We start from the raw sequence: 222239 nt of genomic DNA, 5'->3' as shown, positions 1-222239 counted from the left end.
CGATACCGGCTTCTTCTACGTCACCAAGAAGAACCCGCGGAACATCACCGAGAAGATGACCTTCCGGAAGTATGACCCGGTGGTGCGCAAGCACGTCGACTTCAAGGAAGCCAAGATCAAGTAAGCGCGGTCCGGGCGAACGCCCGGCCTGCAGCAGATGCGGCCGCTCGAGCGGCTGGAGGGCGCTTCGGCGCCCTTCTTTGCGTTGGGATTCGGCCCGGTGAGCGTACCCCGGCCAGGCTGGCGTCACAAAAGGCTATAAGGCTGGCGTCTTGGGAAGCAGCGCGCTGACTTCCTGGACGAAGCGGGCGACCGAGATCGGCTTCGACACATAGGCCTGCGCCCCGGTGGCAAGGATCCGCTCGCCGTCACCCTGGCCCGCGTAGGCGGTGACCGCCATGATCGGCACTTCGGCGAGCACGGGTTCGCGGCGGATCGCGCGTATCAGGTCGAGCCCGCTGACATAGGGCAGCTGAATGTCCGTAATGATGAGGTCGGGCCGAAAGCTCATCGCTTCGTCCAGCGCGACGCGGCTGTCGGTGACCGGGCGCGCATCATGACCGTGCGCCGAGAGTAGGTCGCAGAACAGCTTGATGTTGAGGCTATTGTCCTCGACAACCAAGATCCTCGCCATGCGTCAGGCGCTCCTCATACAATAATCATAGGCTATGATCCGGCGAAGCCCAAACGACACTGACTCCATAACGGTTGCCTTGCAGGCGCTTGCCGTCTCACTCGGAGACGAAGTTCGAGCGACCCGGCTGCTGTCGTTGACTGGTTTGACCCCCGAGGACCTGCGCGAACGTGCCACCGATCCCGCGGTGCTGGTGGCCGTACTCCGCTTCCTCGAAGATCACGAGCCCGATCTTCTGGCGGTGGCCGATGCGCTCGGGATAAAGCCCCAGGAACTCGTCGCCGCCAGGAGCGCTCTCGAAGCATGAATTCCCGTCCCCTGCTCGTCACCGACTGTGATGAGGTCCTGCTCCACATGGTTCGTCACTTTTCCGCCTGGCTGGAGGAGGAGCATGACAAGCTGTTCCGGCCCGAGGACGGGAGCATGGCTAGCGCGCTCAAGCGAAAGGGCAGCGGCGAAGTCCTGCCGTCCGAACAGGTGTGGGAGCATCTGTGGGGCTTCTTCGCGAGCGAGATGCACCGGCAGACCATCGTCCCGGGCGCGGTCGAAGCGCTTGGGACGATCGGCGAGCGGGCCGACATCGTCATCCTCACCAACCTTGGAGAGGATTCGCGCCTTGGCCGGATCGAGCAACTGGCGCGGTTCGGCATCCATCACGAGGTGGTCTGCAACAGCGGCGGCAAGGGCGTTCCTCTCAAGGCCATCATCGAGCGCCACCACGCCGGTCGAAGCGTGTTCGTCGACGACCTTGCCGTCCACCACGCCTCGGTCGCCAAGCATTCGCCCGAGACGTACCGGCTGCATATGGTGGCGGAACCCGGACTTGCCGCGGTGACCGCCAAGGCCGAGCATGCCCATGCCCGGATCGACGACTGGGCACTTGCCACACCCTGGATTCTCGAAAGACTGGAAGGCTGACCCCCATGAAGACCTGCCTCATCACTGGTGCCACCGCCGGGATCGGCGCCGCTTCCGCCCGGGCGTTCGTCGGTGCCGGCTGGCGGGTGATCGGCACCGGCCGGCGCGAGGAACGCCTCAAGGCGATGCAGGAGGAGCTGGGAGCCTCGTTCCTGCCGCTCAGCATCGACATGCGCGACCTCGCCCAGGTCGAGACGCTGGCGCAGCTCGACGGCGAATGGGGGGCGATCGACTGCCTCCTCAACAACGCCGGGCTCGCGCCGCCGATGGCCGACCTTCAGGACAGCAAGTGGGAAGATCTGCAGACGGTGCTCGACACCAATGTCACCGGCCTCGTCGCCCTTACCCGTGCCTGCCTGCCCAAGCTGATCGAAGCGAAGGGCGTGATCGTGAACCTGTCGTCGGTCGCGGGTAACTATCCCTATCGCGGCGGCGCGGTGTACGGCGGGACCAAGGCCTTTGTGCGCCAGTTCAGCCTGGCGCTGCGCAACGACCTTGCCGGCACCGGCGTGCGGGTGACGTCGATCGAGCCCGGGATGGCCGAAACCGAATTTACGGTGGTGCGCAACGGCGGCGACCAGGCGGCGTCGGACGCGCTTTATGCGGGGGTCGAGCCGATGACCGCCGAGGACCTCGCCGAAACGATCCTGTGGGTGGCAAGCCGGCCGGCCCACCTCAATTTCAATTCGATCGAACTGATGCCTACCCGCCAGGGCTGGGCCGGCTTCGCAATGACGCGCAAATAAGCCGCCGCCGCGTTTCGCGGGCATGGCGAGGCGATTTGTGGCCACCTTAGTGGATTGCTTCGTCGCCTTGCTCCTCGCAATGACGATCCAAACAGCATAACGGGACATTCATGAGCATCGACCAGCGCCTCGCCGAACTCGGCATCACCCTTCCCGAAGCAGCCGCCCCCGTCGCGGCCTATGTGCCCGTCGTGCAGAGCGGCAATTTGCTGTTCGTGTCCGGGCAGGTGAGCTTCGCCGAGGACGGTAGCCGGATCACCGGCCGCCTGGGCGAGGACATGGACCTTGAAGCCGGCCAGGCCGCCGCTCGCCGCTGCGGGCTGATGGTACTGGCGCAGGTCAAGGCAGCGCTCGGCGGCTCGCTCGACCGGGTCAGCCGCGTCGTCAAGCTTGGCGTGTTCGTCAATTCGAGTGCCGACTTCACCGACCAGCCCAAAGTCGCCAACGGTGCGTCGGAGCTGATGCAGGACGTGTTCGGCGAGGCCGGGCGCCATTCACGCGCGGCGGTCGGCGTTCCGGCGCTCCCGCTCGGCGTCGCGGTCGAGGTGGACGCGATTGTCGAGGTCCGCGACTGAGCGGCTCTTCGCGGGGACGGCCGGCTTCGCGCATCGCGGCCGGCATGGTCCCGGCGTTCCTGAAAACAGCATGGCGGCGTTCCGCGCAGCGATCGACGCCGGCGCGGGGATCGAGTGCGACCTGCGCCTGACCCGCGACGGCTTTCCGATCATCTTCCATGATTCGAGCCTCGAGCGGATGTGCGGCGTCCAGGCCGAGACCGAGTCGGTCTCCGCCGCCGCCCTGATGGCGCTGCCAATCGCCGGAACAGGGGAGCACATTCCCTGGCTCGGGCAATTGCTCGACCTCGCGGGTGAGAAGACGCCCCTGCTGCTGGAACTGAAGGCGCAGGACGGCTGGCCGCCGCGGCCGGTGGACCTGCTCTGCCGGGCGGTGGCGCAGACGCTGGTGGGGCATAGCGGACCGGTCGGGGTGATGAGCTTCGACCCGCGCGTCCCCGCCTGGTTCGCGCGCTGCGCAACGGATATCCCGCGCGGGCTGGTGATCGGCGATGACGTGCCTCGCTGGCGCCGAACACTATCGCTGGCGATGGCCCGGCCCGACTTCGTGGCCGTAGAGACAAGTGCAGCGGTGAAGCCGTGGGTGGCCCGCGAGCGCTCGAGGCGTCCGGTCGCCAGTTGGACCGTCCGCACCTCCGATCAGCGCGCGGCCCTTTCGAATCGGGTCGATGCGCTTATCTGGGAGGGCGATGGCCGACCGTGATTCCGTCGAGGCGCGTATCGCCGATTCGTTCGAAGCGGTGGACGCGGCCACGTGGGACCGGCTCGCGGGGGCGGCCGATCCGTTTCTGAGCCACGCCTTTTTCGCCCTTCTGGAAGAAAGCGGCAGTATCGGTGGCGCAAGCGGATGGACGCCCCTGCCCCTTCTGGTGACGCAGGACGGCGAGACGGTCGGCGCCGCGCCCGCTTTCCTCAAGACCCACAGCCAGGGCGAATATGTGTTCGACCATGCCTGGGCCGACGCGTGGAGCCGGGCGGGCGGAGACTATTACCCCAAGCTTCAGATCGCGGTGCCGTTCACGCCGGTAGTCGGACAGCGGTTGCTGGGCGACGTGCCGCTTGTGCTCGCGGGCGCGGAAACGCTGGTGCGGCAAAATGGTCTGTCGTCGGCCCATGCGACCTTTCTGACGGCCGGGGAAGCGAGTCAGGCCGAGGAGCGCGGCTGGCTGGTCCGGCACGGCGTGCAATTCCATTGGCGTTCCGCGGGCGAGACGGACTTCGACGGCTTCCTTGCGCGCTGCAGCAGCCGGAAGCGCAAGGTCCTGCGCAAGGAGCGGGCAGCGGCGCGCGAGGGCCTTAGCTTTCGCGCGCTGCGCGGGGCCGAGATCGGGGCGGCCGAGATGGCTGCGATGTGGCTGTTCTATCAGGACACCGGGAGCCGCAAATGGGGCCAGCCCTATCTTTCGCACGACTTCTTCAGCGGCGCGGTCGAGCGGCTTGGCGATGATCTCCTGCTGTTCCTGGCCGAGCGGGACGGCGTGCCGATCGCCGGGGCGCTCAACTGGGTCGGCGCGGATACGCTTTACGGGCGCTACTGGGGATGCAGCGAGGACGTGCCGTTCCTCCACTTCGAGCTTTGCTATTACCAGGCGATCGAATGGGCGATCGCGCACGGGCTGACGACGGTGCAGGCGGGCGCCCAGGGCGAACACAAGCTGGCGCGCGGCTATGAGCCGGTGCTGACCTACAGCGCGCACTTCATCCCGCATGCCGGCTTTCGCGCGGCGGTTGCGGACTTCCTCGGCCGCGAGCGCGAAGCCATGGCCTTCGAGATCGAGGCGCTGCGCGCGGAGTTGCCGTTCCGGAAGGATTGACCGGACGCAAAAAAGGCCCGCCGGAGTGATCCCCGGCGAGCCCTTCTTGCCCCTCGCGACGAACGCGAGTGTGTGTTTAGGCCTGCAGCGGCGACAGGTTCACTGCCGCATGCTTGCCGCGGCGATCGACTTCGAGTTCGAACTCGAGACGGTCGCCTTCGTTGAGGCTGGTCATTCCGGCGCGTTCGACGGCCGAGATGTGGACAAACGCGTCCGGCTGTCCGTCATCGCGCTGGATGAAGCCGAAGCCCTTCATCGCGTTGAAGAACTTGACGGTGCCCGAAGCCTTTTCACCGGTCAGCTGACGCTGCGGCGCACGCTCTTCGCGTTCGACCTTGAGCGGTTCGCCATCGATGCGCAGGTTGGTTGCCGAGATCCGGCCGCCACGATCGACGAGCGTGAACTCCAGCGGCTGGCCGTCCGCAAGGTCGGTAAGACCCGCCTGCTCGACCGCCGAGATGTGCACGAACACGTCCTCGCCGCCATCGTCACGGACGACGAAGCCGAAGCCCTTCTGCGGGTTGAAGAATTTGACGACGCCCTTGCCTTCGCCAACGACCTGCGGGGGCATTCCGCCACCACCGCCGCCGCCGCCGCCACGGAAGCCGCCGCCGCCGCCGCCGCCGAAGCGGTCGCCGCCGCCACCGCCGCCGAAGCGGTCGCCGCCGCCGAAGCCGCCGCCACCACCGCCGCGATAGCCACCGCCACCGCCGCTACTTCCGCCGCCGAAGNCCGCCGCCGCCGCCGAAGCCGCCGCCGCCGCCGCCGCCGAAGCGGCCCCCGCCGCCACCGCCGCCGAAGCGATCGCCGCCGCCGAAGCCGCCGCCACCACCGCCGCGATAGCCACCGCCACCGCCGCTACTTCCGCCGCCGAAGCCGCCGCCGCCGCCGCCGCGATAACCGCCGCCGCCGCCGCCGCCGCCGAAGCGGTCGCCGCCACCGAAGCCGCCGCCACCAAAGTCGCCGCCGCCGAAGCCGCCGCCACCAAAGTCACCGCCGCCACCGCCGCCGAAATCACCCTTGCTGTCGCGTCCGCGACCGCCCCGGTCGCCCTTACGCCCTCGATCGTAACCCATGCCCGTATAAACTTCCTCGAACCCGATTCTCTTCAAACCAACGCGCTGGGCTCAACGGCGCAACCGGTCATGGCATGCCCAGTGGACATGATTCCGTGAACGAGCCTACAGGAAAAAACCGCCATGCTCTAGCCGTTTGTCTAGGCCTTCCCGTCATGAGCCGTTAAGCGGCCTTGAAGCTAGAGGGTCGACACGCGCTTATGGCCATTCATTTCCACGAAGAAGACTTGCCCGGCACTGACCTGTTCGGCCCCGGGCCGATCGCGGTCGACACCGAGGCGATGGGCCTGCATCCGGGCCGCGACCGGCTGTGCCTGGTGCAATTGTCCGATGGCAGCGGCGACGAGCATCTCGTCCGCTTCTCGCCCGGAAGCGATTATGCGGCGCCCAACCTCAAGGCGCTGCTGGGCGATTCGAATCGGCTCAAGCTGTATCATTTCGCGCGTTTCGACGTGGCCATCATGCGTCACTATCTCGGGATCATGGCGGCGCCGCTCTACTGCACCCGTACGGCGTCGCGGCTGGTCCGTACCTACACCGACCGGCATGGCCTCAAGGAACTGGTGAAGGAGCTGCTCGGCACCGACATCAACAAGCAGCAGCAGACCAGCGACTGGGGCGGGCCCGACCTCAGCGACGCGCAGCGCGATTATGCGGCAAGCGACGTGCGCTACCTTCATGCCCTGAAGGAGAAGCTGGACGTCCGCCTGCAGCGCGAGGGCCGGGCGGCACTGGCGCAGGCCTGCTTCGATTTTCTTCCCGCGCGTGCGGAGCTGGACCTTGCAGGCTGGCCCGAAGAGGACATCTTCGCACATAGCTGATGAGCGAAGCTGCCAACCTCCAGCGCGAACGGGCGCAGCATTGGGCCGAGCCGGGAAGCCGGCACGACGGCCTGGTGCGCGTCCTCAAGATCGGGCTGCCGGCGGCGGTTGGCGTGATCGGCGCCGTCTTCCTGCTGCTGCCCCTGTCCGATCGCCAGGAAGTCAGCTTCATCCTCGACAAGAAGGATGTCAGCCGCGCCGAAGAGCGGATGAAGATCGAGGCGGCGCGCTACAGCGGGACCGACAACAAGGGGCAGGCCTTTACGCTCGATGCGGATCGGGCGGTGCAGCAGACCAGCAGCGTGCCGGTGGTGGACATCGCCGGGATGCGCGCGCGGCTCGGCCTCGCTCAGGGACCGGCGACCATCCAGGCGCTGCGTGGCCGCTATGATCTCGATCGCCAGGAAGTCGCCGTCAGCGGGCCGGTGCGGGTGAGCGGACCCGAGGGCGAACAATTGTTGACGCGCGACGTTCTGATCGACCTCAAGGCCAGGCAGGTCCGCAGCACCGGGCAGATCAGCGGACGCATGCCGGTCGGCACCTTCAACGCGCAGAGCATGTCGGCCGATCTCGGCACCCGGCAGGTGGCGCTGAACGGCGGCGTGACGGGACAGGTCCGGCTCGGCACCTACAGCGCAGGCCGGATGCGGGCCGACCTCAACAGCCGCGTCGTGGTGCTTGATGGCGGCGCGCGGTTGAAAATCACGCCCGGGACGGTCAGATGAGCCGCATGGGGAAATTCCGCACCTTGAGCATTGCCGCCGCGCTGGCATCCGTTACCGCGGGCGGCGTCGCGCTCGCGCAGACCCAGGGTGGCCCGGTCTCCGCGCTCAAGGGGCATGATTCGAACGCACCGATCGACGTCGCCAGCGACCGGATCGAGGTGCAGGATCGCGCCGATCGCGCGATCTTTGCCGGCAACGTCAAGGTGAAGCAGGCCGAACTGGCGCTCGATACCGAGCGGCTGACGGTCGCCTATACCAGCGCCGGCGGCCTCCAGATCGACCGGCTGGACGCGAGCGGCGGAGTGGTGGTGCGCTCCCCCTCCGAGACCGCCCGCGGCGACTTCGGCATCTACGACCTGAACAAGCGGATCATCACCCTGATCGGTTCGGTCCGGCTCGAGCGCGGCGAATCGCGCATCGCGGGGCAGCGGCTGACGATCGACCTCGACAGCGGGCGCGCGGTGGTCGACGGCGGGCCGGCCGGTCTCGGCGAGAGCGGCGGCCGCGTCACCGGCCGCTTCACCGTTCCGCAGCGCCGCGGCGGCTGACACCCATGAACGAGGCCAGCGCCATTCCCCTTGCGGCCGATGACGCCGGCCCCGTCCCGATGCGCGGGCTTGAAGTGTGCAGCATCGCCAAGAGCTACGACAAGCGGCAGGTGCTGCGCGACGTCAGCCTTCAGGTGAACCGCGGCGAAGTGGTCGGGCTGCTCGGGCCCAACGGCGCGGGCAAGACCACCTGCTTTTATTCGGTGATGGGGCTGGTTAAGCCCGACAGCGGCCGGATCCAGATGAACGGGCGCGATATCACGCCGCTCCCGATGTACCGGCGCGCGATCCTCGGCCTTGGCTACCTGCCGCAGGAAACCAGCATTTTCCGCGGGCTCACCGTCGAACAGAACATCATGGCCGTGCTCGAGGTGGCCGAGCCGGAACGCGGTGCGCGCGAAGCCCGGCTGGAGCAATTGCTGGGCGAGTTCGGGCTGACCGGCCTACGCGCGTCGCCGGCAATGGCGCTGTCGGGCGGCGAGCGGCGGCGCTGCGAGATCGCGCGGGCGCTTGCCGCGGACCCCAAGATCATGCTGCTCGACGAGCCGTTCGCCGGCATCGACCCGATCAGCATTAGCGACATCCGCGACCTGGTGAAGGACCTGAAGCAGCGCGACATCGGGGTGCTGATCACCGACCATAATGTCCGCGAAACGCTGGACATCGTTGACCGCGCCTGCATCATCTACGACGGACAGGTGCTGTTCGCCGGGACACCGGAAGCACTGGTCGCGGACCAGGACGTACGCCGGCTGTATCTCGGCGAGAGTTTCGAACTGTAAAGGCGTAGACGGGGCAGATGGGACTGGGGCCGGGACTTCATCTGCGAGCCTCCCAGTCGCTGGTGATGAACCAGCAGCTGAGCCAGGCGATCAAGCTGCTGCAGCTGACCAACCTCGAAGTCGAAGCCGCGATCGCCGAGGAACTGGCGAAGAACCCCCTGCTGGAAATGGGCAGCGACGGCGACGTCGTGGTCCGCGAAGACGTCGAGTTCGGGGACGCGGCGGCGGACCCCAAGGGCGCGGACGAGCTGGGCGGGCGCGGTGACGAGGCGCTCGACGGCGACTGGCGCGAGGCGGCGGGGGAGACCGACGCTGCCTACGAGATCGGCGGGGCCGACGAGGACGGGTTCGACTTCGACCGGCTGGCGGCGTGCGAGACGGGGCTTTGCGAGCATCTGATGGCGCAGCTGCACGGCGCGGGCCGGGTCGCCGAGGCGATCGTCCACGAGCTGGAGGTGACCGGCTGGCTGACCACGCCGCTCAAGGACATCGCCAGCACGCTCGAGGTGCCGCTGAAAGAGGTCGAGGCGGGCTTGCGCGCCGTGCAGGCGTGCGACCCGCCGGGCGTCGGCGCGCGCAACCTGGCGGAGTGCCTGGCGCTGCAGGCCAAGGCGGCGGATCGCTACGATCCGGCGATGGCGCGGCTGATCGCCAACCTCGACCTCCTGTCGCGGGGGCAGACGGCGGCCTTGAAGCGAATCTGCGGGGTCGACGACGAGGACCTTGCCGACATGATCCGCGAGCTTCGCGCCTATGATCCCAAGCCCGGGTGCCGCTTCGCCGCCGAGCCGCAGGGGGCGGCGGAGCCCGATGTGCTGGTGCGGCGGACGGCGAGCGGCTTCGTGGTCGAACTGAACCCCGCCACCCTACCCCGCGTACTGGTCAACCGGCGCTATCACCAGGAACTGAAGAGCGCGTCGGCCGGCGACCGCAAGAGCCGGGCCTGGCTGTCAGAGCAGTATCAGAGCGCCTCCTGGCTGGTCCGCGCGCTCGACCAGCGGGCCCGCACCATCGTCAAGGTCGCGAGCGCGATCGTCAGCGCGCAGGAAGGCTTCTTCCGCGAGGGCGTGCGCGCGCTTCGGCCGCTGACCATGGGCAAGGTCGCCGAAGCGGTGGAGATGCATGAAAGCACCGTCAGCCGGGTCGCGGCGGCCAAGAGCCTGCTGTGCGATCATGGCCTGTTCGAACTGCGCAGCTTCTTTTCGAGCGGAGTCGCGGCGGACGATGGCGAAGGCGCCAGCGCGGATGCGGTCAAGGCCGCGATCCAGCGGTTGGTCGCGGCCGAGACCGAGGTGCTGAGCGACGACCAGCTGGTCGACCTGCTGAAGGAGCAGGGCATGGTCCTGGCCCGCCGCACGGTCGCCAAATATCGCGAGGCGGTGGGCATTGGGTCGAGCGTGCAGCGGCGGCGGCAACGCGCGATCCAGGGCAAGGCGGCCTGAGGCGAAGTTGTCGAAGTTGACACGGTCGGGGGTCCCGGCCGCGGCCTGCCCAGGCCCGTCGACCCTTCACCTTCGAAGAACGCAGCCGGGCCGAGACGAACCATAAGGGTTAGATAAGCGGCAATGTCCTACAAGGCAAGCGCGTGCCTACCAGCCCACCCGCGCCCATACCGGCAAATGGTCGCTGGCCACCCGGGCGAGTTCGCTTTCATGGACCCCGGCCTGCTCGACCGCGAGCGAACGGTCGACGAACAGGCGGTCGAGGACGGCCATCGGGCGGCGGGCATGGAAGCTCGGCCCGGGGGCGACGATCGTGTAATCGGGTTCGAGATCGCGCAGGCAAGCGGCGGTAGAGCGCCATTCGTTGGTATCGCCCATCATCACCGTCGGCATCGCATGCGGGCGAGCCCGGACCGCTTCGCAAATGGCCTTGAGCTGGCGCCGCCGCCACAGGCCGCTGAGATCGAGATGAAGGCCGACGATGCGAAGCGGGCGGTCGTTGACCAGCAGTTCGGCCATTACCGCCCCACGCGGTTCCAGCATCGGCAAGTCGAGCGCGGCGACATCGAGGATACCGATGTCGGGACGAACCAGAATGGCGTTGCCGTGCCAGCCGATATTGCGGGTATCGACCTTGAGCCATTCATCGACCCGGGCGCCGACCTTGGGCAGGCGATCGAGGGCGCGGCGGTTCTTGACGCCAAGGGGAACGGGGAGCCAGTTGCCGTGCCCTTCCCACAATTCGTGCGGCACCGCCGAGGCGCGTCCGCCGGTGCGGCGATCGGCTTCCTGAAGGGCGATGATGTCGGCCCCGACTTCTTCCAGCACGGCAAGGATGCGCGCAGGGTCGCGGCGGCGGTCGAGGCCGACCGCCTTGCGCATGTTGTAGGTGGCGAGGGTAAGGCCCGCCGGCATTGTCATGTCTGGAGCCGCACTTTCATCTGGCGCTGAACGCCTCCACCTGTGGCCTTGCTCCGGCCGATCCCGGCAAAGAGCGTTGAAGGGAGCCGAAACGCTGCGCAATCCATATTATGACGGGCCGCCGAGCGACCATTACGACGGGCTTCGCTTCTTCAATCCGTCGAACTCCGCGCGCGACAAGGGGTTTGGCGATATCCTGCGCTGGCAGTTGAACGGCAAGAAGGCGCGGTGGCCGACCCGCGTCGCCGTGACGCTCGCAAGGCCAGCGCCGCGGGTCGAAGCGCTGCGGGTCACGATGGTCGGCCACGCCACCCTGCTGGTGCAGATGCACGGCCTCAACATCCTGACCGATCCGGTATGGGCTAGGCGCGCCAGCCCGTTTTCCTTCGCGGGGCCGAAGCGGGTGACCGAGCCCGGAATCGGCTTCGACGACCTGCCCGCGATCGACGCGGTGCTGCTGTCGCACAATCACTACGACCATTGCGATCTTGGGACGCTGGCGAAGCTGTGCGCGAGGCATGATCCGCTGATCGTCACGCCGCTGGGCAACGACACGCTGGTGCGAAGCGCGGTGCCAAAGGCGCGGCTGCACGCCGGGGACTGGGGCGACAGCCTGCCGCTGGGCACCGGGATGCGCGTGGAGATCGTTCCCGCCAACCACTGGTCCTCACGCGGGACGCGCGACCGGCGGATGGCGCTGTGGAGCGGTTTCGTGCTGCAGGCGGGCGGCCGGACGCTGTATTTCGCCGGCGACACGGGGTTTGGCGGGGGCGCGATCTTCGCCGCGATCGCCAAGCGGTTCGGGCCAGTCGACATCGCTCTCATCCCCATCGGTGCCTATGCCCCCGAATGGTTCATGAAGGACCAGCATTGCAATCCGGAGGACGCGGTGCGGATCATGCTGGCGATCGAAGCGCGGCAAGCCATCGGCATTCACTGGGGCACCTTCCAGCTGACCGACGAAGCGCGCGAGGAGCCCGCGGAGCGGTTGCGGGCCGAGCTCAAGCGGCGCGACATCGCGGCGGAGCGCTTCGTGCCGGGGGTGCCGGGAGAGGCTTACGACGGCTGAGGACCGCCCGGACCGGTCCCCGCGCCAGTCACGAGATGATGTCGCGAACCCGATCGATCAGGGTGTTTAGGCGAGCACCGATATCGCCCGGCGCCTGTGCCTGATCGACGAGTTCGAGCGCCTCTGACAGGAGCGTCAGGGCGCGCAGCAGCAGCGCGCTATCCATTGGTCGAAGCTTTCCGAGCATCCAAATTCACCTGGGCCCTTAAGTGGCTGACCCGATTCGGAAAATGTGGCTCCTTGCGGGTGCTCCCTAATGGAACAGTCGCGATTTTTCCCGGCCTGCCGGAAGTACTCCGCGCAGGTTCAGGGATTGCAGCACTTCGGATGACTTCGCCTAGACGTCGAGGTTGGCGACGCTCAGCGCATTGTCCTGGATGAATTCGCGGCGGGGTTCGACGATTTCGCCCATCAGTCGGGAGAAGATCTCGTCAGCCACGTCGGCCTGGCCGATCTCGACCCGCAGGAGCGAGCGGTTGGCGGGGTCGAGGGTGGTCTCCCACAATTGCTCGGCGTTCATCTCGCCAAGACCCTTGTAGCGCTGGATGCTGAGGCCCTTGCGGCCAGCGGCGAGCACCGCGTTCAGCAGCTCGGACGGGCGGGTGACGTCGATCGGCTTGCCCTTGGTGTCGGCTGCGACCTGTTCGAGCGCTTCCTCGCCTTCACCGGCGCCGACCGTCGGCTCGGCCTCGGCGGCCGCAGCGCTCTTCTTGAGGGTGCGCAGGGTCGAGGGGCGGGCGTAGGTGTCGCGCTGCTCCTGGGAGAGGGTATGGAGCTTGCGGGCCTCGGCGGAGGCGATGAAGCTCGGCTCGACGATGGTGACGTCGGTCACCCCGCGCCACAGGCGGCGGAGGAGATAGCCGCCTTCGGTGGCGAGTTCGCCCGACCATTTGCCTTCGGAATCGCCCTGCTGGAGCCAGACGGCGACCTTCTCGATCGCCGCCAGGCGACCGTTCGAGTTCAGTTCGGGATCGAGCGCGCCGGCCAGCGCCAGCGCTTCGAGGAGCGCGGAATCGTACTTCTTGGGCGCGTAGCGGAGCAGGGTCCGGATGCGGCGGGCGTGGTCGACCAGGAACTTGAGGTCGGCGCCCTGGCGGACTTCGCCGTCGCTTTCGAGCTGGAGGCCTTCAAGGCCGGCGTCGACGAGATAGTCGTCGAGCTGCGCATCGTCCTTGAGATAGACCTCCGAACGGCCGCGAGCGACCTTGTAGAGCGGCGGCTGGGCGATCAGCAGGTGGCCGTTCTCGATCAGCTCGGGCATCTGGCGGTAGAAGAAGGTCAGCAACAGCGTGCGGATGTGCGCGCCGTCGACGTCGGCGTCGGTCATGATCACGATCTTGTGATAGCGCAGCTTGGAAAGGTTGAATTCCTCGCGGCCGATTCCGGTGCCGAGCGCTTGGATGATGGTCCCGATTTCGCGGCTGGAGAGCATGCGGTCGAAGCGCGCGCGTTCGACGTTGAGCAATTTACCGCGCAGGGGAAGGATCGCCTGGTTCTGGCGGTTGCGGCCCTGCTTGGCCGAGCCGCCGGCGCTGTCGCCCTCGACCAGGAACAGTTCGCTCAATGCGGGGTCACGCTCCTGGCAGTCGGCGAGCTTGCCGGGGAGCGAGGCGATATCCATCACGCCCTTGCGGCGGGTGAGTTCGCGGGCGCGCTTGGCAGCTTCGCGGGCAGCGGCGGCGTCGATGATCTTCTGGATGATGGCGCGGGCGTTGACCGGATTTTCCTCCAGCCACTCGGTCATCTTGTCGCTCATCAGTGCTTCCAGCGGCTGGCGCACTTCGGACGAGACCAGTTTGTCCTTGGTCTGCGAGCTGAACTTGGGATCGGGCAGCTTGACCGAGACGATGGCGGTCAGGCCCTCGCGCATGTCGTCGCCGGTCAGCGTGACCTTTTCCTTCTTCAGCATGCCGGACTTTTCGGCATAGCCGTTGACGGTGCGGGTCAGCGCGGCGCGGAAGGCGGCGAGGTGGGTGCCGCCGTCACGCTGCGGGATGTTGTTGGTGAACGGCAGGACGTTCTCGTAATAGCTGTCGTTCCATTCGAGCGCGACGTCGATGCCGATGCCGTCGCGCACCGCGGAAATGGCGATGGGATCGGGAAACAGCGGAGTCTTCGCGCGGTCGAGATATTTGACGAAGGCGGCGATCCCGCCCTCGTAGAACAGCTCCACTTCCTTGCGTTCCTCGTGCCGCGCGTCGGCCAGGACCAGGCGCACGCCCGAATTGAGGAAGGCGAGCTCGCGGTAGCGATGTTCGAGCTTCTCGAAGTCGAACTCGGTGATCTTGAAGGTGGCGGGCGAGGGCAGGAAGGTGACCTGCGTGCCCTTCTTGCCCTCCGGCGCAGGGCCGACGACCTTCAAGGGGGCAACGGCATCGCCGTGAGCGAAGCGCATGTAATGCTCCTCCCCGTCGCGCCAGATGGTGAGGTCGAGGAATTCGCTGAGCGCGTTCACCACCGAGACGCCGACGCCGTGAAGGCCGCCCGACACCTTGTAGGCATTGTCGTCCGATGTGTTCTCGAACTTACCGCCGGCGTGGAGCTGGGTCATGATGACCTCGGCCGCCGAGACGCCTTCCTCGGCGTGGATGCCGGTCGGGATGCCGCGGCCATTGTCCTCGACCGTGACCGAGCCGTCGGGGTTCAATTGGATCAGGATGCGGTCGCAATGGCCGGCGAGCGCCTCGTCGATGGCGTTGTCCGAGACTTCGAACACCATGTGGTGGAGGCCCGAGCCATCGTCGGTGTCGCCGATGTACATGCCCGGCCGCTTGCGCACCGCGTCGAGGCCCTTGAGGACCTTGATGCTGTCGGCGCCGTAGGAGTTCTGGTTCGCTTCTTCTGCCATGCAAAACCTATAGCGGAGTGGTCCTGGAAGTCACGTGCGCGTGCGGGTGCGCGCGAGGGGCCACAGGGTGGAAACGACAAAGGCCGGGACCCGTGGGGATCCCGGCCTTTGCGAAAGGTTGGTCGGTGGCCTAGCCGGCGCGGCGCTGACCGCCGTTGCCGGAGAAACCGCCGCCGCCGCGGCGACGCTGGCCGCCGCCGGGACGACCGCCGCCACCCTGGCCGCCGCCCTGCCCCGAGGGACGCGGGCCGCCGCCATGGCGCTGCTGCTGCGGTTGCTGCTGGCCATGGCCGCCGGCCGGAGTCGCGGCGCGGGTCGGATTGCCGACCGGGCCACGCACGGCGCCGGGAACGCCGCGCATCGAACGGCCGCCTTCACGAGGACCGTTGCGATCCTCGGGCATGTCGCGACGCGGATCCTGGCGGGGCAGGCCGTAGCGTTGCGGGTCGCGGGCGTGGCCACGCGCGCCGCTCTCATTGCGCTTGTTGCGCTGCTGCTGCTGCGGTTCGCGCTTGGGTTCGGGCTTGAGGCGTTTGAGCGCCTCGACCGCCTGGTTGAAGCCCGCCGGAAGCGCTTCCTCGGTCAGCTTCTGCCGGGTGAGCTTCTCGATGTCCTTGAGGAACGGGCGCTCCTCGCGGTCGCAATAAGCAATGGCGATACCGTCGGCGCCGGCGCGCGCGGTGCGGCCGATCCGGTGAACGTACTGTTCGGGGACGTTGGGCAGGTCGTAATTGACGACGTGGCTGACGCCCGGAATGTCGATCCCGCGCGCGGCAATGTCGGTTGCGACGAGGATCGGCACACTGCCGTCGCGGAAGGCTTCAAGCGCCTTTTCGCGCTGCGGCTGGCTCTTGTTGCCGTGGATCGCATTGGCGGGTACGCCGGCCGCGCCGAGCATCCGCACGATCTTGTCCGCGCCATGCTTGGTGCGGCTGAAGACGAGCGTGCGCTCGATGTCGGCGCCGTTCTGGAAGAACAGGGTGAGGAGCGCGGTCTTTTCCGCCTGGTTGACGAAGGTGACCCGCTGCTCGACCCGCTCGGCGGTGGTGGCGACCGGGGTCACCGCGACTTCCGCCGGGTTCTTGAGATATTCGTCGGCAAGGCCCTTGATCGCCTTCGGCATGGTGGCCGAGAAGAACAGGGTCTGGCGCTTGGCCGGGATCAGCTTCACGATCCGCTTCAGTGCGTGGATGAAGCCGAGGTCGAGCATCTGGTCGGCTTCGTCGAGCACCAGGATTTCGAGCATCGAGAGGTTGACGGCGCGCTGGTCGACGAGGTCGAGCAGGCGGCCGGGGGTAGCGACCAGCACGTCGAGACCGCGCGACACGGTGCGCAGCGACTTGGCGTTGGCGACACCGCCGAAGATCACGCCGACGGTGGTCTTGAGGCCGGTGCCATAGGCTTCGGCGCTGGCGGCGATCTGGCTGGCGAGCTCACGCGTCGGCGCGAGCACCAGCATGCGGATCTGGCCTGGCTTCAGCATCGCGGGGCGATTGGCGGCGAGGCGCTGCAGCGAGGGCGTCATGAACGCCGCGGTCTTGCCGGTGCCGGTCTGCGCGATGCCGAGAAGGTCGCGGCCTTCGAGCACGTACGGGATGGCCTGCGCCTGGATCGGCGAGGGGGTGGTGTAATTCTTGGCCGCAAGCGCGGCGAGCAGGGGCTTGGAAAGCCCGAGTTGTTCGAACGTCATTCAAATCTCTCAACATCAACACGCCGGCGAGCGCGAACCGCTGCCGGAGTGGGGTTTTTCTGAAGAACCCCGCGTGATGTGGAGAACTTGTTTGGGTGAACCGAGACGCGGGCCGGAGCCTTGAAAAGGCTGCCGATCACGCCGCTTTGTGGCGTCTCGCTGAGGGGTATGTAGGCGAGGTTGGCCGATTTGTCCAGTTTGCTAGCCGACGTGCACCATGATCGCGCCGTGGACGCCGTCGAACAGGGCGGCTTCGGTGGCGGTCATCCACACCTGGCCACGGCCCTGGAGCCGTTCGAACAAAGCGGCGCGGCGACCGGGGTCGAGGTGGGCCGCCACCTCGTCGAGGAGGAGGATGGGCGGAGCACCGCGCTGCTCGGTCACCAGGTCGGCGTGCGCCAGCATGAGGCCGATCAGCAGCGCTTTCTGTTCGCCGGTGGACGAGCGCGCGGCGGGCTGCGCCTTGGCGATGTTGGTCACCAGGAGGTCTTCGGTGTTGGGACCGTGCGTCGCACGCCGCGCCGCGGCATCGAGCGAGCGGCACGCCGCCAGCCGTGCCGCCAGCGCGGTCGGGGTCACCTTGTCGAGGGTGAGCCTGGGAAGCGGAAAATCAGTCGCGGCGGAGCCGTCGAAGCGTTCCTGCAGCCGGAGGATCGTGGCGAGGCGCGCGCGGCTGACGGCGACGCCATATTCCTCCATCTGCCGTTCGAGCGAGAGCAGCCATTCCCCGTCCCAATGATCTTCGGCCAGAAGCTTGTTGCGGGCGCGCATGGCCGCTTCGTAGCGGGCGGCGCGGACGGCGTGGGCGGGATCGAGCGCCAGCACGAGCCGGTCGAGGAAGCGGCGGCGCGACCCCGCGCTGTCGGTGAACAGCCGGTCCATCGCGGGTGTCAGCCAGGTGATCGCCAGCCATTCGCCAAGGCTGTTGGCCGATGCTGGCGCGCCATTGATGCGGACGATGCGGCGTTCGGGCACGGCGGCAAGCGTTCCGGTGCCGAGGTTGATGTCCCCGTCAAGCGAGGCGGCGACCGTCCACCCGCCCGGGCCGTCGCTCCGCGCCATTTCGCCCAGCGCACTTCCGCGCAGGCCCCGGCCGGGGGCCAGCATGGAGACGGCCTCGAGGATGTTGGTCTTGCCCGCGCCATTCTGGCCGTGAAGGCAGACGAAGCCCGGCCCCGGCTGGAGGTCGAGCGCGGCATGGTTGCGAAAATCGGTAAGGGTCAGCCGGGCGAGCATCGCGGACCGGCGTAGAACAGCCGGGCGGCGCGGCAAAGGTCGCACGTGGCCGCGCGGGTGTGCCCGGTCAATGCGTCGGCAGCGCCCGCGGCCAGGTGCGGGCGGCAGACATGGTCCGGTGCCAGACGATGATGTCGTAGCCCTTGCCGGGCGGCTGGTCGGGCGTGGTGCCGACCTGAAAGCTGGTCGGATCGAAGCGCCACCCGATCACGCCCCAATAGGTCGGCCGGGCGGCCCAGCGGTCGAGCGCCGGGCTGCGGGGGCGCGCGGCCATGTCGATCCAGTAGCCATCCCCCGGCAGGGGTGAAAAGGTCGCGCCAAGGTCGCCCGGCCGGTCGTTCCGCGCCGGACTGTCCGAAAACACCCGTTTGCCTTCGGGCGGCGAAGGAGCCTTTCGTGGCAGGGCAACGGCGCGCACGACGGCGCGCGACCAGGTGAAGCCGACGACCTGATAATCCTGCGCCAAGGTTCGGCGGAGCATCACGCCGGTGGTGACATAGCCCTTGTCTTCCCATTCGGGCACGGCCGCGACGACGTGGCCGTTCTGCGCCCAGAAGGCCGCGCGCCCGGTCCCGATGCGGTCGAGGAGGTTGCGCGCCATTTCGCGGTCGCGCCGGCCCCAATATTCCTGGGGCAGCCGGTCCTGCTTCGCGCCGGCATAGTCGTGTTCGAAGGACAACAGGCCCTGCCGCGCCGCGCGGGCGGCATAGCGGGCTTCGGCGAGGTCGCGGTCGGGGCTGCGGTCCGGCGCGGCGGCGGTGAGTGCGGCTTCGAGGTCGGTGGCGGACGCCAGCATTCGCGCCACGGTGACGGCGTCGACGTTTCGCACCCAGTCGAAGATGGAGGATGCTCGCCCGCCATGTGCCGGAAGGATCGGCGCGAGGCGCGCGCGCAGGTCCGCGGCGGCGGCCGGCGCATGATGGGCGAGGACGCTTAGCGCGAAATCGGCATCGTTGCCGCTGTCCTGGACGTCGATCCCGTAGACGTGGACCGGCGTCGCCGCTGTCTGGTTCCAGGCACGGATCCACAGCAGGAGGCCCGCGAAGTCGTCGTTGCGCCAGATGGAAAAGAAGCTGGGCGAGCGGATCAGCGCGGCGGGATCGCCCTCCCCGCTTACGACATAGCGATCGAAGGCGTAGCCGGCCGCCCGGTTGCATTCGATCGCGAGGGCATCGATCGCCCCGGCGCGGACAAGCTCCTTGATCAGTTCAGCCTTGAAGGCCTGGTCCTGGTGCGTGCCGTGGGTCGCCTCGCCGACGCCGATGACCCTGGTGCCCTTCAGCCGCGCGACCAGCGGCTGGAGGTCGGCCGAAGACAGGGTCGACGGATCGAAGCGATGCCCGCCCGACGCGATCCAGCGCCGCGCCGCCGCTTCGTCGGCAGCAATCGTGGCGGACTGCCCGGCAGGCGCCGGCGCGACGGGCGCCAGGGCGATCGCCGCAGCCAGGATGTTTGCGATCATGCGCCGGCTTCCCCCTCCCTTTCTTATGGGCCAACGATATCAGCTTCGTAACCGTTTGCACCTTAGCTTCGGACGCTTCGGCAGAGGGGTCAGGACTGTGCGGGAAGGGACAAGGGCGGGAACGAGCCGGGGCAGTGCGGCGTTGTGGCGCCGAATGAACATCCTGTTTCCGAAAGCCGCCCGCCCGCCGGCGTGGCTGTTGGCTGCTGCCTTGCTGGCGGCGGCGCCGGGCACAGGCGCAGCCGCGACCAGCGCCGCGAGCGAGCGGATGCTGGCCCCGTTGCTGGCGACCTCTCCCCATCTTGCCGGACCGCTGCGGCTGCTGGCGGCCTATGGCACCCCGACCAGCGCGTGGCGCAGCGTGGCGCACAACCGGCAGGTCGGCGGGATGCCCAACAGCTATCACCTGCAAGGCTATGCGATCGACGTGCAACGCCGCGCCGGCGTCCCGCACCTCGCGCTCGATGCCGCGCTTCGGCGGGCGGGATACGTGCTGCTGGAATCACTCGACGAGGGCGACCACAGCCATTTCGCGTTTGTCGGCGGGCGGTCGGCGCCAAGGCCGGTGATCGCGCCGAAGCCGGACGAGGTTGCGGAAGAAACGCCGCCGCCGCCGGCACCCGCGGGGCCGCGGGTCGCTGCCGACGATCACGGCACCTTGCTGATCGATGGCGAGCAGCCGGCCAAGGCGGCCGACCCGGCAGGGATTGCCCCTGCCCTCGCCTCCGCGCGCTAAGCTTCGATCAGACCCGCATCGGCATGAGCACGTAGAGCGCGCTCGACTTGTCGTTTTCGCGCAGCAGAGTCGGGGCTGCGGCGTCGGCCAGGTGCACTTCGACCGTGTCGCCGTCGATCTCGCCCAGGATGTCGAGGAGGTAGCGGGCGTTGAAGCCAATCTCCATTCCGTCAGCGCTGTAGTCAGCCGCCAGTTCCTCGGTGGCGAGGCCGTTCTCGGGGCTGGTGACCGACAGGGTCACGCGGTCGCGGTCGAGGCTGATCTTGACTGCACGGGTCTTTTCGCTGGCGATGGTGGCGACGCGGTCGACACCGGCCTTGAAGCTGGCGGGATCGAGCTTCAGCAGCTTGTCGTTGGCGGTCGGAATGACGCGATTGTAGTCGGGGAAGCTGCCGTCGATCAGCTTGCTGGTGAGGACGGCGTGGCCGAGCACGAAGCGGATCTTGGTCGGCGACAGGGTGACTTCGACCGTGCCTTCGACCTCGTCGAGCAGCTTTCGCAGTTCGAGCACGCACTTCTTGGGCACGATCACGTCGGGCATGCCGTCTGCGCCCTCGGGCTTGGCGACGGTGACACGGGCGAGGCGGTGGCCGTCGGTAGCGGCGGCCTTCAGCATGTCGTCCGCGACGTGGAGGAAGATGCCCATCAGATAATAGCGGGTTTCCTCGGACGAGATGGCGAACTTGGTCTTGTCGATGATCTGGCGAAGCGTCGCGGCGGGCAGTTCGAAGCGGGTCGGCAGCTCACCTTCGGCGATCACCGGGAAGTCGTCGCGCGGCAGGGTCGACAGATTGAAGCGGGCGCGGCCGGCGACGACCTGCATCTTGCCGTCAGCGGCGGTCAGCTCGACCTGCGAGCCCTCGGGCAGCTTGCGGACGATGTCGAAAAAGGTGTGGGCCGAGACCGTGGTCGCGCCCGACGTCGCGACATTGGCAGGGACGGTCTCGTCGACCTGGAGGTCGAGGTCGGTCGCCATCAGGCGGAGCGAACCGTCTTCGCGCGCGTCGAGCAGGACGTTCGAGAGGATCGGGATGGTGTTGCGCCGTTCGACCACCGACTGAACGTGGCTGAGGCTCTTGAGGAGGGTGGCCCGTTCGATCGTCGCCTTCATCGCAGTCTCAAGTCCTTTTGCCCCGGAGCCGGCCCGCTTGGCCTTCGTCAGAAGGCGCGAAAGCACGGGCGGCCGCTTGTCTTGGGGCTTGTTATAGCGGGCGTGCGGGACGGTGGAAGAGGGTTGGCGGGCCTTTTGCGCGCGGCCTGCGGAGGACCGTCGCGAGCGTCAGGCGGAGAGCGATGCCAGTGTCGCTTCGCGGCGCAGGAGCGTGATGGCTTCGCGGGCGTCGGCGACGCGGACGGCAAGCTGGCGAAGGGCGGGCGCGACCAGTCGCGGGTCGCCCTGCGCAGCCGCGGCGATAGAGGCCTCAAGGTCCTTTGCCGCCTTGCTGACTCCGTCCGCGCCGAGGTTGGCGGCGGCGCCCTTGAGGCTGTGAGCTTCGGCGGCGGCGGCGGCGAAATCACGGTCGGCGAGTGCCTTGCGGATCGCGCGGGGGCGGTCGTCGATCTCACTGGCGAGGAGGTCGAGCAACTGGTCGAGGCGGGCCGCGCCCAGCATCGAGCGGATTTCGTCGAGGATGTTGGTGTTTAGCGGGCTTTCGGGCGGAGCGGGCGGCGGCGAGGAGGGTGGCGAGCGGCGGGCACCGAGATCGGCCAGGGCATGGGCGAACGCACCGCTGTCGATCGGCTTGGTCAGCAGGCCGTCGAGCCCGGCATCCTCGTAGCGTTCGCGCTGGCTGGGGGAGGCATCGGCGGTGAGCGCGACGATCGGCACGGCAGCGCACGGGCCCTTGCCCGACCGGATGCGGCGGGTGGCGGAAAGGCCGTCGCAGCGCGGCATCTGCATGTCCATCAGGATGAGGTCAAAGCGCCGTGCCTCGGCCGCAGCGACCGCCTGTTCGCCGTCGGCGGCGCAGGTGATGCGGTGGCCGAGCCGCTTGCACAGGGCGGTGACAAGCATCTGGTTAACCGGATTATCCTCGGCGAGGAGGATGTCGAGCGGGGCACCGACCGTCCGGTCGGCACCGCGATCGAGGGTGGGCACGGGCGCCGCATCGTCGAGGGTCAGGCTGATCGTGAAGGTCGTCCCGTGGTTGGGGCGCGACTGGACCATGATCGAGCCGTCCATCGCCGCGACCAGGCGGCGGCTGATCGCAAGGCCGAGGCCGGTTCCGGGCATCGCACCGCGTTCCTGGCCCTGGACGAAGGGTTCGAACAATCGGGCTTTCAGCGCCGGGGTCATGCCGATGCCCTGGTCGATCACCGACAGGCGCAAGCGGCGGCGGCCGGGGGCGGCCTGCACCACGCAGCGCAGCACGACCTCGCCGCGCTCGCTGAACTTAATCGCGTTGCTGAGGAGGTTGCTGAGGACCTGGCGGAGGCGGACGGCATCGCCGCGGAGCCACATGTCGCCCGGCGCCGGGGCTTCGAGGACGAGCCCGAGGCCGCGGGCGGAAGCGGTTCGTTCGAACAGACGCAGCGTCGTCAGCAAGGTCGCGCCGAGATCGAACGGTTCGTCGGCGATAACGATGTGGCCGGCATCGACCTTGCTGAAATCGAGGATGTCGTTGAGCACCGCCATCAGGAGATCGCCCGACTGGCGCAGGGTCTGGAGGTAGAGCCTGCGCTCGGCCGCGGTGGGGTCGGCCTCGAGCAGTTCGATCATCCCGATGACGCCGGTCATCGGGGTGCGGATCTCATGGCTCATGCTGGCGAGGAACTGGCTTCGGAAGTTGGCGGCGGAACGCGCTTCCTCTACCGCGTGGACAAGCTTCTGTTCGTCCTCGAGCTTGGCGGTGATGTCGCTGATCACGCCGAACAGGCTGCTGGTCCGGCCCTGGGCGTGGATCTGCATGCGCAGCTGGAGGGTGCGATTGTCGCTGTCATCGGACAGCTGGACGACGCATTTCACCGGCGCGTGGACGCGGCGGGCGGCAGCGAGCGTCCGCAACAGGCGGAGGCGGTCGAGCGGGCGAAGCAGGGCAAGCGCTTCGTGCACCCCGATCGCGAGTTGCGACAGGCCGAGCATCGTTGCGGCTTCGGCCGACAGGATGAGTTCGTTGCGGACGGGATCGAGCACCCAGTGGCCGAGCGAGGCGAGCTCTTCCGCCATGGTCAGCAGCCGGTGACTTTCGCGCAGCCGCTCCCCGCTTTCGGCGGCGACCAGTTCGGCGTTGCGCCGTTCGTGGATGTCGCGCAGCGCCGCCACCACCGGCAGGTCCTGGGTAAATTGATCCAGCGCGTCGGGATCGCCCATCGCCGAACAGGGCGCGCAGGTGCCGGGCTGGCAGCGCCCGTCGGCGACAGCGCTGCAGGTGACAGGGCCGGCCGGGTTGAAGGCGGAAGGGACCGAGCCCGCCAGCCGCATGTGCGCTTCGATCCAGCGAAATCCGCCGCGCGCATGGCGCAGCCGGAAGCAGGTCACCGCATCGCCGCTGCGACGGGCGCGGGCGAGCGCGGCGTGGAAGCGCGCCCGGTCGTGCGCGTGGATGCGCGAGGCGAGCGCATCGCCGTGCAGCGACGTCGCCGGAAAGCCGAGCAGGCGACTGGCCGCGCTCGACACATAGTCCGCGCTTCCGTCGGCGGTGAGGCGCAGGACCAGATCGCTGCTGTTGTCGGCGAGTAGGCGGTAATGTTCCTCGCTGACGCGCAGGGCCGCTGCCGTGCGGGCACCCGCTTCGCGCAGGGCGACGATCGGCAGCGAGAGCATGACCCCCGTCGCCATGAACGCCTGGAGCAGGAGGATGCGAAGGCCGTCGCCCACGTCCGGAAGGTTGAGCGGTCCAAGGCCGATTGCCGTCAACGCAACGGCGATCGCCAGGATCACGATGACCACGGCTGCGCAGCGTTGCATGCTGAGGCGAAGACCGGCCAGCACAAGGATCGGCGACAGCAAGAAGATCGAAGAAATGGGCTCGGAGAAAACCGCCAGCGTGGCCATTGCCGCGCCGAGGAGGTGAAATCCGAATTCGACGTTACTGGCGGCGTTGTGCTTCTGATCCGGCGAAGCGAGCGTCAGCATCAGCGGCGTCAGGATGAAGATGGCGAGCGCATTGCCAAGCAGCCATTGGAGCAGGGGCTGCGGCCCGCCCGGGGGGTGAAGGAGTGACAGGGAGGCGCCGGCAAGGAGGGTCGAGCCCAGCGATCCGATCACCGCCGACAGGGCAAGAAAGCCAAGCTGTTCGATGCCATCGAGGGTCGCGGGAGAGGTGAACCGGCGCGCGAAGGGCCCGGCGACGATGGCGATTTCAATAAGGTTGCAGAGTGACAGCGCCGCCGCCAGCGCGATCCCGCCTCCCGCAAGGAGATTGGCGGCGAGGTTGCCAGCGAGCGTCCCGGCAAGCAGCGCAGGCCATTGCGGCCGCGGGCTGCGCAACAAGAGCGCAATGATCGCGGCATTGCCGAACCACAGGATCGCGGTCCGCCCGCCGTCGCGGTCGAGGGCGAAGCCGAGCAGGACCAGCCCGAACATGAGCGTGCCGGCAAGCAACGGGCGACCGATGCAAGATGCGACACGTGCAACAGCGCCCATGACGAACGGTCTCCAGCGATCCGGCCGGAGGAGGTGGTCATGAGTGGCGGAGTGGGGCCAGCAGCGACTGGTCCGGAGCGGAGCAGACGAGAGGTTCCGTGAGGCGCTGGTCCGTCCGTAACGGACCCTTCGCCGGGGAACCTCTCGCCGCTTTCCGCAGACATGCCCTTGAGAGAGGGCTGTCGGGCGGCTTCCTCAGTCTTTCACGACCGAGTCGCCGTGATCAGCCGGCCGGCGCCAGCACGGTGTCGATCGTGTGGACGACCCCGTTGCTGGCCGGTTGTTCGGTGCCGACGATGCGCGCCGACTGGCCGTTCTTGCCGGTCACCTTGAGGCCGTCTCCATCGCGGGTGATGGTCAGCGGTTCGCCGGTCATCGTCGCGATGGTGGCCTTGCCCTTGCCGCTTTCCACGGCGCGTTCGAGGTCAGCGGCGAGGATGGTGCCGGGCAGGATGTGACCGCGCAGCAGGGCGGTGACCTCCGCCTTGCGCTCGGGCTTGTCGAGCCCGTCGAAGCTTCCAGCGGGAAGCTTGTCGAGAGCGGCGTCGGTCGGGGCCAGCACCGTGTAGGGCGCTTTACCGTCGAACACCTTTTCCATGCCGGCGGCCTTCACCAGCTGGCCGAGCCGCGGCGTGGCGCCGAGCAGCGCGGACAGGTTCTGCGAGGGCGCACCCGGGGTGACGCCGGCGTTGGTTTCGCTGTCATTGCCCGCGGCAGCCTGGTTGTCGGTCGTCCCCTGCCCGCACGAGGCGAGCAGGAGGGCGGCGGCGCCGGTCAGTAGCAGCCGGCGCATCAGACCAGGGTCTCCACGATCGCCTGGACGATCCGGGTGGTCGGATCGACGTCGTAGATGTTGCCGTCATTGTACCGGTACATGTGGTCCGGGCTGTCCACGTAGCGGTCGCGATAGTCGTAGGGGACGTTGTAGACGTCATAGCCCGCAGGAAGCTGCTGGCCGATCCCGACACCGCCCGCCAGCAGCGAGACGATGGCATCGATCACCCCGCCCTGGCGGTCGACCTGGTAGATCGCCCCATCTCCGTAGCGATAGTAGTAATCGTCGTTGTCGGGATACCACGACTGATACTGCACCGGCACATTGTAATAGCCGAGGTAGTCCTGCGGATAGGCCGCGCCGACATAGTAAGCGCCGTTCCAGTCGTCCGCGAGCGGCCAATAGCCGTCAACGAGGTTCCGGTCGCGGTCGATCCGGTAAACATAGCCGTCGGTGGTCCGGTAGTAATAGTCGTTATTGTCCGGATACCAGCTGCGATAGTCGAGCGGCAGCAGGGCCGAGCCGAGCGCGACGGGGAGCGTCGCACCGACCAGCTTGCGGGCCTGCCCCGGGGGCAGACAGCCATTGCCCTTGGCCGCGAGGCCCGGGGGGCAGCCATCGATCAGGCCGGTGGTGCGGAAGTTCTGGCTTGCCAGATAGGTCGTGCGCTGCGGTGAATTGAAGATGTTGGTCTCGATCCGCTGGCGTCGTTCGGCCATCTGGCGGGCGGGACCGCGGTCCTGCGCGATGCGCATGTTGCCAGCGCCATTGCCATTGCCCTTGGGGCCACGCTCGGCGCGGGCCTCGCGGACGGGATCGCGCTGCATCTGCTGCTGCTTTTGTGGGCGCTCGACCTGGCGGGCTTCACGGCGTTCGGGACCGCGCATCTGGGGACCGCCCCCGCCGCGCATTTCCTTGGGGCCACCGCCGCCGCCGCCGCCGCGAGCCTGCCGCTGCTGCTGCTGCGGGCCACCGCCGCCGCGCATCTCCTTCGGGCCGCCGCCGTTGCCGCGCATCTGCGGGCCGCCGCCACCGCCGCCGCCCTTCTGGACCTGCGGCGGGGCACCGCCACCGCCGCCATTACCGTGGCCGCCACCGCCGCCACCGCCCTTGCCGGGCTGCGCCAGAACCGGCGCGGTCAGGGCCAGCGCCGCGGCGCCAGCCAAAATCATCCTGTTTTTCATGAGCCTGAGCTCCTTTCGGAGGCCTTCAACGGCTGATTTGGGCCAGCCGTTCCAACATCGAAAGGGTGTCAGGCACGACTCGTCGTGCAAAGCTGAACCGCAGATTTCTGCCGATCAGGCGGCGTCTTCGACCCAGTCTTCGCGGAGATAGCGGGTTGCAAGCAGCGTCAGCAGTGCCGCGACAAGGTAGAAAACGAGCACCGCCAGCGCCGCATAGCGCAGGCTGTCGGCCCCGTAGGTCGAGCGGAGCGCGTCCGAAATGTAGCCGATGAGGAAGGGCCCGACGCCAAGCCCGATGAGGTTGTTGATAACGAGGAAGGCAGCCGAGGCGGTCGCGCGCTTGGACGGTTCAACCAGGTGCTGGACTGCGGTGGTGATCGGGCCGAGCCACAGGATGTTGAGCGCGTTGGGGATGAGCAGCAAGGCCCACACCAGGGTCACATTCTCGACCAGCAGCCCGAGCGCGTAGAGCGGGGCGGTGATCAGCCAGGCGATCGCGGGCAGCCAGGCGTACCAGCGCTTGTCGCGGCCGCCGAGCTTGTCCGCCAGATAGCCGCCGAGGAACACGCCCGCGGTGCCGCCGATCAGCAGCAGCGAACCGAGGAACTGCCCGGCGCCGACGAGGGTCATGCCGAAACTGCGGATCAGGATCGAGGCGACCCAGGTCGCAAGGCCGTAGCCGCACAGCGAGCTCAGCGAGGCGCCAAACGCGAGCAGCCAGAAGCTCGGCTTGCGCGCGACCAGCGGGAAGGTGGCGAACAGCGTGCCCATGCTTGGCGGCGTGGCGCCGGGGACCCGCGGGGGATCGCGCACGACGAACTTGAAGATGGGGGCAAGGATCAGGCCCGCGACGCCCATGGCGAGGAAGGCGGTGCGCCAGTCGAAATGCTGCGCGATCCACGAGCCGATGACGGCGCCGAGCCCGAGGCCGATCGGAACGCCGAGCGAGAAGATGCCGAGCGCCTTGCCGCGCTGCGCGGCGGGGAAGCGATCGGCGATGAGCGCGTAGGAAGGCGCGACCCCGCCCGCTTCGCCAAGGCCGACCCCGAGGCGGAAGGCGAACAATTGCCAGAAGCTCGCCGCGGTGCCGCACAGGGCGGTGAACAGCGACCACAGGCCGAGCGAGGCGGTGATCACGCCCGAACGGCTGGTGCGGTCGGCAAGCAGCGCGAAGGGCACGCCGAACAGGCTGTAGACGAGGGCGAAGGCGGGGCCGGTCAGGACGCCTAGCTCGCTGTCGGTGAACTTGAGGTCGGTCTTGATCGGTTCGAGCAGGATGCCGAGGATCTGCCGGTCGAGGAAATTGAGGATGTAGGCCAGCAGCAGGAAGACGAGGACTAGCGTCGGCGAACGCGGGATCGAGCGGGCTGCGGTCATGGCCGGGGTGGTGGCACGGGACGCTGGACCTGCCAAGCGCCCCGTGCCGCCAACGACTTAGAACTTGACGTCGAGCGACAGGAACACCTGCCGCGGCGAGCCGTAGAAACCGGTGACCACGCCCTCGAGGCCGAGCGACGGGGCGATGCCCGGCTGCGCGAACACCGGGCTGGCAGGCGAAGCCGACAGGATCGGCTGCCCGGTCACCGGGTTCACCGTCAGGAACTGATAGCCCGAGGTGATGTAGCGCTTGTCGAACAGGTTCTTGCCATGGAGGCCGATCGTCACCTTGCCGATGTCGTAGACGAGGTTGGCGTCGAACAGCGAGAAGCCCTTCTGGTCGAGATAGGGGCTGGGCAGTTCGAACTGCGTGCTCTTGCTGCGGTAGGACAGGGTGGCGTTGGCCGAAACCATGCCGGGGCCGGCCGGGACCGACAGGTCGACGGTGGCCGAGTTGGTCCACTTGGGCGTGTTCTGGATTTCGCGGAAGCGCGCCACGTCGATCGGCTGGCCGGGCGAGGTCGGGGTTGCCGCGCCATTGGCGTTGAAGCCCGCGACCTGGGTCACGAAACGCTTGTACTTGGCGTCGAGGTAACCGACCGAACCGGCGAGGTTGAAGCGCGATCCGGGGCCGGCGAAGTCGCGGGCGAGCACGGCATTGCCTTCGAACTCGATACCCTTGAACTCGGCCTTGCCGGCGTTGGTGGTGATACCGACAAAGGTCGGAACGCCATTGATGATCGCACCGGCCGAACCCGGAACCTGCGCATCCTTGTAGTTGGCGATGAAGCCGGCCAGCGCGAAGCGCAGGCGGCGGTCGAACAGGCTCGCCTTGTAGCCTGCCTCGTAGGACGTGACCTTCTCCGGCTCGAACAGGAAGTAATCGAAGATCTCGTTCGTCTCGCGGACGCCGTTGCCATTGAGGTCCGGCGCCGCGGTGCTGAGGCCACGCGGGTCGAAGCCGCCGCCCTTGAAGCCCTTCGACCAGCTCAGGTAGATCGTGTTGTTGTCGTCGGGCTGGAAGCTGACCGAGGCGCGCGGGGTGAACTGCTTGAAGGTCTTCTCGCCCGCGAAGTTCGAGGTCAGCGCGCCGAACTGGCGACCGGTCGGGTTTGTCACGGCGTTGAAGATGCCGTTGACGGGGGTGCCGCCGAGCTCCGGCGAAACGCCGCCGATGAGGTTGCGCCGGATAACCTGCGCTTCACGCTTGTCGGAGGTGTAGCGGCCGCCGAGCGAGACCGAGAACTGGTCGGTGAGGTCGTAAGTGAAGTCGGCAAAGCCGGCCCAGGTCTTGGTGTCGACATTGCCGTAGGTCGAGGCGGCCAGCCCCGGCAACACCGCGCCGCCCTGGAGCGCCAGCAGCACGTCGAAGATGTTGTTGGCGTTGGCGTTCAGATAATAGCCGCCAATGAGGCCGTTGAGTCGCCCCTTCTCCACCAGCAGCTGGACTTCCTGGCTGAACTGGCGGTTCTTGTAGATGGCGGGCACGTCGACGTCGGCGGCCGGAAGCGCGTCGAAGTCGATCGGGGTGACGCTCTTGTCCTTGCGCCAGGCGGTGATGGTCTTGAGCGTCAGGCCGTCCATCAGCCCGATCTCACCCCGCAGCGAGATGCCGCCGCCGGTGACCTTCTGCCTCGGATTGATCAGCCCACCTTGCGAATCGAACACGTCGGCAAGGACCGGCGTCTTCGACACCAGCGACGGGATCAGGCGGTGGCCACCGCGGGTGTTGCTGTCGTCGGTCGTATAGTCGCCGGCGATCTTGAAGCGGATATTGTCGGCCGGGAGCAGCTCGACGGTGGCGCGGGTGGCCAGCACGTCCTTGTTGTAGTTTTCCTTGCCGGTGGTGAGGTTCTTGCCGAAGCCGTCGCGAACCAGCCGCGCGACCGCGCCGCCGATCCGCATCCAGTCCGACACCGGCGTCGAGGCGCTGACGATGACGTCACGCTGGCCGTAGCTGCCGACATTGGCCTTGAGCCGCGCTTCGGGTTCGGCGCTGAGCGAGCGGGTGACATACTTGATCGCGCCGCCGATGGTGTTGCGGCCATAGAGCGTGCCCTGCGGACCGCGCAGCACTTCGATCCGCTCCACGTCATAGACGTCGAGCAGCGCGCCCTGCGGACGGTTGAGATAGACGTCGTCGAGGTAGAGGCCGACGCCGCCTTCGAAGCCGGCGACCGGGTCCTGCTGGCCGACGCCGCGGATGAAGGCGGTCAGCGTGCTGTTGGTACCGCGCGAGGTTTCCAGCGTGACGTTCGGGGTGGTGTCGCCGATGTCGCTGATGTCGACCGCGCCCTGGCGGTCAAGCTGCTCGCCAGAATAGGCGGACACGGCGATCGGCACGTCGATCAGGCTTTCCGCGCGGCGGCGGGCGGTGACGACGATTTCGCCGTCCGAAGCGGTCGCGGGCTCGTCGGCGGTCTGGGCGTCATTGGCCTTGGCCGTTGCGGCCGGATCCTGGACCGCCGCTGCGTCCTGCGCGAAGGCCGGTGTCGCGGCCAGGAACAAGGCGGCCGAAGCGAACAGGGCCGAACGAATGGTGGTTGCGCTCATGACGTACATCTCTCCCCCGAAACTGGACACGGCCGGCGACGAATCCTGTGCGCCATCCCCCAGATTTCAACCGAAGCAGCAATACTGAAAGTTGAATCACCTTTCAAGTCTTGTCGGAAGTCGGGTGCCATGGCATTCTCCGGGTCGGCGGAAGCGCGGAAATTGGCCATTGGCTGAGCGTTTTCATGGCGCCTGCCAGCGGCTTAGGAAGGTCGGCAGTATAGCCTCCCGCCGTGTGTCCGCACTTGAAACTTGAATCAGGTTTCAACTCATGTAGGGTATGCGGACGGGGGAATGAGGATGTTGGGCGGGCCCTGTTTTGCCGGCCCCGACGCGTGCTTCCTCAGGCGCGAAGGACGAGAGCATGGGTGAGGGCGGCAAGGCGAAGGCGCCGAAAAAGCAGGCGGCGGCAGGGGGGCAGCGGCGCCTGGCGGAGCGGCCTCATGACCCGGTTCCACTGACCAGTTCGGCCAAGTCGCCCCGCACCGCGCGCGGTGAACTGACCCGGCGCAAGATCCTCGATGCCGCCCGCGCCGAATTCGGCAGCCGCGGTTTCGCCGACACCGGCATCACCGAGATCACCCGCACCGCCAAGGTCGCGCTTGGCACATTCTACACCTATTTCCACAGCAAGGAGGAAGTGTTCCGGGCCCTGGTCCAGGACATGTCCGAGCAGGTCCGCCTGGCGGTCGCGCCCGTGCTTGCCGAAGGGCGTGGCACGCTCGAGGCGGAAGAGCGGGCGCTGGCCGCTTTCTTGAGCTTCGTCGGCAAGCACCAACAGGTCTACCGGATCATCGACGAGGCGGAGTTCGTCGATCCCGCCGGTTTCAAGGCGCATTACGAAAACACCGCGACCCGCATCGCCGAGCGCTTTGCCGAAGGCGCCCGCAATGGCGTCATGCAGTCAGCCGACGACACGTTGGAAGCCGACGTCCGGGCCTGGGCGGTGATGGGGATGAATGTCTTTCTCGGCCTGCGCTTCGGGGTTTGGGGTGACGAGGACCCGGCCAAGGTCGCCGCCGCCGCCAACCGCCTGATCCGCGAGGGGCTTGGCGCGCGATAGGCTTGCGCCGCACTGACCTGGGGCCCGGGTCATCCTTCACACCAGTTATTAACACCATCGTGAGACAAGCTTCCCCAACGACGGGGGTCTGACGGATGGGTAAATGGCTGCTGGCCAGTGCGGCATCCGCGGCAGTCGTGGGACTGGTCGCCGGGGGAACGCTCGATCGCGGGCGGCTCTATCACCTGCCGATCAGCGATGTGCGCAGCCGCCTCGCCGCCCTTCCCGCCCCTGATGCGAGCATGATGGCCAGCGGCATCGGCGCCGCAGGGGTCGAACGGACGGCCCACGAGCGCGAGATCAGGTGGCGGGTGCGCGGCGGCGACGGCGCTTCGGTCCTGTACGTCGCCGAACTCGTCCCCTTCGGCGAGCGCGAGACGCGGGTGCGCCTGCGGGTCCAGCACGAAGGCGCCAACGTTTCCGAAAAGCTCACTTCCACCCGCTTCCTGCGCGGTTTCGGTACCGCAAGCTTCGCCGAAGCGATCGATGCCGCGCTCGAGGAGAATCCCAAGCGCCGGCTCGACCCGGTGCGCGATTGGGCCTTCGAGGCCTCGAACGACCCCGACCAGGTGCGCGAAGTGGGTCAGGCCATCAGCTCGATGTACGCCGAGACCGCGAAGAGCGTGCATGGACAGACCAGCGGAGCCGAGCGCTCCACCGCGGCGCGGATGGAAGCTGCCACCCGGCCGATGATCAACCCAGTGCCGATCGAACGACAACAGGAGTGGAACCGTTGAAGAAGTATCTTGGCTTGCTGATGCTGCCAATGCTCAGCGCTTGTGGCGGCGAGAAATATGAGGTGCCCGTCACCACCGCCTACCAGACCCTGACCTCGGTCGGGACGCCGACGGCGCTTGCCCCGATCACCGGGGCGATGGGCGTGGTGTCGAACTTCCAGGCGACGCCCGACGACAGCCGGGTCGAATGGAAATTCACCAAGGAGGGCAAGGACGTCGGCAGGATCATCGCCAAGGCGACGGCGAGCGGCGACGCGGCGTCGAAGATCCAGCTGTGGTACGAGGAAGGCTCGGCGGCCGACGAAGGCGCGATCTCCAAGGCCCGCCCGCTGGTCCGCGACAAGCTGAAGCGCGTGTTGTGGGAAGCGGTCGACAGCCGCATGGACAATCGCCCCGCCGACGCAGCGCTTGTCCAGCAGATCCAGATCGAGGTGACGGCGTCCTATGCCGGCGAGATGATGAAGCAGGCGAACAGCGGGTTCGACGCCGCCATCGCCGAGCATCGCAAGGATCAGATGGATACGGCCTACCGGCAGCAGTCGAGCACCGCCGCCGCAACCCAGCCGTCGATGAACCTGTCGGGCTATTGAGGAACCGGCGCCGCTCCCTGTCCGCACGGTATGGGAGTGGCGCCTGTCCTAGAGTCGGCGGGCGATTGCCGCGAAGCGATCGAGATCGTCCTCGTCGTGATAGAGGCCAAGGCCGATCCGCAGCACGTCGCCGCGGACGTCGGTGATGCAGTCGTCCGCCAGCAGCCTGCCTTGCCATTCGGCCGCCTGGGGGTGGCGGAGTGCCAGGAAGCGGGCGGGGCCCGACGGGGTGTCGAGCAGCTGGGCGGTGGCCAGCGGGGTGCCGGAAAGGCGCTCGGCAAGCTGTTCCTTCAGCGCGCCGACCCAGGCGCTGATGCGGGCGGTGGTCAGCCCCTCGCCCGCCAGCATGCGGCGGACGTGGACGAAGCGGTAGAGCGCCGACGGATCGAAGGTCGCGCCCATGAACCGCATTGCATCGGGCGCGTAGCCGACCTGGCCGGGGGGCGCAGTCAGGTCCTCGAACTCGGCATACCAGCCGGTGATCGGCGGGCGCGGCCCGAAGCCCGGCGGGCAATGCATCAGCCCGATCCCTTCGCCGGACATCGCATATTTGTAGCCGCCGGCGAGGAAGAAGCAGCGGTCCGCCATTTCGCCAAGCGGCTCGGGCGTCGCCATGAAGCTGTGATAGCCGTCGATGACCACCCACGGCCCGTCGGGCGACGCAAGAGCGGCCAGTTGCGCCAGGCCAGGGACCATCCGCCCGGTCCCGAACATGGTCTGGCTGACCATGACGAGATCGGCCGCCCCAGCCCTCTCCGCGAGGCGGTCGGCGAGCGTAGCGATGGGATCGACCGGCAGCGCTTCGAGCAGGATGTCCCCACTTTCGGCCCAGCGCGCGAACTGGCGGCGGGCGCTGTGGAACTCGCCGCTGGTGGTAAGGACGCGCAGGGGACCGCCGGCACGGCGCGGCGCGGCGGACCACAGGCGCAGGATGAAGTCGTGGGTATTGCCGGCGAAGACGATGTCGTCGGGACGACCGGTGCCAAGCTCCGCCGCGACCTCGGCCTGGGCTTCGGGCCACAGCTCGCCCATCACCCGGTCCCACTTGCGGTCCGCGAGGCGCGCGGCGTCTTCCCAGCATTCGACCTGCCCGGCGAAACTGGCGTCAGGCCACAGGTGATGGCTGTGCGCCGCCATGTGCAGGCGGCCGGGGGCAGCAGCAAGGCTGCGCGCGAACAGGGGTTTGAAGCTCATAATTCGGTCCGCAGCGCCCACAGCTCGGGAAAGGCGCGCTTTTCGAGCGTGGAAGCAAGATAGCGCGCGCCGGTTGATCCACCGGTCCCCGGCTTCATGCCGATGATCCGTTCGACCGTCAGCAGGTGCTTGTGACGCCAGCCCGACAGCGCGTCGTCGATGTCGACCATCTTTTCGGCCAATTGGTAGAGCGCGAACCACCGTTCCGAATGGCGATACACCTCGTGCCAGCTTGCGGCGCCCAAGCGGACGCGGGCGGCGTCGGCGGTTTCCCACAGTCCCGGCGCGTCGAGCGCGGCCTTGAGCCGGGCGCGCCCTTCGGTGCCGCCCTCCTGATAGTCGAGGTAGCGCGGGTCCTTGATCCCGAGCTTGTATTCGAGTTCGCGAAACTGCGCCGACTGGAAGCCCGACGAGGTGCCGAGCACATGGCGGAAGGCCGAATAATCGACCGGGGTCATGGTCGCCAGCACGTCCCACGACAGGGTCATCACCGACTGAATCCGGCTGACCCGGGCAAGCGCCTTGTAGGCCGCGGCAAAGTCGTCTGAGGCGACAAGGCGGATCGCCAGATCGACCTCGTGAAGCATCTGCTTCAGCCACAGTTCCTTGGTCTGGTGGATGACGATGAACAGCATCTCGTCGTGCAGGTCGCTGTGCGGCTGCTGCGCGGAGAGCAGGGTCGGGAGCTGGAGGTAATCGGCATAGGTCATGCCGGCCGGGTGCGCGGTCATGCGCGACCGTCTAGGCGGGTTAGCACGATTTCCCAAATCCGTTGGCCCTGAGCATGGTCGAAGGGCGCAGGCACGGGGGTGCTTCGACTTTGCTCAGCACGAACGAGGTTACGATAGCAGCGCCCTACTGGCCGGGCTGGCCGCCCGACGTCGGACCCACGCCGCCCACGGTGCCGATGTTGCCGAAGAATTCTTCGAAGAAGCTCTTCTTGCGACCAAGGGTCGGGGTGGTCTTGCCGTAAGGATCGATCGAGGCGATCTTTTCCTTGCCGGTGCGCTCGATCGCGGAAACGTTGCCGCCCTGATCGAACTTGATCCGCAGGATCTGCTGTTCGGTCACCTTCGGCGCGCGGAACGCGAAGGTCGAGGTCTGCCGGCTGACGTAATACCATTCATTGTCGCTGAACTGGCCGGTGTAGGTCGGGCGCCCGAGCGTCTTTTCGACGCTGGTCTTGTTGTCGGTGCCGACCTGCACGGCCTGGGCCAGCTGCTCGTCCATGATGAAGCCGCGGCTTTCGCGATAGCCAGCGCAGCCGCCGAGGCCGAGCGCGGCGATCGAAACGAAGAAAACGATGCGGTTCATTCAAAGCTCCGGATGCCGGGACCCTTGCGCCGGCTGTTGCGCCGCTCAATATCGACTGGGGGTCGCTCCGCCAAGTGCAGCGGCTTGCCTGAACGGAGGATGATCATGAAGTCGCTGATGCGGCTGTTCCTGAGCGAGCCGAATCTGGCCGAGCCGCTCTACCGCCAAGTCGTGGCCAAGGCGCGCAGCCCGCACTGGTATGTCGAAGGCCAGGTGCCCGACACCAAGGAAGGGCGGTTCGCGGTGCTGGCGACCTTGCTGGCGCTGACCGACCTCCGGCTGGAGCGCGGCGGAGACGAATCGCGCAAGACCAGCGTCGCGCTTGCCGAATGCTTTGTCCACGACATGGATTCGCAGCTTCGCCAGGAAGGGGTCGGAGATCCGGTCATGGGCAAGCGCGTCGGAAGCCTCGTCGGCGCGTTGGGCGGGCGCGTGGGGGCGTGGCGCCGGGCGATCGAAGGCGAGGAAAGTTGGGAAGCGGTGGCGGGCCGCTCGCTTTATCGCGAACAGGTGCCTTCGCCGGCGTCGCTGGCGCACTCCCTCGACGAGTTAAAGCATTATTGGCGCGGGCTCGAGGGCCGGGGCGATGAAGCGCTGATCGGCGGGGTGCTGCCGTGAGCGGGGCGAAGCTCAGCCTTGCCGCGATTCGCGACGGCCAGCGGATCGAGGTCCACGCCGACGAGGCGGAGCGCGCCGCGGTCGCCGAGCGGCTCGACCTGCCCGGGCTCGAGCGCCTCGAGGCGACGCTGACGCTGACGCTGAACCGCGACGGCGAGACGATCCGCGCCGAGGGGCGGCTTCGCGCCAGCGTGACGCAGGCCTGTGTCGCGACCGGCGAGCCGGTGCCGGCGATGGTCGACGAGAAGATCGCGCTACTGTTCCTGCCCGAGCCCAAGGGCACGCCCGACGAGGACGTCGAACTCAGCGCCGACGACCTTGACGTCATCTTCCACGATGGGCGGGAGATCGACCTTGCGGCGGCGATCGCGGACGAGCTCAGCCTCGCGCTCGACCCCTATCCGCGCAGCGCGGGCGCCGAGGACGCGCTGAAGGACGCCGGCGTGCTCAGCGAGGAGCAGGCCGGGCCGTTCGCCGCGCTGGCGGCGTTGAAGGGCAAGTAGCCCGCGGTTAAGTCGGTTGAGGCCCCGGCCTTCGCCGGGGGCGCGCAGCCGTCCTTAGAACGGAACGTCGTCGTCGAGGTCGTCGAAGGCCGCCGGCGCGGGGCGGTTGTTCGACGGGCTGGCGCTGCCGCCGCGTCCGCCGCCGTAGCCGCCGCCACCGCCACCAAAGCCGCCGTCGTCATAGCTCGATCCGCCGCCGCGGCTGCCGCCGAAGCCGCCGCCACCGCCACCACCGCCGCCTTCACCGCGGCCGTCGAGCAGCACCATCGAACTGCCGAAGTTGCGCAGGACGACCTCGGTCGAATAGCGGTCCTGGCCGTTCTGGTCCTGCCACTTGCGCGTTTCGAGCGCGCCTTCGATGTACACCTTGCTGCCCTTCTTGAGGTACTGCTTGGCGACCCGGGCGAGGCCTTCGGAAAAGATGGCGACGTTGTGCCACTGGGTCTTTTCCTGCCGATTGCCTTCGCGGTCCTTCCAGTTCTCGGACGTGGCGACGGTCAGGTTGACCACTTCGCCGCCGTTGGAAAAGCTCCGCGCTTCCGGGTCCTTGCCCAGGTTTCCGATGAGCATGACCTTGTTCAGGCTTCCCGCCATGTGACTTCGACTCCCTTGGATACTTGGGAGGAAGCTATAGGCCGAGCGCGACCGCCGTCCAGTAGGTGAGGCCCGCCGCGACGTAGGCAAGGGTGAACAGGTAAGCGACCATGAACAGCGGCCAGCGCCAGCTGTTCGTCTCCCGCCGCGTGACCGCAATGGTTGAAACGCATTGCGGCGCGAACACGAACCAGGCGAGGAAGGCGAGCGCGGTCGGCAGCGGCCATGCGCCCGACAGCCGCTCGGCAAGGCTCTTTTCGAGCTGCGCCTCGTCGGCTTCGTTGAGGGCGTAGACGGTGGCGATGGCCGACACCGCGACTTCGCGCGCCGCCATCGAGGGGAGCAGCGCGAGCGCGATGTCGTGATTGAAGCCGATGGGCTTCACCACGACCTCGATCCCGCTGGCGATCCGGCCGGCGATCGACACCTCGGTCTGGCTTTCGCCCGGGCCGGCCTTGGGGAAGCTGGCCAGCGCCCAGAGGAGGACGGTGGTGACGAGGATGATCCCGCCGGCGCGCTTGAGAAAGATGACCGTTCGCTGCCACAGGCCGAGCGCCACGTCCTTGAGCGCGGGCATTTGATATTTGGGCAGCTCCATCATGAAGGAGGAGGCGGCCCCGCGCGCGACGGTCTTGCGCAGCAGCAAGGCGGCGACCAGCGCGCCAACGATCCCGGCGAGGTAGAGGCCGAACATCACCAGCCCCTGCAGGTTGACGAACGGCAGGACGTCGCGGTGCGGGATGAAGGCGGCGATGATCAGGGTGTAGACCGGCAATCGCGCCGAGCAGGTCATCAGCGGCGCGACGAGGATGGTCGTCAGCCGGTCCTTTTCATTGTCGATGGTGCGGGTCGCCATGATCCCGGGGACGGCGCAGGCGAAGCTCGACAGCAAGGGGATGAAGGCCCGCCCGGACAGGCCCGCGGTGCCCATCAGCCGGTCCATCAGGAAGGCGGCGCGGACCATGTAGCCGGTGCCTTCCAGAAGCAGGATGAAGAGGAACAGGATGAGGATCTGCGGCAGGAAGACGACCACCGCGCCGACCCCGCCGATGACGCCATCGACGATCAGCGAGCGAAGCGCGCCTTCGGGAAGATTGTCGGCGACCAGCGTGCCGACGGTGCTGACGCCGCTTTCGATCCAGCCGATCGGGATCTCGGACCAGGCGAAGACGGCCTGGAACATGGCGAACATCACCAGCGCGAGGATGGCGACGCCGGCAACCGGGTGGAGCAGGACGCGGTCGAGCCGGTGGGTCCAGCGGCGTACCGGCGCTTCGCTTACTACGGCGGCGGCGGCGATCCTGCGGGCTTCGCGGGCAAGCTCGCCGGGGATGGCGATGGCGGACACGGGGCGACCGATCGCGCCTTCGAGTGCCTCGCGCACGGCCTCGAGCCCGCGGCGGCGGACCGCAACCGTTTCAACCACCGGCACGCCGAGGGCTTGCGACAGGGCGTCGGCGGAAAGCGTCAGGCCGTCGCGCGCTGCCATGTCGACCATGTTGAGCGCGACCACCATCGGCAGGCCGAGGCTGCGCAGTTCGAGCGCGAAGCGGAGGTGATTGTCGAGGTTGGACGCGTCGACCACCACCAGCAGCGCGTCGGGCTTGCGTTCACCCGACTGGCGGCCGGCGAGCACGTCACGCGTGACCGCTTCGTCGGGGCTGTTGGGATCGAGCGCGTAGGTGCCGGGAAGATCGACCAGTTCGACCGGGCGGCCGTCGGGCAGGACCGTCCGCCCGCTTTTCCGCTCAACGGTGACGCCGGGATAATTGCCGACCTTCTGCCGCGCGCCGGTCAGCGCGTTGAACAGGGCGCTCTTGCCGGCATTGGGATTGCCGACCACGGCGACCAGGGGGGCGGGCAGGGTCATTGGGGTTGGGCCAAGCCCGAATCAGTCGGCCGGGACGACCCGGATCGCGCGGGCGTGAATGCGGCGAATCGCAACGGTCATCCGCCCGACCTTCACCGCCAGCGGATCGCGTCCGAACGGTCCGGCATGAAGCGGCTCCACCATCACTTCGGGATCGAACCCGAAGTGGCGAAGCCGAGTCGCTTCCGCTTCGGGGAGCGAGCCCCAGGCAATCGCAGCGATTCGCCCACGCCGACCGAGAGCAAGCTGGTCAAGCGCGAGAGCGAAGTCGGCCGAGGAGGGCTGAACGGTCATTGCTGCAACTGATTATCAATAACAGCAGCGCTGGTCCAGTGGGCGAATTGTCCCAGTTAGCGTGGCGGGTAGCGCAGGCGCCCGAGGAAGCGGGTCAGGCTTGGGCGCTCAGACTTGCCAATGCCGGCCTTCCACTTTTCGAACCGCATGACCTCGTCGATCCGGCGGTCGAGGAAAGCGGCGGTGTCCGCGGCGCCCTCGCTGTCGTCCTGCAGCCAGAACAATAGGGTCGAACCGTAGACGGCCGAGAGGATCGCCCGCTTGGTATAGTGATTGTAATCGGTCGCGACGTCGCCCGCCATGCGCCACATGACGTCGGCGCTGCGCCACGACAGGCGGGCGCCGGCCAGCGCATTTTGCGGCATGGCGAGGATGGCGAGCGCGCGGCGGATCGCTTCCTTGGCGGGCTCCTGGATGCGGATGCGTTCCCAGACGAGGCTGCGGATGCGTTCGCGGATCTTCATCGCCGCCAGCGTTTCGGGCGGAAGCGCCTGCGCCAGCGCGCGGTCGACGCCCTGGCCGTAGAGGTCGATCAGGCCGACCGCGTCGCTTGGCACGGCCAGCGCGGCGACGGCGGGGTCGACGCCTTCACCAAGGGCAGCGGCCTCGGCCGCGGCGGCGGTCCACCCGTCGAAGGCGGCATTCTCACCAATGGCGAGCGCGAGGTCGAGGGCGATCGCCTGAACGGGGGTGGCAGTTGCAGCGGTGGCGGTGGCGGCGGTCATGTGACCACCGACTTGGGGCCGGATGAAGGCCCTTGCAAGCGCACCAGCACCAGCGCGGTGCCGATCGCCGCCGCGCCGAGGAAATCGAGTGACGTCATGGCTTCACCATAAACGATCCAGCCGATCGCTGCCGATATGGCCGGTTGGGTAAGCAGCGCGAGGCCGACCACCAGCGGCGGGACCTGCCCGAGGGCGTAGACGAGGCACCCCTGCCCCACCACCTGGCTACCGAGCGCCAGCAGAAGCAGTGCGGTCCATTGCTGGGGCCAGATCGCCTCCCCCATCGCCGCGGCGAAGGGCAGCAGCATGGCGGCGCCGAACGCGCTGGCGAGGATCAGGACCGGCAAGGGCTGCAAGGTCTCGCGCACCCGCTCCACCGCGATCAGATAGCCGGCGTAGAGCAGCCCGGCGAGAAGCGCGAGGAGATCGCCGTGAAGGTAGCGCGCGCTCAATTCCGCGCTTCCGGCCATCAGCAGCGCCGAGCCGAGGGCCGCCAGCAAGAGCGCGGCGGCCTGCAGCAGGCTCGGCAGGCGGCGGGCCAGCCACAGTCCGTAGGCGGCAAAGGCGAAGCTTGCGACATTGCCGAACAGGGTCGCGTTGCCGAGCTTGGTCAGGTGAATGCCGGCATGCCAGGCGGCAAGGTCGGCGGCGAAGAAGAAGGCGGCGACCGCGATCACCAGCGCGCCGGCCCTGCCCGGCCAGTGCGCGGGCTGGCCCATCGCCTTTGCCAGCACCAGCAGGAAGGGCAGCGCCAGCGCCAGCCGCCAGAAGCCGGCTGCGCTCGGGCCGACGTCGCTCAGCCGCACCATCCACGGCCCGAAGGCCAGCGCAACGTTGCCGAGCATCAGGGCTGCAAAGGCACGGGGAGGGACGGCGCTCACCCCCGCCGCTGTAGCCGAGACGGGGGCGCCGTCCACCCCGGCCGGACCGCGCCCGGTCCTTGGCGATGGCCGGCGCCGTTCCTATCTGCCGCCCGTGCTCGCGCAGTAACAAACAGGAACCTTCATGCCGACCTTGTTCGATCCCGTTACCTTCGGTGACGTCAGCCTTGCCAATCGCATCGTCATGGCCCCGCTGACCCGCGGCCGGTCGGGTCCGGCCGGTGTGCCGACCGAGCTTGTCGCCGATTATTACACCCAGCGTTCGGGGGCCGGCCTGATCATCTCGGAAGGCACCGGGATCAGCCGCGAAGGGCTTGGCTGGCCCAATGCGCCGGGCCTGTGGAACGACCAGCAGGTCGAGGGCTGGAAGCTGGTGACCGAATCGGTGCACCGCGCTGGCGGCAAGATCATCGCCCAGCTGTGGCACATGGGGCGACTGGTCCATTCCAGCGTCACCGGCCTGCAGCCTGTATCGGCGAGCGCCACCACCGCCCCGCACAAGGCGCACACCTACGAGGGCAAGAAGCCGTACGAGGAAGCGCGCGCGATCACGGTGGACGACATCCAGCGCATCCTCGGCGATTATGCGACGGCGACCCGCAACGCGCTTCGCGCCGGGTTTGACGGCGTCCAGCTGCACGGCGCCAACGGCTATCTGGTCGACCAATTCCTGCGCGACGGGACCAACCTTCGCGACGATGATTATGGCGGGTCGATCGACAACCGCATCCGCTTCCTGCGCGAGGCGACCGAAGCGCTAATCTCCGAAGCGGGGACCGGTCGCACCTTTGTCCGCCTGAGCCCGCTCGGCCTGGTACAGGGCTGCGACGACAGCGATCCCCACGGGCTGTTCATTGCGGCGGGCAAGGCGCTCGGCGAACTCGGCATCGCCGGGCTCGAACTGCGCGAACCCGGGCCCCAGTCGACCTTCGCCGCCAGCGACGTGCCGCCGGTGAGCCCGCAGATCCGCCCCCACTTCAAGGGAGGGATCATCCTCAACAGCGATTATGACGGCCCGTCGGCCGAGGCGCGGCTGGCCGAGGGCGTGGCCGACGCGATCAGCTTCGGGCGGCCGTTCATCGGCAATCCCGACCTCCCGCACCGGCTGCGCGGTGGCTTGGCGCTTGCCGAGCCCGATTCGAGCACCTTCTATTCGCCCGGCGCGATCGGCTACACCGATTATCCGACGGCGGAGGAACAGGTCGCGGCCTGAACCTTTGTGAGGGGATGGAGACGACCACGATGAAGGTGAACTGGAAGGCCACGGGCGGGATCGCCGCAGGCGCGCTGGTGGGATTGGGCATCGCCTATGTGCTTCGCGAAAAGGCGACGCCCAAACCCGATTATCGCGTGCTGGTGAGCGAGGGAGACCTCCAGATCCGTGCTTATCCGCCGATCAAGGTGGCCGAGACGGTGGTCAGCGGGCCGCGCAAGGAGGCTTTGAGCAACGGCTTCCAGATCCTCGCCGACTATATCTTCGCCAAATCACGCGAGGGCGAGAAGATCGCGATGACGGTGCCGGTGATGCAGGATGCGGGCAATCCGATGGCGAGCGACCCGCCGGTGTTCGACGACGAAGTCGAGGGCGCCTGGCGGGTGCGGTTCATCCTTCCCGAAGACCTCAAGAACCCGCCCGCGCCGCCGCCAGGGATCAGCATCGTCGACGTGCCTGCACGGCGGGTCGGCGCGGCGAGCTTCCACGGCACCGCGCATGACGAGCGGCTGGAAGCAGCCGAGGACCGCCTGCGCGGCTGGCTGAGCCGGCACGGCGAGGAAGCGGTCAAGGCCGACCCCGAATATGCCTTCTACAATTCGCCGATGATCCCGCCGCCGCTCAGGCGCAACGAGGTGCTGCTGCCGCTGATGTAGGGCAGGCGACGACCTTGGTTCGTGCTGGGCGAGCTCGGAGCCTGGTAGCGCCGGCGCCAGCGCCCTTCGACTTCGCTCAGGGCGAACGATGGTTCGGTTCGTGTGGAGGTCGGCTCAAGCGATTCTTCGAGTTCGCGCAGGGCGAACGAGGGCGAAAGCGACCTCAGATCGGGTGCCCGTCGGTGTCCATCAGTACTTCGCGGCGGCCGACGTGGTCGGGCTGGCCGACCTTGCCGTCCTTTTCCATCCGCTCGATCAGCCGCGCCGCGCTGTTATAGCCGATGCGTAGCTGGCGCTGGAGGTAGGAGGTCGAGGCCTTCTGGCTTTCGGCCACCACCTGGATCGGCTTGCGATAGAGCTGGCTTTCGGGATCGTCGTCGCCGTCGGGTGCGCCGTCCAATGCGAAGCCGCCGTCCTCGGGCTCTTCGGTGACCGCGCTGATATAGTCGGGCGTCCCCTGCTTGCGCCAATGATCGGCGATCAGGCGGACTTCGTCGTCGCTGACGAAGGGCCCGTGGACGCGCAGGATCTGCTTGCCGCCGGGCATGTAGAGCATATCGCCCTTGCCGAGGAGCTGTTCGGCCCCCTGCTCGCCGAGGATGGTGCGGCTGTCGATCTTGCTGGTGACCTGGAAGCTGATGCGGGTCGGAAGGTTTGCCTTGATGACGCCAGTGATAACGTCAACGCTCGGCCGCTGGGTCGCCATGATGAGGTGGATGCCGGCCGCGCGGGCCTTTTGCGCCAAGCGCTGGATCAGGAATTCCACTTCCTTACCGGCGGTCATCATCAGGTCGGCGAGCTCGTCGACCACCACCACGATCTGCGGCAGCACTTCGTAATCGAGCTCTTCGGTCTCATAAATCGGCTGGCCGCTGTCGGCGTCATAGCCGGTCTGGACCTTGCGCCCGAGCTTGGTGCCCCGGGCCTTGGCTTCCAGCACCTTGTCGTTGAAGCTCTTGAGCGCGCGGACCCCGAGGCTCGCCATCATGCGATAGCGCTCCTCCATCTGCTCGACCGCCCATTTGAGCGCGCGAATCGCCTTGGGCGGCTCGGTCACCACCGGCGCGAGGAGGTGCGGGATGCCGTCGTAGATGCTGAGTTCGAGCATCTTGGGATCGATCATGATCATCCGGCACTGGTCCGGACCCATCCGGTAGAGCAGCGACAGGATCATGCAGTTGAGCCCGACCGACTTGCCCGAGCCGGTGGTGCCGGCGACCAGCAGGTGCGGCATGGGCGCAAGGTCGGCGATCACCGGATCGCCGGCGATATTCTTGCCGAGCACGAGGGGCAGGCTCATCGCCTGGTCGGCAAAGGCCTGGCTTCCGATCAGTTCGCGCAGCGCGACGCTTTCGCGCTTGGGATTGGGCAATTCGATGCCGATCACGCTGCGGCCGGGAATGGTCGCGACGCGGGCTGAGAGCGCCGACATGTTGCGGGCGATATCGTCGGCAAGCTGGATGACGCGGCTGGCCTTGATGCCCGACGCGGGTTCGAGCTCGTACATGGTGACGACCGGACCGGGGCGCACTTCGACGATGTCGCCGCGGACGTGGAAATCCTCCAGCACGCTTTCGAGCAGCCGGGCATTGCGCTCGAGCCCCGCGCGATCGACCTGGTTGCGGCCGCTTTCGGACGGCGGGGCGAGCAGGTCGATCGGCGGCAGCGCATAACTGTCGCCGAGCGCCAGGCTTTGCTGCTGCTGCGCCAGCGACTTGCCCTTGCGGGTCTTTTCGGCGGCGGCGGCGGGAACGATGGCAGCGCTCGGTTCCTTGACGTTGACCTCGGGCCGGGAGCGCGGCGGAGCGACGGCCTTGGCCTCGTCCCGCTCGAGCACGGTGCGCCGCGGTGCCGGCGCATCCTCGCGGTTGCGGCGCAGGCGCTCGGAGACGAAGGCCTTTTCATCGTCGCGCAGGCCAAGCGCGAGGAAGGCGAGCAGCAGTCCGCCAAGGCCAAGCAACAGGATCAGCGCGATCCGGCTCGGTCCGGCGATCGCGGGTTCGGGGATCAGGCCGAGGAGGGCTTCCCACCCGCTCGCGCCCGTCAGGCCGAGGACACCGGCCCAGCCCGCCGGAAGGCCGGAGGAAGCCGACTTGGTAGTAAGACCGAGCGCCATGCCGATCAGCACCGCGCCGATCGCGGCGACGAACAGGGCGCGCCCGACCCGCCCGGCAGGACGATTGCCGAGCAAGCGAATCCCGGCCAGCGCCAGGACCGGGAGCAGCACCACGCCGCCCGGACCGAACAACAGCAGCAGGAGGTCGCTGGCATAGGCGCCGGGAAGCCCCAGCCAGTTCTGGGCCGGGCCGCCCGCGGCCGTGCTCCAGCTCGGGTCGGTGCGCTGGTGGGTCAGCAGCGCGGTGGCGAGCGCGAGGGCAGAACCGATCGCGAGCACGCCCGCCAGCTTCACCATCAGGGTGCGTACGGCATCGCCCAGGCGGTCGCGCCAGTCGGGCTCGAGCGGACGCCGGTCCGCGCGGGTGCGTGCTGCTGCCGTTGCCATCGTCTTCGCCCGTCCCGCCCGTCTCTTCGCTTGTTCTCTTATTGTGCCTGTCGCCACGGTCCATGGTCAAGGATGACGGCATGGTGCGGAGCGCCTACATGCGGCTTCCATGACACAGGAAGCAGGCGTGAACCCGGACGTGATCATCCTTGGCGGAGGGCTGGTCGGCCTTTCGCTCGCCGCGGCGCTCGACAGCGCGGGGCTGAGCTCCACCGTGATCGATCCAGCCGATCCGGCCGAGCGCAAGGACGTGGCGTTCGACGGGCGGACCACGGCGGTTTCCTCCTCCAGCATGCGGATGCTGCGGACGACCGGCGTGCTCGACCACCTCGCTGCGCCGGGCTGTCCGATCCACGCCATCCGCGTCGCCGACGGCCTTGCGCCGGGGTCGCTGACGTTCGAGCCGGGCGAGGACGGCGAGCCGCTGGGCGTGATGCACGAGAACCGCCATCTGCGCGCGGCCCTGCTGGCGCGGGCGGCGGCCGGGTCGCGGATCACGCTGCGCTGGACGTCTCCGGTCGCGAAAGTCGTGCGAGACGATTTTTCCGCCACCGTGCACCTTGCTTCCGGAGAGCAGCTCAGCGCGCCGCTGGTGATCGGTGCCGAGGGCCGCCGCTCCCCCAGCCGCGAGGCCGCCGGAATTCGCATGGCGCGCTGGCAGTATCGCCACACCGCCATCGTCTCGACCCTTGCCCACGAGCGGCCGCACGATCATATTGCCTACGAGATCTTCTATCCGGCCGGCCCCTTCGCGCTGCTGCCGATGACCGATCTGGAAGACGGCACGCACCGGTCGGCGATCGTGTGGTCGATCGAGAATGCGAAGGCCGAAGGGCTGCTGAAGCTCGACGACGCGGCGTTCGCGGCCGAGGCCCAGGCCGCGATGGGCGGATTCCTCGGGCAGATCCGGCTGCTGACGCCGCGCTCTTCCTATCCGCTCGGCTTCCATCATGCGGTGCGGATCACCGACCGGCGTCTGGCGCTCGTCGGCGACGCCGCGCATGCCGTCCACCCGATCGCCGGGCAGGGCGTGAACCTTGGTTTCCGCGATGCGGCGGCGCTGGCCGAAGTGCTGGTCGATGGTGCGCGGCTGGGGCTCGACCTTGGCGATGCGCAGGTGCTTGCCCGCTACCAGCGGTGGCGCGCGCTCGACGCGTTCAGCGTGGCGCTGGCGACCGACGGGTTGACGCGGCTCTACGGCGTGCCGGGCAAGACCGCTTCGGCGGTAAGGCGCTTCGGGATGGGGCTGGTGGACCGGCTGGGGCCGCTCAAGGCCAAGCTCAATGCCGCCGCGCGGGGCAATAGCGGCGACCTGCCGCGCCTACTCGCGGGGGACGCGCTGTAGATTTACTGAAGCCGCGGGCTGACGTCGCTGCCGCCGCCTTGGGCCATGCGCAGGAAGTGCATCAGCTGGATCAGCAGTTCGGCCCGGGTCGATAGCGCTTCTTCCTCGAGCAGCGCCTGCTTGGCACCGCTGTCGAAGGGCGCGACCTGCGCGATCGCGTTGACCAGCATCTCATCGTCGAGCCGCTCGACCGCTTCCCAGTCGACGGTCAGCCCCATGGCGTCACCCAGCAACCGGGCTTCCTGCTCGACCGCGGCGCGGAGGACCGACGGAAGCGCGTCGGGTTCGCATTCCGCATCGTCACCCGGGACCACATCGGCCTGGCGATAGGGCGTCCCGACGTCGGCTTCGGCGATCAGCCGGAAGCGGGTGGTGCCCTGGAGGACGATGTTGAACCGGCCGTCGCCCAGTTCCTCGAGGCCGACGATCTCCCCGATGCAACCGACGCGATAGAGCTCGGGATTGCCGAGCCCGTCATCGGGCGCCGCGCGGGGCTGGATCATGCCGATCAGCCCACCGCCGGCTACCGCATCCTCGACCATCTGGCGGTAGCGCGGTTCGAAGATGTGGAGCGGAAGGTGGCTGCGCGGAAACAGGATCGCGCCGCCAAGCGGAAAGAGTGGGACCCGGAGCGGCGTGTGGCTCACGTGAACAGCAGGGCCGACAGGCGGCGGCGCTGGGCACGGGCCCAAGGGTCTTCCAGACCCTGCGCTTCGAGCAATTGCAGGAACCGCGTCCGCGCCGCGCCCTCGTTCCAGTTGCGATCGCGACGGATCACTTCGAGCAGGGCATCGGCGGCTTCGTCGCGGCGCCCGCCCGACATCAGGGCATTGGCAAGTTCCAGCCGCGCCTCATGATCGTCGGGGTCGGCTGCCAGGCGCTGTTGAAAGCCGCTGGTGTCGACCGCAGGTGTCGACGCGATGTCGAGCGCGGCCCGGGCGCGGGCGACGGCCGGGTCGGCCTGCGCCGCTTCGGGCAATCCCTCCAGCACTGCCCGCGCTTCGTCGCGCCGGTCGAGCGCGATCAGCGCGCGGGCAAGGCCACTCGCCACCTCGGGATGGTCGGGCGCCATGTCGGCGATCTGCCGGAAGATATTCTCCGCCCGCTCGGGATCGCCGCCGGCCAGCACTTCCTCGCCCATCGCGATCAGCGGTTCGATCTCGGCTTCCAGGGCTTGCGCCTCGCCCTTGACCGGAAGCTGGCCGAGCAACTGGTCGATCACGCGCTTGATCTGGCCCTCGCTGCGATACTGGGTGAGGTCGGCCACGGGCTGTCCACCGAAGATCGCGTAGACGGTCGGGATCGAGCGGATCTGGAATTGCGCCGCGATCACCTTTTCCTGGTCGACATCGACCTTGACCAGCTTCACGCCCTTGTCGGCATAATCCTCGGCGACCTTTTCGAGCACGGGGCCGAGCTGTTTGCACGGCCCGCACCATTCCGCCCAGAAGTCGAGGATGACGAGATTTTCGAGCGAAGGCTCGAGAACGCGCTTCTGGAAGCTGCGAATCGCTTCCCGCTCGTCCGCGCTCATGCCGAGTGTCGCCACGTGCTCCCGCTCTCCTTCACCTGTCGTTACCGGGGGGCATATGGGCCTGTGGCCGCGCCTCGCCAAGATGTTCAACAGTAGAGCACGACAAAGGGTTGCCAGCCTGCCGACCCGTTGCTAACAGCCCGCCCACCCCGACGGCCCAGCCGCCGTCACAAGTCGCCAGAGCGGGCGTAGCTCAGGGGTAGAGCACAACCTTGCCAAGGTTGGGGTCGAGGGTTCGAATCCCTTCGCCCGCTCCAGCGGACTTCGGTCTAGCACAATCATGATCGCGAACTAGCGAGGCAATCCGCTCCGCGCAGCTGGCTCGTGCCCGTCTTCAGGAAATGGCGTCATGACGCCGATCGCTCACCGCGCGAGGAGGGCGCCGCTTTCGATGTCGTCGAGGGCGCGGTGGGCGGCGATGTAGCTGCGGGCGTCGGCCACCCACTTGGGCGCGCTGGCGATTCCCGGCAGCCGCATCGCTTCGGCGAGGGCCTGGTCGACCTGGCCCGCCATCAGCCGTGCCGACGCACGGTCATAGGTCGCGACCGGACGCTGGCTCGGTTGGTCGGCACGGCGGACCGTGACGAGGTTGCCCATTTCCCGCTGCACGGTGCGCCACAGGCTGTCGCTTTCGGGCGCGGCCTTGAGCTTGGGGGCGAGCGTCGCGAAGTCGGCGGCAAGCTGGTCGAGCCGCACCGGCCGGCGCGAGGCGGTGAGGATGGTCGCGACCGCCTGCGGGTGGGCGGCTCCGAACCGCTCGCTCAGCAGCGGCTCGAGATAACCGAGCGCAACACCGCGATCGATCGCACGGCGGGCCGCGAAGGCGACCAGCAGGGCATCGGCACGCCCGGCCGACCCCTCGGCCCGCGCAGTGGCGCTTTCGACCCGGGCCAGCCGCTCTTCAAGGGTCGCGACACGCGCTTCGGTTTCGGGGAGCGAAACGACGGTCGGGGTTGCCGCCACGGCCTGAACGGTCGGTGCGACCTTGGGCGCTGCTTCGGTGGGAAGGGCATCGGATGGCGGCTGCAGCCCCGCCAGCCGCGCTGCGGCGGGATAGCGGGACAGGGCCCACACCGACGCGGCGCCGCCGACCAGCAGCAGCAGAAGCGCACCCAGCAGGATGGCGCTGATGCTGGTTCGCGATCCTGCCGTGCTGCCGTTCATCGCGCCTGTTCCTCGCACAGCTTGGCGGCGAGGGAAAGCAAGGCCGGATCGTTCGGTTGGTCAGCCGCCTCGATGCGGCCCCAGCCACCTCCGCACGTTTCGGCCGCAGCCTCGCTGATGGCGGCGACCCGCACCGCGCCGCGGCGGCAGGACACTTGCGCCAGGCGGCGGCCGGCCGCGGGGGAGTGGATCATCGCGACCGACCCTTCAAGCAGGCTTGCCGGCGGCAGTGGCAATGGCGTCATGCGATAGACGGCGACCGAACTGATCTGCTGGCGGACCTGTGCAGGAAGGATGCGTTCCTCACCGGCAAGATGCAGCAGCCTGAGGTCGTCCGGCAGCGTCTCCAGCAGCGCTCCCACACCGCGATTCCCGGTGGTCACGATGGTAAGCCCCGCCTCACGCGCGGCTTCGGCGGTGGCGGCACCGACGGCGTGGACGGGAAGATGGGGCAGGGCCCCGGCCAGCCGCACCGCATTGGCGCTGGTCACCAGCAAAGCGGCATGGTCGCCGGCCGGCATCGTCCAAGGCAAGGTTTCGGCCGCGAACAAGGGATGCATGCGCACTTCCAGCCCGAGTGCCCGCGCCCTTGCCGCGGTGGCGCTTGCGCCGGGCTCGGGACGAAGGATGACGAGCGGCCTCACGCCGGGGAGAAGAGCAGCCTGACGTCATGGGGCGCGCGGTCCAGCAGGTCCGCGGCGAGCGCTCGTCCCGCCGCTTCCTCTTCGCCAGGGGCCGCGCGCACCTCGCCGGCGACATGGCTGGTGCCGTCGCTGCTGAAAAGTTCGGCGCGAAGCCACAGCGTGCCGTCACCCTCGATCAGGCCGAGCGCCGCGACTGGCGAGTGGCACGACCCTCCGACCCCGCGGCACAGCGCACGCTCGGCGGTCACCGCGCGGCGGGTGGGTTCATCGTCGATGGCGGCAAGCAGGGCGCGGGTGTCCGAATCCTCCTTGCGGCATTCGATGGCGATCGCGGCCTGGCCGGGCGCGGGCAGGAACTGGTCGATCTCGATCGCATTGCCTTCCGCGATGCCGAGCCGGTCGAGCCCGGCGGCGGCAAGGAAGGTCGCTTCGTAATTGCCGCTCGCGACATGGTTCAGCCGCGTCGCGACATTGCCGCGCATGATCGAGACCTGGAGATCGGGGCGCCGCCGCAGCAGCTGCGCGGTCCGCCGCGGCGAGGAGGTGCCGACTTTCGCCCCTTGGGTCAGCGCGTCGATCGAGGCAGCGCCGATCAGCCGGTCGCGCACGTCGGCGCGCGGCAGGAAGGCGGCGATGCACAAGGCGTCGGGCCGTTCGCTCTCGACATCCTTGCAGCTGTGCACCGACAATTGCGTGGTGCCGCCAAGCAGGAACTGGTCGAGCTCCTTGGTCCACAGCGCCTTGCCGCCGATCTCCGCCAGGGCGCGGTCCTGCACCTTGTCGCCAGTGGTCTTGACCTCGTGAAGGTGGACCGAGCCTGCCTCCCAGCCGTGCGCGGCTTCGAGTGCTGCGGCAGTGGCGCGGGCCTGGGCAAGCGCGAGCGGGGACGAGCGGGTTCCGACAAGCAGGCGCGGTGTCATGCGCACCCTCTTGCCAGACCGTCCGCGAACCGCAAAGGCCTGCCGCCAATGGCGCTCATCCTCGGCCTTGAATCCTCGTGCGACGACAGCGCGGTGGCGCTCGTCACCAGCGACCGGCAGGTGATCGCCCAGCGCGTCGTCGGCCAGAACCAGGCGCACGCCCCGTTCGGCGGGGTGGTGCCCGAAATCGCCGCCCGCGCCCATGTCGAGGTGCTTCCCGGTCTCGTCACCCAAGTCCTAGACGAGGCCGGCATTGCGCTGGCCGAGGTCGATGCCATCGCCGCCACGGCCGGGCCCGGGCTGATCGGCGGCGTGATGGTCGGACTGCTGACCGCCAAGGGCCTAGCGCTGGCGAGCGGCAAGCCGCTGGTCGCGGTCAATCACCTCGAAGGCCATGCGCTCTCGCCGCGGCTGGTCGATCCGGCGCTCGGCTTTCCCTATCTGCTGCTCCTGGCGAGCGGCGGGCATTGCCAATTGCTCGAAGTGCGCGGAGTCGGCGACTATCGCCGCCTTGCCACCACCATCGACGATGCGGCGGGCGAAGCGTTCGACAAGGCTGCCAAGCTGCTCGGCCTGCCCTACCCCGGCGGCCCGGCAATCGAGGTGCTCGCGCGCCAGGGTGATCCCACGGCCGTGCCGCTGCCGCGCCCGCTGGTCGGCAGCCCGGAGCCGCATTTCTCCTTTGCCGGCCTCAAGAGCGCGGTCCAACGCGCGGTCGCCGCCGGTTCGCACCGCCCGGCCGACATCGCGGCAAGCTTCCAGCAGGCGGTGGTCGACTGCTTCATCGACCGCACCCGCCGCGCACTTCAGGCGAGTGACGCCCCGTCGCTGGTCGTGGCGGGCGGGGTCGCGGCCAACAGCGCCGTGCGCGCCGCGCTGCAGCAGCTCGGGGCGGACGAGGGCCGGGCCTTTTCGGTGCCGCCCGGCTGGCTGTGCACCGACAATGCCGCCATGATTGCCTGGGCCGGGGCGGAGCGCTTTGCCGCCGGCCTCATCGACGGCCTCGACGCGCCCGCCCGCGCCCGCTGGCCGCTCGACGAACGGGCCGAGGCCGTGCGCGGGGCAGGAGTGAAGGCATGAGGATCGCGGTGGTCGGCGGCGGCGCGTGGGGCACGGCCCTGGCGCAAGTGGCGGCGCAAGGGGGCGAGACCCTCCTCTGGGCCCGCGAACCCGAGGTCGCCGCCAGCATCGCCGACACCCGCGAGAACAAGCTGTTCCTGCCCGGCGTCCCGCTGTCGAGCGCGATCCGGCCGACCACCGATCTTGCCGACCTTGCCGCGTGTGAGGCGTGGCTGATGGTGACGCCGGCGCAGCACATGCGCCGGGTCCTCGAGGCCGCACCGCCCTCGCCCCGCGCGCTGATCCTCTGCTCCAAGGGGATCGAGGAGAGCAGCGGCCAGCTGCTTCACCAGGTCGCCCGCGAAGCCTGCCCCGATGCTGCAGTCATGGTGCTTTCGGGTCCGACCTTCGCCCATGAAGTCGCCACTGGCCTGCCCACCGCGCTGACCCTCGCCGCCGAGATCGAGGCCGAGGCCGAAACCGTCCGCGCCCGCCTCGCCCGGCCGGCGTTCCGCATCTACCTCAGCGACGACGTTGCCGGAGCGGAGGTCGGCGGAGCGGTCAAGAACGTGCTGGCGATCGCGTGCGGCGTGGTCGAGGGCCGCGGCCTTGGCCAGAATGCCCGCGCCGCGCTGATCGCTCGCGGCTTTGCCGAGATGACCCGCTTCGGTCTTGGTCGCGGCGCCCGGGCCGAAACGCTGGCGGGCCTGTCGGGGCTTGGCGACCTCGTCCTTACCTGCTCCTCGACCAGCAGCCGCAATTTCTCGCTCGGCAAGGGACTGGGGCAAGGCCGGCCGGCGACCGAACTGATGGCCGACCGCCGAACGGTGGCCGAAGGCGCGTTTACCGCGCCGGTGCTTCGCCGTCTCGCCGAACAGGAAGGCGTCGACATGCCGATCGTAGCGGCGGTCGATGACCTGCTGGCCGGCCGCGCGAGCGTCGATGCGGTACTCGAGCGGCTGCTCAGCCGCCCGCTACGAACAGAAAGGGCCTAGAAATCCCAAGCAATCCCCTTCTTCTCCCAATCGCCATAGCGCGTGGGATCGAGCCGAGGCTTGTCGCCCGACGGCGGCGGTGCGGGCTCGACAGGCTCGGGCTCGGGCACCGGGGGCGACTTGCTGAGATAGGCGGGCGGCTGATGATCGGCTGGACGCGGCATGAGCGTGGAGATGGGCGTTGAAGCGGCCGCAGCCAAGGGGTCCCGAAGCCGGGGTCGATGCGCGCCGCGCCGCGCTGCGCATTCTCGACCGCGTGGTGCGCGGCGGGCAGACGATGGAATCGGCCGCGCAGGGCGGTCCCACCCTCGAGCCGAACGACCAGTCGCTCGCGCTTGCGATCGCGGGCGAAACCTTGCGCCGCCTGCCACTGCTCGACCGGTTGATCGACGGCGCCACCCGCCAGATCCTTCCCGATGACGCCAAGTCGCGCATGGTGCTGCGCCTGGCGCTTGCCCAGCGGATCGCGTTGTCGGTGCCGGATCACGCCCTCGTCGCCACCGCCCTTCCGCTGGTCGAGGGTGGTCCGCGGCGATTGGTCCACGGCGTGCTTGGCACCCTGCTTCGCGGGCAGTTGCCCGACGCCAGCGAAGGCGCGCTTCCGGACGCGGTGATGCAGCGCTGGACAGCCGTCTGGGGCCAGCAGGTGGCCGACGCCGCCGCTGCCGCGATCGTCCGCCGTCCGCCGCTCGACCTCAGCTTCCGCAGCCACGACGAAGCGCTCGCTTTTGCCGCAGCCGAAGGCGGCACCAGCCTTGCCGACCGCCACGTCCGTCTTGCCGATGCTCGCCCGGTCACCAGCCTGCCCGGTTTTGCCGAAGGGCGCTGGTGGATTCAGGATCTTTCCTCGACGCTTCCGGCACGGATGATCCCGGCCGACGCGGCGCGCGTGCTCGACGCCTGCGCGGCGCCTGGCGGGAAGACCCTGCAGATCTCCGCGGCAGGCCATGATACGGCCGCGCTCGATCGATCGGAAAGTCGTCTGGCGCGACTTCGGGCCAACCTCGCCCGCACCGGGCTGAAGGCACACATCGTAACCGCCGACGTGCTCGGCTACATGCCCGACGAGCCGTACGACGCGGTCCTGCTCGACGCGCCCTGTTCCGCCACCGGCACCTTCCGCCGCCATCCCGAAGTGCTCCTGCGCGCCTCGCCCCGGATCATCGCCGAAAGCGCCGAACTGCAGGGCCGCCTGCTGCTCGCCGCAGCGCAATGGGTGCGCCCGGGCGGTACGCTGGTCTACGCCGTGTGCAGCCTTGAACCGTCCGAAGGCGAAGAGCGGATCACCGCGTTTCTTGCCGAGCAGTCCGACTACAGCCTCGCCGAACAACGCCGGGTGCTTCCCGGCGAACTGGAAGAGCAGGGCGGAATGGACGGGTTCTTCACCGCTCGCCTTGTGCGCGGGGGCTAGTCCCGTCTAATCGGTCCCATGGCCCAGCCGATCATCGCGCCCTCGATCCTCTCCGCCGACTTCGCCCGGCTTGGCGAGGAGGTTCGCGCGATCGACGCGGCGGGGGCCGACTGGATCCATATCGACGTCATGGACGGGCATTTCGTGCCCAACCTTACCATCGGGCCGATGGTGGTGAAGGCGCTCCGCCCGCACAGCGCCAAGCCGTTCGACGTCCACCTGATGATTTCGCCGGTCGATCCGCTGCTCGATGCCTTTGCGGAGGCGGGGTCGGACATCATCACCGTCCACCCCGAGGCGGGACCCCATCTTCATCGCACCATTCAGCGCATCAAGGGCCTCGGCAAGAAGGCCGGCGTGTCGCTGAACCCCGCGACGCCCGCCAAGATGCTCGATTATGTGTTGGAGGAGCTCGACCTGGTGCTGGTCATGAGCGTCAATCCGGGCTTCGGCGGGCAGAAGTTCATTTTCTCGCAGCTCAAGAAGATCGAGGCGATCGCCAAGCGCATCACGAAGGAAGGCCTCGACTGCGTGCTGGAGGTCGACGGCGGAGTCGATCCCGACATCGCGCGGCAATGCGTCGATGCGGGCGCCACCGCGCTGGTCGCCGGCACCGCGGCCTTCCGCGGCGGACCCGACCGTTATGCCGCCAATATCCAGGCCCTGAAAGGCAGCGCATGACGAGCGGCGGGGGCGGGCTCTCCAAGCTGGCGACGCTGCCCCTGCTGCAGCGGCTGAAGGCGCGCGGCAAGCCGCCGCTCCGGCTGGTCGGGGTCGCCCGCGACCACGTCATCGGCACCAAGGCGCGCGGTGAGCAGTTGCTGGCCGGCCGCTTCCTCAGCGGCGGCGAAGCGGTGGAGCTTGCCGCGCTCGACTGGGCCTCGCTCGATCCCGCGACTCCGCTCGGGTCCGAACTGCACGGGTTCGGATGGCTGCGCGACCTTGCCGCCGCCGCGACCCGTGAACGCGGCGCGCCGCTGGCCGAAGACATGACCGGGCGCTGGCTGCTCGCGCATGGCGCCAAGGTCGATGCCGCCTGGGCACCCGCGCTATGGGGCGAGCGCCTCCTCTTCTGGCTCGCCTACGCGCCTTACCTGCTGTCCCGCCGCGATGCGGACTATCGCTCGGCCCTGCTCAACACCATGGCCCGGGCGGCGCGCCACCTTGCCGCCACCGGGGATGAAGCGGCGCCCGGGCTGCCGCGGATCACCGCCTGGGCCGGGCTTACCGCCACCTGCCTTCTGCTGTCGTCGGGTTCGGCCAAGCTGGCGCGGGCCGAAAGCGGCCTTTCGCGTGCGCTTGCCAGCGCCCAATATGACGATGGCGGCCTGATGAGCCGCTCGCCCGCCGAACAGGCCGCGCTGGTCGACCGCCTCGGCCTGCTCCGCGCCGCTTATGCCGCGGCGCGCCACGACTTTCCGCAAGGGCTTGAGGATGCCGGCGCCGCTGCGCTCGCGGCGCTTCATGGCGTCACCATGGGCGACAACACCTTGTCGGCCTGGCAGGGCGGCAACGAGGGCAGCCGCGCCGCCCTTGCCGCGCTGATCGAAGGCTGCGGTTTCCGCGCCCGCCCGCTGCGGACCCCGCGCGGCTGGGGCTATCATCGGCTGAGCGCGCTCGGCACCATCCTCGTCATCGACGCCGCGCCCCCGCCGGCGCGCAAGCTTGCCCGGATCGGTTCCGCCTCGACCCTCGCGATCGAACTGAGCGACGGGCAGCAGAAGCTTGTCGTCAATTGCGGCGGCCCCGGTCCGCATGTCGGAAGCCTTCCCGAAGGGCTCGCTCCGGCGCTGCGCACCACTGCCGCCCATTCGACCCTGACGCTGGCCGACACCAACAGCACCGCCATCCAGCCCGACGGATCGCTCGGCAAAGGGGTCGAGGAAGTCACCATCAGCCGGTCCGAGGACAATGACGCGAGCCGGATCGACTGCGCCCACGACGGTTATGTCCGCGGTTTCGGCATGCTGCATGGCCGCGCGCTCAGCCTCGGCAACGACGGCAAGGAAATCCGCGGCCTCGACCGCCTTGCGCCCAAGGGCCGCAAGAAGATCCGCGAGGACGTGCCGTTCGCCATCCGCTTCCACCTCGCCCCCGGGGTCGAAGCGGTTCCCACCGCCGATGGCCTCGGCGCGCTGATCCGTTCGCCCGGCGCCCCGCCGTGGAGTTTCCGCTGCCGCGGCGCCCAGCTCGAGCTGGAGGAAAGCGTGATGGTCGACGGATCGGGAACCCTCCGCTCCACCCTCCAGCTGGTGCTGGTCGGCGAGGTGTCGCACCTCGGCGGCGAAGTCGGCTGGCAGTTCCGCCGCTCCAGTTAGTCCCACTTCGTCATTGCGAGCGAAGGCGAAGCAATCCATGGCGCGGCCGAGTGGATTGCTTCGTCGCTAGGCTCTTCGAAATGACAGCAAGCAACTGAGGATAAGATGACCGACCTCGCCCCCGTTCGCCGCGCCTTGCTGTCCCTGTCCGACAAGGGCGGCCTCGAAGAGCTTGCGGCCGGGCTGGTCCGGCACGGCGTCGAGCTGGTGTCGACCGGCGGCACTGCCGCCAGGCTGCGCGAACTTGGCCATCCGGTCCGCGACGTCAGCGAGCTGACCGGTTTTCCCGAGATGATGGACGGCCGGGTGAAGACGCTCCACCCCAACGTCCACGGCGGCCTTCTCGCCGTCCGCGACGAGCCTGCCCATGCCGCCGCCGCATCCGACCACGGCATCGGCTACATCGATCTCGTCGTCATCAACCTCTATCCGTTCGAAAAGACCGTCGCCGCCGGCGCCGATCGCGACATGGTGATCGAGAATATCGATATCGGCGGCCCGTCGATGGTGCGCTCGGCCGCCAAGAACCACCGCTACGTCGCCTGCGTCACCGACACCGCCGACTATGCCGCGGTGCTGGACGAACTGGACGCCACTGGCGGCGCGACGTCATGGGAATTGCGCAAGCGCCTGGCCGCCGCCGCCTTTGCCCGCACCGCGGCCTATGACAGCGCGATCGCCAGCTGGTTCGCTTTTGCCGACCAGGGCGAACAGCTGCCCGCCACGCTGCCGCTGGCGATGACCCGCGCGAGCACGCTGCGCTATGGCGAGAACCCGCATCAGGCCGCCGCGCTCTATATTCCGCAGGCGCGCGGGGCCGCTGGCGTCGCCGGGGCTCAGCAGGTGCAGGGCAAGGAGCTCAGCTACAACAACCTCAACGATGCCGACGCCGCGCTCGAACTCCTGTCCGAATTTCGCGACGGCAACCCGGCCTGCGTCATCGTCAAGCACTCCAACCCGTGCGGTGTCGCCCAAGGCAGCAGCCTTGCCGACGCCTATCGCGCCGCGTTCGAATGCGACAGCGTCTCGGCGTTCGGCGGGATCGTCGCGGTCAATCGCCCGCTCGACGCCGAAACCGCGCGGGCGATCACCGACATCTTCACCGAAGTCGTGATCGCGCCCGACGCGGATGAGGAAGCGCGCGCGCTGTTTGCGGCGAAGAAGAACCTTCGACTGCTGCTGACCGGCGAGCTGCCGGATCCGCGTCGCCCGGGCCTGATGGTCAAGAGCATCACCGGCGGCCTGCTCGTCCAGACCCGCGATAATGGCGTCATCCTGCCTTCCGAGCTCCGGGTCGTGACGAAGCGCCAGCCGACGCCGCAGGAAGTCAGTGACTGCCGCTTTGCCTGGACCGTCGCCAAGCACGTCAAGTCGAACGCCATCGTCTACGCCAAGGACGGCGTGACCGCGGGCATCGGCGCGGGCCAGATGAACCGCCGCGATTCGGCGCGCATCGCCGCCGCCAAAGCGCGCGAGGCGGCCGAGACCTTTGGATGGACCGGGCCGCGCACGGTCGGATCGGCAGTGGCAAGCGACGCCTTCTTCCCCTTTGCCGACGGCCTGCTCGCAGCGATCGAGGCGGGCGCGACGGCGGTGATCCAGCCCGGCGGATCGATGCGCGACGACGAGGTCATCGCCGCGGCCGACGCGGCGGGCCTCGCCATGCTGTTCACCGGGATGCGCCACTTCCGGCATTGAGCGTCGGTCCGGCTTTCGCCGACCCCGTGCTGGCTATCGAGCAGCGTCTCCGGTCGTCCCCGGCGCCGGGAGGTCGACCGCAATGTCCTTCTTCTTCATCTTGAACAGCAGCCGGTCTTCGGGGCCGAAGCCCTTGCGCCAGATGATGAGGCCGAACGCGGCAAGGATCAGCGGGATGCCGAGCCCGAGTTCGAGCCATTCGGGGAAGAACTTAGTGACCTGGCCAACCGCAACCGCTGCCGCCGCCGCCCACACCAGGGGCCAGCGCCAGCCGCTCACCGGCGCGCCGAGCAGGCGGCTGGCAAGGCGGGACTTGGCAATCGCCGCGAACGCGAGACCGAGGCATAGCGCCACGGCCGGGGCGGTTGCCTGCCAGGCGTCGGGCCAGCCGAGGCGCCGGAACAGAAGGATCAGCGCCACCGTCAGCATCGCCTGGAGCGCGAGCATGGCGATGCTGAGCATCATGTTGCGGTGCCGCGCGATGTAGATGAGCGCGGCTTCGCTGGTGGTGGCGGTGGCGGCGATCACTTCCGCGCCGAGGAGGAAGATCAGCGCCGCGGTGCCCGCCACGAAGACCGGGCCGACCAGTCCCATCACGCCCTCGCCCGGGATACCGAGCGCAAGGGCGACCGCGGCCTGCGCCGCGATGACCCAGAAGCCGACCTGGCGGATCTGTTTGGCGACCCCGACGCGGTCGCCCTCTTCCAGGCTGCGGCTGATCACCGGCCCGAGGATCGGGTCGAAGCTGGTCTTGAGCTTGCTCGGCAGGGACGCGACATTCTGGGCGACATAATAGATGCCGACCAATGCAGGCGACGCGAACAGGCCGAGAATGGCGAGATCGATCCGGCGGCTTCCCCACTCCACCGTGTCGGCGGCCGCGATCGGCATGTAGCGCCGGGCCAGTCGCCAGCTGTCGGCGGGGTTGGGGCGCCAGCCGATGGCCCGCCCGTAAGTGCGGAAGAAGGGGATCATCGACGCGATTAGCGCGCCGATCATCGACAGCGCATAAGCGAAGATGAGCCCGTCGCGCTTGGAGAAGAAGGCGAAGGCGAAGGCGGCGATGCTTATGGTCCACGGCTCGACGATGGCCCGCGCCCGCACCGTCGCGCCGACATCGTGGCGGTAGGCGAGCGCCGCCAGCATGACGTCGCTCCACGCCAGCGCCAGGACCGCCACCGGCAGCAGCCATTCGAGCCCGTAGATTTCCGAATTGGGGAACATCAGCTTGGGAAAGCTGAACAGGATCGCCATTCCGACCACCGCCGCGGCCAATGCCACCAGCAGCGCGTCCCAGGTGATGCAGACGTGTGGTTTGTCGGTCTTGCTCAGCTGCTCGGCGAGGCCGCGCTTGAGGCCGAGGGTCGAGAGCTGGGCGACAAATTCGACCACCAGCACCGCATAGGCGAAGCGGCCGAGCGCCTCGGCACCATACATGCGGCCGGCGATGAACAGAAAGGGCAGCCGCGCGGCGAGGCGCAGGAGAAAGCCCATGAAGTTGATCCGCCCGCCACGCGCCAGCGCGGCAAGGTCGTTGTCGGGAGCAGCAGGAGCGGGAGCGGCGGCGGCTGTCTCGCTCAATGCGCGACGCCCCAGTTCGCGCCCCAACCCACTTCGACGCTCAAGGGCACCTCGAGCTTCACGACGGGCTCGGCGGCCGACGCCATGACGTCACGGATCACCTGCGCGGCGCGCTCCTCGTCGCCGTGCGGGACTTCGAACACCAGTTCGTCGTGCACCGACAGCAGCATGCGCGTTCCGCCAAGACCTTCCACCTGCAGCGCGGCGGGCATCTTCACCATCGCCCGCTTGATGATGTCGGCGCTTGTCCCCTGGATCGGCGCATTGATCGCCGCGCGCTCGGCCGCCTGCCTGAGGTTCATCACACCGGCGCGGATGTTCGGGAAATGCGTCTTGCGCCCGAACAAGGTCTCGCTGAATCCGCACTCGCGCACCTGCTGCAGCGTGGTCGAGATGTAGTTCTTGATGCCCGGGAACCGCTCGAAATAGCGGTCGATCATGTCCTTGGCCTCGTCCCGGCCGATCCCCATGCGCCCGGCAAGCCCGAACGCGGAGATGCCGTAGAGGATCGCGAAGTTGATCGTCTTGGCCTTGTTGCGATTGTCCTTCGACGCATCGCCGAACACCTGTTCGGCCGTGATCGTGTGGATGTCGTCGCCGCGAGCGAAGGCGGCCTTGAGCTGCGGCTCGTCGGCGAAGTGCGCCGCAAGGCGAAGTTCGATCTGGCCATAGTCGGCGCTGAGCAGGCTGTGGCCTTCCTCGGCGATGAAGGCGTTGCGGATGCGCGCCCCGATCTCGGTCCGGATCGGGATGTTCTGGAGATTGGGATCGTTCGACGACAGCCGGCCGGTCTGCGCCGCCGCCAGCGCATAGCGGGTGTGGACCCGCCCCGTGCGCGGGTCGATCTGCGCCTGCAGCGCGTCGGTGTAGGTCACGCGAAGCTTGGTCAGCTGGCGCCATTCGAGCACCCGGCGGGCAACTTCGACACCCTCCGCTTCCAGCCGCTCGAGCTCGCTCTGGTCGGTCGAGTAGGCGCCCGACTTGCCCTTGCGTCCGCCCTTCAGCCCAAGCCGGTCGTAGAGTACGCCGCCCAGCTGTTGCGGCGAGCCGATGGTGAAGGGCCCGCCGGCCGCCTCGTAGATGACCTGCTCCAGCCGCGCGGTCTCGGTGGCAAAGGTTTCCGACAGTTCGGCGAGATAGGCGCGGTCGACCTTGATGCCTTCGCGCTCCATCGTCCCGATCACCGGGACCAGCGGCAGATCGACGAGGCGATACACCCGGGTCGCCTTTTCCGACGCCAGACGATGTTCGATCCGGTGCCACAGCCGCCATACCATGTCGGCGTTCTCGGCCGCATATTCGGTCGCCGCGGCGATCGGCGCATTGCCGAAGCGGATGGTCTTCTGGCCCGTTCCGCACACGGCTTTCAGCGGAAGGCATTCATATTCGAAATGCCGCTTCACCAGCTCGTCGAGGCCGTGCCCGAAGCGCCCGCTGTCGAGCGCGAAGCTGGCGAGCATCACGTCCTCGCCCGCGGCAAGGCCGATCCCGTGCTCCGCCAGCAGGCGCCACTGGTCCTTGAGGTTGTGGCCGATCTTCTGGACCGAATCGTCTTCAAGCAGCGGCTTCAGCAGCGCGAGGCCGTCGGCGAGGCGAAGCTGCACCGGCCCTTCGCTCAACAGGTCGCCCCCGCCATGGCCAAGCGGCACATAGGCAGCGCGCCCCGGCGCCAGCGCAAGGCTGACCCCCGCCAGCCCCTCGGCCAGCCCGTGCCCGCCGTCGCCCTGCAGGTCGATCGCGACCCGTCCCTGCGACCGCGCCTCGGCGATCCACTGCTCCAGCGTCGCCGTATCGGCGATGGTGAGATAGGCCGAGCGATCGACGCTGATCGCCTCGGCCTCGCCCGGACCGACCGGAAGCGGCGCCGGGGTGGGACGTTCACCCTCCGAGGGCCGCGAGCCCTGCCCGACCATGCGGTTCAGCAGCGTCTTGAAGCCCTGGTCGACCAGGAATTCGCGCAGCGGCTCTTCGGGAATGTTCTTGAGTTCGAGCGCGTCGAGCGGCTCGGGCAGGTTCATCTCGCAGACGAGACGCACCAGTTCACGGCTGAGGCGGGCCGCGTCGGCATGCTCCAGCAGGTTCTGCCTGAGTTTGGGCTTCTTGATCCCGTCCGCCGCGGCGAGCACCGCTTCCAGGCTACCATGTTCCTGGATCAGCAGCGAAGCGGTCTTGGGCCCGATGCCCGGAACGCCTGGAACGTTGTCGACGCTGTCACCCATCAGCGCCAGCACGTCACCAAGCAGTTCGGGTGGAACGCCGAACTTCTCGACCACCGCGGCACGGTCGAAGCGGCGGTCGTTCATCGTGTCGAGCATATCGACCGCGCCGTCGTCGATCATCTGCATCAGGTCCTTGTCGGAGCTGACGATGGTGACCTTCCAGCCGTGCTTCTTCGCCTCGGTGACATAGCAGGCGATGATGTCGTCGGCCTCCAGCCCCGCTTCCTCGATGCAGGGAATCGAAAAAGCGCGGGTCGCGACGCGGATCAGCGGCAGCTGCGGGACGAGGTCCTCGGGCGCGGGTGGGCGGTGCGCCTTATACTGGTCGTACATCTCGTTGCGGAACGAGGACGACCCCTTGTCGAGGATAACCGCCATGTGGGTAGGGCCGTCGGCCTTGCTGAGGCTTTCGGCGAGCTTCCACAGCATCGCGGTGTAGCCGTAGACCGCACCCACGTTCATGCCGTGGCGGTTGGTCAGCGGCGGCAGCCGGTGATAGGCGCGGAAGATGTAGCTCGATCCGTCGACGAGATAGAGGTGGGGCTGGGCGTCAGGCATGAAGCGGGGGCTTTAGCAGGTTCGGGCAGGCAGGAAACGCCCACGCTTGGGCCATGCCCCGTTTGATCCTGATCAATGCGCGCCTGCCCTGGGTGCGGCAATCTCCGGTCATCAGCCAGGAGACACCCAATGACCGACCGTTTCGACCGCGAACTGCTTCTCGCCCGGGGCGAGGTCGTCGCCCCGCCGCAGCGCGATACGCGCCCTCATTGCCAGGACCGCAATTTCGGCCTTCCGCCCGCAATTCTGCTCGGCGCCTTCGGATTTTTCTTCGCTTACCTTGCCGTCATGTGGGTCGGCTTTGCGGCGGACGGGCTGATCCTGCCGATGGTGGTGAACTTCGTGTTCGTCGCGGCCTTCGCGTTCGTGCCCGCCAAGTGGGCGACGATGAAGCCCGAGCATCGCGACCGCGCGCTGGACATGGCCCACTTTCGCGCGGTCGGGATCGAGACCGCGACCGGTACCACTCCCGCGAGCGAGGCGACCACCCTCGTCCTCCTGCTCCCGGCCTGCATCCTGTTCTGGGGAATCGCCACGACCACCATTGCGGCACTGGTCTGACCTTCCTGGCGGGCGTTCGGACCGTCAGTTCCCCAGCTGCGCGGCATCGACCAGTTCGATGCCGCGCAAACCGTTGCGCCGGATCGCGCCCGACCGCTCGAGCGCGGTCAATTGCCGGCTCACCGTCTCGATCGTCAGGCCGAGGAGGCCCGCCACTTCCGATCGGCTGAGCGGAAGCTCGAAGGTTGCCGCGGGGTGGCAGGGCGAATCGCTGGCCGCCTCCCCCATCGCCAGCAGGAAGCCCGCGACCTTGTCCCGCGCCGACGTGCGCGCGACGATGCCCATCAGCGATCGAGCGCCGAGCAGATCCTCCGACGAGCGCCGCAGCAGTGCCCGGGCAAGTGCCGGATAGCGTTCCACCGCCGCTTCATATTCGCGGCGCGAAAAGACGCAGACCTCGCTTCTGGTCAGCGCCGTGACGTCGAAGTGGGCGACCGGCGCGAACAGTTCGCCGACGAATCCGGCCGGATGGATGAGGCTGAGGATGCGTTCGCTGCCATCGCTCTCGACCGTTCCGATCTTGAGCGCACCGCTGACCAGGGTCGCGCAGCGGTCGTTTGCCTCGTCGGCGGCGAACAGCACTTCGCCCGGGCTCAGCACCCGGTGCCGGCCGAGCCGCGCAAGATCGCCCCGCTCGCCCTCGTCGAGCGCCGAGCAGGCGGCGCGGTCGCGCACCGGGCAGGCGGCACAGGCAAGCGGGCTACTGGTCATCGCCGGCAATCCTAGCGCAGGCAGCCGGGCCCTTGCCAGCCGCCTCCGCGCGGCCGATGACGGCAGCATGTCCGAAAAGTTCGTTCGTCATCGGCAGCCCTGGACTCTCGACGAGAATGCCAAGCTGCACACGCTCGCCGCCAAGGGCATGGGCCTCAAGGCGATCGCGAAGGCGCTGACCCGCAGCGAGGAAAGCACGGCGGCGCAGGCCAAGGTGCTGAAGCTGAAAATCGCCAAGCTGCGCTGAGCGCCGATCGGCAGGACGTTCGGCGGTCCGTCGAACGAGCCCGCCGCCCTGCCTAATCGCAATGACGGCGCACGGATTGCCGTCCTAGCCCGCCGATGCAGGTCCGCCGGGCCTGCAAAACGGGGAAGTCCACCATGTATCGTCCGCCCGGCAGGGCCGCCGCGCGTTGCGCCAGTCTGCTGTCCTGCTGTGTTGCCGCCCTCGTCGCAGCGAGCCCTGCGGTTGCGCAAGAAACACCGACGACTGGCGATGCCCCCGCGCCGGTCGCGACGCCCACGACATCGGGCAAGAAGGTCTTCAGCCCCGCCGACTTCTCCCGCTTCGCGCCGCGCACTGCCTACGACATGCTCGCGCAGGTGCCGGGGTTCAACATCCGCGGCGAGGACGAAGCCGCGCGCGGCCTTGGCCAGGCGACGGGCAACGTCCTCCTCAACGGCAAACGGCTGTCGGGCAAATCCTCAGACCCGGTCTCCGCGCTTCGGGCGATCCCCGCCGGCAATGTCCAGCGCATCGAGATCGTCGACGCGGCCGAAGTGGACGTGTCGGGCCTGTCGGGCCAGATCGCCAACATCATCTTCGAGGCCAGCAAGAAGCTTGGCGGGCAGTGGAGCTACCGGCCCGAATTTCGCGCCCATTATGCCGACCCCATCTGGTCGCGCGGCGACGTGTCGGTCAGCGGGACCAGTGGGCCGGTCGAATATACCCTCGGCGTCCGCAATGATGCCAGCCGCGGATCGGCCGGTGGGCCGACCACCATTGTGCGCAGCGACGCGCTGTTTGAAACCCGCGACGACGTCTTCCGCAGCAGTTTCGAACAACCAAGGTTCACCGGGCAGTTCAAGATCGACGGCCCGGGCACGGGGGTCGCCAATCTCAACCTGCTCCTGCGCCACTTCGATTATCGCTTCACCGAAACCAGCCTGCGTGACCGGGTCGCCGGCCCCGACCAGACGCGCTTGACCCGCCAGACCCAGAAGGGCGAGAATTACGAGTTCGGCGGAGATGTCGACCTGGCGCTGCTCGGCGGCCGGCTGAAGCTGATCGGGCTTGCCCGCTCGTCGGATGAGCCTTTCTTCTCCCAGGTCCGGACCAGCTTCACCGATCTCAGCACCGACAGCGGCAATCGGTTCGTCCAGGACGGCTCGTCGGCCGAGAAGATCGCGCGCGGCGAATATCGCTGGAGGATCGGGCGCACCGATGTCCAGCTTTCGGGCGAAGGAGCGTTCAACAGCCTTGAGCGGGGCAGCCGTCTGTACGCGCTCAATACGGCGGGCGACTTTGTGGAGCTGCCCTTTCCGGCCGGCACCGGCAAGGTCAGCGAGGATCGCTACGAAGGCCTGCTGACGATCGGCCGGCCGCTCTCCGCCCGGCTGACCGCGCAGCTCGTGGTCGGCGCGGAGCATTCGACGCTGGTGCAGGAGGGCGCAGGCGGCAAGGAACGAAGCTTCCTGCGCCCCAAGGGGTCGCTCAACTTCGCGATGCAGTTCAGCCCGCGCTTCAATGCCAATCTGAAGTTTGTCCGCCGGGTGGAGCAGCTCAACTTCGGCGATTTCCTCGCTCGCGTCTTCCTCGACAACGACAATGCCAATGCCGGCAACCCGGATCTCGTGCCCGAGCAGCAGTGGCGCATGGAAGTGGAGCTTGCCCGCGATCTCGCCGCCTGGGGGAAGACTCGCCTCAACGTCGCCGTCGCGCTCAAGGAAGACGTGGTCGACATCGTGCCGATCGGCCTGACCGGCGAATCACCCGGCAATATCCCCCATGCGCAAGGGATGGGGATCGACTGGAACAGCACGATCCAGCTCGATCCGATCGGCTTCAAGGGCGCGCGGCTGAACACGCGCTTCTACACCTTGCTCAGCCAGATCCGCGACCCGCTGACGGGCGAGCGCCGAGACTGGTCGAGCCGCACAAGCCGCATCGTTGAATTCAAGCTTCGCCACGACATCCCGCGCACCAACTGGGCGTGGGGCGGCGAATTCAACTATTCCCACAACAACCTTTCCTACCGCCTGACCGAGGTCGGCCGGCAGTTCGAAGGGCCGGTGTGGGTCAGCGCCTTCGTCGAGAACAAGGACGTGCTGGGAATGACGGTGCGCGGCGAGGTGTCGAACCTTTCCAACACTCGAAGCAGGTGGGACCGGGTGGTCTACGCCGGCCGCCGCAACGTCGCTCCGATCGACTTCGTCGAGACACGCAACCGCCTCATCGGCCCCATCATCCGGTTCTCGGTCCAGGGCAGCATCTGACTATCCTTGCGAACGCTGCTTGACTGTGTCGCCGGTCCCGAACCACACCATCGCACTCGCTTCTGGAGTCGTCACATGTTGTTGACCTTGCTTAGCCTGACCCTCGCCGCGCAGGATGCCCCCGCGGCGGCAAAGCCGAAGATGGTGTGCCGTTCGGAGGTGGCGACCGGGACCCGGGTCAACCGCAAGAGGATCTGCGCGACCAAGGAACAGTGGGACGCACGCCGGCAGGAGCAGATCGATTCGGCGGTCATGGACCGCGCCAATGCGGAACGCTCTCGCCCCTGCACCGGCGTGCCCTGCCGCTGATCAGGGCGCCAGCACGGTGTCCCGCGCATGCGCCAGCGTGCGCTGGAAATCGCGCGTGAAGTGAAGCCCGCGGCTTTCCCGTCGCGCCAGCGCCGAGCGGATGATGAGATCGGCGACCTCGACCAGATTGCGTAGCTCGATGAGGTCGGGCGTCACGCGGAAGTGGGCGTAATAGTCGGTCACTTCCTGGCGCAGCATGTCGATCCGCCGCTTGGCCCGTTCGAGCCGCTTGGTGGTGCGGACGATCCCGACGTAATTCCACATGAAGCGCCGGATTTCGCCCCAGGTCTGGGCGATCACCACTTCTTCGTCGCTGTCGGTGACCCGGCTTTCGTCCCACTCGCGCACCTTGGCGAGCGGCGGCAGTTCGTCCCACCGCGACAGGATATCGTGCGCCGCAGCCTCGCCGAACACCAGGCATTCGAGGAGTGAATTGGACGCCAGGCGATTGGCGCCGTGCAGCCCGCTCTCGGTCACCTCGCCCGCGGCATAAAGGCCCGGTGCGTCGGTCCGGCCGGCCAGGTCCACCACCACCCCGCCACAGGTATAATGCTGCGCCGGGACGACCGGGATCGGCCCCTTGGTCATGTCGATGCCGAGGCTGATCAGCTTCTCGTAGATGTTGGGGAAATGCGCGCGCACGAATTCGGGTTCGCGGTGCGAGATGTCGAGGTGGACATAGTCGAGGCCGTCGCGCTTGATCTCATTGTCGATCGCGCGCGCCACCACGTCGCGTGGCGCCAGTTCGCCGCGCTCGTCATAGTCTGGCATGAACCGGTGGCCGGTCAGCGGATGCTTGAGGATCCCGCCCTCGCCGCGCACCGCCTCGGTGATCAGAAAGTTCTTGGTCTCCAGATGGTAGAGGCAGGTCGGGTGGAACTGCATCATCTCCATATTGGAAACGCGGCAGCCCGCGCGCCAGGCCATGGCGATCCCGTCCCCGGTCGCACCGCGCGGCGCGGTCGAATAAAGATAGACCCGGCCCGCTCCGCCGGTCGCCAGTACCGTCGCCCGCGCGGTGAGGGTCTCCACCTTCCGGCTTGAGCGGCTGTAGGCATAGAGCCCGTGCACCGTCCCATCGGTCGAGAATTTTTCCCCATGCCGTCCGGTGATGAGGTCGATCGCCACCATTTCGGGCAGCAGCACGATGTTGGGATTGGCCGCCGCCGCACGCTCCAGCGCCTGTTGCACTGCCCAGCCGGTGGCATCGGCAACATGGACGATCCGGCGGTGACTGTGTCCGCCCTCGCGCGTCAGGTGGAGCGCTCCGTCTTCCTCCGCGAAGGGTACGCCAAGCTCGATGAGACGCTGGATCGCAGCCGGCGCTGCGCCGACCACATGCTCGACCACATTGCGGTCGTTGAGGCCCGCGCCGGCGATCATCGTATCCTCGACATGCGCTTCGAAGCTGTCGCCCTCCTCCAGCACCGCGGCGATCCCGCCTTGCGCCCAGCCGGTCGCGCCGTCGCTCAAGGGTCCCTTGGCGATCACCGCCACCCTCTTGTCGGTGGCGAGGTTGAGCGCCGCGGTCAGGCCTGCCGCGCCCGACCCGATGACGAGGACATCGAAGTTCTGCGCCACTAGCGCCGCACCAGGCTGAGGAAGACGTCCTCGAGGTCGGGCTCGCGGGTCACCACGTCGACGATGCCGAGACCGTCGCGCTGCAGCGCCGCAAGCACCTCGCCCGCATTCACCTTGTCCTTCTGGTAGGTGATGGCGAGGCTGCGCTCCCCTTCCAGCACGACCTTGTCGAAGCAGATGTTGGCCGGCACCTCGGAAAGGTCACGGTCGACCGTCACCACCACGTTCTTCTCCTGCGCGCGGCTGAGGAGCTGGCGGGTCGGCTCGTTGGCGACGACCTTGCCATGGTTGATGATGGCGATCCGCTCGCACAGTTGCTCGGCTTCCTCGAGATAGTGGGTGGTCAGGATCACCGTCACGCCCGACGCGTGAAGTTCCTTCACATATTCCCACAGTTGCTGGCGCAGCTCGATGTCGACGCCCGCCGTCGGCTCGTCGAGGACGAGGATCGGCGGCGAATGGACCATGGCCTTGGCCACCAGCAGTCGCCGCTTCATCCCGCCAGACAGGGTCCGGCTGTAGGCGTGCGCCTTGTCGGTCAGCCGCATCGCCGCCAGCAGCTCGTCGGAACGCCGCTCGCCCTTCGGCACGCCGTACAGCCCGGCCTGGATCTCCAGCGCCTCGCGCGGGGTAAAAAAGGGGTCGAACAATATCTCCTGCGGCACGATGCCGATCGACAGCTTCGCGTTGCGCGGATGCTGGTCGATGTCGAAACCCCAGATGTCGACCTTGCCCTCGCTCTTGGTGACAAGGCCCGCGAGGATATTGATCAGCGTCGACTTGCCCGCCCCGTTGGGCCCGAGCAGTCCGAAGAATTCCCCCTGCTTCACTTCCAGCGACACACCGTCGAGCGCACGTTTGCCGCCCGCATAGGTCTTGCCGAGATCCTCGATTCGGATGGCGGGTGTGCTGCTGCTGGTCATGGGTGATTCGCTTAGCGACGCACCCGCCCGGGCGGAAGCGCCAGTAGTGAATCGCGAATTTACCTTACTCCGTAGGGTGGACTTGACGTTAACCAGTCTAAGCCGGCTGCCTGATGCTGGCGCCGCGTTCCTCCCTTCTGCTGTTGATTGCGCTCGCCATCCCGGCGACCTGCCACGCGCAGGTCACGACCACGCGTTCGGCCGTCCCGCGCGCCGTCGCCAGCGGCGCCTTCATCTTCCCGCTGACGCTCAACACGCGCTCCAACCTCGACTTCGGCTATCTTGCCGCGACGGGCGCCGGGACGGCGGTGATCGACCCCAACAGCAGCCGCCTGACGACCACTGGCCTCGTCACCGGAATGGGCGGAAATCCGCGCCCGGCGAGCTTCGTCGGAGCGGCCCGCAGCGCGTCGGTCGTCAACATCCGGATCCCCAAGCAGCCGATCACCATCCGGCGGATCGGGGGTACCGAGACGATGACCGTTCGCGATTTCACCCTGCAGGGCCAGGACAAGCGGACGCTGGCCCGGATGGAAGCCTTCAGCTTCAACGTGGGAGCGACCCTGGTGGTCGCCGCGGGACAGGTCGAAGGCACCTATTCGGGCGAATTCGACGTCACCGTCCAATATCCCTGAACAGCCCTAACGAACCTCAAGCAACAGCCTTAACGCGCGCTTGAGCAGGTAACTTTAAGCGCCGTTACGGCCCGTCCGCCATCATGCCCCTCGTTCAACAATGTGGGGAACCTAAGGACATGCGCAATTTTCTGACCGTCGCGGCGCTCGCCGCGTCCACCGCCCTCATCGCCGTTCCGGCTTCTGCTCAGAACGCTTCGCTGCCGTCGTCGAGCAAGGGGCAGATCGATGCCACCGCGCTGCTGATCCAGCCGGCCACTTTGCAGGGTCTCGACAATCTCGACTTCGGCACCCTGATCGCCTCGCCGTCCGCTGACGGTAGCGTTTCGATCAGCGCCAACGACATCAACAGCGCTCGCAACGTGACGGTGAACGCCGGTTCGCTGGTCGCCAGCGCGACTGCCAAGCGCGGTCGTCTGGTCGGCAACGGCCTGCCGACCCAGAAGGTGAACATCTCGAGCACCTTTCCGACGGAGCTGGTCAACCAGGATGACCCCAACGCAACCATGGCGTTCAGCGGCTCGCTCAATTCGGACGCCGCAGACGGTCAGGTGACCATCGGCGCGACTGGCGTGTTCTACATCTATGTCGGCGGCACGCTCACCGTGAAGCCCAACCAGATGCCCGGTCGCTACAGCGGCGTGGTCGAGGTCAACACCGACTTTCAATAAGCACCCCACAGCTTATTGAAGCGACGGGAGGCGGTTGCTAGGCCCTTGCGGGTCATGCAGCCGCCTCCCGAAGTCATTCTGGTCACCAGCAACGCCGTCCACTGCGACGGCAGCGGTGACATCAGCCCAGCGCTCGGCCACCCGCGCGTCTTCCTCCGCATCGACGAAAAGGGGTTCGTCGAATGCGGCTATTGCGACCGTCGCTTCGTCCTGAAGGGCGGCCCGGCGGACGACGGCACCATCGCCTGAGGCTGGTCGCCGCCGCGGCGGCACTTATATGAGGTCCCATGACCGACCTCTCCGATCCGCGCCGCTTCCTTTATTCCGCCGGCCTCGATCCCGATGAGGCCCGCCGCCTCGCCGCGCGCCACCTGTCCGCGCACGACGATGGCGAGCTCTACCTCCAGTATCGCCGAAGCGAGGCGTTCGGGTTCGACGACGGCCGGCTGAAGACCGCCGACTATCACGTCGGGCAGGGTTTCGGCCTGCGCGGGGTGAGCGGCGAAGCGACCGCCTTCGCCCATGCCAACGAGCTGTCGGCCGCCGCGATCAACCGCGCCGCCGAGACGCTTCAGCTGCTCACGCCCGGGGGCAAGTCCACTGCTGCTCCGCAACGCACCAACCAGGCGCAATATGGCGCCGAGGATCCGCTCGGCGCGCTGCCCTTCGCCGACAAGGTGAACCTCTGCCAGATCATCGACGCCGCCGCCCGCGCCCGCGATCCGCGCGTCGTGCAGGTGAGCGTCGGGCTGCAGGCGAGCTGGTCGGTGGTCGAGATCGTCCGCGCCGACGGCTTCGTCGCGACCGACATCCGCCCGCTGGTCCGACTCAACGTGTCGCTCGTGGTCGAACAGAATGGCCGGCGCGAAATGGGCTTCCACGGGCTCGGCGGGCGCTATGACATGAACCGCCTGTTCGACGAGGGCACCTGGAACCGCGCCATCGATATCGCCTTGGCACAGGCGCTGGTGAACCTCGACGCGGTCGACGCACCGGCGGGCGAAATGACCGTTGTCTGCGGCCCCGGCTGGCCCGGCGTGCTGCTCCACGAGGCGGTCGGCCACACGCTCGAAGGCGATTTCAATCGCAAGGGCCAGAGTGCCTTTTCGGGTCGCCTCGGTTCGCGCGTCGCGGCACCCGGCGTGACCGTGGTTGACGATGGCGCGATGCACGAACGGCGCGGCAGCCTCTCGATCGACGATGAAGGCACGCCGACCGGCCGCACCACGCTGATCGAGGACGGAATCCTCGTCGGCTACCTGCAGGATCGGCTGAACGCCCGGCTGATGGGCGTCGACCCGACCGGCAACGGGCGCCGCGAAAGCTTCGCCCACGCGCCGATGCCGCGGATGACCAATACCTTCATGCTGGGCGGCCAGGACGATCCCGCCGAGCTGCTCGGCCGAGTCAAGGATGGGATCTACGCAAAGAGCTTCGGCGGCGGGCAGGTCGACATCACCAGCGGCAAGTTCGTCTTTTCCTGCACCGAGGCCTATCGCATCCGCGGCGGCAAGCTGGCCGAGCCGCTCAAGGGCGCAACCCTGATCGGCGACGGTCCGACCGTGCTGACCCGGGTTAAGGGCATCGGCAACGACCTCGAGCTCGACGAAGGCGTCGGCATCTGCGGCAAGGGCGGGCAGAGCGTGCCCGCGGGCGTCGGTCAGCCGACCCTGCTGATCGAGGGCCTGACGGTCGGGGGCACCGCCTGAGCCTCATCGAGCTCGCCCGCTTCCCGACCCGGGTCGAGGCCGACCTCGCCCGCATGCTGCTGGAAAGCCATGGCATCGGCAGCATCCTGTTCGATGCCGAGATGCACAGCTACCTTGGCGTCGGCGCGATCATGCCGGTGCGGCTGATGGCGCTGGGCGAGGACCGCTTCGAAGCGCTGTCGATCCTCAGAGAAGGTGATCTACTGCCGCCAGGCTGAACCCGGCGCGGGCTGCCTTCGCCTCCACGTCCTCGCGCGGGACGCCCTGCTCGCGGCAGGCGACCGCCCATGCCAGCGTCGAGCGCATGCCCGATCGGCAATAAGCGAGCAGCTTGCCGTCACCGCGCTCGCTCAGCGCCGAGCACATTTCCTCGACTTCGGCCGGCCCCATGCCACGGGCAATGGGAATATGGCGATAGTCGATCCCCGCCGCTTCCGCCGCCGCCTCGATCTCCGCGCTGGTCGGCTGGCCGGGGTCCTCGTCGTCGGGGCGATTGTTAATGATCATGGTGACGCCATGACGGCGCGCTTCCTCGACGTCCGCGGTGCTGATCTGCCCTGAGATCAGGGTCTTGTCGTCCAGCGTCTTGAACTCGGCCATCGTCAAAGCTCCTCTTTGCCGCGCACTCTAGCCCGAGTTGCGCACCACGCCCAGCATCGCCTCGCCATAGCGTTCGAGCTTGGCCGCGCCGATGCCCTGCAGCCGGCCAAGTTCGGCCAGCGACCCCGGCCGCGCGGCCGCGATTTCCCGCAGCGTCGAATCATGGAAGATCACATAGGGCGGCACCCCGCCCTCCTTCGCCAGCCGCCGCCGCTCCTCGCGCAGCGCGTCGAACAAGGGATCGGCCGGCCCGTCCGCCACCACCCCGCGGCGCCTGCGCGCAGGCCGGGCCGGGGGAAGCGCGATCCGCACTTCCTCCCCGCCCTTGAGTATCCCGCGTGCACCCGGCCCGAAGCTCAGCCCGCCATAGGCATCGGCCCGAAGCGCATCGCGCGCGATCAGGGCACGGGCGACCGGCTGCACCAGCGGCAGTTCGCCGGCGGCGCAGATCCCGAACACGCTCAGCTGGTGATGGTTGTTCGAAAAGACCTTGTCGGTCTCCTTCCCCGCCAGCACGTCGGCGAGATGCCCGACCCCAAACCGCATCTCGGTCCGGAACGCTGCCGAGAGCAATTTTCGCGCGACCTCGGTCACGTCGATGGTGGAGGGCGGATTGAGGCAATTGTCGCAATTGCCGCAATTGGCGGGCGGATCCTCGCCGAAGTGGCCGAGCAGGATCGCGCGGCGGCATTCGGTCGATTCAACTAGCGCCGCGAGGCTCGCCAGCCGTGCCCGCTCCTCGCCATGCCGCTCGGCCGGCAACTCCTCGATCCGCTGGCGGGCGAGCGCAAAGTCCTTCGCCGCCCACAGAAGATGCGCCTCGGCCGGCTCCCCGTCGCGTCCGGCGCGCCCAGTTTCCTGATAGTAAGCCTCGATCGACTTGGGGCTTCCGGCGTGGATCACCGTCCGGACGTCGGGCTTGTCGATCCCCATGCCGAACGCGATGGTCGCCGCCATCACCATCTCTTCCGACGCCACGAAGGCAGCCTGGTTGGCAGCGCGGACCTGCGGCTCCAGCCCCGCGTGATAGGGCAACGCCGGCCGCCCGCTCGCCGCGATCTGCGCCGCCAGGCTCTCGGTTTCCTTGCGGCTGGTCGCATAGACGATTGCCGGTCCCGGCCGCTGGTCAAGGAGCGCCAAGATCTGCCGTCCGCCCGAATCGCGGTGGCCGATATGATAGCGGATGTTGGGCCGGTCGAAGCCCGAGACGATTAGCCCGTCCTCGGGAATCCCGAGCTGGACCAGGATATCGGCGCGCGTCCGCGGATCGGCGGTCGCGGTCAGCGCGAGGCGTGGAAGCTCGGCATGATCGTCGAGCAGCCCGCGCAGAAGCCGGTAGTCCGGGCGAAAATCATGCCCCCATTCGCTGACGCAATGCGCCTCGTCGATCGCGATCAGCGAGATGGGGATCCGGTCGACCAGCCGCCGGAAGCCCTCGCCCGTCGCCCGCTCGGGCGCCACGTACAGGAGGTCGAGTTCGCCTGCCTGAAGCCGCCGCACCACCGCCTCGCGGTCGTCGGCGCTGGTCATCGCCGCCGCCCTGATCCCCAGCGCCTCGGCCGAGCGGATCTGGTCGTGCATCAGCGCGATCAGCGGCGAGATGACCAGCGCAGTGCCCTCGAGCGCCAGCGCCGGCAGCTGATAGCAAAGGCTCTTCCCCGCGCCCGTCGGCATGATCGCCAAGGTGTGCCGCCCCTCGAGCACGCGGTTCACCACCTCTTCCTGCACCCCGCGGAAGTGTTCGAATCCAAAGACTTGTTTCAGAAGCTGATGCGGGTCGGTCACAGGTGAAGCCCTTGGCGGCCGCCCTGAGCGCACGCAACCTTGTATTGCCGTCTCGCCACGGTCAAACGACAGCTTACATGACCGTCGCCGTCGACATGGGCCTTTCGCCGCAAGGCCAGCCCATCACCATCGATCTGGAAGAACTGCTTGCCACCCGCCTGCTCGTGCAGGGCAATTCGGGGTCGGGAAAGTCGCACCTGCTGCGCCGCCTGCTCGAAAAGAGCGCGGGCCAGGTGCAGCAAATCGTGATCGATCCCGAAGGCGATTTCGTCACCCTCGCCGGCCCCTACGGTCACCTTGCGGTCGAAGCCGCCGAGCATGACGAAAAGGAGATCGCGCGCGCCGCCTTGCGAATCCGCGAGCATCGCGCGTCGGTCATCCTCAGCCTCGAAGGGCTCGAAGCCGAGGGCCAGATGCGCTGCGCCGCGGCCTTCCTCTCCGCGTTGTTCGAAGCGCCACGCGACCATTGGTATCCCGCGCTGGTCGTGGTCGACGAAGCGCAGCTGTTCGCTCCTGCCGGCGGCGGCGAGGTGGCGGAGGATGTTCGCCGTGCGTCGCTCAGCGCGATGACCAACCTCATGTGCCGCGGGCGCAAGCGCGGGCTCGCCGGCATCATCGCCACGCAGCGCCTTGCCAAGCTCGCCAAGAATGTCGCTGCCGAAGCCTCCAACTTCCTGATGGGCCGGACCTTCCTCGACATCGACATGGCGCGCGCCGCCGACCTGCTGGGAATGGAACGGCGGCAGGCCGAGGCCATCCGCGACCTTCCGCGCGGCACCTTCCTCGCGCTCGGCCCCGCGATCAGCCGCCGCCCGCTGTCGGTCGCGATCGGCGAGGTCGAGACCCGCGCCCGCTCGATGAGTCCCAAGCTGCTGCCGCTTCCTGTCGCCACGCCAGGCGAGAATTTGCAGCAGCTCCTGTTCCAGCCCGGTTTCGACTTCGAACCCGCCCCGGCACCTGCCCCGAAGATCGCCGCGACGCCGCCCTCCGAAGCCCTGCTCGAACAGCTCGCCGCCAGGAAGGCCGCCCCCGCCCCTTCGCTCCCCGCCAAGTCCGAGGAAGAGCAGACGCAAGCCGTCGCCACGGTCCTCGAGGCGATGGTCGCCGACAGCGACAGCAGCGGCCGCTCCGCCGCGGTGCTCTACCAGGACTTTACCGTCAGGCTGCGGATGGCCGGAGTGGCGCCAGCGCCGCTCGACCTTCAGGCCTTCGCCCGCCGCCTTGCCATGGCCCGCGCCGGCATCTTCACTGAAGACCCCGACTGGCAGCCCGCGCTCGACGCTGCGGAGGGCCTGCCCGAAGACATGCTCGGGCCGTTCCTCCTGCTCGCCCGGGCCGCTCGCGACCGCCTGCCAACCCCCTCGGACGAGGCGATCGCGCAAAGCTACGGCACCGCCAGCCTCGGCCGCGCCCGCCGCCTGCTGAGCTACATCGAAAGCCGCGACCTCATCGTCACCCGCACCGACCTCAGCGGCAAGCGCAGCATCGCCATCCCCCGCCTCGGGTGGAGCACGGCCGCGGCCTGAGCCGATGAGTTAGCCGACGCGCCTGAAGGTTGTCGTTTCCAGCCGCGGCATGTCGCTGCCGGGCCAGATGATCGTCTCGGTAAGCGTCTTCTGATCCCGGCCCACCGCATAGACCCGCGTCGACACCGGCGCGCCGGCCTTGCCCAGCGTCAGGACAAGGGTGTTGGGCCCCGACCGGCGCAGCGCCGCACTGTCGGCGGCAAGGAGATTGCCCTCGATCGGCACGGGCCTCCCGTCGGGCGCGGCGATGGAGCTGGCGCGCTGCGTAACACCGTCGACCGCGACGATCTCCACCTCCATCCGCCAGCGGCCGTCGGCCTGCGGCTGGAACGACAGGGTGACGGCACGCGGCCGCTCCCCTTCCGGAATTCCCGCTACATCGAGCGACCATCGTCCGGCGATTGCGGGCGCGGCCTGGTGCGCGGCGGCGGCAGCGTTGAGTGGCGGCATAACCGGCCCATCCGGCGCGGCGAGAAGAGCGGCTCCGGCGGCCGCCAATGGCAGTGCGAGCAACATGGCGAAAACTCCCTTGCGTGGCGCCGCCCGATTGCCGCGCCGGAGTTCGCTGTCGGCGGCCTCCTGCGCTCCGCCCAGATCGATTTTCCTGTCCCGAATTTCCTGTGCCGCGAGCAAGCGGGCAAGCTCCCGGCTGCTCCCTACCCCGGTCTTTCGCCGGGCATCGCGCAGCCGTTCATTGATCGAGGCTTCAGACCGCGCAAGCATGGCCGCGATGCTCTTGACCGTGTGCCCTGCAGCAAGCAGCCGCAGCACTTCACGCTCGCGCTCGTTAAGTTCGCCAAGAACCGCCGCGTCGATCACCCCGCCTGCTCATCACAGCCACCGGCACGCGTCCATCCCAATTAATTTGAGGGGGCGTTCGGCTCGCCCGTCCGAGTGACTTAAGCGTCAAAAATCGCGTGTCACGCCGAACTCGATGCGGCTGCGGGTGTAGTCGTAGAGCTCGATCTTGCTCTGGTTGCGCGAATGGGTGACGCGGACCACCGGGGCAAAGCCGGAGACCGCCAGCGGCCGGGCAATCACCCCGAGGCTCCCCTGCAGAAACGTATCGCGCCGGGCGCGCCCGAAAACGAAGAAAGGCTCGTCGCCGCGCAGGTGCCGGATCTCGCCACCCATGGTGGCGGTGAAGGGACCAAGCTGGCGGATAAGCGTCAGGCCGCCGCCGAGGCTCCACGAGGACAGGGGCGCGGTCACCGACGCCACCCGCGTGACGTTGGTCGTGGCCCGGGCATAAAGCCGTGGCGACAGCGCCTTTTCGACCGCCGCGCTGGCGCCATAGCTCGTGCTGTCGAGCGCCTCGTTGCGCCGGTTGCGCTCGTGGATCGCGACCGCCGCCAGCGCGACGGCGGTTGTCCGGCCCACCGGAAAGCGGGCCTTGGTGTCGATACCGTAGCTGTCGCTGGTATGTTGGCCGCCCTGCGCGCCGCGACCGGCAAGCGCGCTGGCGCTGAGCTGCATGTTTCCGAAGCGGAACTGCGGTCCGGCCGAAAGGGTGGTGTAGGTCTCGTTCGCCGCGCGATGCTTATAGACGTTGCCCTGGCTGGTGAGCGCGACCGTCAACTGATGATCGCCCACCGGCACCCGGCCGAAAAGCTGCCCAGCGAACGCCAGGCCGACGCCTGATCGCCCGCGCGAGCCTTCGTCGAGCGCGAACGGCAGGCCGAATGCGGTCACCGTATCGGACCGCGTCGAGCGGTTGATGTTGCTGTCGGGCGCGAAGGCGAATTCGAAGCTGCCACCATAGGGCGCATCGTTCCGCAGCAGGGACACGATTCGCTCGACCGTTCTGGCGACTTCGGGCGGCAGGCCCGCAGCCTGCGCGCGGCGCAGCTCACGTCCCGCGGCGATCGTCTTGCGTTGCTGGGCAAGGACCCGGCCGAGGGCGAGCCGGACGGCGGCAGCGGCGGGCTGCTCATCGAGCACCGCGCGATACCATCGCTCGGCGGCCGGAAGATCGCCTGCGCTTTCGGCCAGCCGCGCAAGTCCGAAGCGCGCTTGGGCGCGGGCGGCAGGCTCGCGATCCTGGAGGACCTTCATCAGCAGCGCCCGCGCGCTTTCCCGGTCCTGGGCCGCGGCACGCTGGTCCGCGAGGCGGATCAGGTGGGCTGCGGTCAGGCCGGTACAGCGTCCGCCTTCACAGCGCGGAGCCGGAAGAGCACCTGCCGTTGCGAACGACGCAAGCGCAAGGATGGACAGCATGGTTCGGGCTCGGCGTGAGCGGGGGCGATTACTGGCGTCGACCGGCGGCGGCGCCGGCGGCCTTGAGATCGCTGCTTGCGTTCAGGCCGAAGGCCAGACCGTATTCGGCGGCCCCCGGGCCATAGAAGCGCAGGAAGAAAGACCCCATCACCGTATCGGTCCCGTTCTTCACGACGAGACCGTCGATGTCATTCTTACCACCGACGTTGTTCTTGCCCGCGAACAGGCCGAGGCTCTGATCGGGACCACCGCCGGCCAGCGGCGTCCCGATCAAGTTCATCAGCAAGTCGAGCTTGAAGGTCGTGAAATCATATTTGAGATTGATCGTCGAATTCTTGAGATCGTACTGCGCCTCGGCCCCATTCTCGGTGCGGAACGCAGCACCCTGGAAGCCTACCTGCCGGTACGTGATGGAGCCCGAAGGTGCATCCTCACGAAGGGTCGCCACGCCGTAGGTCACAAACCCGACCCGTCCGTTTGAATCGCCATGATCCCAGCGCGACAGGCGGCTGTAGAGAAGCTCCCCATTCGCATCGCTGATCGTGATACGTCTCAGGGTAGCGGCCGGATCGGGCGTGAAGTCGGTGTATTCGACCCCGATGCCGTCCAGATTGTAGGTATTGGTTGCCGCATAATATTCGACGGTTTCCCCGAAACCGCGATAGTCGACGCGATCCCTCAGCTTGGTGTTCTTGAGCACGATTTCGCCGGTTGAGGCGCCGTAGACCCGGTCGCCCTCCAGGCTTGCAATCGTCGGGTAAGTCCCGCCACCGCCGCTGCCACTGCCCGTGCCCCCACCGGTCGAACCACCGATGCCGCCGGATCCACCGCCGCCCGCAAAGCTGCCGGTGCCGCTGGACGCGGAACCGCCACCGAGGCCGGACGCCGATGTCGGTCGATCGGTCCCTGCGCCGCCGCACGCCGCAAGTGGAGCCGCCAGAACAAGGGACAGGAAGGTCTTCGCCAGATTACGCACAATAGTCCTCCAGAGCTTGCGCAAGGACTAGGGTGGCGGGATTGAAAACTGGTTAATAGTTGATTTTCATTAGTGGCGACGCCTGATCAAATTCGCGTCCGTCATATCCCTCGGCGCTTACTCGGCTGCTTCGGCCTGTTCGCTTTCGGCCTGCTGGCGCGCCCACATGTCGGCGTAAAGGCCGTTCCTGCGCAGCAGTTCGGCATGGCTGCCTTCCTCCGCCACCCGGCCGCCGTCGAGCACCACGATCCGGTCGGCATCGACCACGGTCGACAAGCGGTGCGCGATGGTGATGGTGGTGCGCCCGTTCGACACGCCGCGCAGGGTATCGAGAATGGCTTCCTCGGTCCGGCTGTCGAGCGCGCTGGTTGCCTCGTCGAGGATCAGGATCGGTGGATTCTTGACTAGGGTGCGGGCAATGGCGACGCGCTGCTTCTCGCCGCCGGACAGCTTGAGGCCGCGCTCACCGACCCGCGCCTCGAACCCGTCGGGAAGCGCGCGCACGAACCCGTCCAGCGCCGCCCCGCTCGCCGCCGCGGCCACTTCCGCCGCGCTCGCCTCGTCCCGTCCATAGGCGATGTTGTAGCCGAGCGTGTCATTGAACAGCACGGTATCCTGCGGCACGATCCCGATCGCCGCGCGCAGGCTCGCCTGGCGCACCTGTGCGATATCCTGGCCGTCGATGGTGATCCGCCCCGCCTTCGGGTCGTAGAAGCGGAACAGCAGCCGGGCGAGCGTCGACTTGCCTGCCCCGCTCGGCCCCACCACTGCCACCGTCTGGCCAGCCGGCACGTCGAGGGTCAGGCCCTTCAATATCTCGCGTCCTTCCTCATAGCCGAAGCGGACGTTCTCGAACCGGACATGGCCAAGTTCCACGTGGAGCGGCGGCGCGTTCGGGACATCGGTCACTTCCGCCGGCGTGTCGAGCAGGCGGAACATCTCGTCCATGTCAGTGAGGCCCTGGCGGATCGTGCGGTAGACTGTTCCGAGCATGTCCAAGGGGCGGAAGAGCTGGGTCAGCAGCGCGTTCACCACCACCAGGTCGCCGGTGCTGAACTTGCCCTGGCTCCAGCCCCACACGGTATAGGCCATCGCCCCGCCCATCAGCAGGTTGGTGATCAGGCTCTGCCCGATGTTCATCGCCGCGAGGCTGGTCTCGATCTTGACGGTCGAGCGCGCGAGATTCTCGACCGCCCTGCCGTAGAGCCGCCGTTCGCGATCCTCCGCGTTGAAATATTTGACGGTCTCGAAATTGAGCAGGCTGTCGACCGCGCGCGCCGTGGTGGCGGTGTCGTGGCTGGTCCATTCCTCGCGCAGCCGCACGCGCCAGTCGGTCACCGCCTTGGTGAAGGCGATATAGGCGACCACCGCCACCGCCGTCGCCGCCACCAGCCCGGGCCCGAACTGGACCCAGAACAGCACCGCGACGATGCCGAGCTGAAGGATGGTCGGGGCGAGGTTGAAGAGCAGGAAATAGAGCATCATGTCGATGCTCTTCGATCCCCGCTCGATGATCTTGGTCACCGCGCCCGTCCGCCGCTCGAGATGGAAGCGCAGGGACAGGCCGTGAAGATGCGCAAAGGTCTGTTCGGACAATTGCCGCGTCGCTTCCTGGCCAACCGTCTCAAAGATGCCGTTGCGCAGATTGTCGAGGAGCACGCCGCCGAACCGGGCGAGGGCAAAGGCCGCGACGAGCGCGATCGCCACCGCTGCCGCGTCGGGCTGCCCGTCCGTCATTCGGTCCACCGCGCCGCCGAACGCCTTGGGCAGGACCAGCGTGGTGAGCGTGATCGAGGCCACTACCATGACGAACGACGCGACGACCCGCAGCTTTAACCCCGGTCGCCCCTCCGGCCACAGGAACGGAAGGAAGCGCAAAAGCACCTTGAATCCGCTCGGTTCGCGGGTGGTCGGGACGTGTTCCAGGGGAGGCATGTGACCCCAAAGGTAGGTGCGCTGGGCAGGCGGCGCAAACCCGGAGCCGAAACGGCTGGAACAACAGGATAATAATGCCGTTACAGCTGCAAGTCACCTTTCGGGGTTAAGCATCATGGGTCCTGTCACCTACGTTCTCGCCATCATGGGCTGCGCCGACGGCGGTGCTGCCTGCCAGCAGGTCGCGCTGGCACCCGCGCGTTACGAAAGCGTCGCGGCCTGCCAAGCCGCAAGCGGTGACGTCCTCGCGTCGAGCACCGATTTCGACTTCCCGACGCTGCTCGCGCGCTGCCGCACCGCCAAGGAGCAGGCCGCGATCGAGCGCAAGCCCGCGCCGCGCGGCCGAGCGGTGAAGCAAGGTTGATGAGCGAAGTTCTCGATCCGCCGACGCACGAAGAGCCCAAGCTTCCGGGCAGCGAGCGTGACCTCGATCCCAAGCCCGAATGGCAACCCCGCTATGCCGGGTCGGGTCGCCTCAAGGACAAGGTCGCGATCGTCACCGGCGGCGACAGCGGTATCGGCCGTGCGGTTGCGGTCCTGTTCGCCCGCGAAGGCGCGGACGTCGCGATCCTCTACCTCAACGAGCATGACGATGCGGCGGACACCCGCAAGTTCATCGAGGCCGAGGGGCGCCGCGCGCTGTGCATCCCCGGCGACCTCGGCGACCGCGACCATTGCTTCCGGGCGGTGCAGCAGGTGGTCGATGCCTTCGGAAGGCTCGACGTTCTCGTCAATAACGCGGGCGAGCAGCATCCCGACGAAAATATCGAGGACATCACGGAAGAGCAGCTCCGCCGCACGTTCCAGAGCAACATCTTCTCGATGTTCTTTATGGTCCAGGCCGCGATGCCGCATCTCAAGGAGGGCGCGGCGATCGTGAACTGCACGTCGGAGACGATGTACAAGGGCGCGCCGATCCTGCTCGACTATTCGGCGACCAAGGGTGCGATCACCGCGTTCACCCGCAGCCTTTCGCAGAACCTCGTGTATAAGGGCATCCGGGTGAACGGCGTCGCGCCGGGCCCGATCTGGACCCCGCTCAACCCGTTCGGCGGGCAGCCGCCGGAGAAGATGCCCGAGTTCGGCAAGAACACTCCAATGGGCCGGCCTGGCCAGCCGAACGAAGTCGCGCCGAGCTTCCTGTTCCTCGCCTGCCAGGACTCAAGCTACATGACCGGACAGGTGCTGCACCCTGACGGCGGGAACACGACATCGACCTGAGGCCTCACTGATAGGCGACCTGGATGTCGATGGTGCCGGTATAGACCCCGTCCGCCATGGTCGAGGTGAACGGCAAGCTGCCGCCGACTTCAAAGATACGGCCGGGATTGCCGCTGTTGTCGATGCTAAGGCTCGCCGGAAAGCTCAAGGTAAGGGCCAGCGTGGCTCCGGCACCGTTGCTGAGGGTCACCGTCGGGGTTGGCGAACTGACCAGTGCGATCTGGTTGTTGGTGCCGACCACCCGGTACTGGGCGGTGTTGAACACACCCGAACAGGTCAGTCCCGCGCCGCTTCCACAGGTCCGGCCCGAGGTCGCAATCGACACTGTCTGCGTGCCAGTGAACGAGCCGACGAGAACGGTGCCGAACTGCATGTCGCGGATGGCCGTCAGCTGAAGCGGCTTGTTGACGGTCACCGTCGCGGTCGCTTTCTGGGCCGACGCGGGCGCCGCGGCAAAGGCGATGGCGGCAAGCGCACAGGCAATCTTCAATCGGGTCATAGATAGTCCACCGTGATTGGGACGTCGCCGCGGTATTCGCCCTCGGCGTCGCCAGAGATGAAGAGTTCACCGCCGAAGCGGATTCGGAGCAGGCCCTCGCTGTCCAGCCTGGGAAGTATCGGGAGATCGCTGGTCACATGGGTGACGGCGAGCGCGCCGCCGGCATAACCGTAGAGTTCGATCCGCTGCGGCAATTCGACCCGGACCTGGCGGCCAGGCTCTCCCCGGATCACCACTTCACCGGTCATTGCCCGCCCGGTCAGCGAGGTGATCGCGCCCTCGGTCTGGCGGCTGCCATCGGGTTGGAGCCGCGCCTTGCCGCCGGCCGGTCCGGTCAGGACCACCCGGTCGAAGTCGAGGCTGGTGCGGACCTCGAGCGCCATCGGCCTCGCCTTGTCGGTCGTGTCCCCCGTCAGCGACCCGCTGTCAGAACACAGCCGGCAGTCACCTGGCGACGCCGAAGCGTCTGCCGGAACGAGCAGCAGACAGGTCAGGAGGGCGGCAGGCCAGCGCATTGCGCCGGGATACCTCCGAAACGGTGTAAGTTTGGTAAAGCCGGGGCTAACCATTGCTCTCCGGCGCCCGCTCCCCACATTTAACCCACTCAAGGAGCGAGACGAATGAGCGACCAGAGCACCACCAACCCTGCCATGCCTGCCAGCGATCGTGAGTGGGCCGAGAAACTTGGCCCCGAGCGCTACCGCATCCTGCGCCAGGCCGGCACCGAGGCACCGTGGAGCGGTGAGCTGCTGAACAACAAGGGCAGCGGCGACTATGTCTGCGGCGGCTGCGGCACGCCTCTGTTCGAAAGCGATGCCAAATATGACAGCGGCAGCGGCTGGCCGAGCTTCACTAACCCGGTCGACGATGGTGCCGTGTCCGAAGTGACCGATCAAAGCCACGGCATGACCCGGGTCGAGGTTCGCTGCGCAAAATGCGCGGGCCACCTTGGTCACGTCTTTCCCGACGGTCCCGGACCGCAGGGCCTGCGCTATTGCATCAACTCGGCCAGCCTCGACTTCAAGCCGGAGGAATGAGGAGCAGCCTGCTGGCGCTTGCCGACCCGACGGCTTGCCCCTAACCCTCTTGGCCAATGGCAAGGCAGCCCGTTCGTAATCGTCCCGCGCCGGCTGCTGCCGAGCCGTCGCTCGGCTTTGGCGGGTGGCTGATCCGGCTTGCCAAATGGGGCCTGGTCATCGCCTTGCTCGGGCTGGTCGCGCTCGGCGTGGCAGTGACGGTCGCCTATACCCAGCTGCCATCCTACCAGAGCCTGTCGAACAGGACCGATCTCGGCCAGAACATCCGGGTCCGTTCTGCTGACGGCAAGCTGCTGGTTCAGCTTGGTCCCAATCTTGGCCAATGGATCCCCTACGAGCAGATCCCGCCGACGATGCGCGCGGCGATGATCGCGATCGAGGATCGCCGCTTTCGCAGCCATCCGGGTGTCGATCCGATCGGCCTCGGGCGGGCGATCGCAAGCTCGGTCGCGCATGGCGGGCGGGTGCGGGCGACCTCGACCATCACCCAGCAGCTTGCCCGCAACATCTTCCTGACCAGCAGTCGCTCGTTCGGGCGCAAGGCCCGCGAAGGCGTGCTGGCCCTCGCCCTTGAGGCGAAGTTCAGCAAGGACCAGATCCTCGAGCTCTATCTCAACCGGGTCTATTTCGGCGGCGGTGCCTACGGGATCGATGCGGCCAGTCGCACCTTCTTCGGTCATTCGGCGAACCATCTCAGCCTCGGGGAGGCGACGATCATCGCCGGGCTGGTCAAGGCGCCCAGCAATTACAGCCCGACCGCCGACGTCGAGGCCGCACGCGGGCGCGCCAGCGTCGTGCTCGATTCAATGGTCCGCAACGGCTTCGTCTCGGCCGATGTGGCGGCGAGCGTCGACCCCGCCCGCATCGTCGTCCAGCCGAGCGCCAAGCAGAACAGCATTCGATATTTCACCGACTGGGCGCTTCCGCAGCTCGACACGCTGATCGACGAGACCAACCAGCCGATCGAGGTGTGGACCACGCTCGACACCAACATGCAGGCGGCGGGCGACCGCGCCATCAACGCCAACACGCCCGGCGGTGCGCAGGGTGCGCTGGTCGCGCTCGACCGCGACGGGGCAGTGCGCGCGATGATCGGCGGGCGCGATTATGTGTCGAGCATCTACAATCGCGCGACGCAGGCGCAGCGACAGCCGGGCTCGGCGTTCAAGCTGTTTGTCTATCTCTCGGCGCTCGAAAGCGGAATGAAGCCGACCACGACCCTGGTCGACGAACCAGTCGATGTTGAAGGCTGGCGACCGCGCAATTCGACGCGGTCGTATCTTGGACCGGTGACGCTGCGCGAAGCCTTTGCGCGCTCGATCAACACCATCAGCGCCAAGATCGGCGCCGAGCTCGGCTTCGGGACTATCGCCGACATGGCCCGGCGGTTCGGGATCACCTCGCCGCTGTCGACCTATCCTTCGATGGTGCTTGGCACGTCCGACGTCCGGCTGATCGACATGACGCGGGCCTATGCCTCGGTCGCGAACAAGGGTGTGTCGGTCAGCCCCTATGCGATCACCCGGGTGACCAGCGCCGACGGCCGCATGCTCTATCGTCACACCAGCGTCGAGGAACGCACCCTGGTCGCGCCGTGGGTAGCCGCGGGCATGACCGACCTGCTCCAGACCGCGGTGATGAGCGGTACCGGCCGCGCCGCGCAGATCGGCCGCCCGGTCGCCGGCAAGACCGGCACCACCCAGTCCAATCGCGACGGCTGGTTCATCGGCTTTTCGAGCGGGATCACGACCGGCGTGTGGATGGGCCGCGACGACAGCAAGGCGATCGCCGGCCTGCAGGGCGGCACCGCTCCGGCGCGCGCCTTCCGCGACTTCATGGTCCGTGCGGTGGCCAATCGCCCCGTTGAGCAGTTCCAAACCGAAGTGCCGATGCCCGACTGGCAGCTCGAACCGGGCGAGGAGAGCTATCTCGGCAACGATCCGCTCGCGATCGAGCCGCTGGTCGACGAAAATGGGAATCCGATCGGCACGGAGCCGGCCGACCCGCTCGCCCCTGCACCGGTCGAGGAGCAGCCGCAGGGCACGGCGCCCGAACCGACCGAGGTGGACCGCATTTTCGGGACCCCGCCGCCGACCCAGCGCGCTGTCACGCCGCCCCGCGCGCCGACTCCGCCGCCGGCACCGACACCCGAGCGCTTTCCCTCAGCCCCGCCCGACGGCACGTAGCGACGGACTGAGCCGACGCAATTCTGAGCGGGCGGCGGCGACCGATCCGCCGAACAGCCTTTCTTCCGCCGCCTTGAACGCCGGCGAATGATCCATGTGCAGCCGATGCGCGACTTCATGCGCAACGACGAAACGCAACACGTCTGGCGGCGCGAGGATCAAGCGCCAGCTGAAGCGTATCGCGCCCGAAGAGGAGCAGCTTCCCCACCGGCTGACCGGATCGCCGACACTGACCGATCGCACCGTGACCCCGGCGCTTGCAGCGATGACGGCGGTTTCTGCGCTCAAGCGCTCGCGAGCCCGGGTCCGAAGCCAGCGTTCGACCGCAGCGGCAAGACTTTCGGCCGGTCCACCGACGAGCAGTTCGTCGGCGGTCAGGTGCACCCCGCGGCGGGCGGCGGGGTCGTGCACGATGGTTCGCTCGACCCCTTCGACCGGGACCTTGGCGCCCGCTTGCAGGGGAAGGCCGGGCGGCGCGGCGGCCAGCTGCCGCTCGATCCACGGGCGCTGTCCCGCCACCCAGTCGATCGCCGCCCGCGCCGAGTGGCGCCACGGCATCGTCAGCTTGAGGAGGCCCGAACCATGATCCACCCGCAGCCGCAGCCGGCGCGATCGTTTCAGCCGGCTGATCCGGACCGGTAACGGAAGCCGCGGATCGTCAGAGATCACGGTCGGTCAGGTGAAACTCGAGCTCGCCTGCATCGACCTCGCTGATCGTCCAGCCGCGGGTCGACATGCCCGCTTCGTGCACGCTCTCCCGGCTGCCGCTTTCGAGGTAATGCCAATCGTACAGCGGTTCGCCGAACGCGCGCAGCTTGTAGGCGCAGGTGGTCGGCAGCCATTCGAGCTCTTCCAGCTTGTTCTTGGACAGCTGGACGCAGTCGGCGACCCACTTCTTGCGATTGGGATAGTCGGTGCAGCGGCCGTTCTTGCGGTCGAGCAGCTTGCAGGCGACGTTGGTAGCGAACAGCTCGCCCGTGTCGGCATCCTCCAGCTTGTGGAGGCAGCAACGGCCACAACCGTCGCACAGCGCTTCCCACTGCGCCGCATCTAGCTGCGCGAGCGGCTGGTCCCACCAGCGTGACGGATCGGTCTTCGGCTTGTTCATTGGCGGCCCAGACTTGGTCTGCTAGGCCCCCGCAATCAAGCATTTACCTCATCAAACGGGTGGGCGACACGATGAATAAGGGTGCGAAGGTCCTCGGGGCCATGCTGTTGATGAGCCTGGCGGTGCCGACCGCGGCGCAGGTCGCGAGCCCGGGCTATACCTTCCTCCAGGCTGTGCGTGAACGCGACGGGACAAAGGCGACCGACCTGCTCCAGCAGCCCGGATCGCGGGTTGTCAATTATCGCGACGACAAGGGCGACAGCGCGCTCCACATCGTGACGTCGCGGCGCGACATCACCTGGCTACGCTTTCTTATGGGGCAGGGTGCCGACATCAACGTTTCGAACAACAGCGGCGACACCCCGCTGCTGATCGCGTCGCGCACCGGGTTCGCCGAGGGTGCACAGGCGCTGCTCGCTCGCGGGGCGCAGGTCGACAAGCCCAACCGCCTTGGCGAAACCCCGCTGATCATCGCCGTCCAGCAGCGCAACCTCGAACTGGTGAAGCTGCTCGCCGAGCGCGGCGCCAACCCCGACCGCACCGATAATGCGACGGGGCGCAGTGCGCGCGACTATGCCAAGATGGATACGCGCGCAGCCGAGATCCTACGCATCATCGACCAGGCCAAGGCGGCCAAGAAGCCGGTCGTCGTCGCCGGCCCCAAGCTCTGATCGCCGGCTAGTTTCCCCACCCCAGCGTGGGGTCGATCTGCGCGCTCAGCCGCCGTGCGGCGCGGCGGGCGAAGCGGAGCAGTTCAGCCTTGCGCCGGGCCGGGGCCAGGCGGCGTTCGGGTGCCTCGCGAATGACCGCCGCATCGTAGCGATCGGCAACGATCACGCCCGCCGTGTCGGGAAGAAAGCGGTCTTCGTCGAGCAGCCCGGCCAGCATCGGCGGCACCGCCCAGAAGAAGCTGTCGCAATAATCGAGATAGTCGGTCCACTTGCCGTCGCCGGTCAGGTCGGCCTTGCTGACCTTGATCTCGACGATCGTCAGCCTGCCCTTGGCATCGATCCCCATCAGGTCGGCGCGCCGGCCATTCGGCAAGGGCACTTCGCATATGGCAAACAGGTCGCGGCGGCAGAACAGCCGGGTCACCCCGCGCGCGACGTCGAGCGCAACCGGGGCGAGATCCTGGAAGCAGGACGCGGGGATGATGGACTCGGGCGCGGATGACACGCCCGGGCTATAGAACAGGACAGGAACGAAAAGCTAGCGTCAGCGGCACATGTCGCCGCAGGACAAGGGCTTAGCGGTAGAAGACGTGATTGCCGACCGAGGCGACGCGGGTCAGGCGCCAACCCGGGCTGACCCGGCGCGCGTGGAAGAACAGCGCCTTGCCGACGTTGCTTTCCTTGATTTCGCCAGCGACGATGCGGGCGATGGCGACCGCATTCTTCCACTGAAGGCTGCTCTTGTTGACCGACGGCCAGCGGCCACCGCGAACGAAGCTGAACTGTCCGCGCTGGGTCAGCACGCCGCAGTAACTCGACGGGAAACGACCGCGGCTCTCGGTGCGGTTGTCAATGACCTGGCCAACGGCCAGCTGACCGGCGAGCGGCTCGCTCTTGCTTTCAAAATAGACGCCGGCGGCAAGGCATTCGAGCTCGCGGCTACCGGCATCGCTGCGGCGAAGGCGAGCAACCGTCTCGCTGAGGCTCGCGCCCGGCTCGATGGTGACTGCTTCGTCCTGCGCGCTGTCGGCGACAGGCTCTTCGCTACCGCCGACCTGGGCCGGAGCGAGAGGATCGTTCGAAAGGGGGGTCGAAATCAAGGGTTCGTTCATCGTCTGCGCTACAGCCTTGACGACCTTCTCGGTGGCTGGCGCAGGCAGGACCTGAGCGGGAGCAACTGAGGAGGCGCCCATCGCGGCGGCGGCGAGCATAAGGACGAAACGACGAACCACTGATTACCCATCTTTGTGCGGTGGATAGCCGTCCGCGCGTTCAGTCAGGCCGAAAAGGCCGCGTCACTACGCCTGGGCTGATCCCCCGTCTCGCGTGGCTCTTCGGGCCGTTCGACACAGCCCGGGTGAGCACCCCGCTAGAGCTGTTCCTCGGTTCGTCGCATTTAATCGCGAGGGCAAGTCGCTCAGGTCATTTCAGCGATGAATCGTTCCGCCGACGGGACGTCCAGTTCGATCAGCCACAGATCGGGGTCGCGATCGCGGGCCTTGGCGAGTTGCTGCTCAAGCGACTCCTGATCGGCGATTCGCCGCGATTCCCACGCATAATCGCCGCTTCGCTGGAGCAGCCGCTGCAGCAGAAAAGCGGCCTTTCCTCGCTCGGCCACGACCAGCAGCAAGCTGCCGCGTTCCGCATCGCCGCGGCAGAGCACGGTGCCGAATCCACCCAGGTCGCGGGCCCTGGCGAGCAGTGCCGACGCCTCGATACCCGCCGCCAGCCGCGGGTCGCTCATCCCGGACGGTAACCGTCGAGGCCAGCCAGCGCGATGTGCGAACGAAGGAAGGTGCCGGTGCCGCGGGCACATTCCTCGCCGCTTGAATCGACGATCCGGGCCTCGGCCACAAACACCCGGCGCTTGCCGGAAATCCAGCGCCCCTCGGCAAACGCCGGGCCTTCGCGCAGAGGCTTGGTGAAGTGAAGGTTGAACGCCGTGGTCAGCAGGAAGCGATCGCTGACGAGGCTATTCGCCGCGTAGAAAGCGGCATCGTCCAGCATCTTGAAGTAAAGCGTTCCATGCGCCGCCCCGGCCGCGTGAAAACTCGCCGGCTCGACGGTGAAGTCGATCCTCGACCTGCCCGCCTCCGCCAGCGTCAGCGACGAGCGGAACAGGAGGTTGATCGGCGCCGACGCGTACAGCGTCTCGAGCGCGCGATAATGGGCGTCGGCCCCGCTCGGCTCGGCAGGAGCCATCTCAAGCGGCGTGGGGTTCATCGACTCCCATCAGCACTGCCGTCAGCGCATCGCGCGACCGGGCTCCACGAAGTTTCTCGAGGGTGGGAGCGTGGCGGACCACCCGGCTGATCGCTGCCAGCGCCTTCAAATGGTCGGCCCCGGCATCGGGCGGCGACAGCAGCAGGAACGCCAGGTCGACCGGTGCGCCATCGATCGCCTTGTAATCGATCGGTTCGGCCAAATGCGCGACCAAGCCATAGATCCGGCGCAGGCCGGCGATCTTTCCGTGCGGAATGGCGACGCCGTTGCCAAAGCCCGTGGGACCCAGCCGCTCACGATCGACCAGCGCGGTGACCAGCTCCGACTGGTCGATCTGCAACCGTGGCCCGGCGATCTGCGCAAGGCTCTGGAACAGGGCGCGCTTGTTCGCGACCGCCAGCGCCGGCCGATTCGCGTCAAAGTCGAGAAACGTCGAAAGCTGCATAAGAAGAAAATACTCTGACGCCTGCCGGCGATTGGTGGCGGCCAGATGCCCCAACGCGTCGACGCGGTCTAGCGGTCCCGGGGTTCGACCCAGCCGATGCTGCCGTCCTCACGGCGATAGACCATGTTGAATGCACCGGTGCCGCTGTTCTTGAACATAAGGGCCGTGGTGTTGCGCAGATCGAGCATCATCACCGCGTCTGACACGCTTGCTTCCGGAATGTCGACACTGGTTTCGGCGATCACCGGCGGATGCTCGGCGGCGGGCTCGTCCTCGGTCGCGGGCGGGGCGAAGACGGTATAGGCGGCGGTTGCGTCAAAGCCCGGGCCACCCATCGGCTCGGCGCCCTTTCGCTCGCGGAGGCGCGACTTGTAGCGCCTCAGCTGCCGCTCGATCTTGTCGGCCGCACCGTCGAAGGCGATATGCGCGTCCTGAGCGCGGTTATTGGCCTTGAGCACCACACCGTTCATCACCGGCGCGACGATGTCGCAGGTGAAACCGTGGTCGTGGGGGCCCTTGCCGAAGGTGACGTTGGCCGCGGTGGCACGGGAGAAGTAGCGGCCGGTCAGTGCCTCGAGACGATCGGTGACATGGGTACGGAGCGCGGCTCCAGTCTCGACCTGGTGCCCAGAGACCCTGATGTCCATCGTCTTCTTCTCTCCTTCAGCTAAGCCCTCAGGCAGTGCCGAGGGCTGCCCACAACGGCTCCTTCATCTTGGCGATGAACTGGGTATGGGCGGCAAGCTCGTCAAGCGACGGCTCATGCGGACGGGCCGGACGGATGGCTCGCGGCGCCGTGACGAAGCCGGCATCGGACGCGACCGCCTGGTCACCGGACCGGGTCTCCGCAAGCAGCGAAAGTCCGATCTGCCGCCCGCCGGTCAGTTCGACATAGACCTGCGCCAGCAGCTGCGCGTCGAGCAGGGCGCCGTGCTTGACGCGGGCGGTGCGATCGACCCCGAAACGGCTGCACAAGGCATCGAGGCTGTGCTTGGAACCGGGATGCTTGGACCGCGCCATCACCAGGGTGCAGATCATCCGGCTGAGGCACACGGGGTCCCGGCCGCAATGGGCGAGCTCGGCGTTGAGGAAGCCGAAATCAAAGCCGGCATTGTGCGCGATCAGCGGGGCGTCGCCGATGAAATCGAGCAATTCCTCGCACTTGTCCCCGAACAGAGGCTTGTCCGACAGGAAGATGGTGCTGAGGCCGTGAACTGCCTCGGCTTCGCTCGGCATCGACCGCTCGGGATTGAAATAAGCGTGATATTCGCGCCCGGTCGGGCAGCGGTTGACCAGCTCGACACAACCGATCTCGACCATCCGGTCGCCGCTCGCCGGATTGACGCCGGTGGTTTCGGTATCGAACACGATCTCGCGCATGTTCAATGCTATGCGCCCTTGGAGAGTCCCAGTCCAGCGAGGATCGCATCCACCTGCCGCTCGGTTTCGCCGAGGCTGATCGAGGTGTCGATGACGTAGTTTGCGCGAGCTTTTTTCTCGGCGTCGGGCATCTGGCGGGCGAGGATATGGTCGAGTTTGGCGGGCGTCATGCCGGGCCGCGCAAGGACGCGCTGACGCTGGATCTCGGCCGGGGCGGAGACGACGATCACTTCGTCGAAGACACCCTCCCCGCCGGTTTCGAACAGCAAGGGAATGTCGAACAGCAGCGCGGGCGCGTCGCCATTCTCGACGATGAAGCGGGTGCGCTCGTGGTGCACCGCGGGGTGGACGATGGCTTCCAGCGCGGCAAGTTCGTCCGGGCGACCGAGCACCGCGGCCGACAGCGCCTCGCGATCGACCGCGCCATCATGCGTCGTCCCGGGAAAGCGCTGCTCGATCACCGGCACCAGCCTGCCGCCGGGCCCCTGCAACCGCCGCACCGCCGCATCGGCGTCGAACACCGGGATGCCGCGCGCGGCGAACATCGCCGCGACGGTCGATTTCCCCATGCCTATCGAGCCGGTGAGTGCGAGGGTTTTCATTGCGTGAGCAATGCCCTCAATTCGCTATCGAAGTCACGCGGCGCGGCTTTGCCAAAAAACCGGGCGAAGCTTGGCGCGGCCTGGCCGACCAGCATCTGCAATCCGTCCACGATTTGCAGGCGACGTTGGCGCGCATCCCTCAGCAGCGTCGTTTCTAGCGGTCGGTAGACAAGCTCGAAGACGACCCCGTCGCCTGCGATCGAAGACGCATCATAAGGTAAGTCGGGGTACCCGGTCATCCCGAGCGGCGTGGCATTTACCAGAAGATCGGATGGCGGGAGCGGATCGCCCCATGCAAGGTACCTGATCGTTACGCTGTTGCGCTGGCCAAGATAGGTGGCAACTTTTGCGCGGTCGCGGGCGACCAGAGTAATTGCCTTGTAGCCGAGCGACAGCAGGCTCCAGACCACCGGATAGAGTGCGCCGCCGGCGCCCAGCACCACAGCGTTTCGCGACGCCGGCGCGGAGGATGGCCGCAGCATGCCTTCGTTCGTCAGGAGCGGCGCGAGCGGTTCCATTACGCCGTGAATGTCCGTGTTGAGTCCGATGACCCGGCCATTCAGAGGAACAGCGAGATTGACCGGCTCGACGGGAAAACTCGGATCCTGCGGCTTTGCGACATGGGCGAGCGCCGCCAGTTTGAGCGGCATGGTGATGTTGCACCCACGCCAAAGCGGATCGTCACGACGAGAGGCGAAATAGCCGCCAAGCTCGTCTGGAGTAACCTTTGTCGCGCGATATTCGCCCTCTAGCCCCAGCTTCTCCAGCCAGAACTTGTGTATGAGCGGGGACTTCGAATGGCCGATCGGGTCGCCGATTACCTCCGCATAGGGCATCTCTGGCGTCATGCCGCCAACACCCCCCTTTCCCGCAGCGTGCCCAGCAAGGGCAGCAGAGGCATGCCGAGAATAGTGAAGTGGTCGCCCTCGATCCGCTCGAACAGCTGGACGCCCGGTCCTTCAAGGCGGAAGACGCCGACGCAATAGCTGACCTCGGGCCAGTCAGCTTCGAGATAGCGTTCGATGAAGTCTTCGCTGAGCGGCCGCACCTTCAGCAATGCGCGCTCGGCATGGTGGAAGACCGTTCCCCCGTGCTCGGCCAGGACCACCGCACTGGTCAGCTCCATCGTCCTGCCGGAAAAGAAGCGCAGATGCTCCGCCGCGGTCTCGCGGCCGGCGGGTTTATCGAAGCGTCGGCCTTCGACACTGATCAGGCTGTCGCTGCCGATCACCAGCGCGTCCGGCCGCCGGGCCGAAACCGCCCTTGCCTTGGCCTCGGCCAGCGCGATGGTGAGCGCCGCGTCGTCGCCGGCGAACCCCGCCTTGATCGCTGCTTCGTCGACTCCCGGCCGGTCGGCCGCATAGGCGACACCGGCATTGGCGAGCATCGTGCCCCGGATCGGCGAGGTTGAGGCCAGGATCAGGGTCACCGCGCCAGTTCCATGTTCGTTCCTGTGGAGAAGATGCCCTCAACCCCTAGCGCGGGTCGGGGGATGGACCAACCGGGTCCGAACCGCACCAACCGGTAAGACATCGCCAAGGGTGTTATCCACGGTGGATGAAGTCTTCCACAGCCTTGTGGATAGCGGGAATTGGCCGCCGCGAATCGCCGGTCTTGCGAGAGGCGCCGATTCCGGCCACCTGTTGGCAACCACGGGAGGGTCACTTATTCCCCACTAGTCGCCCGCCAACTGACTCAAACTACCTTTTTAAGAATCTAAGAGAGAAAGAGATAAGGGTGGCCGAACTGCCTGCCGGAAACGGGACCGACAAGCCGCTGCTGGCGGTGCTCCGGGGTGAACGACGTGATCCGCCGCCGGTCTGGATGATGCGCCAGGCCGGGCGCTACCTGCCCGAGTATCGCGCCCTGCGCGCCGAAAAGGGCGGCTTCCTCGACATGGTCTACGATCCCGCCGCCGCCGCCGAGATCACCCTTCAGCCCCTGCGCCGCTTCCCGCTCGATGCGGCGATCCTCTTTTCCGACATCCTGATCGTCCCCCACGCGCTCGGCCAGGACCTGAGCTTTGTCGCCGGCGAAGGCCCGCGGTTGAGCCCGCCGCTGTCGGGCGCGGAGATGGCGGGCTTCCAGCCGGCTCCTGAGCGCCTCGAGGCGATCTACGAGACCGTCAGGCAGGTGAAGGCCCAGCTCAAGCCCGAGACGACGTTCCTGGGCTTTGCAGGCTCGCCGTGGACGGTAGCCACCTACATGGTCGCCGGCGAAGGGAGCCGCGAGCAGGCCGAGGCCCGCACCCTCGCCTATCTCGATCCCGGCAAGTTCGGCGCGATCGTCGCCGCGATCGAGGAAGCGACCGTCGCCTATCTCGTCGGACAGGCCGATGCCGGGGTCGATGCGGTGCAATTGTTCGACAGCTGGTCGGGCAGCCTCGCCCCATCGGAATTCGAACGCTGGGTGATCGCGCCCACCGCCCGGATCGTGTCCAAATTGCGCGGCCTTCGGCCCAACCTCACGATCATCGGTTTTCCCAAGGGCGCCGGTGGAAAGCTGCCCGCCTATGCCCGCGAAACGGGGGTCGATGCGCTCGGCCTCGACGAGACGGTCGATCCGCTGTGGGCGCATGCCAGCCTGCCCGCCAACATGCCGGTCCAGGGCAATCTCGATCCGCTTGCCCTGATGGCCGGCGGGGAGGCGCTGGAGAAAGCGGTTCGCCGGGTGCTGACCGCGCTCGAGGAACGGCCGCACGTCTTCAATCTCGGTCACGGGATCGGACAGTTCACTCCGATCGAGCATGTCGAACAGATGTTCCGGCTGCTCGGAAAGGTCGCCTGATGCTCGACACGGCGATCGGCTGGCTCGGCAATGCCTATCCTTGGGTAAAGGCGGCCCATGTCACCTTCGTGATCTTCTGGGTGGCCGGCCTGTTCCTGTTGCCGCGCTTCTACGTCTACCACCACGCGACCGCCCCCGGCTCCGCCGAGGATCGGGCCTGGATCGAGCGCGAACGGCGGACTAAGCGGATCATTCTCGGGCCCGCGCTGGTCATCGTCTGGGCACTTGGCCTCGCCCTTGCCTTTCACCTTGGCGCGTGGAGCCAGGGCTGGTTCCACGCCAAGCTCGCCTTCGTGGTGCTGCTGAGCGGATACCAGGGCTGGCTCGGTGCCTATGGCCGCAAGCTTGCTCGCGGCGACCGCCCGCTCGAGAACAAGACGCTGCGGATCATGAACGAGATTCCGGGCATCATGACCGCGATCATCGTGGTGCTGGTGATCGTCAAACCGTTCTGATCTTGCCGCGGGGCGATGGCGCCCCCATGTTGACTTGGACCGCAGGCCGACATAGGCCGCACAAATACGGCCGCGCCGGCCCGTATTCTCATGCCTTCGCCGGTGTGTCCGCTCGGTTCTCGACGCGGCTCTCAGTCTTCCGACTGTCAAAACTCTCAAGCAAAAGAACAAGCTACATGCATCTCAAGGACCTCAAGCAGAAGACCCCCGCCCAACTTGTCGCGCAAGCCGAAGAGATGGGAATCGAGGGCGCGTCGACGCTTCGCAAGCAGGACCTCCTATTTTCCATCCTCAAGGTCCGCGCCGAAAGCGGCGCCGAGATCATGGGGAGCGGCACCATCGAAGTGCTCAACGACGGCTTCGGCTTCCTGCGCAGCGCGGAAGCCAATTACCTTGCCGGCCCGGACGACATCTACGTCACGCCGCAGATCGTGCGCCGCTTCGGCCTGCGCACCGGTGACACGGTCGAGGGCGAGATCCGCGCGCCCAAGGACGGCGAGCGCTATTTCGCGTTGAACCGCATCACCTCGATCAATTTCGACGAGCCCGATGCCCTTCGCCACCGCGTCAATTTCGACAATCTGACGCCGCTTTACCCGGACGCGAAGCTCAAGCTCGACACGCTCGACCCGACCATCAAGGACAAGTCGGCGCGGGTCATCGACATCGTCTCCCCGCTCGGCAAGGGCCAGCGCGCGCTGATCGTCGCGCCGCCGCGGACCGGCAAGACCGTGCTGCTGCAGAATATCGCGCGGGCGATCACCGACAATAATCCCGAGGTCTTCCTGATCGTCCTGCTGATCGATGAGCGACCGGAGGAAGTCACCGACATGCAGCGTTCGGTGAAGGGCGAGGTTGTATCCTCGACCTTCGACGAGCCTGCGCAGCGCCACGTCCAGGTCGCCGAAATGGTGATCGAGAAGGCCAAGCGCCTGGTCGAACACAAGAAGGATGTCGTCATCCTGCTCGATTCGATCACCCGCCTCGGCCGCGCCTACAACACCGTGGTGCCGAGCTCGGGCAAGGTGCTGACCGGCGGTGTCGACGCCAATGCCTTGCAGCGTCCGAAGCGCTTCTTCGGCGCCGCTCGCAATATCGAGGAAGGCGGTTCGCTGTCGATCATCGCCACCGCGCTGATCGATACCGGCTCCAAGATGGACGAGGTCATCTTCGAAGAATTCAAAGGCACCGGTAACAGCGAAATCGTGCTCGACCGCAAGGTCGCCGACAAGCGCATCTTCCCGGCGCTCGACGTCGGCAAGAGCGGCACCCGCAAGGAAGAACTGCTGGTTCCGCAGAACACGCTCACCAAGATGTGGGTGCTGCGCCGGATCCTGATGCAGATGGGCACGGTCGACGCCATGCAGTTCCTGCTCGACAAGATGCGCGACGCCAAGTCGAACGAGGACTTCTTCGCGAGCATGAACCAGTAGAAGCGGACCCTCGCTTGCGCGGGTTGGCGTAGAGGCTAGACCTGTCGCATGTCCGCGTTCGCTTTCTCAGACGTCTTCACCTCGGCCGGCCTGCTCACGCTGGCCGAAGTCATCCTGATTGACCTGACGCTGGCGGGCGACAACGTCATCATCATGGGGACGATCGCCAGCGGCCTTCCCGACAAGGATCGCCGCAAGGTCATCGCGCTCGGCGTCGGGGTGGCGCTGGTCTTCCTGATCGGCTTTGCGCTGGTTGCGACCTGGCTGCTTCACATCACAGGGCTGCTGCTGGCCGGCGGCCTTTTGCTGCTGTGGGTCTGCTACAATCTCTACCGCGAACTGCGCCCGGCCAAGGTTGTCATCGCCGATGATCCGGACACGCCCGAGATCGAGGGCCCGCCGCAGAGCAAGACGTTCCTCGCCGCGGCTCTCCAGGTCACTATCGCCGACCTCAGCATGAGCCTCGACAACGTGATCGCCGTCGCCGGCGTAGCGCGCGAACATCCGGCGGTTCTCGCCTTCGGCCTTGTCTTCTCGGTGACTTTGATGGGCCTTGCCGCAAATTATGTCGCGAGGCTGATCCAGCGCTTCCACTGGATCGCCTGGATCGGCCTCGTGATCATCCTCTACGTTGCGCTGAACATGATCTGGCATGGCGCGCTCGAGGTGTGGCCGTTGCTGCCGGCGCAAGGCTGACACTCGACAGCGACGACTAAATTTTCGCATAGGCGTTTGGACGCGACATCTTTCAGACGGAAACAGCCTTGTTCGACCTTCTCCTTGCTGCTGCCGGTTCCGGCGCTTTTGCCATCGGCGACATCTGGGGCGACATCATTGCCGACTTTTCGAACATCACCGAGCCTGCGGCGCTTTCGGCCTTCCTCCAGGTGTTGATGATCGACCTCGTGCTGGCCGGTGACAATGCGATCGTGGTCGGCGCGCTGGCGGCGGGTCTTCCGGCCGAGCAGCGGCGCAAGGTTATCCTGATCGGCGTCCTTGCCGCGCTGGTCCTGCGCATCGGGTTCGCACTGATCGTCACCCAGCTGATGCAGGTGGTCGGCCTCATCCTCGCCGGCGGCCTGCTGCTGCTGTGGGTCGCATGGAAGATGTGGCGCGAACTGCGCCACACGGGCAGCGCGGGTTCGCCCGAGATCGAGGGTGACGAGCATAGCGGCCTCAAGTCCGCCAAGAGCTTCGCCAGCGCGGCCTGGGCCGTCGCGGTCGCCGACGTCAGCATGAGCCTCGACAACGTGCTGGCCGTGGCCGGCGCGGCGCGCGAGCATCCGGGCATCCTGATCGTCGGCCTGATCTTTGCCGTCGCGCTGATGGGCGTCGCTGCCAACATCATCGCCCGCTATATCGAGCGCTACCGCTGGATCGCCTACATCGGCCTCGCGGTGATCCTCTACGTCGCGGTGAAGATGGTTCACGACGGCTGGGTCGACCCGCAAGTCGGAATTGGCCGCCTGTTCGGCTGAGACTGGCCCGCCTGGTCCTTGCAAGCATGGGCTGACCCGGGGCATTCGGGTCGGCGTGACCGGTGACACCATCTACGCCCTGTCGAGCGGCGCCTTGCCCGCGGCGATCGCGATCGTCCGGGTCAGTGGGCCAGCGGCGGAGGTTGCAGCGGAAAGACTAGCTGGGCAGCTGCCTGAGCCGCGTAGCGCGTCGCTTCGCCGACTTCGAGCTGCGGATGGCGCGATCATCGACGAAGCCCTCCTGCTGCGTTTCCCCGCGCCGAACACCGCGACTGGTGAGCCCTTGGTCGAGCTGCACCTTCATGGTGGCCGCGCGGTCGTTGCCCGCCTGCTCGACGAGCTTTCCACCATGCCCGGCCTGCGGGAGGCCGAACCCGGCGAATTCACCCGCCGCGCGCTGATTAATAGCCGGCTTGACCTGACCCAGGCCGAAGGGCTCGCCGATCTGCTTTCGGCGGAGACCGAATGGCAGCGCCGGGCCGCGATCGAAAGTGCCGGCGGCGCGCTTCGCCGCCAGGTGGAAGGCTGGCGCGACCGGCTGATCGCCTTGTCTGCGCGGGCCGAAGCGGCGATCGACTATGTCGGAGACGAGGACGAAACCGCGCTTGATGAGCATGCGCTGGGAGCAGAAGCTGCGATAGTGGCGCAGGAGATGCGGGCGTGGCTTGTCCAGCCCGCGGCCGAATTGCTTACCAATGGCGTCAAAATCGTTCTTGCGGGTCCGCCGAATAGCGGAAAGTCGAGCCTCTTCAACGCCTTGGTCGGTGCAGAAAAGGCCATAGTGACGTCGATCCCCGGGACGACCCGCGACATCATCGAGGCCCGCATCGATTTCGATGGTCTTCCTGCGAACCTCCTCGATACCGCCGGCCTTCGCGCCAGCGACGACACAGTCGAACAGATTGGAGTCGAGCGCGCATTCGACGCACTTTCGCAGGCGGATATCGTCCTCTGGCTTGGCAACCCCGAGGACGCGCCAGTCCGCTCCAACGTCATACTGATCCATTCGCGGGCCGATGAACGTGTGGACGTACCCGAGGGCAGCATTGCAACGTCAGTCCGCACTTCGACCGGGACGGCGAAATTGCGGTCGGTACTGCTTGCACGGTTGCGAGCGCTACTTCCTCCCTTCGACCAAGCAGCACTCAACCGGCGCCAACGCCACCTGCTGAGCGAGGCTGCCGATGCGTTGACTGGCGCCATTGGACGCGACTTACTGATCGTTGCCGAGTCACTCCGTCAGTCACTCGCATCAGTCGATGTTGTTCTTGGCCGAAATAGTACGGAGGAGGTGATGGACGCCCTGTTTGGGCGCTTCTGCCTCGGCAAATAGCTGTTTCACGTGGAACAGGGTCGCGTATCGCGCCTAGTTTAGCTATGGGCGCCCCATGTTTGACGTGCTCGTGATTGGCGCCGGTCATGCCGGGTGCGAGGCCGCCGCCGCCGCCCAGCGGTTGGGAGCGCAGACGGCGCTACTCAGCTTTACGCTCACCGATGCGGGGCAAATGAGCTGCAATCCATCGATCGGCGGTGTGGGCAAAGGCCATCTCGTCCGTGAGCTCGATGTGTTCGATGGTCTCATGGCACGCGCTGCCGATGCGGCAGCGATCCATCGGCGGATGCTCAACCTCAGCAAGGGGCCCGCTGTATGGGGTCCGCGCGTCCAGGCGGACCGCTTACATTATCGCGCCGCTGTCGAGCGGTTGCTCACCGCGCTGCCCGTAGTGTGGATCGAGGGCGAGGCCGTCGAACTGATCATTACCAGTGGGCAGATCGGCGGCGTTGTTTTGGCCGATGGCACACGCCTTGAAGCGAAGTCGATAGTGCTCGCGACGGGTACATTCCTCGACGCGCGCATCTTCGTTGGGGACGAAGTGTGGGCTGCGGGTCGGGCGGGTGAGCAGTCCAGCATTCGGCTTGGGCAACAAGTGCGTGAGCTTGGCCTCGCAGCGCGCCGGCTCAAGACCGGTACCCCTCCCCGCCTCGACGGTCGCACCATCGATTGGGCAAAGCTCGACGAACAACCAAGCGATGCCACCGCGTGGCAATTCTCGTCACACCCGTCGCAGCGGCCGAGCCTTCCGCAACTCCGCTGCGCCATTACTCGCACCAATTCGGAAACTCACGACATCATCCGGGCTTCCGAAGGCCTGTCCCCGCTCTACTCCGGAATGATCGAAGGTCGCGGTCCGCGCTATTGCCCTTCGATCGAAGACAAGGTGCGCCGGTTCGGCGACCGTGATGGCCACCAGATCTTTCTCGAGCCGGAGGCGCTTTCGGACCACCTCGTCTATCCCAACGGCATTTCGACCTCGATGCCGCGTGAGGTGCAGCACGCGTTCGTCCGCAGTATCAGGGGCCTGGAGCGAGCTGAGATCGTAAAACCCGGCTATGCGGTCGAATATGAGCATGTCGATCCGCGCCGGCTCGGCAGCGATCTGCAGATGCAGCAACTCGGCGGACTGTTTCTCGCAGGGCAGATCAATGGCACCACGGGTTATGAGGAAGCCGCGGCGCAGGGCCTGGTCGCCGGGTTGAACGCCGCGGCATTCGCGTGTGGGACCGCGCCGGTCTGTTTCGATCGTCGGACGAGCTATATTGGCGTCATGATCGACGACCTGACCTTGCAAGGCGTCACCGAGCCCTACCGCATGATGACTGCACGCGCGGAATATCGACTTTACTTGCGCGCCGATAATGCAGTGAGCCGGATGGGCGCGGCAGCGCTCGCTAGCGGCGCTATTTCCCCAGAGCGTGCAAAGGCGGTCCGTGCGCATCTGGATTTTCGCGACACTGGCGCCTTTGCCGAGACCGAGGAAGGCAAGGCCGATGCTATTTATCGTCCATATGTCGAGCGTTCGCAGCGAGAGTGGGCCGCGGTCTATCGCAATCGTCAGGTCACCATTCCGAGGCATATCGATTACGGCGCCGTCCCTGGCCTTTCAGCGGAAATGGCTGAACGGCTCAACGCTGCGAGACCGGAAACGCTCGATCATGCGTCACGCATTCCCGGAATTACCCCTGCCGCGCTTACCGCTTTGTATGTCGGAACTTTGAAAGCTGTGGCGTGACTGTTTCACGTGAAACAGAAGAGAAATTGGCCGAATATGTAACTCTTCTGACGGAGGAGAACGAACGCCAGAACCTTATCAGCAAGAGCAGTGTCGATGCGGTGTGGTCACGGCACATCGAAGATTCCCTGCAGTTGCTCGACCACGCTCCCCTCGATCGCCATTGGCTCGATATCGGGAGTGGTGCCGGCCTCCCTGGGATCGTCTTGGCCATCGCTGGCGTGAAGAAGATCACTCTTGTCGAGCCCCGCCGTCTCCGGACGGAGTTCCTCGAGGCATGTCGGGAAAAACTTGAATTGAGAAACGTCACTGTAGTTACCGGAAAGGCAGAAAATCTGTCGGGTAGATTTGACGTCATTACCGCCCGTGCAGTCGCCGCCCTGAGCAAACTCTTTGCGATTGCCAGCCCGCTGATTTCCCCGACCGGACAATGGGTGCTGCCAAAAGGTCGAAGCGCTGCAAAGGAACTGGAAGAGGCGCGCGTCACGTGGCAAGGTGATTTCAGGCTGGAGCCCAGTCGCACCGATCCGGATGCCCGGATACTGGTCGCGAGAGGGGTTCGCCGAAGGGCGGGACGGGGATGATAAAGGTCGCGATTGCCAATCAGAAGGGCGGGGTGGGCAAGACCACGACCGCCATCAACCTCGCGACCGGGCTTGCGGCGATGGGTTGGAAAGTCCTCCTCATCGATCTCGATCCGCAGGGTAATGCGTCGACCGGCCTGGGAATTGGTCCGCAGGCCCGCGAGCGCTCATCCTACGAGGTGCTGATCGGTTCGGAGACCGTTGAGAACTCGGTTCAGCCGACCCGGGTGCCGCGGCTTGATCTCCTCCCGGCGACTCAGGATCTGTCCGGCGCGGAGGTCGAACTGGTCGAGGTGGAGCGCCGCACCCACCGCTTGGCGGATGCACTCCATACGGCTTCGTCGCGGTGGGACATCTGCCTCATCGATTGTCCGCCGTCGCTCGGCCTGCTGACGGTGAATGCCCTAATTGCAGCACGCCACCTGATCGTCCCGCTGCAATGCGAATTCTTTGCTTTAGAAGGACTTAGCCAGCTTCTGCAGACGGTTGAACGCATCCGGACGCGGTTCAATCCGGAGCTGTCGATCCTTGGCATCGCGCTGACAATGTTCGACCGCCGCAATCGCCTGTCGGCGCAAGTGGCTGAAGACGTCCGGGCATGCCTGGGATCGGCGGTGTTCGAGACCGTTGTGCCCCGCAACGTGCGTCTGTCAGAGGCGCCAAGCCATGGCCTCCCTGCCCTCATCTACGACCTGCGCTGTTCGGGCTCGACGGCCTATGTGGGCCTCGCCCGTGAACTGATGGCGCGCCTCCCGGCGCTCAAGGAAGCAGCATGAACCAGCAAGCGCGCGGCCTTGGCCGGGGCCTCTCCGCCCTCCTCGGGGATGTCACGATCCCGGCCGCCCCCGCCGGCAGCGCCGAAGGCGTGCGCGAGATCGACATCGCCGCCATCCGCCCGAATCCGGGCCAGCCGCGCCGCGTGTTCGCGGAAGCCCCGCTTGCCGAGCTTGCTGAGTCAATTGCTGCCCGCGGGGTGCTGCAGCCGATCCTGGTCCGCCCGGCGGCCGAGGCCGGTCAGTATGAGATCGTCGCTGGCGAGCGCCGCTGGCGGGCAGCCCAGCGTGCACAATTGCACCGGATTCCCGCGATCGTCCGGAGCTTCGACGAAGCCGGAACGGCCGAGGTGGCGCTGATCGAGAACGTCCAGCGCGCCGATCTCGGCCCGCTCGAGGAAGCGGACGCCTACGCCGCCCTGGTGCAACGCTTTGGCCACAAGCCGGAAGAGGTCGGCAAGCTGGTCGGGAAGAGCCGTAGTCACGTCTCCAACCTGTTGCGATTGCGCGATCTTCCTGAAAGCGTCCGAGCGCATCTCGAGGCCGGAACGCTGACCATGGGCCATGCCCGGGCAATCGCCTCGTCGGTGGACTGCGAACAGCTTGCCGAGCAGATCGTCGCGCGCGGTCTGTCGGTGCGTCAGGCCGAGGCGCTAGCCCGCAAGCAGCGGCCTGGCGCGGCCAGCGATGCCGGTCGGGGCGGCGAACGCTTCGCCGCGGCGTCGCGCGATGCCGATCTCCTGGCGCTGGAGCGGCAGCTTGGTGACTTGCTCGGCCTCAAGGTATCGATCCAGCACAAGGCCGGCGCGGGCCAGGTTGCGGTTGGTTTTTCGAGCCTCGATCAGCTCGACCTTATCTGCCAGCGACTGAGCGGGGAGCCAATCTGACCCCTACCGCCGGGACGCTGCGGCGACCCGGGCAAGTTGCATCAGCGTTTCGCCTAGGGCGGCCGCCGGCGGGACCGGCCGAAGCAATATCTCGCGCTCAAGCTTCTGAACGCGTTCGAACGCCTCCGACAGGCGGGCGGCGGTCCAGCGCGGAAGGATTTGCGCCACCATTGCCTTGTCACGCTGCCAGACACTCTGCGCCACGGCATTCGCGGATTGCCCCTGCTCCACCCGCGCGCGCAAGGGGGCGAGCATCAGCAGGCGCCGCTGCAACGCGCGCACCACCGGGATCGCGTCCATCGCCGCAGCGTCGAGCAGTGACAGCTCCCCGGCGAGGCCCGCGAGGTCGCCCACCAGAGCGAGATCGCCGGCGCGGCCATATTCGGCCTCCGACTGGTCGATCCCCAGCGCATCGACGACCCCCTCCTCCAGCGCGGCGGGCTGATCCGGGGAAGCGCCGACGTAGAGCGCGAACTTCTGCAGTTCGAGCTGCGCGAGGATGAGATCGCCCCCGGCCTCCTCGGCCACGCGCTCGGCGATTTCGGGCATGACGACGAGGCCTTCCCGGCGGGCGAGTTCGGTCACCATGGGGACCTGCTCGCGAGGGGTCTGAAGCTCGCTGGAGACGTGGAGGGCGGCCTTGCTGGCTTCGACCAGCTTAAGGAGGCCGCTGGTATTCTTGAGCGCGCCATTGGTGATGGCCACGGCCGGTGCCTCGACCCGGTCGAGCGCAAGGAGTGCTTCCACCGCCGGGACGATCTCCTCGCCGGCAGGCTCGATCCACAGCAGCCGTGCACCGCCGAACATGGGCAAGCTGGCCGCTTCGTCGGCGAGCCGGGCGGGATCGCTTTTCACCTGCGGACCGCTGACGGCAACTTTTTCGGCGCCGAGCGCCGTCAGGAGGCGCTGCGCGAACAGGCGGCTGGCCGCATTGTCCGCACCGCTGAAGAGATAGAAGCGCGTTGCAGGATCCGGACGGTCGAGCACGGCGGCTGCCTTTGCCCGGGGCAGCTTCACCTTTTCGATCCTCGTCCCGCATACAGACCGAGGCGTCCAACGATCTGGTCGGCGACCACCTGGGCGAGGCGTTCGGCGGCGGTTTGTTCAGCGGCCAGCGTGGCGACGTCCGAGCTGACGACGTCGATGCCGGCGTCCGATCCGGCGGTGGCGTCGAGAACGACCTGCCCGGTGGCATTGTCGACCAGGCGGTAACGGGCCCGGATGGTGCGCCGTTCACGGGTCACGGCGGTGTCGCCGCGGATGCCGAAGCTGGTAAGGTCGTCATCGACCTCGACCTCGAGGCGGAACTTGCGGTCCCCTTGTTTTGGATCTCCTAGGCGATCGACCAAGGCAGAACGAAGCAGCCAGCCGACGCGGCCGCCATCGATCGGCTGCACTGCCACCGACGACAGGAAGGTTGCGGTCACCCCGCTCGACCCGCCGCCGTACACCGGGCGCAGTCCGCAGCCGCTGGTCGCAGCCGCGAAGGCAAGCAGGATTGCGATCCGCTTCACAGGACGATGTTCACCAGACGGTCGGGCACCACGATGACTTTCCTCGGCGCGACATCCCCGACAACAGCGGTAATCTTTTCGGCGCCGAGTGCCATCGCCTGCAGATCCTCGCGGGCCATGCCGCGCGGCGCCGTCAGCGTGTGACGGAGCTTGCCGTTGACCTGCACCGCGATCGTCACTTCCTCATCGACGAGCAGGGCCGGATCGTGCGTCGGCCAGGGCTGGTCTACCGCCAGCCCTTGGCCGTCGAGCACCGTCCAGGCTTCTTCGGCGAGGTGCGGTGCCATCGGGGCGATCAGCACCACCAAGGTGCGGATGGCGGCGCTGCGATCGGCCGAGGGAGCGGCCTTTTCGATCGCGCTGACCAGCTCGTAGAGCGCGGCCACGGCCTTGTTGAACTGCAGGCCGTCGATTGCCGCGCCGACTGCCGCAATGGCGCGGTGGAGCTTGCGGGTCAGCGCCTTGTCCGAGCCATCGGTGACCGCCGGTGCAGTCGCCAGTCGCCACACGCGCTGGACGAAGCGCGACGCGCCCTCGATGCCGCCGATCGACCATTCGAGGTCGCGTTCAGGCGGCGAATCCGACAGCATGAACCAGCGCACCGCGTCCGCGCCGTAGCGCTCGATGATCGCATCCGGGTCGACGACATTTTTCTTCGACTTGGACATCTTTTCGACGCGGCCGCTGGTGACCGCCTGGCCGCTTTCGATGTGGATCCAGTCGTCGCCGTTCCGGGTCACTTCACCCGGGCTGAGCCAGCTGCCATCGCCGGCCTTGTAGGTTTCGTGCGTGACCATGCCCTGCGTGAAGAGGCCCTTGAACGGCTCCTTCACCGACAGCTTTCCGATGCGCTCGAGCGCGCGGGTCCAGAAGCGGGCGTAGAGCAAGTGCAGGATCGCATGCTCGACCCCGCCGATATACTGGCCGACCGGCAACCAGGCCTCGGCCTCCGCCTGGTCGAAGGGCTTGTCCCCCGGCTGCGAGGCGAAGCGGATGAAGTACCAGCTGCTGTCGACAAAGGTGTCGAGCGTGTCGGTTTCCCTGCGCGCGCCCTTGCCGCAGCTCGGACAATCAACCTTGTTCCACGTGGAATGGCGATCGAGCGGGTTGCCCGGAACGTCGAAGCTGACGTCCTCCGGAAGCACGACCGGCAACTGATTCTTGGGCACAGGCACCGCGCCGCAGGCGTCGCAGTGGATGATCGGGATCGGCGTGCCCCAATAGCGCTGGCGGCTGACGCCCCAGTCGCGCAGGCGATATTGCGTCGTGCCCTTGCCCCAGCCTTCGGCTTCGGCACGGCGGATGATCTCGGCCTTCGCCTCGTCGGTGCTCAGGCCATCGAGGAAGCGGCTGTTGACTGCCACGCCAGGCGCATTTTCGGCTTCGCTGAGCGGCGCGTCGGCCTGATCGACCGATGGCGCGACAACGCGGGTGATCGGCAAGCCATATTTGGTCGCGAATTCGTAGTCGCGCGTATCGTGACCCGGCACGCCGAACAGGGCGCCGGTCCCGTAATCCATCAATACGAAGTTCGCGATCCAGACCGGCAAGTGCCAGTCCGGATCTAGCGGGTGCGTGACGGTGAGGCCGGTGTCGAAGCCTAGCTTCTCCGCGGTTTCAATCTCGGCCGCGGTCGTGCCGCCCTGCTTGGCCAGCGCGATGAAGTCGGCAACATCCTGCCGCTCGGCCGCGAGCGCCTCGGCAATCGGGTGGCCGGGCGAAATCGCCAGGAAGCTCGCGCCGAAAATGGTGTCGGGACGGGTCGTGAAGACCTCGATCTCCCCGCCTTCCGGACGCTGGAAACTGAACTGCAGGCCGCGGCTCTTGCCGATCCAGTTCTCCTGCATCAGCCGGACCTTGTCGGGCCATTGATCGAGGGATCCGAGGCCTTCGAGAAGTTCTTCCGCAAAGTCGGTGATGCGCAGGAACCACTGGTTCAGCTTGCGACGCTCGACCAGCGCGCCCGACCGCCAGCCGCGGCCGTCGATCACCTGCTCGTTGGCGAGCACGGTCATGTCGATCGGGTCCCAGTTCACTTCCGATTCGCGGCGGAACACGAGGCCCGCCTCGAACAGGTCGAGGAAGAGGGCCTGCTCGTGCCCGTAATAATCGGGTTCGCAGGTGGCAAGTTCGCGGCTCCAGTCGAGCGCGAAGCCGAGGCGCTTCAGCTGCGCGCGCATCTGGGCGATGTTTTGGCGCGTCCAGGCGCCCGGGTGCACCTTCTTTTCCATGGCCGCATTCTCGGCCGGCATGCCGAACGCGTCCCAGCCCATCGGATGGAGCACTTCAAAGCCCTGCGCGCGGCGATAGCGGGCAAGGACGTCGCCCATGGTGTAGTTGCGGACGTGGCCCATGTGGATGCGCCCCGAGGGATAGGGAAACATCTCGAGGACGAAGCTCTTGGGCTTGGCGCTGGTGCTATCGGCGCGGAAGCAGCCGTCGGCCTCCCACCGCTCCTGCCAGCGGGCTTCGCTCGCCGCCGGATCGAAACGGTCGGTGGTCATGCGGGCTCCTTGAAGTTGGGGTGGGGTCCTCAGCCGCCGACAGCGGCGCGGCGGATGTCACGGGCGCGGGTGAGGATGATATCCTCAAGCTTCTGGACCGTCGCGGCCGAAACCGGCGCCTCGACCCAGCTTCCGCCCTGGTTGACCTGGCGGCTGGCCGCGACCCGCAGCGCATCGGCACGCAAGTCCTGGTCGAGGATCGATACGGTCAGCTTGACCCGCTCGCCCGGCGAATTGGGGTTGGCATACCAGTCGGTGACGATGACGCCACCGTTGCTGTCGGCGGTGACCAGCGGCGCGAAGCTCAACGTATCGATGGCGGCGCGCCACAGGTAGGTGTTGACGCCAATCGCCGTGGTCCGCGACGGCGCGAGCTGGACCGGGATATCGCGATTGCGGCTGCAGCCGGCGGTCGCCAGCAGGGTGGCCGACAGGAGAATGGCTGCGAACGAACGGCGCATGGACTACCCTTTGACGAACAGACGGATCTGATTGGCCTTGCTCTATAGAAGCTGCGCCCTTCCTCGCAACCCGTTGCGGTTCAAGACCATCGTGTGGTGACTCGGCAACAGCGGCACTGAAAGCATTGCTGTCGTGGAACATTCACCTTCGCCAGCCTATGTACCGTTCAGAAAGGGACCGGGAATCGAATGAGTCGGCGGGTGGAGAGCAAAGGCAAATGGGTTGTGGCAATTGCCGCAGCGAGCCTGCTGCTGCCTGCGACGGTCGTCATTGCGGCGCCGCAGAAGAAGCGCCCTGCCCCGGTTGCACTGAGCTTCGATGGTGGCTTCACGCCGGCGTCGGCTGACCCGCGGTTGGCCGCGGCGCTTGCGAGCCGTCCGCCGCTAGCCTCAGATTTCCGCTTCACCCCGGCGGCCGCCAAGCAGCGGCCTTCGCAGATACGGATTGCGGTGCGTGCCCGGGCCACGACCCCGACGCAGGTGGCGCTGAACGATCGCGCTGCCGCTGCTGCGCCGATGGAAGCAGGCTTGCCGCTGACCCCCGCCAGCTACAATCTCGGTGCGGCAGTGGGCTGGAAGCGATTCGCCGTTTCGGCCGACGTCGGCCGCGCACAGGGTGCCACGCCCGCGCTGGCCGACCGCGAAGGCGCGTCGGTGGGCGTGAGCTACAGCACGAATCGCTTTACCGGCCGGGTTGCCGCAAGTGCCGATCGTCCGGCCCCGCAGCGCTCGACCGCGATCGCAGATCCGACGGCCTATGCGCTGGATGTCGGCGGTGCCTTCAACATCAGCCGCAACATCGCGCTGACGGGCGGCGTCAAGTACAAGATCGAACGCGACCAGCTCGCGACGCTGCGCGACCAGCGCCGCGACAGCCAGGCGGTCTACGTCGGCACCGCGTTCAAGTTCTGAGCGGCGGCGAGCCTTACATCCAGGCGTCGATACCGGCCCAGCCATCCCAGCCGCGAGCCATTAATTCCCTCCCCTGAGCCTGACTGATCCCGCCGAGCGCGTAGGCCGGGCAGTTCGTCATCTGCGCGAGGCGAAGCGCTTCGTCTTCACCCAGCACGGGCTTGCCTGGGTGGCTGCGGGTATCGAAGAGTGGCGAGACGATCACGAAAGCAGGTTGCCGGGCGGCCGCCACGCGCGCTTGAGCCTCGTCGTGGACCGCGAGGCTGAAGGGGATCCGTCCGGTTTGCGTCGCGGGATTGTGGACAAGCGCGGCGCCGACTTCTTCGGCAAGAGCGACATCGCGGGACATGCCGAGCACCGCGCCTGCCGCAAGCACGTCGGCAGCGATTTCGCGCCGCGTGGAACGGTCAGAGGCATGGTGACGAACGATCACCCCCGCGCCTGCCGCAGCGGACCGGGCGATGGCGGCGTGAAGCGAGTCGCCCATCCGCTCGTCGGTCATCAGCCACGCTCGCGGCCACGATTGCCTTTGCATCGCCTTTGCCCATAGCAGGCCGCGATGTCCGATGCAGCCGCCCTCCTTCAAACCATCTCTGCCGCCATCGCCGACGCCGCCCAAGTGGCGCGGCGCGAACCAGACGATGTCACCCTGGTCGCCGTCAGCAAGAACCGCTCGGCGGAGGAGATCGAGGCACTGATCGAGGCCGGGCAGCGCCACTTCGGAGAAAACCGGGTGCAGGAGGCTGCGGGCAAATGGCCGTCCTTGCGGGCACGATACCCCGACATCACCCTGCACATGATCGGCCGCCTGCAGTCCAACAAGGCGGATGAAGCTGCAGCCTTGTTCGATGTCATCCATTCGCTCGACCGGCCCAGCCTCGCGTCGGCGCTGGCCAGGGCGGAGTGGAAGGGGCCGACCTACCTGCAGGTCAATATCGGCGAGGAGGAGCAGAAGGGTGGCGTCGCGATTGCCGACCTGCCGGGCTTCATCGACAATGTCCGCGAGTCAGGCCTGAACCTCGCCGGCCTGATGGCCATCCCGCCTGCCGAAGTGGAGCCCTCGCCCTATTTCGCTTTGCTGGCCAAGCTGGCACGGCGGCATGACGTCAGCGGACTGTCGATGGGAATGAGCGGCGATTTTCGAAGCGCGGTGATGCTTGGCGCGACGGTAGTCAGGGTCGGGACGGCGCTGTTCGAATAAGCCTCAGTCGAGATGGCCGCTCTTGGAGCGCTTCACATTGAGGTAATGGGCATTGTGGGGGTTGGCAGGAAGGCGGTGCGCCACGCGTTCGGTGGTGATGCCTTGCGCTTCCAGGCCAGCGAGCTTCGCCGGATTGTTGGTCAGCAGGCGAACCTCGTTCACCCCAAGCGCACGCAGCATCGCCGCCGCCAAGGCATAATCGCGCTCGTCGTCGGCGAAGCCCAAGCGGTGGTTCGCCTCCACCGTGTCGAGCCCGCGGTCCTGCAGGCCATAGGCGCGGATCTTGTTGGCAAGACCGATGCCGCGACCCTCCTGACGGAGATAGAGAAGGATCCCGCCGCCCTCCGCTTCCATCAGCTGAAGCGCGGCACGTAGCTGGGGACCGCAGTCGCACTTGAGGCTGCCGAACACATCGCCCGTCAGGCATTCGCTGTGGATGCGCGTGAGCGGCGCCTTGCCGGCAGGCGCGCCGACCAGCAACGCGACATGTTCGCTGCCATCCTCTTCGGCGCGCATGGCGACGATCTGGGCTTTTGTGGCGAGACCCTCGACAGGCAGGCCAGCGCGGGCAGCGATGGTGACGTGCGCCGGCCTTGCGGCGGCCGTCGCCTCGGCCGTTGTGACGCGGACCGACGCGTCGGTTTCGAGCAGCCAGAGAGCAGGCATCAGCCCGGCGCTTCGGGCCAGCGCCAGCGCCGCCCTGGCCGCGTCCGGATCAGTCAGCCCCTTGGTACGCAGCGGCCCCGGTCCAAAGCGATCGAAGTCGCGCCCGGCATCGACAAGCCCGCGAACGGTGCCAGGATCGAGCCAGGGTTCGCGCTGAACCAGCACCGGTTCGCGCGCCGAGGCCGATTCGCGCTGATTGGCGAGCCCGAGCGCCGCGGCCCGCGCTCCGCTGAGCAGGACGCTGGCGCGTCCGTCCGCATCAACCAGCGCCAGAAACTCGTCGGTCGCCGTTTCCACCGCAGCGACAGTGAGGGAGTCCACGCCGACCGCCCGGCCGGCGCGCAGCGCGGCAATGGCGTCGGCAGCGCAGTTCAAAGCTCGAGCTCGACCACCAGCGGGACGTGATCGGAGGGGCGCTCCCAGGCGCGGCAGGGCTCATGCACCTTGTGCATGGTGGCCTGGGCCGCCACGCTGGGGCTTGCCCACATATGGTCGAGCCGGCGGCCGCGATCGTTCCTGGTCCAATCGGGCGAGCGGTAGCTCCACCACGTAAAACAACGCTCGGGCGCCGGCACGAATTTGCGGCCAAGGTCGACCCAGTCGTGCGCGGCCTGCAACCGCCCGAGCGCATCGATCTCGATTGGCGTGTGGCTGACGACGTCGACCAGCGCCTTGTGGCTCCAGACATCGCATTCGAGCGGCGCGACGTTGAAGTCGCCGACGATCAGGGTCGGCTCCTTTAGGTCCTCGGACCAGCGGGTCATCCGTTCGATGAAGTCGAGTTTCTGGCCAAACTTGGGGTTGATGGTACGGTCGGGAACATCGCCCCCGGCAGGCACATAGACATTCTCGAGCCGAAGGCCCTGCGGCAGGCGTACGCCGACGTGCCGCGCCTCGCCGTTGTCCTGCCAGTCGTGGCGACCATGCCCCTCCAGCGGAACGCGGCTCAAAATGGCGACGCCGTGATGCATCCGCTGACCGTTGAGGGCGTGGTGCACGTAGCCACGCGAGGTGAAGAGCTCGGCCGGGAACACCTTGTCCTCGGCCTTGGTCTCCTGAAGACAAAGGATGTCGGGCTGCTCCTCATCGAGGAAACGGCCGACAATGGGCACGCGGGCCCGGACGCTGTTGATGTTCCAGCTGGCGATCTTGAGCTTTGTCACCGGCGCCCTCTAGCAAGCGGCAGCCCACATAGGCAAAGGCCCCCGCTCCGGGGGCATGGAGCGAGGGCCGACCAAGCGTTCGTCACGCGAGGGACCAGCGGTGAGCCCGGTAACAGGGGGAAACCCAAGCTCGGTCCGCGGTCGGAGGTGCAACTAGCGGAGCGCGCCTGAAGCTCCGCTGAACAGTAGCTTTTTTGATACGGATCACCGCAACTTAGCGTTTGCGCTTCTGCGGTTCGACGTAACTGAAGGCCGTGTCGGCGATGGCGACGTTGTACCGCTGTCCATCGAGTTTGACCGTCGTGCGCTTGTTCTGCGCGTCGATCGCGGTCCAGCCTTCGAGCATCAGCCCACCAGGCGCCGCGCCATTCTTGGAAAAGGCGAGCAGCAGGGTGCCGAATTCCGGACGGCGCGCGTCGCGAGCGCGAACCACGACCACGCCGGGGTTCGACTGCGGCTCGACGCGGGCGATGCGGGCAAGGTTGGGCTGGGGCGAAAGAAGCACCGCAAGCGGTGACTTGGCGATTGGCCACGCCGACTTCTGGCCGACCTCATAATCGATGAAGGTGAGGTTCCGGCCGTCACCGACCAGCAGCATATTGGCGCCTGCGCCATATTCGAAGCGGATCTTGCCCGGCCGCTTGAGACTGAGCGTGCCCGACTGCGTCCGGCCGCGTCCGTCGCTCTGGGTGAAGCGCGCGGTCATCGAGCTGGTCGCGGCGAGGCTCTGCTCGACGGCCTTAAGCGGACTTGCCTGCTGGGCGACTGCTGCGGGGGCGGCAAGCGTAACCACGGCAGCAATGCCGATCAGCCGGGCGTTGAAGGGCAGAGACATGAAAACTCCTGATATGCGATTTGGCCCAACGCTAGGGGGCGCGGCTTGAATGCGGTCTGAATTGCGCAGTTCCCTGCCGTTCAGCTGACGAAGCGCTGGCGCAGCTCCATCATTACCAGCGCCGCGCCGGCGGCGCCGCCGCCCTTGTCGAGCTGGGCCGGGTCGGCACGGACCAGCGCCTGGTCCTCGTTCTCGACGGTAAGGATGCCGTTGCCGATCGCCAGGCCGGCGAGTGTCAGTTCCATGATCCCGCGCGCGCTTTCGTTGGAGACCACCTCGAAATGATAGGTTTCGCCGCGGATGACGACACCCACCGCGACAAAGGCGTCATAGTCGCCGCTTTCGTCGGCAAGGGCGATGGCACCGGGCACTTCGAGCGCACCTGGAACGGTTAGCGTTTCATGCTCGTGGCCGGCCTGTTCGATCGCCGAGCGGGCGCCAGCGAGGAGAAGGTCGTTCAGATGCTCGTAGAAGCGGGCTTCGACGATCAGGATGCGGGCCATCAAGCAACTCCTTCGATGCAGCGTTCTTCGACGATGGCGAGGCCATAACCGCTGAGGCCGACGGGGGAGTGGCGGGTGTTGGTGAGGAGGACCATGTCGTGGATGCCAAGCGCGGCGAGGATCTGCGCGCCGATGCCGTAGCTGCGCAGCGCCTCGCCTTCCTCGACTTCCTTGCCGACGCGGCGGTCGGCGGTGCGGGACAGTGAGCCGGGGGTGGCGGCATGAAGGGCGACCACGACGCCCGAGCCCTGTTCCTCGATCATTCGCATGGCGCCGGGTAGGAGGCCCTTTCGCTCGGAGGGTTCGCCAAGGACGTCGGCGAACAGGTCGAGGCTGTGCATCCGCACCATCACCGGTTCGTCGGGGTTGAGCGGCCCGAGCAGCAGCGCGAGCTGTTCGGCACCAGTCGCCTTGTCGCGGTAAACCTGAGCCTGCCACTCTCGCCCCGACGGGCTGAGGAAGGGTGTCGACGCGACGCGCTCGACCAGATGATCGCGGCGAAGGCGGTAGGCGATGAGGTCGCGGATGGTGCCGATCTTGAGGCCGTGCGTCCGGGCGAAATCGATCATGTCGTCGAGACGGGCCATGGTCCCATCCTCCCGCATGACTTCGCAAATGACGCCCGACGGGTTGAGGCCGGCAAGGCGGCTGACGTCGACCGCGGCCTCGGTATGGCCGGCGCGGACGAGCACACCGCCAGGACGGGCGACCAACGGGAAGACATGGCCTGGGGAAACGAGATCATCCGGCCCATTTGCAGAGTCGATGGCGACGGCGACGGTGCGCGCGCGGTCGGCTGCACTGATGCCAGTGGAAACGCCGGTGCGGGCCTCGATCGAGACAGTGAAGGCGGTCTCGTGCCGCGTACCGTTGGTGCGGGTCATGAGCGGCAGGCCGAGCGCGTCGACACGGTCCTTTGTAAGGGCCAGGCAAATCAACCCGCGGCCATGGCGAGCCATGAAGTTAATCGCATCGGGAGTGGCCATCTGTGCCGGAATGACGAGATCGCCCTCATTCTCACGATCGTCGTCGTCGACGAGAATGAACATGCGGCCGTTGCGGGCCTCGTCGATGATCGCCTCGGGACCGACCAGCACCTCGGTAGTGCCCCTGGCGAGCAGCTTTTCAAGCCTGCCCAGGGTGTCGGCGGTGGGGTTCCAGTCGGGGGCACCGAGCTTGCGAAGCGAGTTCGGATGCAGACCGGCGGCTCGGGCGAGACCGGAGCGGCTGACCTCCCCGGTCTCGATAATGGCGCTGAGGCGCTCGATGAGGTTGGAAGACATGATCAACGTGTATCACATCAAAATGTGATACACGAGCCCCGATGTCACCATCTCAATGTGATCGCGCGGCGACCATACGTTGCAGATAGCGGGCGAGAACGTCGATCTCGACGTTGAGCATGCGGCCGACCGCAAGGTCCGCAAGCGTCGTCTGCTGCGCGGTGTGGGGGATGATGTTGACGCTGAAATGCGTTCGCTCCCCCTCGTCCTGGACATCGTTGACCGTGAGCGACACGCCATCGAGGGTCACCGACCCCTTGGTCGCGAGCATCGGGCCCAACGCCGCATCGACGGCGAGACCGACGCGCAGGCTGTCGCCTTCGGGGCAAAGGCCGATCACTTCGGCAAGGCCGTCTACATGGCCCGTCACAAGATGACCACCGAGCTCGTCCCCCAAGCGCAGAGCGCGTTCGAGATTGAGGCGCGCGCCGTGGTGCCACAGTCCGGGCGCCGTCTTCGACACGGTTTCGGCGCTGAGATCGACCGCGAACCAGCCTTCTCCCTTGTCGACGACCGTCAGGCAGGCGCCCGAACAGGCGATCGACGCGCCGAGATCGACCGACCCCGTGTCGTAGCGGCAGTCGATCACCAGCCGCAGATCGCCGCGCTGCTCGGCGGAGCGGACGGTGCCGACGTCGGTGATGATGCCAGTGAACATGGTGAGGTGCTTCTCAAGCTGCAGTGGAGCGGATGCGCTCGTAGACTTCGAGCCGGTCGATGCCAAGCTGACGACCGTCGCGCGCTTCCCAGCGGCCATGGGCATCGCCGATCGCGTCAAGGCCGATGTAGCCAACGCTTTGCCGCCCTTCGCCGATCAGGATCGGAGCGCGATAGAGGAGGATGCGATCGACCAGATCCTCGGCGAGGAAGGCGGTGGCGGTGGCGGAGCCGCCTTCGACCAGCAGGTCGTTGACGTCATGAAGTCGGAATACGTCATGCGGCGAGCGGAGCATTTCCCAGCCCTCGACAGGCTCGCCCCGACTGAGCAGCGCGCGGCGGGGAGAACGCTCCTCGAGGCCCGGCAGCCGGACGTCGAGACGCGGGCGGTCGGCTGCAAGGGTGCCGCGGCCGACCAGGATCATATCGCAATGGGCGCGCTCCAGATGGACATGAGCGCGCGCGTCCTCGCCGGTGATCCATTTCGATTCGCCCGAGGGCAGCGCGATCTTCCCGTCGATCGAAAGCGCGAGCTTGAGAGTGATGCGGGGACGGCCGAGCGCCTGGCGGGTCAGCCAGCCGGCCATGCTCGACCGGGCCTGCTGCTCGCCCGGTCCGATGCGGAGCTCGATTCCCGCGGCGCGCAGGCGTTCGAGTCCCGCGCCGGCGGTGCGGGTATCGGGATCCTGGATGGCGGCGACCACGGTCCTGACGCCGCTGGCGAGAATGAGGTCGGTGCAGGTCGGGCCGCGCACGCTTCGGTGATTGCAGGGTTCGAGCGTGGTGTAGAGCGTCGCGCCAGTCGCGCGGTCTCCGGTCTGTTCAAGCGCGATGGCTTCGGCATGCGGCCGTCCGCCAGCGGCGGTGGCGCCTTCACCGACGACGTCGCCGTCGTCCGAGACGATCAGGCAGCCGACGTTGGGGTTGGGGGCCGTGGTGCCACGCGCGGCATCGCCGAGGCGCGCGGCCTCGGCCATCCACTCGGTGTCACTTCTCGATGCCGAAGGTATTGGCGATCTCCTGGAATTGCTCCTGCCGGGCCTTGGCCCGCTCGTCGCGCGCCTTCTGATCCTTGATCTGGTCGGCCTTGATCTGCGCGTCGGTACGGGTGGCAGACCAGCTGTCGACATAAGTGATGGTCACCGGCGGCGCGGTGTTCACCTGGGGATCGATGAAGAAGACAAAGATGATGATGGCGGTGAACAGCAGGCTGAGCCCGGCGGCGATGGTATTTTCGCGGCTGCGGCGACGCATCACCGCGCGCAGGTCGCGCCAGGCAGCCCGGGGACTATGCAGGGGGGGAAGGACGGGCATCGGCAAGATGTAGGAGGTCGGGGGCTGCTCCGCAAATCACCGCCCCGACCGTGGCCGGGGCGGCCGGGTCCTCACTCTTCCAGTTTGAACCGCAGCGTGATGGTGAGGACGGAAGCGACCGCCCGACCATCCTCGGTCGCCGGCTTGTAGCGCCAGTAGCGCGCGAGGTGGGTTCGCGCCGCATTGAGGAAAGCGGGGTCGGCGGTCCCGATCGGGTCGACGGCGGTCACCCGTCCGCGGTCGTCGATCGACAGGCGAAGGTGAAGGCTCGCTTCCTCGCCGGTCCGCCGCTTGGCTTCGGGATAAGGCGGACGAAGCAGGTCGGTCGGGGTGATCGCCCGGGCCGATACGCGCTCGATGGCCGGCAGTGGGGGCGGGAGGGTTGGCGGCGGGAGCGTCGCGCTGAGCGCGGGACCGATATCGGGAACCGTGCTTCCGATCGGCGGCCCGACATCGATCGCGGGGCCCGAGGGCGGCATCGGGATGGTCGGAGGCGGGGTATCGAAATGGCTGTCAGGCGGCGGGAGGCGATTGTCGGGCCTGACCTGGGGCTTGGGATCGACCGGATCGGGCGGCGGCGGCGGAAGGGGCACGTTATAGGTGTCGGTTTCGACCGGATGGAAGATCGGAGGGATCTCCATCCTGGCGGTGACCAGCAGCCCGAGCGCGACCGCATGACCGGCGCCGATCAGGAAAAGGGTGGAAGGGCTGAGCCGGCGGCGAGATTTCTGGTTGGCGGCATAAGCAAGCATGGCAACCTCCTCTTCGACATGAGTCGATGAAGAGAATGTTACATCATAACATTGCGTGCGCAAGTGGGGACGTGGTGTTTGGTAAGTCCGCCACAAGGGACGCGTGAGAGCGGCGCTTGGGCATCCTCCCCTCGATGCGAAGGGTTGCGGTGGGCCAGCGCCTGAAGAGGAAAACGCCCGTCAGCCGCGCGCGGCGGCGGCGAGGCGTGCCTGGCAACGATCCTTGCCGATCAGGCGAACAAGCGGCGCCATCTCGGGTCCGCTCTCGCGCCCGGTGAGCGCCACTCGAAGCGGGCGGAACAGGGCCTTCCCCTTGCGGCCACTGCTCGCCTTCAGCGTGTCGGTGAGGGCGTGCCAGGGATCTTCGGCCCAATCGGTCGTCGCCGCGGCTATCGCCGCTTCTGCGAGGAAGGAGCGGTCGTCCGCGGGCAGGTCAGGCGGGGCAATGTCGCCTTGCACGACTTCATGCCATTGATCGATCTCGCCGGCGTGATGGAGCGCGCTGCGCAGCACCGTCCAGGCCTGTTCGTCGACCCACGGCGGCATCCGCTCGGCGACCGCCGCGAACGGCAGGGTGTGGAGCAGGCGGGCGTTGAGCTGCTCGACCTCGGCCATGTCGAAATGGGCCGGGGCGCGGCCGAAATGTGCAAAGTCGAAGGTCGCCGCGAGAGGTTCCGGGTCGGCTACCGCTTCCACCGGCTGGCTCGTTCCAAGCCGCGCAAGCAGGCTCAGCAGAGCCATGGGTTCGAGCCCGCGCTCCTGCATCTCGCCGACGCCGACCGCTCCGAGCCGCTTGGACAATTTGCCTTCGGCCGCGACCAGCAGCGCTTCGTGCGCGAACTGGGGCGGCTGCGCGGCGAGCGCTGCAAACATCTGCAACTGCACGGCACTGTTCGACACATGGTCCTCGCCGCGAACGATATGGGTGATGCCAAGATCGATGTCGTCGATGACGCTTGGGAGGAGGTAAAGCCAGCTGCCGTCCGCGCGGCGAATCACGGGGTCCGACAGGAGGTGCGGATCGAACCGCTGGTCGCCGCGCACCAGGTCGGTCCAGCCGATCGGCTGGTCATGATCGAGGCGAAAGCGCCAATGCGGGCTGCGGCCCTCGACGGCTACGTTCTCGCCTTCGGGCCGCTCGTAGATCGGAGGCAGCCCGCGGCCGAGCAGGATCTTGCGGCGAAGATCGAGCTCCTCGGGGGTTTCGTAGCAGGCGTAGATCCGACCGTCCGAACGAAGCCGATCGAACTCGCGCTCGTAGAGGGCGAAGCGATCGGACTGGCGAACGCTCGCGTCGGGGTGGAGGCCGAGCCAGGCGAGGTCGGCGTGGATCGCCTGCTCTGCCTCGGCGGTGGAGCGCTCGCGGTCGGTATCGTCGATCCGCAGCAGGAACCGGCCGCCGTGCCGCGCGGCGAAGAGATAGTTGTGGAGCGCCGTGCGGATGTTGCCGACATGCAGGCGGCCCGTCGGCGACGGCGCGAAGCGGGTGACGACGCTCATGCGCCGGTCCGGAAAGCATTGGTGATGGGATAGCGCCGGTCGCGGCCGAAGTTGCGGCCACCGAGCTTCACCCCGGGCGGGGCCTGGCGGCGCTTATATTCGGCGCGAAGGACGAGCTTCTCCATCTGCGCCACGAGGGCGACCTCGCTGCCGGTTTCGGCGGCCACTTCATGGACGCTCAGTTCGCGGTCGATCAGGCCATGGAGGATGGGATCGAGCTTGTCGTAAGGAGGCAGGCTGTCCTCGTCCTTCTGGTCGGGCCGGAGCTCCGCGGAGGGCGGCTTGGTAATGACCCGTTCGGGCATGACCTCGCCGGCCGGGCCGGACAGGCCGTCAGGGCGGTTCGCGTTGCGCCAGCGCGAGAGCTTGAACACTGTCGTCTTGTAGGCATCCTTCAGCACCGAATAACCACCGGCCATGTCGCCGTAGAGCGTGGCGTAGCCGACGCTCATCTCGCTCTTGTTGCCGGTGGTGAGCAGCATCGGCCCGAACTTGTTGCTGAGCGCCATGAGCGTGACCATGCGCAGCCGCGCCTGGATATTCTCTTCGGCAAGATCCCTCGTACGGTCGGCGAACGCACCGCTCAACATGGTATCGAGGGCCTCGACCGCTGGCGCGATGGGAATGACGTCATGGCGGATGCCGAGCAGCCGCGCACATTCCGCTGCGTCTTCAAGGCTCTCACGGCTGGTGAAGGGGGAGGGCATCATCACCCCCCACACCTTGTCCGCGCCCAGCGCGTCCACCGCGACCGCTGCCGACAGTGCCGAATCGATCCCGCCCGACAGGCCGAGGATCACGCCCGGAAAGCCGTTGCGCCCGACGTAGTCGCGCAGGGCGACCACCATCGCGAGGTAGATGTCCTCGGGATTGGGCGACAGCTGGTGGACGTCGCGGGTCTCGCACGACCAGCGACCGTCGCTGCCCTTCTGCCATTCGGTGAAGAGCAGCTGCTCCTCCCAGTCGCGCATCTGCACGATCCGCTCACCATCGGCATTGAAGACCATCGAGCTCCCGTCGAACGCGAGTTCATCCTGGCCGCCGACCCGGTTGAGGTAGACCAGCGGCAGGCCGACTTCACGCGCGCGAGCCCCGAACAGCCGCTGGCGGAGGTCGTCCTTGTCGATCTCGTAGGGGCTGCCGTTTGGACTGAGCAACAATTCCGCCCCGCGTGCCGCCAGATGCCTCGGGACGTCCTCGAGCCACAGGTCCTCGCAGATCGGAATGCCGATCCGCACGCCCTTGAAGGTGAAGGGTTCGGGCAGGGGCCCGGAGGTAAAGACACGCTTTTCATCAAAGGTGCCGTAGTTGGGCAATTCGCGCTTCAGCGTAACGAACAGTTCGCGGCCGCCGTCGGCGACGATGACCGCATTATAAGCCTTGCCCTCGCGCTCCACGATCGAACCGAAGGCGAGGGCTGGTCCTGGCTCCGCGGTGGCGGCAACGAGAGCGTCCGCGGCAGCCTTGGTTTCGCGCACGAAAGCGGGCTTCAGCACCAGATCCTCGGGCGGATAGCCGACCAGTTGCAGCTCGGGCACAAGCAGCAGGTCGGCGCCCGTGGCCTGACGCCGGACAGCGAGTATCGCGTCGGCATTGGCGCGGAGGTCGCCAACCTTCTGGTTCATCTGGGCAAGCGCGATTGTCAGGCGATCGGTCATCTTCCCGCCTCTAGGCGATCAGGCAGGCTTTCGTCCAACGCCCGACGTGGCTAGGAGGGCGGCCTGAACCGGGGGACGCTCGACATGAAACTGCTGGCCGGCAATTCCAACGCGCCGCTCGCCCGCGCGATCAGCGACTATCTCGAGATTCCGCTGACCAGGGCCAGCGTGCGGCGCTTCGCCGACGAAGAGATTTTCGTCGAGATCCACGAAAACGTCCGCGGCGAGGATGTCTTCCTGATCCAGTCGACCAGCTATCCGGCCAACGACAACCTGATGGAGCTGCTGATCTGTGTCGATGCACTGCGCCGCGCATCGGCCAAGCGGATCACCGCGGTGCTGCCCTATTTCGGCTATGCCCGGCAGGACCGGAAGCCCGGACCGCGAACGCCGATTTCGGCCAAGCTGGTAGCGAACCTCATCACCACCGCCGGCGCCAACCGTGTGCTGTCGGTCGACCTGCATGCCGGGCAGATCCAGGGCTTCTTCGATATTCCGACCGACAATCTGTTCGGCGCCCCGGTGATGAGCGCGGACATCCAGGCCCGCTTCGGCGACCAGCCGATCACGGTCGTTTCCCCTGACGTCGGCGGCGTGGTGCGGGCGCGTAGCCTTGCCAAGCGGCTTGCCAATGCACCGCTGGCGATCGTCGACAAGCGCCGCGAAAAGGCTGGCGAATCGGAGGTGATGAACATCATCGGCGATGTCGAAGGGCGCTTCTGCATCCTGATCGACGATATCGTCGATTCGGCCGGCACCCTCTGCAATGCCGCGGCGGCGCTCAAGGCGCAGGGCGCGAGCGGGGTGGTGGCATATGTGACCCACGGCGTTCTGTCGGGCGGGGCTGCGGCGCGGGTCGCAGCGAGCGAGCTTACCGAACTGGTCGTCACCGACAGCATCTATGCCGGGGAGATGGACTTGCCGGGAACCAAGATCCGCCGCCTGACGATCGCGCCGCTGCTGGCGGAAGCGATGCGCCGGATCGCGGACGAATCGAGCGTCTCGAGCCTGTTCGATTGAGTGCGAGGCGGGCCGCTGCAGTCCGGCCCGCTTGATCGAAGCCGCTCAGCCCTGCGGGGCGAGCAGGCCTGCGGCGATGTACAGCACGATAGCGACCGGGCCGGTCAGCATCACAGCGAGAATGATCGCAAGCCGGACGACCAGCGGATCGATGCCAGTCATGTCGGCGATCCCGGCACCCACGCCCATCAGCTTGGCATCGGTGCGGTTGAGTACGAAACGGCGGTTCATCTGCTTGGTCCTTGGCTTGGGTGTGGAGATTAGGCGAGGGGGATCGGGCCAACCGCGGCGCTGACGAACAGCATGGCGGCGATAAAGGCGGCGGAAAGCGACACGGCGGTCTGGCGAACGTTAAGGGCGGTCATCGAAATCACTCCTGTTTGGGTGGGTTCGGCGGAAGTGCCGGCCACATCCCAGTCAGTGCAGGAGCTGTGCCAAATCAGCGAAGTCGTTGTAGATCAGCAGCTTGCGCCGGGCCGGCCTGACTTTCCCTGAACCACGATCGGTTGAGATTGGGATTTTCCACCATTGCATGGCCTGGTTGGCGCCAATCCCTAACGGCGCATTAACCAGTTTCGCCAGCGAAGACGAAAGGGGTCAGGGTTAACACGGGACTTACCGCGTTGCCTGGCTTTCCGGGGCCGCGACGCATGATGTGGGGACAAAGAGACATGAAGAAGACGATCCTTGCCGCGGCCGCGCTGGCCGCTTTCGCCGCCACCAGCCCGGCAGCAGCCCAGAACGCCGTTTCGGCGAGCCCGCGCGCCCTTGCCGGCGCCAAGCTGATCAAGCCGCTTCAGCTTTCCGCGGTGCGCGACCTCAACTTCGGGACCATCGTGATGGGCACCATCAATGGCAACCAGACGGTCAGCATCGACGGCGCTGGCGTGGTCAGTTGCGGCGCGAGCGGCGGTGGCCTGACCTGCGCCGGTACCCCGACCTCGGCGACCTATCGCGTGGTCGGTACGCAGGGCCAGGTCGTGACCATCTCGTCGGCCGCGCCGAGCTTCTCGCTCACCGGTTCGAACGGCGGCACCCTCGCCTTCACGCCGAGCTATCCGGCGTCGCTGACCCTTGCCGCCTCGGGTGCGCCGGCCAACGACTTCAACGTCGGCGGATCGGTGGTCATCAACAGCAGCACCGTCGACGGGGTCTATTCGGGCCAGATCGATATCCAGGTCGCCTATCAATAAGCAGCCGGTCCTTCGGGATTGGTGACCAGCAGGGCGGCTCCGCGAGGGGCCGCCCTTTTGCTTGCTTGGGACAACGTTCTCCTGCGCATGGTTAGCGCTTCATCAACCATTGGCTGCGAGAACGCTCCGAAATGGTGGCAATTGGGCCATCGTGGGGAGCTTGCCACGACCATGTTCATTACCGCTCGGACCGCTGTTCGCACCGCCTTGCTGGCGCCGCTGATCGCGCTTGGCACCCCGGCCGGCGCCGGCGTCGGCGACCTGCTGGTCGCACCGACCCGGATCATCCTCAACAACGGCCGCGGCACCGAGGTCATTCTCAACAACATCGGAGACGAGGTCGCGACCTATCGGATCAGCGTCGAGGTCAAGCGGATGAAGGAAGACGGTTCCTTCGAAGATGTGCCGCAGCCCGATGCGCGCGAGGCGACCGCCCGCGACATGATCGTCTACGCGCCGCGCCGGGTGGTGTTGCCGCCCCGGCAGCCGCAGACCATCCGGATCGCGGCCCGTGCCCCCGCCGGCCTCGCCGATGGCGAATATCGCGTCCACCTGCTGTTCCGCGCGGTTCCGCCCGCGCAGCCGCCGGTCGCCACGCCGACCGACTTCAAGGGCATCGGTTTCGCGCTGACCCCGGTCTACGGCGTCACCATCCCGGTCATCGTCCGCCTCGGCAACCTGTCAGCCACGGCCGGCATCGCCAATGTCGGCAAGGTCACCGTCGACGGCCGCCCCGCGGTGTCGCTGGAGCTGACCCGCGCGGGCTCGCGCTCGACCTTTGGCGAAGTGCGTGTGCTCAAGGCCGGCGTGAAGGAGCCGATCGCGATCCAGCGCGGGGTCGCCATCTATACCGAAGTCGGCCACCGCTCGGTCACCGTCCCGGTCAGCGAGGCCTTTGCCGCACAGGCCTCGGGCCCCGTCACCGTGCAATATGTCGAGACGGTCGACGGCGTCTCTACCACTCTTGCCGAAACCAGCGCCGTCCTGCGCTGAGAAGGAGGCGGCGGAAAGCGCAGGCGACTAGAATGGCCGCGGGCTGGTTCCGGCTGCCGCTGACCCTGCTCGCCGCAGCAGGGATCGGCATGGCCGCGCCCGCGTCCTCGCCGCAGACCGGCCCGGCGTGGAGCGCCGACCCCGAAAGCCAGTATCTCCTCGACCTCCAGATCCGCCAGCGCGCGCTCGGCGACGGGGTTCGTGCCTACCCGGTGCCCGAAGGCACCTGCGTCATCCTCGGCGACCTGGTCACCGCGCTCGACCTTCCAATCAAGGTTGATCTCGCCGCTCGTCGCGCCGAGGGGTGGGCCTTCAAGGAAGCCAACCGCCTGGTGATCGATCGCGCCGCGCATCGCGTCACTTACGGCGCGGCGGGCAGCGAGCCGCTTGCGCCGACTGCGATCCGCGACGCGCCGGACGGCTGGTGCGTCGAGACTGCCAGCCTGTCGCGCTGGCTCGGGCTGACGGTCCAGCCCCGCACCGACGCGTCGCTCCTCCTGCTCGACAGCAAGGACAAGCTTCCGATCGAAATGGCGATCGAACGCCGCGAACGGGCCGCGCGCATCACCCGGGCCAGCATGCCGCTTTCGACGTTGCCACGGGTGAAACTCCCTTACCGCATGTGGCGGACGCCGTCGGTTGACGTCATGGTTGACGCGGGGGTCACCTACGAGGCCGGAAGCGGAGCCCGGATCGATCATCGCGCCAGCATCCTCGCCGCCGGTGAGATGCTGCAGATGAGCTACGAGGCGCGGGTTGCGACCAACGCCAAGGGATTGCCCACCGGCCTCCGCTTGCGCGCCTATCGCTCGGACCCCGACGGCGGTCTCCTCGGGCCGCTGAAGGCGACCCACGTGGCGATCGGCGATGTCGATGGGATCGGCAGCCCGGTCGCCGGAATCAGCGCCACGGGGCGCGGAGCGGTGATTACCAATCGCCCGCTGTTTCAGTCCGTCGCCTTCGATCGGACGCAATTCAGCGGAGAGCTTCCGCCCGGATGGGATGCCGAGCTTTACCGCAATGGTGAACTGATCGCCTTTTCAGGCGCAGACTCGGGCGGACAATATCGCTTCGACGACGTCGCCCTTGGCTTCGGCGACAACCGGTTCGAGATCATCACTTACGGTCCGCAGGGGCAGGTGAAGCAGCGGGTCGAGCAATTGACCGTCGGGCAAGGCGCCGTGCCGCCCGGCGAAACGCATTATTGGGCTGGCGTGGTCGATCCTGGCCGCGACCTGCTCGAGCGAAAACGGGGCGGGGCTCCGCCGACCCCGGACGCCGGTTGGCGTGCGGCGGCAAGCGTGGAACATGGTCTGGATCGGCGCACTTCGGTGGCAGCGCTGGTCCAGACTTTGAGCGTCGAGGACCAGCGCGTCACCTATGTCGAAGGAACCGTCCGCCGCTCGATCGGCCCAGCGGTGTTCGAGCTGGGCGCCGCGCGCGACACCGCAGGGGGAACCGCCATGCGCGGCCAGGCCCTGGCCAAGATCGGTGCGACAAACCTTGCCTGGAGCAGCTTCTGGAGCCGCGACTTCGCGGCGCGGCCGCAGGGACTTACGGTCACCGGGGAACATCGCTTCAGTGTCGACGCGCCGCTCAAGCTTGGCGGTGACGCCGTGCTGCCCCTTCATGGCGACGTTCGCCTGACGCAGCGCAAGGATGGCGCACGGACGATCGAGGCCAACGCCAGGACCAGCGTCATGCTCAGCCGCTTCAATCTCGCTACGCTGCTGCGCTGGCGGCAGGAAAGGCCCCCAGGGGGATTTGCAGCGCGGCAACAGGTCGAGGCGGGGTTGATCGGTAGCGGCCGGGTCGGCCCGCTCAGGCTGCGCGGCACCACCGAATTCGAAATATCGCCGTCGGCAAAGCTGCGGCGGGCCGAACTGTCGGCCTACTGGCGCGGCACCGGCACCGCCGACTGGGAAGGGGCGCTCGCCTACGAAGGCCGCGACGGCAAGCTGCGCGGACGCCTGACCCACGTCCGGCGCTTCGACCAGCTGGCGATCGCCGGCACGCTTGAAGCCGCGAGCAATGGTGCAATCGCGGCCGGGCTCAACCTCAGTTTCTCGCTCGATCGCGGAACGGCCGGCTGGCGGGTCAGCCGCCAATCGCTTGCCGCCAGCGGAAGCGTGCGCGCGCAGCTGTTCCGGGACGAAAATGGCAACGGCGTACGCGACAAGGGCGAAGCGCTGGAGGAAGGCGCCGTGCTGACCGCCGGAAGCCGCCCTGCGGACCGGCCAAGCGGCAAGGACGGCTGGGCCTCGGTCGGCGGCCTCGACAATTTCCGGCCCGTGGCCATCGGCGTCGACACCAGCTCGCTGAGCGATCCCAACCTCGTCCCCGCGGTGGCAGCCCAGGTGATCGTTCCGCGGCCGGGCGTCGCGGCCGAGCTAATGATCCCGCTCGCCGGGGGCGGCGCGATCGAAGGATCGCTGCTTAAGGACGGCGGAAGCGCGTTCGAAGGGCTTGACCTCGAACTGGTCGACGCTTCGGGCAAGGTCATTGCCGCCGCGCGGAGCGATTATGACGGCTTCTTCCTGTTCGATCGGGTGCCGCCGGGCAAATACGTCCTGCGCCTGACCGAGGCAAGCCGCAGCGCGGCCAAGGCGGCATCGGCAGCGCTTCGCTCGACGGTCGAACTGCAGCCTGAACAAGCAGTGGTCCGGCTTGGCCCGATCGTAGTCAAGGCAATGCCACGCATTGCCGCCGTTAACCAACAAGTCGTCTCAGGCGACTTGTTGGCATCCCGCTAGCGCTCTTTTTTCGCTTCTGAAGGAGGTGCCCCCTCCCGGCCAGGGAGGGGGTGGTGCGGTCGAGAAGACTCGAACTTCCACGGCCTTTCGGCCACAGCGACCTCAACGCTGCGCGTCTACCAATTCCGCCACGACCGCATGTTTGACGGCACTGCTCGGACAAGAGTGCCGGTGGCAAGGCGCGTGCCTCTAGCAGCGCCCTTCAGCCAGTGCAACCGCCGCAAAACCGTTTCAGATTGGAGCAAGTGTAAACAGGCCGTTTACCTTTTGGCGCGCTCACCATAGCCTTGCATGATCATGCTGGCTCCCGCCCTGCTGACGGCCTTCGCGGCCACGGCCCAGGCGCCCGCTGCGCCGCCGTTGCAGGTGCGCGCGCAGACCCAGGTCTTCGTTCAGATCATTCAGGCAGCCGAGATCCGCGACGGGTCCAGCGGCTCACCTCATCAGCGAACGACCCGCACCGACGACGCCGGCCGGACGCAGATACTCCTGCAATTCGAGTAGCTTAGGCGCCGACCGTCTGCTCGTCGCGGCAACGCGGGGCGCTGCGCTGCTGGCCGAAGAAGACCTCGAGACACGCCGCTTTGGACGGGACGTCGAGGTTGGCGCTGTTGAAGCTGGCGCTGGCGCCGGGCGCGAGCTGCGGCGGTGAAATCGGGATGGTCCAGCGATATACCACCTGCTGCTCGAGGCTGCGCAGCTGCGCGTTGAGCGGCGGCACGGGCAGGGTTTCATCGGTTTCGTTGCGGACAATCCCGCTCACTTCGAACAATTGATTGCCGCTCGCCAGCTGGGTACGGCCATGCTGCTGGACCTGGACGGTGAGCCGATTGGAAGCATCGCCCTGCGCCAGGCCGAGCCGTCCCTTGAGTTCGGTCGGAGCGAGGAAATAGACGGCCGCAGCGACCACCGCGATCACCAGCAGAAGTGCGCCGATGATCATCGGCAGGCGGTTGCGCGGGGCAGGCTCCTCGTCGGACCCGGCGAACGGGCTGTAGAGGTCCTCGGTCTCCACCCGGGCGGCGCGCATCGGATGCGAAGCGCGCGGCGCGTCGTTCTCGATCGGCGGATTATCGGAGAACTGCGTGTCCTGGGGCGTCTCGGGTTCGACCGGGACGGCATCCTCCGGATACGGGTCGGAAGCGGTCGCGGCCTCCTCCGGCATGGTGCTGGCGGTTTCCTGCTCGGCGAGCATCGCCGCGCTCGGGCTTGCCTCGGCTGAGGGCAGGGGATCGTCGATCCCATCCGCATCCGGGGAAGCGGCGGGATAAGCGGTGTCGCCGACTTCGCCGGTGTAGGAACCTGCCTCCCCATCGGCGTGCGGAACCGCGAAATCCTCGGCGCCTTGCTCGCCCGGGTCGGCCACGGGCTGGTCAACGCCGCCCTCGGCAGTGTCGTCGGGATCCTGATGCCAGCTATGCTTGCACTGGGCGCAGCGAACGGTTCGGCCGGCCGGCGGGATGGCACCGTCCTTCACCACGTAGCGCGTCCCGCACGATGGGCAGGTCAGGATCATGGTTGGCCGCTTTCTCTTTCAAACAACAACTTCAGTCGTTGCGTAACCTTTTCGTGAATCCATTGGCAAGCTAGACGCGGGCAACGGGTGAATTAGTGGGAGGGGCGGTTCTGGCCGCGTTGGTCGAATTCGACGGGGTGGGCCTCAGGTACGGGACCGGCGCAGAGGTGCTGGCGGGGCTCGACCTGCGGCTGGCGCCCGGGGGATTCTATTTCCTCACCGGCCCGTCCGGCGCGGGCAAGACCTCGCTTCTCAAGCTGCTCTACCTCGCCCAGCGCCCGACCCGTGGGCGACTGCGCCTGTTCGGCGAGGACGTCGGCGAGGCCCCACGCGAGGCGCTTCCGGCGTTCCGGCGGCGGATCGGGGTGGTGTTCCAGGATTTCCGGCTGGTCCGGCACCTGTCGGCATTCGACAATGTCGCGCTTCCGCTGCGGATCGCCGGGCAGGACGACCGCGAGATCGAGGGCCCGGTGCGCGAGATGCTGGCCTGGGTGGGGCTTGCCGATCGTGCCAGCGCGCGACCGCCGACCCTGTCGGGTGGTGAGCAGCAGCGGGTGGCGATCGCCCGGGCCGTGATCGCACGGCCGGAACTGCTGGTGGCGGACGAACCCACCGGCAATGTCGACACCGCCATGGCCAACCGCCTGATCAGCCTGTTCGAGGCGCTGAACCGGCTCGGCACCACGGTTGTCGTCGCGACCCACGACCTGTCGTTGATCGGATCGGTGCGCGGCGCGCGGATGATGCGGCTCGAGAACGGCAAGCTCAGCGATCCGACCGGGGAGCTGCGCAATCCGCCGCCGCGGTCGACCGATGGGGCGATGACGTGAGGTCGGCACTGTTTCCGCCGGCCTCGATGCGGCGGCTGCTTCCCGATCAGCGCCGGCGTGCGGCACCGTGGATCGTCGGCCTGATGACCTTCGTCAGCCTGGTGGTGGGCGTGGCAGGCTTGGCCGTTATCGGCGCCGTTGCCGACTTGTCGGAAGCGGCCGAGGGTCGCTGGTCGCTGCAAGTGACCGGAACGCCGGCCGATGCGGCGCGCGCGGAAGCGCTGATCGGCGGCGCACGGGGTGTCGAGCGGATCGACAAGGTCCCGGAGGCGGAGCTGCGTCGCACGCTTGGCCAATGGCTCGGACCTGCGGCGGAGCAGCTCGACCTGCCGTTGCCGACGCTGGCGACGGTCAGCATGTCCCCGGGCAGTGACGGCAAGGGTCTTGCCGCCCGGCTGCAGCGGGAAGTCCCGGCGGCGCGGCTTACTCCTTATTCGGCCGAGCTCGCACCGCTGCTCGCGACCTTGCGCGGGCTTGCGGTCCTGGTCGGCGGGTTGCTCGTCGTCCTTGCCGCGGCCCTGGCGGGGGCCGTCACCCTGGCCGCGCGGGCGACCCTCGATTCCAACCGGGCGACTCTCGAAGTGCTGCACGGGATCGGGGCGACCGACGCCCAACTGCTGTCGCTGGTGCAGCGGCGGATCGCGCTCGATGTGCTGGCGGGAAGCGCCGCGGGCGCGCTTGCCGCACTGGTGGTGATGGTCGCTGCGCTGATCCCTGCGCGCGGCATGCTTGGCGGATATGGCGGCGGCCCGTGGGTCGCGGCGGGAGGCATCGCGCTGCTCGCACTTTTGCCGCTGGTGCAAGCCGTCCTTGCGACGCTGGTTGCCAGGCGGGCCTTGCAGCAGGCATTGGCCGAGGGCTCATGACTCTTCGCCTGTCGACCCTGCTCGCCATCGCCTATGCGCTTGGCTTCGTGCTGTTCGCGGTGTTCCTCGGCAAGCCGGCTGGAGCGGAGAAAACCGAGGCGGTGGTTGTCCTCACTGGCGGCAAGGGCAGGCTTGAGCGCGGCATGGAAGTGCTGAAGCGCGGCGATGCCAAACGGCTGCTGGTGTCGGGTGCCGACCCGAGCGTTACGCGGGCCGACCTCGCCCGGCGGCTTGGGCCGGGCACGCTTGCCACATTGCGCTGCTGTGTCGACCTCGGGTCGGAAGCGGTCGACACCCGCAGCAATGCCGAGGAAAGCCGGCGCTGGATGGCCCGCCGCGGCTATAAGTCACTGCGGCTGGTGACGAGCGACTGGCACATGCGCCGCGCGGCCTATGAATTCCGCAGCGACTTGCCCAAAACCCGGATCATCGAGGATGCGGTGCCTTCGCGCCCGAGCCTCTTCACGCTCTTCGCCGAGTATAACAAATATCTGCTTCGGCGCGCCGCGCTGTGGCTGGACATGTAGGCAGACCATGGCCGCGTTGCGTTCGCTCCTTTATTTCCTGATCTTCTATCCCGGCACCGTCCTTTACTGTGTCGCGGCCCTGATCGCCGCGCGCTTCGGCCCCGGGCCGATCCGCCGGGTCATCCACGGCTGGGCCTCGTTCCACCATTTCCTAGTCACCCACCTGCTGGGGATCAGGTTCGAGATGGACGGCGTTATTCCCGACGGCCCGGTGCTGGTCGCGTTCAAGCACCAGGCGATGGTGGAAACCATTGAAACGCTGCTGCTGGTCAAGACACCAGTGGTGGTGATGAAGCAGCAATATGTCAGCACCCCGTTGCTCGGGCCGACCATGCGGAGCTTCGGTGTGATCGGGGTCGACCGCGAGGCCGGGGCCAGCGCGCTGCGCGAGATGATGCAGCGGGGCAAGCAGGCGATCGCCGAGGGTCGCCCCGTCGTGATCTTTCCCGAGGGCACGCGCGTACCGGTCGGGGAAACGCCCGAACTGCGGCCGGGCTTTGCAGGCCTCTATCGTGCGCTCGGCCTGTCGGTCGTGCCGGTGGCGCACGACAGCGGCAAGGTCTGGCCCAAGGGCTTCGTCAAATATCCCGGCGTCATCCGCCTCAAGGTCGGCGACACGATCCCCGCCGGGCTGAAGCGCGGCGAGATCGAGGAACGCGTCCACCGCGCGATCAACGCGCTGGAAGCCTAGGCCCGGAGGCGCGCTCCAAGCTTGGCCGCGCTTGCCACCACCTTTGTCGACAGGGCGGCAAGGTCGGCCTCGGTCAGCGTCTTGTCGGTCGGCTGCAGGGTCACTTCGATCGCAAGGCTGAGGTCGCCGCCGTCGGGATGATAGCGATCGAACAACCGCACTTCGGCGATCAGCCCCTTGTCGGCCCCGCGGATGGCGCGGACGAGATCGCCCGCGGCAAGCGTGGCGGGCACCAGGAACGCGAAGTCGCGGGTGACGGGCTGAAGCGCCGGGGGAGTAAAGGCAGGGCGTGCCCGGCCCTTGTCGCGCGCGGCGGGAAGGGCGTCGAGATACAGGTCGGCGGCCTGCGTGCCGGGCGGCAGGTCAAGCGCCCGGGCAAGCGCGGGGTGTAATTCACCGAAGCGGGCAAGCTCCGCCTTGCCGAGCCGGAGCGTAGCGGAGCGGCCGGGATGGAACTGCTCGCCTGCGCCCTGCGCGAGCTGGAGGTTGGCCACCGGTGCGCCGGCATCGCCGAGCAGCGCCAGCACTGCCGCCTTGACGTCAAACGGATCGAACGCTCGCGCCTTTCCGCTTTGCCAGCCGCGCGCATTGGCCTCTCCGCAAAGGAGCAGCGACAGCGTCGGCCGCTCGGCATCGGCAAGATAGCGACGGCCAAGTTCGAACAAGCGGATGCTGGTGGCCCCGCGGGCGAGGTTGCGGGCGGCGGCGCGGGCAAGGCCCGGAAGCAGCGAGGGCCGCATGACCTTCATTTCCTCGCTGATCGGGTTGGCGAGGACGTGCACCCCGCCGCCGAACAGCGTGGCATCGCCCTCGGCGATGAAGCTCCAGGTGATGGCTTCGCTGAAACCGATGGCGGCGGCGCTGCGGCGGACCCGGCGTTCGAGGCGCTGGCTGGGAAGAGCGACTGCCTTGGCCACACCCGGAAGGCGCGGCAGGGGGGTTGAGGGGAGGTGGTCGAAGCCTGCGACGCGTGCGACTTCCTCGACCAGGTCCGCCTCGCCGTCGATGTCCGGACGCCAGCCCGGGACCGTCCAGCCGTCGGCGCCCTGCGCAAAGCCGAGCGCGGCGAGGATGCGTGCCTGTTCGGGTGCCGGAAGATCGAGGCCGGCGAGGCTTGCGACCCGCTCGGTCCGCAAGGCGACGCTGCGCGGTGCAGTCACCTCGGCCCAACGGGCAGTGGTGGCAAGGCTAGGCTCGGTCGGCGTGCCGCCGCACAGGTCGAGGATCATCGCGGTTGCAGCGTCGATCATCTCCTCGAGCGTCAGCGGATCGACGCCCCGCTCGAACCGGGCGCGGGCGTCGGTGTGGACCTGATGGCGCTGACCGGTGCGCGCGATTGCGACGGGGTCGAACCAGGCGCATTCGAGAAGCACGTCGGTGGTGCCCTCGGTGACGCCCGTCGACACGCCGCCGACCACGCCGCCAAGGCCGAGCACGCCCCTGTCATCGGCGATCACGCAATCGTCAGGTGTCGCCTCGTAGGAGCGATCGTTCAACGCGTCGAAGCGCTCGTTGTCGCCGCGGCGAACGGTGATGCCGCCCTTGAGCAGCGCGGCGTCATAGACGTGCAGCGGACGGGCTTGGTCGACCGAGAAGAAATTGGTGACGTCCACCAGCGCGGAGATCGGCCGAAGCCCGACCGCGCGCAGGCGCTGCTGCAGCCACTCGGGGCTCTGCCCGTTGCTGACGCCGCGGATCAGGCAGGCTGCGAAAGCCTCACAGCCGCTGCCTTCCTCGATGGTGATCGAGACCGGATTGGCACCTTCGCGCTCCAGAGGCCGGACGGCCCGCTCGCGCAGCGTACCGAGCCCCGCGGCGGCAAGATCGCGCGCGATACCGCGCACGCCAAAGCAGTCGGGGCGGTTGGGCGTGACCGCGATGTCGAATATCGGATCCTCGAGGCCCGCATAGGTCGCGAAGCTTTCGCCAACGGGCGCGTCGGCCGGCAGCTCGATGATGCCATCATGACTCTGGCCAAGTTCCAGCTCACGCTCGGAGCACATCATGCCGTTGCTCTCGACCCCGCGGATCGCCGCCACCTTGAGCGTGAAGTCGCTGCCCGGCACGTAGGCGCCAGGGGGTCCGAACACGCCTTTCATGCCGGCGCGGGCATTGGGCGCGCCGCACACGACCTGCATCGGCCCGTTTCCGGCATCGACCTGAAGGACCTGCAGCTTGTCGGCCTGCGGGTGGTGCTCGGCAGAGATGACCTCGGCGACCACGAAGGGCGCGAGCTTTTCGGCCGGATTGTCGATTCCCTCGACCTCGAGGCCGATACTGGTGAGCTTGACGGCGATCTCGTCGACCGACGCCGTCGTATCGAGATGATCCTTGAGCCAGGACAAAGTGAACTTCATGCGCCCACTCCCGCGCTCAGGGTGGGGACGGCAAGCGCGCTGAAGCCATAATGTTTCAGCCAGCGAAGGTCGCCGTCGAAGAATTGACGCAGGTCGTTCATGCCATATTTGAGCATCGCCAACCGGTCGATCCCGGTGCCGAAGGCAAAGCCCTGCCATTCATCGGGGTCGAGCCCGGCCGCGGCAATGACGCGCGGATGGACCATTCCGCTGCCAAGCACTTCCATCCAGCCTTCGGACCCGCCGACGACCCGGCGGCCGTTTTCCATCGACCAGCCAACGTCGACCTCCGCCGACGGCTCGGTGAAGGGAAAGTAGGAGGGGCGCAGGCGGATCGCGATGTCGTCGCGTTCGAAAAAGGCCTTGAGGAAGGTCTCGAGGGTCCACTTGAGGTGGCCCATGGTGATGTTGCGGTCGATGACGAGGCCTTCGACCTGGTGGAACATCGGGGTGTGGGTGGCGTCGCTGTCAGACCGGTAGACGCGGCCCGGTGCGATGACCCGGATCGGGGCGCCATGCTGCTGCATGGCGCGGATCTGCACCGGCGAAGTGTGGGTGCGCAGCACGAACGTGCCTTCGACGCCCTCGCGCGGTTCGACATAGAAGGTGTCGTGCATTGCCCGCGCCGGATGCGTTTCAGGCATGTTGAGCGCGGTGAAATTATACCAGTCGCTTTCGATTTCCGGCCCTTCGGCGACCGCGAAGCCCAAGTCGGCGAAAATCTCGGCAAGTTCGTCCATCACCTGGCTGACCGGATGGACGCTGCCCTGCGGCTGCTCGGCGGCGGGAAGCGAGAGATCGACGCGCTCGGTCGCGAGCTTGCGTTCAAGTTCCGCTGCCTCGAGCGCCGCCTTGCGCGCGTCGATCGCCGCGGCGACCGCCGAACGCTGCCCCTGGATCTCGGGTCCGCGCTGCTGGCGCTCCTCGGGGCTCATCTGGCCGAGGGTCTTGAGGAGGGCCGTCACCCAGCCGCTCTTGCCGAGCGCTGCGACGCGCTCCGTATCAAGGGCGGAAAGATCGGGCGCAGCGGCGATCCGCTGCAAGGTGGCATCAAAGTCGGACATGGCCGCGCCTGTAGCGAGCGCTGCCATTTTCGTCACCCTCTAGGCCTCAGGCGACGAACGGGAAGGGCGAGATCGTCTTGCGATGTTCGTGGACGGCAAGCGGGCGCCCGGCCGGCGGGCTTGCGCGATAGGCGCATTCGAGGCGCGGGCAGATGGTGCAGGCCGGGCCGACCGGGGTCACCGGGGCGCGTTCGAGGTCGATCCCTTCGGCGCAATGCAGCTTGTGGGCATGTTCGATGCTGCAACCGAGGCCGATCGCCAGCAGTCCCCCGGACAGCGCGCTGCGGATCGGGCGTTCGATCGTCCGGGCGACCGTGAAATAGCGGTGGCCGTCCGGAGTTTCGATCAGCTGGGTGACCGCCTGGCCGGCCGACTGGAAGGCAACGTGGAGGTTCCAGCGCGGGCAGGTGCCGCCGAAACGTGAAAAGGGGAAGCGCTCGCCGGCATAGCGCTTGGAAATGTTTCCGGCCGGATCGATCCGCAGCATGAAGAAGGGAATGCCGCGCGCACCGGGACGGCCAAGCGTCGTGAAGCGGTGTGACACCTGCTCGACGTTGGCGCCGAATTCGGCGGTCAGGCGGTCGATCGAATAACGGTAGCGCTCGGCCGCCTCGAGAAAGGTGCCGTAAGGCATCATGATCGCCCCAGCGGCATAATTGGCGAAGCTCATGTGCAGCAGGTGGCGGGTGCCCTGGTCCGGCGGGCGGGCAGCATCGATCAGGCGGGAGATGATCGGATGAAACTCGAGCAGCGAGAGCTGGTAGGCGATTCCGAAAGTCTTATTTTCTGGCCTCAACAACGACGACAGCATCAGCATGCGGCGTTGCGGATCGTAGATCTGGCTGGCGCCCTCCAGTTCTTCGGGCGACACGACGCTGACCGAGACGCCATAGGCCTCCTTCAGGCGCCGCCGCAGCGGCTCGGCGACGGACAGGGGGTCGCCAAGCGCTCCGCCAAGGGTTTCGGCCCCCTCCTCCAGCTCGGGAAAATGGTTGGAGCGCGACTGGATATAGTCGCGGACCCAGGTCTCGGGGGTGATCAGCGTACGCTCGTCGCCTTCCTGCCCGATCGCCGTCGGCGAGGCGTGCCGCTCACGCAGCGCGGTGTAGAGCCGACTCACACCCTCGGCGATGGCCGGGCTGTTGTCGCTGAGCTCGATAATCTCCTGGCGGCCGATCTGGAGGTCGGCGAACATCGGATCGGCAAAAACTTCGGCAAGCTGTTCGGCCGAGCCCAGGTCGCCGCCTTCGCTGGCGAAGCTGCGGATATCGACCTCGAAGCTTTCGGCGAGGCGGAGCAGGATGGCCGCAGTGACCGGGCGCTGATTGCGCTCCAAGTGGTTGAGATAGCTCGGAGAGATGCCAAGCCGCGTGGCCATGGCCGTTTGCTGCAGCCCCTGTTCGCGGCGAAGACGCTTGAGGCGCGCACCAAGGAAAAGCTTTCTCGCCATGCGTTGTACAATGTCAACAATCACACAAGTCTACAAGTCGTGACGCGACTCCTGTGCTTTTTTCGACGCGCCCGACTCACCCGCTTCGATGTTTCATGGAGCAAGAGACATTCACATCGGAGGCCATCATGGGTCAGCGTTTCTGGGTCATCGGCGGTGAATACCGCGACTGCGCTTTCCGCGAGATCGAACCTGGCACCGAGCGGGTCAGTGGTCCGTTCGGCGACGAATTGAAGGCGCGCATGGAATGGCAGCGCCTGACCTTCCGAGACAATTGCGCCGCAACCGAGCGCTACACCATCGCCGTGGAACCGAGCGCGCTGCGCGCCTGACCAATGCAAATCTGACAAGTTGTGACAGGAGCGTCGTTCTGCAGGGCGGCGCCGAGTAAAGGGGAAGTTGTTTGTCGTACCAGTCCGAAATCAGCACTGCCGCTCAACTGATCGGCGCCAACGGCGCGCCCTGGACCGGGATCGACGCCGAAGCCGTAGCCCGGATGCGGCTGCAGAACCGATTCCAGAACGGACTGGACATTGCCCGTTATACCGCGGGGATCATGCGGCGCGACATGGCGGCCTATGACGCCGACCCGGCCGCCTACACCCAGTCGCTCGGTTGCTGGCACGGATTCATCGCGCAGCAGAAGATGATCGCGGTGAAGAAGCATTTCGGGACGACCAAGGGGCGCTACCTCTATCTTTCGGGTTGGATGATCGCCGCGTTGCGCTCGCAATTCGGGCCGCTGCCCGACCAGTCGATGCACGAGAAAACTTCGGTCCCGGCCCTGATCGAGGAAATCTACACCTTCCTCCGCCAGGCCGATGCCCGCGAACTCAGCGGCCTGTTCCGCGAACTCGACAAGGCGCGTGACGCCCGCAACGAAGTCGAGGAACAGCGCTTGCTGAACGCCATCGACGGGTTCGAAACGCATGTCGTTCCGATCATCGCAGACATCGACGCGGGCTTCGGCAACGCCGAGGCGACCTACCTCCTCGCCAAGATGATGATCGAAGCGGGCGCCTGCGCGATCCAGATCGAGAACCAGGTTTCCGACGAGAAGCAGTGCGGCCACCAGGACGGCAAGGTCACTGTCCCGCATGACGACTTCGTCGCCAAGCTTCGCGCCGTCCGCTACGCCTTCCTCGAGCTTGGTGTCGACGACGGCATCATCGTCGCCCGCACCGACTCGCTGGGCGCGGGTCTTACCAAGCAGTTCGCCGTCAGCAAGGAAGCCGGCGACATCGGCGACCAGTATAATGCCTTCCTCGATTGCGAGGAGCTGCAGGACGTCAGCCAGGCCAATGGCGATATCCTGATCAACCGCAACGGAAAGCTGATGCGGCCCAAGCGGCTGCCGTCGGGGCTGTTCCAGTTCCGTCCGGGCACCGGCGAGGATCGCTGTGTCCTCGATTGCATTACCTCGCTCCAGAACGGCGCCGACCTGATCTGGATCGAGACCGAGAAGCCGCACATCTCGCAGATTGCCGGAATGATGGACCGCATCCGCGAGGTCATTCCGAACGCGAAGCTCGCCTACAACAATTCGCCGTCGTTCAACTGGACGCTGAACTTCCGCCAGCAGGTCTATGACGCCTGGGCGCAGGAAGGGCGCGATGTGTCCGCCTTCGACCGGGCCAGGCTGATGAGCGTCGATTACGACGCGACCGATCTCGCGCAGGAAGCCGATGAGCGGATCCGCACCTTCCAGCGCGATGCGGCGGCGCGGGCCGGGATCTTCCATCACCTCATCACGTTGCCGACCTATCACACCGCGGCGCTGTCGACCGACAATCTGGCGCGTGAGTATTTCGGCGATGCGGGCATGCTCGGCTACGTCAAGAACGTGCAGCGCGAGGAGATCCGGCAGGGGATCGCCTGTGTGAAGCACCAGAACATGTCGGGCTCCGACATCGGTGACGACCACAAGGAATATTTCGCCGGCGAGGCGGCGCTGAAGGCCGGCGGCGCCAACAATACGATGAACCAGTTCGCCGCTTGATCGGCCACCACTGAAGGTTCCCCAGCGCGGCGGCCCGGGTTAATCCCGGGCCGCCGTTCTTCGTGATCAAAAGGAAGTCCTGCGTCCCATGACTGCATCCCCCGCCGACGCTCGCATCACCGTCGATCCGCTTCTCGCCAGCTTCATCGATGACGAGGTGCTCCCCGGCCTGAACATCGAGGCGGCGCCCTTCTGGAACGGCGTCGACGCCATCTTTCGGGAATTTGCCCCGCGCAACGCAGCGCTGCTCAAGAAGCGCGACGAGCTTCAGGCCCGGATCGACGACTGGCACCGCCAGCACCGCGGCAAGCCCATCGATCCGGCCGCCTATGAGCAATTCCTTCGCAGCATCGGCTACCTTGTCGAGGAGCCGGCCGCCTTCGCCATCGGCACCCGCAACCTAGATCCCGAGATCGCGACCATGGCCGGCCCGCAATTGGTGGTGCCGATCCTCAACGCCCGTTTCCTCCTCAACGCCGCCAATGCGCGGTGGGGCAGCCTGTACGACGCGCTCTATGGCACCGACGCGATGGGCAGCACGCCGCCGGGTGGGGCCTATGACAAGGCGCGCGGGGCCAAGGTCGTCGCCTTTGCCAAACGCTTCCTCGATGCCGCGCTTCCCGGCTGGGAAGAGGCGGCGCGGGGTGACGAGCACCCGCAACTGGTCGCGCGCGAAGACGGCCGGCTGCTGTTCGCGCACCACGGGCTGCATATCGAACTGGTGATCGATCCCGGCCATCCAATCGGGCGTGACCATCCGCTCGGCCTTGCCGACGTGATCCTCGAAAGTGCGCTCAGCACTATCTGCGATCTCGAGGACAGCGTCGCGGCGGTGGATGCCGAGGACAAGGTGGCGGCCTATCGCAACTGGCTTGGCCTGATGCGCGGCGACCTCAAGGCCAGCTTCGACAAGGGCGGCCGGACGCTCGACCGCACGATGAACCCGGATCGCTCGGTCGGTGGCCATGCGTTGCCCGGCCGCAGCCTGCTGCTGGTCCGCAACGTCGGCCACCTGATGACCAATCCGGCGGTGCACCTGCCCGGCGGCGGTGAGGCGCCCGAAGGCATCCTCGATGCCATCGTGACTAGCCTCATCGCGCTCTACGACCTGCGCGGCCTTGGCCGGCATCGCAACAGCCGCGCCGGGTCCATCTACATCGTCAAACCCAAGATGCACGGGCCCGAGGAAGCGGCCTTCACCAACGACCTGTTCGATGCCGTCGAAGACCTGTTGGCGCTGGAGCGGAACACGATCAAGGTCGGGGTGATGGACGAGGAGCGGCGCACGTCGGCCAACCTCGCTGCGACGATCCACGCGGTCCGTGACCGGATCATGTTCATCAACACCGGCTTCCTCGATCGCACCGGGGACGAGATCCACACCGCGATGCAGGCCGGCGCAATGGTCCGCAAAACCGGCATGAAGGAAAGCGCGTGGATCAAGGCCTATGAAGCCCGCAACGTCGCGATCGGGCTCGCCTGCGGGCTCGGCGGCAAGGCGCAGATCGGCAAGGGCATGTGGGCCGCGCCCGACCGGATGGAGGACATGCTGGCGCAAAAGGTGGGTCACCCGCAGGCCGGCGCCAATACCGCCTGGGTGCCAAGCCCGACCGCAGCGACGCTTCACGCCATGCATTATCATCAGGTCGACGTGTTCGAACGGCAGGAGGAACTGCGCCACCAGCCGACGCCGCCGCTGGGCGACCTCCTCACCATCCCGCTTGCCCCCGGCACCAACTGGTCCGAGCAGGAGATTGCCGAGGAACTCGACAATAATTGCCAAGGCATCCTCGGCTATGTCGTTCGCTGGGTGGACCAGGGGGTCGGCTGTTCCAAGGTTCCCGACATCCACGACATCGGCCTGATGGAGGACCGCGCGACGCTGCGAATCAGTTCCCAGCACCTTGCGAACTGGCTGTTGCACGGGGTGTGCACGGCGGATCAGGTCGAACAATCGCTGCGGCGGATGGCGGCCAAGGTCGATGCCCAGAATGCGGGCGATCCGCTGTACCGGCCGATGGCGCCCGATCCGGAGGCGAGCCTCGCCTTCGAAGCGGCCCGCGCGCTGGTGTTCGAGGGGATGACCCAGCCGAGCGGCTATACCGAGCCGCTGCTCCACGCCTATCGCCACCGCGTGAAGGAGCGCGGGTGAGGTGGCCTGAACTCGATCCCGCGCGCGACGCGGGGACGTGGCGTGTGCTGCATCTTGCTGCCCAAATGCTGGGCAAGCTGCGGGTGCGGCACGCCGATTGGGTCAATCACGGCTGGCACGTGGCGCTGCAGCCCTCCGCCAATGGCCTCGCCATGCCTCCGATCGCGGCGCCGGGCGGGCGCTTCTCCCTCTCGCTCGACCTTTGCGACCACCGCATCCACCTTCTGGTGAGCGACGGGCGCCGCGATTCGCTCCCGCTTGCGCAGCCGAGCATCGCCAGCCTCCACGCCGGGCTGATCGCCATGCTCGACTGCAACGGCCTGCCGAGAGATTTTCACGGGCGTCCCAACGAACTGCCCGACGCGCTGCCCTTTGCCCGGGACCATGGTCCCGCAGACTATCGCGAGGATAGCGCCGTGCGGCTGCGCGAGGCGTTGCGCGTGGTGGTGCCCGTATTCGAGACCTTCCGTGCGGGCTTTGCCGGCAAGGTCAGCCCGGTGCATTTCTGGTGGGGCAGCTTTGACCTCGCGGTGACGCGCTTTTCCGGCCGGCTTGCGCCCGTGCACGGCGGCGGCGTCCCCGGCCTTCCCGACCGTATAACCCGCGAGGCCTATAGCCACGAAGTGTCGAGCGCGGGCTTCTGGCCGGGCGGAGCGGCCGGCGCAGACCCGATCTTCTACAGCTATGCCTATCCCTCGCCCGCCGGCTTCGCCGAGGCGGCAGTGAGCCACGGCCGGTTCGACCCGGCGCTCGGCGAATTCGTGCTTCCCTATGCCGAGGTGCGCGCGGCGGCCGACCCCGCGGCGATCCTGCTGGCGTTCCTTGAGCAAACCTACGCCGCCGAGGCCGATCTTGCGCAATGGGACCGCGCCGCGCTCGAACGGGAACCAGTCGCGCCCTGACCCATAGGAAAAAGGCGCCCCGGTTGCCCGGAGCGCCCTTATTTCTTCACCGAAGCGGTAAGCTTACGCGGCGGCCTGGGCCGAGCGATCACCACCATTGGGAAGCGCATTCTTGGCCTGCGCGATCAGCGCGCTGAACGCGGCGCCTTCGTGCATCGCCATGTCGGCCAGGACCTTGCGGTCGAGGTCGATGCCGGTGAGCTTCAGCGCGTGCATGAACTGACCGTAGGTCAGGTTTTCGGCGCGAACCGCGGCGTTGATGCGCTGGATCCACAGGGCGCGGAAGCTCCGCTTCTTAACCTTGCGGTCGCGGTAGGCGTACTGGCCTGCCTTTTCGACTGCCTGGCGGGCAATGCGGATGGTATTCTTGCGACGGCCGTAATAGCCCTTCGCCTGCTCAAGGATGCGCTTGTGCTTGGCGCGGGTGGTTACACCCCTTTTGACGCGTGCCATTGCTCAAATACTCCTTAGTTGAGACCGTAAGGGGCCCAAAGCTTCACGCGCGCCGTATCGGCGACGGCGAGGACTTCGGTGCCACGGTTCTGGCGGATGTACTTGGCATTGTGGCTGATCAGGCGGTGGCGCTTGCCGGCGACTCCGTGCTTGATCTTGCCGGTCGCGGTGAGCTTGAAGCGCTTCTTCACGCCGCTCTTGGTCTTGAGCTTGGGCATTTTTCGTCTCCTTGTAGCCCGCAAGCGGGCGACGTTTCACACCTGACACGGCAGCCCTCACTGGCCGGCCGGGTGGTTTTTCCAACGATCTGGAAAGGAGGCGCGCTTAGCGGGCGGGCATCCCGATGGCAAGTCCTTGCCACCTTACCAGGGGACGCTGTGCCCCTCATAATCAAAGAATTGGCCCGATTGTTCGGCGGTCAGGCCATCGATCACCTGCTTCATCCCGGCGATGCTCTGCTCCGGCATGACGGGCGCATTCTGGCCGCCCATGCGGGTCTGGACCCAGCCGGGGTGGAGCGGGACGCAGACGAGGTCGGGATTGGCCAGCGCCAACGTGCGCCACGCCATGTTGAGCGCGGTCTTGCTGGTGCGATAGGCGAGGAAACCCCCTGAGCTGTTGTCCTCGAGCGATCCCATCCGCGTGCTGACGACGATCAGCTTGCCGCGCGCGGCACGCACCTCGGGCAGCAGGGCTTGCGCCAGCAGATAGGGTGCGACGGTATTCACCGCGAAGGTATCGAGCCATTCGGCGGCACCCTGCGCATCGTGGGCGTCGCGCGGGCCGTAGGTGCCGGCATTGGCAATCAGGAGGTCGACCGGGCGCCCGGCACGCGTGGCGCTGATCGCGGCGGCATCGCCAAGGTCCAGCATGCGGACGTCGGCACCCAGCGACTCGAGCTCGGGAGCGCTTTCGCGGACGGTCGCGATCACGTCCCAGCCATTGGCGCGATACTGCCGGACGAATTCGAGTCCGAGGCCGCGATTGGCGCCGGTGATGAAGAGAGTGGGCATGTTAGGCGAGCTTTCCCATGCTGTTGGCGGTGTCCGCCATAACGTTTGGGCGGGCACAAGCTCCTGCCCTTTGTCCCGTGATGGGCCCGCTGGCCCGTCAGGCGCGTTTGACGTATGATGCTAATGTCTTCGTTATTTCACGAAGGGAGAGCCGACATGAGTGCGGACGATCGTCACTACAGCGCCGAGCAGGTGACCGGAGCGCGCCAGGAAGGGGTGGTTCGGTGGATATTGGCAATCTCGCTCGTGCTGATCATCGTCGCGATGTCAGTCATGTGGATCGTGCCAGCCCTTACCGGCTGAGCCTCGCGCGGTTCATTGCGGCGCAGGGCGGTGTCTACGACCTCGCCCTTGCGGAGCTTCGCGCGGGACAGAAGCGCACCCACTGGATGTGGTTCGTCCTGCCCCAGCTTCGCGGGCTTGGGCACAGCATCATGGCGGATCGCTACGGGCTGGAAGGCATGGGCGAGGCGCGGGCCTATCTCCATCATCCGATCCTCGGCCAGCGACTGCGCGAATGCGTCTCGGCCCTGCTGCTTCACGCCGGCCAAAAGACGGCTGGCGAGATCATGGGCGTGGTCGACGGGATCAAGCTCCACTCGACCCTGACCCTGTTCGAAGCAGTCGGCGGCGGGCCGGAATTTGGCGCCGCGCTCGACGCCTTCTATGGGGGTGAGCGGGACAAGCGGACGCTGCAGTTGCTCGCCGACTGAGAAATGTTGGTCGTTCCGGGAACGGAAAGGTTGGCGGTGCGCTTAGCTCCCCTGGATGAGCACGCATCCCGGGCGCCGTGATCGCTTGATCCGGCGCCCGTTTCGCTCTTCATAATTCAGGGAACGCTCCGATGAACAAACTGAAGCTGACCATGGTCGCCGCCGGCATTGCCGCACTGGCCGCCTGCAACAACACCCCGCAGGAACAGAAGGCCGACAACATCGAGGCCAATGCCGAAGCCACTGCCGACAACCTCGAGGAAGCGGCCGACAACGCGACCACCGAAGCGCGTGAAGACTCGCTCGAGAACCAGGCCGACATGGTTCGCGAAAAGGGTGAGGAAAAGGCCGACGCGACGCGCACCAGCGCCGATCTCGACGGCAACAGCGCCGACGACACGGTGTCGGGCAACAGCGCCCAGAAGCAGTAATTCCTACAAGGCAAGGCCGCTCCCGTTCGTGGGGCGGCCTTGTCCTTTCCGGTCGCGATCAGCCGACGGTTGGCGCGATGATCCGCTGACCCTTGAAGCAAAGCCGCACCCGGTTGCGCTTGCCTTGCACGCCGTAAGCCTGTTGGTTGCGCAGCCGTGCCGACATCCACTCCAGACCTGTCTCCGCTCGCCGCCTGGGTGAAGCGCCGCTTCGTGCGCTGGTTCACCGGCGGCGGCTGGCGCTGCGCAGGGGTGCTTCCGTTGCCGCACAAGGCGGTGATCATGGGCGGACCGCACACCAGCAACTGGGACTTCCTGGTCTTCGTCGGGGCGATGGAGGCGCTGGGGGTCGAGGCGAGCTACATCGGCAAGGCGAGCCTGTTCCAGTGGGGGCCGATGGCCCGGTTCATGAAGGGCCTTGGCGGAATCCCGGTCGAGCGGTCGGTCCGCAACGACCTTGTCGCGCAGGTGACGGGGCGGTTCGCCGAGGCCGAGCGGATGCTGCTGGTCATCGCGCCCGAGGGGACCCGCCAGCCAACCGCCGAGTGGCGGATGGGCTTTTACCGGATCGCGCTTGCCGCCGGGGTGCCGATCGTCCCGGCCGGACCCGATTATCCCCGCAAGCGCGCGATCTTCGGCGCGCCGATCATGCCGACGGGTGATCCCGACAAGGACCTCGAGCCGGCCTGGGCCTTCTTCCGGACGCTGGTCCCGCGCCACCGCGACCAGGTCCTTTTCCCGGATGGCGGCGGCATGGACGGGCCTGCCACCCCTGCCGTAGACTGACGGCCATCCGGCCTTACGCCCCCAAGGAGTCTCTCCCGATGCGCCACCTGCTCGCCGCTACCGCCGCCGCCGCCCTTTTCGCCATCACCCTTGCGGTGCCGGCCAGCGCCGCGCTTCCGGTCGGGGCCAAGGCGCCCGACTTCACCACCATGGGGGCGCTCAACGGCAAGCCGTTCAATCTCCACCTGAAGGAGCAGCTGCGCCACGGGCCGGTGGTGCTGTATTTCTATCCCAAGGCGTTCACCGAGGGCTGCACGCTGGAAGCCAAGGCCTTCAGCGACGCGACGCCCGAATTCCGCAAGGCCGGCGCCCGGGTGGTGGGCATGAGCGCCGACGACCTCGACACCTTGAAGAAGTTCAGCGTCGAGGCGTGCCGCGGGCAGTTCCCCGTCGCCACCGCCCCGGCCGACCTGATCAAGGCCTATGACGTGTCGCTGCCGTCGCGTCCGATGAGCAACCGCACGTCCTACGTCATCGCGCCCGACGGCCGGGTGACCTTTGTCCACTCCGACCTCAGCTGGAAGGAGCATGTCGCCCAGACGCTGGCGGCGGTGCAGGCGATCAAGGCCGGGAAGAAGTAACGAGCGAGGATCAGTCCTCGCGCTTGGGGCTGCCCTTGGTCGAAGGATTGGCGGCGATCGTCTTTTCCTTCTTCGCCTTGGGCTTGCGGGTTTCCTTGTTCGATTTGACCTGACCCTTGGCCATGTTGCTTGCTCCTGCTCTGGCGATTGGTGGCACAAGTGCGGGCGGGGCGGCTGGGTTCCAGAGGGTCACGAGAGCGACGCGGTCCCGGTACCCCAGCGTGACCATCCCGGACCGTCCGTTCCGAGGAATCGGGCGGTGATGTCAGGTCACGGCGAAGTTGTCACCCTGTGACCGGCCGCGCGGCGGAGCGGGCGCGCCATGATGTCGTTCCACAGTAGCGCGAACAGCCCGTCCGGATCGCGCGCCCGCAGGCGATAGGCGCTTTCCCGGCTGAGCCCGACCTTGTCGGCGGCCCGCGTCGCCGAGCGCGTGCGTTCCAGCCAGTGGAGGAACAGGCACTGATTCGCCGCGGTCCAGCAGGGGCGGGTCGGGGGAGGGGACGGGCGCATCGACCAGCGTAGATCATGCAAAATCCTACATTGGAAGAGGCGTGACGCGGCGAGGCCGGGTCAGAAGCCCGGGACGTCGCCAGGCTCCGCCCCCGTGAGGAGCAGCCAGCACCTGCGAAACAGCCAGGCCGCGGCGACGCCGCCGAGCGCACCGCCGACGAGCGAGAAGTTCGGGCCATATTCGTCGAGGATGACCATCGAGAAAGGAGTGAGCCGCGCAAGGCAGAGCCCTCCGAGCAAGCCGGCGCCGAGCCAGGGAACGGGCGAACTGAGGCCGAGGCGAGCGCTGGCGACCAGCATGAGGGTCCCGGCAAGCGCGACCCACGGCCCGGCGATGAATACGCCCATGGCCGCCCCCATCATCGCGGCGAAAAGGGCGAACAGCGGCACGCCGAGCATTGCCATGGCGAGGTCGTGCAACCCGGTGATCGCCGGCCAGGCGTGCGAGAAGAGGAGGACGATCGCCCCCGCGACGGCGCCCCCGCCGGCTGCGGCCAGGAGCGAGGTCATCGCCAATCGAAGCAAGGTCGCAAAGGGCGTCGCCACGCCGGAGACGTATCACTTAGTTGCGTGACGGTCGCTTTTTTCGTGCCAGACCGCGCGCCGGCTTTACCTCTTGGAAGCAGGTTGGCCGATACAACGGCCGCGAGATGGACCGCCGATGACCCTCGCCGTACGCGCCGCGCCCGAGCCGGACCCGTATGCCGCGCAGCGCCAGCACCGGCGCGTGCAGGTCGCGCTGCCGGCATTCCTGGTGATCGGCGGACGGCGTTATTCGGTGCAGATCCTCGACCTGTCGGCAGGCGGGGCGAAGATCGACTGCGGCACCGCTCTGGTGGTCGCGGGTGCGAGCGTCACGCTGAACTGGGGGGGCGCCGGCGCGCAGGGCGAAGTCCGCTGGCGCGAAGGACGCGAAGCGGGCCTGAAATTCGCGGTGGAGATCGACGAGCGCGATGTCGCCGACCTGGCGCGGCGCGGACAAGCCCTCAGCGAGCGGTTGCGGGCTTAAGCCCCGCGGTCTTCAGGCGAGAACGGCGCGCGCCGACGCGGGCCTTAGAGTCCCCGGATCGCTTCGCATTTGCAATTACGCATTCCTGCCTATCGACGGGGGCGCCTGGAGGCGTGGAAAGGGCCGGCGTTGCGCCACCCCTTCCGCTGTCATCAGTCCCAAAGCCTGCGGATGCTCCCCATGGGTCACCTCATTCAAGTCAGAGCGATTCGGCCCGATGAGCTTAGGCTTGGCGGCGGATGATGGTAGGCAGCACAAAAGCTGACGGGTCCGTGATCGCGGTGATTCCCGTCGAAGCGGCGCAGGAGAGAGATGAGCATGGCCGAAGCCTGGTGGAACGACACGCTGATCGCGACGAGCGACGACATCGTGACGGTGGAGGGCAATGCCTATTTCCCGCGCGAATCGGTGAAGGACGAGGTGCTGCGCGACAGCGCGACGACCACCGTCTGCCCGTGGAAGGGTACCGCCCATTATTATACGCTGGCGGTGGACGGCGCGGAGAACCGCGACGCGGCCTGGTATTATCCGGAGCCCAAGGACGCGGCGAAGGAGATTGCGGGCCGGGTAGCCTTCTGGCGCGGCGTCGAGGTGCGCTAAGGAAGGTGAGCGCGGAGACCGAGCGCGGCGGGCTTCCGATCCTGCATTTCGAGGATGCGGCGGCGCTCGAGGCGTGGCTGGACGATCAGCCGGCCGACGCTGGCCCGGCGCACAAGGGCATCTGGCTCAAGATCGCCAAGAAGGACCGCGGAGTGCGATCGGTTTCGGTCAGCGAGGCGATCGATGTCGGCCTGTGCTTTGGCTGGATCGACGGGCTGATCAATCGTTTCGACGAGGATTATTACCTCGTCCGCTACACCCCGCGGCGGCCGAAATCGAAATGGAGCCTGATCAATGTCGAGCGGGCCGCGGCGCTGCTCGAAGCGGGCAAGGTGCGGCCGGGCGGATTGACGCAGATCGAGGCGGCGAAGGCGGACGGCCGGTGGGACGCCGCCTATCCGCCGGCGAGCCGGATGGAAGTGCCGGAGGACCTGAGGGCGGCGCTGGAGGGGGACCCGGCGGCCAAGGCGGCCTTTGCGGCGCTGAAGGGCGGGGAGCGCTATTCGGTGCTGTACCGGCTGCATGCCGTGCAGGGCGTGGACAAGGGCAAAGCGGCGGTGGCGAAGGCGATCGCCTCGCTCGCCAAGCGATAAGTTCGGGCCCCCGCGATGCGACGGGGGCCCGAACTTTCTTCTTTAGCGAACCTGGACGCGGACCACCGGGCGGGCGGCGCGCAGGGCGACCGGCTCATAGCGGAGGTGGACGGCGGTCACGTCGCGGCGATTGCCGCGAAGGTCGATGGCGCGGGTGCAGGTCCCGGCATCAAGCACCGCTCGGGTGTTCAGGTCCTGGCGGCCGCCATTGGCGAAGCGGACGTCGAGATCGCGCAGGCGCAGCGGGGCATTCAGCGCGCAGACGCGGATCTCGCGCTGACGCGTCACGCCGGGAAGCTGCACGACAACATTGTCGCGGCCAACGACCCGCGTGGTGCCGATGGTGCGCCAGTTGCCCTCGTTCCAGCGCCACTGCTGGGCAGCGGCCGGGCTGGCGGCGGCAAGGCCAGTGGCAAGGGTGGCGGCGGCGATGATCAGACGCTTGTTCATGGCAAAGTCTCCGTTGTCGACTGCGATGCGGAAGACGCTAGGCCCCTCCGCAAGGACCTCGCCTGAACGGTCGGTTGCCTGAGGGTCAGGGACGGGGCGACTTTGCGGCAGGGGTTCGGCCGAGGCGCTTGGCCCAGTCGACCCGCATCAGCAGCACGATGGCGAGGATCATGCCGACCTGCAGCGCGATGCCGAGCGGGCTGGTCAGTTCGCGCTTGAAGGTGTCGCCAAGGCTGGTGGCGCGCAGGCCATCGGTAGCGGCGGCGTAGATCGAATAGCTGACGAGCCGGCCGGCGAAGAAGGCGAGGGTGAAGGGGATCAGCCGGACACGAGCCAGGCCGGCGGCTTCGAACAATTGGGCGGACGGAAGCGGCGACAAGGCGAACAGGCCGAGCGCGAGGATGCCATTGCGTTTCTTCGCTTCCAGCGCCTCGCGCGCGGCGGTGAGGTTGGCGCGCGAGCGCTCGGACAGGAAGCGGTCCCCGAGCTTTCGGGTGGCGAGGGCCAGCAGGAGCCGCCCGCTCGCCGCCGCGATCGCGCCGAGCACGATCAGCACCGGGGCCGAGCCCTGCGTATTGAGCATGGTCAGGACGATCAGCGACCAGGTCGGCGGACCGAAGGCCGGCATCAGGTTGGCGCCCAGCACGATCGCCACGAAGAGGAGGTAATCGTGCATGGGCGCTGACCTTGGCTGGATCAGTCGTGTTCGCGGCCGTTCGAACCGATGTAGAGTTCGTTGCCGCCTTCGCGGTAGCGCTGGCTCATTTCGGCCATGCCCTTTTCGGCTTCCTCGACCGCGATGCTGTTTTCGAGCGGGGCGTTCTGCTTGGCGGCGAAATCGCGCACTTCCTGGGTGATCTTCATCGAGCAGAACTTGGGGCCGCACATCGAACAGAAGTGGGCGGTCTTGGCGCCTTCGGCCGGGAGCGTCTGGTCGTGATATTCCTCGGCCGTGTCGGGATCGAGGCTGAGGTTGAACTGGTCGCGCCAGCGGAATTCGAAGCGGGCGCGGCTGAGGGCGTCGTCGCGGACCTTGGCGGCGGGGTGGCCCTTGGCGAGGTCGGCGGCGTGGGCGGCGAGCTTGTAGGTGACGACCCCGACCTTGACGTCGTCGCGGTCGGGGAGGCCGAGATGCTCCTTGGGCGTGACGTAGCAGAGCATGGCGGTGCCGAACCAGCCGATCATCGCCGCGCCGATGCCGCTGGTGATGTGGTCGTAGCCGGGCGCGATGTCGGTGGTGAGCGGCCCGAGGGTATAGAAAGGCGCCTCGCCGCAGACGGCGAGCTGCTTGTCCATATTCTCCTTGATCTTGTGCATCGGCACGTGGCCGGGGCCCTCGATCATGACTTGGCAGTCATGCTCCCACGCCTTCTTGGTGAGCTCGCCCAGGGTGTAGAGTTCGGCGAACTGCGCTTCGTCGTTCGCGTCGGCGATCGAGCCGGGGCGCAGGCCGTCGCCGAGGCTGAAGGACACGTCATAGGCCTTCATGATCTCGCAGATCTCGTCGAACCGCTCGTAGAGGAACGATTCGCGGTGGTGGGCGAGGCACCATTTGGCCATGATCGAGCCGCCGCGGCTGACGATGCCGGTGACGCGCTTGGCGGTCAGCGGGACGTAGGGCAGGCGAACGCCGGCGTGGATCGTGAAATAATCCACGCCCTGCTCGGCCTGCTCGATCAGGGTGTCGCGGAAGATTTCCCAGTTGAGGTCCTCGGCGATGCCGCCGACCTTCTCCAGCGCCTGGTAGATGGGGACGGTGCCGATCGGCACGGGCGAATTGCGCAGGATCCATTCGCGGGTGTCGTGGATGTTGCGGCCGGTGGAGAGGTCCATCACCGTGTCCGCGCCCCAGCGGATCGACCACACCATCTTGTCGACCTCGGCCGCGACGTCGGAGGCGACGGCGGAGTTGCCGATGTTGGCGTTGATCTTGACCAGGAAGTTGCGGCCGATCGCCATCGGCTCGGCTTCGGGATGGTTGATGTTGGCGGGGATGATCGCGCGGCCGCGGGCGATTTCGTCGCGGACGAATTCGGGGGTGACGAAATCGGGGATGGCGGCGCCGAAGCTTTCGCCGTCGCGGGCCTGGTTCAGCGCAGCCTCGCGGCCGAGATTCTCGCGGATCGCGACATATTCCATCTCGGGCGTGATGATGCCGCGGCGGGCGTAGTGCATCTGGGTGACGTTGGCGCCGGCTTTGGCGCGAAGCACCTTCTTGCGGACGTTGGGGAAGGGCGCGACGCCGCCCGAGCGGTCGGGGCCGAGCTGGCCATTGTCCTCGGGACGGACCTCGCGCTGCAGCACTTCCTCGACATCGCCGCGGCCGCGGATCCAGTCGCGGCGGACTTCGGGGAGGCCGGCCATGATGTCGATGCGGGCGTCGGGATCGGTGTAGGGGCCCGAAGGGTCGTAGACGGTGACCGGCGCTTCGCCCGACGACGGCTCGAGGTGGATCTGGCGCATCGCGACCCTCAGCGGGCCGACGTGGATTTTGCGGCTGCCGCGGATCGGGCCGGTGGTGACCTTGAGTTCAGTGCGCGCAGGGATATCGGCCATCAGATAAAACTCCTCTTCCTCCGCCGGTGTCAGCCGGTTCAGGTTCAGCGGGTCTCGGCACCGTGCCGACTCTCAGCCCATGTGGGCTCCCCGGGGACAGGGCCGTCTTAGAAGCGGGCGCGGCATTGCGCCAGAGCACGGGTAGCGGCATCAGGCGGGGCGATGGCGCTGACCCACCTCGACCGGCTTGAAGCGGAAAGCATCGCGATCCTGCGCGAGACGGTGGCAGTCTGCCGGCGGCCGGTGATGATGTATTCGGTGGGCAAGGATTCAAGCGTCATGCTGGCGTTGGCCCGCAAGGCCTTCGCGCCGGGGCCGCTGCCGTTTCCGCTGCTGCACATCGCGACCGGATGGGATTTTGCGGCGGTGATCGCGCACCGCGATGCGGTGGCCGCCGCGCATGGGGCGGAGCTGATCGTGCGGAGCGGGGCGGAGCGGCTCAATCCCTTTACCACCGGAATCGAGCGCTACAGCCGGGCGATGCTGATCGAGCCGCTACGCGCCGCGCTGATCGAAGGCGGGTATGACGCGGCGATCGGCGGCGGGCGACGCGACGAGGAGAAGAGCCGCGCCAAGGAGCGCATCTATTCCTTCCGCGGGCGCGGCGGCGGGTGGGACCCGCGGCACCAGCGGCCCGAGCCGTGGAACCTCCTGAACGGGCGGCTGCACGAGGGGGAGAGCCTGCGGGTGTTTCCCCTGAGCAATTGGACTGAGCGCGACGTGTGGGATTATGCCGCGCGCGAACAGGTGCCGCTGGTGCCGCTTTATTTCGCGGGCGTGCGGCCGACGATCGAGCGCGACGGGCTGCTGCTGATGGTCGACGATCCGGCGGCGGTCGAGCTCAAACCGGGCGAAGCGATCGTCGAGCGGCGGGTGCGGTTCCGGACCATGGGCTGCTGGCCCCTGACCGGCGCGCACGAAAGCGACGCGGTGACGGTCGAGCAGGTTGTGGCGGAAGTCGCCGCGGCGCGCAGCAGCGAGCGGGCCGGGCGCAAGGTCGACGGGCAGGCCAGTGCGTCGATGGAAGCCAAGAAGAAGGAAGGGTATTTCTAGCCCCGTGGACCTGCTGCGCTTCATCACCTGCGGGAGTGTCGATGACGGCAAGTCGACGCTGATCGGCCGCCTGCTGCACGATTGCGCGGCCCTGAGCGACGATCAGCTTGCGGCGCTGGGCGCGGAGCCCGATTTCGCGCACCTGCTCGACGGGCTGAGCGACGAGCGCGAGCAGGGCATCACCATCGATGTCGCCTGGCGCTATTTCGGGACGGGGCGGCGGCGCTTCATCATCGGAGATACGCCCGGGCACGAACAATATACGCGCAACATGGTGACCGGCGCCTCGGTCGCGGAAGCGGCGGTGCTGCTGGTCGACGTGCGCAAGGGCGTCCTGCCGCAGACCCGCCGCCATGCCGCGATCCTCGCGCTGCTGGGGGTGCGCGCGCTGGTGCTGGCGGTGAACAAGATGGACCTGGTCGGGTTCGACCGGGCGCGGTTCGAGGCGGTTGCGGGCGACTTCGCCGAGGTGGCGGCGAGGCTCGGCCTGCCCGCACCCGTCGCGGTGCCGCTGTCGGGGCTGACCGGCGCCAATGTGGTGATCCGGTCGAACAACATGGGCTGGCATGATGGGCCGACCCTGATCGAGGCGCTGGAAGCGATCCCGGCGCAGGATGATCTTGGCGCCGAGCGACCCTTCCGCCTGCCGGTGCAGGGCGTGCTGCGGGACGGCGAGAACAGGCGGGCAATCGGCACCGTCGCGGCGGGCCGGATCGCCGTGGGCGACCGGGTGGTGGTGCAGCCGGGCGGATTCGCAAGCGCGGTCGCCGGACTGTGGATCGGCGAGCAGCCCGTCGCGGTGGCGGAAGCGGGGCGCGCGGTTGCGCTTTCACTGGCAGGCGATGTCGATTGCGGGCGCGGAGCGGTGATCGCTTCGGCAGGCGATCCGCCGCCCGTCGCCGACCGGTTCGAGGCGAACCTCGTGTGGATGGGCGACGAGCCGCTGCTGCCGGGCCGAGGCTATTGGCTGCAGCTTGGCAGTCAGAGCGTCACTGCCTTCGTCCAGCGCCCCAAATATGAGCTGGGGATCGAAACGGGCGAGAAGCTGGCGGCCAAGACGCTTGGCCCCAACGCGATCGGCGTGGCCGAACTGTCCACCGACCGGCCCCTGGTGTTCGAGCCCTATGCAGACAGCCGCGCGCTTGGCGGGCTCATCCTGGTCGACAAGGAAAGCCACGCGACGGTCGCCTGCGGCATGATCAATTTCGCGCTGCGGCGGACCGCCAACCTCCACTGGCAGGAACTGTCGGTCGACCGCGAGGCGCGCGCCCGGATCAAGGGGCAGCACCCGCGCGTGGTGTGGCTGACGGGCCTGAGCGGGGCGGGCAAGTCGACCATCGCCAATTTGCTCGAGAAGAAACTGCATGCGGCGGGAAGGCACAGCTTCCTGCTCGACGGGGATAATGTCCGTCACGGGCTCAACCGAGACCTTGGCTTTACCGACGCCGACCGGGTCGAGAATATCCGCCGGGTGGGCGAGGTCGCGCGGCTGATGACCGATGCCGGGCTGATCGTCATCACTGCCTTCATTTCGCCCTTCCGGGCCGAGCGCGAGATGGTCCGCGACCTGCTTGAGCCCGGCGAATTCCTCGAGGTGTTCGTCGACGCGCCGATCGAGGAAGCCGAACGGCGCGACCCCAAGGGCCTTTATGCCAAGGCGCGGGCGGGCGAGCTGGCGAACTTCACCGGCATCGACAGTCCGTATGAGGCGCCCGACCGCCCCGACGTCCATATCGACACCACCGCGGTAAGCGCCGAGGCGGCGGCGGAGCGCATCGCAAGATTGTTGCTCGAACCACACGAAGACTGAAAGACGATGCTCGATCGGCGGACCCATGCGCAATGTCCTGCGTTTCCCGCCCGATAACCTAGGGAGAAAATCGACGTGCGTGCTCTGATCCTGGTCGCTGGTGCGGCCCTTTCCCTCGCGGCTTGCGGCAGCAATCGCGACGAGGCCGTGAATGCCGATGCCAACATGATGGCGGCCGACAACATGGCCACCATGGACGCCAACATGATGGGCACCGATGCCAACATGATGGCAGCCGACAACATGGGCGGCATGGACGGCAACATGGCCACCAACGGCATGACCGAAGCCAACATGATGGCCAACGACATGAACACCAACGATCGCGACACCAACCTCGCGAACGGGATGTAAACCAGACAGGCTTTTCGGACGGCGCTTACGCATTCGCGCCGTCCGCTCCGGGGAAGCGCTCGTCCTGTGCCAGGACGGGCGCTTCTTCCGTTATGGGCGCCTGTCGATGCGGATCGCGACGCGTCCGTGCAACCAAGGCAGGGCCGGGTCGTTGCGCCCGTGACATGAAGATCCTTCTCCCCGCCGCCATCGCCCTTTTCGCCATCGCCGCCCCGGCCTCCGCGCAGGAGGAGAGCACCGACCGGCGCGTCCGCGTCGGGCTGGGCGCGCAGTTCAAGCCGGCCTATCCCGGCGCAAAGGACCGCGACCTCAGGCCCTTGTTCGATTTCGACCTTGCCCGCGGGGTGGAGGAATTCCGGGTCGAGACCCCGGACGACCGCTTCGGGGTGCGCCTGATTTCGGCCGGGCGGTTCACCGCGGGTGCGGCGGCCAGCTACCAGGGCGCGCGCAAGGACAAGGACGTCGGCGCGCGGGTCGGCAAGGTCGATGCGACGATCGAGGTCGGGGGCTACGCCGACTATCTCTTTTCCGACAACCTGCGCCTGCGCGGCGAACTGGTGAAGGGCGTCAACGGCCACGAGGGGCTGGTCGGCCAGGTCGGCCTCGACCATTTCTGGCGTGACGGGGACCGCTATGCGATCACGCTCGGCCCGCGGCTGCTGTTTTCCGACGATCGCTACAGCCAAGCTTATTTCGGGGTCAGTCCGGCAGCGGCGCTGGCGACCGGCTTACCGGTCTATCGTCCCAAGGGCGGGATTCATTCGGTCGCGCTGGCCAGCGGAATCCAGACCCAGTTCGGGCCGCGCTGGGGGCTGTTCGGCTATGCCCGCGGCGAGCGGCTGGTCGGGGATGCCGGCAAGTCGCCGCTGGTGCGCCGCTATGGGAATCGCAACCAGCTGTCGGCAGGCATCGGCGTGAGCTACGCCTTCACGGTGAAGCGCAAGCGCTAGCGAACGGGCGTCCCGGCCTTCGCCGGCCGGGACGATCGTGCGTCAGTCGCCTTCGCCGGGTTCGGCGGAGAAAAATTCCTCGAACTTGCCGTCCTTGCCCTTGAACGCGTCGGCGTCGGCCGGGCTGTCCTTCTTGCGGGTGATGTTCGGCCATTGCGCGGAGAAGGTGGAGTTCAGTTCCAGCCACTTCTCGTTGCCGCCCTCGGTGTCGGGGAGGATCGCCTCGGCCGGGCATTCGGGTTCGCACACGCCGCAGTCGATGCATTCGTTGGGGTTGATGACGAGCATGTTCTCGCCCTCGTAGAAGCAGTCGACCGGACAGACCTCGACGCAGTCCATATATTTGCAGCGGATGCAGGCGTCGGTGACGACGTAGGTCATGGCGGTCTCTCTTGGCTCCCTGGTTGACCCTAGCGCTATGACGCGGCGCCGCCATCGTCAACGCCCAGTTCCTCGTAGCAGGCACGGGCTTCGGGCGAGGGTCCGCGTCTGGTCGGCATGGCAAGGACGCGGATGACGCGAACCTCTCCGCGCAAGGGCAGGGTGATGGTGCTTCCCGTACGGACGGTTTCGGAGACCTTTTCGACCCGGCGGCCGTCGATGCGGGTGCGGCCCTGTTCCAGCAGCGCCTGCGCCTGGGTCCGGGATTTCAGCAGGCGGATGAAGAACAGGAAGCGGTCGAGCCGCATCTAGCGCTTGAGGCCGGCCAGCGCGGCGAAGGCGTTGCCGGGGCGGGCCGGCTGCGGGCGGCTGCGGTTGCGCTGGTGGGTGCCGCGCCAGGCCCAGGCCCCCGATTGCTCGCGAAAGCCGACCTCGGCCATCAGCCGGGCGAGCGCCTCGGGACTGAGGCCGAGCGAGGTGACGAGGTCGCGGTCGATCGGGTCGAGCGGGATCTCACCCCCCGTCTTGTGCGCGGCGCGGGCCTGGTGGGCGAAGGCGGCAAGACGGTCGGCGAGGTCGACCCTGAGCCACAGGTCGCCGAAGCGGCGATAGGCGAGGCAGGCGCCCAGCCGGTCGGCCTCGGCGGTGAGGATCGAGGCACCGGGGCGGGGGAGCGCGGGCATCGGCTGCCCACTACGCACCGCGATCAACGCCGCCCGCCAGCGCTGCGATTCGGGCTTGAGGAGCGAGGGGACGAACACGTCGAGCGCGCCGAGGCGGACCTTGAGCTTGTGCAAGGCGGCGCGCATCGGGCGGTCGAGCTGGCCGATCGGTTCGGCCAGCGCCTTGCGCGGGAGGAGGCCGCCCGCGTCGGCCAGCATGGCGGTCAAGGCGCGGACCGGCGGGCCATAGTGGCGGTCAGTCGAGGCGGCGGTGAGGCGGGCAAGGTCGCCGACGTGCCGCTGGACCTGCCGTTCGAGCCAGCTTTCCATGTGGGCGCGAAGCTCGGTCCGGGCCGGGGCGGACAGGCGGTCGAGGGCGCGAACGGTGCGCAGCGCCGGCTCGGTCAGGCTGCGGCCGGGCGCGAGGCGGGCGAGGAGGTGGCCGTCGGCGGCGATACCGATGTCGCCGCCGGCCGGGGCGAAGAGGGTGAAGCGGCTGTCCTCGCCCTTGGTCAGATCGCGCGCGCGGCGGTCGAGTTCGTCGCCGAGGCGGCGTTCGGCGGCGGCGAGGAGCAGGCGCTTGTCGGCGAGGCGGGCGGTCGGATCGACCTTGAAATCGAAGCCGGTGAGGTGGCCGATCGGCTCGGGCCCGACGCTGACCTCGCCGTCGGCGGCGACGGTGACGGGCAGCGCGTCGGCCCCGCGCGCGCCGATGTCGCGGACGAGGACGGCGGTGCGACGGTCGACGAAGCGCTGGGTGAGGGCGGCGTGCAGAGCGTCGGACAGCCGCGCTTCGACATGGCGGGTGCGCTCGGCCCAGCGCGCGGGCTCGGCCAGCCAGTCGGCGCGGTGGGCGATGTAGGCCCAGCTGCGCACGCCGGCGAGGCGGTCGGCGAGCGCTTCGATATCGCCCGCGACATTGTCGAGGCGGCTGACTTCGGCGGCGAACCAGTCGTGCGCGATGTGCCCACCGTCGGCGATATAGTTGAAGATGCGGCGGACCATCCGCGCATGGTGCATCGGCCCGACCTTGCGGAAGTCGGGCAGGCCGCATGCCGCCCACAGCCGCCGCGCCGCCTTGCCGCGGCGGTCGGCGATGGCGGGGTCTTCGGCCAGCGCCTTCAGGACCGCGAGGTCGATGCCGGGGGGCGAGGGGCGGAGCAGGGGGTCGTCGCTGCGCGCTTCGAGGCTGCGGATGAGCGCGGTGACGTCGGTGAAGTCGAGGTCGGCGGAGCGCCAGTAGAGGTGGTCGAGCGGACGGAAGCGATGTTCCTCGATTGCGTTGATTTCTTCGTCGGTGAAGGCGGGGCCGTTCTCGCCGCCAAGGCCGAGGGTGCCGAAGGTCCCGTCGCGCTGGTGGCGGCCCGCGCGGCCCGCGATCTGCGCCATTTCCGGAATGGTGAGGCGGCGTTCGCGGCGGCCGTCGAACTTGTCGAGGCCGGCGAAGGCGACGTGGGCGACATCCATGTTGAGGCCCATGCCGACCGCGTCGGTGGCGACGAGATAATCGACCTCGCCGCGCATGAACATGTCGACCTGCGCGTTGCGGGTGGCAGGCGAGAGCGCACCCATCACCACCGCCGCGCCGCCCTTGAAGCGGCGGAGCATCTCGGCGAGCGCATAGACCTGCTCGGCCGAGAAGGCGACGATGGCCGAGCGCGGGGGGAGGCGCGAAAGCTTGGCCGATCCGCCGTAGCGCAGCGTCGAGAAGCGCGGCCGGCTGACGATTTCGGCGTCGGGGATCAGCTGGCGGACCAATGGCTTCAGGCTGGCCGAGCCGAGGATCAGCGTTTCCTCGCGGCCGCGGGCGCGAAGCATCCGGTCGGTGAAGACGTGGCCGCGTTCGGGATCGGTGCCGAGCTGGGCCTCGTCGATTGCGCAGAAGGCGAAGTCCTTCGGGCCGTCGTTCTGGCCGGGCACGGCCGAGGGGCTGGGCACCGGCATGCTTTCGACCGTGCACAGCCAGTAGCGCGCGGTGGGCGGGGCGATCCGCTCCTCACCGGTCAGCAGCGCGACCTGCGCCTCGCCCTTCAATTTGACCACGCGGTCATAGACCTCGCGCGCCAGGAGGCGCAGCGGGAAGCCGATGACGCCCGAGGAATGGGCGCACATCCGCTCGATCGCCAAGTGGGTCTTGCCGGTGTTGGTGGGCCCGAGGACGGCCCTGATAATGCCGTCATTACGCGCGGCCATGCTGGTCATGTTGGCAGGCTCAACGCGCGGCGCAAGCCTCAGGTGTCAATCGGACCGAGATCGTCGAGGCGCTGCCTCGTCAAATAGGTCGCAAGCGCAGTTCGGGACAGCTTCGGATAGTGGCGCGCGGCAAAGGCGAGCATGGCGTCGCGGTAGGCGATCCAGCTCCTTGCCGCGATCCGCCGCCCTTCTTCGGTGATGGTGCCGCTGGTCAGACGGTCGTCCTTGGCATCGTCGGCAAGCGTGGCGCGGTAGGTGGCGTTGAGCTCGGCGTCGCTCCTGGCATAGGTCGCGGCCGAGGCGGGTGGGAGCTTGCCTGACGCGAGCGCCTGGAGCGTGGCGAGGAACTGGTCCCGGACAGTCTCTTCTGCGCCGACCGCAAAGGCGACCCGCAGCGTGCCCGAGAGGTCCTGGTCCTGGCCGGCATGGGCCGAGGCATAGCTTTCCATCGCGCGCCGCCCGGCCGCGAAGAGCGGACTGCCGGCATAGCCTTCCTGCCTTGCCAGCGCGGCGATCGCCCGGTCGCGCTTGACGATCGCGAACCGGGAATCGTGCTCCGTGCAGGCACCGCCGAGGTAGCCGCTGGTGGCAGCGTCACAGATGGAGAAAGGCTTGCCGGGCTTGAGCTTTTGCAGGCGCGGGATGCGAAGGGCATGTTCCATCGGTGCCGCTTCCTCGAGGCCGCAGGCGAGGTGTGTGGCCACCTTGAGGTCGCGCGCGGCGCCCCGGCCGTTGGCGTAGATGGTCATGAGCATCGCGCGCCCGCCGAACACCCCAACCTCCTCGTCCTTTTCGGTGAAGGCGCACAGGCGGGCTTTCACCGGGTCCGCTTTGACACCGATGCCATAATAGAGTGCCTCGCTGTCGCAGCCCTTCAAGGCCTTCGCCTGCGCTGGCGTCGGGCGATCGGCGGTTGGTGGTTCGGCGTGAATGACCCGGGCGCAGATGGCGCGGCTTTCCTTATATTCGCGGTCGTTTCCGCCGAGCCAGTCGAGATCGGCGGTGGACCAGTCCCAGCGCGGCGCGGGAGCGGCCGCCACAAGGACAAGCAAAGCGATACAGGCGAGAGGCAGGCGCATCGGCGAATGGTGCCACAGGCGCTTTCGGGCGCAACCCCTCCCCCTTAGCGCGCCGTTAACCTTGTTCGCCGAGAAGGGCGGGGATGTTTCACTCGCCCCGCCCGCTGGTTGCCGCCGCCGCCCTGCCCGATTTCGGCAGGCCGGGCGCGAAGGCCCCCGCTTTCGGGCGGGCAACGATCCTGCTTCCGCCGCCGCCGCGCTTCAGCCTGGTGGTGGACCTTGCCGAGGCGCCGCTCAGCAAGCGCTGGTGGCGCGGGGTCGCGACGCTGGCCGCGCTGGTCGCGGGCGTCTCGCAGCTTGCCCCGCCGCTGGTGCCGCTGCCGGCGGGAACGCCGGTGGCGCAAGGGGCCGACCAGACCTTGCAGGAACAGGCGCTGACGGTCGGCGCCTTGTCGGGTGGGTCGGTGACCGGCCTGACGATGAGCGAGAGCCCGCGGGCGCGGCCGATCGCCGCCGCACCGGCACGCCAGTCGCGGGCGCTGAGCCTGATCGTCTCACCCGGCGACGACCTTGCGAAATTGCTTCTGCGCAACGGCGCGCGCGCGGCCGATGCCTATCAGGCGGCCGCGCTCGCGCAGGGCGAAAAGGCCTTGCCGCCAGTGGGGACGAGCCTGTCGCTGCGGCTCGGCAGCCCCGATACGTCCGGGCAACGCGCGATCGAGCAACTGACTTATCGCGCCAGCCTGGATGTCGAATTGCTGATCAGCGGCGCCGAGGGCGGCCTGCGGGTCGAGCGCCGCCAGCTCGGGATCGACCGTACGCCCTTGCGCATCCGCGGCAGCGTCGGCGGCGGGCTTTACTGGGCGCTGCGCTCGGCCGGGGCGTCGCCCGAACAGGCCGCCGATTACCTCGGCGCGATCGGGGCGAGCGTGGACGTCGGCAGCGAGATCATGCCGGGCGACCGCTTCGAACTGGTGGTGGCGCAGGCGAAATCGGCGGACGGGCGGATCGCGACCGGCGGACTGCTTTACGCCGGGCTCGACCGATCGGGCGGGCATGACCTGTCGCTGGTGCGGGTACCGATCAACGGCCGGCTGCAGTGGATCGACGAAGGGACCAGCCCCGAACCGGTGCGGAGCGGCCTGCTCGCCCCCGTGGCCGGTCCGATCACCTCGACCTTCGGGGCGCGCATGCATCCGATCCTGCGCTTCATCCGGATGCACAATGGAATCGATTATGGCGCGAGCTGGGGTTCGCCCATCGTCGCTGCCGCCGATGGTCAGGTGGTCCGCGCCGGCTGGGCCGGCGGCTATGGCCGGCAGGTCCGGATCGCGCACGAGGGCGGGCTGGTCACGAGCTACAGCCATATGAGCCGGATCGTCGCCGGCGAAGGCGGGATCGTCCGTCGCGGCGAACTGATCGGCTATGTCGGATCAAGCGGCCTGTCGACCGGGCCGCACCTCCATTACGAAGTGCTGAAGGACGGAACGCCGGTGAATCCGCTTGGCGTGACGCTGGTCAGCCGGCCGGTGCTGAACGAAGGGCTGATGGCGGCGGTCAGGGCCCGGGCCAAGGCCTTGCGCGGGCTGTGAAAAACTCGACCGGGCGCAGGCGCGGGGCGCGTCACGCTTAATGGCCGTTAACGCCTAGCCGTGCGGGCGTTGACCCGTCATCGGTTCCTTCTCGATATTCTTCTCCGGGGTGGGGACCAGTCCATGCGTAACCTTTTCAGCCTGTCATCGCGCGACATCGCGATCGACCTCGGCACGGCCAACACTGTCGTCTATGTCCGCGGCGTCGGAATCGTCACCAGCGAACCATCGGTGGTCGCGCTGGAGGTCGTGGACGGAATCCAGAAAGTCAGGGCGGTCGGAAGCGATGCCAAGCTGATGCTGGGCAAGACCCCGCAAGGAGTGCGCACGGTGCGCCCCTTGCGCAATGGCGTGATCGCCGACCTCGAGACGGCCGAGGAGATGATCAAGCATTTCATCCGCCGCGCCGCGGGCGGCCCGAGCCGCTTTGCGCGGGGACCGGAAGTCGTGATCTGCATCCCGTCGGGCGCCACCAGCGTCGAGCGGCGCGCCATCCGGGACGCGGTCACCAATGCCGGGGCGAGCTCCGTGTCGCTGATCGAGGAGCCGATGGCGGCGGCGATCGGCGCGGGCTTGCCGGTGACCGACCCGATCGGCTCGATGGTGGTCGATATCGGTGGCGGCACCACGGAAGTCGGGGTGATCTCGCTTCAGGGGCTCGCTTATTGCCGCTCGGCACGGGTCGGCGGCGACCGGATGGACGATGCGATCGCGTCCCACGTCAGGCGCAAGTTCAATTTGCTGATCGGCGAAGGCACGGCCGAGCGCATCAAGCTGGAGATCGGCACCTCGCTGCGCCCCGGTGACGGCGTCGGGCGGACGACCATCGTGCGCGGCCTCGATGTCAGCCGCGGTGTGCCGTCCGAGATCGAACTCCACCAGGGGCATGTCGCCGAAGCGCTGGCCGAACCGATCAACCAGATCGTCGATGTGGTGCGCATGGCGCTCGAGCATACCCAGCCCGAGATCGCCGCGGACGTCATCGACCACGGCATCACCATGACCGGCGGCGGTTCGCTGCTGGAGGGCGTGTCGACCTTGCTCCAGGAAGCCACGGGTCTTCCGGTCCACATCGCCAAGGATCCGATGAGCTGCGTCGCCCTCGGGGCCGGCCAGACGCTCGAGAACCAGATCCTGCGCGGCGCCCTCCAGACGGCGTGAGGTGGCGGAACCGGATTTGACAGCGCAGGTTAAGGTTTAATCGATAGTTTCTCCCCGTCGCGCTAGTCTTCCTGGCCTGGTTCGGGTCTGTTGCTTGGGACAGTGGGCGGGACGCGGTGCACCATAGGTGCGATAGGCTCGGGTTCAGGAGAGTTGTCGTCATGCGCATTATCCCCCTTCTTCCGCTTGTCGCACTTTGTGCCGTCGGCACCCCGGCCAGCGCCGCCACGGTAACGGGGGAGGCCAAGGTCCTGCTGGGTGGCGGGACGGCGCGCTGCGTCGGGGTCGCCCTCATTCCGCGCACCGCGCAGAGCGAGCAGGCGATGATCGGCACCTTCGGTTCGGCCGCCGCCTCGACCCGGACCCTTACTGCCGCGGAGCTGCGCAACGCCAAGGAAACCGCTAACTTCCAGCGCAGCACGGATGCGCGCTGCGGATGGAGGAGCGGCTATCGCTTCAACAATGTCGCGCCGGGCGAGTATTTCGTGCTTCTTCACGCCCGCGGCGGCAAGGGGAACAACGACTTCAGCATCAGCGATGCGTCGAACCAGGGCGTTGCCCAGGGCGGTTTCCGTGAACAGGCCGTGCTGTTGATGCAGCCGGTGACCGTGGCCGCTTCGGGCAGGCTGGTACAGGCGGATTTCCGGCACAAATCCTGAGTTCCGGCTTCCTGTCAGCGGGTTACGGCCTGTTGCCGGACGGTTAACTTCGGCGTAAAACTCGTGGCCTGCTCGCAGGAAAGCAGTGCCAATGACACAGCTGGTCGTCATTGCATGCCTGGCCTTTGATCATCGCGCCTCCGCTGACGGGTTGCAGAAGTTCAAGGCATGCCTTCTCCAATGTCCGCAGGTGGAGCGGGTGATGGAGGTCTGCGGCACCTTCGACCTGATCATCCAGGGCCATTGCGAAGACATGGGCGATTACACCCGCGGCATGGAACAGCTCCGCCAGCCGTTGTCCGAATTCGTCACCCGCATCGAGACCAGTTTCGTGACTCGGACGGTCGACCGGGACATGCCCGCGCGGTCGGGTGCGCTGTGGCTGCCGTGCAAGGACGGGCGGCGGCGAGTCGAATATCGACAGATCGACAAGGTCGTCGCCGACGGGGACTATATGCGGGTTCATGTCGGGGACTGGAACTGCCTGCTCCACGACACGATGGGCCACCTTGCCGAGGAGCTGGCCGGGGCGGGGTTCGTGCAACTGCACCGGTCGTGGCTGGTGAGGATCGATTTCATCGACAAGCTGATCCACGACCAGCGCCGCTGGACTGCGCGGCTGCTCGATGGAACGCTGGTCGGCGTCGCCAAGAGTCACACCCAGGACGTGCTGCGGATCGTCGCGGGCGAGTCGCCGATGGGCGGGAGCCATTCGGCGAAACCGGTGCCGAACGGCGACGGCTCGGCAATCGTCACCGAGAATCGGATGAAACTGCCGCACTAGCGGGCCACCAGAGCGCCATCCGGGGCAAGGGGTTCCGGACCTATGGAGGCTCGACATGGATACGCGCAGATACGCATGCCTTTCCGCGGCGCTGGCGATGGGAGTGAGCCTGGCGGGCATTGCCGCGGGCGCTGCGGCCGCGCCTCCGATGCAGGACGTGGTGGTGAAGGGTGACCGGATCGATCCAGTGCTGCAACGCAAGGTCACCTATCATGACCTGAACCTCGCCGTGCCGCGCGGACAGCGGATGCTCCAGAGCAGGATCTATCGCACCGCGGGCGACCTGTGCTTCGATCTGAACGGCAGCTATTTCACCGAGCATTGCACCGATTTTGCGGTGCGCAGCACCGACGGCCAGGTGGCGCAGGCGATTGCTCGGGCCAAGCGGCAGATGGCCGGACTTCCGGTCGGTCCGGCGATCACGATCAGCATGGTGATCGGCGGCCGCTAGAGGACAAAAATCGCATTCCCAGGAACAAGGCGGGGGGCGGCTGTGGTCGCCCCCTCTCCTTGTGTCAGCGGACGAAGGGCCCTGGCGCGCCGAGCAGGGTGCGCAGGCCGTCGTGAAAGTGATCGACCGGCGGGTTCTTGAGCCGGAACCGGCGCAACAGCTGTTCGCCGGGCGCCGCGTCGAGGCGAACGTTGCCGCTCTCGAGGAGGCCGGCGATCCACTGCAGGAAGCGGCCGAGCGAATCGGCGATGACCAGTTTCACGTCTTCATCGCGGCCGTACAGGATCACCTGCCCGACCCGCCCGCCCGGCCAGGGGTCGAAGTCGAGCCCGATCGAATTGCCCGATCCGTCACCGGTCAGGGCAATCCAGCGCGGGTTGGCATAGGCTGGATCGACCGCCCCGGCGGGGAACGATGCCCCGGGGATCTTGTAGCGGTCGCCGCCGAAGCCTTTGATGACCTCGTTCCAGCCACGCCATTCGGACGCGACCCGTTTGAGCGGCAGCAGCGGCAAGCCGTAGAAGTGTCCCCAGCGGTCGTCATCCTCGCCGTCGTGCCAGCGATAGAGCTGGCGGTAGCTGTGTGGCAGGCTGAAGCCAACCAGCCGCTCCACGGCATCGATCCGGGTGTCACTGGCCGGGGGATTGAAATGGTAGGGCTGTCCCGCCGGCAAATGCGCCGCATACCAGCGATCGAGCCGTGCCAGCACCGGCGCGATATCCTCGTCGAGGAGGGGCCTTGCCTGTCCCGGCGGGCGGCGGGGCGGGGCAGTCGCGGTGACGCCGCGACCGCGTTGCAGGTTCCTCAGCGCACAGGCGGTCGGTGCCAGTCCGCCGACGCACAGGGCGCCAAACAGGCCGCCCCCGACCAGCAGGCGGCGCCGCGCCGGATCCATCGTCACATCACCCCGTCAGCAGCGCCCACGCGGAGCGATCGGGGCCTTAACGCCCGTGGCCGCGCCAGCGCTTGACGGTGCGGGCGATGATTTCGGGTTCCCCGCCGGTTTCGCGCCACAGCGAGGCGAAGCTCGGGTCGCTCGAGGCCGGGCGCTTTTCGGGTTCGAGATCGTCGAACCTGACGCGGATCGGAATCGCGACGCCTTCACCGCAGACGATGCATTCGCGATTGCGGAGCGCGGGGATGGCATCGAGGAAGCCGCGCGCGCCTTCGGGCATGGCGGCGCGGACGCAGGCCTGGTCGCGGTCGTTGTTGAGGCGCATCGAGATGATCGTGCCGCACTGCGAAAGAACGCCTTCGGCCAAGTCGGACGGGCGCTGGGTGATGAGGCCCAGCGACACGCCATATTTACGGCCTTCCTTGGCGATCCGTTCGAGGATCTTGCGGACCGCCTGGACGCCGTTGTTCTCGTCCTTGGGAACGTAGCGGTGGGCCTCCTCGCAGACGAGGAGGATCGGGCGCTGTGCCTCGGTGCGCGACCAGATGGCATAGTCGAACACCATCCGGGCGAGCACCGAGACGACGACGCTGGTGATGTCCGAGGGCACGCCCGACACGTCGACGATGCTGATCGGCTTGCCGTTGGCGGGCAGTCGGAACAGGCGCGAGATGAAGCTGCCCATGCTGTCTGTGATGTTCATGCCCGAGAACATGAAGGTGTAGCGCGGATCGGCCTTGAGCTCGTCGAGCTTGGTCTTGAGCCGCTGGTAGGGCGTGGTGTCGCCGGCGCGGTCGAGCTTGCCCATTTCGTTGACGATGATCGAGTTCAGGTCGGTCAGCAGGTAGGGGATCGGCGAATCCACCGTCACCTTGCCGAATTGTTCGGAGAACTTGTTCTTGGTCCGGGCCGCGAGCAGGCACTTGGCGAGGATGTCGGCATCGCGCTGGCGTTCGGACCCGTCGGTAGTCAGCAGCACCTCGCAATGTTCCTCGAAGTTGAGGAGCCAGTAGGGAAGCTGGAGATTGTCGACGTTGAACAGTTCGCCGCAGCCCTTGAAGGCGGCGCTATATTCGCCGTGCGGGTCGATCATCACGATGTGACCCTCGGGGCTGTACTGCGAGATGCGGTGCAGGATGAGGGCGACGCTGGTCGACTTGCCGGTACCGGTGCTGCCGAGGATCGCGAAATGCTTGCTCAGCATCGGGTCGATGTAGAGCGCGCCGCGGATGTCGTCGGTCGGATAGACGGTGCCGATCTCGACGTGCGCGCTGTCGGAGGCGGCGAACACCTGGCGAAGGTCCTCGGTCGTGACCGGGTGCACTTCGGCGCCGGGAATCGGGTAGCGGGTGACGCCGCGGCGGAATCCGCTCATGCCGCCGGCCTGTTCGCGGGTGCCTTCGCCGAGGAAGTCGATCGCGGCGTCGACCGCGCCATCGTCGCCCATCCGCATGGTGCGGACGTTGGCGATCAGCCAGCTTTTGCCGACCGCCATCTTCACCTGGCTGCCGACCTGGCCCGACATGGCGACCGAAGGATCGCTATGCTCGGAGAGCGTCAGCAGGCGGGCGGGGTCGAAGCGGACCAGGCTGCCCGATCCGGCGATGTCGAGGACCTTGCCGATCGGGTCGAGCTTTTCGCGGACGACCGGGGCGGCGCTTCCGACATGCTCGTCGCTGACGCTGGTGAGCTCGTCGATCAGCTGCTTGAGACTGACATTATCTTCCATGCGCTTGCCGTCCGTTCCCCACAATTTCGTGGGACGGACATAGGCAAATTGCAGTTAAGATTTTGTCTAGCTGCGCTGGCCGAACAAGGCCGCCGCGCCCCAGCCGAGGCCGAGGCTGAGGAGAACGGCGGCAAGGCCGTAGACGAAGGAATGACGCCGCGCGGCGAGCGCGACATAGCGTTCGAAGCCCGACTTGCGCACTTCCACTTCCTTGGTCGCGGCGGCGATCACCTTGCCGCGGTCGATTAGGAAGGTCTCGGTCTCGTAGGTGCCGACCGGGACTTGGCTGGGGATGGAGATGCGCGCGCGGTAGAGGACGCCGTCGCTGATCTCCACGCCGCCGCCGTCTTCGGCGTAGAGCCCCTGGCGGGCGCGAAGTTCGAGCAGGCCCGCTTCGAACCGTCGCGCGCGGTCGGGCTGCGCGCCGCCGCCGGGCGACAGCTGCAGGTTCTGGACCCCCAGCTCATAGACGGCGGCGGTGCGCTCATCGACGATGTCGCGCAGCGGGCGGTTGGAGGCGACCGCATAATAGCTTGGCGCGGACACGAAGCGGAGGCTGTCGGCATTCATCCAGATGCCCGCGATCTTCTGCTTTTCGCGCACGATCATCGTCTGCACCGGGCCCTTCAGCACGACGACGACGTCGAGCGAGCGGGTCGGGGTTCGGCCGCCGGGGTAGAGGATCGCGCCGAACAGGAGCAGCTGCGCGCCGGTGAAGCTGTAGCGGATCTCGATCGCGCGGGCGGAGATGTCGGGCACCAGCCGCGGGCCGGCCTGGCCCATCAGCAGCGGCGCCAGAAGCACGGTGAAGAGGAGGCGCAACTTCACAGATATTCAATCGAGAACAGCTCGTCGGGCCGATAGGTGAGGCCAAGCGCCATGCGCAGCGCGACGAGCAGGATGATAATGGCGAGGCTGAAGCGCAGCAGGTCGGGCTTCAGCCGGGTGGTCAGGCGAGCGCCATATTGCGCGCCCAGCACGCCGCCGACCAGCAGCAGCGCGGCAAGCACGATATCGACCGAGCGGGTGGTGAGCGCGTGGATCATGGTGGTCGCCGCGCTGACCGCGAGGATCATGACGAGGCTGGTTCCGACCACCACGCGCGGGGCCATGCCGAGGATGTAGATCATCGCCGGGACCAGGATGAACCCGCCGCCGACGCCGAGCAGGACGGTCAGGATGCCGGCCGCAAAACCGAGCGCGAGCGGGGCCAGTGGCGAGATGTAGAGCCCGCTGGCGTAGAAGCGCCAGCGCAAGGGGAGGGCGGCGACCCAGCGGTTGTGGCGCTTGCGCGGGGCTTCTTCGTCGGCCTTCTTGCGCCAGCCGAGCGCGGTGATCGCGTCCTTCAGCATCAGCGCGCCGATCGATCCCAGCAGCGCGACGTAGAGGAGGCCGATGACGACGTCGATCTGCCCGCTCGCCTGGGCCAGGCGGAACAGCCCGGCGCCCGCGACGCTGCCGACAAGACCGCCGGCGATCATCACCAGCCCCATCCTGAGGTCGACCCCGCCCCGCTTCATGTGCGCGAACACGCCCGACACGCTGGCGCCAGTGATCTGGGTGGTGGCCGAGGCGACGGCGACGCTTGGCGGGATACCGTAGAAGATGAGCAGCGGCGTGGTCAGGAAACCGCCGCCGACCCCGAACAGTCCGGACAGGATGCCGACCAGTCCGCCAAGCGCCACGATGAGCAGCGCGTTGACGCTCATGTTGGCGATGGGAAGGTAGATATCCATGGGGCAGGGAGGGGGATAGCGGAGCGGGCGGCCGTCGCAAAGCGCCGGAGCGGGAACTTAGCGTCAGGCGCGGCACTTGGCCTTGCGCTTTCCGACCTTTAGGCCTGCCATATGAACCTTCGCCTTCTCAGCCCGCTCGCCGCCCTCCTTGCCGCCGCCTGCGCGACGGTCCCGCAGCCGGCGCCGGTCATAGGGCAGGCGGCCCGCCCCGGCTTCGTCATCGCCGCCAATCCGCTTGCCGCCAAGGCGGGGATGGACGTGCTCCAGCGCGGCGGAAGCGCGGCCGATGCGGCGGTTGCGGTGCAGGCGGCGCTGAGCCTGGTCGAGCCGCAGTCGAGCGGCATGGGGGGCGGCGCCTTCATGACCTATTATGACGGACGCACCGGCAAGGTCGTGGTCTACGACGGGCGCGAGACGGCGCCGGCGGGCGCGACACCGACCATGTTCGTCGGCCCGGACGGCAAGCCCCTGCCCTTCGCCACCGCGGTGCTGAGCGGGCGGGCGACGGGCGTTCCGGGCGCAGTGCGGATGCTGGAAACGGTGCAGCGGGCCCACGGCGCCTTGCGCTGGTCCGACTTGTTCGAGGGCACCGCCCAGCTGGCCGAGCAGGGCTTCACCATCAGTCCGCGCCTGGGGCGGATGCTGGGCGGCAATTATCCCGAGCTGACCGCGCCCGACGTGGTCAAATATTTCAGCAAGCCCGACGGGACCCGGCTGAAGGTCGGCGACCGGATCAGCAATCCCGTCTACGCGCGCTTCCTGCGGCGGATGGCGAGCGGCGGCGCGGACGTCCTCTACAAGGGCGAGACCGCGGCGCGGATCGTCGAGCGGGTACGGCAGGGGCCCTTCCCCTCGGCGATGACGCTGGCCGACCTTGCGCGTTATCGTCCCGTCAGGCGCGAGGCGTTGTGCCGCCCGTGGCAAGCATGGCTGGCCTGCGTGCCGCCGCCGCCGTCGAGCGGGGTCTCGACCCTGCAGCTGCTGGCGATGCTGGACCGCACCGATATCGCCGAGCGGGGCCCCAATGATCCGCAGGCCTGGTACCTGTTCGCCGAGGCATCGCGCCTGATGTACGCCGACCGCGACCGTTATGTCGCCGATCCGGCCTTCGTGTCGGTGCCGGTCGAGGGGATGCTCGACCCGGCCTATGTGGCGGAGCGCGCGAAGCTGATCGGTCCCTCGGCCGGACCGCCCCCGGTTGCCGGCAACCCCGCCGGGGCCAAGGTCGCGGGCGTGGACCGGACGGTCGAGCCGGCCGGCACGTCCCACTTCATCGTCGGCGACAGCGCCGGCAACGTCGTCAGCATGACCACCACGGTCGAGAGCATCTTCGGTTCGGGCCGGATGGTCGACGGCTTCTTCCTCAACAACCAGATGACCGACTTCAGCTTTTCCCCGACCGAGGCGAATGGCCAGCCCGCCGCCAATGCGGTGGCCGGGGGCAAGCGCCCGCGTTCGTCGATGACGCCGCTGATCCTGCTGAACAACGATCGCAGTTTCGCCGGCGCGTTCGGAAGCCCCGGCGGAAGCGCGATCCTCGCCTATGTCGGCAAGACGATGGTCGGGAGCCTGCTGTGGAAGCAGCCGGTGCAGGCCGCGATCGAGCTTCCGAACCTGATCGCGCGCGGCGGCAGCTATTTCGGCGAAGTGGACAAGTTCTCGCCCGAGGTGCTGGCCGGCCTCAAGGCGCGCGGGGTCGAGCTCAGGACCGGACAGGGCGAGGACAGCGGGGTCCACGCGGTGATGGTTCGCGACGGCGGGCGGATCGAGGGTGGGTTCGACCCGCGGCGCGAAGGCGTGGTGCTGATCGACGACAAAAGGACGCCTGTCAGGCGTTAGAACCGACCGCTTCCGCCAGCGTCGCGAACCGCGTCGCGCGCAGCCGCGCGAGGAGGTCGTCGGCGATGGTGCGCGCAATGCCCGGGCCGGCATAGACCATCGCCGAATAGAGCTGCACCAGGCTCGCGCCCGCGGTGATCCGCTGCCACGCGTCATCGCCGGTAGCGATCCCGCCCGCCGAGATCAGCGGCACCTCGCCGCCGGTCACCGCGTGAAAGGCCTTGAGCTGGTGCAGGGCGAGGCTTGCCAGCGGGGCGCCCGACAGCCCGCCGCTCTCGTCTTGGTGGCAGGAGGCGAGCGGCGGGCGGGTGATGGTGGTGTTGGAGACGATGATCCCGTCGAGGCCATTGTCCCTGACCGCCCGGACGATGCGAAGTGAGTCCCCGGTTTGGAGGTCGGGAGCGACCTTGAGGAAGACGGGGGGAGTGGCGGTGGCGGCGGCGCGCGCTTCCCTGACCGCGGCCAGCAGCTCGGTCAGTTCGCCGCCTGCCTGCAGGTTGCGCAGGCCCGGGGTGTTGGGCGAGCTGATGTTGACGGTCAGATAGTCGGCGACCGGCGCCATCCGGCGGACGCCTTCGGCATAGTCACGGATGCGGTCGGAACTGTCCTTGTTGGCGCCGATGTTGACCCCGACGATGCCTGTCTGGAGCGACGTCGAAGAACCGCTGCGGGTCCGCGCCGCGAGCCGGGCCAGCGCGGCGTCCTGCCCGGCGTTGTTGAAGCCGAGGCGGTTGATCACCGCCTTGTCCTCGACCAGCCGGAACATGCGCGGTTTTGGGTTGCCGGGCTGCGGCTTGGGGGTGAGCGTTCCAACCTCGACGAAGCCGAAGCCGAGGCCGAGCATCGGCCCGAACACCTCGGCATCCTTGTCGTAGCCCGCGGCGAGGCCGACGGGGGAAGGGAAGCTGAGGCCCGCGACGGTCATGCCCAGCGCCGGGTCGAACGCCGGCGGCCTACGCGACGGGGAAGCCTTCAGCGCGGCGATGCTGAGCCGATGCGCGCGCTCGGCGTCGAGGCTGAAGATGAACGGCCTGGCGAAGGAGTAGAGGCTCATGGGGTTGCGTCTATATCCGAACGCCGCCAGCGTCTCGCCTGCCTTTTCCCGGGCTCCCAATCGAGGAACCTCCATGCGTCGATCGCTTTTGCTCGCTTCCCTTCTGCTTGCCGGCTGCGCCACCACGTCGCCTGACCCGCTGATCGCGCCGCCGCCCGAACCGACCGTCGCGGCCGCTTCCGCCGACGCCGCGCCGGTACCCGCGCACAATCCCGAACTCGCCGCCTTCTTCGATGAGTATGACAAGGCGAGCCTCGCGCTGTCGCCGCTGTCCAAGGCCTATCGCGGAATCAAGGATGCCGATTACGGCAAGTGGGACGAGGTCAGCGACGCCGCCGAGGAGCGCGCCCGCGAACTCAATCAGCGCATCGTCGAGGAGATGCGCCGACGCTTTCCGCGTGCCTCGCTGAGCCCGCAGGACCAGCTCAGTTTCGACCTGCTCGAATATCGCAGGGCGCGCGCCGAATCGATCTGGCCGTATCGCAAGAACGGGCTGGTGTTCGATCAGATGAATGGCGCGCAGAGCGACGGGCCGGCGTTCCTGATCAATATTCACAAGGTCGACAACGTCGCCGACGCCGAGGCCTATGTCAGCCGCATCACCGCCATCGCTACCTTCCTCGACCAGTCGATCGCCGAGTCTCAACGGCGCGCGGCAAATGGCGTGCTCGCGCCCAAGTGGGTCTATCCGTACGTCATTGCCGACAGCCGCAATCTCATTCGCGGCGCGCCATTCGACAGCGGCAAGGACAATGACCTGTGGGCCGACTTCAAGACCAAGGTCGGCAAGCTCCAGACCGACGAGGCGACCAAGACCCGGCTGATCGAAGCCGGGCGAACCGCGATGGTCCGCGACATGAAGCCCGCCTACCAGCGCGTGATCACCGCGATGCAGGCGCAGCAGGCCAAGGCCAAGAGCGACGACGGCATCTGGCGCTTCGCCAACGGCGCTGCCGAATATCAGGCCCGGCTCAAATATTACACGACCACCGACCTCACGCCGGACCAGGTCCACGAGCTTGGCCTTGCCCAGGTCGCGCGCATCCATGCCGAGATGACCGCGCTCAAGGACAAGGTCGGGTTCAAGGGTTCACTGCAGGACTTCTTCAAGTTCATGCGCGAGGACAAGCGCTTCTATTACCCGAACACCGCTGCGGGTAAGCAGATGTACCTCGACGAGAGCCTGAAGGCGCAAGCGGCGGTGCAGGCCGCGCTGCCGCGCTTCTTCGGCCGGTTGCCCAAGGCGCCGCTGTTGGTGAAACCGGTCGAGGCGTTCCGCGAGAAGAGCGCGGGCAAGGCGTTCTACCAGGACCCGCCGCCCGACGGCTCGCGCCCCGGTACCTATTACGTCAATCTCTACGACATGAACAACATGCCATCGACCGAGGTCGAGGCGCTGTTCTGCCACGAAGGCATTCCGGGCCACCACCTGCAGGGCGCGCTGCTGAGCGAGCTCGGCAAGGGCGAGGTGCCGCCGTTCCGCCAGTTCAGCGGCTATACCGCGACCGACGAGGGCTGGGGGCTGTACGCCGAGAAACTGTGCAAGGAGATGGGCCTCTACCAAGACCCGTATCGCGATTTCGGGCGGTTGCAGCTCGAGCTTCATCGCGCGATCCGGCTGGTGGTCGACAGCGGCATTCACCACAAGCGCTGGACCCGCGAACAGGCGATCAAATATGTCGAGGACAATAGCGCCGACGCCAAGGGCGGGATCGTGAAAGCGATCGAACGCTACGTCGTCTATCCGGGCCAGGCGACCGCCTACATGGTCGGCAAGCTGAAGATCGAGGAGCTGCGGGCCAAGGCCAAGACCGAGCTCGGCACCAAGTATGACGACCGCCAGTTCCACGACACCATCCTGCTTGCCGGATCGATGCCGCTGAGCATGCTTGAAGCGCGCGTCGACGAGTGGATCGCCCGAACCAGGGCCTAGTCCTTGGCCCGGTTGTGAATCGGACTGTTCCGGCCTAAATAGGACCGGAACAGTCCACTATGCGCCTTACTCATCTTGCCGATTATGCGGTCGTGATCCTGACCGCTGCCGCCGCCCGCGTTGGCGACGAGCGTCTGAGTGCGTCCGTGCTTGCCGCCGACACCGGGCTTCCGCTGCCGACGACGCAGAAGGTGCTGGGCAAGCTCGGGTCCGCCGGGCTGCTGAGCGCGACGCGCGGCATCGGGGGCGGGTTCGCCTTTGCGCGCAGCCCGCGGGCGATCACGCTTGCCGACATCATCGAGGCGGTCGAGGGACCGATCGCGATGACCCAGTGCGCCGGTTCGGACGAGGTCAGCGACTGCGCGCTCGACAGCCGGTGCAAGCTGAAGCCGCACATGAACATCGTCAGCCGGACTGTGCGCGACGCGCTATCCGGCGTGACCCTTGAGCAGTTGGCGTCTGAGCGCCGCATGGAAGACGCATGAACGAAGCGACCACCATCAAGAACCAGGAAGCGCATGAGGCGGCCGACAAGCTCGCCACTTACGAGTGGGGTTTTTCGACCGACATCGAATCCGACTTCGCGCCCAAGGGCCTGAACGAGGATACCGTCCGCTTCATCAGCGCCAAGAAGGGCGAGCCCGAGTGGCTGCTCGAATGGCGCCTCAAGGCCTATCGCGCGTGGCTGGAGATGGAGGAGGTCGACTGGGCCAAGCTGTCGATCCCCGCGATCGATTACCAGGACGCTTATTATTACGCCGAGCCCAAGCAGCGGCCGACGATCGCGTCGCTGGACGAGCTCGATCCCGAGATTCGCCGCACTTACGAGAAGCTCGGAATCCCGATCGAGGAGCAGAAGGTACTCGCCGGGGTCGAGGGTGCGCGCAAGGTGGCGGTGGACGCGGTGTTCGACAGCGTGTCGGTGGCCACCACCTTCCGCGAGGAGCTGGACCGCGCGGGCGTGATCTTCCGCTCGATCAGCGAGGCGGTGAAGGAATTCCCCGATCTCGTCCGCAAGTATCTCGGCTCGGTCGTTCCGCAGCGCGACAATTTCTTCGCCTGCCTCAACAGCGCGGTCTTTTCCGACGGCACCTTCGTCTACATCCCCGAGGGCGTCCGCTGCCCGATGGAGCTGTCGACCTACTTCCGCATCAATGCCGAGAATACCGGCCAGTTCGAACGCACCCTGATCGTCGCCGACAAGGGGTCATACGTCTCGTACCTCGAAGGCTGCACCGCGCCGATGCGCGACGAGAACCAGCTTCATGCGGCGGTGGTCGAGATCTTCGCGCACGAGGATGCGGAGGTGAAATATTCCACCGTCCAGAACTGGTATCCGGGCAACGCCGAGGGTGTGGGCGGAATCTACAATTTCGTCACTAAGCGGGCGATGTGCTCGGGCGCGCGCAGCAAGGTCAGCTGGACCCAGGTCGAGACCGGCAGCGCGATCACCTGGAAGTATCCGAGCTGCATCCTCAAGGGCGATGGCAGCGTCGGCGAATTCTATTCGGTCGCGCTGACCAACAACCGCCAGCAGGCCGACACCGGCACCAAGATGGTGCACATCGGCAAGAACACCCGTTCGACCATCGTGTCGAAGGGCATCAGCGCGGGCAGAAGCGACAACACCTATCGCGGGCTGGTGCGGGTGCTTCCGGGCGCCGATAACGTCCGCAACTTCACCCAGTGCGACAGCCTGCTGCTGGGCGACCAGTGCGGCGCGCACACCGTGCCTTACATCGAGGTCAAGAACCCGACCGCGACCATCGAGCATGAAGCGACCACGTCCAAGATCAGCGAGGACCAGTTGTTCTACGCCATGGCCCGCGGGCTGGACCAGGAAGCGGCGGTGGCGCTGATCGTGAATGGTTTCGCGAGGGAGGTGCTGAAGCAGCTGCCGATGGAGTTCGCGGTCGAGGCGCAGAAGCTGCTGGGAATCAGTCTGGAAGGAAGTGTTGGTTAAGTGCTGAAGATCGAGAACCTCCACGCGACCGTCGCCGACAAGCCGATCCTGAATGGTCTGACTCTCTCCGTTCCGGCGGGCGAGGTGCATGCGATTATGGGGCCGAACGGGGCCGGCAAGTCGACGCTTGCTTACGTGCTCGGCGGGCGCCCGGGCTATGAGGTGACCGGTGGGTCGGTGACGCTCGACGGCGTCGACCTCCTGGCGCAGGAGCCGCATGAGCGCGCTGCGGCCGGGCTGTTCCTCGGCTTCCAGTATCCGGTCGAGATCCCCGGCGTGTCCTCGATGCAGTTTATCCGCGAGAGCCTGAATGCACAGCGCCGTGCGCGCGGCGAGGCGGAGCTGTCGGGCGCCGAATTCATCCGCCTCGCCAAGGCCGAAGCGGCCGAGCTGGGCATGGACGTCGAGATGCTCAAGCGGCCGGTCAACGTCGGCTTTTCGGGCGGCGAGAAGAAGCGCGCCGAGATGGTCCAGATGGGGATCATGCGGCCGAAGTTCGCCGTGCTGGACGAGACCGACAGCGGGCTCGACATCGACGCGCTCAGGATCGTTGGCGCAGGCATCAACCGGATCATGCGCGCGCCCGACAAGGGCGTGCTGCTGATCACCCACTATCAGCGGCTGCTCGACTATGTGCAGCCCGACCGCGTCCACGTGCTGACCGCCGGCCAGATCACCCGCTCGGGTGGTCCGGAACTGGCGCACGAGCTGGAGCGCGGGGGCTACGCCGAGGTCGCATGAACGTCGCCGCGACCCTTCCCACCCGCAAGGATGAAGCCTGGCGCTATGCCGACTTCGCGGCGCTCGACCGCGTGTGGCACGAGCTTGCCGCGCCGCGCGAAATCGTCATTCCCGCGGGCGAGCAGCATAGCCATGTGCTGATCGCCGGCGCCGAGCCGGTCGAGATCCACCGCGCCGCCGTGACCATCGAGGCGGGCGCCAGCCTTTCGCTGTTCGCGCTCAACGGCTGCACCGACTATGGCCGGATCGAGGTCGACGTGACGGTGCGCGAGGGCGGCCATTTCGCGCTTCACGCCGCCAATATTGCCGGCGGCAAGGCGACGCAGGAAATCGTCACCGTGGTCCGCCATGTCGAGCCCGAGGGAACATCCAACCAGGTCGTCCGTAGCGTGCTCGGCGGCACCTCGACCGGCAGCTATCTCGGCAAGGTCGCGGTGGCGCGCCATGCGCAGAAGGTCGACGGCGAACAGTCGGTGAAGGCCATGCTGCTCGACCGTGGCGCAACGGCGAACTGCAAGCCCGAGCTGGAAATCTACGCCGACGACGTGAAGTGCGCGCACGGCGCGTCGGTCGGCGAACTCGACCCCGACCAACTGTTCTATGCCCTGTCGCGGGGGCTCGATCCGGCCAGCGCCAAGGCGCTGCTGCTCGAAGGCTTCGTCATGCAGCTGTGGGACGAAGCGCCCGCGGATCGCCGCGACGAATTGATCGCCGAAACGCGCCGCCTGCTGCGCGAGGTGGCAGCGTGAATGTGGCACTCCCCATCAGCGCGGCGCTCGACGTGCGCGACCAGTTTCCGGCCATCGCCGGCTGGCATTATCTCGACAGCGCCGTCTCCGCGCAGAAGCCGCAGGCGGTGATCGATGCGATCACGCGGGCCTATGCGCACGATTATGCGTCGGTGCACCGCGGGGTCTATCAGCGCAGCGCCGACATGACGCTCGCCTATGAAGCGGCGCGGGCGCGGGCGGCCGAGTTCATCGGCGGCGCGGCGGACGAGCTGATCTTCACCCGCGGCGCGACCGAGGCGATCAATCTCGTCGCGCAGGTGCTTCCGAAGCAGGGCCGCGTCCGCGTGCTGCTGTCGGCGCTGGAACATCACAGCAATATCGTGCCGTGGCAGCTCGCCGGCTACGAGATCGACGTCGTGCCGCTGACCGCCGACGGCCGGATCGACCTCGATGCGGCCGAGGCGATGATCAGCGAAGAGCATCGCGTGGTCGCCTTCGCGCACGTCTCGAACGTGCTCGGCTCGGTTCTCGATGTGACCCGCGCGGCGGAAATCGCGCATTCCAGGGGCGCGCTGCTGCTGCTCGACGGCTGCCAGGCCGCTCCCCGTGTCGCCATCGACGTCGCGGCGAGCGGTGCCGACTTCTACACCTATTCGGGTCACAAGTTGTACGGGCCGACCGGGATCGGCGTGCTGTGGGGCCGCAAGGAGCTGCTCGACGCAATGCCGCCTTACCAGGGCGGCGGGGCGATGATCGACTCGGTGACGTTCGAACGCACCACCTTCATGCCTCCGCCGCAGCGGTTCGAGGCGGGCACCCCGCACATCGTCGGCGGCATCGGGCTCAAGGCCGCGATCGACTGGGTCGAGGGGATCGGGGTTGAGCGCATCCATGCCCACGAGGCCGCACTGGTCGCCCAATGCCGGGAGGCGCTGCGGACGCTTGGCGGGGTGACGCTCTACGGGCCCGACGACAGCGCGGGGATCGTCAGCTTCACCGTCGAGGGGGTGCATCCGCACGACGTCGGCACCATTCTGGATGACGAAGGCGTGGCGATCCGCGCCGGGCATCATTGCGCGCAGCCGCTGATGGCCCTGCTCGGCGTTCCCGCCACCTGCCGCGCAAGTTTCGCGGCGCACAGCGACAGCGGCGACATCGAGGCACTCATCGCAGGCCTCAGGAAAGTGAAGCGGATCTTCGGATGAACGAACAACGCAAGATCGATGTGGAAGAAGTGGACGCGGTCACCCCGCCGCCCAAGGCGCGGGTCGAGCAGGAAAGCCCGGCGGAGACGTTCGAGCGCAAGCGCGACTATCTTGCCGGTTTCCTGTCCGAGCAGCCGGCCGAAGCGCCGGCCGGCGGTGCGGGGAGCGACCTGCAGGCAGCGATCGTCGAGACGCTCAAGACCATCTACGACCCCGAAATCCCGGTCGACATCTACGAGCTTGGCCTCATCTACGACGTGTCGGTCACCGACGAGGGTGACGCGACGGTGCTGATGACGCTGACCACGCCGCACTGCCCGGTCGCGGAATCGATGCCGGGCGAGGTCGAGATCCGCGTGCTGTCGGTGCCGGGCGTCCGCGATGCCGAAGTGAAGCTGGTGTGGGATCCGCCGTGGGACCCGAGCAAGATGAGCGACGAAGCGCGCCTCGAACTGGGGATGCTGTGACGATCAATAGGTCGTTCGCCCTGAGCGAAGTCGAAGGGCCCTGGCACCTGCGTGCTTCGACGTCGCTCAGCACGAACGAGAGGGTTGGATGATCATGACTGAAGTCAAGGAGCGCCGCCCGCGTCCGGCTGCGATTACGCTGACCCCCGGCGCGGAGCAGCGCGTCGCCGACCTTATGGCACAGGCGCCCGCCGACGCGATCGGGGTCAAGCTGTCGACCCCGCGCCGGGGCTGTTCGGGCCTCGCTTATTCGGTCGACTATGTGACCGCCGAGGACAAGTTCGACGAGAAGATCGAGACGCCCGGCGGCACCTTCTACGTCGACGGCGGGTCGATCCTGTACCTGATCGGCAGCATCATGGACTGGCGCGAGGACGATTTCACCGCCGGCTTCGTGTTCGAGAATCCCAACGCCAAGGGCAGCTGCGGCTGCGGGGAAAGCTTCACCGTCTGACGGGGGTGCACAGCCCTTCGCTCAGCCGCTAAAGGGCGGCGCATGTCCAAGATGTTTCGCATTTCGCTTCCCGACGGCACCGTGCGGGAGATGCCGGAGGGCTCGACCCCGGCCGACGTCGCCGCGGCCATCGGGCCCGGCCTCGCCAAGGCCGCGCTTGCCGCGCGCGTCAACGGCGAGGTGCGCGATATCATGCGCCCGTTCGAGGAAGATGCGGAGCTCGCGCTGATCACCGCGCGCGACGAAAAGGACGCGCTCGAGCTGGTCCGCCACGACTATGCCCACGTCCTCGCCGAGGCGGTGCAGAAGCTTCATCCCGGCACGCAGATCACCTTCGGTCCGGCGACCGACGACGGCTTCTATTACGACTTCGCGCCGGCGCCCGGCCGCGGGCCGTTCACCGACGAGGACCTGCCCGCGATCGAGGAGATGATGCGCAAGGTCATCGCCGCCGACGAGCCGCTGATCCGCGAAGTGTGGAGCCGCGAGGACGTGCGCGACTTCTTCGCCCGCACCGGCGAGACCTTCAAGTCCGAGTGGGTGATGGAACTGCCCGCCGACCAGACGATCACCATGTATCGCTCCGGCAAGGGCGAGGACGCGTGGATGGACCTTTGCCGCGGGCCGCACCTCGCCAGCACCGGCAAGCTCGATCCGCAGGCGTTCAAGCTGACCCGCGTGTCGGGCGCCTACTGGCGCGGCGATCCCAAGAACCCGATGCTCAGCCGCATCTACGGCACCGCATGGCTCAACAAGAAGCAGTTGGCCGAGCATCTCACCCGCCTGGAAGAGGCCGCCAAGCGCGACCACCGCAAGCTCGGCCAGGCGATGGACCTGTTCCACCTCCAGGCCGAAGCGCACGGCAGCGTCTTCTGGCACCCCAAGGGCTTCCTCATCTGGCGGCAGCTCGAGGCCTACATGCGCCGCAAGCTCGACGCCGCCGGCTATCTCGAGGTCAAGACGCCGCAGGTGATGGACGCGCGCCAGTGGGAGAAGTCGGGCCACTGGGGCAAGTATCGCGAGAACATGTTCGTCATCCCCGACGAGGTGCCGAACACCGAGGACGAGGGGCCGCTGGTCAGCGACGACGCCGAGTGGATGGCGCTGAAGCCGATGAACTGCCCGGCCCACGTGCTGATCTTCAAGCAGGGCATCACCAGTTACCGCGACCTGCCGCTGCGCATGGCCGAGTTCGGCTGCTGCCACCGCAACGAGCCGCACGGCGCGCTGCACGGCATCATGCGGGTGCGCCAGTTCACGCAGGACGACGCGCACATCTTCTGCCGCGAGGACCAGCTGGTGCAGGAGGTGCGCGATTTCTGCGACCTTCTCGACGAAGTATACCGTGACCTCGGCTTCACCAGCTATGCGGTGAAGCTGGCGCTGCGCCCGGACAAGAGGTTCGGCAGCGAGGAAATGTGGGACAAGGCCGAAGCCGAGCTTCGCGAAGCCGTCGTCTCGTCAGGCCGTGCGACCGCGGAATATGGTTGGGAAGAGCTGCCCGGCGAGGGCGCCTTCTATGCGCCGAAGCTCGAATTCCACCTGACCGACGCGATCGGGCGGACCTGGCAGGTCGGCACCATCCAGTCCGACCGCGTGCTGCCTGAGCGGCTGGACGCGAGCTATGTCGGCGAGGATGGCGAGCGCCACCGGCCGGTGATGCTCCACCGCGCCATTCTCGGCACGTTCGAGCGGTTCATCGGTATCCTGATCGAGCATTATGCCGGCAATTTGCCGCTCTGGCTGACCCCGGTACAGGCAGTGGTCGCAACCATCGTCTCGGACGCCGACGGCTATGCCAATGACGTGGCGGCCAAGCTGCGGGCGGCGGGCTTCCGGGTCGAGGCGGATACGCGCAACGAGAAGATCAACTACAAGGTGCGCGAACACAGCCTCGCCAAGGTCCCGCTGCTGCTGGTGGTCGGCAAGCGCGAAGCCGAGGAAGGCACGGTCGCGGTCCGCCGCCTCGGGTCCGAAGAGCGCCAGCAGGTGCTCAGCCTCGACGAGGCGATGGCGATGCTGAAGGCCGAAGCGACCCCGCCCGACCAGCGCTGATCAGCGCGAGGCGGCGCGTCCTTCGACGGTCGTCCTGGCCTGGCCGGGGATCACAGTGTCGAAATAATTGTGCATGGTGAGGAGCCGGCCGTCGTCCCGCGCGCGGATCGACTTGCGCGCCGCATCGGCTTCCTCGCCGATCCGGACCAGCCGCTCGAGCGTCGGGACGGCATAGTCGCAGCGTTCGCCCGGGCGCGCGGTGCGGCAGCGTTCGAGGCAGGTATCGATCAGCTCGGGGACGCGCTTTTCGCAACTGATCATCAGCTGCGCTTCCTCGGGCGTCAGCGCGGCCGAGTGGCGCTCGGCGAGGAGGGCCGCGATCCGCTCGCGCGCCAGCCGCGCGGCCTCGCGCTGGCGGCGGTCGAGATGGGCGGCCAGCCGGGCCCAGCGGACGTCGGGGATCGCGGTCAGGCCAGCAAGCCCCGGCGGCAGTCCGTTGGCCAGGGCCTTCACGCGCCGGACCACCTTGCGGGCGAGCCGGATGCCGAGCCACACCATGGCCAGCATGACCACCAGGAAGAACAGCAACAGGCCGCCGAGGACTTCGAGCATCGTATTTCTCTCTCCGGCTTCCTATGTAGGGTTTGTCGCCCGCGACGACGAGGGCGTCGCCTGACGCCACGCCGCCACAGGCCGCCACAAAATGCACGGGCTACCGCCCGCCCCCTTTTCACGTGGCAACGAAGCGCCTAGCTGGCACCCTCGTCCAATTACTAATGGAGATTGCGTTATACGTCCGCCCATGAGGCGCCCCCTGGCGCCGCCACAGCTTTCCGGTCCTCGCTACAATGAGTTCATCCAGAGCCAGAAGGTGCGGGTGATCGACGAAAATGGCGAGAACCTCGGCGTGATGTATACGCGTGAAGCCATTGAACAGGCCGCCGAAGTGGGCCTCGACCTGGTCGAGATCAGCCCCAATGCGGATCCGCCCGTCGCCAAGTTCCTCGACATCGGCCGCTTCAAATATGAAGCGCAGAAAAAGGCCAACGAGCAGCGCAAGCGGCAGAAGACGCAGGAGATCAAGGAGATCAAGATGCGTCCGAACATCGACGACCATGACTACGAGACCAAGATGAAGAAGGTCGTCGAGTTCCTGGGCGACGGTGACAAGGTCAAGGTGACGATGCGCTTCCGCGGCCGCGAGATGGCGCACGGCCAGCTCGGCATGGCCGTGCTGCAGCGGGTGGCCGGCGAAACCGCCGAAATCGCAAAGGTCGAGGCCCATCCCCGGATGGAAGGCCGTCAGATGCTGATGGTGCTCTCGCCCAAGTAAAGGTTCTTTGCCATTTCGAATTACTTGGCCGTGCGAAAGTCACGGGCAAGGTAAGTTCGATAATGCCAGTGTGCGGTGCAGCATAATAGTTTGCTGCACCGCATGATGTTGCTGCTTGGTAACATTCCATTTTCTTACGTCTTCAGACGCTGTTGCCCCGCTTCCCAAGTGAGGCGCGGCTGCTCTAGGCCCCTCCCTTACAGTTTTGTTAGGAGGGGATCCTTCATGCGCAAGTCCATCTGGCTGCTTTCGGCCGGCCTGTTCGCCATCTCGACACCGGCGTTCGCTCAGAAGACCGATACGGATAAGGGTGCCGCCCAGCCGACCGATGGCGCAACCAGCGAGGCCGCGGCCGTCGACAATGCGGCGCAGCAGGCGCCGCAGGCCAGTGATGCGGGCGACATCGTCGTTACCGCGACTCGCCGCAACGAAGCCCTGTCCGACGTTCCACTGGCGGTCAGCGCGGTTACCGCGGAAAGCCTCGAGAATTCGGGCGCGACCGATCTTCGCCAGCTCCAGCAGCTGTCCCCTTCGCTGCAGGTGTCCTCGACCTCGTCCGAAGCCGGCGCGGGCGTTGCCCGTATCCGCGGCATCGGCACGGTCGGCGACAACCCGGGCCTCGAAAGCTCGGTCGCGACCTTCATCGACGGCGTCTATCGTTCGCGCACCGGCGTCGGCCTGACCGAACTTGGCCAGATCGACCGCGTCGAAGTGCTGCGCGGCCCGCAGGGCACCCTGTTCGGCCGTAACGCGTCGGCCGGCATCGTCTCGATCATCACCGCCAAGCCCAAGTTCCAGCTTGGTGCCAACGGCCAGGTCGACATCGGCAACTACGATTCGCGCCGCGTCGAGCTGGGCCTGACCGGTCCGATCACCTCGCAGGTCGCGGCCCGCATCGACGGCGTCTACGCCAAGCGCGACGGCTTCATCACCAATTCGATCACCGGCGAAAAGGCCAATGATCGCGACCGCTGGCTGCTCCGCGGCCAGCTATTGTTCCAGCCGAGCGACGCCACGTCGGTGCGCCTGATCGGCGACTATTCGAAGCGCGACGAAACCTGCTGCGCGGCGCCCTATCTGCCGGCCAGCGACTTCACCACCGCGGGCCGCGCGGCTTCGACCGTGAAGCCGCTGCTGCAGGCGCTGGGCGGGGTGGTCAACGACAACCCCTACGCCCGCAAGGCGGCCTGGACCAATGGCTTCGGCTTCCAGAGCAAGGTCAAGGATTACGGCACGTCGGGCGAGATCGTGCATGACTTCGGCGGCGCCGAGCTGACCTCGATCAGCGCCTACCGCTACAACAAGTGGACCCGCGGGACCGACGCCGATTACAGCAACCTCGACATCCTGCACCGCGCCTTCGACGGCAACAGCTACAACCGCTTCAAGACCCTGACCCAGGAACTTCGCCTGCAGGGCGAGGCGCTCGGCGGCCGGCTCGACTGGCTGGTCGGCGGCTATTATTCGAACGAGAAGCTCAAGGTTTCCGACAATCTGTCGTTCGGTTCGGACTACGAGCGCTATGCCAACTGCCTGCTGATCAGCAGCGTCCTCCCGACCGCGATTTCGCCGAGCCCGATCCCGGGGTCGAGCTGCATCAACACCGCCGTCGCAAGCGGCACGCTGGCGGCACTCCAGGCGGGGCAGGTCCCCGGCGTGACCCCGGCGCAGCGGCTCCAGCTGCTCGGCGTCCTTCCGGCGCTGCTCGCCAATCCGGCGCGTCCGGGCTTCGGCAGCATCGCCGCGGCGCTTGGCCAGCCGACCGCCACGCTCAACAATGCGAGCCTGCTCGACGTCTACAATCAGACCAGCAACAATTTCGCGCTGTTCACCCACAACATCTTCGACATCACCGACCGGCTGAAGCTTACCCTTGGCCTGCGCTACACGCGTGAAACCAAGGACCTGAACGCGCGCTTCAGCGACAACAACGTGATCTGCCGCTCGCTGCTCGGAAGCCCGCTTGCCGCGCTCCAGCAGCTCCCGTGCTTCAGCCCTGCCGTTCCGGGTGGCAATTTCGCCCCGGCCGACAGCAAGAAGAAGGAAAGCGAATTCTCGGGCACGGCGGTGATCAGCTTCAAGCCGATCGACCAGCTGCTGACCTACGCCAGCTATTCGCGCGGCTATAAGGGCGGCGGCTTCAACCTCGACCGCGCTGGCCTTGCCCGTCAGAACAACAACGGCCCGGTGCTTCCGTCGGCCTCGCTGGCAAGCCTTCAGTTCGCGCCGGAAATCAACAACGCCTACGAAATCGGCGCCAAGTTCAATGGCCGCGGCATCGACATCAACGTCGCCGGCTTCCTGCAGAAGTTCGACAACTTCCAGCTCAACACGTTCGACGGCACCCGCTTCATCGTGGTCAACGTCAACCGCTGCAAGAACGGGCTCCAGGGCGCCGACCGCGACAACGATCCGCTGACCGGCGCCTGCACCGGTGGCACCCAGCCGGGCGTCACCAGCAAGGGCGTCGAAATGGAAGTGTTCGCCCGCCCAGTGACCGACGTCGCGATCAACCTCGGTGCGACCGTGGTCAACACCCGCTACGGCGACGACCTCGTTGGCACCAATGGTGCGGCGCTGACCAACGCGCTGTTCCAGCTGCCGGGCCGCCGCCTGTCGAACAGCAGCTCGTTCGTCGGCACCGGTTCGCTGAGCTTCAACCCGAAGATCACCGACAACGGCATGCGCGCGCTCTTCTACGTCGATGCCCGTCACCAGTCGGCGTTCAACACCGGCTCCGACCTCGACCTCGAGAAGCTCCAGACGTCATACACGGTGATCAATGGCCGCATCGGCATCCAGGGTCCCGATCGCCGCTGGGCGGTGGAGCTGTGGGCGCAGAACCTGTTCGACGAGAACTATCTGCAGGTGGCGTTCGACGCCTTCGCGCAGGGTTCGGGCACCGAGCGCGGCGTTCGCCAGGGCTTCTACACCCGGTCGAGCCAGCTGTACGGCGCCTTCCTTGCCGAACCGCGCACCTATGGCCTGACCGTCCGCACCCGGCTCTGATCAGCCGGCGGACAGCCACGGAACAGGAGGAGGAGGAGGGCCTCGCGGGAAACCGCGGGGCCTTTTTTCGTGCGGCTCAGGCGGCTGCGGCGGCGGCGGGCGTGGTGCGGCGGTGGCTGGCCGCGGCAAGCAGCGCGGGCTTTAGCCGGGTGATCTCCTCGACCGTCAGTTTCCGCCCGCTCGGACCGGCGAGGTAGAAGACGTCGACCGCCCGCTCGCCATAGGTGGCGATATGGGCGCTATGGACCGTCAGCCCAGCTTCGAGGATGGCGCCCGCCAGCGCCGCGAGCAATCCGGGCCGATCGGCGGCCTGGACCTCGACCACGGTGAAGCGGCGCGAGGCGCCTTCCGCGATCGTGACCGACGGAGCGATCTCGAATGCCGGGGCCGGACCGTCCTGCGGAGGAGCGGGAAGCGGTCCATCGGCAAGTGCCTCCGCAACCGCGCGCGCCAGCCGCTGACGCCGGCGCTTGTCGGCATAGGGCCGGCCCTGCCGGTCGTGGACCAGCAGATTATCCAGCGCCATGCCATCGCGGGTGGTGTGGATCCGGGCGTCGGCGATTTCGGCACCGGCGCCGGCAAGGGCAGCGGAAATGCGGTAGAAGAGACCGGGACGGTCGGGCGAATAGACGCTGACGCGGGTTGCGGCCTCGCTTCCCGCTTCGACCCGGACCGAGGGCTGCGGGGTGCCCATCGTCGCTTCGGTCGCGGCCATCTGCCGTGCGTTGTCGAGGATCCAGTCGGCCGGTTCCGCCAGCCAGTAGCTGTCGGGCAGCCGCCGCGCATGGGCCTTCGCTGCCCCCGCCGCCCAGCCTAGCGCTCGTGAGAGTTGCTCCTGCCGGAGGGCGATCTCTTCCGCCCGCCCGCGCTGCTTGTGGCCGAGGCGAAGCCGTTCTTCCGCCAGGTCGTAGAGGGTGTGAATGAGGCGCCGCTTCCATTCGGTCCACACCCCGGGGCCGACCGCGCGGATATCGACCACGGTGAGGATCATCAGCAGCCGCAGCCGCTCGGGGCTTTGCACGACCGCCACGAAATCGTCGATCGTCTTGGGATCGGCAAGGTCGCGCTTGAAGGCGGTGTGGGTGAGCAGCAGATGCTGCCGGACGAGCCAGGCGACGGTGTCGGTTTCGCCCGGTTCGAGCCCGAAGCGCGGGCCCAGTTCGCGCGCGACCGCTTCGCCAAGGATCGAGTGATCGCCCTTGCGGCCCTTGGCGATGTCGTGAAGCAGCACCGCGACATACAGGACCCGGCGCGACCCGATCTGGCGGAACAGCGCGGTCGCGAGCGGATGGTCCTCGACCAGGTCGCCGCGCTCGATGGCGGCCAACAGTCCGACCGCCCGGATGGTATGCTCGTCGACGGTATAATGGTGGTACATGTCGAACTGCATCTGCGCGACGACACGGCGGAAGTCGGGCACGAAGCGGCCGAACACATTGGCCTCGTTCATCCATCGCAGGACCAGTTCGGGATGGTCGCGGGTGGTCAGCACGTCGAGGAACAGGGCGTTGGCCTCGGGATCGTCGCGGACCTGCTCGACCAGCCGCGCATCGCGGGTCGCGGCGCGCATCGCGCTGGGGTGGATCTCGAGCTTTTCGCGCGCGGCGATGGCGAACAGTGACAATAGCCGCCGCGGGTCTTCGCGGAGGAACCGCTCGGTCGGGAGCGCCAATCGCCCGCGATCGATCATGAACCCGCCGAGCCGCCGTCGTGGCCGGCGCAGGAAGGCAGGCAGGGTGAAGCGCCTCCCCTTTTCGGCCAGCTGCTCGTCCAGCTGCGCGAGGAATTGCCCGGTCAGGTCGCCGACGCTTCGGGCCTGCAGGAAATACATGTGCATGAAGCGCTCGACCGAACTCTTGCCCGGGCGGTCGGCATAGTCGAGCGCGGCGGCCAGTTCGCGCTGGTGCGTGAAGCTCATTCGTTCTTCGGCGCGGCCGGCGGCAAGGTGCAAGAGGAAGCGGACCGACCAGAAGAAGCGTTCGGCGCGGTCGAACCGGGCGAGTTCGGCGTGGGTTAGCAGCCCGGCCCCGACCAGCTCTTCCGGCTTGGATACGCCGTGGACGTAGCGTCCGACCCACATCAGGGTGTGGAGGTCGCGGAGCGCGCCCTTGCCATTCTTGACGTTGGGTTCGACCAGGTAGCGGCTGTCGCCGAACTTCTCGTGCCGCGTATCGCGCTCGGCGAGCTTGGCGGTGACGAATTCCGCGGCGGTGCCGGCGACGATCTCGCGGCGGAAACGGGTGCGGGCTTCCTCGAACAGGGCCTCGTCGCCATCGACCAGCCGCGATTCGAGCATTGCGGTGCGGACCGTCAGGTCGCTGCGCGACAGGCTGAGCAGTTCGGGGATGGTGCGGATCGCCTGGCCGACCTTCAGCTGCAGGTCCCACAGCGCGTAAAGGGTCGCCTCGATCACCTGCTCGCACCACGGCGCGCGCGGGTGGGGCGTCAGGAACATGAGGTCGATGTCGCTGTAGGGCGCCATCTCGCCCCGGCCGTAGCCGCCGAGCGCGACCAGGCTCACTCGTTCGGAAGAGGAGGGGTTGGGGTTGCGATAGGTCGCTCTGGCCGCGGCGAAGGCCTGTCGCACCAGGCTGTCGGTGAAGCCGGCGACGAACGCGGCATGCTCGCGCCCACAGGTGGGCTTCTCCTGCACCCGCTGCTGGAGCTCGGCCCGGAAGTCGGCCAGCTGTTCGCCCAAGGAAAGCGCGTCCGCCATGGGACCTGCTTTAGCCCCTCCCGGCTTGAACCGCGAGCGGGCGCTGCTAGCCTCACCAATGTTAGGTTCCGGGGGGAGCAGGCGAGTGACCGACTGGCAGTCCGTTCTCACCGGCGCGATCGATCGCCTGCGCCGAAGCGACCCCGGCGCGCTGCGCTTTCTGGAAGAACAGGCCGGGCGGCCCGACGCGCCTCCGCCGATCTTCCTCCTGCTGGCCGACGCGCGGCGGATGGCGGGAGACGAGGGAGGATGCGAAGCCGCGCTCGACGAAGCGCTGAAGCGCGACGGGCGGTTTCTCCAGGCTTTGCTCGCCAAGGGCGAACTGGTGGCCCGGCGAGGCGATGATCGCGCCGCCGTCAGCTATCTGACGCTGGCCCTGTCGCAGACACCCGCCGACCCGCCCCCAGCGCTGGTCGAGCGCCTCCGCCATGCCGAGGGCCTGGTCGCGGCGGCGCAGGCCCGCTTTGCCGGGCACCTCGACGATCGATTGACTGCCGCCGGCCTAGGCGCCGACCGGCCATCCCGGTTCGAGGAGGCAGTGGCGATCCTGAAGGGTCAGGCGAGCCCGCAGCTGCAGCAACCGACCAGCTTCTTCTACCCGGGCCTGCCGCAGACGGCCTTTTACAATTCGGCCGAATTTCCCTGGATCAGCGAGCTGGAAAGCGCGGCATCGGCGATGCGGGCGGAGGTCGAGGCGTTGCTCGGTGGGGAAAGTTTCGCCCCCTATGTGCAGGGTGACCCGACCCGCGCCAACCGCGGCCATGCCCTCCTCAACGATCCGCGCTGGAGCGCTTTCTACCTCTGGCAGAATGGCGCGGTGGTCGCGGAGAATGCCGCGCGCTGCCCGGTGACGATGCGGGCGCTGGAAGCCGCGCCGATGCCGATGATCCCCGGCCGCGCGCCCAACGTCCTTTTCTCGCAGCTCAAGCCAAGGACCCACATCCCGCCGCACTGGGGCATGCTCAACACCCGCCTGATCTGCCACATCCCGCTGATCGTTCCCGACGGCTGCCGCCTGCGGGTCGGCAATCACGAGCGGCGGGTCGAGGCGGGCAAGGCATTGCTGTTCGACGATTCGATCCTGCATGAAGCGTGGAACGACAGCGACGAGACCCGCGTCATCCTGCTCCTGGAAGTGTGGAATCCCTCCCTCGACGCTGCCGAGCGAGAAGCGCTTACCGCGATGTACGGGGCAATCGGCCTCTACGGCGAAGGCTGAGCGAGCGCCTTCAGGCGATAAAGGGCTTCCAGCGCCTCGCGCGGGGTGAGCGCATCGGGATCGATCCCGCCAAGCGCTTCGGCCAGTAGGTCAGCCTCCGGTTCGGGCGACTTTGCCGCGGCGAAGAGCGGCAGGTCGTCGAGCCCCGCCGCGATCCCGCCCGTCGCGTCGCGCCCGGCCTCGAGCTTCGCGAGCACGGATTTCGCGCGCGCGACCACCGTCGGGGGAAGTCCCGCCAGCCGTGCCACCGCAATGCCGTAGCTGCGGTCCGCCGCTCCTTCCGCCACTTCGTGCAGGAGGACGAGGTCGCCCTTCCATTCGCGCGCGCGGACATTGTGGAGCGACAGGCAGGGGAGGCGTCCGGCAAGCCGGGTCAATTCGTGATAATGGGTCGCGAAGAGCGTGCGAGCCTTTGCTTCGTCGTGCATCGCCTCGACGACCGCCCAGGCGATCGCGAGCCCGTCGTAGGTCGAAGTACCGCGGCCGATCTCGTCGAGGATGACGAGGCTGCGTTCGGTCGCCTGGGCGAGGATGGCAGCGGTTTCGACCATCTCAACCATGAAGGTGGAGCGGCCACGCGCAAGATTGTCGCTCGCACCGACGCGGCTGAATAGCCGGTCGACGAGGCCGACTTTGGCACGGGCGGCGGGAACGAAGCTGCCGGCCTGGGCCAGGAGGGCGATCAGCGCGACCTGCCGCAGGAAGGTCGACTTGCCGCCCATGTTGGGGCCAGTGATCAGCCACAGGCGATCGGTGGGCCCGAGACAGCAATCATTGGCGACGAACCGCTCGCCCGAGCGCGACAGGGCGCGCTCCACCACCGGGTGGCGGCCAGCTTCGATTTCGAGGCAGGGCGTGTCGTGGAGCGAGGGGCGGACCCAGCCGCCTTCGGCCGCGCGTTCGGCCAGCGCCGCGGCAACGTCGATCCGCGCCAGGGCATCGGCGGTCGCGCTGATCGGCCCCGCCTCGGCGACTGCGGCCTCGGTAAGGCGCTGGAGGTGCGCCTGCTCGAGCGACAGGGCGTATCCGCCAGCTTCGAGCACGCGGCTCGCTTCCTCGTGCAGCGCCGGGCTGTTGAAGCGCACAGCGCCGGCCATGGTCTGGCGATGGGTAAAGCCGCTGTCGGCCGCGAGCAGCTTGTCGGCGTGCCTGGCCGGGACTTCGACGTGATAGCCGAGCACCGCATTGTGCCGGATCTTGAGTGCGGAGACGCCGGTCGATTCCCGGTAGCGACCTTCGAGTTCGGCAATCGCGCGGCGGCCATCGCTCGAGGCGTTGCGCAGCATGTCGAGCTCGGGATCGAAACCCTCGGCGATGAAGCCGCCCTTGGCGGCGTCGAGTGGTGGGCTCGCGACCAGTGCCCGGCCGAACGCGTCGGTCAGCGCCTCGTGCCCGCCAAGTGCAGGCAGCAGCGCCTCCAGCAGGCGCGGCCTCAGCGCCTGCGCGCCGAGGTTTCGGCCAAGCTCCGCCGCGCCGCCTAAGCCATCGCGCAGGGAGGCAAGGTCGCGCGGGCCGCCGCGCCCTGCCACGAGCCGGCCAAGCGCACGGCCGAGGTCGGGCAGGCTGCGCAATGCCGAGCGAACGCGGTCGCGGCGGATCGGCTCCTCATGGAACCAGGCGACGAGGTCGAGCCGGTCCTCGATCGCGGTGCGGTCGGTCAGCGGAGCGGCGAGGTCGGACCCCAGCAGGCGCCGCCCGGCGGCGGTGACGCAGCGGTCGATCTCGCCGAGCAGGGATCCCGCAACCGTGCCCTCGGCAGTGCGGCAGATTTCGAGGCTGACACGGGTGGCGGCGTCGATCGCCATGTAGGCCGAGCGCTGGACCCGGCGGGGCAGGCCGAGAAAGGCGGTGGCGTCACGCTGGGTGGCGTCGAGGTAGGCGAGCAGCCCGCCTGCCGCGGCCAGTTCGGCATGCCCGGGTGAGCCGAGGCCGTCGAGGTCGGCGAGGCCGAAGCGCCGCTTCAGGGCGCGTTCGCCGGCGACGCTATCGAAGCCCTCGTGCCCCCAGCGCGCATCGATCCCCGCCAGCGGTTCGCCGCCGATCACTTCGGCGGGCCCAAGCCTCGCCAGCTCGGCCGCAAGCTCCTGTGCTGTGCAGGCGACCAGTTCGAAACGGCCGGTCGAAATGTCGCAGGCGGCAATCGCGCAATCATCACCGGCCCGGCCCACCGCCGCCAGCCAGTTGGCCGATCCGCTTTCGAGCAGGGTGTCCTCGGTCAGGGTGCCGGGCGTGACCAGCCGGACGATGGCGCGGTCGACCAGCGCCTTCGATCCGCGCGCCTTGCGGGCTTCGGCGGGGCTTTCGGTCTGCTCGGCGATGGCGACCCGGTGTCCGGCGCGGATTAGGCGCGCGAGGTAGCTTTCGGCGGCGTGGCAGGGGACACCGCACATCGGCACCTCGTCCCCGCGCCGCGTCAGCGCGATGTCGAGGCAGGACGCCGCAATCTTCGCGTCCTCGAAGAACAGTTCGAAGAAATCGCCCATCCGATAGAACAGCAGCGCGTCCCCCGCCTCAGCCTTGAGGCGATGGTATTGCTGCATCATCGGGGTGTCGGCATCGGCCCGGGCCATGCTGGCGGGTTAGCGGCTCGCAAAGACGTAGGCGAGGGGCTAAAGGCTCCCCATGTCCGAAAGCAATGTGAAGTTCTCCGAAGCCGAGGCCCTGCATTTCCACGCCCGCGGCCGCCCGGGGAAGATCGAAATTATCGCCTCCAAGCCGATGGCGACCCAGCGCGACCTCAGCCTGGCTTATTCACCGGGTGTCGCAGTGCCCGTCCGCGCCATCGCCGAGGATCCGTCCAAGGCGTATGACTACACCGCCAAGGGCAATCTGGTGGCCGTCATCTCCAACGGCACCGCGATTCTTGGCCTCGGGGACCTCGGTGCGCTGGCGTCCAAGCCGGTGATGGAAGGCAAGGCGGTGCTGTTCAAGCGCTTCGCCGACGTCGATTCTATCGACATCGAGCTCGACACCCGCGATCCCGACGCCTTCATCAACGCGGTGGCGCTGATGGGGCCGAGCTTCGGCGGTATCAACCTCGAGGATATCGCCGCGCCCGATTGCTTCGTGATCGAGCAGACCCTGCGCGAGCGGATGAACATTCCCGTCTTCCATGACGACCAGCACGGCACCGCGATCATCACCGCGGCCGGCCTCATCAACGCCTGCCTGCTGACGGGGCGCGAGCTCAAGGACATCAAGGTCGTCGTCAACGGCGCCGGGGCGGCGGCGATCGCCTGCACCGAGCTGATCAAGGCGATGGGCGTGCGCGGCGACCATGTCATCATGTGCGATCGCACTGGCGTCATCCACAAGGGCCGCGACGATCTCGACCAGTGGAAGAGCGCGCATGCGGTCGTGACCGAGCGGCGGACGCTGGAAGACGCGCTGAATGGGGCCGACGTGTTCCTCGGTCTGAGCGCGGCCAAGGCCCTGAAGCCCGAATGGGTGACGGAGATGGCGCCGCAGCCGATCATCTTCGCGATGGCTAACCCGGACCCCGAGATCACCCCGCCCGAAGCCAAGGCGGCGCGGCCCGACGCGATCGTCGCCACCGGCCGGTCGGACTACCCCAATCAGGTCAACAACGTGCTTGGCTTCCCCTTCATCTTCCGCGGCGCGCTGGATGTCAGGGCCACCGCGATCAACGACGAGATGAAGATCGCCGCCGCCAATGCGCTTGCCCAGCTCGCCCGTGAGGCCGTGCCCGAGGAGGTCGCCGCGGCCTATGGCGGCAAGAGCCAGCGGTTCGGTGCCGATTACATCATCCCCGCCCCCTTCGATCCGCGCCTGATGGAGATCGTGCCGGCCGCGGTCGCCGAGGCGGCGATGCGATCGGGCGTGGCGCAGCGGCCGATCGAGAATTTCGCGGCCTACCGCCAGTCGCTGCGGGCGCGCCTCAACCCGACCGTCAGCGTGCTCAGCCTCGCCTACGAAGCCGCCAAGGCGAACCCCAAGCGCGTGCTGTTCGCGGAAGGCGAGGAGCAGGTCGTCCTGCGCGCCGCCATCGCGTTCAAAGAGGGCGGCTACGGAACGCCGGTGCTGGTCGGCCGCGACGACGTCCACGATCGCCTGCGCGAACTCGGGATCGACGATCCGCTGGGTTATGAGGTGCTCAACAGCCGCAACTCGCCGCTGGTCGGCCGCGCGGTGGATCATCTCTACAGCCGCTTGCAGCGGCGCGGCTTCCTGCGCCGCGAAATCGAGCGGATGGTCAATCAGGATCGCAACTATTTCGCCGCCGCCATGCTGTCGCTCGGCGAGGCGGACGCCATGATCACCGGTGTCACCCGCCCGTTCAGCCAGTCGCTGCGCCAGGTCGGGATGGTCATCGACCAGGAAGAGGAAGCGCCGCCGTTCGGGATCAACATCATCGTCGGCCAGAACCAGACGGTGCTGATCGCCGATACCGCGGTGACCGAGCGCCCGAGCGCCGAGGACCTCGCCTCGATCGCGATCCGCTCGGCGCATTTCGCCCGGCGGATGGGACAGGATCCGCGCGTCGCCTTCGTCAGCTATACGACGTTCGGCAATCCTCCCGGAGCCTTTGTCGATAATCTGCGTGGCGCGGTGCAGCTGCTCGACGGCCGCAAGGTCGACTTCGAATATGAAGGCGAGATGGCGCCCGACCTCGCGCTCAACCACGACATGCAGCGGCGCTATTATCCGTTCAGCCGCCTCACCGGGCCCGCCAATATCCTGATCATGCCGGGGCTTCAGTCGGCCAGCCTGTCGGCCAAGCTGCTGCGGGCGCTGGGCGGCGAAAACATGCTTGGGCCGTTCCTGATCGGAATGAAGATGCCCGTCCAGATCGCGCCGATGACCGCGAGCGCGAGCGACCTCGTGACGCTCGCGGTGCTCGCCGCCGGCGCCGTCGAGCGCGCGCGCGGGCGGGGCTAGCGGTAAACGAAGAAGTAGAGCGCGAAGAAGAACAGGAAGGGGAGCAGGGCAAAGCCGATATAGGCCGGCTCACCCCTGCGCTTCAGGCCGTCGTTGAGAAATGCGGTGACGGCGGATGCGATGACGTCGGACAGCAGGCTCATGGGCGGCAGGCTTATCCTGCCTTCGCCAATAAAAACTAAACCCGCTCGACGCTCGAGATCGGATCGGCCGCCCGCAGCGCCGCCATGATCGTGTGCAGGTGCGCAAGGTCGTGCACCTCCACATCGACGTGGAAGGTGTGGAACGAGCCGTCGCGGTGGACCTGCTGCAGGTTGATGATGTTGGCGCCCTTGTTGCCAAGGATCGTTGCCATCGTCCCGAGCGCGCCGGTCACGTCGCGCAGGATCACGCACAGCCGCGCCGCCGCGCCGTCCGAATCATCGCTCCAGCTGAGGTCGAGCCAGTCGGCGTCGATCCCGCTGGCGAGAAGATCGCAGCCGATGGCATGGACCTCGATCTCCTCGTCCTCGCGGCGCAGGCCGACGATGCGGTCGCCCGGGATCGGATGGCAGCAGGGCGCGAGGTGGAAGGCAACGCCGGGGGTGAGACCACGGATCGAGATGGCGCGGCGCTGCGCAGCCGGGCGCGGGGCCACGTCGCCGCCGGTCGAGCCCGGCATCAGCGCTTCCATCAGCGCCTCGTCGCCGACCCGCTTGCGGGCGATGGCGATCATCAACGCTTCCTCGTCTTCCATCTTCAGCTTCTTGAGCGCCCGCGGGAGCGCTTCCTTGGGAAGCGGGACGGGCAGCCGGGCAACGATCTCGTCGTAGATCTTCGCGCCCAGTTCGACCGTCTCGTCGCGCTCCTTGTGGCGGACGAAGCGGCGGATCGCCGAGCGGGCCTTGCCGGTGGCGACGAACCGCAGCCACGACGGCTGGGGCGTCTGGGCGTCGGAAATCAGGATTTCCACCTGATCGCCATTGTCGAGCAGGGTGCGGAGCGGGACCACGCGGCCATTGACCTTGGCCCCGACGGTCTTGTCGCCAAGCCGTGTGTGCACCGCATAGGCGAAATCGACCGGGGTCGCGCCCTTGGGCAACTGGATCAGTTCGCCCTTGGGCGTGAAGGCGAAGATCCGGTCCTGATACATCGCCATCCGGGTATGCTCGAGCAGCTCCTCCGGGCTGTCGGCATGGTCGAGGATCTCGACCAGGTCGTCGATCCACGGGACATGGATGTCGGCGGTCGGCTTGCCTTCCTTGTAGGCCCAGTGCGCGGCGAGGCCCTTTTCGGCCTGAAGGTGCATGTCGCGGGTCCGGATCTGCACCTCGATCCGCATCTTGCTGTCGTGGATGACCGAGGTGTGGAGCGATCGGTAGCCGTTGCGCTTGGGCGTCGAGATGAAGTCCTTGAACCGGCCCGGGACCATCGGCCAGCGGCGCTGGATTAGGCCCAGCGCGCGATAGCATTCGTCGATGTCGCTGACGATCACCCGGAACGCCATCACGTCCGACAATTGCTCGAAGCTGATGTGGCGCTCCGCCATCTTGCGCCAGATCGAAAAGGGATGCTTCTCGCGGCCGGTGACCTCGGCCTCGAGGCCATTGTCGGCGAGGTGCAGTTGCAGCCCGAGGCCGATCCGGCTGACGAGGTCGCCGCCCTCGGCATGGAGTTGCCCGAGGCGGCGGGTGATCGATGCATAGGCATCCGGCTCCAGCTGCCGGAAGGCCAGGGTCTGCATCTCGTTCATGATCTCGTACATGCCAATCCGCTCGGCGAGCGGGGCATAGATATCCATCGTCTCGCGGGCGATGCGGCGGCGCTTGTCCTCGTTCTTGATGTGATGAAGCGTGCGCATGTTGTGCAGCCGGTCGGCAAGCTTCACCAGCAGCACGCGAATGTCGCCCGACAGCGCGAGCAGGAACTTGCGGAGGTTCTCCGCCGCCCGCTCGTTTTCCGATTGCGCTTCGATCTTGCTGAGCTTGGTCACGCCGTCGACCAGCCGGGCGACATTGGCACCGAACAGGCGCTCCACCTCTTCGGGGGTGGCGACCGTATCCTCGATCGTGTCGTGGAGAATGCCGGTGACGATCGTCTCGTCGTCCAGCTTCATGTCGGTCAGAATGCCCGCAACTTCGATCGGGTGGCTGAAATAAGGGTCGCCAGATGCCCGGGTCTGCGAACCATGCGCCTTCATCGAGAAGACGTAAGCGCGGTTGATCAGCCCCTCGTCAGCGTCGGGGTCGTAGGAGCGAACCCGCTCTACCAGCTCATATTGTCGCAGCACCGCGCCAAGATGGGACCAGCGGCGCACCTGTTGCAAGTGCGAAGTGGTGCGTCTTCGCGGTCACACCCATGTTCCCTATGGTTGGGCAAGCTGGCCTGCCGCCCGGAATCATGCTTTCTATTCAACGTTCAACCGCAAGGGGACGTGTGGTGACAGCGCGTGATGCCGGATTTGTTGCCGCCTTCCAGGCTGCGTCTGATGCCTGCCCTTTACCCGAAGCGGTCGCGATCATCGGAGAGCGCTGGACCTGCCTGATCATCCGCGCGTCGATGCTGGGCCTGCGCCATTTCGAGGAATTCCAGGCCTGCCTCGGCATCGCCCGCAACATTCTCTCGGACCGGCTGGGGCGCCTCGTGACCGCCGGCGTCCTCGCGCGCACGCCTGATCCCGAGGACGGGCGCAAGGTCATCTATGCGCTGACCGAGCGCGGGGCTGCGCTGATGCCGGTGATCGTGGCGCTGCGCCAGTGGGCGCTCGACGCGGGGCTGGGCAAGTCGGGGCACCCGACGCTGGCCGATCGTCATACCCGGCGGCCGGTATCGCGCGTCGCTATCCAGAGCGAAGACGGGCGCCTGCTCGAGCTCGAGGATCTGGTGTGGGTCGGACCCGATGGCGAGGAGCTGCAGATGCCCTCGCCGCGCTTTCATCGCGCGACGGTCGCTGCCTGACTGAACTGGGAAAAGCGAAGGTGCCCCGGACCTTGCCGGGGCGACCCGGGCTTATTCGTAGTCGCCGCCCGACGGGGTCGGACGCGGCGGAGCGGCCGCGGTGAGGCGCAGCGCTTCGGCCGATTCGCTGAGCGAAGCCAGCTCGTCCGTCGCATCTTCCTCGTCGATCTGGACGCGCTGCAAGCTCGACACCAGCGCTTCGTTCAGTTCGCGCGGACGGACGGTTTCTTCCGCGATCTCGCGCAGGGCGACGACCGGGTTCTTGTCGCGATCGCGATCGATGGTGAGGTCGGCGCCGCCCGAGATCTGCCGCGCGCGCTGAGCGGCAAGCAGGACGAGGTCGAAGCGGTTCGGGATCTTGTCGACGCAATCTTCGACGGTGACGCGTGCCATCAGGCGTGGCCTTCCATGAGGAGCAAAGCTGAAAAGAGAAGGCTGCGCACCTAGGGGCGGAGGCTCGCCAAGTCAAGGAAAGCAGCCCTTTCGCCGCCGAACCGCTTGCCGCTGCAGACCATGCTTGCGCTGTACGCCAGCACAGCTACCGCACTTTCGATGACCGACCTGGTCGAGCCTCCTGCGCGCGCGCCATGCCGTGACCGCAACCGTGGCGGGAACGCGGCTGACCCTTGTCGAATCGGGGACGGAGCGGCTGGCGCTGCTGCTGGCCCTGATCGATGGCGCGAAGACGTCGGTGCGCATGCTCTTCTACATGCTCGACGCCGATGCGGTGGGGGAAGCGGTGCGCGATGCCCTGATCCGCGCCGCGACGAGGGGCTGCAAGGTCAGCATCATCCTCGACGGTTTCGGGTCCGATGTCCCGAACGGCTTCTTCGAACCCCTTCACCGCGCGGGCGGGCGGACCTGCCTGTTCAATCCGCGGATCGGTGTCCGCTACCTGCTGCGCAACCACCAGAAATTGGTGGTGATCGACGATTCGCAGGCCATCACCGGCGGCGCCAACCTGACGGTCGACTATATGAGCGACCATAGCGAACAGCGCTGGCGCGACCTGTGGCTGCATATCGACGGGCCGTCGGTCCGCGCCGCAGCACGCTATTTCGACGCGCTGCAGGCCTGGTCGGAACGCCCCAAGCCGAGGCTTCGCGAGCTTCGCCGGCTGCTCCATCGGCACACCCAGCGCAAGGGCGCCCTGCAGTGGCAATATTCAGGCCCCGTCCGGCGCGCGCATCCGTGGACTGTCGGGGTCGCGCGCGAACTCCATACGGCGCAGCGGCTGGACATGATCGCGGCCTATTTCTCGCCGCCGTTCGCCATGCTGCGCAGGCTGCGCCGCCTCGGCGACCGCGGGGAGGTGCGGATCCTGACCGCGGCTCGCTCCGACAACAACGCCACTATCGCGGCCGCCCGGCACACCTATGCGCGGTTGCTGCGGCACCGGGTGCGAATGTTCGAATTCCAGACGGAGAAACTCCACACCAAGCTACTGGTGATGGACGACGTGGTCCACATCGGCTCGGCCAACTTCGATTTTCGCAGCCTTTATCTCAACTTGGAAGTGATGCTGCGGGTCGAGGATGCGGGCTTTGCGGCGCAGATGCGCGACTATTTCGAGCGGCAGCTGGCCGAGGCGCAGGAGATCACCCCCGCGCTCCACCGCTCACGGGCGAGCTGGTGGCGGCGGATCAAATGGGCGCTGTCGAATTTCCTGGTCACGGCGGTGGATTACACCGTGACGCGCCGGCTCAATTTCGGCGCCGAGGGAAGCGCCGGCTAGCCTACTTTTCGTCGCGCCAGGCCCAGAACAGCGTCGCGGGCGGGACGTTGATCCATTCGAAACCACGGTCGATGCGGTCGAACACGGGCGCGATGAAGTCGCGAACCTTGGGGCTGAACTGATAAACGAGGAACGCGCCGCCCGGCCGGACCGCCCGTGCGGTCGCCGCGCCGATCGCGTCGCCGACGCCCGGCGGCAGGGTGGAGAAGGGCAGGCCCGAGAGAATATAGTCGGCGAGCGGCAGGCCGCGGTCGCTCAGCACCTTTTCGACGTCGGCCGCGCTGGCGGTCACCGCGATCAGCCGCGGATCGTCGATGCTTTCCTTCAGGAAGGCGGTGAATTCGGGATTGGTGTCGATGGTCACCAGCCGCGCATCCTCGGGCAGGCGATCGAGGATGATGCGGGTGAAGGTGCCGACGCCCGGGCCATATTCGACGAACAGGCGGGTGTTTTCCCAGTCGACCGGTCCGAGCATCTTGTCGATGAGACGACGGCTCGACGGAATGACCGAACCCACCATCACCGGATGCTTGAAGAAGCCGCGCAGGAAGGCGAGCCGTTCGGATCCGCCCCGACGGCGGCGTTCAAGGCGGCGCCGTTCCTTGAGCGCGCGGGCAGATGTGGCTTGCATGGGGGCTCCGGCTAAAGCGTCGGCGGACGGCTGGCAATCCCAAGCAAATGCCTGCCGCCTTGGCAAGTTCCGCAACACCGCTAGGAGAGGGGGGCATGGCGGACGGCGGAACGAAGCGGCAGAAGGTTGGCGGATCGGCGCTTACCCACCTTCATTTCCTGCTGCTCTATGCGGCGATGCTGGTCGCCGCAGCGGGCAATACCGCGCTTCAATCGGTGATGCCCGCGATCGGCCGCGCGATCGGGATCGCCGATCTGTGGGTCGCGATCGCCTATACGTGGAGCGCGGTGCTGTGGGTGTGGCTTGCGCCCACCTGGGCCGAGCGGAGCGATCATCACGGACGCAAGGCGCTGACCCAATTGGGGCTGATGGGCTTCATCGTTTCCATGACGCTGTGCGGGCTGGTGCTGATCGCCGGGCTGCACGGCTGGGTCGGCGCGACGCTGACCTTCGTGCTATTCGGCCTGTTCCGGGCGATCTACGGCGCGCTTGGCTGCGCGACGCCGAGCGCGACGCAGGCCTATCTTGCCGCCAAGACCAGGCGGTCGGCGCGAACCGCGCAACTGTCGGCGCTGTCCTCCTCCTTCGGGCTCGGGACCATCGTCGGTCCGGCGCTGGCGCCCTTGTTCGTCTTGCCCTTCATCGGCCTGCCCGGGCCGCTGTTCGCCTTTGCGCTGATTGCCATCGTGGTGTTCCTCGCGATCCAGGTCTGGCTTCCGGACGATCGCGGCCAGCGGCTCGAAGGGCGCGGGGCGGCGATGAGCTATCCGAGCCTTGCGTCGATGATCACCGGCGCGAGCGTGCGGGCGGCGACGGCGCCCGAACGGCAGAAAAGGCTGTCGTGGCGCGACGGGCGGATCCGGCGCTGGATCGTCGCCGGGGTGATCGCGGGGCATGCGCAGGCGGCGACGCTGACCTGCATCGGCTTCTTCATCATCGACGTGCTGAAGCTGCAGCCGCTCGGGGCGGAGGAGCCGATCGCGATCGTGATGATGGCGGGGGCCGGTGGCACGCTGGCGGCGCAGTGGGGCATCATCCCGCGGCTGGGGCTAAGCCCGCGGGCGCTGATCGTATGGGGCTCGCTGATCGCCGGCCTCGGCCTCGGGATCACCGCCGTCGCCGACGACCTCTACGGCCTGGTGCTCGGCTTCGGGGTGACCTCGATCGGCTTCGGCTTCACCCGGCCGGGGTTCACCGCCGGGTCGAGCCTTGCCGTGCCGCTGGCCGAGCAGGGCGCCGTGGCCGGGGTGATCACCTCGGCCAACGGCATCGCCTACATCTTCGCGCCGGCAATCGGCATGCTGCTCTACGCAGTCGACATCCACCTGCCGTTCGCCGTCGCAGTGGTTGTGGTGCTGGTGCTCGCCGCCTGGGGCCGCTCGCTCCGCTAGCTCACTCCTTTCCGCCCGGGCGCGGGGTCAGCATGCCGGGCGAGATGAAGCCGATGCCGCCGCGGTCGGGACGCACGGCATCGCTCTTCAGCGTGTCCTGAATCCGCTCATATTCGGCCAGCATCTCGGGCGTCACCGAGGCGCGGGTCTCGGCCAGCGCGGCGTCGAAATCGGCCATGCTGACTTCGGCATTGCCAAGGTCACGGCGAAGCGCGGTGAGACCGGCGCGGCGGGTGAGATCCTCGAGATCGGCACCGGTGAACCGCTCGGTCCGGCGGGCCAGCGCTTCAAGGTCGACATCCTTGGCGAGCGGCATGTTCTTGGCGTGGATCGCGAGGATCCGGCGGCGCCCGGCGACATCGGGCGGCCCGACATAGACCAGTTCATCGAGGCGACCCGGACGGAGCAGCGCGGGGTCGATCAGATTGGGTCGGTTGGTGGCGCCGATCAGCACCACCCCCTGCAATTCCTCGAGGCCGTCCATCTCGGCGAGGATGGTGTTCACCACCCGCTCGGTCACCTGCGGTTCGCCCATGCCGCCGCCGCGGGCGGGGACCAGGCTGTCGAGCTCGTCGATGAAGATTACCGTCGGGGCGACCTGGCGGGCGCGCTGGAACAAGCGGGCGATCTGCTGCTCGCTTTCGCCATACCATTTGCTGAGGAGGTCGGACGACTTGATGGCGATGAAATTGGCCTGGCTTTCGCGCGCCGCGGCCTTGGCCAGCAGGGTCTTGCCGGTGCCCGGCGGGCCATAGAGCAGGAAGCCCTTCGCCGGGCGGATGCCGAGCCGCTTGAAGGCGTCGGGATGCTTGAGCGGGAGTTCGACGCCTTCCTTGAGCTTCGCCGCGGCCGAATCGAGCCCGCCGACATCGTCCCAGCCGATCGTCGGCACCTGCACCATCACTTCGCGCATGGCCGACGGCTGCACCCGCTTCAGCGCATTGTCGAAGTCGGACGCAAGGACGCTGAGGCGATCGAGCATTTCGGGCGGGATGGTCCCGTCCTCGAGGTTGAGTTCGGGCATGATCCGCCGGACCGCTTCGAGCGCCGCCTCGCGGGTGAGGGCGGCAAGGTCGGCGCCGACAAAGCCGTAGGTGCGGCGGGCGAGGTCATCGAGGTCGACCCCGTCCGCAAGCGGCATGCCGCGGGTGTGGATGCCGATGATCTCCCGGCGGCCGGTCTCGTCGGGCACCCCGACCACGATTTCGCGGTCGAAGCGGCCGGGGCGGCGAAGCGCTTCGTCGATTGCTTCGGGGCGATTGGTGGCGGCGATGACCACGAGGTTCTGGCGCGGTTCGAGCCCGTCCATCAGTGTCAGAAGCTGCGCGACGAGTCGCTTTTCGGCTTCGCCCGACACCTGCCCACGCTTGGGCGCGATCGAATCGATCTCGTCGATGAAGATGATCGAGGGCGCGGCCTGGCTGGCTTCCTCGAACAGCTCGCGCAGCTTCTTTTCCGATTCGCCATAGGCGGCGCCCATGATCTCAGGGCCGGCGATGTGGAAGAATTGCGCGTCGCTTTCGTTGGCGACGGCGCGGGCGAGGCGGGTCTTGCCGGTGCCGGGCGGACCATGCAGCAGGACGCCCTTGGGCGGGTCGACGCCAAGGCGCTGGAACAGTTCCGGGTGCCGCAGCGGCAGTTCGACCATCTCGCGCAGCGCGTCGATGGTGGTGCGCATGCCGCCAAGGTCGTCATAGGTGACGTCGGCGCGCCGCTCGCCATGCTGCTCGGTATATTCGGAGAGCAGTTCGACGACCGTGTCGCGGTCGATATGGACAATCCCGCGCGGCGCGGTGCTGACGACGTTGAGGCGGATTTCCTGCAGCGCGAAGGCGGGCGCGTTGAGCAGCTGCCGGACATGGTCGGGCATGTCGGCATTGACGCGCTGGTGGCCCGCGGTGGCGATGGTATCGCCGCTGGTGAGCGGACGGCCGGCGAAGCTGCGCTTCAGCGCTTCGGAGGAGCCCTGAAGGCGGATGTTGTTTTGGGCCGGCGCGAAGACGACGCGGGTCGCCGCCTTCGACTGGCCGCGGCGGACCTCGACGAAATCGCCCGAGCCGACGCCGGCATTGGCGCGCTGGAGGCCGTCGAGGCGGACGATGTCGAGCCCTTCGTCGTCGCCATAGGGGCGGACCGCGCGGGCCGGGGTGACGCGCTTGCCGACGATCTCGATCACGTCGCCGTCCGACAGGCCGAGCTGGTCCATGATGCTGCGCGGCACCCGCGCAATGCCCCGGCCGCTGTCGGCGGGGGGCAGGTTGGCCACCTGCAGGCGGCGGATTTCAGTCTCGACGTCGGCCATTCACGATTGCTCCTCAGCTCCGCCCAACGGCGAAGGCTTGTTGCGGTTCAATGTGGAGGCGAAGGGCCGGTTGAAAAGAGGAAGGGACAAAAACGCCTGCCGTCCACTTCGTCCAGTTTCGCTTCGGCCGGGCGCATTTGCGGGAGTGGCGTGCAGCAGTGGCGAAGGCGCGGCGCACGGGATTTCGGTAGCAGATCAGGGGCTTGTAGGACAGCGAGGGCACTCGCCATTGCGCGCCGCAGTGGACGCAATCCGGGGTTCGGTCCGGTGGATTGCTTCGCTTCGCTCGCAACGACGGATTTGGCTTATTTGAGTGCGCCGGCGAGGCGGCGGATGAGGGAGCGGGGGAGGAAGCGCGACCCTTGGGCGCCGACCTTGTTCATCGCGCCGGGGATGACGATCGCCTGATTGGCAGAGAGCGCGGCGAGGCCCGCGGCGGCAACTGGGCCGGGCCGGGCCGCGAGCTTTTCGAACGCGTTGCCGAGCTTTGCGTCGAAGCCCGCGACGTCGGCGAATTCGGTGCTGACCGGGCCGGGGCACAGCGCGGTGACGTGGACCCCGCGCCCGCGGACTTCCTCGTGCAGCGCTTCGGTGAAGCTCAGCACATAGGCCTTGGTCGCAAAGTAGACGGCCATGCCGGGCCCGGGCTGGAAGGCGGCGGTGGACGCGACGTTCAAGATGCCGCCGCGGCCGCGTTCGAGCATCCCCGTCAGGACGCCTCGGGAAAGTTCGGTCAGCACCCCGCAATTGAGGTCGATCATCGCCCGCTGCCGCCTGGCGTCGAGCTTTTCGACGCGCCCGCGGAGCCCGAAGCCGGCGTTGTTGACGAGGCAATCGACATGTTCGTCGTGGGCGGCGATGTCGGCCAGCAGCCGCTCGGCGGCGTCCGGCTCGCCAAGGTCGAGCGCGACGGCGCGTGCCTTGCCGAGCTCGGCCGCGAGCGCCTCGATCCGGTCGGCTCTGCGGGCGACCAGCACCAGCCGCGCGCCGGTGGCCGAAAGCTGCCGCGCGAACTCGGCGCCGATCCCGGCCGAGGCGCCAGTGACAAGAGCGATGGGTGATGTCATGTTTCCGGTTCCTCTGGCGCCCGTTGCGCCGGCAGTTGGCTTGCTTGCGTCCGCTACACCGACAGGGGGGACGGGTCGATGCAGACTGAAGGCGCGGCGCCGATCGCCGCCACCGAGCGGCACCACATTCTCGACGCGCTGCGCGGGTGGGCGCTGGCGGGCGTGCTGATGGCGAACATGGCGGTGTTCATCGGCTTCGAGATCGCCTCCGAACCGGAACGCGCGGCGGGGATCGGAAGCCAGCTGAACGACATTGCCGAGCTGCTCATCGAGTGGCTGGTGGTCGGCAAGTTCTACTCGCTCTTTTCGCTCCTGTTCGGGATCGGCTTCGCGGTGCAGCTCAATCGGCTGGAGCAGCGCGGCGAGGGGGTTCCCCGCTATGTCAGGAGACTGGCGGTCCTGTTCCTGTTCGGCTGTGCCCACCTGTTCCTGCTGTGGCTGGGCGACATCCTCGCGCTTTATGCGGTGATGGGTTGCGTCCTCCTGCTGTTCCGCAAGGTGGGTGACCGGGCGCTGATCCGCTGGGCCATCTTCCTGTGGCTGGTGCCGATCGGCTGGTCGGCCCTGATCCACTTTGCCGACATCAATCTTGCCGACCCGATCTATGGCGCAGCGATGCGCGGGTTCGCGGCGCAGGGTATAGACCTCACGATGAGCCCGGCCGCCTGGTACAATTCGGCCGATTACGCGGCCCAGTTGGCGTCGCACCCGTCGGAAGTGCTGCTGCGGATCGGCGATCTCACCTACCAGATGCGCCCGACCAAGGTGCTCGGCATGTTCCTGATCGGGCTGTGGATCGGCCGGCGCAGTCTCTTCGCGGCGACGGCGACGACCCGTCCCTTGCTGGTGCGGACGGTGAAGCTGGGCCTCGGGATCGGACTGCCGCTGTCACTCGCGCGGGCGGTGTTGCACATGACGGCGGGCGACAATCATGCCCTGCGCTTCCTCGAGGAGGCGCTCTATTGCCTGACCACGCCGACCCTGGCGCTCGGCTATGCGGCGGGGTTCTGCCTGTTGTGGAGCGGCGGCGCGCAGCGCGTGCTGGCGTGGCCGGCACCCGCGGGGCGGATGGCGCTGACCAACTATCTGTCGCAGACGCTGATCCAGACCTTGCTGTTCACCGGCGCGGGGCTGGCGCTGGCTAACGTCTTCGGACTGGCGTTCGTGCTGCCGTTCACCGCGGCGATCTTCGGTTGCCAGGTGGCGGTGAGCGGCTGGTGGCTGGCGCGGTTCCGGTTCGGGCCAGCTGAGTGGCTGTGGCGCAGCCTGACCTACGGCCGGGCGCAGCCGATGCGGCTGGCCCGGCCCGGAGATATCGTGGCCGCTTAGGCGACGGTCGCCTTGACGATGGTACCCGGTTCCCGCGGGGGTTCGCCCTTGGGCAGCGCGTCGACATGCTCCATGCCGCTCTCGACATTGCCCCACACGGTATACTGCTTGTCGAGGAAGCGCGCGTCGTCGAAGCAGATGAAGAACTGGCTGTTGGCGGTGTTCGGCTGGTTGGTGCGCGCCATCGAACAGGTGCCGCGGACGTGCGGCTCGGCGTTGAATTCCGCCTTGAGGTCGGGAAGCTCGCTGCCGCCCATGCCGGTGCCGGTCGGATCGCCGCCCTGCGCCATGAAGCCGGGGATGACGCGGTGGAACTTGACGCCGTCGTAGAAACCTTCGGACGCGAGCTTGGTGATCCGCTCGACATGGCCGGGCGCGAGGTCCGGGCGGAGCTTGATCACGACATCGCCGCCGCTCGACAGGCTAAGGGTAAGGGTCTGGGGCGCGTCGGCCATGGGCATTGCTCCTGCTGCTGGGGTGTTGCCGGCCATCTAGGGGCTGGCGCGCGCAAGCGCCACCCTTAGGCCCAGGGGTGACAAGACGCCGCGTCCGTGACAGGAGCGGCGCGGGGCATCACCACAAGCGACAGGCGGGAGGACAGCATGAGCGAGCGCGAACCGCTTGACGCCGACCTGCTGCCTTCGGGCGCGCCGGTGGACGAGCTGCCCGACGCCGAAGTGATGGATAGCGAAGACCGGCTCCGCCCCGGCTTCGTCGGGCGCGTGCTCGATGCCGTCCACGATGGCGATGGCGAGACCGCCCGCGCGCTGGTCGAGCCGCTCCACCCCGCCGACGTCGCCGACCTGATCGAGCTGGCCCGCGCCGACGAGCGCGAGGGGCTGGTCGCCGCGCTGGCGGAATTGGTCGACGCCGACGTGCTGGCCGAGCTGAACGAGCACGTCCGCGAGATCCTGATTTCCGAAATGGCGCCCGAGCGGGTCGCGGAGATCGCCGGCGAGCTCGACACCGACGACGCGGTCGCGATCATCGAGGACCTCGAGGAGGACGAGCAGCGGGCGGTCCTGCGCGCGATGGAGCCCGACGATCGCGCCGCGATCGAGGAAGCGCTGACCTATGGCGAGGAGACCGCCGGCCGCCTGATGCAGCGCGACCTGATCGCGGTGCCGGCGCACTGGAATGTCGGCCAGGTCATCGACTACCTGCGTTCCGAAGCCGAACTGGCGAACGACTTCTGGGAAGTGTTCGTGGTGTCGCCGTCCCACCACCCGGTCGGCACCTGCAAGCTGTCGACCATCCTGCGCTCGCCCCGCGCGACCCGGGTCGCCGCGATCATGGTCGAGGAGCAGACGCTGATCCCGGTCGACATGGACCAGGAAGACGTCGCGCTGCGCTTCCAGAAATATGCGCTGGTGTCGGCCGCGGTGGTCGATGCGAGCGGGCGGCTGGTCGGGATGATCACGGTCGACGACATCGTCCACATCATTCAGCAGGAAGCCGGCGAGGATGTCCTGTTGCTGTCGGGCGCGGGCGATGGCGATATCAACGAGCCGCTGGCACCGACCATCCGGCGGCGGCTGACCTGGCTGGTGATCAACCTTGGCACGGCGACACTGGCGGCGAGCGTGGTTGGTTTCTTTCAGTCAGAGATCGCGGCTTTCGCCCTGCTTGCGGTGCTGATGCCGATCGTCTCGGGCATGGGCGGCAATGCGGGGACACAGACGCTGGCAGTGACCGTGCGTGCGCTGGCGACCAATCAGCTGACCAGCTCGAACACGCTCCGGATGTTCGGGCGCGAATTCAAGATTGCGCTCGCCAACGGGCTTTGCCTGGGGGTGTTGATCGGCAGCGGAGTAGCGCTGCTATTCGGCAATACAACGCTGGGCATGGTGATCGGCGCGGCGATGGTGATCAACAACCTGGTCGCCGGGACCGTCGGCATCCTCGTTCCGGTCACGCTCGAGCGGTTGCGGATCGATCCCGCCGTATCGTCTTCAGTGTTCGTCACCACGGCGACCGACGTCATGGGTTTCTTCAGCTTTCTCGGGCTCGCCGCGGCGGTGGGGTTGGCAGGCTAAGGTCCACTTGGCTTAAAACCCTGCGAACGCTAAGGAAAAAGCGTGCCGCTCCATCTCACCAAGGTCGCCGTCGGCTGCCGCACCCCCGAAGCGCTGGAGAAGCGCTTTGCCGCGCGCAGCGTTGGCGGCGAGGTGCGGATCGTGACGCGGATGCGGCCCAAGCGTCTGGCCGAAATCCTCGATGGCGGGTCGCTCTACTGGATCGTGCAGCACCGGATGATCGCCTGCTCGCCGATCCTGAGGGTCGAGGATCGTCCGGACGGGCGGATCGATTTCGTCTGCTCGGAGCGGCTGCAGGCTATCCCTGCGATGCCGAAGCGCGCGCATCAGGGCTGGCGCTATCTCGAGCATGACGTGGCGCCCAAACCCGGCGACAATGACGATTGCGGGCTGAGCCTGCTGCCGCCCGCGCTCTACGGCCGGCTTGCTGCGCTGGCCCTGCTCTAGCGGCAGTTGTTGACGGTGGCGCCGCCGGTGACCTTGCGGGTGCAGGCGACAGGGTTCTGGAACGTGACGGTCGCGGCGCCGGTCGCGGTGACGTTGGCGCTGCGGCGGGCAGAAGCGCGCACTTCCGAGCTTCCGGCCGCGACCAGCACGAGATCGTCGGACTGAAGCGCAGCCGCATCGAGGACGATGCTTCCTTCGGCGCCGATCCGGCCATTCTTGATGGTGCCGGCAAGGGTCACCGTCCCGCTTCCCGCCGCGAGCAGATCGAGACGGTCGGCGGTGACGCTTGCGACCTGAAGCTGGCCCGGGCCGCCAAGCCCGAGGTTGACGCTGAGGCCCTTCATCCGGTCGATCAGCAGCCGGCCCGAGCCCGTCAGCAGGGCCGAGGCGAGATCGGGTGTGCCGAGCGTGACGCGTACAGGAACCCCGCGGCCCTGCCCGTTCCAGCCGCTTTGCTGGCGGACGATGAGCGTGCGCCCTTCGACCCGCAGGTCGACGGTGTCGAGCGCGTCGGGGGTGCTCTCGGCCCTCGCCGACGGCGGCTTGCCGGTGGTCACGACCACCTCGAACGGGGCCTCGACCCGGATGCGGTCGAAGCTGGTGATGGTGAAATTGCGCTGGGCCGCGGTCGCCGGGTCGGCAAGGGCGATCAGCAGGAGGGCGAGGAGGCGGGTCATGGCGACCCTTGTGCCCCGGCCATGGTTAACAGACCTCTTCGTCATTGCGCGCCGCAGGCGAAGCAATCCACCAGCGCGGGCGGCTTGGATTGCTTCGCTCCGCCCGCACTGACGAGCAGGTGACGCCTAGGAGCAGCGGATATCGCCGCTGCCGTGCTTGGACGACTGGCAGCGGGCGCCGCCGCGGATGTCGATGTCGCCCGAACCGGCGATCGACGCCTTGGCGGTTCCGGTGACCTGTGCGCGGATGCTTCCACTGCCGGCGATGTCGGCGCTGGCGTCGGTCGATCGCAACCCCGAGGCATCGACGTCGCCCGAACCGGCGATCTCGTAGCGCGCCTGCTGCGCCTGGCCCGCGGCCTTGATCCCGCCCGAGCCGGCGATCGACAGGCCGAGGTCCGTCACCGCCACCTGCGGCAGGCGAAGGTCGCCCGAGCCCGCGACATTGCCGCGGAAGCGCTCGCCCGCGATGCGATCGACGTCGACATCGCCCGATCCGGCCACGGCCACCGATTCGAGGCTGGGGACGGTGACGTTGAACACCGCCGGATCGTTCGAACCCCAATTCATGCCGCCGAACCAGCCCTTGCGCTTGGGCCTGATCACCAGCTTGCCGCCCTCGACCGTGACCTCGGTCTCGTCGAGCAGCTTCTGCGGCCCGCGCGCGGCGACCGAGATGGCCTTGCCGGTGGCGACCTTGACGTCGAACGGCCCGGACACCTCGATCCCGCTGAAGTTCGCGACCTGATAGGTGCGGCTGACGGCGGGGCCGGCGGATTCAGCGTGGCCTTCGGAGCAGGCGGTGAGCGACAGCGCGCTCAGCGCGGCGGCGGCGAGAAGGTGGTGGCGCATCGGTCATTCCCCTACTGTGTTGTACAAGTAATACAGCAGCACGGACAGGCGCGCAAACGAAAAAAGGCGCCGCCCGCAGGCAGCGCCTTTCTCGTTCCAGCAAAGCGGCGAGGCTTACTCGGCCACTTCCTTGGTCTTGTGGTGGATCAGGGCGGCTTCGTTCAGGATCTGGTGGATCTTGGCGAGCGCCGCCTTCTCGTCGGTCTGCTCCATCGCGCCGAGTTCGCGCGCCAGGCGCGAGGCGGCGGCTTCGAAGATCTGCCGTTCCGAATAGCTCTGTTCAGGAGCATCGTCCGGGCGGAACAGGTCGCGGGTCACCTCGGCGATCGACGACAGGTCGCCCGAGTTGATCTTCGCTTCATATTCCTGGGCGCGGCGCGACCACATGGTGCGCTTGACCTTGGGCTTGCCCTTCAGGATCTCGAGCGCGGCGACCATGGTCTTGTCGCTCGACAGCTTGCGCATGCCCACCGAGTCGGCCTTGTTGACCGGCACGCGGAGAGTCATCTTTTCCTTTTCGAAACGCAGCACGTAGAGTTGGAGGCTGGTTCCGGCAATTTCGGTGCTCTGCAGTTCAACGACGCGTCCAACGCCGTGCTTGGGGTAAACCACATAATCGCCAACGTCGAAGCTAAGGGCCTTCGCTGCCATTCTTCACCTTTCCAGATGCGAGAAGCATGAACCAAACGGTTGGTGGCGCCCCCAAGTCGCCCCGCGGTCCTGGCTTCTTCAGTTGACGGTCCGGCCTCTTGCCAAGCACCGCCGAGAGGGTGGTTGCGAAAAGGCCGCAGCGCATTGAGCATGCGGTACGGCCCCGATGTCATCAGCCTTTAACACAAAGTCTCTCAGATCGCCAGCCCCAGTTGCCGGGGCGCTTCGTCGTTAACCTCGGTCAGGTTCGACAGGCCGAGTCCGAGCAGCCGAACGCCGAGCGGAACGGGCAGCAGCGCGTCGAGCAGGTGATGTCCCGCGGCGGTGAAGGTGGCGGGATCGTCGACCGGATCGACGAAGCTGTGGGCCCGGCTGATCAGCCGGAAGTCGGAGAATTTGACCTTGAGCGTGACGGTGCGGCCCGCAGCCCGGGCGCGGTCGATCCGCTGCCAGGCGAGGCCGGCGACCCGGCCAAGCTCGCGGTGGAGGTCTTCCGCACTGCTGTAATCGGTGTCGAAGGTCCGTTCGGCGCTGACCGATTTGGCCTGGCGGCTGGACCGGACCGGCCGCTCGTCGATCCCGCGGCAGATGCGCCAATACCATTCGCCCGAGCTGCCGAACCGGCCTGTCAGTTCATCGCGGCTGAGCGACTGGAGGTCCGCGCCGGTATGGATGCCGAGCGCTTCCAGCCGGGCGGCGGTTTTTGGGCCGATGCCGTGGAAGCGCCCGACGGGCAGCGAGGCGATGTAGCGCTGCGCCTGCTCGGGACGGATGACGCACAGCCCGTTGGGCTTGTTCTGGTCCGAGGCGAGCTTGGCTACGAACTTGCAGTAGGACACGCCGGCCGAGGCGGTCAGCCCGGTCTCCCCGGCGATGCGGCGGCGGATTTCCTCGGCGATCGCGCGGGCCGAGCCCAATTGGTGCCGGTCCTCGCTGACATCGAGATAGGCCTCGTCGAGGCTCAGCGGTTCGATATGGTCGGTGTAGTCGGCGAAGATGGCGCGGATCTGCTGCGACACGGCCTTGTAGGCGTCGAAGCGGGGTTTGACGAAGATGAGGTCGGGGCAGCGGCGGCGCGCGGTGACGCTCGGCATGGCGGAGCGGACCCCGAACACCCGCGCTTCGTAGCTGGCCGCCGCGACGACCCCGCGGTGACCGCCACCGACCGCCACCGGCTTTCCCTTGAGCGACGGGTCGTCGCGCTGTTCGACGCTGGCGAAGAAGGCGTCCATGTCGACGTGGATGATCTTTCGCACGGGCGTCGGCGCGCCATCGTCGGGCGCATCGGAGCGGACCGTTGCGGGCAGCTGTGCGTTCACGCCCCGTTCCCTACCTTGGCTTGAGCGGAGAGTCATGCTTTAGGGCCGGCAAACCAGCATCTTCGGGAAGACAGATGAACATCCACGAATATCAGGCCAAGGAACTGCTTGCGAAATATGGCGTGGCGGTGCCCGCCGGCCATGCCGCGATGAGCGTCGAGGAAGCGGTCGAGGCGGCCAAGCGGCTCCCCGGACCGCTGTGGGTGGTGAAGGCGCAGATCCACGCCGGCGGCCGCGGCAAGGGCAAGTTCAAGGAACTCGGCCCCGACGCCAAGGGCGGTGTGCGCCTGGCCAAGTCGATCGAGGAAGTCCGCGCCCACGCCGAGGAAATGCTCGGCAAGACGCTGGTGACGATCCAGACCGGCGCCGAGGGCAAGCAGGTGCAGCGCCTGTACATCACCGACGGCGTCGACATCGCCAAGGAATTCTACCTCGCGCTGTTGGTCGACCGTGAGACCGGCCGCATCGCGGTGGTCGCCTCGACCGAGGGCGGGATGAACATCGAGGACGTCGCCCACGACAGCCCCGAGAAGATCCACACCATCACCATCGATCCCGCGACCGGGCTGATGCCGCACCACGGCCGTGCCGTCGCGGCGGCGCTGGGCCTGACCGGTGACCTTGCCAAGCAGGCGTCGAAGGTGCTCGCCGGTCTCTACGCCGCCTTCCTCGGCAGCGACGCCGAGCAGATCGAGATCAACCCGCTGGCGATTACCGAGGACAACCAGCTGATGGTGCTCGACGCCAAGGTCGGCTTCGACGGCAACGCCATGTTCCGCCACAAGGACATCGCCGAGCTGCGCGACCTGACCGAAGAGGATCCGATGGAAGTCGAGGCGTCGAAGTACGATCTCGCCTACATCAAGCTGGACGGCGACATCGGCTGCATGGTGAATGGAGCGGGCCTCGCCATGGCGACGATGGACATCATCAAGCTGAACGGCGCCTTCCCGGCCAACTTCCTCGACGTCGGCGGCGGCGCCAACAAGGAAAAGGTCACCGCGGCGTTCAAGATCATCCTCGCCGATCCGGCGGTGAAGGGGATCCTGGTCAACATCTTCGGCGGCATCATGAAGTGCGACATCATCGCCGACGGCATCGTCGCCGCCGCCCGCGAGGTCGACCTCAAGGTCCCGCTGGTGGTCCGCCTCGAGGGCACCAACGTCCAGCAGGGCAAGGACATCCTCGCCAATTCGGGCCTTCCGATCGTCGCCGCCAACGACCTTGGCGATGCGGCGGCCAAGATCGTCGCGGAAGTGAAGAAGGCGGCCTGAACCGTGCTTGGCCGCACCGACGCCGAGGCAATCTGCGCTGCGCTGGAAGCGGCGTGGAATGCTGGCGACGGCGCGGCTTTCGCGGCGAACTTCGCCGAGGACGCCGATTTCGTGAACGTGCTCGGCCATCACGCGCGGGGACGGGCGGAGATCGCGGTTGGTCACCAGGGCATCTTCGAGGGTGTCTACAAGGGCAGCCGCAACCGGCTGCAGGTCGAGGATTTGCGGAGCCTCGGGGGCAGCCTGTCGCTTATGCACGTTGCAGCGGCGCTCGAAGTGCCGGAAGGTCCGATGGCGGGCACGCACAGGGCGCTGATGTCGGTCGTCGTCGACGACGCCGGCACGGCCCCGCGCATCGTTGCCCTGCACAATACGTTCGTTCGGGACATGCCGGGAGGCCGGCCAAACTGATAGAGGCGGCGCGGCACAGCCCGCGTCGCAGCGGATGGAGAGTAAGCGGATGAAGGTACTCGTCGCGGTCAAGCGCGTCATCGACTACAATGTGAAGCCTCGCGTGAAGATGGATGGCACGGGCGTCGATCTTGCCAACGTGAAGATGAGCATGAACCCCTTCGACGAAATCGCCGTCGAGGAAGCCATCCGCCTCAAGGAAAAGGCCGGCGCGAGCGAGATCGTGGTGGTTTCGGTCGGCCCGCAGAAGGCGCAGGAGACGATCCGCACCGCGCTCGCCATGGGCGCCGACCGCGGCATCCTGGTCCAGACCGACGATGAGGTCGAACCGCTGGCCGTCGCCAAGATCCTCGCCAAGATCGTCGAGGAAGAGCAGCCGCAGGTGATCCTGCTGGGCAAGCAGGCGATCGACGACGATTCGAGCCAGGTCGGGCAGATGCTCGGCGCGCTGACCGGTTACGGGCAGGGCACCTTCGCGTCCAAGGTCGAGATCAGCGGCGACACCGCCAATGTGACGCGCGAAGTCGACGGCGGGCTCGAGACGGTGGCGCTGAAGCTGCCGGCGATCGTCACCACCGACCTGCGCCTCAACGACCCGCGCTACCCCTCGCTGCCCAACATCATGAAGGCCAAGTCGAAGCCGATGGCGGCCAAGACCCCGGCCGATTACGGCGTCGACACCGCGCCGCGCCTCGAAACGCTGAAGGTGGTCGAACCCGCCAAGCGGCAGGGCGGCGCCAAGGTCGGCAGCGTCGATGAACTGGTGACCAAGCTGAAGAGCCTGGGCGTGGTGGCCTGATCCCTCGACTTCGCTCGGGACGAGCGGAGTGGAGACCTGAAGTGATCCGTTAGTCCCGAGCGAAGTCGAGGGACGATGCGACTGACGAGGAATTGCACATGAAGATCCTGGTTCTCGGCGAGCATGCCAATGGCAAGGTCAAGGATTCGACGCTCGCCACCCTTGGCGCCGCGGCGAAGTTCGGCGGTGAAGCGCACCTGCTGCTGATCGGATCCGATGCGGCCGCGGCGGCGGACGATGCGAAGACCATCGCCGGCATCGGCAAGGTCCATGTCGCGGCCGACGCTGGCCTCGACCATGAGCTGGCCGAAAGCGTCGCGCCGTTGGTCGCCAGGCTGATGGAGACGCACGACGTGCTGCTCGCCAGCTCGACCACCACCGGCCGCAACATCGCGCCGCGGGTCGCCGCCCTGCTCGACGTCGCGCAGGTCAGCGACATCATCGCGGTCGAGGGCCCGGACACGTTCCAGCGCCCGATCTACGCCGGCAACGCGATCGCCACCGTGCGTTCGAAGGACGCCAAGAAGGTCATCACCGTTCGCGGCACCGCCTTCACCAAGGCCGAGCGCGGGTCGGGCAATGCCGAGATCGAGAATGTCGACGCGGGCGTGTCGAATGCGGTGTCGAGCTTCGTGTCGATGGAAGCGTCCGAGTCCGAACGGCCGGAGCTGACTAGCGCCAAGATCATCGTCTCGGGCGGCCGTGCGCTGGGCTCCAGCGACCAGTTCCATGCGCTGATCGATCCGCTCGCCGACAAGCTCGGCGCCGCGGTGGGTGCCAGCCGCGCGGCGGTCGATGCGGGCTATGCGCCCAACGACTATCAGGTCGGCCAGACCGGCAAGATCGTCGCCCCGGAGCTGTACGTCGCGGTCGGCATTTCGGGCGCGATCCAGCACCTTGCGGGCATGAAGGACAGCAAGGTCATCGTCGCGATCAACAAGGACGAGGAAGCTCCGATCTTCCAGATCGCGGACGTCGGCCTGGTCGGCGATCTGTTCAAGCTGGTGCCGGAACTGACCGAAAAGCTTTAAGGCCTCTTTCCCAGAGGCTTGCTCAACGACCCTGCGTGGCTAAGCTCCTGTTGCACTAACGGGGGCTAGTCATGTTGCGTAAGGTCGTCAGCGGTCTCGGGCTGTTGGCTGTTTGTTGCCCGGCGCTGGCGAGGCCACCGGCGGCGCTCGCACCGTCGGGACCGTGGCTGCCACTCAAGTCTGCCGACAGCTGCAAGCTCAGCCGCGCGTTTGGCGAGGGCAAAGACCGCGTCGTCGCCGTGTTCGAGCGCGTTGCGCCGGGATCGCGGCTCAACCTACTGGTGTTCGGTCCGGGACTTCGGTCGGGCCCCGCGGCGCGCGGCGGGCAGGTGCGCTTCCTCCCCGCCGCCGGTCCTTCCTTCACCGGCGGCCTCAGCGCCATGACGGCGCGCGGGGAAACGGTGATTCAATGGTCGGCAGTCGATTTCGCGCCCGACCTCAAGGTCGAGCCGGGACTGCGCACGGCAGGCCAGCTCCTTGCGCTGAAGGCCGCCAACCTTGCGGCCAAGTCCACTGCCGCAGCGCAGGTGACCGGCGTCGAGGTGAGCGAGCCCGGCGGCAACCGGATCGTCCTCCAGACCGGAACCATGACCGCGGTGCAGGACAGCCTGGAAGCGTGCGCGCGCGACCAGTTGCAGAGCTGGGGCCTCGACCCCGCGGTGCGCCACCGGATCGTGCTGGGACCGCGCAGCGACCGCAAGCCGGGCGATTTCGTCGACGAGCGCGATTATCCGGTGCTGGCGTTGCGGCACGGCGGCGAGGCGATCATCACGGCGCGCCTGATCGTCGACGCCGACGGCAAGGTCAGCCGCTGCACCACCATCACCGACTTCGCCGAGCCCGAGATGAAGGAGCTGGTCTGCCGCGGCCTTTCCAAGGCGACCTTCCAGCCCGCCGTCCTCGACGATGGTACCAAGGTGCCCGATTTCACCATGCTCCGTTTCCGCTTCGGAATGGCGCCCTGACCTTCACGACCGAAGCATCGTTCTTCAACCCCAACTGGAGCGTCGGCTCGATCATGCCCGGTATGCGTAACCTGGCAACGGCGGTCGTCCTGCTGAGCTTGCCCGCGGGTGTCCAGGCGCGCGAGCCCGTGCTGCTCAAGCCGCTGTCGCCGTGGAATCTTCAATATCAGCCCGAGAGCTGCAAGCTGGTCCGCTCGTTCGGCGATCCCGCGCGGCCGACGGTGATGGTGCTGGAGCGGATCAGCCCCGAATCGCCGCTGTCGCTGCTCGTGTACGGCGGCGGCCTGCGCTCGCAGATCGGGGATGAGGGCGTCACCGCGGCCTTCCTGCCGTTCGCGTCCAATCCATTCCGGGACGGCGCAGTGGCGCAGACGGCGACTACCAAGGATCCCGCCATCTACTGGCTCAATGTCCTGATCCGGCCGGCGGCGATGCGCTATGACGAGATGAAGAAGCGCGCCGACTATTATGTCCGCGACCTCGCCTGGGAAGCCGGGGAAAGGGCAATGGCGGATCGCACGGCGGCGGCGATCACCGGGCTCCAGATCGACGAGCGCGGACGGCGGACGGTCCTGATGACGGGCTCGCTGGGCAAGGCCTATCCCCTGATGCGGCAATGTGCGGCCGACCAGATGGCGGCGTGGGGGATCGATCCGGCAGTGCAGGAGAAATTGGTCCGGGCTGCAAAACCGCTCGCGCCGCTGTCGCAGCTCTTTCGCAGCAGCGACTATCCCAAGGGTGCGCTCAAGACCGGGGATGAATCGGTCATTCGTGCCCGCCTGCTGATCGACGCGACGGGCAAAGTGACCAAGTGCACGAGCCTGACCGCCTTTTCGGCACCGGGCTTCGCCGACGTGGTCTGCGCGCGCCTCAGGCTGGCGAAGTTCAGCCCCGCCGAATTGGCCGATGGCACCAGGATCCCCGACTTCACGACGACCAACATCAAGTTCGTCATGGGGCAGTGATCTGGGGTCAGGGCCGCTGTTTGCTGGCCTCGGCCTCGGCCTGGGCGCGCTGATAGACTTCATAGTCGGTGGGCCCTTGGCGGAGGAGCGGGCGCAGATCCTCTTCGCGGAGGGCCTTGATCGCGATCCCGATGGCGCGAAGGGCCATGTCGCTGAGCGGAAGGTTGCCGCCGCAGGCGTCCATCGGGCCGACGCCCGAACAGCCTTCGGTGATCGCGCGCGGTCGTGGCCGGTTGGCGGGATCGTCGCGGTGCTCGATCGACCGGAGCGCCTGCAAGGTGGTGGGATCGATCCGGTAGCGCCGGTCGCGGTCTCCGCAGACGGTCACCGTATTGGGATCGGCGACCCGGTTGCAGCCTTGCGAGATGACCGGCAGGGCGATCCGTTCGGGCGGCTCGAGCGCGGCGGCGGGCGCCTCGGCGAGGAGCGAGCAACCGCCAACAAGGGCCAGGCGACGCGACATCATGGCAACCGGTTCCAGCGTGAACCCGCCGAGGCTAGGCCTGCCCGTTCCGGTAGGCAATCAGAAGTGCGGCCGATCTAGCGCCACGCCACCTCGTCGACCCCCGCCAGCGCATCGGGGTCGATGCGGCGGCGGATCAGCGCCCATTTGTCGCCGTCGACCAGCACTTCGGCCGCGAGGGGCCGGCTGTTGTAGCCGTTGGACAGTGTCGCGCCGTAGGCCCCGGCGGTGCGGAAGACGATGAGGTCGCCTTCCTCCACCCGGTCCATCTCGCGGTTCATGGTGAAGGTGTCGCCGGTCTCGCACACCGGACCGACGACGTTAACCACTTGGTTCATGCCCGACGGGCGCACCGCCTCGATCCGGTGATAGGCGTCGTAGAGCGCGGGGCGCATCAGGTCGTTCATGCCCGCGTCGACGATCAGCCAAGGCGAGCGCGCACCAGGCTTCACACGGACGACCCGGGTGAGGAGCACGCCGGCATTGCCGACGATCAGGCGGCCGGGTTCGAACAGCAGGCGGGCGTTCCAGCCAGCGGTGACGCGGCGCACCATCTCGCCATAGGCCTCGGGGCCGGGCGGCTCGGGCTGGCCGGGGCCGTGGGGCACGCCGAGCCCGCCGCCGAGGTCGGCGATACGGATGTCGTTGCCCTGGGCGCGGAGCGCTGCGATCAGTTCGCCGACGCGCTCGAACGCGGCTTCGAGCGGGGCGAGGCTGGTGAGCTGGCTGCCGATGTGGACGGTGATGCCGTGGACGGCGAGGCCAGGCAGACCCGCGGCCTCGGCGTAGAAGGCGGTGGCGTCGGCGGCGGGAACGCCGAACTTGTTGTCGGCGGTGCCGGTGGTGATCTTGGCGTGGGTGCCGGCGCTGACATCGGGGTTGATGCGAAAGCCCATCGGCGCGACGCGCCCTTGCGCGGCGGCGACGGCGGAGAGGGTGCGGGCCTCCTCCATGCTTTCGACGTTGAACTGGAAGAGCCCGCCGGAGAGCGCCTCGGCCATTTCCCCGGCGGTCTTGCCGACGCCGGAGAAGACGATCCTGTCGGGGGCGATCCCGGCGGCGCGGGCACGGCGATATTCCCCGATCGAGACGACGTCAGCGCCAAGGCCAGCCGCGCCGAGGCGGGCGAGGACATGCGCGTTGGGATTGGCCTTCACCGCATAGGCGACCAGGGGCTCGCCCGCTCCGGCGCCCGCAACCGCGGCCTGCATGACGGCGGCGTGGCGGTCCATGGTGGCGGCCGAATAGACGTAGGTCGGCGTTCCCACCGCGTCGGCAATCGTTTCCAGCGGCACTCCCTCACAGTGCAGCGCGCCGTCGATGAGCTGGAAATGGTCCATGGGTCCGAGGCCTAGAAGCCTGCCAGGAAAGCCGCAACGTTGGCGCCCAGCGCGTCCACCGCATAGCCGCCCTCCAGCAGCACCAGGGTCGGGACGCCGAGCCTGGCTGCCCGCGCGGCGAGCGGGGCATAATCAGCGGTGCGGATCGCGAAGTGGCTGATCGGGTCGCCTTCGAAGGTATCCGCGCCGAAGCTGACGACCAGCAGTTCGGGCGATCCCTCCGCCAGCCAGTCGCAGGCGCGGGCAAGCGCGGCGTCATAGGCCGCAAAAGCGGTTCCGCGGGGGAGCGGGAGGTTCAGGACATTGCCCCCGCTTTCATCCGCGCTGCCCCAGAAATAGGGATAGTCGGTCGCCGGATCGGCGTGGAGCGAGGCGAAGCGGATGTCGGCGCGGCCCGCGACGATGTCCTGCGTGCCATTGCCGTGGTGGTAATCGAGATCGAGGATGGCGGTGCGTCTGCCCGACGCAAGCGCGGCGATCGCGGCCCAGTTCAGGTAGGAATAGCCGCCCATGTAATCGGGACCGGCATGGTGGCCGGGCGGCCGGGTCAGGGCGAAGGCATGGTCCCCGGCGGCGGTCGCGTCGAGCGCGGCGAGCAAGGTGTCGGTTCCCGCCAGCAGGGCCTGCCAGGTGCCGGCCATGATCGGCGCGCAGGTGTCATAGGCGTGCGCGCCGATCCGCGCGTCGATGCGGGCGAGGTCGCGCGGACGGCGGTGCACCGGGAAGGCATAGGGCAGGATATCGCCGCTCCGCCCCGCCGCCAGCCATTCGTCATAGGCGGTGGCGAGAAGGTCGAGATAGGCCCCGTCATGCGCCCGCCCGGCCGCGGCGAGCAGATCGCCCGCGGGGCGGTGGGGCGGCTCCTCGACCGCGCCGATCGCCGCAAGCACCGAATCGACCCGCTCCGGCACGTCCGCCGCGGGGTGCAGCGCGCCATTGAAGAATTCGGTTGCCGGCGCGTGGGCGCGCTGCCGTTCGTCCCAGAAGCAGCGCATCAGCGCTTGAGGTCGCTCGGCAGCGTCGGCTCGCTCAGCAATTGCTCCATTCGCTGCCAGCGGGCCTTGGGATCGGCCAGTCGCTCGACGTCGTCGGCCACCATGTCGCGGCCGATGTTGTAGTTGATGACGTAGGACCGATACTGCTTGATGAAGGCGACGCCCTGCCGCGCCCGCGCCTCGCTGACGAGGCCGTAGCGCTGGGTCAGGCGTACCGCCTCCGCTTCGTCGATCTGGCCGTCGAGGAAGCGCTGGGCGATGGTGTTGCGCGAGCGCGAAAGATCGCGGCTGAGGTCGGCAAGCTGTTCGTATTTCGCGACTTCCGAGGCCTGGAGCCCGGCCAGCGGCGCAAGGACGGCGGCTTCGTAACGTGCCTTGCGCGCACCCGGGAACGCAAGGTCGATGCCGTAATTGGCCGAACCCTCGGCCAGCAAGGATTGCGGCGAGAAAAGCGGGTAGACGCTGAATTCGACCCAGCCCTTGCCGCGCACCAGTTTCTCTTCAAGCAGCACGTTCAGGACATGGTGGCCGGGATAGCCTTCGTGGCAGCCGAGGTCGATCGCGCGGCTGAGGCGGATCGGCAGGTCGGTGTTGACCTCGATCCGGCTCTTGTAGTCGCCAAGATAGTAATTGTAGCCCGACCAGCTCTTGCCGGTGACGAAGCCGAGGTCGAACCGCTCGGTCGAGGGCAGGGCGATATGCTCGACCGTCGCGGTGCGGCAGGCGGCGATCGCGTTGCGGAAAACGGGCTCCAGCTTCTCCTTGGGAATGGTGAAGCGGTTTTGATAGGCCTCGACGCGATCGGCGAGGGTGCCGGGGCCGGGGACCAGTGCCTCGATCTTGGCCAGCACGGGATCATAGTCGCTGAGCGGTTTCAGGTCAGGCCGGACCCCGAACAGCCCTTGCGCTTCCTCGACGAAGGGCAGCTTCTCGCCCTGCAGCATGCGCAGCCGCGTCGCGGCGGCGGTCAGCTGGGCGGCAAGAAAGGCGGCGCGGCGGGGTTCCTCGGCGGACAGCTTGCCGACGCGGGACTGGAGGGTGGCGGTTTGCGCGGCAAGCGCCGGAAGGTCGCTCTTGGCAGCCAGCGCCTGCCCTTCGGCCTTGAGTTTCGGGTCACCGTAGAAGGCGTCGATATAGCCTTCTTCCTTTTCGCCGATCGCCATCTGCAGCACGACATAATCGCGCGCCGCGGCGGTGAGGCTGTCGCCGGTTCCGGGCGCGGTCGCGCAGGCGCTCAGCGCGAGCGTGGCGGCAGCAGCGGCGGCGAATAGGGGTCGTTGCATACGGTCGGATCCTTGTCGGCGTCTTGGCCGAAGATCTCCTCGGCTTCTTCTGTATCGCGTTCGCTTTCGCCCATTGGCCGCGTCAGCGCCAGCACGGCGTAGCCGACGATGCCCGAAACCACCGAGCCGAGCAAAGTGCCGATCTTCGCCTCGTCGATGAGGGTGCGGTCGGTGAAGGCGAGCTCGCCGATGAAGAGGCTCATGGTGAAGCCGACCCCGCACAGCAGCGCCGCGCCGTAGATGTGCGACCAGCGCAGTGCCTCGGGCTTGCGGGCAAGGCCGACGCGATCGGCCGCCCAGACCGCGCCGAACACGCCGATCTGCTTGCCGAGGAACAGGCCCGCGGCGATTCCGAGCGGAAGCGGGGCGAGTACTGCATCCACGCCGCCGATGGTGACGCCGGCGCTGGCGAGGCCGAACAGGGGCACGATCCCGAACATGACGAGCGGGTGCAGCCGATGCTCGAGCTTCTTGAGCGGGGACACAGCCTCGCCGCGGCCAAGCGGGATGGTCAGGGCCGCCACCACGCCGGCGATGGTGGCATGGACACCCGACTGGAACACCGCCAGCCACAGGAAGGGGAACAGCGCGAGATAGGGCCACAAGCGCCGCACCCCGAACATGTTGAGCGCCGCCATCGCAGCGACCAGCAGCCCGCTTGCCGCCAGCGCGGTCATGTCGATGTCGGCGGTGTAGAAGACCGCGATGATCGCGACCGCGCCGATGTCGTCGACGATGGCGATGGTCACCAGCAGGACCTTGATGCTGGCAGGCACGCGCGGGCCGAGCAGGGCGAGGAGGCCGAGCGCGAAGGCAATGTCGGTGGCGGCCGGGATCGCCCAGCCGGGGGACAGCGCGGGATCGAAGCCGGTGACGATCCGGTAGGTCAGTGCCGGCACCGCCATGCCGACCGCCGCGGCGACGATCGGCAAGCGGCGTGCTTCGGGCGTGGCGAGCTGGCCGTCATACCATTCGCGCTTCACCTCCAGCCCGACGAGCAGGAAGAACAGCGCCATCAGCGCGTCGGCGATCCAGTAGTGGATCGTCAACGGGCCGAGGTAGGTCTCGAGCAGCGCGTGATAGTCGTGAGCGAGTGGGCTGTTGGCGATCAGCAGCGCAAGCGCGGCCGCTCCCATCAGGAGAAGGCCCGCCGTCCGTTCGCTGCTATGTGCCTGCCCCGCCATTGGGGCGAGGCATGCACAGGTAGTTCAGTTCGCGCAACCGC

The 222239-nt window shown here is 67.4% G+C and carries 221 protein-coding genes, 2 tRNA genes, 1 pseudogene and 1 riboswitch (1 of these 225 cut by a window edge); of the genes and pseudogenes, 112 read left to right on the top strand and 112 right to left on the bottom strand.

Annotation, left to right across the window (positions count from 1 at the left end; genetic code table 11):
- A protein-coding gene (gene rpmG / locus ABD729_RS03295; RefSeq protein WP_295371181.1) for a 50S ribosomal protein L33 crosses the window boundary here: on the top strand, positions 1-124 show its 3' portion. Its footprint begins 44 nt before the window's first position; only the last 124 of its 168 coding nucleotides appear in the window; the start codon falls outside the window, past its left edge; the stop codon is at positions 122-124.
- A gap of 132 nt (positions 125-256) precedes the next feature.
- Here rpmG and ABD729_RS03290 read toward each other — a convergent pair whose 3' ends face one another.
- A complete protein-coding gene (locus ABD729_RS03290) occupies positions 257-634 on the bottom strand; it encodes a response regulator (RefSeq protein ID WP_344708728.1) in 378 nt (125 codons plus the stop codon).
- Positions 635-668: 34 nt separating this feature from the next.
- On the opposite strand from ABD729_RS03290, the gene ABD729_RS03285 reads away from it, so the two are divergent.
- From ABD729_RS03285 to ABD729_RS03260, 6 genes are all read left to right on the top strand, one after another.
- Complete coding sequence (locus ABD729_RS03285) at positions 669-941, top strand: DUF3572 domain-containing protein (RefSeq protein ID WP_344708727.1); 273 nt, start codon at positions 669-671, stop codon at positions 939-941.
- The gene (locus tag ABD729_RS03280) at positions 938-1552 is read left to right on the top strand and encodes an HAD family hydrolase (protein WP_344708726.1); all 615 of its coding nucleotides are present in this window, start codon (positions 938-940) and stop codon (positions 1550-1552) included. Before ABD729_RS03285 ends, ABD729_RS03280 begins: the two co-directional genes overlap by 4 nt.
- A 5-nt stretch (positions 1553-1557) precedes the next feature.
- Complete coding sequence (locus ABD729_RS03275; RefSeq protein ID WP_344708725.1) at positions 1558-2298, top strand: SDR family NAD(P)-dependent oxidoreductase; 741 nt, start codon at positions 1558-1560, stop codon at positions 2296-2298.
- A gap of 110 nt (positions 2299-2408) precedes the next feature.
- Positions 2409-2873, top strand: coding sequence for a RidA family protein (locus tag ABD729_RS03270; RefSeq protein ID WP_344708724.1), 465 nt, complete (start codon positions 2409-2411; stop codon positions 2871-2873).
- Between the two features lie 70 nt (positions 2874-2943).
- Positions 2944-3576 (top strand): glycerophosphodiester phosphodiesterase family protein, encoded by a 633-nt coding sequence (locus tag ABD729_RS03265; RefSeq protein ID WP_344708723.1) that lies wholly within the window; start codon positions 2944-2946, stop codon positions 3574-3576.
- Positions 3563-4687: a GNAT family N-acetyltransferase gene (locus tag ABD729_RS03260; RefSeq protein ID WP_344708722.1), complete on the top strand. Its 1125-nt coding sequence runs from the start codon at positions 3563-3565 to the stop codon at positions 4685-4687. Before ABD729_RS03265 ends, ABD729_RS03260 begins: the two co-directional genes overlap by 14 nt.
- 76 nt (positions 4688-4763) lie before the next feature.
- Here ABD729_RS03260 and ABD729_RS03255 read toward each other — a convergent pair.
- Positions 4764-5763, bottom strand: a pseudogene (locus ABD729_RS03255) (cold-shock protein).
- Between the two features lie 200 nt (positions 5764-5963).
- On the opposite strand from ABD729_RS03255, the gene ABD729_RS03245 reads away from it, so the two are divergent.
- The 5 genes from ABD729_RS03245 to rpoN are packed head-to-tail and all read left to right on the top strand — an operon-like array spanning position 5964 to position 10081.
- Positions 5964-6584, top strand: a complete 621-nt coding sequence (locus tag ABD729_RS03245; protein ID WP_344708721.1) for a ribonuclease D — start codon at positions 5964-5966, stop codon at positions 6582-6584.
- On the top strand, positions 6584-7309 hold the full coding sequence (gene lptC / locus ABD729_RS03240; RefSeq protein WP_344708720.1) for an LPS export ABC transporter periplasmic protein LptC: 726 nt from the start codon (positions 6584-6586) through the stop codon (positions 7307-7309). Before ABD729_RS03245 ends, lptC begins: the two co-directional genes overlap by 1 nt.
- Positions 7306-7857 (top strand): LptA/OstA family protein, encoded by a 552-nt coding sequence (locus tag ABD729_RS03235; RefSeq protein WP_344708719.1) that lies wholly within the window; start codon positions 7306-7308, stop codon positions 7855-7857. The genes lptC and ABD729_RS03235 overlap by 4 nt, the downstream gene beginning before the upstream one ends.
- Positions 7858-7862: 5 nt before the next feature.
- Positions 7863-8639, top strand: a complete 777-nt coding sequence (lptB, locus tag ABD729_RS03230) for an LPS export ABC transporter ATP-binding protein (RefSeq protein WP_344708718.1) — start codon at positions 7863-7865, stop codon at positions 8637-8639.
- A gap of 17 nt (positions 8640-8656) precedes the next feature.
- Complete coding sequence (gene rpoN / locus ABD729_RS03225; RefSeq protein ID WP_344708717.1) at positions 8657-10081, top strand: RNA polymerase factor sigma-54; 1425 nt, start codon at positions 8657-8659, stop codon at positions 10079-10081.
- Between the two features lie 147 nt (positions 10082-10228).
- On the opposite strand, the gene ABD729_RS03220 is transcribed toward rpoN, so the two are convergent.
- Positions 10229-11002 carry an endonuclease/exonuclease/phosphatase family protein gene (locus ABD729_RS03220; protein ID WP_344708716.1) on the bottom strand — a complete coding sequence of 258 codons (774 nt, stop codon included), beginning with the start codon at positions 11000-11002 and terminating at the stop codon, positions 10229-10231.
- A 76-nt stretch (positions 11003-11078) separates the two neighbouring features.
- On the opposite strand from ABD729_RS03220, the gene ABD729_RS03215 reads away from it, so the two are divergent.
- Positions 11079-12071 carry an MBL fold metallo-hydrolase gene (locus ABD729_RS03215; protein ID WP_344708715.1) on the top strand — a complete coding sequence of 331 codons (993 nt, stop codon included), beginning with the start codon at positions 11079-11081 and terminating at the stop codon, positions 12069-12071.
- A 28-nt stretch (positions 12072-12099) separates the two neighbouring features.
- Here the strand turns inward: ABD729_RS03215 and ABD729_RS03210 are convergent, their stop codons facing one another.
- The 5 genes from ABD729_RS03210 to ABD729_RS03190 form a co-directional block, all read right to left on the bottom strand.
- Positions 12100-12237: a hypothetical protein gene (locus tag ABD729_RS03210; protein ID WP_344708714.1), complete on the bottom strand. Its 138-nt coding sequence runs from the start codon at positions 12235-12237 to the stop codon at positions 12100-12102.
- A 171-nt stretch (positions 12238-12408) separates the two neighbouring features.
- Positions 12409-14919 carry a DNA topoisomerase (ATP-hydrolyzing) subunit B gene (gyrB, locus tag ABD729_RS03205; RefSeq protein WP_344708713.1) on the bottom strand — a complete coding sequence of 837 codons (2511 nt, stop codon included), beginning with the start codon at positions 14917-14919 and terminating at the stop codon, positions 12409-12411.
- A 130-nt stretch (positions 14920-15049) separates the two neighbouring features.
- On the bottom strand, positions 15050-16609 hold the full coding sequence (locus tag ABD729_RS03200) for a DEAD/DEAH box helicase (protein WP_344708712.1): 1560 nt from the start codon (positions 16607-16609) through the stop codon (positions 15050-15052).
- Between the two features lie 201 nt (positions 16610-16810).
- Positions 16811-17845 carry a DNA replication/repair protein RecF gene (gene recF, locus ABD729_RS03195; RefSeq protein ID WP_344708711.1) on the bottom strand — a complete coding sequence of 345 codons (1035 nt, stop codon included), beginning with the start codon at positions 17843-17845 and terminating at the stop codon, positions 16811-16813.
- Between the two features lie 67 nt (positions 17846-17912).
- Positions 17913-19307 carry an erythromycin esterase family protein gene (locus ABD729_RS03190; RefSeq protein ID WP_344708710.1) on the bottom strand — a complete coding sequence of 465 codons (1395 nt, stop codon included), beginning with the start codon at positions 19305-19307 and terminating at the stop codon, positions 17913-17915.
- A 154-nt stretch (positions 19308-19461) separates the two neighbouring features.
- Between ABD729_RS03190 and ABD729_RS03185 the strand changes: the two genes are divergently transcribed.
- Complete coding sequence (locus ABD729_RS03185; RefSeq protein ID WP_344708709.1) at positions 19462-20043, top strand: D-Ala-D-Ala carboxypeptidase family metallohydrolase; 582 nt, start codon at positions 19462-19464, stop codon at positions 20041-20043.
- 7 nt (positions 20044-20050) lie between these two features.
- Here ABD729_RS03185 and dnaN read toward each other — a convergent pair whose 3' ends face one another.
- From dnaN to ABD729_RS03155, 6 genes are all read right to left on the bottom strand, one after another.
- Positions 20051-21154, bottom strand: a complete 1104-nt coding sequence (dnaN, locus tag ABD729_RS03180) for a DNA polymerase III subunit beta (protein ID WP_344708708.1) — start codon at positions 21152-21154, stop codon at positions 20051-20053.
- Between the two features lie 168 nt (positions 21155-21322).
- Positions 21323-24568: an ATP-binding protein gene (locus ABD729_RS03175; protein ID WP_344708707.1), complete on the bottom strand. Its 3246-nt coding sequence runs from the start codon at positions 24566-24568 to the stop codon at positions 21323-21325.
- 283 nt (positions 24569-24851) lie between these two features.
- On the bottom strand, positions 24852-25421 hold the full coding sequence (locus ABD729_RS03170; protein ID WP_344708706.1) for a fasciclin domain-containing protein: 570 nt from the start codon (positions 25419-25421) through the stop codon (positions 24852-24854).
- Positions 25421-26587 (bottom strand): hypothetical protein, encoded by a 1167-nt coding sequence (locus tag ABD729_RS03165; protein ID WP_344708705.1) that lies wholly within the window; start codon positions 26585-26587, stop codon positions 25421-25423. The genes ABD729_RS03170 and ABD729_RS03165 overlap by 1 nt, the downstream gene beginning before the upstream one ends.
- Positions 26588-26701: 114 nt before the next feature.
- Positions 26702-27964 carry a spinster family MFS transporter gene (locus ABD729_RS03160; RefSeq protein ID WP_344708704.1) on the bottom strand — a complete coding sequence of 421 codons (1263 nt, stop codon included), beginning with the start codon at positions 27962-27964 and terminating at the stop codon, positions 26702-26704.
- Between the two features lie 57 nt (positions 27965-28021).
- On the bottom strand, positions 28022-30517 hold the full coding sequence (locus ABD729_RS03155; protein WP_344708703.1) for a TonB-dependent receptor: 2496 nt from the start codon (positions 30515-30517) through the stop codon (positions 28022-28024).
- A gap of 364 nt (positions 30518-30881) precedes the next feature.
- On the opposite strand from ABD729_RS03155, the gene ABD729_RS03150 reads away from it, so the two are divergent.
- The 3 genes from ABD729_RS03150 to ABD729_RS03140 all read left to right on the top strand — a co-directional run bounded on the left by ABD729_RS03150 (position 30882) and on the right by ABD729_RS03140 (position 32907).
- Complete coding sequence (locus ABD729_RS03150) at positions 30882-31580, top strand: TetR/AcrR family transcriptional regulator (protein WP_344708702.1); 699 nt, start codon at positions 30882-30884, stop codon at positions 31578-31580.
- Between the two features lie 95 nt (positions 31581-31675).
- Positions 31676-32317 carry a hypothetical protein gene (locus ABD729_RS03145; protein WP_344708701.1) on the top strand — a complete coding sequence of 214 codons (642 nt, stop codon included), beginning with the start codon at positions 31676-31678 and terminating at the stop codon, positions 32315-32317.
- 29 nt (positions 32318-32346) lie between these two features.
- Positions 32347-32907: a hypothetical protein gene (locus ABD729_RS03140; protein WP_344708700.1), complete on the top strand. Its 561-nt coding sequence runs from the start codon at positions 32347-32349 to the stop codon at positions 32905-32907.
- A gap of 48 nt (positions 32908-32955) precedes the next feature.
- Here the strand turns inward: ABD729_RS03140 and ABD729_RS03135 are convergent, their stop codons facing one another.
- The 3 genes from ABD729_RS03135 to ABD729_RS03125 all read right to left on the bottom strand — a co-directional run bounded on the left by ABD729_RS03135 (position 32956) and on the right by ABD729_RS03125 (position 35415).
- Complete coding sequence (locus ABD729_RS03135; RefSeq protein ID WP_344708699.1) at positions 32956-34101, bottom strand: aminotransferase class V-fold PLP-dependent enzyme; 1146 nt, start codon at positions 34099-34101, stop codon at positions 32956-32958.
- Positions 34098-34832, bottom strand: coding sequence for a tryptophan 2,3-dioxygenase (locus ABD729_RS03130; protein ID WP_344708698.1), 735 nt, complete (start codon positions 34830-34832; stop codon positions 34098-34100). The genes ABD729_RS03135 and ABD729_RS03130 overlap by 4 nt, the downstream gene beginning before the upstream one ends.
- 124 nt (positions 34833-34956) lie before the next feature.
- Positions 34957-35415, bottom strand: coding sequence for an outer membrane protein assembly factor BamE (locus tag ABD729_RS03125; RefSeq protein ID WP_344708697.1), 459 nt, complete (start codon positions 35413-35415; stop codon positions 34957-34959).
- Positions 35416-35520: 105 nt separating this feature from the next.
- Here ABD729_RS03125 and ABD729_RS03120 point away from each other — a divergent pair, with 105 nt between their 5' ends.
- The gene (locus ABD729_RS03120; RefSeq protein ID WP_344708696.1) at positions 35521-36033 is read left to right on the top strand and encodes a ubiquinol-cytochrome C chaperone family protein; all 513 of its coding nucleotides are present in this window, start codon (positions 35521-35523) and stop codon (positions 36031-36033) included.
- The gene (locus tag ABD729_RS03115) at positions 36030-36536 is read left to right on the top strand and encodes a YceD family protein (protein ID WP_344708695.1); all 507 of its coding nucleotides are present in this window, start codon (positions 36030-36032) and stop codon (positions 36534-36536) included. The genes ABD729_RS03120 and ABD729_RS03115 overlap by 4 nt, the downstream gene beginning before the upstream one ends.
- A 54-nt stretch (positions 36537-36590) precedes the next feature.
- On the opposite strand, the gene ssb is transcribed toward ABD729_RS03115, so the two are convergent.
- Genes ssb through ABD729_RS03090 form a run of 5 tightly spaced genes read right to left on the bottom strand, consistent with a single transcriptional unit; the run spans position 36591 to position 40900 of the window.
- Positions 36591-37130, bottom strand: coding sequence for a single-stranded DNA-binding protein (gene ssb / locus ABD729_RS03110; RefSeq protein ID WP_344708694.1), 540 nt, complete (start codon positions 37128-37130; stop codon positions 36591-36593).
- A gap of 34 nt (positions 37131-37164) precedes the next feature.
- Positions 37165-39000 carry a ferrous iron transporter B gene (gene feoB / locus ABD729_RS03105; protein WP_344708693.1) on the bottom strand — a complete coding sequence of 612 codons (1836 nt, stop codon included), beginning with the start codon at positions 38998-39000 and terminating at the stop codon, positions 37165-37167.
- Between the two features lie 21 nt (positions 39001-39021).
- Positions 39022-39294 (bottom strand): FeoA family protein, encoded by a 273-nt coding sequence (locus ABD729_RS03100; RefSeq protein ID WP_344708692.1) that lies wholly within the window; start codon positions 39292-39294, stop codon positions 39022-39024.
- 56 nt (positions 39295-39350) lie between these two features.
- Entirely contained in the window at positions 39351-40019 is a 669-nt protein-coding gene (locus tag ABD729_RS03095) for a COQ9 family protein (protein WP_344708691.1), read from the bottom strand.
- Positions 40016-40900 (bottom strand): DMT family transporter, encoded by an 885-nt coding sequence (locus ABD729_RS03090; RefSeq protein ID WP_344708690.1) that lies wholly within the window; start codon positions 40898-40900, stop codon positions 40016-40018. Before ABD729_RS03090 ends, ABD729_RS03095 begins: the two co-directional genes overlap by 4 nt.
- 124 nt (positions 40901-41024) lie before the next feature.
- On the opposite strand from ABD729_RS03090, the gene ABD729_RS03085 reads away from it, so the two are divergent.
- Both ABD729_RS03085 and ABD729_RS03080 read left to right on the top strand, forming a co-directional pair.
- Positions 41025-42113, top strand: a complete 1089-nt coding sequence (locus ABD729_RS03085; protein ID WP_344708689.1) for an alkene reductase — start codon at positions 41025-41027, stop codon at positions 42111-42113.
- 29 nt (positions 42114-42142) lie between these two features.
- Positions 42143-42769: an SOUL family heme-binding protein gene (locus ABD729_RS03080; protein WP_344708688.1), complete on the top strand. Its 627-nt coding sequence runs from the start codon at positions 42143-42145 to the stop codon at positions 42767-42769.
- Between the two features lie 163 nt (positions 42770-42932).
- Here ABD729_RS03080 and ABD729_RS03075 read toward each other — a convergent pair whose 3' ends face one another.
- Complete coding sequence (locus ABD729_RS03075; RefSeq protein WP_425564821.1) at positions 42933-45272, bottom strand: FtsK/SpoIIIE family DNA translocase; 2340 nt, start codon at positions 45270-45272, stop codon at positions 42933-42935.
- A 109-nt stretch (positions 45273-45381) separates the two neighbouring features.
- Between ABD729_RS03075 and ABD729_RS03070 the strand changes: the two genes are divergently transcribed.
- A complete protein-coding gene (locus ABD729_RS03070) occupies positions 45382-46617 on the top strand; it encodes an FAD-dependent monooxygenase (RefSeq protein WP_344708687.1) in 1236 nt (411 codons plus the stop codon).
- A 2-nt stretch (positions 46618-46619) separates the two neighbouring features.
- On the opposite strand, the gene ABD729_RS03065 is transcribed toward ABD729_RS03070, so the two are convergent.
- Together ABD729_RS03065 and ABD729_RS03060 are read right to left on the bottom strand one after the other, a co-directional pair.
- Positions 46620-47264 (bottom strand): LON peptidase substrate-binding domain-containing protein, encoded by a 645-nt coding sequence (locus ABD729_RS03065; protein WP_344708686.1) that lies wholly within the window; start codon positions 47262-47264, stop codon positions 46620-46622.
- Entirely contained in the window at positions 47261-48166 is a 906-nt protein-coding gene (locus ABD729_RS03060; RefSeq protein ID WP_344708685.1) for a tetratricopeptide repeat protein, read from the bottom strand. Before ABD729_RS03060 ends, ABD729_RS03065 begins: the two co-directional genes overlap by 4 nt.
- Positions 48167-48333: 167 nt before the next feature.
- Here ABD729_RS03060 and ABD729_RS03055 point away from each other — a divergent pair.
- Positions 48334-48408: transfer RNA gene (locus ABD729_RS03055), tRNA-Gly, on the top strand.
- A gap of 106 nt (positions 48409-48514) precedes the next feature.
- On the opposite strand, the gene ABD729_RS03050 is transcribed toward ABD729_RS03055, so the two are convergent.
- Genes ABD729_RS03050 through hemC form a run of 3 tightly spaced genes read right to left on the bottom strand, consistent with a single transcriptional unit; the run spans position 48515 to position 50879 of the window.
- Positions 48515-49315 carry a hypothetical protein gene (locus ABD729_RS03050; protein WP_344708684.1) on the bottom strand — a complete coding sequence of 267 codons (801 nt, stop codon included), beginning with the start codon at positions 49313-49315 and terminating at the stop codon, positions 48515-48517.
- Positions 49312-49959 (bottom strand): uroporphyrinogen-III synthase, encoded by a 648-nt coding sequence (locus tag ABD729_RS03045; protein WP_344708683.1) that lies wholly within the window; start codon positions 49957-49959, stop codon positions 49312-49314. The genes ABD729_RS03050 and ABD729_RS03045 overlap by 4 nt, the downstream gene beginning before the upstream one ends.
- The gene (hemC, locus tag ABD729_RS03040; protein WP_344708682.1) at positions 49956-50879 is read right to left on the bottom strand and encodes a hydroxymethylbilane synthase; all 924 of its coding nucleotides are present in this window, start codon (positions 50877-50879) and stop codon (positions 49956-49958) included. Before hemC ends, ABD729_RS03045 begins: the two co-directional genes overlap by 4 nt.
- A gap of 48 nt (positions 50880-50927) precedes the next feature.
- Here hemC and tsaD point away from each other — a divergent pair, with 48 nt between their 5' ends.
- Both tsaD and ABD729_RS03030 read left to right on the top strand, forming a co-directional pair.
- Positions 50928-51959 (top strand): tRNA (adenosine(37)-N6)-threonylcarbamoyltransferase complex transferase subunit TsaD, encoded by a 1032-nt coding sequence (tsaD, locus tag ABD729_RS03035; protein WP_344708681.1) that lies wholly within the window; start codon positions 50928-50930, stop codon positions 51957-51959.
- Entirely contained in the window at positions 51956-52933 is a 978-nt protein-coding gene (locus ABD729_RS03030; protein WP_344708680.1) for an NAD(P)H-dependent glycerol-3-phosphate dehydrogenase, read from the top strand. Before tsaD ends, ABD729_RS03030 begins: the two co-directional genes overlap by 4 nt.
- On the opposite strand, the gene ABD729_RS03025 is transcribed toward ABD729_RS03030, so the two are convergent.
- Entirely contained in the window at positions 52930-53097 is a 168-nt protein-coding gene (locus ABD729_RS03025) for a DUF1674 domain-containing protein (protein WP_344708679.1), read from the bottom strand. The two genes, ABD729_RS03030 and ABD729_RS03025, sit on opposite strands and share 4 nt — an antisense overlap.
- A gap of 17 nt (positions 53098-53114) precedes the next feature.
- On the opposite strand from ABD729_RS03025, the gene ABD729_RS03020 reads away from it, so the two are divergent.
- The 4 genes from ABD729_RS03020 (at position 53115) to purH (ending at position 58360) form a co-directional block, all read left to right on the top strand.
- Positions 53115-54344 (top strand): RsmB/NOP family class I SAM-dependent RNA methyltransferase, encoded by a 1230-nt coding sequence (locus tag ABD729_RS03020; RefSeq protein WP_344708678.1) that lies wholly within the window; start codon positions 53115-53117, stop codon positions 54342-54344.
- A gap of 18 nt (positions 54345-54362) precedes the next feature.
- Positions 54363-55025 (top strand): ribulose-phosphate 3-epimerase, encoded by a 663-nt coding sequence (rpe, locus tag ABD729_RS03015; protein ID WP_344708677.1) that lies wholly within the window; start codon positions 54363-54365, stop codon positions 55023-55025.
- Positions 55022-56662, top strand: coding sequence for a heparinase II/III family protein (locus ABD729_RS03010; protein ID WP_344708676.1), 1641 nt, complete (start codon positions 55022-55024; stop codon positions 56660-56662). The genes rpe and ABD729_RS03010 overlap by 4 nt, the downstream gene beginning before the upstream one ends.
- Before the next feature lie 105 nt (positions 56663-56767).
- Positions 56768-58360, top strand: a complete 1593-nt coding sequence (gene purH, locus ABD729_RS03005; RefSeq protein WP_344708675.1) for a bifunctional phosphoribosylaminoimidazolecarboxamide formyltransferase/IMP cyclohydrolase — start codon at positions 56768-56770, stop codon at positions 58358-58360.
- A gap of 33 nt (positions 58361-58393) precedes the next feature.
- On the opposite strand, the gene ABD729_RS03000 is transcribed toward purH, so the two are convergent.
- Positions 58394-59941: a lipopolysaccharide biosynthesis protein gene (locus ABD729_RS03000; RefSeq protein ID WP_344708674.1), complete on the bottom strand. Its 1548-nt coding sequence runs from the start codon at positions 59939-59941 to the stop codon at positions 58394-58396.
- On the bottom strand, positions 59938-62718 hold the full coding sequence (polA, locus tag ABD729_RS02995) for a DNA polymerase I (protein WP_344708673.1): 2781 nt from the start codon (positions 62716-62718) through the stop codon (positions 59938-59940). The genes ABD729_RS03000 and polA overlap by 4 nt, the downstream gene beginning before the upstream one ends.
- A gap of 129 nt (positions 62719-62847) precedes the next feature.
- On the opposite strand from polA, the gene ABD729_RS02990 reads away from it, so the two are divergent.
- Positions 62848-63279, top strand: a complete 432-nt coding sequence (locus tag ABD729_RS02990) for a hypothetical protein (RefSeq protein WP_344708671.1) — start codon at positions 62848-62850, stop codon at positions 63277-63279.
- A gap of 24 nt (positions 63280-63303) precedes the next feature.
- On the opposite strand, the gene ABD729_RS02985 is transcribed toward ABD729_RS02990, so the two are convergent.
- Positions 63304-63990, bottom strand: a complete 687-nt coding sequence (locus ABD729_RS02985; protein WP_344708670.1) for a Crp/Fnr family transcriptional regulator — start codon at positions 63988-63990, stop codon at positions 63304-63306.
- Positions 63991-64057: 67 nt separating this feature from the next.
- On the opposite strand from ABD729_RS02985, the gene ABD729_RS02980 reads away from it, so the two are divergent.
- The 3 genes from ABD729_RS02980 to ABD729_RS02970 all read left to right on the top strand — a co-directional run bounded on the left by ABD729_RS02980 (position 64058) and on the right by ABD729_RS02970 (position 66795).
- A complete protein-coding gene (locus ABD729_RS02980) occupies positions 64058-64237 on the top strand; it encodes a hypothetical protein (RefSeq protein WP_344708669.1) in 180 nt (59 codons plus the stop codon).
- A gap of 134 nt (positions 64238-64371) precedes the next feature.
- The gene (locus ABD729_RS02975) at positions 64372-66486 is read left to right on the top strand and encodes a TonB-dependent receptor plug domain-containing protein (RefSeq protein WP_344708668.1); all 2115 of its coding nucleotides are present in this window, start codon (positions 64372-64374) and stop codon (positions 66484-66486) included.
- 75 nt (positions 66487-66561) lie between these two features.
- Positions 66562-66795: a hypothetical protein gene (locus ABD729_RS02970; RefSeq protein ID WP_344708667.1), complete on the top strand. Its 234-nt coding sequence runs from the start codon at positions 66562-66564 to the stop codon at positions 66793-66795.
- On the opposite strand, the gene nadB is transcribed toward ABD729_RS02970, so the two are convergent.
- On the bottom strand, positions 66796-68376 hold the full coding sequence (gene nadB, locus ABD729_RS02965) for an L-aspartate oxidase (protein WP_344708666.1): 1581 nt from the start codon (positions 68374-68376) through the stop codon (positions 66796-66798).
- Complete coding sequence (locus tag ABD729_RS02960) at positions 68376-69299, bottom strand: ABC transporter ATP-binding protein (protein WP_344708665.1); 924 nt, start codon at positions 69297-69299, stop codon at positions 68376-68378. The genes nadB and ABD729_RS02960 overlap by 1 nt, the downstream gene beginning before the upstream one ends.
- A 113-nt stretch (positions 69300-69412) precedes the next feature.
- On the opposite strand from ABD729_RS02960, the gene ABD729_RS02955 reads away from it, so the two are divergent.
- The 5 genes from ABD729_RS02955 to ABD729_RS02935 all read left to right on the top strand — a co-directional run bounded on the left by ABD729_RS02955 (position 69413) and on the right by ABD729_RS02935 (position 72532).
- Positions 69413-69934, top strand: coding sequence for a DUF4402 domain-containing protein (locus ABD729_RS02955; RefSeq protein WP_344708664.1), 522 nt, complete (start codon positions 69413-69415; stop codon positions 69932-69934).
- Positions 69935-70053: 119 nt separating this feature from the next.
- Entirely contained in the window at positions 70054-70605 is a 552-nt protein-coding gene (locus ABD729_RS02950; RefSeq protein WP_344708663.1) for a DUF4402 domain-containing protein, read from the top strand.
- A gap of 54 nt (positions 70606-70659) precedes the next feature.
- Positions 70660-70854 (top strand): zinc-finger domain-containing protein, encoded by a 195-nt coding sequence (locus ABD729_RS02945; RefSeq protein WP_344708662.1) that lies wholly within the window; start codon positions 70660-70662, stop codon positions 70852-70854.
- Positions 70855-70892: 38 nt separating this feature from the next.
- The gene (gene tldD / locus ABD729_RS02940; protein ID WP_344708661.1) at positions 70893-72314 is read left to right on the top strand and encodes a metalloprotease TldD; all 1422 of its coding nucleotides are present in this window, start codon (positions 70893-70895) and stop codon (positions 72312-72314) included.
- 53 nt (positions 72315-72367) lie between these two features.
- A complete protein-coding gene (locus tag ABD729_RS02935; RefSeq protein WP_344708660.1) occupies positions 72368-72532 on the top strand; it encodes a putative signal transducing protein in 165 nt (54 codons plus the stop codon).
- Here ABD729_RS02935 and ABD729_RS02930 read toward each other — a convergent pair.
- Both ABD729_RS02930 and recQ read right to left on the bottom strand, forming a co-directional pair.
- On the bottom strand, positions 72501-72914 hold the full coding sequence (locus tag ABD729_RS02930; protein ID WP_344708659.1) for a protein tyrosine phosphatase family protein: 414 nt from the start codon (positions 72912-72914) through the stop codon (positions 72501-72503). The two genes, ABD729_RS02935 and ABD729_RS02930, sit on opposite strands and share 32 nt — an antisense overlap.
- Positions 72915-72941: 27 nt before the next feature.
- Positions 72942-74699 carry a DNA helicase RecQ gene (gene recQ / locus ABD729_RS02925; RefSeq protein ID WP_344708658.1) on the bottom strand — a complete coding sequence of 586 codons (1758 nt, stop codon included), beginning with the start codon at positions 74697-74699 and terminating at the stop codon, positions 72942-72944.
- A 77-nt stretch (positions 74700-74776) separates the two neighbouring features.
- Here recQ and ABD729_RS02920 point away from each other — a divergent pair, with 77 nt between their 5' ends.
- A complete protein-coding gene (locus tag ABD729_RS02920) occupies positions 74777-76225 on the top strand; it encodes an ATP-binding protein (RefSeq protein WP_344708657.1) in 1449 nt (482 codons plus the stop codon).
- Positions 76226-76234: 9 nt separating this feature from the next.
- Here ABD729_RS02920 and ABD729_RS02915 read toward each other — a convergent pair whose 3' ends face one another.
- From ABD729_RS02915 to ABD729_RS02900, 4 genes are all read right to left on the bottom strand, one after another.
- Entirely contained in the window at positions 76235-77044 is an 810-nt protein-coding gene (locus ABD729_RS02915) for a helix-turn-helix domain-containing protein (protein ID WP_344708656.1), read from the bottom strand.
- Between the two features lie 87 nt (positions 77045-77131).
- The gene (locus ABD729_RS02910) at positions 77132-78442 is read right to left on the bottom strand and encodes a surface lipoprotein assembly modifier (protein ID WP_344708655.1); all 1311 of its coding nucleotides are present in this window, start codon (positions 78440-78442) and stop codon (positions 77132-77134) included.
- A gap of 28 nt (positions 78443-78470) precedes the next feature.
- Positions 78471-79442 (bottom strand): hypothetical protein, encoded by a 972-nt coding sequence (locus ABD729_RS02905; RefSeq protein ID WP_344708654.1) that lies wholly within the window; start codon positions 79440-79442, stop codon positions 78471-78473.
- A gap of 93 nt (positions 79443-79535) precedes the next feature.
- Positions 79536-81353 carry an ABCB family ABC transporter ATP-binding protein/permease gene (locus ABD729_RS02900; protein ID WP_344708653.1) on the bottom strand — a complete coding sequence of 606 codons (1818 nt, stop codon included), beginning with the start codon at positions 81351-81353 and terminating at the stop codon, positions 79536-79538.
- Between the two features lie 115 nt (positions 81354-81468).
- Here ABD729_RS02900 and ABD729_RS02895 point away from each other — a divergent pair, with 115 nt between their 5' ends.
- The gene (locus ABD729_RS02895) at positions 81469-81717 is read left to right on the top strand and encodes a hypothetical protein (protein WP_344708652.1); all 249 of its coding nucleotides are present in this window, start codon (positions 81469-81471) and stop codon (positions 81715-81717) included.
- Positions 81717-82574, top strand: coding sequence for an SDR family oxidoreductase (locus ABD729_RS02890; RefSeq protein ID WP_344708651.1), 858 nt, complete (start codon positions 81717-81719; stop codon positions 82572-82574). Before ABD729_RS02895 ends, ABD729_RS02890 begins: the two co-directional genes overlap by 1 nt.
- 4 nt (positions 82575-82578) lie before the next feature.
- On the opposite strand, the gene ABD729_RS02885 is transcribed toward ABD729_RS02890, so the two are convergent.
- Together ABD729_RS02885 and ABD729_RS02880 are read right to left on the bottom strand one after the other, a co-directional pair.
- On the bottom strand, positions 82579-83073 hold the full coding sequence (locus tag ABD729_RS02885; protein WP_344708650.1) for a DUF4402 domain-containing protein: 495 nt from the start codon (positions 83071-83073) through the stop codon (positions 82579-82581).
- Positions 83070-83588 carry a DUF4402 domain-containing protein gene (locus ABD729_RS02880; protein ID WP_344708649.1) on the bottom strand — a complete coding sequence of 173 codons (519 nt, stop codon included), beginning with the start codon at positions 83586-83588 and terminating at the stop codon, positions 83070-83072. The genes ABD729_RS02885 and ABD729_RS02880 overlap by 4 nt, the downstream gene beginning before the upstream one ends.
- Before the next feature lie 105 nt (positions 83589-83693).
- Between ABD729_RS02880 and msrB the strand changes: the two genes are divergently transcribed.
- Positions 83694-84110, top strand: a complete 417-nt coding sequence (gene msrB / locus ABD729_RS02875; protein ID WP_344708648.1) for a peptide-methionine (R)-S-oxide reductase MsrB — start codon at positions 83694-83696, stop codon at positions 84108-84110.
- Between the two features lie 56 nt (positions 84111-84166).
- Entirely contained in the window at positions 84167-86296 is a 2130-nt protein-coding gene (locus ABD729_RS02870) for a transglycosylase domain-containing protein (protein ID WP_344708647.1), read from the top strand.
- On the opposite strand, the gene ABD729_RS02865 is transcribed toward ABD729_RS02870, so the two are convergent.
- Both ABD729_RS02865 and ABD729_RS02860 read right to left on the bottom strand, forming a co-directional pair.
- Positions 86273-86965: a M48 family metallopeptidase gene (locus tag ABD729_RS02865; RefSeq protein ID WP_344708646.1), complete on the bottom strand. Its 693-nt coding sequence runs from the start codon at positions 86963-86965 to the stop codon at positions 86273-86275. The two genes, ABD729_RS02870 and ABD729_RS02865, sit on opposite strands and share 24 nt — an antisense overlap.
- Positions 86955-87404 carry a YcgN family cysteine cluster protein gene (locus ABD729_RS02860; protein WP_344708645.1) on the bottom strand — a complete coding sequence of 150 codons (450 nt, stop codon included), beginning with the start codon at positions 87402-87404 and terminating at the stop codon, positions 86955-86957. The genes ABD729_RS02865 and ABD729_RS02860 overlap by 11 nt, the downstream gene beginning before the upstream one ends.
- Before the next feature lie 71 nt (positions 87405-87475).
- Here ABD729_RS02860 and ABD729_RS02855 point away from each other — a divergent pair, with 71 nt between their 5' ends.
- Positions 87476-88075 (top strand): ankyrin repeat domain-containing protein, encoded by a 600-nt coding sequence (locus tag ABD729_RS02855; RefSeq protein WP_344708644.1) that lies wholly within the window; start codon positions 87476-87478, stop codon positions 88073-88075.
- A gap of 7 nt (positions 88076-88082) precedes the next feature.
- Here the strand turns inward: ABD729_RS02855 and ABD729_RS02850 are convergent, their stop codons facing one another.
- The 10 genes from ABD729_RS02850 to ABD729_RS02805 form a co-directional block, all read right to left on the bottom strand.
- Complete coding sequence (locus tag ABD729_RS02850) at positions 88083-88580, bottom strand: MmcB family DNA repair protein (protein WP_344708643.1); 498 nt, start codon at positions 88578-88580, stop codon at positions 88083-88085.
- A 70-nt stretch (positions 88581-88650) separates the two neighbouring features.
- A complete protein-coding gene (locus ABD729_RS02845; protein ID WP_344708642.1) occupies positions 88651-89187 on the bottom strand; it encodes a cell wall hydrolase in 537 nt (178 codons plus the stop codon).
- Between the two features lie 305 nt (positions 89188-89492).
- Positions 89493-89819 carry a DUF1491 family protein gene (locus ABD729_RS02840; RefSeq protein ID WP_344708641.1) on the bottom strand — a complete coding sequence of 109 codons (327 nt, stop codon included), beginning with the start codon at positions 89817-89819 and terminating at the stop codon, positions 89493-89495.
- Positions 89816-90298, bottom strand: a complete 483-nt coding sequence (locus tag ABD729_RS02835) for a PaaI family thioesterase (protein ID WP_344708640.1) — start codon at positions 90296-90298, stop codon at positions 89816-89818. The genes ABD729_RS02840 and ABD729_RS02835 overlap by 4 nt, the downstream gene beginning before the upstream one ends.
- Positions 90279-90743, bottom strand: coding sequence for a PTS sugar transporter subunit IIA (locus tag ABD729_RS02830; protein WP_344708639.1), 465 nt, complete (start codon positions 90741-90743; stop codon positions 90279-90281). Before ABD729_RS02830 ends, ABD729_RS02835 begins: the two co-directional genes overlap by 20 nt.
- Before the next feature lie 68 nt (positions 90744-90811).
- Positions 90812-91390: a ribosome hibernation-promoting factor, HPF/YfiA family gene (gene hpf / locus ABD729_RS02825; RefSeq protein ID WP_344708638.1), complete on the bottom strand. Its 579-nt coding sequence runs from the start codon at positions 91388-91390 to the stop codon at positions 90812-90814.
- A gap of 28 nt (positions 91391-91418) precedes the next feature.
- Entirely contained in the window at positions 91419-92123 is a 705-nt protein-coding gene (gene dnaQ, locus ABD729_RS02820) for a DNA polymerase III subunit epsilon (RefSeq protein ID WP_344708637.1), read from the bottom strand.
- An 8-nt stretch (positions 92124-92131) separates the two neighbouring features.
- The gene (gene coaE, locus ABD729_RS02815; RefSeq protein ID WP_344708636.1) at positions 92132-92725 is read right to left on the bottom strand and encodes a dephospho-CoA kinase; all 594 of its coding nucleotides are present in this window, start codon (positions 92723-92725) and stop codon (positions 92132-92134) included.
- The gene (locus ABD729_RS02810) at positions 92722-93573 is read right to left on the bottom strand and encodes a shikimate dehydrogenase family protein (RefSeq protein WP_344708635.1); all 852 of its coding nucleotides are present in this window, start codon (positions 93571-93573) and stop codon (positions 92722-92724) included. Before ABD729_RS02810 ends, coaE begins: the two co-directional genes overlap by 4 nt.
- A complete protein-coding gene (locus ABD729_RS02805; RefSeq protein WP_344708634.1) occupies positions 93570-94154 on the bottom strand; it encodes a Maf family protein in 585 nt (194 codons plus the stop codon). Before ABD729_RS02805 ends, ABD729_RS02810 begins: the two co-directional genes overlap by 4 nt.
- Before the next feature lie 308 nt (positions 94155-94462).
- Here ABD729_RS02805 and hemE point away from each other — a divergent pair, with 308 nt between their 5' ends.
- From hemE to ABD729_RS02755, 10 genes are all read left to right on the top strand, one after another.
- A complete protein-coding gene (gene hemE / locus ABD729_RS02800) occupies positions 94463-95512 on the top strand; it encodes a uroporphyrinogen decarboxylase (RefSeq protein WP_425564820.1) in 1050 nt (349 codons plus the stop codon).
- Positions 95512-95967, top strand: coding sequence for a CopD family protein (locus tag ABD729_RS02795; RefSeq protein ID WP_344708633.1), 456 nt, complete (start codon positions 95512-95514; stop codon positions 95965-95967). Before hemE ends, ABD729_RS02795 begins: the two co-directional genes overlap by 1 nt.
- Before the next feature lie 176 nt (positions 95968-96143).
- Positions 96144-97400 carry a transcription termination factor Rho gene (gene rho, locus ABD729_RS02790; protein WP_249454933.1) on the top strand — a complete coding sequence of 419 codons (1257 nt, stop codon included), beginning with the start codon at positions 96144-96146 and terminating at the stop codon, positions 97398-97400.
- Between the two features lie 48 nt (positions 97401-97448).
- The gene (locus ABD729_RS02785) at positions 97449-98096 is read left to right on the top strand and encodes a YjbE family putative metal transport protein (protein WP_344708632.1); all 648 of its coding nucleotides are present in this window, start codon (positions 97449-97451) and stop codon (positions 98094-98096) included.
- Positions 98097-98209: 113 nt separating this feature from the next.
- Positions 98210-98878 carry a YjbE family putative metal transport protein gene (locus ABD729_RS02780; protein WP_344709624.1) on the top strand — a complete coding sequence of 223 codons (669 nt, stop codon included), beginning with the start codon at positions 98210-98212 and terminating at the stop codon, positions 98876-98878.
- A 55-nt stretch (positions 98879-98933) separates the two neighbouring features.
- On the top strand, positions 98934-100211 hold the full coding sequence (gene mnmE, locus ABD729_RS02775) for a tRNA uridine-5-carboxymethylaminomethyl(34) synthesis GTPase MnmE (RefSeq protein ID WP_344708631.1): 1278 nt from the start codon (positions 98934-98936) through the stop codon (positions 100209-100211).
- A 55-nt stretch (positions 100212-100266) separates the two neighbouring features.
- Positions 100267-101949 (top strand): tRNA uridine-5-carboxymethylaminomethyl(34) synthesis enzyme MnmG, encoded by a 1683-nt coding sequence (gene mnmG / locus ABD729_RS02770; RefSeq protein ID WP_344708630.1) that lies wholly within the window; start codon positions 100267-100269, stop codon positions 101947-101949.
- Positions 101946-102533, top strand: coding sequence for a 16S rRNA (guanine(527)-N(7))-methyltransferase RsmG (gene rsmG, locus ABD729_RS02765; protein WP_344708629.1), 588 nt, complete (start codon positions 101946-101948; stop codon positions 102531-102533). The genes mnmG and rsmG overlap by 4 nt, the downstream gene beginning before the upstream one ends.
- Positions 102530-103309 carry a ParA family protein gene (locus ABD729_RS02760; protein ID WP_344708628.1) on the top strand — a complete coding sequence of 260 codons (780 nt, stop codon included), beginning with the start codon at positions 102530-102532 and terminating at the stop codon, positions 103307-103309. The genes rsmG and ABD729_RS02760 overlap by 4 nt, the downstream gene beginning before the upstream one ends.
- Positions 103306-104193 (top strand): ParB/RepB/Spo0J family partition protein, encoded by an 888-nt coding sequence (locus ABD729_RS02755; protein ID WP_344708627.1) that lies wholly within the window; start codon positions 103306-103308, stop codon positions 104191-104193. Before ABD729_RS02760 ends, ABD729_RS02755 begins: the two co-directional genes overlap by 4 nt.
- A 3-nt stretch (positions 104194-104196) precedes the next feature.
- Here ABD729_RS02755 and ABD729_RS02750 read toward each other — a convergent pair whose 3' ends face one another.
- Genes ABD729_RS02750 through ABD729_RS02735 form a run of 4 tightly spaced genes read right to left on the bottom strand, consistent with a single transcriptional unit; the run spans position 104197 to position 108672 of the window.
- On the bottom strand, positions 104197-105210 hold the full coding sequence (locus ABD729_RS02750; protein WP_344708625.1) for a DNA polymerase III subunit delta: 1014 nt from the start codon (positions 105208-105210) through the stop codon (positions 104197-104199).
- A complete protein-coding gene (lptE, locus tag ABD729_RS02745) occupies positions 105207-105707 on the bottom strand; it encodes an LPS assembly lipoprotein LptE (RefSeq protein ID WP_344708624.1) in 501 nt (166 codons plus the stop codon). Before lptE ends, ABD729_RS02750 begins: the two co-directional genes overlap by 4 nt.
- On the bottom strand, positions 105704-108211 hold the full coding sequence (gene leuS / locus ABD729_RS02740; RefSeq protein ID WP_344708623.1) for a leucine--tRNA ligase: 2508 nt from the start codon (positions 108209-108211) through the stop codon (positions 105704-105706). The genes lptE and leuS overlap by 4 nt, the downstream gene beginning before the upstream one ends.
- A gap of 29 nt (positions 108212-108240) precedes the next feature.
- Positions 108241-108672: a DUF3576 domain-containing protein gene (locus tag ABD729_RS02735; protein WP_344708622.1), complete on the bottom strand. Its 432-nt coding sequence runs from the start codon at positions 108670-108672 to the stop codon at positions 108241-108243.
- A gap of 225 nt (positions 108673-108897) precedes the next feature.
- Between ABD729_RS02735 and ABD729_RS02730 the strand changes: the two genes are divergently transcribed.
- Positions 108898-109584, top strand: a complete 687-nt coding sequence (locus ABD729_RS02730; RefSeq protein WP_344708621.1) for a porin — start codon at positions 108898-108900, stop codon at positions 109582-109584.
- Positions 109585-109597: 13 nt separating this feature from the next.
- Here ABD729_RS02730 and ABD729_RS02725 read toward each other — a convergent pair whose 3' ends face one another.
- Positions 109598-110119 (bottom strand): thiamine phosphate synthase, encoded by a 522-nt coding sequence (locus ABD729_RS02725; RefSeq protein WP_344708620.1) that lies wholly within the window; start codon positions 110117-110119, stop codon positions 109598-109600.
- 24 nt (positions 110120-110143) lie between these two features.
- Here ABD729_RS02725 and ABD729_RS02720 point away from each other — a divergent pair, with 24 nt between their 5' ends.
- Positions 110144-110785 carry a YggS family pyridoxal phosphate-dependent enzyme gene (locus tag ABD729_RS02720; RefSeq protein WP_344708619.1) on the top strand — a complete coding sequence of 214 codons (642 nt, stop codon included), beginning with the start codon at positions 110144-110146 and terminating at the stop codon, positions 110783-110785.
- A 3-nt stretch (positions 110786-110788) separates the two neighbouring features.
- On the opposite strand, the gene ribA is transcribed toward ABD729_RS02720, so the two are convergent.
- From ribA to ABD729_RS02665, 11 genes are all read right to left on the bottom strand, one after another.
- On the bottom strand, positions 110789-111826 hold the full coding sequence (ribA, locus tag ABD729_RS02715; protein ID WP_344708618.1) for a GTP cyclohydrolase II: 1038 nt from the start codon (positions 111824-111826) through the stop codon (positions 110789-110791).
- Positions 111823-112614, bottom strand: a complete 792-nt coding sequence (locus tag ABD729_RS02710) for an exodeoxyribonuclease III (protein WP_344708617.1) — start codon at positions 112612-112614, stop codon at positions 111823-111825. The genes ribA and ABD729_RS02710 overlap by 4 nt, the downstream gene beginning before the upstream one ends.
- Before the next feature lie 214 nt (positions 112615-112828).
- Positions 112829-113449: a LolA family protein gene (locus ABD729_RS02705; RefSeq protein WP_344708616.1), complete on the bottom strand. Its 621-nt coding sequence runs from the start codon at positions 113447-113449 to the stop codon at positions 112829-112831.
- 80 nt (positions 113450-113529) lie between these two features.
- Positions 113530-113952, bottom strand: a complete 423-nt coding sequence (gene ribH / locus ABD729_RS02700) for a 6,7-dimethyl-8-ribityllumazine synthase (RefSeq protein WP_344708615.1) — start codon at positions 113950-113952, stop codon at positions 113530-113532.
- Positions 113952-115235: a 3,4-dihydroxy-2-butanone-4-phosphate synthase gene (gene ribB / locus ABD729_RS02695; RefSeq protein WP_344708614.1), complete on the bottom strand. Its 1284-nt coding sequence runs from the start codon at positions 115233-115235 to the stop codon at positions 113952-113954. The genes ribH and ribB overlap by 1 nt, the downstream gene beginning before the upstream one ends.
- A 52-nt stretch (positions 115236-115287) precedes the next feature.
- Positions 115288-115893, bottom strand: coding sequence for a riboflavin synthase (locus ABD729_RS02690; RefSeq protein WP_344708613.1), 606 nt, complete (start codon positions 115891-115893; stop codon positions 115288-115290).
- Positions 115894-115906: 13 nt separating this feature from the next.
- Entirely contained in the window at positions 115907-116869 is a 963-nt protein-coding gene (gene ribD / locus ABD729_RS02685; protein WP_344708612.1) for a bifunctional diaminohydroxyphosphoribosylaminopyrimidine deaminase/5-amino-6-(5-phosphoribosylamino)uracil reductase RibD, read from the bottom strand.
- A 10-nt stretch (positions 116870-116879) separates the two neighbouring features.
- On the bottom strand, positions 116880-117206 hold the full coding sequence (locus ABD729_RS02680; RefSeq protein ID WP_344708611.1) for a hypothetical protein: 327 nt from the start codon (positions 117204-117206) through the stop codon (positions 116880-116882).
- Between the two features lie 71 nt (positions 117207-117277).
- On the bottom strand, positions 117278-117958 hold the full coding sequence (locus tag ABD729_RS02675) for an energy transducer TonB (RefSeq protein WP_344708610.1): 681 nt from the start codon (positions 117956-117958) through the stop codon (positions 117278-117280).
- A gap of 180 nt (positions 117959-118138) precedes the next feature.
- On the bottom strand, positions 118139-119458 hold the full coding sequence (gene gltX, locus ABD729_RS02670) for a glutamate--tRNA ligase (RefSeq protein WP_344708609.1): 1320 nt from the start codon (positions 119456-119458) through the stop codon (positions 118139-118141).
- Complete coding sequence (locus ABD729_RS02665) at positions 119455-121116, bottom strand: NAD+ synthase (RefSeq protein ID WP_344708607.1); 1662 nt, start codon at positions 121114-121116, stop codon at positions 119455-119457. Before ABD729_RS02665 ends, gltX begins: the two co-directional genes overlap by 4 nt.
- Positions 121117-121200: 84 nt before the next feature.
- Here ABD729_RS02665 and ABD729_RS02660 point away from each other — a divergent pair, with 84 nt between their 5' ends.
- Positions 121201-122136: a ribose-phosphate pyrophosphokinase gene (locus ABD729_RS02660; protein WP_344708606.1), complete on the top strand. Its 936-nt coding sequence runs from the start codon at positions 121201-121203 to the stop codon at positions 122134-122136.
- A gap of 45 nt (positions 122137-122181) precedes the next feature.
- On the opposite strand, the gene ABD729_RS02655 is transcribed toward ABD729_RS02660, so the two are convergent.
- A complete protein-coding gene (locus ABD729_RS02655; protein WP_344708605.1) occupies positions 122182-122367 on the bottom strand; it encodes a PspC domain-containing protein in 186 nt (61 codons plus the stop codon).
- Between the two features lie 440 nt (positions 122368-122807).
- Here ABD729_RS02655 and ABD729_RS02650 point away from each other — a divergent pair, with 440 nt between their 5' ends.
- From ABD729_RS02650 to ABD729_RS02640, 3 genes are all read left to right on the top strand, one after another.
- Positions 122808-123329: a DUF4402 domain-containing protein gene (locus ABD729_RS02650; protein WP_344708604.1), complete on the top strand. Its 522-nt coding sequence runs from the start codon at positions 122808-122810 to the stop codon at positions 123327-123329.
- Positions 123330-123500: 171 nt separating this feature from the next.
- The gene (locus tag ABD729_RS02645) at positions 123501-124322 is read left to right on the top strand and encodes a fimbrial biogenesis chaperone (protein ID WP_344708603.1); all 822 of its coding nucleotides are present in this window, start codon (positions 123501-123503) and stop codon (positions 124320-124322) included.
- 32 nt (positions 124323-124354) lie between these two features.
- On the top strand, positions 124355-127075 hold the full coding sequence (locus ABD729_RS02640; protein ID WP_344708602.1) for an MSCRAMM family protein: 2721 nt from the start codon (positions 124355-124357) through the stop codon (positions 127073-127075).
- 51 nt (positions 127076-127126) lie between these two features.
- Here ABD729_RS02640 and ABD729_RS02635 read toward each other — a convergent pair.
- Positions 127127-127213: transfer RNA gene (locus tag ABD729_RS02635), tRNA-Leu, on the bottom strand.
- A gap of 159 nt (positions 127214-127372) precedes the next feature.
- Between ABD729_RS02635 and ABD729_RS02630 the strand changes: the two genes are divergently transcribed.
- Positions 127373-127579: a hypothetical protein gene (locus ABD729_RS02630; protein ID WP_344708601.1), complete on the top strand. Its 207-nt coding sequence runs from the start codon at positions 127373-127375 to the stop codon at positions 127577-127579.
- Position 127580: 1 nt separating this feature from the next.
- Here the strand turns inward: ABD729_RS02630 and ABD729_RS02625 are convergent, their stop codons facing one another.
- A complete protein-coding gene (locus tag ABD729_RS02625) occupies positions 127581-128591 on the bottom strand; it encodes an MJ0042-type zinc finger domain-containing protein (protein WP_344708600.1) in 1011 nt (336 codons plus the stop codon).
- A 110-nt stretch (positions 128592-128701) separates the two neighbouring features.
- Here ABD729_RS02625 and ftsE point away from each other — a divergent pair, with 110 nt between their 5' ends.
- From ftsE to ABD729_RS02605, 4 genes are read left to right on the top strand one after another with little or no spacing between them, the layout of a single operon-like run.
- Positions 128702-129421 carry a cell division ATP-binding protein FtsE gene (ftsE, locus tag ABD729_RS02620; RefSeq protein ID WP_344709623.1) on the top strand — a complete coding sequence of 240 codons (720 nt, stop codon included), beginning with the start codon at positions 128702-128704 and terminating at the stop codon, positions 129419-129421.
- Positions 129418-130287, top strand: a complete 870-nt coding sequence (locus ABD729_RS02615) for a cell division FtsX domain-containing protein (protein WP_344708599.1) — start codon at positions 129418-129420, stop codon at positions 130285-130287. The genes ftsE and ABD729_RS02615 overlap by 4 nt, the downstream gene beginning before the upstream one ends.
- Complete coding sequence (locus ABD729_RS02610; protein ID WP_344708598.1) at positions 130284-130814, top strand: YdcF family protein; 531 nt, start codon at positions 130284-130286, stop codon at positions 130812-130814. Before ABD729_RS02615 ends, ABD729_RS02610 begins: the two co-directional genes overlap by 4 nt.
- A 7-nt stretch (positions 130815-130821) precedes the next feature.
- Positions 130822-131505: a lysophospholipid acyltransferase family protein gene (locus ABD729_RS02605; RefSeq protein ID WP_344708597.1), complete on the top strand. Its 684-nt coding sequence runs from the start codon at positions 130822-130824 to the stop codon at positions 131503-131505.
- Here ABD729_RS02605 and pheT read toward each other — a convergent pair.
- From pheT to ABD729_RS02590, 3 genes are read right to left on the bottom strand one after another with little or no spacing between them, the layout of a single operon-like run.
- The gene (gene pheT / locus ABD729_RS02600; protein ID WP_344708596.1) at positions 131502-133862 is read right to left on the bottom strand and encodes a phenylalanine--tRNA ligase subunit beta; all 2361 of its coding nucleotides are present in this window, start codon (positions 133860-133862) and stop codon (positions 131502-131504) included. The two genes, ABD729_RS02605 and pheT, sit on opposite strands and share 4 nt — an antisense overlap.
- Complete coding sequence (gene pheS, locus ABD729_RS02595; protein ID WP_344708595.1) at positions 133859-134926, bottom strand: phenylalanine--tRNA ligase subunit alpha; 1068 nt, start codon at positions 134924-134926, stop codon at positions 133859-133861. The genes pheT and pheS overlap by 4 nt, the downstream gene beginning before the upstream one ends.
- A 46-nt stretch (positions 134927-134972) precedes the next feature.
- The gene (locus ABD729_RS02590) at positions 134973-136376 is read right to left on the bottom strand and encodes a helix-turn-helix domain-containing protein (RefSeq protein WP_344708594.1); all 1404 of its coding nucleotides are present in this window, start codon (positions 136374-136376) and stop codon (positions 134973-134975) included.
- A gap of 128 nt (positions 136377-136504) precedes the next feature.
- Between ABD729_RS02590 and ABD729_RS02585 the strand changes: the two genes are divergently transcribed.
- From ABD729_RS02585 to ABD729_RS02570, 4 genes are all read left to right on the top strand, one after another.
- Positions 136505-136708 carry a DUF4170 domain-containing protein gene (locus ABD729_RS02585; RefSeq protein ID WP_344708593.1) on the top strand — a complete coding sequence of 68 codons (204 nt, stop codon included), beginning with the start codon at positions 136505-136507 and terminating at the stop codon, positions 136706-136708.
- Positions 136709-136779: 71 nt separating this feature from the next.
- Positions 136780-138375 (top strand): isocitrate lyase, encoded by a 1596-nt coding sequence (locus ABD729_RS02580; protein ID WP_344708592.1) that lies wholly within the window; start codon positions 136780-136782, stop codon positions 138373-138375.
- Between the two features lie 88 nt (positions 138376-138463).
- Entirely contained in the window at positions 138464-140527 is a 2064-nt protein-coding gene (locus ABD729_RS02575) for a malate synthase G (protein WP_344708591.1), read from the top strand.
- Positions 140524-141429: a DUF5996 family protein gene (locus ABD729_RS02570; protein ID WP_344708590.1), complete on the top strand. Its 906-nt coding sequence runs from the start codon at positions 140524-140526 to the stop codon at positions 141427-141429. Before ABD729_RS02575 ends, ABD729_RS02570 begins: the two co-directional genes overlap by 4 nt.
- 63 nt (positions 141430-141492) lie before the next feature.
- Here ABD729_RS02570 and rplT read toward each other — a convergent pair whose 3' ends face one another.
- The 3 genes from rplT to ABD729_RS02555 form a co-directional block, all read right to left on the bottom strand.
- Positions 141493-141882 (bottom strand): 50S ribosomal protein L20, encoded by a 390-nt coding sequence (gene rplT / locus ABD729_RS02565; RefSeq protein ID WP_344708589.1) that lies wholly within the window; start codon positions 141880-141882, stop codon positions 141493-141495.
- Positions 141883-141896: 14 nt separating this feature from the next.
- Complete coding sequence (gene rpmI, locus ABD729_RS02560) at positions 141897-142100, bottom strand: 50S ribosomal protein L35 (RefSeq protein ID WP_168067663.1); 204 nt, start codon at positions 142098-142100, stop codon at positions 141897-141899.
- Between the two features lie 144 nt (positions 142101-142244).
- The gene (locus ABD729_RS02555; RefSeq protein ID WP_344708588.1) at positions 142245-142895 is read right to left on the bottom strand and encodes an SDR family oxidoreductase; all 651 of its coding nucleotides are present in this window, start codon (positions 142893-142895) and stop codon (positions 142245-142247) included.
- Positions 142896-143051: 156 nt separating this feature from the next.
- Here ABD729_RS02555 and ABD729_RS02550 point away from each other — a divergent pair, with 156 nt between their 5' ends.
- From ABD729_RS02550 to ABD729_RS02530, 5 genes are all read left to right on the top strand, one after another.
- Positions 143052-143198 carry a hypothetical protein gene (locus ABD729_RS02550; RefSeq protein WP_344708587.1) on the top strand — a complete coding sequence of 49 codons (147 nt, stop codon included), beginning with the start codon at positions 143052-143054 and terminating at the stop codon, positions 143196-143198.
- Positions 143171-143608 carry a DUF1810 domain-containing protein gene (locus tag ABD729_RS02545; RefSeq protein ID WP_344708586.1) on the top strand — a complete coding sequence of 146 codons (438 nt, stop codon included), beginning with the start codon at positions 143171-143173 and terminating at the stop codon, positions 143606-143608. The genes ABD729_RS02550 and ABD729_RS02545 overlap by 28 nt, the downstream gene beginning before the upstream one ends.
- A gap of 131 nt (positions 143609-143739) precedes the next feature.
- Positions 143740-144039, top strand: coding sequence for a hypothetical protein (locus ABD729_RS02540; RefSeq protein ID WP_344708585.1), 300 nt, complete (start codon positions 143740-143742; stop codon positions 144037-144039).
- A gap of 156 nt (positions 144040-144195) precedes the next feature.
- Positions 144196-144825 carry a 1-acyl-sn-glycerol-3-phosphate acyltransferase gene (locus ABD729_RS02535; RefSeq protein ID WP_344708584.1) on the top strand — a complete coding sequence of 210 codons (630 nt, stop codon included), beginning with the start codon at positions 144196-144198 and terminating at the stop codon, positions 144823-144825.
- A 38-nt stretch (positions 144826-144863) separates the two neighbouring features.
- A complete protein-coding gene (locus ABD729_RS02530; protein WP_344708583.1) occupies positions 144864-145406 on the top strand; it encodes a peroxiredoxin in 543 nt (180 codons plus the stop codon).
- A gap of 270 nt (positions 145407-145676) precedes the next feature.
- On the opposite strand, the gene ABD729_RS02525 is transcribed toward ABD729_RS02530, so the two are convergent.
- Together ABD729_RS02525 and ABD729_RS02520 are read right to left on the bottom strand one after the other, a co-directional pair.
- Positions 145677-145919 (bottom strand): hypothetical protein, encoded by a 243-nt coding sequence (locus ABD729_RS02525; RefSeq protein ID WP_344708582.1) that lies wholly within the window; start codon positions 145917-145919, stop codon positions 145677-145679.
- Positions 145920-145979: 60 nt separating this feature from the next.
- Entirely contained in the window at positions 145980-146429 is a 450-nt protein-coding gene (locus ABD729_RS02520; protein WP_344708581.1) for a hypothetical protein, read from the bottom strand.
- Positions 146430-146580: 151 nt separating this feature from the next.
- On the opposite strand from ABD729_RS02520, the gene ABD729_RS02515 reads away from it, so the two are divergent.
- From ABD729_RS02515 to ABD729_RS02505, 3 genes are all read left to right on the top strand, one after another.
- The gene (locus ABD729_RS02515; protein WP_344708580.1) at positions 146581-146928 is read left to right on the top strand and encodes a PilZ domain-containing protein; all 348 of its coding nucleotides are present in this window, start codon (positions 146581-146583) and stop codon (positions 146926-146928) included.
- A gap of 312 nt (positions 146929-147240) precedes the next feature.
- Positions 147241-147528 carry a DUF427 domain-containing protein gene (locus ABD729_RS02510; RefSeq protein WP_425564819.1) on the top strand — a complete coding sequence of 96 codons (288 nt, stop codon included), beginning with the start codon at positions 147241-147243 and terminating at the stop codon, positions 147526-147528.
- A 5-nt stretch (positions 147529-147533) separates the two neighbouring features.
- Positions 147534-148121, top strand: a complete 588-nt coding sequence (locus tag ABD729_RS02505) for a YdeI/OmpD-associated family protein (RefSeq protein ID WP_344708579.1) — start codon at positions 147534-147536, stop codon at positions 148119-148121.
- A gap of 42 nt (positions 148122-148163) precedes the next feature.
- On the opposite strand, the gene ABD729_RS02500 is transcribed toward ABD729_RS02505, so the two are convergent.
- The 3 genes from ABD729_RS02500 to thiC form a co-directional block, all read right to left on the bottom strand.
- Positions 148164-148571, bottom strand: a complete 408-nt coding sequence (locus ABD729_RS02500; protein WP_344708578.1) for a hypothetical protein — start codon at positions 148569-148571, stop codon at positions 148164-148166.
- A gap of 85 nt (positions 148572-148656) precedes the next feature.
- Positions 148657-149247: a hypothetical protein gene (locus ABD729_RS02495; RefSeq protein ID WP_344708577.1), complete on the bottom strand. Its 591-nt coding sequence runs from the start codon at positions 149245-149247 to the stop codon at positions 148657-148659.
- Between the two features lie 20 nt (positions 149248-149267).
- Entirely contained in the window at positions 149268-151127 is a 1860-nt protein-coding gene (thiC, locus tag ABD729_RS02490) for a phosphomethylpyrimidine synthase ThiC (RefSeq protein ID WP_344708576.1), read from the bottom strand.
- A riboswitch (TPP riboswitch) is annotated at positions 151125-151230 on the bottom strand. It overlaps the preceding gene by 3 nt.
- A gap of 59 nt (positions 151231-151289) precedes the next feature.
- On the opposite strand from thiC, the gene cysD reads away from it, so the two are divergent.
- From cysD to ABD729_RS02470, 4 genes are all read left to right on the top strand, one after another.
- Positions 151290-152180: a sulfate adenylyltransferase subunit CysD gene (gene cysD / locus ABD729_RS02485; protein WP_344708575.1), complete on the top strand. Its 891-nt coding sequence runs from the start codon at positions 151290-151292 to the stop codon at positions 152178-152180.
- A gap of 4 nt (positions 152181-152184) precedes the next feature.
- Entirely contained in the window at positions 152185-153990 is a 1806-nt protein-coding gene (gene cysC / locus ABD729_RS02480; protein WP_344708574.1) for an adenylyl-sulfate kinase, read from the top strand.
- Positions 153991-154065: 75 nt separating this feature from the next.
- Positions 154066-154344: a hypothetical protein gene (locus ABD729_RS02475; protein ID WP_344708573.1), complete on the top strand. Its 279-nt coding sequence runs from the start codon at positions 154066-154068 to the stop codon at positions 154342-154344.
- 164 nt (positions 154345-154508) lie between these two features.
- Positions 154509-155294 carry a MipA/OmpV family protein gene (locus ABD729_RS02470; protein ID WP_344708572.1) on the top strand — a complete coding sequence of 262 codons (786 nt, stop codon included), beginning with the start codon at positions 154509-154511 and terminating at the stop codon, positions 155292-155294.
- Positions 155295-155336: 42 nt separating this feature from the next.
- Here ABD729_RS02470 and fdxA read toward each other — a convergent pair whose 3' ends face one another.
- Genes fdxA through ABD729_RS02450 form a run of 4 tightly spaced genes read right to left on the bottom strand, consistent with a single transcriptional unit; the run spans position 155337 to position 159570 of the window.
- Positions 155337-155675 (bottom strand): ferredoxin FdxA, encoded by a 339-nt coding sequence (fdxA, locus tag ABD729_RS02465; RefSeq protein WP_344708571.1) that lies wholly within the window; start codon positions 155673-155675, stop codon positions 155337-155339.
- A gap of 35 nt (positions 155676-155710) precedes the next feature.
- Positions 155711-155983, bottom strand: a complete 273-nt coding sequence (locus ABD729_RS02460) for an RNA-binding S4 domain-containing protein (protein ID WP_344708570.1) — start codon at positions 155981-155983, stop codon at positions 155711-155713.
- A complete protein-coding gene (locus ABD729_RS02455; RefSeq protein WP_344708569.1) occupies positions 155984-158530 on the bottom strand; it encodes a helicase-related protein in 2547 nt (848 codons plus the stop codon). It abuts the gene before it with no gap.
- Positions 158531-158568: 38 nt separating this feature from the next.
- The gene (locus tag ABD729_RS02450; RefSeq protein WP_344708568.1) at positions 158569-159570 is read right to left on the bottom strand and encodes a lysozyme inhibitor LprI family protein; all 1002 of its coding nucleotides are present in this window, start codon (positions 159568-159570) and stop codon (positions 158569-158571) included.
- Positions 159571-159692: 122 nt separating this feature from the next.
- Here ABD729_RS02450 and ABD729_RS02445 point away from each other — a divergent pair, with 122 nt between their 5' ends.
- The 5 genes from ABD729_RS02445 to ABD729_RS02425 all read left to right on the top strand — a co-directional run bounded on the left by ABD729_RS02445 (position 159693) and on the right by ABD729_RS02425 (position 164196).
- Positions 159693-161141, top strand: coding sequence for a M23 family metallopeptidase (locus ABD729_RS02445; RefSeq protein ID WP_344708567.1), 1449 nt, complete (start codon positions 159693-159695; stop codon positions 161139-161141).
- Positions 161142-161264: 123 nt separating this feature from the next.
- On the top strand, positions 161265-162302 hold the full coding sequence (locus ABD729_RS02440) for a rod shape-determining protein (protein WP_344708566.1): 1038 nt from the start codon (positions 161265-161267) through the stop codon (positions 162300-162302).
- Between the two features lie 161 nt (positions 162303-162463).
- Positions 162464-162961 (top strand): hypothetical protein, encoded by a 498-nt coding sequence (locus tag ABD729_RS02435; protein WP_344708565.1) that lies wholly within the window; start codon positions 162464-162466, stop codon positions 162959-162961.
- 91 nt (positions 162962-163052) lie between these two features.
- Complete coding sequence (locus ABD729_RS02430) at positions 163053-163745, top strand: LytTR family transcriptional regulator DNA-binding domain-containing protein (protein WP_344708564.1); 693 nt, start codon at positions 163053-163055, stop codon at positions 163743-163745.
- Between the two features lie 55 nt (positions 163746-163800).
- Positions 163801-164196: a UrcA family protein gene (locus ABD729_RS02425; protein ID WP_344708563.1), complete on the top strand. Its 396-nt coding sequence runs from the start codon at positions 163801-163803 to the stop codon at positions 164194-164196.
- 64 nt (positions 164197-164260) lie between these two features.
- On the opposite strand, the gene ABD729_RS02420 is transcribed toward ABD729_RS02425, so the two are convergent.
- The 4 genes from ABD729_RS02420 to ABD729_RS02405 form a co-directional block, all read right to left on the bottom strand.
- Positions 164261-165091 carry an SMI1/KNR4 family protein gene (locus ABD729_RS02420; protein ID WP_344708562.1) on the bottom strand — a complete coding sequence of 277 codons (831 nt, stop codon included), beginning with the start codon at positions 165089-165091 and terminating at the stop codon, positions 164261-164263.
- A gap of 46 nt (positions 165092-165137) precedes the next feature.
- The gene (locus ABD729_RS02415) at positions 165138-166820 is read right to left on the bottom strand and encodes an ATP-binding protein (RefSeq protein ID WP_344708561.1); all 1683 of its coding nucleotides are present in this window, start codon (positions 166818-166820) and stop codon (positions 165138-165140) included.
- A 66-nt stretch (positions 166821-166886) separates the two neighbouring features.
- A complete protein-coding gene (locus ABD729_RS02410; RefSeq protein WP_344709621.1) occupies positions 166887-167603 on the bottom strand; it encodes a TIGR02186 family protein in 717 nt (238 codons plus the stop codon).
- Between the two features lie 41 nt (positions 167604-167644).
- The gene (locus tag ABD729_RS02405) at positions 167645-168556 is read right to left on the bottom strand and encodes a sulfite exporter TauE/SafE family protein (RefSeq protein WP_344708560.1); all 912 of its coding nucleotides are present in this window, start codon (positions 168554-168556) and stop codon (positions 167645-167647) included.
- A 111-nt stretch (positions 168557-168667) separates the two neighbouring features.
- On the opposite strand from ABD729_RS02405, the gene ggt reads away from it, so the two are divergent.
- Positions 168668-170395 carry a gamma-glutamyltransferase gene (ggt, locus tag ABD729_RS02400; RefSeq protein WP_344708559.1) on the top strand — a complete coding sequence of 576 codons (1728 nt, stop codon included), beginning with the start codon at positions 168668-168670 and terminating at the stop codon, positions 170393-170395.
- On the opposite strand, the gene ABD729_RS02395 is transcribed toward ggt, so the two are convergent.
- Positions 170385-171449 carry a quinone-dependent dihydroorotate dehydrogenase gene (locus tag ABD729_RS02395; protein ID WP_344708558.1) on the bottom strand — a complete coding sequence of 355 codons (1065 nt, stop codon included), beginning with the start codon at positions 171447-171449 and terminating at the stop codon, positions 170385-170387. The two genes, ggt and ABD729_RS02395, sit on opposite strands and share 11 nt — an antisense overlap.
- Before the next feature lie 73 nt (positions 171450-171522).
- Between ABD729_RS02395 and ABD729_RS02390 the strand changes: the two genes are divergently transcribed.
- The 9 genes from ABD729_RS02390 (at position 171523) to thrS (ending at position 180998) form a co-directional block, all read left to right on the top strand.
- The gene (locus ABD729_RS02390) at positions 171523-173382 is read left to right on the top strand and encodes a DUF885 domain-containing protein (protein WP_344708557.1); all 1860 of its coding nucleotides are present in this window, start codon (positions 171523-171525) and stop codon (positions 173380-173382) included.
- A gap of 59 nt (positions 173383-173441) precedes the next feature.
- On the top strand, positions 173442-173867 hold the full coding sequence (locus ABD729_RS02385) for an SUF system Fe-S cluster assembly regulator (RefSeq protein WP_344708556.1): 426 nt from the start codon (positions 173442-173444) through the stop codon (positions 173865-173867).
- Positions 173864-175345: a Fe-S cluster assembly protein SufB gene (gene sufB, locus ABD729_RS02380; protein ID WP_344708555.1), complete on the top strand. Its 1482-nt coding sequence runs from the start codon at positions 173864-173866 to the stop codon at positions 175343-175345. Before ABD729_RS02385 ends, sufB begins: the two co-directional genes overlap by 4 nt.
- Positions 175346-176086, top strand: a complete 741-nt coding sequence (gene sufC / locus ABD729_RS02375; protein ID WP_344708554.1) for a Fe-S cluster assembly ATPase SufC — start codon at positions 175346-175348, stop codon at positions 176084-176086.
- On the top strand, positions 176083-176835 hold the full coding sequence (locus ABD729_RS02370) for a SufD family Fe-S cluster assembly protein (RefSeq protein ID WP_344708553.1): 753 nt from the start codon (positions 176083-176085) through the stop codon (positions 176833-176835). Before sufC ends, ABD729_RS02370 begins: the two co-directional genes overlap by 4 nt.
- The gene (locus ABD729_RS02365) at positions 176832-178022 is read left to right on the top strand and encodes a cysteine desulfurase (protein WP_425564818.1); all 1191 of its coding nucleotides are present in this window, start codon (positions 176832-176834) and stop codon (positions 178020-178022) included. Before ABD729_RS02370 ends, ABD729_RS02365 begins: the two co-directional genes overlap by 4 nt.
- Positions 178019-178489, top strand: coding sequence for an SUF system Fe-S cluster assembly protein (locus ABD729_RS02360; RefSeq protein WP_344708551.1), 471 nt, complete (start codon positions 178019-178021; stop codon positions 178487-178489). Before ABD729_RS02365 ends, ABD729_RS02360 begins: the two co-directional genes overlap by 4 nt.
- Positions 178490-178583: 94 nt before the next feature.
- Entirely contained in the window at positions 178584-178943 is a 360-nt protein-coding gene (locus ABD729_RS02355) for a HesB/IscA family protein (protein ID WP_344708550.1), read from the top strand.
- Between the two features lie 42 nt (positions 178944-178985).
- Positions 178986-180998 (top strand): threonine--tRNA ligase, encoded by a 2013-nt coding sequence (gene thrS, locus ABD729_RS02350; protein WP_344708548.1) that lies wholly within the window; start codon positions 178986-178988, stop codon positions 180996-180998.
- On the opposite strand, the gene ABD729_RS02345 is transcribed toward thrS, so the two are convergent.
- Complete coding sequence (locus ABD729_RS02345) at positions 180999-181550, bottom strand: hypothetical protein (RefSeq protein WP_344708547.1); 552 nt, start codon at positions 181548-181550, stop codon at positions 180999-181001.
- Positions 181551-181740: 190 nt separating this feature from the next.
- On the opposite strand from ABD729_RS02345, the gene infC reads away from it, so the two are divergent.
- Together infC and ABD729_RS02335 are read left to right on the top strand one after the other, a co-directional pair.
- Positions 181741-182271: a translation initiation factor IF-3 gene (gene infC, locus ABD729_RS02340; protein WP_344708546.1), complete on the top strand. Its 531-nt coding sequence runs from the start codon at positions 181741-181743 to the stop codon at positions 182269-182271.
- 225 nt (positions 182272-182496) lie between these two features.
- On the top strand, positions 182497-185280 hold the full coding sequence (locus tag ABD729_RS02335) for a TonB-dependent receptor (RefSeq protein ID WP_344708545.1): 2784 nt from the start codon (positions 182497-182499) through the stop codon (positions 185278-185280).
- Positions 185281-185356: 76 nt separating this feature from the next.
- On the opposite strand, the gene ABD729_RS02330 is transcribed toward ABD729_RS02335, so the two are convergent.
- A complete protein-coding gene (locus tag ABD729_RS02330; protein ID WP_344708544.1) occupies positions 185357-187996 on the bottom strand; it encodes a [protein-PII] uridylyltransferase in 2640 nt (879 codons plus the stop codon).
- 85 nt (positions 187997-188081) lie between these two features.
- Between ABD729_RS02330 and ABD729_RS02325 the strand changes: the two genes are divergently transcribed.
- Positions 188082-189215 (top strand): aspartyl/asparaginyl beta-hydroxylase domain-containing protein, encoded by a 1134-nt coding sequence (locus ABD729_RS02325; protein WP_344708543.1) that lies wholly within the window; start codon positions 188082-188084, stop codon positions 189213-189215.
- On the opposite strand, the gene mutS is transcribed toward ABD729_RS02325, so the two are convergent.
- The gene (mutS, locus tag ABD729_RS02320) at positions 189200-191758 is read right to left on the bottom strand and encodes a DNA mismatch repair protein MutS (RefSeq protein WP_344709620.1); all 2559 of its coding nucleotides are present in this window, start codon (positions 191756-191758) and stop codon (positions 189200-189202) included. The two genes, ABD729_RS02325 and mutS, sit on opposite strands and share 16 nt — an antisense overlap.
- Before the next feature lie 79 nt (positions 191759-191837).
- Here mutS and ABD729_RS02315 point away from each other — a divergent pair, with 79 nt between their 5' ends.
- A complete protein-coding gene (locus tag ABD729_RS02315; RefSeq protein ID WP_344708542.1) occupies positions 191838-194114 on the top strand; it encodes an NADP-dependent malic enzyme in 2277 nt (758 codons plus the stop codon).
- Here the strand turns inward: ABD729_RS02315 and ABD729_RS02310 are convergent.
- On the bottom strand, positions 194111-194257 hold the full coding sequence (locus tag ABD729_RS02310) for a hypothetical protein (protein WP_344708541.1): 147 nt from the start codon (positions 194255-194257) through the stop codon (positions 194111-194113). The genes ABD729_RS02315 and ABD729_RS02310 overlap by 4 nt on opposite strands.
- A gap of 35 nt (positions 194258-194292) precedes the next feature.
- Positions 194293-196383: a RelA/SpoT family protein gene (locus ABD729_RS02305; protein ID WP_344709619.1), complete on the bottom strand. Its 2091-nt coding sequence runs from the start codon at positions 196381-196383 to the stop codon at positions 194293-194295.
- A 149-nt stretch (positions 196384-196532) separates the two neighbouring features.
- Here ABD729_RS02305 and ABD729_RS02300 point away from each other — a divergent pair, with 149 nt between their 5' ends.
- A complete protein-coding gene (locus ABD729_RS02300) occupies positions 196533-197051 on the top strand; it encodes a winged helix-turn-helix transcriptional regulator (protein ID WP_344708540.1) in 519 nt (172 codons plus the stop codon).
- Positions 197052-197102: 51 nt separating this feature from the next.
- Here the strand turns inward: ABD729_RS02300 and rpoZ are convergent, their stop codons facing one another.
- On the bottom strand, positions 197103-197444 hold the full coding sequence (gene rpoZ / locus ABD729_RS02295) for a DNA-directed RNA polymerase subunit omega (RefSeq protein WP_344708539.1): 342 nt from the start codon (positions 197442-197444) through the stop codon (positions 197103-197105).
- 199 nt (positions 197445-197643) lie between these two features.
- On the opposite strand from rpoZ, the gene ABD729_RS02290 reads away from it, so the two are divergent.
- Positions 197644-198786: a phospholipase D-like domain-containing protein gene (locus ABD729_RS02290; RefSeq protein WP_344708538.1), complete on the top strand. Its 1143-nt coding sequence runs from the start codon at positions 197644-197646 to the stop codon at positions 198784-198786.
- 1 nt (position 198787) lies between these two features.
- On the opposite strand, the gene ABD729_RS02285 is transcribed toward ABD729_RS02290, so the two are convergent.
- Entirely contained in the window at positions 198788-199417 is a 630-nt protein-coding gene (locus tag ABD729_RS02285) for a class I SAM-dependent methyltransferase (protein WP_425564817.1), read from the bottom strand.
- A 95-nt stretch (positions 199418-199512) separates the two neighbouring features.
- Between ABD729_RS02285 and ABD729_RS02280 the strand changes: the two genes are divergently transcribed.
- Complete coding sequence (locus tag ABD729_RS02280; protein ID WP_344708537.1) at positions 199513-200808, top strand: MFS transporter; 1296 nt, start codon at positions 199513-199515, stop codon at positions 200806-200808.
- Between the two features lies 1 nt (position 200809).
- Here ABD729_RS02280 and ABD729_RS02275 read toward each other — a convergent pair whose 3' ends face one another.
- Together ABD729_RS02275 and ABD729_RS02270 are read right to left on the bottom strand one after the other, a co-directional pair.
- Entirely contained in the window at positions 200810-203110 is a 2301-nt protein-coding gene (locus ABD729_RS02275; RefSeq protein WP_344708536.1) for a CDC48 family AAA ATPase, read from the bottom strand.
- Positions 203111-203415: 305 nt separating this feature from the next.
- Entirely contained in the window at positions 203416-204177 is a 762-nt protein-coding gene (locus tag ABD729_RS02270; protein ID WP_344708535.1) for an SDR family NAD(P)-dependent oxidoreductase, read from the bottom strand.
- 78 nt (positions 204178-204255) lie between these two features.
- On the opposite strand from ABD729_RS02270, the gene ABD729_RS02265 reads away from it, so the two are divergent.
- A complete protein-coding gene (locus ABD729_RS02265; protein ID WP_344708534.1) occupies positions 204256-205506 on the top strand; it encodes a DUF418 domain-containing protein in 1251 nt (416 codons plus the stop codon).
- Here ABD729_RS02265 and ABD729_RS02260 read toward each other — a convergent pair.
- Positions 205503-205961 carry a peptidylprolyl isomerase gene (locus ABD729_RS02260; protein WP_344708533.1) on the bottom strand — a complete coding sequence of 153 codons (459 nt, stop codon included), beginning with the start codon at positions 205959-205961 and terminating at the stop codon, positions 205503-205505. The genes ABD729_RS02265 and ABD729_RS02260 overlap by 4 nt on opposite strands.
- 147 nt (positions 205962-206108) lie before the next feature.
- Between ABD729_RS02260 and mgtE the strand changes: the two genes are divergently transcribed.
- Together mgtE and ABD729_RS02250 are read left to right on the top strand one after the other, a co-directional pair.
- Positions 206109-207542, top strand: coding sequence for a magnesium transporter (gene mgtE / locus ABD729_RS02255; RefSeq protein WP_425564816.1), 1434 nt, complete (start codon positions 206109-206111; stop codon positions 207540-207542).
- Positions 207543-207584: 42 nt separating this feature from the next.
- Positions 207585-207989, top strand: coding sequence for a DUF1489 family protein (locus ABD729_RS02250; RefSeq protein ID WP_344708532.1), 405 nt, complete (start codon positions 207585-207587; stop codon positions 207987-207989).
- Here ABD729_RS02250 and ABD729_RS02245 read toward each other — a convergent pair.
- The 4 genes from ABD729_RS02245 to dinB all read right to left on the bottom strand — a co-directional run bounded on the left by ABD729_RS02245 (position 207986) and on the right by dinB (position 211488).
- Positions 207986-208666, bottom strand: coding sequence for a head GIN domain-containing protein (locus ABD729_RS02245; RefSeq protein WP_344708531.1), 681 nt, complete (start codon positions 208664-208666; stop codon positions 207986-207988). The genes ABD729_RS02250 and ABD729_RS02245 overlap by 4 nt on opposite strands.
- Positions 208667-208792: 126 nt before the next feature.
- Positions 208793-209518 (bottom strand): head GIN domain-containing protein, encoded by a 726-nt coding sequence (locus ABD729_RS02240; protein ID WP_344708530.1) that lies wholly within the window; start codon positions 209516-209518, stop codon positions 208793-208795.
- 114 nt (positions 209519-209632) lie between these two features.
- Entirely contained in the window at positions 209633-210169 is a 537-nt protein-coding gene (locus ABD729_RS02235; RefSeq protein ID WP_344708529.1) for a CarD family transcriptional regulator, read from the bottom strand.
- A 194-nt stretch (positions 210170-210363) separates the two neighbouring features.
- Entirely contained in the window at positions 210364-211488 is a 1125-nt protein-coding gene (dinB, locus tag ABD729_RS02230) for a DNA polymerase IV (RefSeq protein WP_425564815.1), read from the bottom strand.
- A gap of 74 nt (positions 211489-211562) precedes the next feature.
- On the opposite strand from dinB, the gene sucC reads away from it, so the two are divergent.
- From sucC to ABD729_RS02200, 6 genes are all read left to right on the top strand, one after another.
- On the top strand, positions 211563-212762 hold the full coding sequence (gene sucC, locus ABD729_RS02225) for an ADP-forming succinate--CoA ligase subunit beta (protein WP_344708528.1): 1200 nt from the start codon (positions 211563-211565) through the stop codon (positions 212760-212762).
- 3 nt (positions 212763-212765) lie between these two features.
- Positions 212766-213173 carry an SgcJ/EcaC family oxidoreductase gene (locus ABD729_RS02220; protein ID WP_344708527.1) on the top strand — a complete coding sequence of 136 codons (408 nt, stop codon included), beginning with the start codon at positions 212766-212768 and terminating at the stop codon, positions 213171-213173.
- A 49-nt stretch (positions 213174-213222) separates the two neighbouring features.
- Complete coding sequence (locus tag ABD729_RS02215; RefSeq protein ID WP_344708526.1) at positions 213223-213972, top strand: electron transfer flavoprotein subunit beta/FixA family protein; 750 nt, start codon at positions 213223-213225, stop codon at positions 213970-213972.
- 98 nt (positions 213973-214070) lie between these two features.
- Entirely contained in the window at positions 214071-215003 is a 933-nt protein-coding gene (locus ABD729_RS02210) for an electron transfer flavoprotein subunit alpha/FixB family protein (protein ID WP_344708525.1), read from the top strand.
- Positions 215004-215074: 71 nt separating this feature from the next.
- Positions 215075-215968, top strand: a complete 894-nt coding sequence (locus ABD729_RS02205; RefSeq protein ID WP_344708524.1) for an energy transducer TonB — start codon at positions 215075-215077, stop codon at positions 215966-215968.
- Positions 215969-216030: 62 nt separating this feature from the next.
- Positions 216031-216933: an energy transducer TonB gene (locus ABD729_RS02200; RefSeq protein ID WP_344708523.1), complete on the top strand. Its 903-nt coding sequence runs from the start codon at positions 216031-216033 to the stop codon at positions 216931-216933.
- 7 nt (positions 216934-216940) lie between these two features.
- Here the strand turns inward: ABD729_RS02200 and ABD729_RS02195 are convergent, their stop codons facing one another.
- The 5 genes from ABD729_RS02195 to nhaA all read right to left on the bottom strand — a co-directional run bounded on the left by ABD729_RS02195 (position 216941) and on the right by nhaA (position 222198).
- The gene (locus ABD729_RS02195) at positions 216941-217399 is read right to left on the bottom strand and encodes a hypothetical protein (protein ID WP_344708522.1); all 459 of its coding nucleotides are present in this window, start codon (positions 217397-217399) and stop codon (positions 216941-216943) included.
- Between the two features lie 74 nt (positions 217400-217473).
- The gene (gene lysA / locus ABD729_RS02190) at positions 217474-218736 is read right to left on the bottom strand and encodes a diaminopimelate decarboxylase (RefSeq protein WP_344708521.1); all 1263 of its coding nucleotides are present in this window, start codon (positions 218734-218736) and stop codon (positions 217474-217476) included.
- Positions 218737-218747: 11 nt separating this feature from the next.
- A complete protein-coding gene (locus ABD729_RS02185; RefSeq protein WP_344708520.1) occupies positions 218748-219731 on the bottom strand; it encodes an arginase family protein in 984 nt (327 codons plus the stop codon).
- Entirely contained in the window at positions 219731-221014 is a 1284-nt protein-coding gene (locus ABD729_RS02180) for a hypothetical protein (RefSeq protein WP_344708519.1), read from the bottom strand. Before ABD729_RS02180 ends, ABD729_RS02185 begins: the two co-directional genes overlap by 1 nt.
- Positions 220966-222198 (bottom strand): Na+/H+ antiporter NhaA, encoded by a 1233-nt coding sequence (nhaA, locus tag ABD729_RS02175; RefSeq protein WP_344708518.1) that lies wholly within the window; start codon positions 222196-222198, stop codon positions 220966-220968. The genes ABD729_RS02180 and nhaA overlap by 49 nt, the downstream gene beginning before the upstream one ends.
- Positions 222199-222239: the final 41 nt, after the last annotated feature.

Origin of the sequence: Sphingomonas humi (genome assembly GCF_039536725.1) — a bacterium.
GTDB lineage: Bacteria > Pseudomonadota > Alphaproteobacteria > Sphingomonadales > Sphingomonadaceae > Sphingomicrobium > Sphingomicrobium humi.
Note: the sequence above shows the minus strand (reverse complement) of the source record. Positions and strands in the feature narration are given on the sequence as shown.

Bases quoted from the DNA above. Each gene is read 5' to 3' on its own strand.
- ABD729_RS02705 (WP_344708616.1), bottom strand. From the start codon at position 113,449: ATGTCTCTGCCCTTCAACGCCCGGCTGATCGGCATTGCTGCCGTGGTT.
- ABD729_RS03025 (WP_344708679.1), bottom strand. From the start codon at position 53,097: ATGCCGCGTCCAGCCGATCATCAGCCGCCCGCCTATCTCAGCAAGTCG.
- tldD (WP_344708661.1), top strand. From the start codon at position 70,893: ATGACCGACCTCTCCGATCCGCGCCGCTTCCTTTATTCCGCCGGCCTC.
- ABD729_RS03150 (WP_344708702.1), top strand. From the start codon at position 30,882: ATGGGTGAGGGCGGCAAGGCGAAGGCGCCGAAAAAGCAGGCGGCGGCA.
- ABD729_RS03260 (WP_344708722.1), top strand. From the start codon at position 3,563: ATGGCCGACCGTGATTCCGTCGAGGCGCGTATCGCCGATTCGTTCGAA.
- pheT (WP_344708596.1), bottom strand. From the start codon at position 133,862: ATGAAGTTCACTTTGTCCTGGCTCAAGGATCATCTCGATACGACGGCG.
- hpf (WP_344708638.1), bottom strand. From the start codon at position 91,390: ATGGACATCAGGGTCTCTGGGCACCAGGTCGAGACTGGAGCCGCGCTC.
- ABD729_RS02330 (WP_344708544.1), bottom strand. From the start codon at position 187,996: ATGGCGGACGCGCTTTCCTTGGGCGAACAGCTGGCCGACTTCCGGGCC.
- ABD729_RS02510 (WP_425564819.1), top strand. From the start codon at position 147,241: ATGAGCATGGCCGAAGCCTGGTGGAACGACACGCTGATCGCGACGAGC.
- ribB (WP_344708614.1), bottom strand. From the start codon at position 115,235: ATGTCTTCCAACCTCATCGAGCGCCTCAGCGCCATTATCGAGACCGGG.
- dnaQ (WP_344708637.1), bottom strand. From the start codon at position 92,123: ATGCGCGAGATCGTGTTCGATACCGAAACCACCGGCGTCAATCCGGCG.
- ABD729_RS02270 (WP_344708535.1), bottom strand. From the start codon at position 204,177: ATGACATCACCCATCGCTCTTGTCACTGGCGCCTCGGCCGGGATCGGC.
- ABD729_RS02920 (WP_344708657.1), top strand. From the start codon at position 74,777: ATGACCGTCGCCGTCGACATGGGCCTTTCGCCGCAAGGCCAGCCCATC.
- ABD729_RS02395 (WP_344708558.1), bottom strand. From the start codon at position 171,449: ATGAGCCTCTACTCCTTCGCCAGGCCGTTCATCTTCAGCCTCGACGCC.
- ABD729_RS02355 (WP_344708550.1), top strand. From the start codon at position 178,584: ATGACTGAAGTCAAGGAGCGCCGCCCGCGTCCGGCTGCGATTACGCTG.
- cysD (WP_344708575.1), top strand. From the start codon at position 151,290: ATGGCGCTGACCCACCTCGACCGGCTTGAAGCGGAAAGCATCGCGATC.
- gyrB (WP_344708713.1), bottom strand. From the start codon at position 14,919: ATGGCAGAAGAAGCGAACCAGAACTCCTACGGCGCCGACAGCATCAAG.
- ABD729_RS03135 (WP_344708699.1), bottom strand. From the start codon at position 34,101: ATGAGCTTCAAACCCCTGTTCGCGCGCAGCCTTGCTGCTGCCCCCGGC.
- leuS (WP_344708623.1), bottom strand. From the start codon at position 108,211: ATGACCACCGACCGTTTCGATCCGGCGGCGAGCGAAGCCCGCTGGCAG.
- ABD729_RS02275 (WP_344708536.1), bottom strand. From the start codon at position 203,110: ATGGCCGACGTCGAGACTGAAATCCGCCGCCTGCAGGTGGCCAACCTG.
- ABD729_RS02200 (WP_344708523.1), top strand. From the start codon at position 216,031: ATGCGTAACCTGGCAACGGCGGTCGTCCTGCTGAGCTTGCCCGCGGGT.
- ABD729_RS02690 (WP_344708613.1), bottom strand. From the start codon at position 115,893: ATGTTCACTGGCATCATCACCGACGTCGGCACCGTCCGCTCCGCCGAG.
- rpe (WP_344708677.1), top strand. From the start codon at position 54,363: ATGGCCCAGCCGATCATCGCGCCCTCGATCCTCTCCGCCGACTTCGCC.
- ABD729_RS02415 (WP_344708561.1), bottom strand. From the start codon at position 166,820: ATGGAAGATAATGTCAGTCTCAAGCAGCTGATCGACGAGCTCACCAGC.
- thiC (WP_344708576.1), bottom strand. From the start codon at position 151,127: ATGGCCGATATCCCTGCGCGCACTGAACTCAAGGTCACCACCGGCCCG.
- ABD729_RS02590 (WP_344708594.1), bottom strand. From the start codon at position 136,376: ATGGCGAGAAAGCTTTTCCTTGGTGCGCGCCTCAAGCGTCTTCGCCGC.
- ABD729_RS02470 (WP_344708572.1), top strand. From the start codon at position 154,509: ATGAAGATCCTTCTCCCCGCCGCCATCGCCCTTTTCGCCATCGCCGCC.
- ABD729_RS02435 (WP_344708565.1), top strand. From the start codon at position 162,464: ATGCGCATTATCCCCCTTCTTCCGCTTGTCGCACTTTGTGCCGTCGGC.
- ABD729_RS02930 (WP_344708659.1), bottom strand. From the start codon at position 72,914: ATGGCCGAGTTCAAGACGCTGGACGACAAGACCCTGATCTCAGGGCAG.
- ABD729_RS02420 (WP_344708562.1), bottom strand. From the start codon at position 165,091: ATGGATCCGGCGCGGCGCCGCCTGCTGGTCGGGGGCGGCCTGTTTGGC.
- ABD729_RS03095 (WP_344708691.1), bottom strand. From the start codon at position 40,019: ATGACCGCCGCCACCGCCACCGCTGCAACTGCCACCCCCGTTCAGGCG.
- ABD729_RS03085 (WP_344708689.1), top strand. From the start codon at position 41,025: ATGCCGACCTTGTTCGATCCCGTTACCTTCGGTGACGTCAGCCTTGCC.
- ABD729_RS02240 (WP_344708530.1), bottom strand. From the start codon at position 209,518: ATGCGCCACCACCTTCTCGCCGCCGCCGCGCTGAGCGCGCTGTCGCTC.
- pheS (WP_344708595.1), bottom strand. From the start codon at position 134,926: ATGTCCGACTTTGATGCCACCTTGCAGCGGATCGCCGCTGCGCCCGAT.
- coaE (WP_344708636.1), bottom strand. From the start codon at position 92,725: ATGAAAACCCTCGCACTCACCGGCTCGATAGGCATGGGGAAATCGACC.
- ABD729_RS02525 (WP_344708582.1), bottom strand. From the start codon at position 145,919: ATGCGCCCGTCCCCTCCCCCGACCCGCCCCTGCTGGACCGCGGCGAAT.
- ABD729_RS02895 (WP_344708652.1), top strand. From the start codon at position 81,469: ATGGGTCCTGTCACCTACGTTCTCGCCATCATGGGCTGCGCCGACGGC.
- ABD729_RS02755 (WP_344708627.1), top strand. From the start codon at position 103,306: ATGAACCAGCAAGCGCGCGGCCTTGGCCGGGGCCTCTCCGCCCTCCTC.
- ABD729_RS02630 (WP_344708601.1), top strand. From the start codon at position 127,373: ATGCTGGCTCCCGCCCTGCTGACGGCCTTCGCGGCCACGGCCCAGGCG.
- ABD729_RS02455 (WP_344708569.1), bottom strand. From the start codon at position 158,530: ATGGCCGCGCGTAATGACGGCATTATCAGGGCCGTCCTCGGGCCCACC.
- ABD729_RS02410 (WP_344709621.1), bottom strand. From the start codon at position 167,603: ATGGGCCAGGCCGGCCCGCGGCTGGTGCCCGACATCTCCGCCCGCGCG.
- infC (WP_344708546.1), top strand. From the start codon at position 181,741: ATGAGGCGCCCCCTGGCGCCGCCACAGCTTTCCGGTCCTCGCTACAAT.
- ABD729_RS02625 (WP_344708600.1), bottom strand. From the start codon at position 128,591: ATGATCCTGACCTGCCCATCGTGCGGGACGCGCTACGTGGTGAAGGAC.
- ABD729_RS02585 (WP_344708593.1), top strand. From the start codon at position 136,505: ATGGGTCAGCGTTTCTGGGTCATCGGCGGTGAATACCGCGACTGCGCT.
- ABD729_RS03160 (WP_344708704.1), bottom strand. From the start codon at position 27,964: ATGACCGCAGCCCGCTCGATCCCGCGTTCGCCGACGCTAGTCCTCGTC.
- rpoN (WP_344708717.1), top strand. From the start codon at position 8,657: ATGGGACTGGGGCCGGGACTTCATCTGCGAGCCTCCCAGTCGCTGGTG.
- ABD729_RS02855 (WP_344708644.1), top strand. From the start codon at position 87,476: ATGAATAAGGGTGCGAAGGTCCTCGGGGCCATGCTGTTGATGAGCCTG.
- ABD729_RS03245 (WP_344708721.1), top strand. From the start codon at position 5,964: ATGGCCATTCATTTCCACGAAGAAGACTTGCCCGGCACTGACCTGTTC.
- ABD729_RS02520 (WP_344708581.1), bottom strand. From the start codon at position 146,429: ATGACCTCGCTCCTGGCCGCAGCCGGCGGGGGCGCCGTCGCGGGGGCG.
- ABD729_RS02390 (WP_344708557.1), top strand. From the start codon at position 171,523: ATGCGTCGATCGCTTTTGCTCGCTTCCCTTCTGCTTGCCGGCTGCGCC.
- ABD729_RS02950 (WP_344708663.1), top strand. From the start codon at position 70,054: ATGCGCAATTTTCTGACCGTCGCGGCGCTCGCCGCGTCCACCGCCCTC.
- ABD729_RS02655 (WP_344708605.1), bottom strand. From the start codon at position 122,367: ATGAACCGCCGTTTCGTACTCAACCGCACCGATGCCAAGCTGATGGGC.
- ABD729_RS02555 (WP_344708588.1), bottom strand. From the start codon at position 142,895: ATGCCCACTCTCTTCATCACCGGCGCCAATCGCGGCCTCGGACTCGAA.
- ABD729_RS02495 (WP_344708577.1), bottom strand. From the start codon at position 149,247: ATGCACGATTACCTCCTCTTCGTGGCGATCGTGCTGGGCGCCAACCTG.
- ssb (WP_344708694.1), bottom strand. From the start codon at position 37,130: ATGGCGGGAAGCCTGAACAAGGTCATGCTCATCGGAAACCTGGGCAAG.
- ABD729_RS02675 (WP_344708610.1), bottom strand. From the start codon at position 117,958: ATGCTTGCTTATGCCGCCAACCAGAAATCTCGCCGCCGGCTCAGCCCT.
- ribH (WP_344708615.1), bottom strand. From the start codon at position 113,952: ATGGCCCGCATCCTGATCGTCGAAGCCCGCTTCTACGAGCATCTGAAC.
- ABD729_RS02910 (WP_344708655.1), bottom strand. From the start codon at position 78,442: ATGCTGTCCATCCTTGCGCTTGCGTCGTTCGCAACGGCAGGTGCTCTT.
- ABD729_RS02880 (WP_344708649.1), bottom strand. From the start codon at position 83,588: ATGCGCTGGCCTGCCGCCCTCCTGACCTGTCTGCTGCTCGTTCCGGCA.
- ABD729_RS02210 (WP_344708525.1), top strand. From the start codon at position 214,071: ATGAAGATCCTGGTTCTCGGCGAGCATGCCAATGGCAAGGTCAAGGAT.
- ABD729_RS02440 (WP_344708566.1), top strand. From the start codon at position 161,265: ATGCGTAACCTTTTCAGCCTGTCATCGCGCGACATCGCGATCGACCTC.
- ABD729_RS03280 (WP_344708726.1), top strand. From the start codon at position 938: ATGAATTCCCGTCCCCTGCTCGTCACCGACTGTGATGAGGTCCTGCTC.
- ABD729_RS02660 (WP_344708606.1), top strand. From the start codon at position 121,201: ATGAAACTGCTGGCCGGCAATTCCAACGCGCCGCTCGCCCGCGCGATC.
- ABD729_RS03210 (WP_344708714.1), bottom strand. From the start codon at position 12,237: ATGGATAGCGCGCTGCTGCTGCGCGCCCTGACGCTCCTGTCAGAGGCG.
- ABD729_RS03165 (WP_344708705.1), bottom strand. From the start codon at position 26,587: ATGAAAAACAGGATGATTTTGGCTGGCGCCGCGGCGCTGGCCCTGACC.
- ABD729_RS02540 (WP_344708585.1), top strand. From the start codon at position 143,740: ATGAACAAACTGAAGCTGACCATGGTCGCCGCCGGCATTGCCGCACTG.
- gltX (WP_344708609.1), bottom strand. From the start codon at position 119,458: ATGAGCGTCGTCACCCGCTTCGCGCCGTCGCCGACGGGCCGCCTGCAT.
- ABD729_RS02575 (WP_344708591.1), top strand. From the start codon at position 138,464: ATGACTGCATCCCCCGCCGACGCTCGCATCACCGTCGATCCGCTTCTC.
- ABD729_RS02405 (WP_344708560.1), bottom strand. From the start codon at position 168,556: ATGGATATCTACCTTCCCATCGCCAACATGAGCGTCAACGCGCTGCTC.
- ABD729_RS02425 (WP_344708563.1), top strand. From the start codon at position 163,801: ATGGATACGCGCAGATACGCATGCCTTTCCGCGGCGCTGGCGATGGGA.
- dnaN (WP_344708708.1), bottom strand. From the start codon at position 21,154: ATGAAGGCGACGATCGAACGGGCCACCCTCCTCAAGAGCCTCAGCCAC.
- mgtE (WP_425564816.1), top strand. From the start codon at position 206,109: ATGAGCGAGCGCGAACCGCTTGACGCCGACCTGCTGCCTTCGGGCGCG.
- mnmG (WP_344708630.1), top strand. From the start codon at position 100,267: ATGTTTGACGTGCTCGTGATTGGCGCCGGTCATGCCGGGTGCGAGGCC.
- ABD729_RS02265 (WP_344708534.1), top strand. From the start codon at position 204,256: ATGCAGACTGAAGGCGCGGCGCCGATCGCCGCCACCGAGCGGCACCAC.
- ABD729_RS02205 (WP_344708524.1), top strand. From the start codon at position 215,075: ATGTTGCGTAAGGTCGTCAGCGGTCTCGGGCTGTTGGCTGTTTGTTGC.
- ABD729_RS03010 (WP_344708676.1), top strand. From the start codon at position 55,022: ATGACGAGCGGCGGGGGCGGGCTCTCCAAGCTGGCGACGCTGCCCCTG.
- ABD729_RS03125 (WP_344708697.1), bottom strand. From the start codon at position 35,415: ATGAACCGCATCGTTTTCTTCGTTTCGATCGCCGCGCTCGGCCTCGGC.
- ABD729_RS02195 (WP_344708522.1), bottom strand. From the start codon at position 217,399: ATGATGTCGCGTCGCCTGGCCCTTGTTGGCGGTTGCTCGCTCCTCGCC.
- ABD729_RS03275 (WP_344708725.1), top strand. From the start codon at position 1,558: ATGAAGACCTGCCTCATCACTGGTGCCACCGCCGGGATCGGCGCCGCT.
- rpmI (WP_168067663.1), bottom strand. From the start codon at position 142,100: ATGCCCAAGCTCAAGACCAAGAGCGGCGTGAAGAAGCGCTTCAAGCTC.
- ABD729_RS02645 (WP_344708603.1), top strand. From the start codon at position 123,501: ATGTTCATTACCGCTCGGACCGCTGTTCGCACCGCCTTGCTGGCGCCG.
- ABD729_RS03155 (WP_344708703.1), bottom strand. From the start codon at position 30,517: ATGAGCGCAACCACCATTCGTTCGGCCCTGTTCGCTTCGGCCGCCTTG.
- ABD729_RS02280 (WP_344708537.1), top strand. From the start codon at position 199,513: ATGGCGGACGGCGGAACGAAGCGGCAGAAGGTTGGCGGATCGGCGCTT.
- rpoZ (WP_344708539.1), bottom strand. From the start codon at position 197,444: ATGGCACGCGTCACCGTCGAAGATTGCGTCGACAAGATCCCGAACCGC.
- ABD729_RS02460 (WP_344708570.1), bottom strand. From the start codon at position 155,983: ATGCGGCTCGACCGCTTCCTGTTCTTCATCCGCCTGCTGAAATCCCGG.
- sufB (WP_344708555.1), top strand. From the start codon at position 173,864: ATGAACGAAGCGACCACCATCAAGAACCAGGAAGCGCATGAGGCGGCC.
- ABD729_RS02650 (WP_344708604.1), top strand. From the start codon at position 122,808: ATGAAGAAGACGATCCTTGCCGCGGCCGCGCTGGCCGCTTTCGCCGCC.
- ABD729_RS02215 (WP_344708526.1), top strand. From the start codon at position 213,223: ATGAAGGTACTCGTCGCGGTCAAGCGCGTCATCGACTACAATGTGAAG.
- ABD729_RS03130 (WP_344708698.1), bottom strand. From the start codon at position 34,832: ATGACCGCGCACCCGGCCGGCATGACCTATGCCGATTACCTCCAGCTC.
- ABD729_RS02725 (WP_344708620.1), bottom strand. From the start codon at position 110,119: ATGCAAAGGCAATCGTGGCCGCGAGCGTGGCTGATGACCGACGAGCGG.
- ABD729_RS02760 (WP_344708628.1), top strand. From the start codon at position 102,530: ATGATAAAGGTCGCGATTGCCAATCAGAAGGGCGGGGTGGGCAAGACC.
- thrS (WP_344708548.1), top strand. From the start codon at position 178,986: ATGTCCAAGATGTTTCGCATTTCGCTTCCCGACGGCACCGTGCGGGAG.
- ABD729_RS02810 (WP_344708635.1), bottom strand. From the start codon at position 93,573: ATGACGCCAGAGATGCCCTATGCGGAGGTAATCGGCGACCCGATCGGC.
- ABD729_RS02180 (WP_344708519.1), bottom strand. From the start codon at position 221,014: ATGCAACGACCCCTATTCGCCGCCGCTGCTGCCGCCACGCTCGCGCTG.
- feoB (WP_344708693.1), bottom strand. From the start codon at position 39,000: ATGACCCTGCCCGCCCCCCTGGTCGCCGTGGTCGGCAATCCCAATGCC.
- purH (WP_344708675.1), top strand. From the start codon at position 56,768: ATGACCGACCTCGCCCCCGTTCGCCGCGCCTTGCTGTCCCTGTCCGAC.
- ggt (WP_344708559.1), top strand. From the start codon at position 168,668: ATGAACCTTCGCCTTCTCAGCCCGCTCGCCGCCCTCCTTGCCGCCGCC.
- polA (WP_344708673.1), bottom strand. From the start codon at position 62,718: ATGCCTGACGCCCAGCCCCACCTCTATCTCGTCGACGGATCGAGCTAC.
- msrB (WP_344708648.1), top strand. From the start codon at position 83,694: ATGAGCGACCAGAGCACCACCAACCCTGCCATGCCTGCCAGCGATCGT.
- mutS (WP_344709620.1), bottom strand. From the start codon at position 191,758: ATGATGCAGCAATACCATCGCCTCAAGGCTGAGGCGGGGGACGCGCTG.
- ABD729_RS03235 (WP_344708719.1), top strand. From the start codon at position 7,306: ATGAGCCGCATGGGGAAATTCCGCACCTTGAGCATTGCCGCCGCGCTG.
- ABD729_RS02370 (WP_344708553.1), top strand. From the start codon at position 176,083: ATGAACGTCGCCGCGACCCTTCCCACCCGCAAGGATGAAGCCTGGCGC.
- ABD729_RS03100 (WP_344708692.1), bottom strand. From the start codon at position 39,294: ATGACCGTTCAGCCCTCCTCGGCCGACTTCGCTCTCGCGCTTGACCAG.
- ABD729_RS02335 (WP_344708545.1), top strand. From the start codon at position 182,497: ATGCGCAAGTCCATCTGGCTGCTTTCGGCCGGCCTGTTCGCCATCTCG.
- sucC (WP_344708528.1), top strand. From the start codon at position 211,563: ATGAACATCCACGAATATCAGGCCAAGGAACTGCTTGCGAAATATGGC.
- ABD729_RS03140 (WP_344708700.1), top strand. From the start codon at position 32,347: ATGCTCAGCGCTTGTGGCGGCGAGAAATATGAGGTGCCCGTCACCACC.
- ABD729_RS03290 (WP_344708728.1), bottom strand. From the start codon at position 634: ATGGCGAGGATCTTGGTTGTCGAGGACAATAGCCTCAACATCAAGCTG.
- ABD729_RS02515 (WP_344708580.1), top strand. From the start codon at position 146,581: ATGACCCTCGCCGTACGCGCCGCGCCCGAGCCGGACCCGTATGCCGCG.
- ABD729_RS03030 (WP_344708680.1), top strand. From the start codon at position 51,956: ATGAGGATCGCGGTGGTCGGCGGCGGCGCGTGGGGCACGGCCCTGGCG.
- hemC (WP_344708682.1), bottom strand. From the start codon at position 50,879: ATGACACCGCGCCTGCTTGTCGGAACCCGCTCGTCCCCGCTCGCGCTT.
- ABD729_RS03285 (WP_344708727.1), top strand. From the start codon at position 669: ATGATCCGGCGAAGCCCAAACGACACTGACTCCATAACGGTTGCCTTG.
- ABD729_RS03270 (WP_344708724.1), top strand. From the start codon at position 2,409: ATGAGCATCGACCAGCGCCTCGCCGAACTCGGCATCACCCTTCCCGAA.
- ABD729_RS02360 (WP_344708551.1), top strand. From the start codon at position 178,019: ATGAACGAACAACGCAAGATCGATGTGGAAGAAGTGGACGCGGTCACC.
- ABD729_RS02260 (WP_344708533.1), bottom strand. From the start codon at position 205,961: ATGGCCGACGCGCCCCAGACCCTTACCCTTAGCCTGTCGAGCGGCGGC.
- ABD729_RS03145 (WP_344708701.1), top strand. From the start codon at position 31,676: ATGGGTAAATGGCTGCTGGCCAGTGCGGCATCCGCGGCAGTCGTGGGA.
- recF (WP_344708711.1), bottom strand. From the start codon at position 17,845: ATGCTCGCCCGGCTGACCCTTACCGATTTTCGCAACCATGCCGCGCTC.
- ribD (WP_344708612.1), bottom strand. From the start codon at position 116,869: ATGGCCGAGGCCGCGCGCCTCGGCGATGCCGCGCGTGGCACCACGGCC.
- ABD729_RS02845 (WP_344708642.1), bottom strand. From the start codon at position 89,187: ATGAACGAACCCTTGATTTCGACCCCCCTTTCGAACGATCCTCTCGCT.
- ABD729_RS02185 (WP_344708520.1), bottom strand. From the start codon at position 219,731: ATGCGCTGCTTCTGGGACGAACGGCAGCGCGCCCACGCGCCGGCAACC.
- ABD729_RS02795 (WP_344708633.1), top strand. From the start codon at position 95,512: ATGCTCGACACGGCGATCGGCTGGCTCGGCAATGCCTATCCTTGGGTA.
- ABD729_RS02610 (WP_344708598.1), top strand. From the start codon at position 130,284: ATGACTCTTCGCCTGTCGACCCTGCTCGCCATCGCCTATGCGCTTGGC.
- ABD729_RS02385 (WP_344708556.1), top strand. From the start codon at position 173,442: ATGCGCCTTACTCATCTTGCCGATTATGCGGTCGTGATCCTGACCGCT.
- ABD729_RS03200 (WP_344708712.1), bottom strand. From the start codon at position 16,609: ATGACGTTCGAACAACTCGGGCTTTCCAAGCCCCTGCTCGCCGCGCTT.
- ABD729_RS02970 (WP_344708667.1), top strand. From the start codon at position 66,562: ATGTTGTTGACCTTGCTTAGCCTGACCCTCGCCGCGCAGGATGCCCCC.
- ABD729_RS02720 (WP_344708619.1), top strand. From the start codon at position 110,144: ATGTCCGATGCAGCCGCCCTCCTTCAAACCATCTCTGCCGCCATCGCC.
- ABD729_RS03265 (WP_344708723.1), top strand. From the start codon at position 2,944: ATGGCGGCGTTCCGCGCAGCGATCGACGCCGGCGCGGGGATCGAGTGC.
- ABD729_RS02500 (WP_344708578.1), bottom strand. From the start codon at position 148,571: ATGAACAAGCGTCTGATCATCGCCGCCGCCACCCTTGCCACTGGCCTT.
- ABD729_RS02830 (WP_344708639.1), bottom strand. From the start codon at position 90,743: ATGCAGCTTTCGACGTTTCTCGACTTTGACGCGAATCGGCCGGCGCTG.
- ABD729_RS03185 (WP_344708709.1), top strand. From the start codon at position 19,462: ATGAACATCCTGTTTCCGAAAGCCGCCCGCCCGCCGGCGTGGCTGTTG.
- ABD729_RS02530 (WP_344708583.1), top strand. From the start codon at position 144,864: ATGCGCCACCTGCTCGCCGCTACCGCCGCCGCCGCCCTTTTCGCCATC.
- ABD729_RS03080 (WP_344708688.1), top strand. From the start codon at position 42,143: ATGAAGGTGAACTGGAAGGCCACGGGCGGGATCGCCGCAGGCGCGCTG.
- lptB (WP_344708718.1), top strand. From the start codon at position 7,863: ATGAACGAGGCCAGCGCCATTCCCCTTGCGGCCGATGACGCCGGCCCC.
- ABD729_RS02235 (WP_344708529.1), bottom strand. From the start codon at position 210,169: ATGGCAGCGAAGGCCCTTAGCTTCGACGTTGGCGATTATGTGGTTTAC.
- ABD729_RS02840 (WP_344708641.1), bottom strand. From the start codon at position 89,819: ATGAGCGACCCGCGGCTGGCGGCGGGTATCGAGGCGTCGGCACTGCTC.
- ABD729_RS02785 (WP_344708632.1), top strand. From the start codon at position 97,449: ATGTCCGCGTTCGCTTTCTCAGACGTCTTCACCTCGGCCGGCCTGCTC.
- ABD729_RS02860 (WP_344708645.1), bottom strand. From the start codon at position 87,404: ATGAACAAGCCGAAGACCGATCCGTCACGCTGGTGGGACCAGCCGCTC.
- ABD729_RS02445 (WP_344708567.1), top strand. From the start codon at position 159,693: ATGTTTCACTCGCCCCGCCCGCTGGTTGCCGCCGCCGCCCTGCCCGAT.
- ABD729_RS02315 (WP_344708542.1), top strand. From the start codon at position 191,838: ATGTCCGAAAGCAATGTGAAGTTCTCCGAAGCCGAGGCCCTGCATTTC.
- ABD729_RS03190 (WP_344708710.1), bottom strand. From the start codon at position 19,307: ATGATCGCAAACATCCTGGCTGCGGCGATCGCCCTGGCGCCCGTCGCG.
- ABD729_RS02945 (WP_344708662.1), top strand. From the start codon at position 70,660: ATGCAGCCGCCTCCCGAAGTCATTCTGGTCACCAGCAACGCCGTCCAC.
- lptC (WP_344708720.1), top strand. From the start codon at position 6,584: ATGAGCGAAGCTGCCAACCTCCAGCGCGAACGGGCGCAGCATTGGGCC.
- ABD729_RS02640 (WP_344708602.1), top strand. From the start codon at position 124,355: ATGGCCGCGGGCTGGTTCCGGCTGCCGCTGACCCTGCTCGCCGCAGCA.
- ABD729_RS02285 (WP_425564817.1), bottom strand. From the start codon at position 199,417: ATGCAAGCCACATCTGCCCGCGCGCTCAAGGAACGGCGCCGCCTTGAA.
- rplT (WP_344708589.1), bottom strand. From the start codon at position 141,882: ATGGCACGCGTCAAAAGGGGTGTAACCACCCGCGCCAAGCACAAGCGC.
- ABD729_RS02680 (WP_344708611.1), bottom strand. From the start codon at position 117,206: ATGCCCGTCCTTCCCCCCCTGCATAGTCCCCGGGCTGCCTGGCGCGAC.
- tsaD (WP_344708681.1), top strand. From the start codon at position 50,928: ATGGCGCTCATCCTCGGCCTTGAATCCTCGTGCGACGACAGCGCGGTG.
- ABD729_RS02975 (WP_344708668.1), top strand. From the start codon at position 64,372: ATGTATCGTCCGCCCGGCAGGGCCGCCGCGCGTTGCGCCAGTCTGCTG.
- ABD729_RS02310 (WP_344708541.1), bottom strand. From the start codon at position 194,257: ATGAGCCTGCTGTCCGACGTCATCGCATCCGCCGTCACCGCATTTCTC.
- ABD729_RS02980 (WP_344708669.1), top strand. From the start codon at position 64,058: ATGTCCGAAAAGTTCGTTCGTCATCGGCAGCCCTGGACTCTCGACGAG.
- lysA (WP_344708521.1), bottom strand. From the start codon at position 218,736: ATGGACCATTTCCAGCTCATCGACGGCGCGCTGCACTGTGAGGGAGTG.
- nhaA (WP_344708518.1), bottom strand. From the start codon at position 222,198: ATGGCGGGGCAGGCACATAGCAGCGAACGGACGGCGGGCCTTCTCCTG.
- ABD729_RS02605 (WP_344708597.1), top strand. From the start codon at position 130,822: ATGGCCGCGTTGCGTTCGCTCCTTTATTTCCTGATCTTCTATCCCGGC.
- ABD729_RS03050 (WP_344708684.1), bottom strand. From the start codon at position 49,315: ATGAACGGCAGCACGGCAGGATCGCGAACCAGCATCAGCGCCATCCTG.
- ABD729_RS02835 (WP_344708640.1), bottom strand. From the start codon at position 90,298: ATGAACCCCACGCCGCTTGAGATGGCTCCTGCCGAGCCGAGCGGGGCC.
- ABD729_RS02430 (WP_344708564.1), top strand. From the start codon at position 163,053: ATGACACAGCTGGTCGTCATTGCATGCCTGGCCTTTGATCATCGCGCC.
- fdxA (WP_344708571.1), bottom strand. From the start codon at position 155,675: ATGACCTACGTCGTCACCGACGCCTGCATCCGCTGCAAATATATGGAC.
- ABD729_RS03170 (WP_344708706.1), bottom strand. From the start codon at position 25,421: ATGCGCCGGCTGCTACTGACCGGCGCCGCCGCCCTCCTGCTCGCCTCG.
- ABD729_RS02885 (WP_344708650.1), bottom strand. From the start codon at position 83,073: ATGACCCGATTGAAGATTGCCTGTGCGCTTGCCGCCATCGCCTTTGCC.
- ABD729_RS02345 (WP_344708547.1), bottom strand. From the start codon at position 181,550: ATGCTCGAAGTCCTCGGCGGCCTGTTGCTGTTCTTCCTGGTGGTCATG.
- ABD729_RS02245 (WP_344708531.1), bottom strand. From the start codon at position 208,666: ATGACCCGCCTCCTCGCCCTCCTGCTGATCGCCCTTGCCGACCCGGCG.
- ABD729_RS02960 (WP_344708665.1), bottom strand. From the start codon at position 69,299: ATGACCAGCAGCAGCACACCCGCCATCCGAATCGAGGATCTCGGCAAG.
- ABD729_RS02665 (WP_344708607.1), bottom strand. From the start codon at position 121,116: ATGACCGATCGCCTGACAATCGCGCTTGCCCAGATGAACCAGAAGGTT.
- ABD729_RS02990 (WP_344708671.1), top strand. From the start codon at position 62,848: ATGACCGACCGTTTCGACCGCGAACTGCTTCTCGCCCGGGGCGAGGTC.
- ABD729_RS03070 (WP_344708687.1), top strand. From the start codon at position 45,382: ATGACACAGGAAGCAGGCGTGAACCCGGACGTGATCATCCTTGGCGGA.
- ABD729_RS02900 (WP_344708653.1), bottom strand. From the start codon at position 81,353: ATGCCTCCCCTGGAACACGTCCCGACCACCCGCGAACCGAGCGGATTC.
- ABD729_RS02935 (WP_344708660.1), top strand. From the start codon at position 72,368: ATGCTGCTGGAAAGCCATGGCATCGGCAGCATCCTGTTCGATGCCGAG.
- ABD729_RS03220 (WP_344708716.1), bottom strand. From the start codon at position 11,002: ATGACAATGCCGGCGGGCCTTACCCTCGCCACCTACAACATGCGCAAG.
- ABD729_RS02550 (WP_344708587.1), top strand. From the start codon at position 143,052: ATGAGTGCGGACGATCGTCACTACAGCGCCGAGCAGGTGACCGGAGCG.
- ABD729_RS02890 (WP_344708651.1), top strand. From the start codon at position 81,717: ATGAGCGAAGTTCTCGATCCGCCGACGCACGAAGAGCCCAAGCTTCCG.
- ABD729_RS03075 (WP_425564821.1), bottom strand. From the start codon at position 45,272: ATGGCAACGGCAGCAGCACGCACCCGCGCGGACCGGCGTCCGCTCGAG.
- ABD729_RS03175 (WP_344708707.1), bottom strand. From the start codon at position 24,568: ATGTTCGGGCTGGTCCTGCTCGGCTTCGCCCTCGACCGCGACGGCGGG.
- rho (WP_249454933.1), top strand. From the start codon at position 96,144: ATGCATCTCAAGGACCTCAAGCAGAAGACCCCCGCCCAACTTGTCGCG.
- ABD729_RS02870 (WP_344708647.1), top strand. From the start codon at position 84,167: ATGGCAAGGCAGCCCGTTCGTAATCGTCCCGCGCCGGCTGCTGCCGAG.
- ABD729_RS02735 (WP_344708622.1), bottom strand. From the start codon at position 108,672: ATGCGCCGTTCGTTCGCAGCCATTCTCCTGTCGGCCACCCTGCTGGCG.
- ABD729_RS02955 (WP_344708664.1), top strand. From the start codon at position 69,413: ATGCTGGCGCCGCGTTCCTCCCTTCTGCTGTTGATTGCGCTCGCCATC.
- ABD729_RS03120 (WP_344708696.1), top strand. From the start codon at position 35,521: ATGAAGTCGCTGATGCGGCTGTTCCTGAGCGAGCCGAATCTGGCCGAG.
- ABD729_RS02985 (WP_344708670.1), bottom strand. From the start codon at position 63,990: ATGACCAGTAGCCCGCTTGCCTGTGCCGCCTGCCCGGTGCGCGACCGC.